The organism is Pseudomonas sp. F-14 TE3623 (genome assembly GCF_053629015.1).
In genome coordinates this window covers 5,434,189-5,664,874 of sequence record NZ_JBRJHM010000001.1, presented here as the reverse complement: position 1 = coordinate 5,664,874, position 230,686 = coordinate 5,434,189, and the positions used below count along the sequence as shown (strand labels likewise).

At 57.6% G+C, this 230,686-nt stretch carries 177 protein-coding genes, 2 tRNA genes, 3 rRNA genes and 4 pseudogenes (2 of these 186 running past the window's edge); 82 read left to right on the top strand and 104 right to left on the bottom strand.

Going from position 1 to position 230,686, the window contains the following annotated elements; genetic code table 11:
- From kdpB to AB7M29_RS26290, 4 genes are all read left to right on the top strand, one after another.
- A protein-coding gene (gene kdpB / locus AB7M29_RS26305; RefSeq protein ID WP_454248343.1) for a potassium-transporting ATPase subunit KdpB crosses the window boundary here: on the top strand, positions 1-261 show its 3' end. 1,797 nt of this gene lie to the left of the window's left edge; the window shows 261 of its 2,058 coding nt (coding positions 1,798-2,058); its start codon lies off the left edge, out of view; it ends in the stop codon at positions 259-261.
- 230 nt (positions 262-491) lie between these two features.
- A complete protein-coding gene (kdpC, locus tag AB7M29_RS26300) occupies positions 492-1,037 on the top strand; it encodes a potassium-transporting ATPase subunit KdpC (RefSeq protein ID WP_454248342.1) in 546 nt (181 codons plus the stop codon).
- Between the two features lie 156 nt (positions 1,038-1,193).
- Positions 1,194-3,845 carry a DUF4118 domain-containing protein gene (locus AB7M29_RS26295; protein ID WP_454248341.1) on the top strand — a complete coding sequence of 884 codons (2,652 nt, stop codon included), beginning with the start codon at positions 1,194-1,196 and terminating at the stop codon, positions 3,843-3,845.
- A gap of 48 nt (positions 3,846-3,893) precedes the next feature.
- Positions 3,894-4,592 (top strand): response regulator, encoded by a 699-nt coding sequence (locus AB7M29_RS26290; protein ID WP_454248340.1) that lies wholly within the window; start codon positions 3,894-3,896, stop codon positions 4,590-4,592.
- A 130-nt stretch (positions 4,593-4,722) separates the two neighbouring features.
- On the opposite strand, the gene AB7M29_RS26285 is transcribed toward AB7M29_RS26290, so the two are convergent.
- Positions 4,723-5,772: a patatin-like phospholipase family protein gene (locus AB7M29_RS26285; protein ID WP_454248339.1), complete on the bottom strand. Its 1,050-nt coding sequence runs from the start codon at positions 5,770-5,772 to the stop codon at positions 4,723-4,725.
- Positions 5,773-6,004: 232 nt separating this feature from the next.
- Between AB7M29_RS26285 and AB7M29_RS26280 the strand changes: the two genes are divergently transcribed.
- The 3 genes from AB7M29_RS26280 to AB7M29_RS26270 all read left to right on the top strand — a co-directional run bounded on the left by AB7M29_RS26280 (position 6,005) and on the right by AB7M29_RS26270 (position 8,122).
- Positions 6,005-6,283 (top strand): hypothetical protein, encoded by a 279-nt coding sequence (locus AB7M29_RS26280; RefSeq protein WP_052964059.1) that lies wholly within the window; start codon positions 6,005-6,007, stop codon positions 6,281-6,283.
- A 44-nt stretch (positions 6,284-6,327) separates the two neighbouring features.
- On the top strand, positions 6,328-7,095 hold the full coding sequence (locus AB7M29_RS26275) for a CHAD domain-containing protein (RefSeq protein WP_217854088.1): 768 nt from the start codon (positions 6,328-6,330) through the stop codon (positions 7,093-7,095).
- Positions 7,096-7,324: 229 nt separating this feature from the next.
- Positions 7,325-8,122, top strand: a complete 798-nt coding sequence (locus AB7M29_RS26270) for an acyl-CoA thioesterase (protein ID WP_052964055.1) — start codon at positions 7,325-7,327, stop codon at positions 8,120-8,122.
- On the opposite strand, the gene AB7M29_RS26265 is transcribed toward AB7M29_RS26270, so the two are convergent.
- The 3 genes from AB7M29_RS26265 to AB7M29_RS26255 form a co-directional block, all read right to left on the bottom strand.
- Positions 8,123-8,491 (bottom strand): Mpo1-like protein, encoded by a 369-nt coding sequence (locus AB7M29_RS26265; RefSeq protein ID WP_217858828.1) that lies wholly within the window; start codon positions 8,489-8,491, stop codon positions 8,123-8,125.
- Between the two features lie 229 nt (positions 8,492-8,720).
- A complete protein-coding gene (locus tag AB7M29_RS26260) occupies positions 8,721-10,202 on the bottom strand; it encodes a methyl-accepting chemotaxis protein (RefSeq protein ID WP_454248338.1) in 1,482 nt (493 codons plus the stop codon).
- A 204-nt stretch (positions 10,203-10,406) separates the two neighbouring features.
- Positions 10,407-11,216: a TatD family hydrolase gene (locus tag AB7M29_RS26255; RefSeq protein ID WP_454248337.1), complete on the bottom strand. Its 810-nt coding sequence runs from the start codon at positions 11,214-11,216 to the stop codon at positions 10,407-10,409.
- Between the two features lie 237 nt (positions 11,217-11,453).
- Between AB7M29_RS26255 and AB7M29_RS26250 the strand changes: the two genes are divergently transcribed.
- The 3 genes from AB7M29_RS26250 (at position 11,454) to AB7M29_RS26240 (ending at position 13,970) form a co-directional block, all read left to right on the top strand.
- Positions 11,454-12,875 (top strand): MltF family protein, encoded by a 1,422-nt coding sequence (locus AB7M29_RS26250; protein WP_217858832.1) that lies wholly within the window; start codon positions 11,454-11,456, stop codon positions 12,873-12,875.
- 103 nt (positions 12,876-12,978) lie between these two features.
- On the top strand, positions 12,979-13,413 hold the full coding sequence (locus tag AB7M29_RS26245) for a DoxX family protein (RefSeq protein ID WP_217858825.1): 435 nt from the start codon (positions 12,979-12,981) through the stop codon (positions 13,411-13,413).
- Between the two features lie 248 nt (positions 13,414-13,661).
- Positions 13,662-13,970: a hypothetical protein gene (locus AB7M29_RS26240; RefSeq protein WP_052964043.1), complete on the top strand. Its 309-nt coding sequence runs from the start codon at positions 13,662-13,664 to the stop codon at positions 13,968-13,970.
- 33 nt (positions 13,971-14,003) lie between these two features.
- On the opposite strand, the gene greB is transcribed toward AB7M29_RS26240, so the two are convergent.
- From greB to AB7M29_RS26225, 3 genes are read right to left on the bottom strand one after another with little or no spacing between them, the layout of a single operon-like run.
- Positions 14,004-14,501: a transcription elongation factor GreB gene (gene greB, locus AB7M29_RS26235; protein WP_038982199.1), complete on the bottom strand. Its 498-nt coding sequence runs from the start codon at positions 14,499-14,501 to the stop codon at positions 14,004-14,006.
- 45 nt (positions 14,502-14,546) lie between these two features.
- Positions 14,547-17,051 (bottom strand): ABC transporter permease, encoded by a 2,505-nt coding sequence (locus tag AB7M29_RS26230; RefSeq protein ID WP_454248336.1) that lies wholly within the window; start codon positions 17,049-17,051, stop codon positions 14,547-14,549.
- On the bottom strand, positions 17,051-17,734 hold the full coding sequence (locus AB7M29_RS26225) for an ABC transporter ATP-binding protein (RefSeq protein WP_007899869.1): 684 nt from the start codon (positions 17,732-17,734) through the stop codon (positions 17,051-17,053). The genes AB7M29_RS26230 and AB7M29_RS26225 overlap by 1 nt, the downstream gene beginning before the upstream one ends.
- Positions 17,735-17,744: 10 nt before the next feature.
- Here AB7M29_RS26225 and AB7M29_RS26220 point away from each other — a divergent pair, with 10 nt between their 5' ends.
- The 3 genes from AB7M29_RS26220 to AB7M29_RS26210 all read left to right on the top strand — a co-directional run bounded on the left by AB7M29_RS26220 (position 17,745) and on the right by AB7M29_RS26210 (position 19,820).
- Positions 17,745-18,350 (top strand): arylesterase, encoded by a 606-nt coding sequence (locus AB7M29_RS26220; protein WP_217858823.1) that lies wholly within the window; start codon positions 17,745-17,747, stop codon positions 18,348-18,350.
- A 56-nt stretch (positions 18,351-18,406) separates the two neighbouring features.
- Positions 18,407-18,700, top strand: a complete 294-nt coding sequence (locus tag AB7M29_RS26215) for a hypothetical protein (protein ID WP_007899882.1) — start codon at positions 18,407-18,409, stop codon at positions 18,698-18,700.
- A gap of 148 nt (positions 18,701-18,848) precedes the next feature.
- On the top strand, positions 18,849-19,820 hold the full coding sequence (locus tag AB7M29_RS26210) for a L,D-transpeptidase family protein (RefSeq protein WP_052964037.1): 972 nt from the start codon (positions 18,849-18,851) through the stop codon (positions 19,818-19,820).
- A 123-nt stretch (positions 19,821-19,943) separates the two neighbouring features.
- On the opposite strand, the gene oprI is transcribed toward AB7M29_RS26210, so the two are convergent.
- Positions 19,944-20,195: an outer membrane lipoprotei OprI gene (gene oprI / locus AB7M29_RS26205; RefSeq protein WP_003172710.1), complete on the bottom strand. Its 252-nt coding sequence runs from the start codon at positions 20,193-20,195 to the stop codon at positions 19,944-19,946.
- A 631-nt stretch (positions 20,196-20,826) separates the two neighbouring features.
- Between oprI and AB7M29_RS26200 the strand changes: the two genes are divergently transcribed.
- Positions 20,827-21,108 carry a GNAT family N-acetyltransferase gene (locus tag AB7M29_RS26200; RefSeq protein ID WP_007899932.1) on the top strand — a complete coding sequence of 94 codons (282 nt, stop codon included), beginning with the start codon at positions 20,827-20,829 and terminating at the stop codon, positions 21,106-21,108.
- 69 nt (positions 21,109-21,177) lie between these two features.
- Here the strand turns inward: AB7M29_RS26200 and AB7M29_RS26195 are convergent, their stop codons facing one another.
- The gene (locus AB7M29_RS26195) at positions 21,178-22,254 is read right to left on the bottom strand and encodes a 3-deoxy-7-phosphoheptulonate synthase (protein ID WP_038982203.1); all 1,077 of its coding nucleotides are present in this window, start codon (positions 22,252-22,254) and stop codon (positions 21,178-21,180) included.
- A 132-nt stretch (positions 22,255-22,386) separates the two neighbouring features.
- Positions 22,387-22,815: a PilZ domain-containing protein gene (locus AB7M29_RS26190; RefSeq protein WP_454248335.1), complete on the bottom strand. Its 429-nt coding sequence runs from the start codon at positions 22,813-22,815 to the stop codon at positions 22,387-22,389.
- Here AB7M29_RS26190 and AB7M29_RS26185 point away from each other — a divergent pair.
- The 5 genes from AB7M29_RS26185 (at position 22,814) to cysB (ending at position 26,772) form a co-directional block, all read left to right on the top strand.
- Positions 22,814-23,200, top strand: a complete 387-nt coding sequence (locus AB7M29_RS26185) for a thioredoxin family protein (protein ID WP_123501229.1) — start codon at positions 22,814-22,816, stop codon at positions 23,198-23,200. The genes AB7M29_RS26190 and AB7M29_RS26185 overlap by 2 nt on opposite strands.
- Positions 23,197-24,153: a putative 2-dehydropantoate 2-reductase gene (locus AB7M29_RS26180; RefSeq protein WP_454248334.1), complete on the top strand. Its 957-nt coding sequence runs from the start codon at positions 23,197-23,199 to the stop codon at positions 24,151-24,153. The genes AB7M29_RS26185 and AB7M29_RS26180 overlap by 4 nt, the downstream gene beginning before the upstream one ends.
- Before the next feature lie 25 nt (positions 24,154-24,178).
- The gene (locus tag AB7M29_RS26175) at positions 24,179-25,084 is read left to right on the top strand and encodes a 5'-nucleotidase (RefSeq protein ID WP_008075703.1); all 906 of its coding nucleotides are present in this window, start codon (positions 24,179-24,181) and stop codon (positions 25,082-25,084) included.
- Between the two features lie 97 nt (positions 25,085-25,181).
- Entirely contained in the window at positions 25,182-25,685 is a 504-nt protein-coding gene (locus AB7M29_RS26170; protein WP_052964029.1) for a universal stress protein, read from the top strand.
- Positions 25,686-25,797: 112 nt separating this feature from the next.
- Positions 25,798-26,772: an HTH-type transcriptional regulator CysB gene (gene cysB / locus AB7M29_RS26165; protein WP_007899921.1), complete on the top strand. Its 975-nt coding sequence runs from the start codon at positions 25,798-25,800 to the stop codon at positions 26,770-26,772.
- A gap of 9 nt (positions 26,773-26,781) precedes the next feature.
- Here the strand turns inward: cysB and AB7M29_RS26160 are convergent, their stop codons facing one another.
- On the bottom strand, positions 26,782-27,264 hold the full coding sequence (locus AB7M29_RS26160) for a GreA/GreB family elongation factor (protein WP_217858821.1): 483 nt from the start codon (positions 27,262-27,264) through the stop codon (positions 26,782-26,784).
- Between the two features lie 14 nt (positions 27,265-27,278).
- On the bottom strand, positions 27,279-27,677 hold the full coding sequence (locus AB7M29_RS26155) for a hypothetical protein (protein ID WP_007899919.1): 399 nt from the start codon (positions 27,675-27,677) through the stop codon (positions 27,279-27,281).
- A 124-nt stretch (positions 27,678-27,801) separates the two neighbouring features.
- On the opposite strand from AB7M29_RS26155, the gene earP reads away from it, so the two are divergent.
- On the top strand, positions 27,802-28,944 hold the full coding sequence (earP, locus tag AB7M29_RS26150) for an elongation factor P maturation arginine rhamnosyltransferase EarP (protein ID WP_454248333.1): 1,143 nt from the start codon (positions 27,802-27,804) through the stop codon (positions 28,942-28,944).
- A gap of 48 nt (positions 28,945-28,992) precedes the next feature.
- On the top strand, positions 28,993-29,562 hold the full coding sequence (locus AB7M29_RS26145; RefSeq protein WP_007943632.1) for an elongation factor P: 570 nt from the start codon (positions 28,993-28,995) through the stop codon (positions 29,560-29,562).
- Positions 29,563-29,765: 203 nt separating this feature from the next.
- Here the strand turns inward: AB7M29_RS26145 and AB7M29_RS26140 are convergent, their stop codons facing one another.
- The 4 genes from AB7M29_RS26140 to AB7M29_RS26125 form a co-directional block, all read right to left on the bottom strand.
- Entirely contained in the window at positions 29,766-30,782 is a 1,017-nt protein-coding gene (locus tag AB7M29_RS26140; protein WP_217858819.1) for an alpha/beta hydrolase, read from the bottom strand.
- A 32-nt stretch (positions 30,783-30,814) separates the two neighbouring features.
- Positions 30,815-31,234: an organic hydroperoxide resistance protein gene (locus AB7M29_RS26135; RefSeq protein ID WP_454248332.1), complete on the bottom strand. Its 420-nt coding sequence runs from the start codon at positions 31,232-31,234 to the stop codon at positions 30,815-30,817.
- 348 nt (positions 31,235-31,582) lie between these two features.
- The gene (locus tag AB7M29_RS26130; RefSeq protein ID WP_217858831.1) at positions 31,583-32,044 is read right to left on the bottom strand and encodes a MarR family winged helix-turn-helix transcriptional regulator; all 462 of its coding nucleotides are present in this window, start codon (positions 32,042-32,044) and stop codon (positions 31,583-31,585) included.
- A 69-nt stretch (positions 32,045-32,113) separates the two neighbouring features.
- Entirely contained in the window at positions 32,114-33,070 is a 957-nt protein-coding gene (locus AB7M29_RS26125; RefSeq protein WP_123723193.1) for a LysR family transcriptional regulator, read from the bottom strand.
- 109 nt (positions 33,071-33,179) lie between these two features.
- Here AB7M29_RS26125 and AB7M29_RS26120 point away from each other — a divergent pair, with 109 nt between their 5' ends.
- Positions 33,180-33,929, top strand: coding sequence for a sulfite exporter TauE/SafE family protein (locus AB7M29_RS26120; RefSeq protein WP_454248331.1), 750 nt, complete (start codon positions 33,180-33,182; stop codon positions 33,927-33,929).
- On the opposite strand, the gene AB7M29_RS26115 is transcribed toward AB7M29_RS26120, so the two are convergent.
- Positions 33,919-34,773 carry a LysR substrate-binding domain-containing protein gene (locus AB7M29_RS26115; protein ID WP_454248330.1) on the bottom strand — a complete coding sequence of 285 codons (855 nt, stop codon included), beginning with the start codon at positions 34,771-34,773 and terminating at the stop codon, positions 33,919-33,921. The genes AB7M29_RS26120 and AB7M29_RS26115 overlap by 11 nt on opposite strands.
- 96 nt (positions 34,774-34,869) lie before the next feature.
- Here AB7M29_RS26115 and AB7M29_RS26110 point away from each other — a divergent pair, with 96 nt between their 5' ends.
- Positions 34,870-35,085, top strand: coding sequence for a DUF1127 domain-containing protein (locus AB7M29_RS26110; RefSeq protein ID WP_032835366.1), 216 nt, complete (start codon positions 34,870-34,872; stop codon positions 35,083-35,085).
- Positions 35,086-35,149: 64 nt separating this feature from the next.
- On the top strand, positions 35,150-36,379 hold the full coding sequence (locus tag AB7M29_RS26105; protein ID WP_454248329.1) for a winged helix-turn-helix domain-containing protein: 1,230 nt from the start codon (positions 35,150-35,152) through the stop codon (positions 36,377-36,379).
- Between the two features lie 107 nt (positions 36,380-36,486).
- On the opposite strand, the gene AB7M29_RS26100 is transcribed toward AB7M29_RS26105, so the two are convergent.
- A complete protein-coding gene (locus tag AB7M29_RS26100; protein WP_454248328.1) occupies positions 36,487-37,833 on the bottom strand; it encodes a class II 3-deoxy-7-phosphoheptulonate synthase in 1,347 nt (448 codons plus the stop codon).
- Between the two features lie 151 nt (positions 37,834-37,984).
- Between AB7M29_RS26100 and AB7M29_RS26095 the strand changes: the two genes are divergently transcribed.
- On the top strand, positions 37,985-38,740 hold the full coding sequence (locus tag AB7M29_RS26095) for a spermidine synthase (RefSeq protein WP_050681929.1): 756 nt from the start codon (positions 37,985-37,987) through the stop codon (positions 38,738-38,740).
- A gap of 110 nt (positions 38,741-38,850) precedes the next feature.
- On the opposite strand, the gene AB7M29_RS26090 is transcribed toward AB7M29_RS26095, so the two are convergent.
- Positions 38,851-39,642: a crotonase/enoyl-CoA hydratase family protein gene (locus AB7M29_RS26090; RefSeq protein ID WP_454248327.1), complete on the bottom strand. Its 792-nt coding sequence runs from the start codon at positions 39,640-39,642 to the stop codon at positions 38,851-38,853.
- 422 nt (positions 39,643-40,064) lie between these two features.
- Between AB7M29_RS26090 and AB7M29_RS26085 the strand changes: the two genes are divergently transcribed.
- Positions 40,065-41,738, top strand: coding sequence for a DEAD/DEAH box helicase (locus tag AB7M29_RS26085; RefSeq protein ID WP_052964005.1), 1,674 nt, complete (start codon positions 40,065-40,067; stop codon positions 41,736-41,738).
- 215 nt (positions 41,739-41,953) lie between these two features.
- On the opposite strand, the gene AB7M29_RS26080 is transcribed toward AB7M29_RS26085, so the two are convergent.
- Positions 41,954-42,721, bottom strand: a complete 768-nt coding sequence (locus AB7M29_RS26080; RefSeq protein ID WP_454248326.1) for a DODA-type extradiol aromatic ring-opening family dioxygenase — start codon at positions 42,719-42,721, stop codon at positions 41,954-41,956.
- 103 nt (positions 42,722-42,824) lie between these two features.
- Between AB7M29_RS26080 and AB7M29_RS26075 the strand changes: the two genes are divergently transcribed.
- A complete protein-coding gene (locus AB7M29_RS26075; RefSeq protein ID WP_217858813.1) occupies positions 42,825-43,481 on the top strand; it encodes a thiopurine S-methyltransferase in 657 nt (218 codons plus the stop codon).
- A 191-nt stretch (positions 43,482-43,672) separates the two neighbouring features.
- On the opposite strand, the gene htpX is transcribed toward AB7M29_RS26075, so the two are convergent.
- Positions 43,673-44,560, bottom strand: coding sequence for a protease HtpX (htpX, locus tag AB7M29_RS26070; protein WP_008075669.1), 888 nt, complete (start codon positions 44,558-44,560; stop codon positions 43,673-43,675).
- 317 nt (positions 44,561-44,877) lie between these two features.
- Positions 44,878-46,089, bottom strand: a complete 1,212-nt coding sequence (locus tag AB7M29_RS26065) for a pyridoxal phosphate-dependent aminotransferase (protein ID WP_052964158.1) — start codon at positions 46,087-46,089, stop codon at positions 44,878-44,880.
- Positions 46,090-46,314: 225 nt separating this feature from the next.
- On the opposite strand from AB7M29_RS26065, the gene msrB reads away from it, so the two are divergent.
- From msrB to AB7M29_RS26050, 3 genes are all read left to right on the top strand, one after another.
- On the top strand, positions 46,315-46,710 hold the full coding sequence (gene msrB / locus AB7M29_RS26060; RefSeq protein ID WP_217858812.1) for a peptide-methionine (R)-S-oxide reductase MsrB: 396 nt from the start codon (positions 46,315-46,317) through the stop codon (positions 46,708-46,710).
- 166 nt (positions 46,711-46,876) lie between these two features.
- Positions 46,877-47,362, top strand: coding sequence for a glutathione peroxidase (locus AB7M29_RS26055; RefSeq protein WP_454248325.1), 486 nt, complete (start codon positions 46,877-46,879; stop codon positions 47,360-47,362).
- Positions 47,359-47,820: a MarR family winged helix-turn-helix transcriptional regulator gene (locus tag AB7M29_RS26050; protein WP_038982224.1), complete on the top strand. Its 462-nt coding sequence runs from the start codon at positions 47,359-47,361 to the stop codon at positions 47,818-47,820. The genes AB7M29_RS26055 and AB7M29_RS26050 overlap by 4 nt, the downstream gene beginning before the upstream one ends.
- Here AB7M29_RS26050 and AB7M29_RS26045 read toward each other — a convergent pair.
- The gene (locus AB7M29_RS26045) at positions 47,804-50,125 is read right to left on the bottom strand and encodes a response regulator (protein WP_454248324.1); all 2,322 of its coding nucleotides are present in this window, start codon (positions 50,123-50,125) and stop codon (positions 47,804-47,806) included. The genes AB7M29_RS26050 and AB7M29_RS26045 overlap by 17 nt on opposite strands.
- Before the next feature lie 154 nt (positions 50,126-50,279).
- On the opposite strand from AB7M29_RS26045, the gene AB7M29_RS26040 reads away from it, so the two are divergent.
- Together AB7M29_RS26040 and AB7M29_RS26035 are read left to right on the top strand one after the other, a co-directional pair.
- Complete coding sequence (locus AB7M29_RS26040) at positions 50,280-51,170, top strand: ATP-binding protein (protein ID WP_454248323.1); 891 nt, start codon at positions 50,280-50,282, stop codon at positions 51,168-51,170.
- Positions 51,167-51,649 (top strand): GAF domain-containing protein, encoded by a 483-nt coding sequence (locus AB7M29_RS26035; protein WP_007940023.1) that lies wholly within the window; start codon positions 51,167-51,169, stop codon positions 51,647-51,649. Before AB7M29_RS26040 ends, AB7M29_RS26035 begins: the two co-directional genes overlap by 4 nt.
- Here AB7M29_RS26035 and AB7M29_RS26030 read toward each other — a convergent pair whose 3' ends face one another.
- From AB7M29_RS26030 to AB7M29_RS26000, 7 genes and pseudogenes are all read right to left on the bottom strand, one after another.
- Complete coding sequence (locus AB7M29_RS26030) at positions 51,650-54,595, bottom strand: HD domain-containing phosphohydrolase (RefSeq protein ID WP_454248322.1); 2,946 nt, start codon at positions 54,593-54,595, stop codon at positions 51,650-51,652. It abuts the gene before it with no gap.
- A 49-nt stretch (positions 54,596-54,644) separates the two neighbouring features.
- Positions 54,645-58,289, bottom strand: a complete 3,645-nt coding sequence (locus AB7M29_RS26025) for a transporter substrate-binding domain-containing protein (RefSeq protein WP_217858808.1) — start codon at positions 58,287-58,289, stop codon at positions 54,645-54,647.
- Positions 58,290-58,297: 8 nt separating this feature from the next.
- Positions 58,298-58,648: pseudogene (locus AB7M29_RS26020) on the bottom strand (LuxR C-terminal-related transcriptional regulator); the annotation flags it as partial.
- Between the two features lie 231 nt (positions 58,649-58,879).
- Entirely contained in the window at positions 58,880-61,423 is a 2,544-nt protein-coding gene (locus tag AB7M29_RS26015) for a hypothetical protein (RefSeq protein ID WP_454248321.1), read from the bottom strand.
- Positions 61,386-62,369: a TniB family NTP-binding protein gene (locus AB7M29_RS26010; protein WP_454248320.1), complete on the bottom strand. Its 984-nt coding sequence runs from the start codon at positions 62,367-62,369 to the stop codon at positions 61,386-61,388. Before AB7M29_RS26010 ends, AB7M29_RS26015 begins: the two co-directional genes overlap by 38 nt.
- Positions 62,347-64,269, bottom strand: coding sequence for a transposase (locus AB7M29_RS26005; protein ID WP_454248319.1), 1,923 nt, complete (start codon positions 64,267-64,269; stop codon positions 62,347-62,349). Before AB7M29_RS26005 ends, AB7M29_RS26010 begins: the two co-directional genes overlap by 23 nt.
- Positions 64,270-64,923 (bottom strand): TnsA endonuclease N-terminal domain-containing protein, encoded by a 654-nt coding sequence (locus AB7M29_RS26000; RefSeq protein ID WP_454248318.1) that lies wholly within the window; start codon positions 64,921-64,923, stop codon positions 64,270-64,272.
- Between the two features lie 1,211 nt (positions 64,924-66,134).
- On the opposite strand from AB7M29_RS26000, the gene AB7M29_RS25995 reads away from it, so the two are divergent.
- Positions 66,135-66,842: a hypothetical protein gene (locus AB7M29_RS25995; protein WP_454248317.1), complete on the top strand. Its 708-nt coding sequence runs from the start codon at positions 66,135-66,137 to the stop codon at positions 66,840-66,842.
- 19 nt (positions 66,843-66,861) lie between these two features.
- Here AB7M29_RS25995 and AB7M29_RS25990 read toward each other — a convergent pair whose 3' ends face one another.
- On the bottom strand, positions 66,862-67,839 hold the full coding sequence (locus tag AB7M29_RS25990) for a DNA-binding protein (RefSeq protein WP_454248316.1): 978 nt from the start codon (positions 67,837-67,839) through the stop codon (positions 66,862-66,864).
- Positions 67,840-68,011: 172 nt separating this feature from the next.
- On the opposite strand from AB7M29_RS25990, the gene AB7M29_RS25985 reads away from it, so the two are divergent.
- Positions 68,012-68,920 (top strand): site-specific integrase, encoded by a 909-nt coding sequence (locus tag AB7M29_RS25985; RefSeq protein WP_454248315.1) that lies wholly within the window; start codon positions 68,012-68,014, stop codon positions 68,918-68,920.
- 828 nt (positions 68,921-69,748) lie between these two features.
- Here the strand turns inward: AB7M29_RS25985 and AB7M29_RS25980 are convergent.
- Positions 69,749-70,591: a hypothetical protein gene (locus AB7M29_RS25980; RefSeq protein WP_454248314.1), complete on the bottom strand. Its 843-nt coding sequence runs from the start codon at positions 70,589-70,591 to the stop codon at positions 69,749-69,751.
- Between the two features lie 2 nt (positions 70,592-70,593).
- The gene (locus AB7M29_RS25975) at positions 70,594-71,664 is read right to left on the bottom strand and encodes a hypothetical protein (protein WP_454248313.1); all 1,071 of its coding nucleotides are present in this window, start codon (positions 71,662-71,664) and stop codon (positions 70,594-70,596) included.
- Between the two features lie 398 nt (positions 71,665-72,062).
- Between AB7M29_RS25975 and AB7M29_RS25970 the strand changes: the two genes are divergently transcribed.
- Positions 72,063-74,822: a patatin-like phospholipase family protein gene (locus tag AB7M29_RS25970; protein WP_454248312.1), complete on the top strand. Its 2,760-nt coding sequence runs from the start codon at positions 72,063-72,065 to the stop codon at positions 74,820-74,822.
- 747 nt (positions 74,823-75,569) lie between these two features.
- On the opposite strand, the gene AB7M29_RS25965 is transcribed toward AB7M29_RS25970, so the two are convergent.
- From AB7M29_RS25965 to AB7M29_RS25930, 8 genes and pseudogenes are all read right to left on the bottom strand, one after another.
- Positions 75,570-76,346, bottom strand: a complete 777-nt coding sequence (locus tag AB7M29_RS25965; protein WP_454248311.1) for a hypothetical protein — start codon at positions 76,344-76,346, stop codon at positions 75,570-75,572.
- A gap of 1,280 nt (positions 76,347-77,626) precedes the next feature.
- A pseudogene (locus tag AB7M29_RS25960) lies at positions 77,627-78,429 on the bottom strand (DNA polymerase).
- 748 nt (positions 78,430-79,177) lie between these two features.
- A complete protein-coding gene (locus AB7M29_RS25955) occupies positions 79,178-81,019 on the bottom strand; it encodes an RNA-directed DNA polymerase (RefSeq protein WP_454248310.1) in 1,842 nt (613 codons plus the stop codon).
- A 621-nt stretch (positions 81,020-81,640) separates the two neighbouring features.
- Complete coding sequence (locus AB7M29_RS25950; RefSeq protein WP_454248309.1) at positions 81,641-82,054, bottom strand: hypothetical protein; 414 nt, start codon at positions 82,052-82,054, stop codon at positions 81,641-81,643.
- A gap of 88 nt (positions 82,055-82,142) precedes the next feature.
- Complete coding sequence (locus AB7M29_RS25945) at positions 82,143-82,871, bottom strand: hypothetical protein (RefSeq protein WP_454248308.1); 729 nt, start codon at positions 82,869-82,871, stop codon at positions 82,143-82,145.
- 409 nt (positions 82,872-83,280) lie between these two features.
- On the bottom strand, positions 83,281-83,982 hold the full coding sequence (locus AB7M29_RS25940; protein ID WP_210474586.1) for a hypothetical protein: 702 nt from the start codon (positions 83,980-83,982) through the stop codon (positions 83,281-83,283).
- A 1,055-nt stretch (positions 83,983-85,037) separates the two neighbouring features.
- On the bottom strand, positions 85,038-85,631 hold the full coding sequence (locus AB7M29_RS25935; RefSeq protein WP_454248307.1) for a hypothetical protein: 594 nt from the start codon (positions 85,629-85,631) through the stop codon (positions 85,038-85,040).
- 430 nt (positions 85,632-86,061) lie between these two features.
- Positions 86,062-86,958 (bottom strand): LysR family transcriptional regulator, encoded by an 897-nt coding sequence (locus AB7M29_RS25930; RefSeq protein WP_454248306.1) that lies wholly within the window; start codon positions 86,956-86,958, stop codon positions 86,062-86,064.
- Positions 86,959-87,094: 136 nt separating this feature from the next.
- On the opposite strand from AB7M29_RS25930, the gene AB7M29_RS25925 reads away from it, so the two are divergent.
- The 3 genes from AB7M29_RS25925 (at position 87,095) to AB7M29_RS25915 (ending at position 89,119) form a co-directional block, all read left to right on the top strand.
- Positions 87,095-87,841 (top strand): SDR family oxidoreductase, encoded by a 747-nt coding sequence (locus tag AB7M29_RS25925; RefSeq protein WP_454248305.1) that lies wholly within the window; start codon positions 87,095-87,097, stop codon positions 87,839-87,841.
- A gap of 81 nt (positions 87,842-87,922) precedes the next feature.
- Entirely contained in the window at positions 87,923-88,597 is a 675-nt protein-coding gene (locus AB7M29_RS25920; RefSeq protein ID WP_454248304.1) for a glutathione S-transferase family protein, read from the top strand.
- A 252-nt stretch (positions 88,598-88,849) separates the two neighbouring features.
- Entirely contained in the window at positions 88,850-89,119 is a 270-nt protein-coding gene (locus AB7M29_RS25915; protein ID WP_007985568.1) for a hypothetical protein, read from the top strand.
- 360 nt (positions 89,120-89,479) lie between these two features.
- On the opposite strand, the gene AB7M29_RS25910 is transcribed toward AB7M29_RS25915, so the two are convergent.
- Both AB7M29_RS25910 and AB7M29_RS25905 read right to left on the bottom strand, forming a co-directional pair.
- Complete coding sequence (locus AB7M29_RS25910) at positions 89,480-90,136, bottom strand: hypothetical protein (RefSeq protein ID WP_454248303.1); 657 nt, start codon at positions 90,134-90,136, stop codon at positions 89,480-89,482.
- 170 nt (positions 90,137-90,306) lie between these two features.
- Positions 90,307-91,356, bottom strand: a complete 1,050-nt coding sequence (locus AB7M29_RS25905; RefSeq protein ID WP_454248302.1) for a hypothetical protein — start codon at positions 91,354-91,356, stop codon at positions 90,307-90,309.
- A 655-nt stretch (positions 91,357-92,011) separates the two neighbouring features.
- On the opposite strand from AB7M29_RS25905, the gene AB7M29_RS25900 reads away from it, so the two are divergent.
- Positions 92,012-92,632, top strand: coding sequence for a tyrosine-type recombinase/integrase (locus tag AB7M29_RS25900; protein ID WP_454248301.1), 621 nt, complete (start codon positions 92,012-92,014; stop codon positions 92,630-92,632).
- Positions 92,633-92,804: 172 nt separating this feature from the next.
- Here AB7M29_RS25900 and AB7M29_RS25895 read toward each other — a convergent pair whose 3' ends face one another.
- The 7 genes from AB7M29_RS25895 to AB7M29_RS25865 all read right to left on the bottom strand — a co-directional run bounded on the left by AB7M29_RS25895 (position 92,805) and on the right by AB7M29_RS25865 (position 100,743).
- Positions 92,805-93,185: a hypothetical protein gene (locus tag AB7M29_RS25895; RefSeq protein ID WP_454248300.1), complete on the bottom strand. Its 381-nt coding sequence runs from the start codon at positions 93,183-93,185 to the stop codon at positions 92,805-92,807.
- Positions 93,186-93,381: 196 nt separating this feature from the next.
- The gene (locus tag AB7M29_RS25890) at positions 93,382-93,624 is read right to left on the bottom strand and encodes a hypothetical protein (RefSeq protein ID WP_454248299.1); all 243 of its coding nucleotides are present in this window, start codon (positions 93,622-93,624) and stop codon (positions 93,382-93,384) included.
- Positions 93,625-94,099: 475 nt separating this feature from the next.
- Positions 94,100-95,323, bottom strand: a complete 1,224-nt coding sequence (locus AB7M29_RS25885) for a phosphorylase family protein (protein ID WP_454248298.1) — start codon at positions 95,321-95,323, stop codon at positions 94,100-94,102.
- A complete protein-coding gene (locus AB7M29_RS25880; RefSeq protein WP_454248297.1) occupies positions 95,313-95,792 on the bottom strand; it encodes a response regulator in 480 nt (159 codons plus the stop codon). Before AB7M29_RS25880 ends, AB7M29_RS25885 begins: the two co-directional genes overlap by 11 nt.
- Before the next feature lie 15 nt (positions 95,793-95,807).
- A complete protein-coding gene (locus tag AB7M29_RS25875) occupies positions 95,808-99,170 on the bottom strand; it encodes a hypothetical protein (RefSeq protein WP_454248296.1) in 3,363 nt (1,120 codons plus the stop codon).
- A gap of 100 nt (positions 99,171-99,270) precedes the next feature.
- The gene (locus AB7M29_RS25870) at positions 99,271-99,741 is read right to left on the bottom strand and encodes a RipA family octameric membrane protein (protein ID WP_454248295.1); all 471 of its coding nucleotides are present in this window, start codon (positions 99,739-99,741) and stop codon (positions 99,271-99,273) included.
- 66 nt (positions 99,742-99,807) lie between these two features.
- Positions 99,808-100,743 (bottom strand): hypothetical protein, encoded by a 936-nt coding sequence (locus tag AB7M29_RS25865; RefSeq protein WP_454248294.1) that lies wholly within the window; start codon positions 100,741-100,743, stop codon positions 99,808-99,810.
- A 1,114-nt stretch (positions 100,744-101,857) separates the two neighbouring features.
- Between AB7M29_RS25865 and AB7M29_RS25860 the strand changes: the two genes are divergently transcribed.
- Positions 101,858-103,021: an ATP-binding protein gene (locus AB7M29_RS25860; RefSeq protein ID WP_454248293.1), complete on the top strand. Its 1,164-nt coding sequence runs from the start codon at positions 101,858-101,860 to the stop codon at positions 103,019-103,021.
- Between the two features lie 469 nt (positions 103,022-103,490).
- Positions 103,491-103,706, top strand: a complete 216-nt coding sequence (locus AB7M29_RS25855; protein ID WP_454248292.1) for a hypothetical protein — start codon at positions 103,491-103,493, stop codon at positions 103,704-103,706.
- A 67-nt stretch (positions 103,707-103,773) separates the two neighbouring features.
- Here AB7M29_RS25855 and AB7M29_RS25850 read toward each other — a convergent pair whose 3' ends face one another.
- The 7 genes and pseudogenes from AB7M29_RS25850 to AB7M29_RS25820 form a co-directional block, all read right to left on the bottom strand.
- Positions 103,774-104,289 (bottom strand): hypothetical protein, encoded by a 516-nt coding sequence (locus AB7M29_RS25850; RefSeq protein ID WP_454248291.1) that lies wholly within the window; start codon positions 104,287-104,289, stop codon positions 103,774-103,776.
- A 240-nt stretch (positions 104,290-104,529) separates the two neighbouring features.
- Positions 104,530-104,844 (bottom strand): annotated as a pseudogene (locus tag AB7M29_RS25845) (response regulator); the annotation flags it as partial.
- Between the two features lie 255 nt (positions 104,845-105,099).
- The gene (locus tag AB7M29_RS25840; RefSeq protein ID WP_080370428.1) at positions 105,100-105,504 is read right to left on the bottom strand and encodes a response regulator; all 405 of its coding nucleotides are present in this window, start codon (positions 105,502-105,504) and stop codon (positions 105,100-105,102) included.
- Positions 105,505-105,676: 172 nt separating this feature from the next.
- Positions 105,677-107,008 (bottom strand): deoxyguanosinetriphosphate triphosphohydrolase, encoded by a 1,332-nt coding sequence (locus tag AB7M29_RS25835; protein ID WP_052963977.1) that lies wholly within the window; start codon positions 107,006-107,008, stop codon positions 105,677-105,679.
- A gap of 260 nt (positions 107,009-107,268) precedes the next feature.
- The gene (locus tag AB7M29_RS25830; RefSeq protein ID WP_052963975.1) at positions 107,269-107,607 is read right to left on the bottom strand and encodes a hypothetical protein; all 339 of its coding nucleotides are present in this window, start codon (positions 107,605-107,607) and stop codon (positions 107,269-107,271) included.
- A complete protein-coding gene (locus AB7M29_RS25825) occupies positions 107,604-107,993 on the bottom strand; it encodes a phage holin family protein (RefSeq protein WP_007895049.1) in 390 nt (129 codons plus the stop codon). Before AB7M29_RS25825 ends, AB7M29_RS25830 begins: the two co-directional genes overlap by 4 nt.
- Before the next feature lies 1 nt (position 107,994).
- A complete protein-coding gene (locus tag AB7M29_RS25820; RefSeq protein WP_008009371.1) occupies positions 107,995-108,309 on the bottom strand; it encodes a DUF883 family protein in 315 nt (104 codons plus the stop codon).
- A 305-nt stretch (positions 108,310-108,614) separates the two neighbouring features.
- On the opposite strand from AB7M29_RS25820, the gene AB7M29_RS25815 reads away from it, so the two are divergent.
- Complete coding sequence (locus tag AB7M29_RS25815) at positions 108,615-109,823, top strand: ammonium transporter (protein ID WP_454248290.1); 1,209 nt, start codon at positions 108,615-108,617, stop codon at positions 109,821-109,823.
- Between the two features lies 1 nt (position 109,824).
- On the opposite strand, the gene AB7M29_RS25810 is transcribed toward AB7M29_RS25815, so the two are convergent.
- Entirely contained in the window at positions 109,825-111,537 is a 1,713-nt protein-coding gene (locus AB7M29_RS25810; RefSeq protein ID WP_454248289.1) for a cation:proton antiporter, read from the bottom strand.
- A 209-nt stretch (positions 111,538-111,746) separates the two neighbouring features.
- Between AB7M29_RS25810 and AB7M29_RS25805 the strand changes: the two genes are divergently transcribed.
- The 3 genes from AB7M29_RS25805 (at position 111,747) to AB7M29_RS25795 (ending at position 113,430) form a co-directional block, all read left to right on the top strand.
- Entirely contained in the window at positions 111,747-111,983 is a 237-nt protein-coding gene (locus tag AB7M29_RS25805) for a glutaredoxin family protein (RefSeq protein WP_052964156.1), read from the top strand.
- Between the two features lie 163 nt (positions 111,984-112,146).
- Positions 112,147-112,467, top strand: coding sequence for a hypothetical protein (locus AB7M29_RS25800; RefSeq protein WP_008075636.1), 321 nt, complete (start codon positions 112,147-112,149; stop codon positions 112,465-112,467).
- Between the two features lie 72 nt (positions 112,468-112,539).
- Entirely contained in the window at positions 112,540-113,430 is an 891-nt protein-coding gene (locus AB7M29_RS25795; protein WP_217858702.1) for a pseudouridine synthase, read from the top strand.
- 89 nt (positions 113,431-113,519) lie between these two features.
- Here AB7M29_RS25795 and AB7M29_RS25790 read toward each other — a convergent pair whose 3' ends face one another.
- Both AB7M29_RS25790 and mobA read right to left on the bottom strand, forming a co-directional pair.
- The gene (locus tag AB7M29_RS25790; RefSeq protein ID WP_038982251.1) at positions 113,520-113,741 is read right to left on the bottom strand and encodes a YgdI/YgdR family lipoprotein; all 222 of its coding nucleotides are present in this window, start codon (positions 113,739-113,741) and stop codon (positions 113,520-113,522) included.
- 76 nt (positions 113,742-113,817) lie between these two features.
- Positions 113,818-114,420, bottom strand: coding sequence for a molybdenum cofactor guanylyltransferase MobA (mobA, locus tag AB7M29_RS25785; protein ID WP_050681940.1), 603 nt, complete (start codon positions 114,418-114,420; stop codon positions 113,818-113,820).
- Between the two features lie 81 nt (positions 114,421-114,501).
- On the opposite strand from mobA, the gene moaB reads away from it, so the two are divergent.
- Both moaB and AB7M29_RS25775 read left to right on the top strand, forming a co-directional pair.
- The gene (moaB, locus tag AB7M29_RS25780) at positions 114,502-115,041 is read left to right on the top strand and encodes a molybdenum cofactor biosynthesis protein B (protein WP_007895059.1); all 540 of its coding nucleotides are present in this window, start codon (positions 114,502-114,504) and stop codon (positions 115,039-115,041) included.
- Complete coding sequence (locus AB7M29_RS25775; protein WP_454248288.1) at positions 115,025-116,251, top strand: molybdopterin molybdotransferase MoeA; 1,227 nt, start codon at positions 115,025-115,027, stop codon at positions 116,249-116,251. The genes moaB and AB7M29_RS25775 overlap by 17 nt, the downstream gene beginning before the upstream one ends.
- 65 nt (positions 116,252-116,316) lie before the next feature.
- On the opposite strand, the gene AB7M29_RS25770 is transcribed toward AB7M29_RS25775, so the two are convergent.
- Complete coding sequence (locus AB7M29_RS25770; protein WP_007895062.1) at positions 116,317-116,625, bottom strand: hypothetical protein; 309 nt, start codon at positions 116,623-116,625, stop codon at positions 116,317-116,319.
- Positions 116,626-116,949: 324 nt separating this feature from the next.
- Between AB7M29_RS25770 and yegS the strand changes: the two genes are divergently transcribed.
- Positions 116,950-117,867: a lipid kinase YegS gene (yegS, locus tag AB7M29_RS25765; protein WP_217858704.1), complete on the top strand. Its 918-nt coding sequence runs from the start codon at positions 116,950-116,952 to the stop codon at positions 117,865-117,867.
- On the opposite strand, the gene AB7M29_RS25760 is transcribed toward yegS, so the two are convergent.
- The 3 genes from AB7M29_RS25760 to AB7M29_RS25750 form a co-directional block, all read right to left on the bottom strand.
- Positions 117,851-118,510 carry a response regulator gene (locus AB7M29_RS25760; RefSeq protein WP_052963964.1) on the bottom strand — a complete coding sequence of 220 codons (660 nt, stop codon included), beginning with the start codon at positions 118,508-118,510 and terminating at the stop codon, positions 117,851-117,853. The genes yegS and AB7M29_RS25760 overlap by 17 nt on opposite strands.
- Positions 118,507-119,400 carry a sensor histidine kinase gene (locus tag AB7M29_RS25755; protein WP_454248760.1) on the bottom strand — a complete coding sequence of 298 codons (894 nt, stop codon included), beginning with the start codon at positions 119,398-119,400 and terminating at the stop codon, positions 118,507-118,509. Before AB7M29_RS25755 ends, AB7M29_RS25760 begins: the two co-directional genes overlap by 4 nt.
- Before the next feature lie 476 nt (positions 119,401-119,876).
- Complete coding sequence (locus AB7M29_RS25750; protein ID WP_217858705.1) at positions 119,877-120,347, bottom strand: hypothetical protein; 471 nt, start codon at positions 120,345-120,347, stop codon at positions 119,877-119,879.
- 463 nt (positions 120,348-120,810) lie between these two features.
- Here AB7M29_RS25750 and AB7M29_RS25745 point away from each other — a divergent pair, with 463 nt between their 5' ends.
- Together AB7M29_RS25745 and AB7M29_RS25740 are read left to right on the top strand one after the other, a co-directional pair.
- A complete protein-coding gene (locus tag AB7M29_RS25745) occupies positions 120,811-121,746 on the top strand; it encodes a chemotaxis protein CheV (RefSeq protein ID WP_052963960.1) in 936 nt (311 codons plus the stop codon).
- 90 nt (positions 121,747-121,836) lie between these two features.
- Positions 121,837-122,640 (top strand): MOSC domain-containing protein, encoded by an 804-nt coding sequence (locus AB7M29_RS25740; protein ID WP_217858706.1) that lies wholly within the window; start codon positions 121,837-121,839, stop codon positions 122,638-122,640.
- Between the two features lie 74 nt (positions 122,641-122,714).
- On the opposite strand, the gene ppnP is transcribed toward AB7M29_RS25740, so the two are convergent.
- The 8 genes from ppnP to AB7M29_RS25700 all read right to left on the bottom strand — a co-directional run bounded on the left by ppnP (position 122,715) and on the right by AB7M29_RS25700 (position 132,133).
- Positions 122,715-122,999, bottom strand: a complete 285-nt coding sequence (ppnP, locus tag AB7M29_RS25735) for a pyrimidine/purine nucleoside phosphorylase (RefSeq protein WP_007895072.1) — start codon at positions 122,997-122,999, stop codon at positions 122,715-122,717.
- Between the two features lie 74 nt (positions 123,000-123,073).
- Positions 123,074-123,622, bottom strand: coding sequence for an exonuclease domain-containing protein (locus AB7M29_RS25730; RefSeq protein WP_217858707.1), 549 nt, complete (start codon positions 123,620-123,622; stop codon positions 123,074-123,076).
- A gap of 71 nt (positions 123,623-123,693) precedes the next feature.
- Positions 123,694-125,655 (bottom strand): acetyl/propionyl/methylcrotonyl-CoA carboxylase subunit alpha, encoded by a 1,962-nt coding sequence (locus tag AB7M29_RS25725; protein WP_454248287.1) that lies wholly within the window; start codon positions 125,653-125,655, stop codon positions 123,694-123,696.
- A gap of 109 nt (positions 125,656-125,764) precedes the next feature.
- Positions 125,765-126,562, bottom strand: coding sequence for an enoyl-CoA hydratase/isomerase family protein (locus tag AB7M29_RS25720; RefSeq protein ID WP_217858709.1), 798 nt, complete (start codon positions 126,560-126,562; stop codon positions 125,765-125,767).
- Positions 126,559-127,716, bottom strand: coding sequence for a citronellyl-CoA dehydrogenase (gene atuD, locus AB7M29_RS25715; protein ID WP_052963949.1), 1,158 nt, complete (start codon positions 127,714-127,716; stop codon positions 126,559-126,561). The genes AB7M29_RS25720 and atuD overlap by 4 nt, the downstream gene beginning before the upstream one ends.
- Before the next feature lie 68 nt (positions 127,717-127,784).
- Entirely contained in the window at positions 127,785-129,401 is a 1,617-nt protein-coding gene (gene atuC / locus AB7M29_RS25710; protein WP_454248286.1) for a geranyl-CoA carboxylase subunit beta, read from the bottom strand.
- Positions 129,402-129,403: 2 nt separating this feature from the next.
- Positions 129,404-130,318: an SDR family oxidoreductase gene (locus tag AB7M29_RS25705; protein ID WP_454248285.1), complete on the bottom strand. Its 915-nt coding sequence runs from the start codon at positions 130,316-130,318 to the stop codon at positions 129,404-129,406.
- A gap of 12 nt (positions 130,319-130,330) precedes the next feature.
- Complete coding sequence (locus AB7M29_RS25700; protein ID WP_454248284.1) at positions 130,331-132,133, bottom strand: acyclic terpene utilization AtuA family protein; 1,803 nt, start codon at positions 132,131-132,133, stop codon at positions 130,331-130,333.
- Positions 132,134-132,311: 178 nt separating this feature from the next.
- Between AB7M29_RS25700 and AB7M29_RS25695 the strand changes: the two genes are divergently transcribed.
- From AB7M29_RS25695 to AB7M29_RS25685, 3 genes are all read left to right on the top strand, one after another.
- The gene (locus tag AB7M29_RS25695) at positions 132,312-132,938 is read left to right on the top strand and encodes a TetR/AcrR family transcriptional regulator (RefSeq protein WP_217858713.1); all 627 of its coding nucleotides are present in this window, start codon (positions 132,312-132,314) and stop codon (positions 132,936-132,938) included.
- A gap of 92 nt (positions 132,939-133,030) precedes the next feature.
- Positions 133,031-133,825 (top strand): substrate-binding periplasmic protein, encoded by a 795-nt coding sequence (locus AB7M29_RS25690; protein WP_052963943.1) that lies wholly within the window; start codon positions 133,031-133,033, stop codon positions 133,823-133,825.
- A gap of 112 nt (positions 133,826-133,937) precedes the next feature.
- Positions 133,938-134,951 (top strand): GNAT family N-acetyltransferase, encoded by a 1,014-nt coding sequence (locus AB7M29_RS25685; protein WP_454248283.1) that lies wholly within the window; start codon positions 133,938-133,940, stop codon positions 134,949-134,951.
- A gap of 147 nt (positions 134,952-135,098) precedes the next feature.
- Here the strand turns inward: AB7M29_RS25685 and AB7M29_RS25680 are convergent, their stop codons facing one another.
- Entirely contained in the window at positions 135,099-135,647 is a 549-nt protein-coding gene (locus AB7M29_RS25680; protein ID WP_007894994.1) for an RNA polymerase factor sigma-70, read from the bottom strand.
- A gap of 380 nt (positions 135,648-136,027) precedes the next feature.
- Here AB7M29_RS25680 and AB7M29_RS25675 point away from each other — a divergent pair, with 380 nt between their 5' ends.
- Positions 136,028-149,011, top strand: coding sequence for a non-ribosomal peptide synthetase (locus AB7M29_RS25675; protein WP_454248282.1), 12,984 nt, complete (start codon positions 136,028-136,030; stop codon positions 149,009-149,011).
- Between the two features lie 200 nt (positions 149,012-149,211).
- Complete coding sequence (locus AB7M29_RS25670; RefSeq protein WP_454248281.1) at positions 149,212-150,036, top strand: alpha/beta fold hydrolase; 825 nt, start codon at positions 149,212-149,214, stop codon at positions 150,034-150,036.
- A 124-nt stretch (positions 150,037-150,160) separates the two neighbouring features.
- Here AB7M29_RS25670 and dsbG read toward each other — a convergent pair whose 3' ends face one another.
- The 3 genes from dsbG to dsbD are packed head-to-tail and all read right to left on the bottom strand — an operon-like array spanning position 150,161 to position 153,506.
- Positions 150,161-150,928 carry a thiol:disulfide interchange protein DsbG gene (gene dsbG / locus AB7M29_RS25665; RefSeq protein ID WP_454248280.1) on the bottom strand — a complete coding sequence of 256 codons (768 nt, stop codon included), beginning with the start codon at positions 150,926-150,928 and terminating at the stop codon, positions 150,161-150,163.
- Positions 150,904-151,770: a TlpA disulfide reductase family protein gene (locus AB7M29_RS25660; protein ID WP_217858726.1), complete on the bottom strand. Its 867-nt coding sequence runs from the start codon at positions 151,768-151,770 to the stop codon at positions 150,904-150,906. The genes dsbG and AB7M29_RS25660 overlap by 25 nt, the downstream gene beginning before the upstream one ends.
- Complete coding sequence (gene dsbD, locus AB7M29_RS25655) at positions 151,770-153,506, bottom strand: protein-disulfide reductase DsbD (RefSeq protein ID WP_454248279.1); 1,737 nt, start codon at positions 153,504-153,506, stop codon at positions 151,770-151,772. Before dsbD ends, AB7M29_RS25660 begins: the two co-directional genes overlap by 1 nt.
- Before the next feature lie 153 nt (positions 153,507-153,659).
- On the opposite strand from dsbD, the gene AB7M29_RS25650 reads away from it, so the two are divergent.
- The 5 genes from AB7M29_RS25650 to AB7M29_RS25630 all read left to right on the top strand — a co-directional run bounded on the left by AB7M29_RS25650 (position 153,660) and on the right by AB7M29_RS25630 (position 158,228).
- Positions 153,660-154,340 (top strand): response regulator, encoded by a 681-nt coding sequence (locus AB7M29_RS25650; RefSeq protein ID WP_030132275.1) that lies wholly within the window; start codon positions 153,660-153,662, stop codon positions 154,338-154,340.
- On the top strand, positions 154,337-155,665 hold the full coding sequence (locus AB7M29_RS25645; protein ID WP_454248278.1) for an ATP-binding protein: 1,329 nt from the start codon (positions 154,337-154,339) through the stop codon (positions 155,663-155,665). The genes AB7M29_RS25650 and AB7M29_RS25645 overlap by 4 nt, the downstream gene beginning before the upstream one ends.
- A gap of 212 nt (positions 155,666-155,877) precedes the next feature.
- Positions 155,878-156,363 (top strand): GNAT family N-acetyltransferase, encoded by a 486-nt coding sequence (locus tag AB7M29_RS25640; RefSeq protein ID WP_454248277.1) that lies wholly within the window; start codon positions 155,878-155,880, stop codon positions 156,361-156,363.
- 143 nt (positions 156,364-156,506) lie between these two features.
- A complete protein-coding gene (locus AB7M29_RS25635) occupies positions 156,507-157,919 on the top strand; it encodes an aspartate aminotransferase family protein (protein WP_217858736.1) in 1,413 nt (470 codons plus the stop codon).
- A gap of 81 nt (positions 157,920-158,000) precedes the next feature.
- Entirely contained in the window at positions 158,001-158,228 is a 228-nt protein-coding gene (locus AB7M29_RS25630; protein WP_007934245.1) for an MbtH family protein, read from the top strand.
- A gap of 204 nt (positions 158,229-158,432) precedes the next feature.
- Here AB7M29_RS25630 and AB7M29_RS25625 read toward each other — a convergent pair whose 3' ends face one another.
- From AB7M29_RS25625 to soxR, 10 genes are all read right to left on the bottom strand, one after another.
- Positions 158,433-159,350: a metal ABC transporter substrate-binding protein gene (locus tag AB7M29_RS25625; RefSeq protein WP_454248276.1), complete on the bottom strand. Its 918-nt coding sequence runs from the start codon at positions 159,348-159,350 to the stop codon at positions 158,433-158,435.
- Positions 159,351-160,250 (bottom strand): metal ABC transporter permease, encoded by a 900-nt coding sequence (locus AB7M29_RS25620; protein WP_007906536.1) that lies wholly within the window; start codon positions 160,248-160,250, stop codon positions 159,351-159,353. It abuts the gene before it with no gap.
- Complete coding sequence (locus AB7M29_RS25615) at positions 160,250-161,098, bottom strand: metal ABC transporter ATP-binding protein (protein WP_454248275.1); 849 nt, start codon at positions 161,096-161,098, stop codon at positions 160,250-160,252. Before AB7M29_RS25615 ends, AB7M29_RS25620 begins: the two co-directional genes overlap by 1 nt.
- The gene (locus tag AB7M29_RS25610; protein WP_217858739.1) at positions 161,095-162,024 is read right to left on the bottom strand and encodes a metal ABC transporter substrate-binding protein; all 930 of its coding nucleotides are present in this window, start codon (positions 162,022-162,024) and stop codon (positions 161,095-161,097) included. The genes AB7M29_RS25615 and AB7M29_RS25610 overlap by 4 nt, the downstream gene beginning before the upstream one ends.
- Before the next feature lie 35 nt (positions 162,025-162,059).
- Positions 162,060-162,635, bottom strand: a complete 576-nt coding sequence (locus AB7M29_RS25605; protein WP_217858740.1) for a DUF6162 family protein — start codon at positions 162,633-162,635, stop codon at positions 162,060-162,062.
- Positions 162,636-162,643: 8 nt separating this feature from the next.
- Positions 162,644-162,973, bottom strand: a complete 330-nt coding sequence (locus tag AB7M29_RS25600; RefSeq protein WP_217858742.1) for a hypothetical protein — start codon at positions 162,971-162,973, stop codon at positions 162,644-162,646.
- Positions 162,970-163,512 carry a thiamine pyrophosphate-binding protein gene (locus tag AB7M29_RS25595; protein WP_454248274.1) on the bottom strand — a complete coding sequence of 181 codons (543 nt, stop codon included), beginning with the start codon at positions 163,510-163,512 and terminating at the stop codon, positions 162,970-162,972. The genes AB7M29_RS25600 and AB7M29_RS25595 overlap by 4 nt, the downstream gene beginning before the upstream one ends.
- Positions 163,509-164,714: a PepSY-associated TM helix domain-containing protein gene (locus tag AB7M29_RS25590; RefSeq protein WP_454248273.1), complete on the bottom strand. Its 1,206-nt coding sequence runs from the start codon at positions 164,712-164,714 to the stop codon at positions 163,509-163,511. The genes AB7M29_RS25595 and AB7M29_RS25590 overlap by 4 nt, the downstream gene beginning before the upstream one ends.
- Positions 164,715-165,042: 328 nt before the next feature.
- Positions 165,043-165,501 (bottom strand): VOC family protein, encoded by a 459-nt coding sequence (locus AB7M29_RS25585; protein WP_217858746.1) that lies wholly within the window; start codon positions 165,499-165,501, stop codon positions 165,043-165,045.
- A 265-nt stretch (positions 165,502-165,766) separates the two neighbouring features.
- Positions 165,767-166,234 (bottom strand): redox-sensitive transcriptional activator SoxR, encoded by a 468-nt coding sequence (gene soxR / locus AB7M29_RS25580; RefSeq protein WP_454248272.1) that lies wholly within the window; start codon positions 166,232-166,234, stop codon positions 165,767-165,769.
- A 94-nt stretch (positions 166,235-166,328) separates the two neighbouring features.
- Here soxR and AB7M29_RS25575 point away from each other — a divergent pair, with 94 nt between their 5' ends.
- On the top strand, positions 166,329-166,694 hold the full coding sequence (locus AB7M29_RS25575; protein WP_038982293.1) for an antibiotic biosynthesis monooxygenase: 366 nt from the start codon (positions 166,329-166,331) through the stop codon (positions 166,692-166,694).
- On the opposite strand, the gene AB7M29_RS25570 is transcribed toward AB7M29_RS25575, so the two are convergent.
- The 4 genes from AB7M29_RS25570 to msuE form a co-directional block, all read right to left on the bottom strand.
- Complete coding sequence (locus AB7M29_RS25570; protein WP_454248271.1) at positions 166,691-167,794, bottom strand: sigma-54 interaction domain-containing protein; 1,104 nt, start codon at positions 167,792-167,794, stop codon at positions 166,691-166,693. The genes AB7M29_RS25575 and AB7M29_RS25570 overlap by 4 nt on opposite strands.
- A gap of 24 nt (positions 167,795-167,818) precedes the next feature.
- A complete protein-coding gene (locus AB7M29_RS25565) occupies positions 167,819-169,006 on the bottom strand; it encodes an acyl-CoA dehydrogenase family protein (protein WP_454248270.1) in 1,188 nt (395 codons plus the stop codon).
- A 70-nt stretch (positions 169,007-169,076) separates the two neighbouring features.
- Complete coding sequence (gene ssuD, locus AB7M29_RS25560) at positions 169,077-170,222, bottom strand: FMNH2-dependent alkanesulfonate monooxygenase (protein WP_217858751.1); 1,146 nt, start codon at positions 170,220-170,222, stop codon at positions 169,077-169,079.
- A gap of 10 nt (positions 170,223-170,232) precedes the next feature.
- Positions 170,233-170,796 carry an FMN reductase gene (msuE, locus tag AB7M29_RS25555; RefSeq protein WP_217858752.1) on the bottom strand — a complete coding sequence of 188 codons (564 nt, stop codon included), beginning with the start codon at positions 170,794-170,796 and terminating at the stop codon, positions 170,233-170,235.
- Between the two features lie 402 nt (positions 170,797-171,198).
- Between msuE and AB7M29_RS25550 the strand changes: the two genes are divergently transcribed.
- The 4 genes from AB7M29_RS25550 (at position 171,199) to AB7M29_RS25535 (ending at position 175,420) form a co-directional block, all read left to right on the top strand.
- Positions 171,199-171,468: a hypothetical protein gene (locus AB7M29_RS25550; RefSeq protein WP_008075566.1), complete on the top strand. Its 270-nt coding sequence runs from the start codon at positions 171,199-171,201 to the stop codon at positions 171,466-171,468.
- A gap of 101 nt (positions 171,469-171,569) precedes the next feature.
- Positions 171,570-172,184 carry a LysE family translocator gene (locus AB7M29_RS25545; RefSeq protein ID WP_052967890.1) on the top strand — a complete coding sequence of 205 codons (615 nt, stop codon included), beginning with the start codon at positions 171,570-171,572 and terminating at the stop codon, positions 172,182-172,184.
- Positions 172,185-172,389: 205 nt separating this feature from the next.
- A complete protein-coding gene (locus tag AB7M29_RS25540) occupies positions 172,390-173,556 on the top strand; it encodes a cysteine desulfurase family protein (RefSeq protein ID WP_454248269.1) in 1,167 nt (388 codons plus the stop codon).
- A gap of 55 nt (positions 173,557-173,611) precedes the next feature.
- Positions 173,612-175,420: an aminopeptidase P family protein gene (locus AB7M29_RS25535; protein WP_052967892.1), complete on the top strand. Its 1,809-nt coding sequence runs from the start codon at positions 173,612-173,614 to the stop codon at positions 175,418-175,420.
- A 58-nt stretch (positions 175,421-175,478) separates the two neighbouring features.
- On the opposite strand, the gene AB7M29_RS25530 is transcribed toward AB7M29_RS25535, so the two are convergent.
- The 4 genes from AB7M29_RS25530 to rhtA form a co-directional block, all read right to left on the bottom strand.
- Complete coding sequence (locus AB7M29_RS25530; protein WP_217858757.1) at positions 175,479-176,075, bottom strand: 2-hydroxychromene-2-carboxylate isomerase; 597 nt, start codon at positions 176,073-176,075, stop codon at positions 175,479-175,481.
- A gap of 36 nt (positions 176,076-176,111) precedes the next feature.
- Positions 176,112-176,852 (bottom strand): SDR family oxidoreductase, encoded by a 741-nt coding sequence (locus tag AB7M29_RS25525; RefSeq protein ID WP_217858758.1) that lies wholly within the window; start codon positions 176,850-176,852, stop codon positions 176,112-176,114.
- Between the two features lie 98 nt (positions 176,853-176,950).
- Positions 176,951-177,232 carry a hypothetical protein gene (locus tag AB7M29_RS25520; RefSeq protein WP_123719017.1) on the bottom strand — a complete coding sequence of 94 codons (282 nt, stop codon included), beginning with the start codon at positions 177,230-177,232 and terminating at the stop codon, positions 176,951-176,953.
- Positions 177,233-177,400: 168 nt separating this feature from the next.
- The gene (gene rhtA, locus AB7M29_RS25515; protein WP_052967896.1) at positions 177,401-178,288 is read right to left on the bottom strand and encodes a threonine/homoserine exporter RhtA; all 888 of its coding nucleotides are present in this window, start codon (positions 178,286-178,288) and stop codon (positions 177,401-177,403) included.
- A 670-nt stretch (positions 178,289-178,958) separates the two neighbouring features.
- Between rhtA and AB7M29_RS25510 the strand changes: the two genes are divergently transcribed.
- From AB7M29_RS25510 to mrdA, 6 genes are all read left to right on the top strand, one after another.
- Positions 178,959-180,497, top strand: a 16S ribosomal RNA gene (locus AB7M29_RS25510).
- 123 nt (positions 180,498-180,620) lie between these two features.
- Positions 180,621-180,697: transfer RNA gene (locus AB7M29_RS25505), tRNA-Ile, on the top strand.
- A gap of 9 nt (positions 180,698-180,706) precedes the next feature.
- Positions 180,707-180,782 (top strand) — tRNA-Ala (locus AB7M29_RS25500).
- A gap of 229 nt (positions 180,783-181,011) precedes the next feature.
- Positions 181,012-183,903: ribosomal RNA gene (locus AB7M29_RS25495) — 23S ribosomal RNA — on the top strand.
- Between the two features lie 158 nt (positions 183,904-184,061).
- Positions 184,062-184,177 (top strand): 5S ribosomal RNA (gene rrf / locus AB7M29_RS25490).
- Together the 16S, 23S and 5S rRNA genes with 2 tRNA genes alongside form the textbook arrangement of a ribosomal RNA operon.
- A gap of 226 nt (positions 184,178-184,403) precedes the next feature.
- Positions 184,404-186,296 (top strand): penicillin-binding protein 2, encoded by a 1,893-nt coding sequence (gene mrdA, locus AB7M29_RS25485; RefSeq protein WP_217857319.1) that lies wholly within the window; start codon positions 184,404-184,406, stop codon positions 186,294-186,296.
- A gap of 136 nt (positions 186,297-186,432) precedes the next feature.
- On the opposite strand, the gene AB7M29_RS25480 is transcribed toward mrdA, so the two are convergent.
- The 4 genes and pseudogenes from AB7M29_RS25480 to AB7M29_RS25465 all read right to left on the bottom strand — a co-directional run.
- Positions 186,433-186,687, bottom strand: a complete 255-nt coding sequence (locus AB7M29_RS25480; RefSeq protein WP_052963080.1) for a DUF1652 domain-containing protein — start codon at positions 186,685-186,687, stop codon at positions 186,433-186,435.
- Between the two features lie 151 nt (positions 186,688-186,838).
- On the bottom strand, positions 186,839-187,240 hold the full coding sequence (locus tag AB7M29_RS25475) for a lysozyme inhibitor LprI family protein (protein ID WP_454248268.1): 402 nt from the start codon (positions 187,238-187,240) through the stop codon (positions 186,839-186,841).
- Positions 187,241-187,334: 94 nt separating this feature from the next.
- A complete protein-coding gene (locus AB7M29_RS25470; RefSeq protein ID WP_225923205.1) occupies positions 187,335-187,733 on the bottom strand; it encodes a GFA family protein in 399 nt (132 codons plus the stop codon).
- A gap of 24 nt (positions 187,734-187,757) precedes the next feature.
- Positions 187,758-188,675, bottom strand: a pseudogene (locus tag AB7M29_RS25465) (ADP-ribosylglycohydrolase family protein); the annotation flags it as partial.
- Positions 188,676-188,874: 199 nt separating this feature from the next.
- On the opposite strand from AB7M29_RS25465, the gene AB7M29_RS25460 reads away from it, so the two are divergent.
- On the top strand, positions 188,875-189,360 hold the full coding sequence (locus AB7M29_RS25460) for an SRPBCC family protein (RefSeq protein ID WP_007907615.1): 486 nt from the start codon (positions 188,875-188,877) through the stop codon (positions 189,358-189,360).
- Between the two features lie 538 nt (positions 189,361-189,898).
- On the opposite strand, the gene AB7M29_RS25455 is transcribed toward AB7M29_RS25460, so the two are convergent.
- Positions 189,899-190,828, bottom strand: a complete 930-nt coding sequence (locus tag AB7M29_RS25455) for an AraC family transcriptional regulator N-terminal domain-containing protein (RefSeq protein WP_454248267.1) — start codon at positions 190,826-190,828, stop codon at positions 189,899-189,901.
- A gap of 204 nt (positions 190,829-191,032) precedes the next feature.
- Between AB7M29_RS25455 and AB7M29_RS25450 the strand changes: the two genes are divergently transcribed.
- The 3 genes from AB7M29_RS25450 to AB7M29_RS25440 are packed head-to-tail and all read left to right on the top strand — an operon-like array spanning position 191,033 to position 192,949.
- Positions 191,033-191,770, top strand: coding sequence for an SDR family oxidoreductase (locus AB7M29_RS25450; protein WP_217857315.1), 738 nt, complete (start codon positions 191,033-191,035; stop codon positions 191,768-191,770).
- A gap of 31 nt (positions 191,771-191,801) precedes the next feature.
- Complete coding sequence (locus tag AB7M29_RS25445; protein WP_123720437.1) at positions 191,802-192,059, top strand: Atu4866 domain-containing protein; 258 nt, start codon at positions 191,802-191,804, stop codon at positions 192,057-192,059.
- Positions 192,060-192,112: 53 nt separating this feature from the next.
- The gene (locus AB7M29_RS25440; protein ID WP_217857314.1) at positions 192,113-192,949 is read left to right on the top strand and encodes an SDR family oxidoreductase; all 837 of its coding nucleotides are present in this window, start codon (positions 192,113-192,115) and stop codon (positions 192,947-192,949) included.
- Positions 192,950-192,990: 41 nt separating this feature from the next.
- Here AB7M29_RS25440 and inhA read toward each other — a convergent pair whose 3' ends face one another.
- Positions 192,991-193,677, bottom strand: a complete 687-nt coding sequence (gene inhA / locus AB7M29_RS25435) for an isonitrile hydratase (RefSeq protein ID WP_454248266.1) — start codon at positions 193,675-193,677, stop codon at positions 192,991-192,993.
- Between the two features lie 91 nt (positions 193,678-193,768).
- On the opposite strand from inhA, the gene AB7M29_RS25430 reads away from it, so the two are divergent.
- Positions 193,769-194,761: a GlxA family transcriptional regulator gene (locus AB7M29_RS25430; RefSeq protein ID WP_454248265.1), complete on the top strand. Its 993-nt coding sequence runs from the start codon at positions 193,769-193,771 to the stop codon at positions 194,759-194,761.
- Here AB7M29_RS25430 and AB7M29_RS25425 read toward each other — a convergent pair.
- Positions 194,730-195,632, bottom strand: a complete 903-nt coding sequence (locus AB7M29_RS25425) for an alpha/beta fold hydrolase (protein WP_217857311.1) — start codon at positions 195,630-195,632, stop codon at positions 194,730-194,732. The genes AB7M29_RS25430 and AB7M29_RS25425 overlap by 32 nt on opposite strands.
- Positions 195,633-195,690: 58 nt before the next feature.
- The gene (locus AB7M29_RS25420; RefSeq protein ID WP_454248264.1) at positions 195,691-196,080 is read right to left on the bottom strand and encodes a hypothetical protein; all 390 of its coding nucleotides are present in this window, start codon (positions 196,078-196,080) and stop codon (positions 195,691-195,693) included.
- 685 nt (positions 196,081-196,765) lie between these two features.
- Between AB7M29_RS25420 and AB7M29_RS25415 the strand changes: the two genes are divergently transcribed.
- The gene (locus AB7M29_RS25415; RefSeq protein ID WP_454248263.1) at positions 196,766-197,140 is read left to right on the top strand and encodes a DUF6124 family protein; all 375 of its coding nucleotides are present in this window, start codon (positions 196,766-196,768) and stop codon (positions 197,138-197,140) included.
- Between the two features lie 195 nt (positions 197,141-197,335).
- Here the strand turns inward: AB7M29_RS25415 and AB7M29_RS25410 are convergent, their stop codons facing one another.
- The gene (locus AB7M29_RS25410; RefSeq protein WP_454248262.1) at positions 197,336-199,159 is read right to left on the bottom strand and encodes a glycoside hydrolase family 15 protein; all 1,824 of its coding nucleotides are present in this window, start codon (positions 199,157-199,159) and stop codon (positions 197,336-197,338) included.
- Positions 199,160-199,274: 115 nt separating this feature from the next.
- Here AB7M29_RS25410 and AB7M29_RS25405 point away from each other — a divergent pair, with 115 nt between their 5' ends.
- Entirely contained in the window at positions 199,275-199,418 is a 144-nt protein-coding gene (locus AB7M29_RS25405; protein WP_217857333.1) for a hypothetical protein, read from the top strand.
- 181 nt (positions 199,419-199,599) lie between these two features.
- On the opposite strand, the gene AB7M29_RS25400 is transcribed toward AB7M29_RS25405, so the two are convergent.
- Positions 199,600-200,733 (bottom strand): cupin-like domain-containing protein, encoded by a 1,134-nt coding sequence (locus AB7M29_RS25400; RefSeq protein ID WP_217857307.1) that lies wholly within the window; start codon positions 200,731-200,733, stop codon positions 199,600-199,602.
- A gap of 144 nt (positions 200,734-200,877) precedes the next feature.
- Here AB7M29_RS25400 and AB7M29_RS25395 point away from each other — a divergent pair, with 144 nt between their 5' ends.
- The 4 genes from AB7M29_RS25395 to AB7M29_RS25380 all read left to right on the top strand — a co-directional run.
- Positions 200,878-201,615, top strand: coding sequence for a thioesterase II family protein (locus AB7M29_RS25395; RefSeq protein ID WP_454248759.1), 738 nt, complete (start codon positions 200,878-200,880; stop codon positions 201,613-201,615).
- Between the two features lie 243 nt (positions 201,616-201,858).
- Positions 201,859-214,239, top strand: coding sequence for a non-ribosomal peptide synthase/polyketide synthase (locus tag AB7M29_RS25390; protein WP_454248261.1), 12,381 nt, complete (start codon positions 201,859-201,861; stop codon positions 214,237-214,239).
- The gene (locus AB7M29_RS25385) at positions 214,239-227,780 is read left to right on the top strand and encodes a non-ribosomal peptide synthase/polyketide synthase (RefSeq protein WP_454248260.1); all 13,542 of its coding nucleotides are present in this window, start codon (positions 214,239-214,241) and stop codon (positions 227,778-227,780) included. The genes AB7M29_RS25390 and AB7M29_RS25385 overlap by 1 nt, the downstream gene beginning before the upstream one ends.
- Positions 227,777-230,686, top strand: partial view of a non-ribosomal peptide synthetase gene (locus tag AB7M29_RS25380; protein WP_454248259.1) — the 5' portion only. It continues 321 nt past the right edge of the window; the window shows 2,910 of its 3,231 coding nt (coding positions 1-2,910); the start codon lies at positions 227,777-227,779; its stop codon lies off the right edge, out of view. Before AB7M29_RS25385 ends, AB7M29_RS25380 begins: the two co-directional genes overlap by 4 nt.

Here is a 230,686-nt window from a genome sequence, read left to right as displayed (position 1 = left end):
TCGATCTACCCGCAACTGGGTGTGCTCAACGTCATGCACCTGAGCAGTCCGCAGAGCGCGATTCTGTCGGCGATTGTGTTCAACGCCTTGATCATTGTGGTGCTGATTCCGCTGGCGCTGCGCGGTGTGCGGGTGCAGGCGGTGAGCGCGGCGGCGTTATTGCGGCGCAATCTGCTGATCTATGGACTGGGTGGATTACTGGTGCCGTTCGTGGGTATCAAGGCGATCGACATGTTGTTGACGGCGTTGCATCTGGTTTGACGGTTGATCTGAGTGTGCGGGCTTTTTGTGGTGAGGGGGCTTGCCCCCGTTGGGTTGCGCAGCAGCCCCAAAACCTAAAACCTCATTTCTTCAGACATACCGCATGCATCGGGCTGGCGACTGCTTCGCAGCCGAACGGGGGCAACCCCCCTCGCCACAAAAGCCCCTTTGCCACAGGGCTGAGCAGTAGCTTCCAGACCTGAGTTTTTTATCGAATCGAGGATTTTGAAATGTCCACACTAATACGTCCGGCCCTGAGCCTGCTGATGCTGATGACCCTGATCACCGGCGTCGCTTACCCCTTGGTGGTCACCGGTGTCGCCCAGGTCGCCTTCCCGGACCAGGCCAATGGCAGCCTGGTGCGTGACGCCGACGGCAAGGTCCGCGGTTCGTCGTTGATTGCCCAGGATTTCGTCGGCGACGCCTGGTTCCACCCACGGCCATCGGCCGGTGCCTTTGCCACCGTGTCGAGCAGCGCCAGTAACTTCTCGCCCAGCAATCCGGCGCTGGCCACTCGGGTTATCGATGAGGCCAATAAATTGCAGGTGCCAGGGCAAGGTCCGGTGCCGTTGGCCATGCTGACCACCTCCGGCAGCGGGCTCGATCCGCACTTGCCACCGGCGGCGATTGCCTATCAACTGGCGCGTGTCGCGGCGGCGCGTAATCTGCCGGTGTCTACGCTTGAGCAATTAATGGACGCGCACATCGAGCAGCCGCTGGTGGGGCCGCCGGTGGTGAATGTGTTGGCGCTGAATAGGGCGCTGGAAAAACTGTAGATCGGTGGTGGCGCCATTCGCGAGCAAGCCCGCTCCCACATTAGATCTGTGAACGCTGAAGATCCCTTGTGGGAGCGGCGGTGCGGCGATCCGACTTGCTCGCGAAGGCGGCTGAACAATCACCACATCAACATCTGAAAAAAGAGATCCCCAAGCATGAGCAACTCCGGCCGCGCCGACGCGCTGTTAGCAGACCTGCCCCGCGATGGCCGTGGCCGGCTCAAGGTGTTCCTTGGCGCAGCCCCGGGGGTCGGCAAGACCTACGCCATGCTGCAAGCTGCCCACACTCAACTGCGCCAGGGCGTGAAAGTCATGGCCGGGGTGGTCGAAACCCATGGTCGCGCCGAAACCGAAGCGCTGTTGGCTGGCTTGCCGCAGCAGCCGTTGGTGCGCTCGGAATACCGCGGCGTGATGCTCGAAGAAATGGACCTCGACGGTCTGATCAAAGCCAAACCGAAGCTGGTGCTGGTGGACGAACTGGCCCACAGCAATGCCCCCGGCAGTCGTCACACCAAACGCTGGCAAGACATCCAGGAATTGCTGGCCGCCGGCATCGACGTGTTCACCACGGTCAACGTCCAGCATCTGGAAAGTCTCAACGATCAGGTACGTGGCATCACTGGCGTACAGGTGCGCGAAACCCTGCCGGACTGGGTGTTGCAAGAAGCCTACGAACTGCTGCTGATTGACCTGCCGCCGCGTGAGTTGCTGGAGCGTCTGCGCGACGGCAAGGTCTACGTGCCGGAGCAGGCGCGGGCGGCCATCGATGCGTTCTTCACTCAGACCAACCTCACCGCCCTGCGTGAACTGGCGATGCAAACCGCAGCCGCTCAGGTCGATAACGATCTGGCCCAGGGTTATCGCCAGTTGGGGCAGGCCGCACCGGCCGTGCGCGGTCGTTTGCTGGTGGGCGTCGACGGCGATGCTCAGGCCGAGCGCTTGGTGCGCCACGCCAGTCGTGTCGCCCAGCGCCGGCATCTGCCGTGGAGCCTGGTGCATGTGGACAATGGCCGTGTGCGCGACGAGCAATCGCGCCTGCGCCTGCAAAGTGCTCAACAACTGGCTGAGCGCCTCGGTGGCGAAGTGGTGTTGCTGCGCGCCGGTGAGGTGGCGAAAACGTTGATCCAGCACGCCGCTGAACGACGCGCCAGCCTGGTGTTGGTGGGCCAGTCACGCCAGCGTTTGCGTCGACGGTTGTTCGGCGGCGGTCTGGCGTCACGTTTGCTGCGTAATGCTCGTGGGCTGGAAATCAACGTGCTCGACAGCGATCAGGAACAGCATCAGCCGCGCCAACGCTCGGCGCAATCGCTGGTCTGGTTCGACTACGCCTTGGCGCTGGTGGCGACAGTGCTCGCCAGTGCCCTGGCCTGGGCGGTGGAGAGCCTCTTGCCGCTGCCCAACATTTCGCTGGTGTTCCTCGCGGCGGTGTTGCTGGTGGCGGTGCGCAGCAGCCTTGGCCCGGCATTGTCCTGCGCGGCGCTGTCGTTTCTGACCTATGACTTTCTGTTCATTCCGCCGAATTTCTCTTTCAGCATCCAGCGTGAAGAGGATGTGCTGACCTTGCTGTTTTTCCTGCTGATGGCGGCCCTCACCGGCAACCTGGCGGCTCGGCAACGGCGGCAATTGCAGGCCTTGCGCGACACCCAGGAAGAAACCAGCGAATTGCTCGACCTGTCGCGCAAACTCACCGCCGCCACCGACCGTCAGGCCGTGGTCAGCGCTGCGGCGCAGCACCTCAACGGCTGGACCGACCTGAAACTGTGTCTGCTCAATCGCGATGGCCAGAGCGGTTGGAAAGTTGAAACCGGCGGGCCGCTGGAGTTCTCCGAAGCCGAGCGCGCCGCCGCCGATTGGGCCTGGCAGCATGACCAACCGGCTGGCGCAGGCACCGGCACTTTGCCGTTCGGGCGCTGGTGGTGGTGGCCGTTGTCGGTGGACGATGGGCCGCTGGCCCTGCTCGGCGTGTGTGCCAAAGAAGGTCAGACCCTGAGCGGCCAGCGTCGGCGTTTGCTGACCGCACTGAGTCAACCGCTGGCCCAGGCGTTGGCCCGTGCACAACTGGCCGATGACCTTGAGGCGGCGCGCTTGCATGGTGAAACCGAGCAACTGCGCAGCGCACTGCTGGCCTCGGTGTCCCACGATTTGCGCACGCCACTGACTTCCATGCGCGGTAGCATCGACAGCCTGCTGGCGCTTGGCGAGGCGATTCCGCTGGAGGACCGTCGCGAACTGCTTGAAGGCACCCGCGATGAAGCCGAACGGCTGGATCGCTACATTCAAAACCTGCTGGACATGACTCGCCTCGGTCATGGCGCCTTGAAGCTGGCGCGGGATTGGGTGTCGCCGGCAGACATCGTCGGCAGTTCGCTCAATCGTCTGCGTGCGGTGCTGGCGTCATTGCAAGTCATTACCGAAGTGCCGGCCGAGCTGCCGCTGCTCTATGTGCATGCTGCGTTGATCGAGCAAGCGCTGGTCAACGTATTGGAAAACGCTGCGCGTTTCTCACCGCCTCGCGGGCGACTGGAATTGCGTGCCGGGACCACTGACAGCGAGCTGTTTTTTTCGGTGAGCGATGAGGGGCCGGGGATTCCGGAAGAGGAACGGGCGAAAGTTTTCGACATGTTCTACACCGCCGCTCGCGGCGATCGCGGCGGGCAGGGCACCGGTCTGGGACTGGCGATCTGTCAGGGCATGGTCGGTGCCCATGGCGGGCGGATCAGCGTCGCCGACGGCATTGAAGGCCGCGGCACCTGCATCACGCTGCACCTGCCGTTGCAGACTCAGCCGGGATTGGACAGTGAAGCCTGATCTCGTCTGCGCTACTCTCTTGCCACTTCTTTGTGTTGATGTGAATTCATGAGCCAGACCTCGACCATTTTGGTCATCGACGACGAACCGCAGATCCGCAAATTCCTGCGCATCAGCCTCGCCTCTCAAGGCTACAAAGTGCTGGAGGCCGGCACCGGCACGGACGGCTTGGCCCAAGCCGCGCTGAACAAGCCCGACCTGCTGGTGCTTGATCTCGGCCTCCCGGACATGGACGGCCAGCAGGTGCTGCGCGAGTTTCGCGAGTGGTCGACGGTGCCGGTACTGGTGCTGTCGGTGCGCGCCAGCGAAGGGCAGAAAGTAAAAGCCCTGGATGGCGGCGCCAACGACTACGTGACCAAGCCGTTCGGCATCCAGGAATTTCTGGCCCGAGTGCGCGCGTTGCTGCGTCAGGCGCCGACCGGTGAGGCCCAGGAAGCGGCGCTCAGTTTCGGTCCGCTCACCGTGGACCTGGCTTATCGCCGAGTGCTATTGGACGGTATCGAAGTGGCGCTGACGCGCAAGGAATATGCGGTACTCGCGCAACTGGCGCGGCATCCGGGGCGGGTCATCACCCAGCAGCAATTGCTCAAGGATATTTGGGGGCCGACCCACACCGAAGACAGCCACTATCTGCGGATAGTGGTGGGGCACCTGCGGCAGAAACTGGCGGATGATCCGACTCAGCCACGGTTCATCGTCACCGAAGCGGGGGTGGGGTATCGGCTTTTGAGTGAGGACAGCCTTTAGTCCTGTATTGATTGATCTGACGCTTTCGCGAGCAAGCCCGCTCCCACATTGGTTCGGTGATGAGCACAAACTATGTGAACACTGAAGATCCACTGTGGGAGCGGGCTTGCTCGCGAAGGCGCCGGATCAGTCACCGCCCATCTTCATTTCGTTCATTCTCATACCGATCCAGCGTATCCCGAGCAATCTCACGCCCCAGCGCGATCAATTCCGGCGCCTTGTAGAACTCGAAAAACCGGCACACCCGCTTAGGCACATTGATCAGGATATCCGGCGGATACCCGGCAATCTTGTATTGCGCCAATGACGTCTGCATCACCTCGAAACTCTGGTTGATCAGGTCCAGCAGGGACGCCGGCCCGACGTTGTCGATGATGAACGACCCGGTGGCGGATTTCGGTGCGCCGTTGCTTTCCGGGGCGGCCGCCGGTTGCTGGCCTTCGGGCGCGGCGGATTCGATCCACGGATTAATCTCGGCCGCTTCCGCCATCAACGCTTCCTTCTCCAGCAGCAGCAATTGTTCGGCCTGTTTGCGGCGGAAGGGCAATTTCGAGCCCAGCGAGTTGATCAGGCTGTCGAAGCGGGTCTTGAACGCGGCCGGGCGCTGGATCACCGGCAGTTGATAGTGACGCTGGTTGGTGGAGTTGAGGTTGACCGCGATGATCAGGTCGCAATGGCTCGACACCACCGGCACGATCGGCAACGGGTTGAGGATACCGCCGTCCACCAGCATTCGATTGCCCTGCATCACCGGCGTGAACAGGCTGGGGATCGCCGCCGAGGCACGCATGGCCTGGTGCAGGCAGCCTTCCTGGAACCAGATTTCCTGCTGGTTGGTCAGGTCCGTGGCCACGGCCGTGTAGGGAATGCGCAAGTCTTCGATGTTGATTTCGCCGACGATCTTGCGGATCTGCCCGAAGACCTTTTCCCCGCGAATCGCGCCCAGGCGGAAGCTGACGTCCACCAGACGCAAGACGTCGAGGTAATCCAGGCTCTCGATCCAGTCGCGATAATCCTTGAGTTTACCGGCGGCATAGATCCCGCCGACCACCGCGCCCATGGAGCAACCGGCGATACAGGCGATGTCGTAGCCGCGCCGTTCGATCTCTTCAATGACGCCGATATGGGCGTAGCCCCGGGCGCCACCCGAGCCCAACACCAGTGCGACACGCTTTTTCATGAATCGACCTCTCTGACAAGGTTCAACAATGCACCTATCGAGGGGCAAGCTTCAATCGCTATGGTCGTTTGGCGAGGCCAGTGCGTCGTTTTTTGACACTCTGGGAAGGCGAATGGGTATTCTCGCGGGCGCTGTGATTTCCACGGCGGGTTTCCACTGCGGCCCAAGGCACTTTTCACGTGCCAGACCGTCTTACGTGCATGCATGTTTACCTATCTTTGAGGTGTGAGTGATGAAAGTCTGGATCTGTGTGCCGTTGATTGCCCTGGCACTCGCCGGTTGTGCCGGTAAAACCGCTTACCGTGACAGCTGCGGTAGCCAGCTCGATGCCGCCTGGCATGAACTGGACCTGGCCAAGGTCGAGGGCTTTGCCGGGACCGTCAGCTACTCCAAGGCGCTGTCGTTGCTGACCGGTGCCAAGACCCAGCAACAATTCGAAGCCTATGAGGGTTGTACCAAGAAGGCCGAGAAGGCGCGCTTCTACATTCGTGAGTCTCGCGCCGGCCGCTGAAGCATGCTATAGCCAATGGGGGAATTTGATTCAGGGAGCAAGCGATGTCTGCCTTGGTTGATCGGTTGGTGGCTCGTGTTCTGAGCCTGGACGTTCGCCTGCTCGCCTGTCAGGCACGCTTGAGTGCCCGCACCGACTCTGAAGCGCTGCACGATCTACGCACCACCGTGCGGCGTTTGCGCAGCCTGCTGAGGCCCTTGCGCGGTTTACCCGGGGTCGAGCAACTGGAAGCGGCGGCATCCCGGGTCGGTGACCTGACCACGCCGTTGCGCGATCGCGAAGTGCTGGCGGCGTACTTGCTCGAGCACGATCAACCCGAGGCCGCGCATCGGCGCATGGTGCGGATGGACGAGGCTTATCCCCTCGTCGCGGCGAGCCCGGAAGTGGCGCAGATGCTGATGATCCTCGACGCTTTTCCGCGTTTCCTGCGGGCTTCCCAGCGTCAGGGCTTGCTCAAGGGCTTGCGCAAGCGCATCGAAAAACGCTTGGGCAAACAATGGAAGAAACTCGATCAGGCCCTGCATGACCCCGCCCATGACCGCCATCGCCTGCGCCTGCTGATCAAGCGCGTGCGCTATGGCATCGAAGCCTACCCCGAACTGGATCGCTTGCCGGAAGCGGCCCTGCCCAGCCTGAAATCGGCGCAGGCTGCTTTGGGTGATTGGCACGACAGCTGGCAGTGGCTGGACCGTGCCAAAGAAGAGCCCGATTTGCAGCCCTGTGTCGCAGTCTGGAAAACCACCTTGGCCAAGGCCGAAGCGCGCGCCGACCGCGTCCTCGACAAATTCAGCGCCGCCTGCTTCAAATCCTGAAACCACCAAAGATCAAATGTGGGAGCGGGCTTGCTCGCGAAGAGGGCATGACATTCAACGAAAATGTTGAATGTCAGACCGCTTTCGCGAGCAAGCCCGCTCCCACATTAGTTTGTGTGTTCATGTAGGCACGGCTCATCTGTCAGTGATTTTGGCCGGAATAAGCGCTGTGTCGGCTTTGCGGGCTGGTTAAGATCGTTCCATCCATTTTCCTGCCTCTGAGGTTTCCATGCACTTTTCCGATCTGCTCGACGCTGTTCGCAGCCAGCCGCAAGAGCTGTCCATTCCGGCCGAATGGGGCCAGGGGCGGGCGAGTTTTGGTGGTCTGATAGCCGCCTTGCAATACGAAGCCATGCGCGCAAAAGTCCCGGCGGATCGTCCAGTGCGTTCGCTGGCAATCACCTTTGTCGGCCCGGTCGAGCCCGATGTGCCGGTCAGCTTTGAAGTCGATGTGCTGCGCGAAGGCAAAGCCGTCAGCCAGGTACTGGGCCGGGCAATGCAGAAGGGGCAAGTGGTGACGTTGGTCCAGGGCAGTTTCGGCGCCTCGCGACCTTCCGAAGTGGCGGTCACGGCCAACGCTGCGCCCGAGATGAAACACTGGGACGACTGCCAGGAAATGCCCTATATCAAAGGGGTGACCCCGGAATTCATGCGTCATTTGGCAATGCGCTGGAGCATTGGTGGCCTGCCGTTCACCGGCAATACCTCCCGCGATATGGGGGGGTGGGTGCGCTTGCGTGGAGAAGGGAAAGACGAGGTGGTCAACGAGGCGCATATTCTGGCGCTGGTCGACGCTTGGCCGCCGTCCTTGTTGTCGCATCTGAAAAAACCGGCGGCAGGTAGCACGCTGACCTGGACCATCGAATTCGTCCAGCCGTTGCTGGCGTTGAGCACGCTGGACTGGTGCAAGTACCTGGTTGAAATCGAGTATGCCGCTGACGGCTACGGGCACGCCGCCGCAAAACTATGGAGCGAAGACGGCCAGTTGATCGCCATGAGCCGGCAGACAGTCACGATTTTCGCCTGATCAGTGACGACGACGGTGGCGTTCACGCCAAGCGCGCCACCAGCCGCCACTGAAGAAAAACCGTGGGAAGGTCAGGAACTGCTCGACCATCAGGCGTGATACCGCATCTTTGCGATCACTGAACGGCTCGGAGGCTTGCGCCTCCAGGCGGTGACCGTGACGCTGCAGACCCAGGGCGGCGATCAGGCCGATAATGCCGATCGCGATGCTCGCCAGATCCAGGCTGAACACCCCCGAGACCATCAGTAAAAACGCCACGATGAACAGCGGCACGGCAATCAGGTGCAACACCAGATTGGTCGGGTGCTGGTGATTATGCGGGTACGCTCGCCATTGCCAGGCGGGAAGGTTGGGATGACGTTTGCCCATGATGCATATCCTTTGATTCGTTGAGGCGCTTGAATAAAGAATAGGCTTGGCGCGGGCCGTCGGCGAATCAAGGCTGGCTATCGAAGTGATAGGGGTCATGGGCAATATTGATGTTGGCCGGGCTGACGCTTTCGCGAGCAAGCCCGCTCCCACATTTGATCGGTGTGAACACGGATTTTGTGTGCACCAAAAATCTACTGTGGGAGCGGGCTTGCTCGCGAAGAGGCCCTCAAAGCTTGAGTTGCCCGATGGCCTTGCTCAATTCCCCCGCCAACATCGCCAGCTCATTGCTGGTAATCGCCGAGTTCACGGTCTGCTGCACGGTATTTTCGGTCACGTCGCGAATGCTCACCACCGCCCGATTCATTTCTTCCGCCACATGGCTCTGCTGCTCGGCTGCGACCGCGATTTGCGTATTGCTTTCACGCATCTGCGCCACCGCTCCGGTGATTTCGGCCAGGGCCACGCTGGCTTCCTGAGCTTGTTGCATGCAGTCGTCCGCCTTGAACGAACTCTCCTGCATGAAGTCCACGGCGTCCCGAGTGCCGGCCTGCAGCGCTGAAACCATGGTGGTGATCTCGTCGGTGGACGCCTGGACGCGTTTGGCCAGATTACGCACCTCATCGGCGACCACCGCAAACCCGCGGCCCATTTCACCGGCCCGGGCCGCTTCGATGGCGGCGTTAAGGGCCAGCAGGTTGGTCTGTTCGGCGATGCTGTGGATCACGCTGACCACGCCGTTGATCTTCTGGCTGTCCTCGGCCAGACGCTGAATCATCTCGGCCGTTTGCTGCACGCCGGTGGACAACCCGCCAATCGACTTCTGCACCCGAGTCACCACTTCCTGGCCACTGCCGGCCAGGGTGTCGGCTGTTTGCGAGAGGTCGCGGGTGGCGCCGGCGTGTTGGGCGATGTGATGGACCGTGGCAGTCATTTCGTTGATCGCTGTGGCGGCCTGATCGGTTTCGCTTTGCTGACCGAGCATGCCGTGACGCACCTCGTTCATGCTCGACGCCAGCCGCGCGGCACCGACATCCAGTTGCCGGGCGGTGTTGGCGACAGTGTTGACCACCCGCTGGTAACCGGCCTGCATGGCGTTGAAGGCGTTGGCCATCTGCCCGACTTCATCCTTACAAGCCAGTGGCACACGGGCCGACAGGTCGCCGGTTTTCTCAACATGGAGCATCACGTCTTTCAAGGTGTTGAGTTGGCTGAGCAGGAAGCGGATCAACAGTTGCGACGCGCCGAGCATCGCCAGCATCAGAATGAACACCGCTACCGCATAGTGGGTGAAGCGTTCGCCGAACACTTGGCTCAGGCTCGGGCCATAGGCAATCACCGCGGCTTGTTGGCCGTCAGGGCGAGTGAACACCTCGGTGCCCATCAACGGGTTTTCACCGAACAGCGGCATAGCGTTGATCTCGACCCAACCGTTGGTATCGGTCAGCTCCAGCAGCGGTTGCCCATTCAGTAACGGCGCCTGCCCACGATTGAAGGTCAGCAGGTGATCGACCTTGGGCAGCGGCTGCCCGGCAGGCCAGGCATTGATCAATCGCGCCTGGGCCTGAGCCGAAGCCTGGGCGGCGTGGCTGCGGGCCTGTTGTTCGAGCTGCACGGCGTACAGCACCAGCAACAGGGTGGTGACGAAGGCGACGGCGTTGACCGCCCAGAATTTGTATTTCAGCGAGATGTTGCTAAGCCAGGCACCCATGGAGGTCTTCTCTGATAGCGGAAACAGTTTTGGCAAGGTGCCAGCATTGTGCCGCTACTCAAGGCTTCGACTCTTGATATGGGTCAACATCCCGCAGTCCCAATGTGGGAGCGGGCTTGCTCGCGAAGACGGCGGCACATCCAACATTAATGTGACTGACAGACCGCTTTCGCGAGCAAGCCCGCTCCCACAGGGGATTTTTGGTTATTGGGGGATTGAGGGCAGACCGAAAAATGCTCGCGCACAGGCTGTGCTGTGAGCAGCCAAATCTTCCACCGTCTCCCCACGATGCAACGCCACCTCACGCAACACTTCTGTCAGATACGCCGGCTCGTTGCGACCGTTCTTCGGCTTGGGACGCAGACTGCGCGGCAACAAATACGGCGCATCGCTCTCCAGCATCAGGCGTCCGCGTTTAATCTCTTTGACCAACGGATGCAGGTGCGTGCCCCGGCGTTCATCGCAGATCCAGCCAGTGATGCCGATGTGCAAATCCAGATCGAGGTAGCTGAACAGCGCCTTTTTTTCACCGGTGAAGCAGTGCACCACGGCAGCCGGCAACTGGTCGCGGTAATCACGCAGGATCTCCAGCAATCGTTGGCTGGAATCGCGCTCATGCAGGAACACCGGCAATTGCAGCTCGACCGCCATCGCCAGATGTTCCTCTAAGACTTTTTCCTGTTGCGGGCGGGGCGAGAAATCACGATTGAAATCGAGGCCGCATTCGCCCACGGCCATCACGTTCGGCTCCTTGAGCAAACTGCGCAGGCGCTGAGCGCTGTCGGCGTTCCAGTCGCTGGCCGAGTGCGGGTGAATACCGGCCGTAGCGAACAGCCGCTGAGCGCTTTCGTCCAATTGCTGGCACAGCTCCAGAGCCTGTTCGCTGCCCTCGACGCTGGTTCCGGTGAGCACCAGTTGGCAGACCCCGGCAGCGTAGGCACGGTCGAGTACAGCCTGGTGTTTGTCGGCGAAACTGGGGTTGGTCAGGTTGACGCCGATATCGATGAGTTGCATGGTGCTACCTCGGACCAAAGGCCGGAAAGCATATCAGAGCTGTAGATTTATAAGAAAAACCAAGAACTACAACCAGTTAAAGCTGTCTGTTGAGGCCGCGCGCGAGGTCAGGGTTGGTAGATTTGCCATCACTGTGCCACTCTCACGCACTTTATCAGCGCTTCAAGCGCTCTGTTCCTGTCGCTCGACGTCATGAAATCAACCATGAGGTCGACCAGTATTCTTTCCGGAGAGTGGATGATTCGTCCCTCGGTTTTGTTACTGCTGTGTTGCTCGTTGCTGCTGCCCATGCCGGCGGTTGCACGCTTGGCCGGGCCGTTGCAAGCCGTGCCGGCGGCCAAGGTCCGCGACCTGGCGGAGATTCGCAGCAGTCGTGTGTTGCGGGTGTTGGTCAACCAGAGCCGCAACAGCTCCGGCGAAGTCCAGGGCCAAGCCATCGGCGTTGAATACCACCGCCTGCGCGCTTTCGAACAATACCTCAACGGCCATGCCCGTGACGGCCAGGAAATCACCCTCAAGATCATTCCCAAAGCCAAGGATCAACTGCTCGGCGCGTTGCAGCGCGGGGAGGGTGATCTGGTCGCGCCGGGGGAATTACTCGATCCGCAACCGGGCCTCGCCGTCAGCACCAGTCAACCGATCACCAGCAATGTGCCGTTGCTGCTGGTGGGGATCAAAGGCGAACGACGTTATACCCGGCTCGAACAACTCTCGGGCAAAACCCTCGCGCTGCCCACCGGCAGTGCCGCCGGAGATGCGGTCAGTCAGATCAATCAGAAACTTGCGCTGCACAAACTGCCTCCAGTGAAAATCGAGTGGGTCGATCCAAGCCTGGCGGTCGAGGACGTGCTGGAAATGGTCCAGGGTGGGATTTTTCATCTGACGATTGTCGAGCAACCGATTGCCGAACGCTGGGGCAAGATCCTGCCCAAATTGCGCTTCGATCGACAGGTCCTTATCAGCGAGCCAGGCGAGGAATACTGGTTCGTGCGTCGTGATGCCTCGATGCTGCGCGCGAGCATCGATCGCTTTCTGCCTACCTACAAGAAACCGTCGGACCAGGATGCGGCGTTCCTGCGGATCTATCGGCGCCTGTATCAAGTGCACTATCCGTTGGCCAAGGCTGATCGGCAGCGCCTGGAAAAACTTCGACCGGTGCTGCAAAAACACGCTGAAGCCCAAGGCATGGACTGGTTGAACCTGGCAGCGCTGGCCTTCAAGGAGTCGGCGCTGCAACCCAACGCCAGAAGCGGTAGCGGCCCCACTGGCCTGATGCAAATCACCCCGTCCGCCGCCCAACGGGTTGGCGTCAGTAATATTCAAAACCTCGACGCCAATGTGCAGGCCGGCGCCAAGTACCTGGCGATGATCCGCCGCAAGTTTTTTGCCAGCCCCAAACTCAACGAGCGCGAGCGCATGGCGTTCGTGCTGGCGGCCTACAACATGGGACCGGAGCGGGTTCAAGGCATGCGCGCCGAGGCCCGGCGGCGCGGCTTGAATCCCAATCAGTGGTTTTTCCAGGTCGAGCGCATCGCCATGGAGCAGGTGGGAATGGGAGCTGTCAGCTATGTTAATAGCGTGAACAAGTATTACTTGGCGTTCGATCGGGAGCGGGAGTCGTTGGAGCCTCAGGGGCAAAAAGTGGCCTCACGGAAATGATCGACTAAGCTGATTGTTATGGTGCGTTTTTTGCGCTTTTAACATGAGTTTTACTGATTAATATAGCGGCCAACCAACACACACTCACAATGGATGACACAGCATGAGCACACTGATCAACAAGGTACTGTCCACCCGCGCGGGCTACGGTCTGACGATTCTGCGTATTTTCGTCGGCATTATCTTCGCGGCCCATGGCTCGCAGAAACTCTTCGGCGCATTCGGCGGCTACGGCATTGCCGGCACCGCGCAGTACATGGAAAGCATCGGACTGGCACCCGGTCACCTGATGGCGATCCTGGCGGGTGGTACCGAGTTCTTCGGCGGTCTGGCGCTGATCATCGGCCTGCTGGCACGCCCGGCAGCGCTGGGGCTGACCTTCCTCGCGCTGGTGGCTATTTTCACGGTGCACATCAGCAACGGTCTGTTCATGGCTAACAACGGTTATGAGTTCGCCCTGGCTTTGCTTGGTGGCAGCCTCGCGGTGCTGATCGAAGGTGCAGGCAAGCTGTCGGTCGACCGCGCCATCACCGACTGACCGCTCTCGCTCAACAAAAAGGCCTGCATTGTGCAGGCCTTTTTTGTTGCGCGTGATTCTTGACACTGTCCGGTCAGCTTCTCTAGGATGCTGCCCATGCGCCGATTTAAACAGCTACTTGCGGGGCGCCAGGTGACTCATTCAGTTGCCGATAGAAGCTTGAAACAGGCTTCGAAATACCGCTAAAGCGCTGGTTCGGTGTTGCCTCTCACCTGCCATGCAGACTTTTGAGGCAGAGACACGACACAATGAATGCATTAAGCCCCGTTATACGTCCCGCGCCGATCACGGCACATCTCACCCAGCGCAATCCAAAAATCCTGCTTGGCGGTAAACATCAGCCGACGCTTTTGCGTTACCTCGATGGCTGGCCACGTCGTACCGGTGGGCCTGCTGCCTTCCTGATTCAGTTTGTCGACGACGGCGAGTCACTGGCTCGGTTTGCCAACGACAGTTTCGATCTGGCGGTGATTCTGGCACCCAACGCCGAGGATGCGCCGGAAGTGATCAGGCAGCTGACTCGCGTGGCTCGCCAAGGGCTGATTACCCGTCGCTGAGATTCAGAGCGCTGCGGCTCAGAGCGCCGCGGCTCAAAAATACTCGATCGCCACGATATACACGCATTGTTCACCGGTCGGTGTCTGGACCCGTACTTCGGCGTCCAGCGCCTTGCCGATCAAAGCGCGCGCCAACGGTGAGTCGATACTGATCAGGCCTAGTTTCAGATCCAGCTCATCCGGCCCGACGATGCGATAGCGCGACTCCTTGCCGTCTTCATCTTCAATCGTGACCCACGCGCCAAAGTAAACCTTGTTGGGATCGCTGGGTTTCTCACTGACAACCTTGAGCGCTTCCAGGCGTTTGGTGAGAAAGCGCACGCGACTGTCGATCTCGCGCAGCATCTTTTTGCCGTAGGTGTACTCGGCGTTTTCCGAGCGATCGCCCTGTGCCGCCGCCTCGCTGACCGATTGCGTCACTTGCGGTCGGCGCACATGCCAGAGTTCATGAAACTCGGCCCGCATCCGCGCTTCACCTTCGGGGGTGATCAGCGCGGTGCCAGCGGTGCGGGGAGGGCGATAACGGCTCATGGCGACTTCTTGTGGTTGAATGCGTGATCAGAGCGCTTGAGTTTATCAACCCTCGCGCAGAACTGTCAGGGGGCTGGCGTTCAAGGCGCGGCGCGTGCCGAACACACCGGCGCCGCCGATCAGTACTGCACCGATCAGTGGCAATACCAACAGCCATGGATGCGGGTGCCAAGGCAGGTCGAAGGCATAACGGTAGAGCACCAGACTCACCAGTTCCGAACCCAGTGCCGCCAACAACCCGCTGACCGCGCCGAGCAGGCCGAACTCGATCCGCCGGGCCCTGACCAGCAACTGTCGCTCGGCACCCAGCGCTCGCAGCAATGCACCTTGGCGAATGCGTTCATCCAGCGTTGCCTGCAATCCGGAGAACAACACCGCCATCCCCGCCGCCAATACAAACAACAGTACGTATTCCACCGCCAGGGTGACCTGGCCGAGGATGCTGCGCAGCTGCGCGAGCAAGGCTTCGACTTGCAGAATGGTCACTGCCGGAAAGCTGCGGGACAGGTCGACGATCTGCTGATCGTGACCGGCAACCAGATAGAAACTGGTCAGGTAGGTGGCCGGCAAGTCCTTCAAGGTGCCGGGCTGGAAGATCATGAAAAAATTCGGCTGGAAGTTGTCCCAGTTGACTTCCCGCAGGCTGGTGACTTTTGCCTCCCGATTGACCCCGCCAACAGTGAACACCATGTGATCGCCGAGCTTGAGCTTGAGGCTTTCGGCGACTTTACCTTCCACCGATACTCCGGGTATTTCATCCGCTGGTTGCTGATCCCACCAGTTGCCGGCGGTGAGCTTGTTGCCCACCGGCAGGTCGGCCGCCCAGGTCAGGCTCAGGTCGCGTTGAATGGCTCGATCACCGGCCGAATCCTTGCTGACGATGTCCTGCACCGGTTCGCCATTAACGCTGATCAGCCGTCCCGGCACCACCGGGTACAGCGGCGCCGATTGTGCCGACAACTCCATCAGTCGATCGGTAAACGCTTGCTTGTCCGCCGGTAGAATGTTCAGGGCGAAATAATTCGGGGCATTTTTCGGCAACTGGTTTTGCCAGGTGTCGAGCAGTTCGCCACGCAGCAAAGCGATCAATGCCATGGACAGCAGAATCAAACCGAAGGCCAGGGCTTGACCCGCCGCCGCCAGTGGATGGCGCAGCAGTTGGCCCAACCCGAGGCGCCATGGCAATGAAGCGCGCGCCAGCATCTGGCGCAGGCTCTTCAATAGCAGCAACAGCAAACCGCCAAGCACCAGTGCCGCAATCACACCGCCGCCGAGCAGGGCGAAGGTCAGCAACAGGTCCAGGCTCAAGCGCCACATGATCAGGCCGAGGGCGCCCAATGCCGCGCCATAGACCATCCAGGTGCCGGATGGAATCGGCAGCATGTCGCGACGCAACACGCGCAGCGGTGGCACTCGACCCAAAGCTGCCAATGGCGGCAGGGCGAAACCGGCCAGCGCGACCAGCCCGGTGCCGATCCCGGCGAAGGCCGGGAACAGACCCCCGGGTGGAACATCGGTCGGCAGTAAATCACGCAGCAGCGCAAACAGCCCGAGCTGTGCCAGCCAGCCGAGCAGGGCGCCGCTGATGCTGGCGAGCAGTCCGAGTACGGTCAGTTGCAGACTGAACAGCACCATGGTTTCGCGACGGGACAGACCCAGGCAGCGCAGCAATGCACTGGCATCGAATCGGCGAGTGGCGAAGCGTGTCGCCGACAACGCCACCGCCACACCGGACAACAGAACCGCCACCAGACTGGCCATGTTCAAATAACGTTCAGCCTTGCCCAAGGCGCCGCCAATCTGTCGATTGCCGTCCCGGGCATCCTGTATGCGTTGGTTGGCCGCCAGCCCGGGTTTGATCAGTTGACGATAGGTTTCCAGCGCCTCGGCTTTGCCGCGCCAGAGTTCGCGGTAACTGACCCGGCTGCCGGGTTGCACCACACCGGTCGCTTCAAGGTCGCCAAGGTTGATCAGCACCCGCGGTGTCAAGCTGTAGAAATTGCCGGCGCGATCCGGTTCGTAGGTCAGCACCCGCGCCAGCGTCAGGGTTTTCATGCCGACATCGATGCTGTCGCCGATCTTCAAGTCCAGTGCGGTCAGCAGTCGCGCTTCGACCCAGGCTTCGCCGGGTTTCGGACCGCCACCGGGTTCTTCCGGCGCGAAGGGCGCTGGGGCGCTTTTCAGTTCACCGCGCAACGGGTAGACGTCATCGGCGGCTTTGATACTGGACAGCTGAATGCCGTTGTCGGTAGCGATGACGCTGGAAAACTCCACCACCTGAGCGTGCTCAAGGCCCAGCTCCGTGCCGCTTCTGACCTGCTCGGGCCGCGCCGGCGAGCTCCCTTCGAGCACCAGATCGGCACCGAGAAATTCGGTGGCGCGCAGCATCATGGCGCCGTTCAGGCGGGCACCGAAGTAACCGATGGCGGTACTCGCTGCTACGGCCACCAGCAAGGCGAAGAACAACACGCGCAACTCACCGGCGCGGGCATCGCGCAACAGTTGGCGGATGGCGAGACTGAACAGGCGCAACAGCGGCAAGCGTGCCATCAAGGCTCCAGAGGGGCGACCAGCAGGCCGGCTTCAAGGCGGATCAGGCGCCGGCAGCGATGTGCCAGGCGTTCATCGTGGGTCACCAGCACCAGGGTCGTGCCGCTTTCCTGGTTGAGTTCGAACAGCAGATCGCTGATGCGCTCGCCGGTATGGCTGTCGAGGTTGCCTGTGGGTTCGTCGGCGAACAGCACGTCGGGCTCGGCGGCGAACGCCCGGGCAATCGCCACGCGCTGCTGCTCGCCACCGGAAAGCTGACGCGGCGAATGGGTCAGGCGCTGGCCCAGACCGACTCGTTGCAGCAGTTCGGTAGCCCGCTCGCGGGCGTCTTTGCGGCCATCAAGCTCAAGCGGCAACATGACGTTTTCCAAAGCGTTGAGGCTGTCGAGCAGCTGAAATGATTGAAAAACAAACCCCACGTGCTCGGCGCGGATGCGCGCGCGCTGATCTTCATCGAGATTGCTCAGGCCTTGCCCGGCGAGGGTGACTTCGCCGCTGCTCGGTAGGTCGAGGCCGGCGAGCAGGCCCAGGAGGGTGGATTTGCCAGAACCGGAAGCGCCGACGATGGCCAGGCTATCGCCCTTGTTCAGTTCCAGGCTGAGTTCGTGCAGGATAGTCAGTTCACCTTCCGCGCTCGGAACCACTTTGCTGAGGTTCTTCGCGGTGAGAATGCTTGCGCCCATGGAGAATCCGATGCGAGTGTGGTTTTTGAGTGCTGGCCTGGCCTTGATGTGCATGGCCCAGAACGCAGCGGCGGGTACAGTCCTGATCGTTGGCGATAGTATCAGCGCCGGTTTCGGCCTGGATACCCGCTTGGGGTGGGTGTCATTGCTCGAGCAACGGCTCAAGCGCGAAGGTTTCGACGATAAAGTGGTCAATGCATCCATCAGCGGCGACACCAGTGCCGGAGGCCGGGCGCGCCTGCCGGCGCTGCTTGCAGAGCATAAGCCTGCACTGGTTATCCTCGAGTTGGGGGGCAACGATGGGTTGCGCGGAATGCTGCCAACACAATTGCAACAAAATCTTGCGTCGATGATCGACAGCTCCCGCGCCAGTGGTGCCAAGGTATTGCTACTGGGTATGCAACTGCCACCCAACTACGGTGTGCGTTACACCCAGGCCTTTGCCGAGGCTTACACCAAGGTAGCCAGCGAGAAAAAAATCCCGCTGGTGCCGTTTTTTCTCGACGGTGTGGGCGGTCATCCGGACCTGATGCAAGGCGACGGACTGCACCCGGCTGCGGCCGCTCAGGACAAGTTGCTGGAAAATGTCTGGCCGACACTGAAACCGCTGCTTTGACGCTTTTCTAGCGGCGGTGTTTCGGCTAAGGTGGCGCCCCCGATTTGGAGCCCCCGATGCCGCGTCCTGCCTGGTCCCTTTTTGCCTACCAACTGATCGAGCCTGACGAACAGCTGGATCTGTTCGCCTGCCAGGAAGTGCGGGTGCATCTGGTGACCCGTCAACTGGAGTTGGGCGGCTCGGCGGACCGAACCTTGTGCGGCAGCCTGTTGCCGGCGCAACCGCGCTGGTCGAGCGTTGACCGCACCGTGTTCCAGGACCAGCGCCTGTGCTCGCTGTGCCGGGCCATTCTGGAATCGCAAAAACGCGGCACCTCGCCGATCTGGCCTGAGTTGCGGTTCGAGCTTTAGATCCCTGTGGTGAGGGGCTCCCTCCCCACAGGCAAGCCCCTCACCGCCGATCCCCCCAACCACAGGTCTTTACGTCTCCCCGAAATAACGGGCGGCGGTGTACAATCCCGTTTTTATACCCTTGTCGATCATGCGAAGGATTTTCCGGATGTTGCCGCGCTTTCCCGCCGTCACCCGCTGCCTGTCTCTTGCCGCCCTCTGTGTCGCGGGTCCGGTAGCAGCATTGGAGCTACCCCTGCCACCCCCTGGTGAAGACATCATCGGTCAGGTGCAAGTGATCAAGGCCAAGTACGAAGATACCTTCGCCGACCTTGGCACCACCTACGATCTGGGCTATTCGGAAATGGTCGCGGCCAACCCAGGCGTTGATCCATGGTTGCCGGGCGCCGGTACCGAAGTGGTGCTGCCGACGCGCTTCATCCTGCCGCCGGGGCCCCGTGAAGGCATCGTCATCAACCTGGCTGAATACCGTCTTTACTATTTCCCGAAAGGCCGGAACGTGGTGTACACCTTCCCGCTGGGTATCGGCCGTGAAGGCTGGGGCTCGCCGATTGCCCATACCAGCATCGTCGCCAAGACGCCGAACCCGACCTGGACGCCTCCAGCGTCGATCAAGGCCGAGCACGCCGCCGATGGCGATCCACTGCCGAATGTGGTGCCGGCCGGCCCGGACAACCCGCTGGGGCCGTTCAAGTTCACGCTGGGCACTCCGGGCTACCTGATCCACGGTTCGAACAAGAAGTTCGGTATCGGCATGCGCACCAGCCACGGTTGCTTCCGCATGTTCAACAACAACGTGCTGGAAATGGCCAGCATGGTGCCGGTCGGGACGTCGGTACGGATCATCAACGACCCGTACAAGTTCGGCCTCAGTGGCGGCAAGGTTTATCTGGAAGCGCACACGCCGCTGGACGATATGGGCAACCCTTCGGTGGTCGACAAGCACACCGCAGTGATCAATGCGATGCTCAAGCGTGAGGACATCACCAACAACTTGCGCATGAACTGGGATGTAGTGCGTGATGTGGTTGCCGCTGAAGATGGTCTGCCGGTGGAAATCGCCGTGCCGAATGCATCGGCGTCGATGGTAACGAGTGCACCGATCGACCTGCAGCAATAACCCGTTAAAGCAACCCGCCGATGCAGGCCGCATCGGCGGGTTTTTTATGGCCTGCAGAAACAGCGGGCAATAAAAAAGCCGACCCAAAAAATGGGTCGGCTTGATAACAATCCCGAAGGACTATTACTTGCGGCTAGCTTTTTCCAGCATGCGCAGAGCACGCTCGTTAGCTTCGTCAGCAGTCTGTTGTGCTTTTTGAGCAGCAGCCAGAGCTTCATCAGCTTTACGGTAAGCTTCGTCTGCACGAGCCTGGGAGCGAGCTGCTGCGTCTTCAGTAGCAGTCAGACGTGCTTCGGTTTCTTTCGATACGCTGCTGCAACCGGTAGCCAGAACTGCGGCCAGAGCCAGAGCAGAGAATTTCAGAACGTTGTTCATCGTGTTCCCCTTCAAGGACTTTCTATTAAGTAGCTGTCTCCTCAGAGTGAGGAAATAGCCGGCGTACATACTACCCATTACTTGTAGTAAGTAAACTGACGTAGAGCAAGAAGCAAAAAAAATTGTAGGCGTTGATTCTTTTTCGAGCAACTTTTAACTGCATTGTATAAAAAATATCCAGCTGCGAGGCCCGAGCTGAGCGAGCCGCCGAGGAAAAGTTCCCGGTGTCGGCAGCTGTTTTTCAGTCTCGACTAAAGTCTGTCTAGATGGAATCGTCCACACTTTTGTTCGGATTTTGTGCAGCGGCTCTCATATCTTTATCCATGTTGAGGTGACTTAAACAGAGGGCGCTCGTCTTATGTCTCAATATCCGGCAATGTTCAGGCCTGAACTCGGGAGTATCCCGTTCGAGCCGCCCCTGCATTACCCCAGGCAACACCCGCCTGCCAGCATGACGAGCGTCCCTTGAGCATTTCTGCCAATGGTGCCTACTATTTGATACGTGCTCGGTTTCGCGAGATTGGTGTTGCTCTCTCGGTGTCCATTCAGGCACGGGGTGGCGTAGATGTTCCTTCGCCGGAAAAACATCGGTAAGGTAGGGGTCAGAATTAAAGACCCGCGAGGAGTAGTGATGAGCGAGGCGTTGTCCATCCACCATGACCAGGCTGGTCATCAGTTCGAGACCACTGTGGACGGTTATCGTGCCTACCTGACCTATATGGATCTGGGAAAACAGACCCTGGATATTTATCGTACCTTCGTGCCCAACGCGCTGCGTGGTCGCGGCATCGCGGCGGCGTTGACCGAGCAGGCACTGCAATACGCCGAGGAAATGGGCTACACAGTCATTCCATCGTGTTCCTATGTGGAGCGCTACATGGAGCGTCACGCGCGGCATGCAGCCAAGCTGTGAATAAAGCGAGCGCATAAAAAAACGCCAGGTTTAAGCCTGGCGTTTTTTATGCGTGAAACGAAACGGCGATCAGCTGCGATTGCGTTTAGGCAGCACGTCCTTGAGCTTGGCGTGCATGCTGCGCAAGGTGTTTTCGGTGGCGGTCCAGTCGATGCAGGCATCGGTGATCGACACGCCGTATTGCAGGTCGGCGAGGTCTTTCGGGATCGCCTGGCAGCCCCAGTTCAGATGACTTTCGACCATCAGGCCGATGATCGACTGGTTGCCTTCGAGGATCTGGTTGGCGACGTTCTCCATCACCAGCGGTTGCAGGGCCGGGTCCTTGTTGGAGTTGGCGTGGCTGCAATCGACCATGATGTTCGGCTTGATCTTCGCTTTGTTCAGCGCTTGCTCGCAGAGCGCGACGCTGACCGAATCGTAGTTCGGTTTGCCGTTACCGCCGCGCAACACCACGTGACCGTAGGCGTTGCCCTTGGTGGTGACGATCGACACGCCACCTTCCTGGTTGATACCCAGGAAACGGTGCGGGCTGGAAACCGATTGCAAGGCGTTGATGGCCACCGTCAGGCCGCCATCGGTGCCATTCTTGAAGCCGACAGCCGAGGACAGGCCGGAAGCCATTTCACGGTGAGTCTGGGATTCGGTGGTGCGTGCGCCGATCGCCGACCAGCTGATCAGATCCTGCAAGTATTGCGGGGAGATCGGGTCGAGGGCTTCGGTCGCAGTCGGCAGGCCCATCTCGGCCAAGTCCAGCAGCAACTGACGACCGATGTGCAAACCATCCTGAATCTTGAACGAGTCGTCCAGGTACGGATCGTTGATCAAGCCTTTCCAGCCGACGGTGGTGCGTGGCTTCTCGAAATACACGCGCATGACCAGATACAGGGTATCGGACACTTCGGCCGCGAGCACTTTCAGGCGCTCGGCGTATTCGTGGGCAGCCTTGATGTCATGGATCGAGCACGGCCCGATCACGACGAACAGGCGGTGGTCGGTGCCATCAAGAATGTTGCGAATGACTTCGCGGCCTTTGGTGACGGTGCGCAGGGCAGCGTCGCTCAGAGGGATATCACGCTTGAGCTGATCGGGAGTGATCAGGGTCTCGTTGGAGGCGACGTTAAGGTCGTTGATCGGTAAATCAGCCATCGTTTACTCGTCAGGTCACGGGTGCCGGCCGCCAGCGAACCCGCGCGGCGGAGCACAGCAAATTAAGCGCGTCGGGGAGCTGAACCTTAGCGCGTTACACCGTGGCTCGACAATGGGCAGACACCGGTTTTGCTACGCAAATGCCTTGCGAACCGTGTCGTGGGAGAACTCGTTGGCGTGCAGCTGGACCCATTCGAGGGCCAGGGTCTGGTTGCTCAGCTGTTCGCTGTGGGGTTCGTGCTGACGGCAGTAACGTTCGATCTGGCAAACCTGCTCGCCCATTCGCGCACTGAACAGGGTCTGTTCATCGACGAAGGCGATGCCCACCAGATAGCTGCGTTTTCGTCGCAGACACCAGGCAACATAGCCCAGGTAACAGATCGTGGTGCTCAGGGTGGGCATGCGCACTTGAAGTGCGGTGCCCCTTCGCCATCCGCGGTGGTAATTGCAAGCCATGCCGCCGAGGCTGATAGTGTGCAGCTCTTGCCGCGAAATGCACTCATGTTTGAGCAACGTCAATTCGACGGGTACATCGTCAGGATGAGGAAGATAACGTCCCATGAACACGGACTCCCTGTGTCGGCCATCTGACATCGTTTCTCCCAGTATAGTGGTCGAATCGGAACTGACTGATTTCGACGCCGACCAGCGGCTGTTGGCGATGAACGGTATTTCCCTGGTGATCTTTACCAGCGTCGGCTGCGCCAGTTGCCGTTTTGCCCGTGAGCAATTGCCCACGTTCGATCTGGCGGTCGATCGACTGTGCTGGATCGATGCCGGGAACAATGGTGGCGTGGTCGAGCGTTATCGGGTCTTTCATTTACCGGCGCTGTTTGTTGTGCGCGACGGTGAGTTTTTTGGGGCCCTACAATCACGTCTGACCCGAACGGCGCTCAACGAGGCCGTGGGTCAGGCGCTGAGTCGACAAGCAGAGGAGTTGCCATGACAGATACAGTGGCCAAGCCGACAATCGGCATTATCGGAACCGGCGCGATCGGTGGTTTCTACGGGCTGATGCTGGCGCGTGCTGGCTTCGATGTGCACTTTTTGTTGCGCAGTGAGTTTTCAGCGGTGGCTGAGCGCGGCTTGCATCTTGATCATGCGTCGTTGGGCCCGCTGGTTCTGAACCCGGTCCAGGCTTATTCGTCGGCTGCCGACATGCCGCCGTGTGACTGGCTACTGGTGGGCGCCAAGACCACCAGCAACGCGGATTTGGCACCGGCCATTATTCAAGCCGCGGCGCCTGATGCCAAAGTGCTGTTGTTGCAAAATGGCCTGGACGTCGAAGACAGTCTGCGCGAGTTGCTCCCCGATTCGCTGCACCTGCTCGGCGGGCTCTGTCTGATCTGCGTCCATCGCGCCGGCCCAGGGGTCGTTACCCATCAGGCGCTCGGGGCGGTGAATGTCGGCTACCACAGCGGCCCCGCTGCCGAGGAACAGGCGCGCATGAACATCGTCGAGGAGGGCGCCGGGCTGTTTCGCGCCGCCGGCATCGACGCCCAAGCCATGCCGAACCTGCATCAGGCGCGCTGGCAGAAATTGGTCTGGAATATTCCCTATAACGGCCTGTCGGTTCTGCTCGGAGCCAGCACCACGCCGTTAATGGCGGATGCCGACAGCCGCGCGCTGATTCAGGCCTTGATGGCCGAAGTGGTTCAGGGAGCCAAGGCCTGTGGTCACGACATGCCGCCGGGTTACGCCGATTATCTGTTCATGATGACCGAGAAAATGCCCGACTATTGGCCGAGCATGTACCACGACTTCCTGCACAAGCGACCGCTGGAACTGGACGCGATCTACACTCGGCCACTGGCAGCGGCGAAGGCGGCGGGATGTGAATTGCCGCGAATCGAAGCCTTGTATCACAGCTTGAGTTTTATCGATCGACGTAATCACTGAGTCGGTCAAAAGGAGAGGGAAGGGCATGGCAAATGGCATAGACGACAAACTGGTGCTGGCGATTTCTTCGCGAGCGCTGTTCGACTTGAGTGAGAGCCACAAGGTTTATCTGTCGAGCGGTGTCGAGGCCTATCGGCAATACCAGATTGAACACGAAGACGAAATTCTCGAGCCCGGCGATGCGTTTCCGTTGGTCGAAAAACTCCTGAACCTGAACGCCAGTCTCGGCCGTGCCCGGGTCGAGGTAATCCTGGTGTCGCGCAACAGCGCCGACACCGGCCTGCGGGTTTTCAACTCGATTCATCACTATGGTCTGGCGATCTCGCGGGCGGCATTTGTTGGCGGACGCAGTCCTTATCCGTACCTCAAGGCCTTTGGCTGTGACCTGTTTCTTTCGACCCATTCCGACGATGTGCGCAGTGCGCTGGATGCGGGTTTCGCCGCAGCGACTATTCTGTCGGGCGGTGCCAGTCGCGCTGCCAGTGATGAGTTGCGCATTGCTTTCGACGGTGATGCGGTGCTGTTTTCCGATGAGTCGGAGCGGGTCTATCAGTCGGGAGGCCTGGCGGCGTTTCAGGCCAGCGAGCGTGAGGCCGCCCGCGAGCCTTTGCGCGGCGGACCGTTCAAAGGCTTCCTCGCAGCGCTCAACCTTTTGCAGCGCGAGTTCCCCGATGATGCCTGTCCGATCCGCACCGCGCTGGTGACCGCGCGTTCGGCGCCGGCCCATGAACGGGTGATCCGCACCTTGCGCGAATGGGATATCCGCCTGGACGAGTCGTTGTTCCTCGGCGGTTTGACCAAATCGGCTTTTCTCGAAGCCTTTGCCGCCGACGTATTTTTCGACGACCAGGCTGGCCATTGCGAGCTGGCCCGCGAAGTGGTCGCCACCGGTCACGTGCCGCATGGCATCAGTAACGAGCCGTCGATTTAAAGCGCCGCGGTTCAATGCGTTGCGTCAGACGCCGCACTCGCCACGGCACTGCTAAGCTGAATCAATCTCCGCCATGTTGGCATTAAAGGAGGTCCCAATGATTCATTCGATGCTGTATGCCACCGACCTCGGTCTGTATGCACCTTTTGTGATGCAGCATGCGTTGGCACTGGCTCGAACATTCAATGCCGACTTGTATGTGGTGCATGCGGTTGAGCCGATGGGGTTGTTCGCCGAATCGGTGCTTCAGAGTTACCTCGATGAGCAGGCCTTGAACGAGTTTCACAGTCAGGGTCTGAATACGGTGATCGCCAATATCGAGCAGCGGGTGCTCGACAGTTTTCGCGAAGAGCTGGGGGATGAGGGGGAGCAAGACCTGGAACGGATTCGGGCAGTGCGGGTGCTGCAGGGCGATCCGGCGCAGGTGATTCTCGACCAGGCGCAGAAACTCTCCGTCGATTTGCTGATCGTAGGGAGTCACAGTCATGGTGCTGGCGCGGACACGCCATTGGGCCGAACCGCTGCGCGCGTGTTGCAACTGTCCAGGGTGCCGGTCTATCTGGTGCCGCTGATGGAACGTCGCCGCAAAGGGGATCGCTAGGACACGAATAATGGCATTTTGATAAAAAAGTTCTAGATTTATTAATCAAACCATTAATATAGTTATATACCGTCGCTGATGCCCGTGGCGTCTACTGCTTTGAGGGATTCATATGAAGCTTCAACAATTGCGCTACATCTGGGAAGTGGCGCACCACGACCTCAACGTTTCAGCTACAGCCCAAAGCCTCTACACCTCGCAACCGGGCATCAGCAAACAGATCCGTCTGCTGGAAGACGAATTGGGGGTCGAGGTTTTCGCCCGCAGCGGCAAGCACTTGACCCGGGTTACCCCGGCCGGCGAGCGCATCATCACCACCGCTGGTGAGATCCTGCGAAAAGTTGAAAGCATCAAGCAGATCGCCCAGGAATTCTCCAACGAGAAAAAAGGCACCCTGTCGATCGCCACCACGCACACCCAGGCGCGTTATGCGTTGCCACCGGTGATCAGCAATTTCATCAAGCAATACCCGGACGTTGCCCTGCACATGCATCAGGGTTCGCCGATGCAGATCGCTGAGATGGCCGCTGACGGCACCGTCGATTTCGCCATCGCCACCGAAGCGCTGGAGTTGTTCGGCGACCTGGTGATGATGCCGTGCTACCGCTGGAACCGCTGCGTGGTCGTGCCTCAGGGCCACCCGCTGACCAAGCTGTCGAAGCTGACTCTCGAAGCCTTGGCCGAATACCCGATCGTGACTTACGTGTTCGGTTTCACCGGTCGTTCGAAACTCGACGAAGCCTTCAGCCATCGCGGCCTGACACCGAAAGTGGTGTTCACCGCGGCCGACGCCGACGTGATCAAGACTTACGTTCGTCTGGGCCTGGGCGTGGGCATCGTGGCGAAAATGGCGGTCGACACCAAGCTCGATAGCGACCTGGTGGTGCTCGATGCCAGCGAGTTGTTCGAATCCAGCATTACCAAAATCGGTTTCCGTCGCGGCACGTTCCTGCGTGGTTTCATGTGCGACTTCATCGAGAAATTCGCTCCGCACCTGACCCGCGAAGTCATGGCCAAGGCCATTCAGTGCCACAACAAACAGGAACTGGAAGAGCTGTTCGACGGCGTCGAACTGCCGGTGCATTAATCGTTTTTTCTAGATCACCTCGGTGACAGAAAACTGTTGCCGAGCGCCCGCCACCAGAATCTCCACTTCATCCCCTTCGAACTTGCCCAGCAGGCTTTTGCCCAGTGGCGAGCGAGGGGTGATGACGGTAATCAGTTGCCCCACCATATCAACCTTCAGCCCGGCCGCGTCGGGGGCCAGGAACAGCCATTGTTCGCGACCCTTTTCGTCTTCCAGACCGAGCAGGGCACCGACTTCGATACCGCGCTGATCATCATAAGGCCGCAGTGTCAGGTTCTGGCAAAGGGTCAATGACTGCCTGATTTCTTCCACTCGTTTGGCCTGTCCGGCCGCCAGGTAAGACGCCTCCAGCCCCAACGTGTCGTACTTGTTTTCGGCTATGTTTTCTTCGTGGGTCGCGGTTTCATAAGCGGTTTGCGCGGCACGCTCGGCGATGTCGAGATCGATCCGCAGCTTGTCGATAATCAGTTGATGGACGGTCGGCTTGTGCATAGGGAGCTTCATGATCAATCGCAGAATTGCAGGACATTGGCGCGGCTTTTTTCGCTCGGCGCAGTTTGATTTTGCTGCAGCCAGAACTGGCATTTTGGATTGGACAGATTGTGTTTGCTGCTTCTGGCCTGTTCCACCATTTGCTGCTGTTCATTCCTGCGCAGATGGTCCTCGTACTGCTCGAACATCGGGTTCTGTGGGGCGGGTTGCTCAATCACCGGTGGCTTGGCCAATTGTTCCACCGCCTGAGCCAAGGGCGCCAATTGCTCGTTGAACAACAAGCGCCAGGCGAGCCAGCAAGTCAGTGCGATCGCGATGAATCCCAACCACAAACCGAGGGCAATACTGCCGGTCAGTTGCAGCGCATTAAACTGGATCGGCAAGGGACGGCGCGGGTTGGGACGGTAGGGCATTACTGCCTCCTGGCGGGTGGTCGCGGGCAAGTGGCGATTGTCGCATGAAGATTAATCGCCGTCGGCTCTTCTGCGCGGGGTAATTTATGCGGACAATCGGCGCCTTTGCCAACGGGAGCCTGGAATGCCTGAAATGAAAACCCGCTGGGATATTTTTTGCACTGTGGTCGACAACTTCGGCGACATCGGTGTGACCTGGCGCCTGGCCCGACAACTGGTGGCCGAACATGCCGTGACGGTGCGCTTGTGGGTCGACGATCTGCGGGCCTTCGAGCGTTTGTGTCCGCAAATCGATATCAACGCTGCGCAGCAGTGGCAGCAGGGCGTCGAGGTGCGACAGTGGTCGGCCGACTGGCAGCCCACCGAAGCCGCTGATGTCGTCATCGCCGCGTTCGCCTGCCAGTTGCCGAGTGCTTATATGGAGGCCATGGCCGAACGGGAAAAGCCGCCGCTGTGGATGAACCTCGATTACCTGAGTGCCGAAGACTGGGTCGTCGGCTGCCACGGCTTGCCGTCGGTAAAGTACAAGAACGTGCAGAAGTTCTTTTTCTTTCCGGGCTTTCGCAAGGGCACCGGTGGCTTGCTGCGTGAAAGCGGATTGCTGGAACAGCGTCGGCAGTTTCAGCAAAGCCCGCAAGCTCAGCGAGAATTCCTGCAAGGCTTGGGAATTGATCGCGCGCCGAATGCATTACTGATCTCGTTGTTTGCTTACGAAAATACCGGGCTGGCGAGTTGGCTCGACACGATGGCGGCCGACTCGACGCCCACTCATCTGCTGGTACCCGAAGGCCGGATTCTCGGCGACGTCGAACGCTGGCTCGGGGTGGACGGGCTGAAGGCCGGGGCGGTGCATGTGCGCGACGCCTTGACCGTGCAAGTGCTGCCGTTCGTCCGACAGGATCAATATGACCTGCTGCTGTGGAGCTGCGATTTCAACGCCGTGCGCGGCGAAGATTCCTTTGTCCGCGCTCAATGGGCAGGTCGTCCGTTGCTCTGGCACATCTATCGGCAAGACGAAGATATCCATCTGGACAAGCTCGATGCTTTCCTGGTCCTGTACACCCAAGGCCTGTCCGAGCCTGCCCGCGAGGCGATCAGTGGTCTATGGCGGGCATGGAATGCAGGTGAGACAATGACGGATCACTGGAAATCGACCCGCAAACACTGGCCTGAACTGGAAAAACATGCCGAGACATGGTGTCTGGAACAAGCCTTGCAGGCAGATCTTGCCGCAGCGCTGGTACAGTTTTATGTAAATTGGATATGATACGCGGCCTAGATTTTTGTAAATCCCATCCAAATTCGGATATTCGCAATGAAAACTGGTAAAGAACTGAAACCCGGTACCGTGATCCGTCTCGAAAACGATCCTTGGCTGGTTCAGAAAGCTGAATTCACCAAGTCGGGTCGTAACAGCGCGATCATGAAGACCAAGCTGAAAAACCTGCTGACCGGTTACAAGACCGAGATCGTTTACAGCGCCGACGACAAGCTGGACGACGTAATCCTCGACCGCAAAGAAGCGACCCTGTCCTTCATCAGCGGCGACACCTACACGTTCATGGACACCACCGACTACACCATGTACGAGCTGAACGCTGAAGACATCGAAGCCGTTCTGCCTTTCGTTGAAGAAGGCATGACCGATGTTTGCGAAGCGATCTTCTTCGAAGAGCGTCTGGTTTCCGTAGAACTGCCGACCACTATCGTGCGTCAGGTTGACTACACCGAAGGTTCCGCTCGCGGTGACACTTCCGGCAAGGTGATGAAGCCTGCCAAACTGAAGAACGGTACCGAGCTGTCGGTTGCTGACTTCATCGAAATCGGCGACATGATCGAGATCGATACCCGCGAAGGCGGTTCCTACAAAGGCCGTGCTAAATAAGCACAGCTTCAGGAATGAAAAAGCCCGACCATTGAGTCGGGCTTTTTTGTGAGTGTCAGAAAGATTCAAGCCAGTTGCATAAAACCCTGTGGGAGCGGGCTTGCTCGCGAATGCGGCTTTACATTCAACACAGATGTTGACTGATCTACCGCTTTCGCGAGCAAGTCGAATCGTCGCACCGCCGCTCCCACATTTGTCCTGCGTTATTTCTTCAGATGTTGCTTGAGTTCTTCGGACGCTTGCAGCATCGCCGAATGCACCGCGGGTACCTGGCTCACTACGTTGAGCAAACCATAGTCGTGGATCATGCCGTTGTAGCGAACCGCCGTGACCGGTACCCCCGCCTCGTCGAGTTTGCGGGCGTAGGCTTCACCTTCATCGCGCAGGACATCGGCGCTGGCCGTTTGCACCAGCGCGGGTGGCAGACCCTTGAGTTGCGCGGTGGTCGCTCGCAGTGGTGAGGCGTAGATCTCGTTCCGTTGTTTGGCGTCGGTGGTGTAGTTGTCCCAGAACCACTTCATCATGTTTTTGGTGAGGAAGTGCCCTTCGGCGAACTGGTTGTAGGACGCCGTCTCGAAGCTGGCGTCAGTCACCGGCCACAACAACACCTGGAATTTGATCGCCGGCGTGCCTTTGTCTTTGGCCATCAGCGCAACCACGGCTGCCATGTTGCCACCGACGCTGTTGCCGGCCACGGCCAGACGTTTGCCGTCGACGTTGATCTCTTTACCGTGCTCGGCCACCCACTTCGTCGCGGCGTAGGCCTGGTTGATCGCCACCGGGTAATGCGCTTCTGGCGACGGGGTGTAATTGACGAATACCGCCGCCGCGCCTGAACCCGTTACCAAGTCGCGAACCAGCCGTTCGTGGGTCGGGAAGTCCCCCAGCACCCAACCACCGCCGTGAAAGAACATGAACACCGGCAGCTCGTCTTTGACTCCGGCCGGCCGAACGATGGTCAGGCTGATCGGTTGGCCGTCGACCTGGATGGTCTTCTCGCTGACATCGGCTTTGGGCAGCGTCAGTTTCACCCCGGCCTGCGCACCCACCAACACCGCACGGGCTTCGGCAGGGGTGAGCTGTTCCAGCGGTTTGCCAGTGCCGGCATTCAGTACATCGAGGAACGCCTGGGTGTTGTGTTCAACCCCATTGCCTGCGAATGCACTGTTGATGGACAGGGCGAGAAGAGTACCGGTCAAGACTTTGCTGAAGGTGTTCATGTTCATTTCCTGTTCGACCTTGGAGTCAGCGGTTAGACGGTAACGTGCAGGCGCACATCGACATTGCCACGGGTGGCGTTGGAGTACGGGCAGACTTGGTGGGCGGCTTCGACCAGGCTTTGTGCATCGGCTTGCTCAAGACCCGGCAGGCTGATGTACAGGTCGATGTCCAGACCGAAACCGCCAGGGATTTGGCCGATGCCGACATGCGCGGTGATCGACGCGTCGTCCGGGATTTTGCGTTTGGTCTGGCTGGCGACGAATTTCAGCGCGCCGATGAAGCAGGCGGAGTAGCCGGCTGCGAACAGTTGTTCAGGGTTGGTTGCGGCGCCGCCAGCACCACCGAGTTCTTTCGGCGTGGCGAGTTTGACGTCGAGGATGTTGTCGCTGGAAATCGCACGACCGTCACGGCCGCCGGTGGAGGTTGCGATTGCGGTGTAGAGAGTTTGCATGGTGTGAGCCTCATTCGAGCTTGGGTGTTTTGCGCTAAATGTTTGCGCGCTAAGTAAGTGCGACATGAATGTAGCTCGCTAATATTTAGTGCGCAAGATAAATTTTGAAGAAAATTTGACCCGAAGTGAACGTGCTCGACTAAAAGTATTGAGTTAGAGCTGTCGAGGCGGGATTTTTGCGGGGAATTTTTTTCGAGGAAGGGAGGCGAACGAGAGGGAAAGGACCACAAAATAAATGTGGGAGCGGGCTTGCTCGCGAAAGCGGACTGTCAGCCAGCACTAATACTGAATGATAAACCGCTTTCGCGAGCAAGCCCGCTCCCACAGGGGATCTGGGGTGTTTTGAGGTCAGAGGCTGTCTTGCAGATGACTACGCAGTGCTTGAAGATCCGCTTGCAGCTTCTTCAGCTGTTCCATCGTTTGTCCGCTGGCGCCGAGGACGCACTGGGGAACGCCCCGTGCCTTGTCTCGCAGCGCTCGGCCTTGCTCGGTCAGTTCAACAATCACCACCCGTTCGTCTTCACGGCTGCGGGTACGGCTCAGCAGGCCTTCGGCTTCCAGACGCTTGAGCAGCGGGGTGAGGGAACCGGGATCGGTCAGCAGTCGGGTGCTGATTTCGCCGACCGTCAGCCCATCTTTTTCCCACAACACCATCATCGCCAGGTACTGCGGATAGGTCAGGCCCAGCGCTTGCAGCAGCGGCTTGTAGACCTTGGTCATCAGCAGCGAGGTGGAATGCAGGGCGAAGCAGACCTGATTGTCCAGCAGCAGGTCGTCGCAGTTATCCGGGGTGTTGCGCTCGGTGTTCATTTCAAAGCCTTGATCAGTGATCGTCATGAATCTAGCGGGCGAATCTTTAATGCGCCAGATAATTCTGGACTAGTGGCGGTCCAGGTTGGTTTGCAGCGCCAGATCCCACGGCGGGATGGGGCTGAAACGAGTCTTCAGGTATTCCAGCAACAAGCGACTTCGCGAACTGGGTTGCTGTTCCAGGCGCAACGCATAAATACCGGTGCTTTCCGGTTTTGGCAGACCATTTTCGCAAAACAGCGGCAGCAGTTCGCCGCGTAATAAATATTCGCTGGCCAGCCAGGTCGGCAAATGCGCGATGCCCAATCCGGCCAGTGCGCCGCAGACCAGCGCCTCGGCATTGTTGGCGCTCATGCGGATTCGCGCTGGCCGGTGCAAGTGCATCTGCCCATCTCGCTCAAAGCGCCAGGCGAAGGGCGGAGCCAAGCCTTCCCAGTCGAGGCCATCATGGTCGACCAGCTGCGCAGGGTCGGTCGGCACCCCACGGCGTTGCAGGTAATCGGGGCTGGCGCAGGCGATGCGCACCATGCTCGCCAGCGGCGTGGCCACCAGCCGGGTGTCGGCCATTTGCCCGGCTCGCAGCACCAGATCGACCTTGCCCAGGTTCGAGCCTTGCATGTCGACGAAGCTGTCGATCAGGTGCAATTGCACATCGAGGCCGGGGTAAAGCGTCAGGAAATCGGCAATCACCGGCGCCAGGTGTCGGCGTCCGAAGGCTGCCGGCGCATCCACTCGAATCAAGCCTTCCGGCGCACTGCTAAGAGACACCGCTTCCGCCCGGGCCAGGCGCAGTTCAGCGACGATCCGCCGCGCACGCTCGGCAAAAGCCAGACCGGCCGGGGTCGCGCGCACGGCATGGGTGCTGCGAATGAACAACTGGCTGCCGACGGCGCTTTCGAGGCTATCGATGCGTCGCGCCACGGCCGAAGGCGTCAATGGATGGCGACGGGACGCGGCGGAAAAGCTGCCGCTTTCCAGCACATCGAGAAACAGACCAAGTTGTTCGGTCAATTGATTGGGGTTCATGGTTTGTCGGCGCTTATGCGAAATTGGCACAGCCATTGTGCGTTGCTGTGCGTTTCCCCGCCAGAGCCGACTGAGTAGGATGGACAGCCTCACAAAAGGAAAATCGCCTGTGATTGAGTTCATGTTGTATCTGGTTTTTGGAGCAGCCCTGGGAACCCTCGGCGGCCTGTTCGGCATTGGGGGCGGATTGGTCGCGATCCCGCTGCTGGGCGTGTGGTTCGGTCTTGATCAGCAGATCGCCCAAGGCACGGCGCTGGTGATGGTGGTGCCGAACGTGATGCTGGCGCTGTGGCGCTATCACCAGCGCAATCGCATCGAATTGCGGCATGCGCTGCCACTGGCCTCGATGGGGTTCTGCTTTGCCTGGATGGGTTCGATCTGGGCGGTGGGTATCGATGCGCAAACCATGCGCTTGGGCTTCGTCGCTTTTCTGATCGCGCTGTCGGCCTACAACCTGATGCGAATGTTCACCACCAACGCACCGGCCTCTTCGCAGATGCGCTATTCCTGGCCGTGGCTGGGCGTGCTCGGCGCAGCTTCCGGGGCGATGGGCGGACTGTTTGGAGTGGGCGGGGCGGTGGTGGCAACGCCGGTGTTGACCAGCCTGTTTGGTACCACTCAAGTGGTTGCCCAGGGATTGGCGCTGGCGCTGGCGTTGCCGAGTACGGGCGTCACCCTGGCGACTTATGCGGTGCACCATCAGGTGCATTGGGCGATCGGTGTGCCGTTGGCGATCGGTGGATTGATGAGCATCAGTTGGGGCGTGAGAATTGCCCACGCATTGCCGGAGCGGCTCCTGCGCGGGCTGTTCTGTGGTTTTCTGGTGGTCTGTGCGGTGATGCTCGCGTTTAAAGTTTGAAGCCTTCGACGATGTGCTCGGCCAGGCATTCGGTGATCGGCGAAGGGTTGTTCAGGTTGCGGATCAGCATGATGCTGGCTTCCGGCAACAGCGGCAGGTCTTCGTTGGCGCCGAGGATGCGCATGTCCGGTGTGATCAGGCTTTCCAGCTGCGCGGTGATCGCCAGGCCCGCGCTGACCACGGCCATCAACGCCGACAGGCTGGAGCTGTTGTAGGCAATCCGGTAGTCGCGGCCCATGGCGTCCAGGGCATTGCACGCCCAGAGGCGGCAGAAACAATCGCTGTTGAACATCGCGAGAGGCAGCGGCGTCTGCTCATGGGCATTGAAGCATTGGGCTTCGGCCCAGACAAAACGCTCCTTGCGCAGCAGCTGGCCAATCTCGTTACCCGGCTCGCGGGTGACGATGGACAGGTCCAGGTCCTGGCGCTGCAACAGTTGCCGGGTCGATTCGCAGTGAACCTCGATCTGGATCAGCGGGTAGAACTGCGCGAAGCGCGACAGGATGCCCGGCAGAAAGCGCATGACGTAATCATCGGGCGTGCCGATGCGCACCGTGCCGATCATATGCGGCTCGCGCAGGGTATTGAAGACTTCGCTGTGGAGTTTGAGGATGCGCCGCGCATAGCCCAGCAATACCTGGCCTTCGGCGGTCAGCTTGACCTGGCGCCCGTCGCGTTCGAACAACTGGCGCTGCAACACGTCTTCTTCCAGGCGTTTCATCTGCATGCTCACCGCCGACTGGGTGCGGTTGACCATTTCACCGGCACGGGTAAAACCGCCCAGATCGGCAATCGCGACGAAGGTGCGCAGTACATCGGTGTCGATACTGGGGTAGGCGGACATTCATCAATCTCCGAGATGTATGCCATCAGAAACATTCGTTGGATTGATCTTATCGCTGGCGCGAGACTTGAGCCATCCCTAAAGGAGGGCAATACGATGAAAGGTCACAACGAGCATGTAACGGAACAAAAATTCTCAATCCACGCGGTATCCGATCTGCTGCACAAGTTTAGTCGCTGGTACGAACTTCACCGTGAACGTGAAATGCTGGCGAGCTTGAGCGACGAAGCACTGAAGGATATCGGCGTGAGCCGTGCGGATGTGGAGCATGAGACGGTAAGACCGTTCTGGGATGATCCGATGCATAAATGATGATGCCATCGCTACACAAACCACTTGCGGGTGAGGTAGGTTGCGAGCAGACAAGGAGATGCTCATGCCCGCCACACTGTCTTTTTCCCTCAAACAGGCTCGGCGTCTGGCGCTGGCTGCCCAAGGGTTCAACGGGCGCCAGCCGCCAGCAGCGATCAAACCGGTTCAGCTCAATCGGCTGATCGAACGCCTGGGCATTCTGCAGATCGATTCAGTCAATGCGTTGGTGCGTTCGCACTACCTTCCCTTGTTTTCCCGTCTTGGCAATTACTCATCCGACTTGCTCGATCAGGCTGCCTGGAGTCAGGGCCGGCGACGCACGTTGTTCGAGTACTGGGGCCACGAAGCGTCGTTATTGCCCTTGTCGATGTACCCCTTGATACGCTGGCGCATGCAGCGTGCGACCCGCGGCGAAGACATCTATCAACAACTGGCGCGTTTCGGTCGTGAGCAGCAAGACACGATTCGCCGCGTTTTGGCGTCGGTTCAGGAACTCGGTGCGCTGGGTGCGGGCAGCTTGTCGACCCGGCAGGAGCGGGCAGGGCCGTGGTGGGACTGGAGCGCGGAAAAGCATGCGCTGGAATGGTTGTTCGCTGCCGGTGAAGTGACCGTGGCCGGTCGGCGCGGGTTCGAACGGCTTTATGATTTGCCGGAGCGGGTAATTCCTTCGGTGATACTTCAACAGCCTTTGCTTAGCGAGGCCGAGGCTCAGCGCGGCCTATTACTGCACGCCGCCAATGCGTTGGGCGTGGCGACGGAAAAGGACCTGCGGGATTACTTTCGCTTGAGCCCGGCAGACAGCCGGCCGCGGCTGGCGGAACTGGTCGAGGCGGGTGATCTGCTGGTGTGTGAGGTTGAAGGCTGGCGGCAACCGGCCTATTGCCTGGCAGAGCCGAAAGTACCGCGCAAGGTCGAGGCCAGTGCGCTGCTTTCACCCTTCGATTCGCTGATCTGGGAGCGTAGCCGTACTGAGCGATTGTTCGATTTCCGTTATCGGTTGGAGATTTATACGCCGCAGCACAAGCGCGTCTATGGGTATTACGTATTGCCGTTTTTGCACCATGAGCGGATTGCCGCGCGGGTCGATTTGCGTGCCGAGCGAGCGTTGGGTCGGTTGGCGGTGCATGCCGTGCATGAGGAAGAGCCGGGGCTGGATGAGGTGGGGATGTCGGAATTGGCGGTTAATTTACGGCAGATGGCGGACTGGTTGGGGCTGGCGCAGATTCAATTGAATTGCCCGCGGGCGAGTGCGGCGCGGTTGCGGGTGGCATTGGCACAGATTGAGGGTGATTGAGCTGACGTCTTCGCGAGCAAGCCCGCTCCCACATTTGGACTGCGGTCAACTGTGGGAACGGGCTTGCTCGCGAAAGCGGTGTATCAGGCAATCAAAGAATTACTGACTCACCGCCGAACCTGCTTCAAGGTTTCGGCAATCAAAAACGCCAATTCCAGCGACTGATCGGCATTCATCCGTGGGTCGCAATGGGTGTGGTAACGGTCCGACAAGCCATCCTCGGTAATCGGCCGCGCGCCGCCGATGCATTCGGTGACATTTTGCCCGGTCATTTCGATGTGGATGCCGCCGGCATAACTGCCTTCTGCCTCGTGAACCTGGAAGAACTGCTTCACTTCGCCAAGAATCTGTGCGAAGTCGCGGGTCTTGTAGCCGCTGCTGGCCTTGATGGTGTTGCCGTGCATCGGGTCGGAGCTCCAAAGTACCTGCTTGCCCTCGCGTTGTACCGCGCGGATCAGCTGCGGCAGGTGATCGCCGACCTTGTTCGCGCCCATCCGCGCAATCAGGTTCAGGCGACCCGGGTCGTTGTCCGGGTTGAGCACATCGATCAGGCGAATCAGGTCTTCAGGGTTCATGCTCGGGCCGACCTTCACGCCGATCGGGTTATGCACCCCGCGCAGGAATTCGACATGAGCACCGTCGAGCTGACGGGTTCGGTCGCCGATCCACAGCATGTGGGCCGAGCAGTCGTAATAATCGTTGGTCAGGCTGTCGCGACGCACGAAGGCTTCTTCGAAGTTCAGCAGCAACGCTTCGTGGGCGGTGAAGAAACTGGTTTCGCGCAGTTGCGGCGAGCTGTCCATGCCGCAAGCGCGCATGAAGGCCAGGGTTTCATCAATGCGGTCGGCCAAGTGGCTGTATTTTTCGGCCAGCGCCGAGTTGGCGATGAAGTCCAGGTTCCACTTGTGCACCTGATGCAGGTCGGCGAAGCCGCCCTGGGCGAAGGCGCGCAACAGGTTCAGGGTTGCCGTGGACTGGTGATACGACTGCAGCAGACGTTCCGGGTCCGGCACGCGGCTTTTTTCGTCGAAACCGATGCCGTTGACGATATCACCACGGTAGGCTGGCAGCGTCACGCCGTTGATGGTTTCATCGTTGGCCGAACGGGGTTTGGCGAACTGGCCGGCCATGCGTCCGACTTTGACCACCGGGCAACCGGCGGCGAAGGTCATGACGATCGCCATTTGCAGCAACACTTTAAAGGTGTCACGAATTTTCGCGGCGGAGAATTCGGCGAAGCTTTCGGCGCAGTCGCCGCCCTGCAACAGAAATGCCCGGCCCTGGGTGACTTCGGCAAACTGACGACGCAACTCCCTGGCTTCACCGGCAAACACCAGCGGCGGATAGCTCGCCAGGGTTTGCTCAACGTGCAGCAAATGCGCCGCGTCGGGGTATTGAGGTTGTTGCTGGATCGGCAGGGCGCGCCAGCTGTCAGGGCTCCAGGGTTGGCTCATTGCAGTCTCTAGTGTTTTACGCTTGGACGGTTATGGTATCAGCAATTAGTGCGTGACCTGTTCCCGTCGCTTCGCGGACAATCGCGCCTTTGCCGCGCCACCCACGCGGTCTTATTGCGTTGCCGGGTCACGGTGACGATCAGGAGACGAAATGACTGAGGAGCGCGTCGAGCATCTGCTCGCCGAGGTACAGGATGAGTTCGGCGTGATTCGCGTGCTGGAAGTGGCTGATTACCGTTTTCTGGAGTTCGGTGATGCCATCGAACAGAGCTGCGTGTTCACCGCCGACCCGAGCTGGCTCGAGTACGATTACACCCGGGCGATGCTGATTGGCGCGCTGTGCCACGAACAGCCGGAAAGCGCGCTGTTCCTCGGGCTCGGCGCCGGCACTCTGACCCAGGCTTGCCTCAAGTTCCTGCCGCTGGAAGATGTCGAAGCCATCGAGCTGCGCCCGGATGTACCGCGCCTGGCCATCGAATACCTCGGGCTGGATGACGATCCGCGGCTGTACATTCGCGTCGGCGATGCCTTGGAGCTACTCGAAACGGCTGAACCGGCCGATCTGATTTTCGTCGACCTCTATACCGATGTCGGGCCGGGTGTCGGGCATCTGGCCTGGGGTTTTCTGGAAAACTGTCAGAAACGGTTGAATCCGGGTGGCTGGCTGGTGATCAACCAGTGGGCCACCGACGATGGTCGACCGTTGGGGGCGGCGTTGTTGCGCGGTCTCTATCACCGGCATTACTGGGAATTGCCAGTGAAGGAGGGCAACGTGATTCTGATCGTGCCATCTGAGCTGGATCAGGAACTGGATTTGGATGGGCTGATCGCGCGGGCTGAAGGCTTGGCGCCGCAGTTGGGGTACTCGTTGCAGTCGTTGATCAAGGCGATTCGGCCGGCGACATAAGTCGTTGTCTGTTCTGGCCCCTTCGCGAGCAAGCCCGCTCCCACATTGGATCGCGTTCTAATGTGGGAGCGGGCTTGCTCGCGAAGAGGGCCTCACAGCCGATACATCCCTCAAACCCCTTTAAAGATGGCCGGCCGCTTCTCGATCATCGACCGAACACCCTCCTTGGCATCCTCGCTGTTCAGCAATGTCTTCACCAGCGCCGGCAAGGCCTGAGCTGCCGCCATTTCACCCTCATAGCGCGCCTGCCGGGCCGACATCAATGTCGCCTGAACCCCCAGCGGCGCCTGCCGGGCAATCCGCTCCGCCAATTCAATGGCCCGAGGCAACAAGTCCTCGCTGGCCATGACCTCCTGCACCAACCCCAGATGCAAGGCTTCATGAGCGTCGAACTCATCGCCAGTAAGCAACCAGCGCATGGCATTGCCCCAGCCGGCGACCTGATGCAGGCGCAACGTGGCGCCGCCGAACGGGAAGATCCCGCGCTGCACTTCCTTCTGGGCAAAACGGGTATTGCTGGCGCACAGGTTGATGTCGGCAGCCAGCATCAACTCGATGCCAACGGTCAGGCAGTAGCCTTGAGCTGCGACAATCACCGGTTTGTTGGCCCGAGGGCCTGCGAGCACGCCCCACGGGTCGCAGCCACCGGGCGGTGCCTGCCAGCCTTCGGCCAGGGCCGCGCCGGCGCTGACCAGATCGAGCCCGGCAGTGAAATGCTCGCCATGGCCGAACACCACCGCGACCCGCGCTTCACTGTCGGCCTCGAACTCGCCATAGGCCAGGCTGAGTTCGTTGAGCAGGTCGAGGTCGAAGGCATTGCGTTTGGCCACCCGATCCAGGCCGATCATCAGGACATGACCGCGCCGTTCACGGGTTACATGACTGGGGCTGGGCTGATTCATAGGACATTTCCTCGGGTGGGGAAGGGGGTGTCAGACCGCAGGTCTGCGTCACAAGAGTGAACCGTTTTAGCGCCATCGTCAGCAGGGCCGGGCCTTTGCAAAATAGACCGTCGCACAATTATCCGCAAAGCCCGTGACACAACGGTATGCGCCGGTTTTTTCCGATAAAAAAAGCTCCCTTTTCGGGCGAATTCCGGTATAGTGCGCGCCGGCCTTTAACCGGGCCGCGTTTAGGTAGCGCAATTCCCCGAAGCCAGCTTCGGCTGCACGTCCGCACAGCGGACTCTTCCTTGACGAATCTTTTTCATTCATTCGTTTTCGCAAATCCCCGCCGACAAAGCAGCCAGGGCGACTCTTGAGTCTTACACGGCATGCGCAGCTTTGGAGCATGGGTCTTTGCGGATGCACTTAGAGGCAGACCCATGACCCAGGAAACCGGCGGCTTCGCCGCTTTTAATCTTAATCCGAATATTCTTGCAGCTGTCATTGCGACCGGCTACGAAGAACCTTCGGCTATTCAGCAGCAATCGATCCCGATCATCATGGCCGGTCACGACATGATTGGTCAGGCGCAAACCGGTACGGGTAAAACCGCCGCGTTCGCCCTGCCGATCCTGCACCGCATCGATCCTGCCAAGCGCGAGCCGCAAGCCCTGATCCTGGCGCCAACCCGTGAGTTGGCGCTGCAAGTAGCAACCGCTTTCGAAACCTACGCCAAGCAAATGCCGGGCGTTACCGTTGTGGCCGTTTACGGCGGCGCGCCTATGGGCCCACAACTGAAAGCAATCCGTAATGGCGCACAGATCGTTGTCGCCACACCGGGCCGTCTGTGCGACCACCTGCGTCGTGACGAAAAAGTTCTGGCTACCGTGAACCACCTGGTTCTCGACGAAGCCGATGAAATGCTCAAACTGGGTTTCATGGACGACCTCGAAGTTATCTTCAAGGCCCTGCCTGCTACCCGTCAGACCGTATTGTTCTCGGCCACCCTGCCGCAGTCGATCCGTGCCATTGCCGAACGCCATCTGCGCGATCCGCAACACGTGAAGATCCAGACCAAGACTCAGACCGTTACCGCGATCGAACAGGCTCACCTGTTGGTTCACGCTGACCAGAAGACCTCGGCTGTATTGAGCCTGCTGGAAGTGGAAGATTTCGACGCCCTGATCATGTTCGTGCGCACCAAGCAAGCGACCCTGGACCTGGCCAGTGCCCTGGAAGCCAAAGGCTACAAAGCCGCTGCGCTGAACGGTGACATCGCTCAGAACCAGCGTGAGCGCGTGATCGAATCCCTCAAGGATGGCCGTCTGGACATCGTTGTGGCGACCGACGTTGCCGCTCGTGGTCTGGACGTTCCGCGCATCACTCACGTGTTCAACGTTGACATGCCGTATGATCCTGAGTCCTACGTTCACCGTATCGGCCGTACTGGCCGTGCCGGTCGCGAAGGTCGTGCACTGCTGCTGGTGACTCCTCGCGAGCGCCGCATGCTGCAAGTGATCGAGCGTGTAACCGGTCAGAAGGTTGCCGAAGTTCGTCTGCCGGATGCCCAGGCCGTTCTCGATGCCCGCATCAAGAAACTGACCAACAGCCTGTCGCCGCTGGTCGCTGATGCCGAATCGACTCACGGTGATCTGCTGGATCGCCTGACCGCCGACATCGGTTGCACCCCGCGTGCACTGGCCGCTGCTCTGCTGCGCAAGGCAACCAACGCTCAGGCGCTGACCCTGGCCGCAATCGAGAAAGAACGTCCACTGGTGCCGAACAGCGCACCGCGTGGTGATCGTCCAGAGCGTTCCGGTGATCGTCCGGACCGTGGTGATCGTGAGCGTCGTGCTCCGGTTCCATTGGCTGAAGGTCGTGCTCGTTGCCGTACCGCGCTGGGTGCGCGTGATGGTATCGCTGCCAAGAACCTGCTGGGCGCCATCCTGAATGAAGGCGGTTTGGCGCGTGAAGCCATCGGCCGCATTCAGGTGCGTGACAGCTTCAGCCTCGTCGAGCTGCCGGAAGATGGTCTGGAGAAGCTGCTGACCAAACTGAAGGACACTCGCGTTGCCGGTAAGCAGTTGAAGCTGCGTCGCTATCGCGAAGATTGATCCGCTCTCGGGCTGATTGATCGCACATAAAAAATCCCCGACTGGTTCGGGGATTTTTTTTGCCTGCTGTTTCTGCCCGGCTTTTGAGCGGAGTCGCCTCCTTCGCGAGCAAGCCCGCTCCCACACTTGATCTTCAGTGAATTCAGAATTCATGTACGACGCAGATCCAGTGTGGGAGCGGGCTTGCTCGCGAAGGGGGCAATTCGGTCTACCTGTCAGCCAAAGCGATAAATGTCCATCCCCAGCGCCCCCATGGTGAACCCTTGGTGCGCAATGCTGAACTCACCCCCGGCCGCGCGGGCAAAGTACAGCGGCAGCAGATGCTCGTCACTCGGATGGTTACGCGCAGCATTTGGAGCTTGCTGGCGATAGTCGTGCAATGCGGCTTCGTCGTTCGCTTCGAGTTTCTCGATCACCCAGTCGCGGAACACCTTGGCCCAGGGTTCGACGCTTTCCGGGCCGGCGTGCCAGTCCAGTTCGCGCAGGTTGTGGGTGATGCTGCCGGATCCAATCAACAGCACACCATGCTCGCGCAGGCTGGCCAAGGCATGGCCGACGCGGGTTTGCAGGGCAGGGCCGCCACGGGTGGGCAGCGAAACCTGCACCACCGGGATATCAGCTTGCGGATACATCAACGACAAGGGCACCCAAACACCGTGGTCGAACGGTCGCTGGCTGTCAATGCGCGCCGGCAGGCCATCGGCCTTCAGCAGCTCGACCACCTCCGCCGCCAGTTGCGGATTGCCTGGGGCCGGGTATTGCACCTCGAACAAGGCCTGCGGAAAGCCGCCGAAGTCGTGCCAGGTTTCAGGCTGAGGGTTGCCGCTGACCAGCAGTTCGCTGCTTTCCCAGTGCGCGGAAACCATCACGATGGCCTTGGGTTTCGGTAATGCTGCGGCCAGGCGCGCGAGAGCCGGCCCGCTGGCGCCAGGTTCCAGGGCTAGCATCGGGGAGCCATGAGAGATATACAGGCTGGGGAACATGAATGAGCTCCTGAGAGTAAGATGGCACCATCTTCAGTCAGATCATTGATCTAAATCTAATATAAGTTTTAGGGTCTTTTGATCGAATTTTTCGGGGTTAATTATGCAGCCGGAGTTTTGGCACAAACGATGGGCGTCGAATCAGATCGGCTTTCATCTGCCGGAAGTGAATCCTTATCTGCAACGGTTCTGGCCAGCGTTGGGCCTGGAAGAGGGCGCTCGCGTGCTGGTGCCGCTGTGTGGGAAAAGTCTGGATCTGTTGTGGCTGGCGCACCAAGGTCATGAGGTCTTGGGGATTGAGCTGTCGGAAAAGGCCGTGGAGGACTTCTTCGGTGAGCATCAATTTGACCCGGACGTCAGTGAGCAGGGGCCGTTCAAGGTCTATCGGGCAGGGTCGATCGAGTTGTGGTGCGGTGATTTCTTTGAGCTGACGGCAGGCGATGTCGCTGACTGCAGCGGGCTGTACGACCGCGCGGCGTTGATTGCCCTGCCGCCGGCGATGCGTGAGCAATACGCGGCTCATCTGATTCGGATTCTGCCGAAGGATGCTTTAGGGCTTTTGATTACGCTGGATTACGACCAGGCGCAAATGGACGGGCCGCCGTTTGCTGTGCTTGATGACGAAGTGCAACGGTTGTTCGGCGATGTGTGGGCGCTGAAGATTCTGGAAGACCAGGACGTTCTGGGTGAGAGCTGGAAGTTTCTTGAGGCCGGTGTCACGCGGCTTGAAGAGCGGGTTTATCGGGTTTCCAGCCATTAAGGTGTGTTGAGTTTGCAGGCCTCTTCGCGAGCAAGCCCGCTCCCACAGTTGCCCGCGTGATCTGAATGGACGCGGTCCACTGTAGGTGCGAGGCTTGCCCGCGAAGAGGCCCCGAAGAGCACCGCACTAATCAAACAGACGAAAAAAAGGCCCGCATTCACTGCGGGCCTTTTCTTTTAGTGCAGAGCTTGTCAGCCCCGACGACGCAATGCGTCAATACGCTCTTCCAGCGGCGGGTGGCTCATGAACATGCGGGCGAACCCTTGTTTGAGACCGCCGTTGATGCCGAAGGCATTCAGGGTGTCCGGCATGTGCACCGGCAGCCCTTGTTCTGCACGCAGACGCTGCAGGGCACCGATCATTGCGCTGGTACCCGCCAGGCGTGCACCGGCATCATCGGCACGGAATTCGCGTTTGCGCGAGAACCACATGACGATGGCGCTGGCCAGAATACCCAGAACCAGTTCGGCGAAGATGGTCGCTACGTAGTAGGCGATACCTTGGCCTTCTTCGTTCTTGAAGATCACCTTGTCGACAAAGTTACCGATGATCCGGGCGAAGAACATCACGAAGGTGTTCACCACGCCCTGGATCAGCGCCAGGGTGACCATGTCGCCATTGGCCACGTGGCCGATTTCGTGGGCCAGAACGGCTTTCACTTCATCCGGCGAGAAACGCTCGAGCAAGCCCTGGCTGACCGCGACCAGTGCGTCGTTCTTGTTCCAGCCGGTGGCGAAGGCGTTGGCTTCATAGGCCGGGAAAATCCCGACTTCGGGCATCTTGATCCCGGCTTCGCGGGACAATTGCTCGACAGTTTGCAGCAGCCATTGCTCGTGCCGGGTGCGCGGCTGGCTGATGATCTGGGTGCTGGTGCTCATTTTCGCCATCCACTTGGAGATGAACAGCGAGAACAGGGAACCGGCGAAACCAAAGACCGCACAGAAAATCAGCAGCTGATTGAGGTTGAGATCAACCCCGTTGGCCGCCATGAACCCGTTGAAGCCGAAAAGGCTCAGGGTGATGCTGGCAATCAGCACGACCGCCAGGTTAGTGGCCAAAAACAGCAAAATGCGCATCATGGTTGTAGAAATCTCCTCGTGCTAAAGATGTAGCGTACTGCGGGGTATATAAGGTGCTGCACCGGGCTATTCAACCGAGTGACTATTTCAAACTGTGTCCTACAGCAACAGTCTAGCGGCTTGAAGGGCATTTCCGACGTCGGCATGGGAAACGGTTGTCAGCCAATTAGCCTCGCAGGCCCCCGCCGTTGTTAGGCGCGGGCATGAAACGTGTCATCGGTCAGCGCTTGAAACAACGATGCAGGGTAGGGTGCAAAGATATGTTGCTGAATTAATCACCGTGCGACTTTAACCCGCGTCGCACGGTGACAGGCCACTTACTGGCGATAGGATTTGAGGAAGTTACCGATCCGGCCAATCGCCTGGTCCAGGTCGTCGAGCCGTGGCAGGGTGACCACACGGAAGTGGTCCGGCCATGGCCAGTTGAAGGCCGTGCCCTGTACCACCAGCAGCTTCTCCGAGAGCAGCAGGTCGAGCACGAATTTCTCGTCGTTGTGGATCGGGCAGACTTTCGGATCGATCCGCGGGAATGCATACAGCGCGCCCATCGGCTTGACGCAGCTCACGCCCGGAATGTCGTTGAGCAGTTCCCAGGTACGATTGCGCTGTTCCAGCAGACGCCCTTGCGGCAGCACCAGATCGTTGATGCTCTGATAGCCGCCCAGCGCGGTCTGGATAGCGTGCTGGCTCGGCACGTTGGCACACAGGCGCATGTTGGCCAGTATGTCGATGCCTTCGATGTAGCTCTGTGCGTGGTGTTTCGGACCGGAAATGGCGATCCAGCCGGAACGGAAGCCAGCCACGCGATAGGACTTGGACAGGCCGTTGAAGGTCAGGCACAGCAAGTCTGGCGCCAGCGAGGCGGTGCAGATGTGCACGGCATCGTCGTACAGGATTTTGTCGTAGATCTCGTCGGAGAACACCACCAGATTGTGCTGGCGGGCCAGTTCCAGCATGCCCAGCAGCACTTCCTTCGAATACACCGCGCCGGTCGGGTTATTCGGGTTGATGATCACCAGCGCCTTGGTGTTCGGGGTGATCTTGGCCTTGATGTCGGCCAGGTCCGGCCACCAGTTGGCCTGCTCGTCGCACAGGTAATGCACCGGGTTGCCACCCGCCAGGCTTACTGCGGCAGTCCACAGCGGGTAGTCGGGAGCCGGCACCAGCACTTCGTCGCCGTTGTTGAGCAGGGCCTGCATCGACATCACGATCAGCTCGGAAACGCCGTTGCCCAGGTAGATGTCTTCGATGCCGACGCCTTCTACCTGCTTTTGCTGGTAGTACTGCATCACGGCCTTGCGGGCGCTGAACAGGCCCTTGGAGTCGCTGTAGCCTTGGGCGGTCGGCAGGTTGCGGATCACGTCCTGAAGGATTTCATCCGGCGCTTCGAAACCAAAGGGTGCCGGGTTGCCGATGTTCAGCTTGAGGATGCGATGGCCTTCCTCTTCCAGGCGTTTGGCGTGCTTGAGCACTGGGCCGCGAATGTCGTAGCAGACGTTGGCGAGCTTGTTCGATTTGCTGACCTGCATGGCGATGTGTTCCCGAAAATGAACGATCCAGGCGGCGTATGAACGACCGTACTGGGAATCCTGCGTATTCACACAGGCCTGACGCCTTGAGTGGCGGCACTCATAATCCGTTTGAATGCGCGTGGTCTGGCTGCCAGACTGGCGTTTGACGAGGCGCAATCATACGTGCCGCCCGATCCGTGGAAAAGGTACAGATCGGGCTTTTTCAGCTGCTGAGGTGTGATCATGGAAAAGTTGGAAAAAACCCTGGAAGAATGGCGGGCCATGCTCGATCCGGAGCAGTATAACGTTTGCCGCCTCAAGGGCACCGAGCGGCCATTCTCCGGTAAGTACAACGACAGCAAGGTCGACGGTGTTTACCACTGCATTTGCTGCAACGCGCCGCTGTTCGACTCAAAGACCAAATTCGATTCCGGCTGCGGCTGGCCGAGCTTCTACGCGCCGATCGGCGACAGCGCGATGGTCGAGATCCGTGATGTCAGCCACGGCATGATCCGCACCGAAGTGGTCTGCGCCACATGCGATGCTCACCTGGGGCATGTGTTCCCGGACGGTCCGCCGCCCACTGGTCTGCGTTATTGCATTAATTCGGTGTGCCTGGACCTCGTTCCCCGCCAATAAACTGCATCGTTGCGCAGGGTCGCGGATGTACCTTGCTTGCGTAGGAGCAGCCTTCGGCAGCTCCTACGATGAGGGGCGCGTGCGGGTACCTATTGATTTATTAAATTGCACACAATTCAATTGCTCGCTATGTTTAGCCTTTGTCCTTCCACTCGGAGTTCGTGCCATGAGCGACAACCTGCTGAGCATTCCTTGCACCACCATCAAGGGCGAGCAAAAGACCCTGGCCGATTTCGCCGGCAAAGCGGTGCTGGTGGTCAACACCGCCAGCAAATGCGGGTTCACCCCGCAGTACAAAGGCCTCGAAGAGTTGTGGCAGACCTACAAGGATCAAGGCCTGGTGGTGCTCGGCTTTCCCTGCAATCAGTTCGGCAAGCAAGAGCCGGGAAACGAAGGGGCGATTTCCGAGTTCTGCGAGTTGAATTACGGAGTGAGTTTCCCGCTATTCAAGAAGATCGAAGTGAATGGTTCCGACGCCCATCCATTGTTCGTTCAGCTGAAAAAGCGCGCACCGGGCTTGCTGGGTTCCCAAGGCATCAAGTGGAACTTCACCAAGTTCCTGATCGGCAAGGACGGCCAGATGGTCAAGCGCTTTGCTCCGGCGACCAAACCGCAGGACCTGAGCCGCGAGATCGAAGCCCTGCTCAAATGAACACGTTGTCAGTTGATTCGCTAAAGCTCGACAGTCAGCTCTGTTTCAAGCTGTACGCCGCTTCTCGGGCGGTGATCCGTGCCTACAAGCCGATGCTCGATCAGTTGGGCCTGACTTACCCGCAATACCTGGCGATGCTGGTGCTGTGGGAATGGCAGGAGGCGGCGCCGGAGCAGCCGACGGTCAAGGCCTTGGGTGAGCGCCTGGCGCTGGATTCCGGGACCTTGACGCCGCTGCTCAAACGGCTTGAGCAACTGCAGCTGGTGCAGCGTCAGCGTTCGGCGCGCGATGAGCGTGAGGTGCACTTGAGCCTGTCGCCCGCCGGCAAGGCTTTGCGCGATCAGGTCGGGCCGCTCAAGGCCCGGCTGTTGTGCGATAGCGGCGTCGATCTTGATCGCCTGAATGATCTGCGCGATGGTCTTGATCACCTGTTGGGGCAAATCAAAGCACTGTCGTAGTGGGTATCCACAAGTCGAGCAGGGCGGCCAGTTCTTCCCGGCGAAAAGGTTTGGCCAGGTAGTCACTCATGCCCGCCGCACGGCAGCGTTCGCGTTCTTCGGACATGGCGTTGGCGGTCAGGGCGACGATGGGCAGCTGTGGCCAACGCCCGCTGCGACGGATCTGCCGGCTGGCTTCATAGCCGTCCATCACTGGCATGTTGCAGTCCATCAGTACCAGATCGAATTCACTCTGCTCAAGCTGATCCAGCGCTTCGCCGCCGTGGGCCGCGATGCTCACCTCGCAACCGAGTTTTCCGAGCATTCCCTTGGCCACCAACTGATTGACCGGGTTGTCTTCCACCAACAGGATGCGTCCGCGTCGCTGGGGTGAGATGGCTTCGATCCGGGCACCGTTGATCGTGGTGAGTTCCGGCTGCAAGATCCGCCGCAATGCCTGATAAAGCGCATTGCGCGCCAAAGGCCGCGCCTGCTGCTGCAAAGGCGCCAAGGCGTTGGCTTGCTCTCCGGGCAGAAAACTGCCGTAAGCGGTCACCAGCAGAATCGGCGCGGTGAAGGTTGGGCGCAGGCCAAACAGGCATTCGGGGCAGTCGGTGATCAGTACATCCGGCTCTAGGCCGATTAACCGGTCATCGATGGAACGCTGCTGATAGTCGAGCCCCCAGCCGGGCAGCAGATTGCTCAACAGTTCCGCCAGACCGCTGCTGGCGGCGGTGATCGCGACGATGTTGCCCCGCAAGGCTGCCGGAGAAATGGCCCGGGTATGGCAGGGCAGGGGCAGATCGGCGCAGAACTGGCTGCCGAAGCCCGCTTCCGAGCTAATCGTCAGACGGCCTTGCATGGCTTCGCAGAGGCTATAAGTCAGCGCCAGGCCCAACCCGGTCCCGCCGAATTGCCGGGTAATGCCGGCACCGGCCTGGGTGAACGGCTGGAAGATTTTGACCTGCGCATCCTGGGCGATGCCGATGCCAGTGTCGCAGACTTCGATTCGCACACCGTCTTCGAACATAGAAAGACGCACATCGACCCGCCCGAAACGGGTGAATTTGAGGGCGTTGGACAACAAGTTGCTGACGATCTGCCGGACCCGGGTCGGATCACCGAGCACCAGTGCGGGAAATTGCGGATCGATCAGGCATGCCAACTCGACACTCGGCGCGGCGTTCTGGGACAGCAGATTGGCGGTGTCTTCGATCAGCGAGCCAAGGTCGAATGGAATGTGTTCGAGTTCGAGCTGGCCGGCATCGAACTTCGACAGGTCGAGAATATCGTTGAGCAGTTCCACCAGTACTTTGCCCGAGTCATGGGCGATGGACAGCTGTTGCTGCTGCTCGGCATTGAGCGGGCCGTCCAGCGAGAGCGCGATCATCCCCAGCAGACCGTTGAGGGGCGTACGGATTTCATGACTCATGTTGGCCAGAAACACCGAGCGCGCTTCGGCCATGTCCAGGGCAGTGCTGCGGGCGACTTCCAGCTCCTCGTTGGATTGGCTGAGGCGGGTATTGATCGCCTTGAGTTCCGCGGTGCGGGCCGAGACGATGTTTTCCAGTTGCGAGAGGTAGTCGGTCAGACGGTTTTCGGCGTTGCGCCGTTGCTGGATTTCGGTGGCGATATTTTCGAACTGCTGATTGGCGACCTTGACCAAGACCCCGATTTCATCGTTTTCATGCCCCGTCGGACACTCCAGCAACGTCGGTTCCGCGCTGCGCGGATCACGGCCACTGAGTTCGCGGATAACCCGCACCAGCGGTTTGGTCAGCATCACGTAAAACAGCGCCAGCAGAATGCCCGTGAGAATCAGGCTGCGCGCGAAGCCGTTGAGCAGGGTCACTTCGGCCCGGCGCAGGAAACGACTGCCGAAGGTGTAGGTATCGACTTCCAGGCGCAAGGTCCCGAGGGACTCGTCCGGCAATTGGTCGAGGTAAAGGCGGTCTTCAAACTGCCGGTTGGCACCGAACAGGAAGTCGCTGATCATCCGGTCATTGTTTTCCAGACCCGGACGCTTGACGCTGGCCAGCACGGTATTGTTGTTGTCGGTCAGTTGCGCGCCGATGATCGCCGGGGAGCGCAGCAGACCCAGGGCCAGTTCCTGAGCGAGTTCGGCATCGATGTTGTAGGCGATGCGGGAGGCGGGGTTATGGCTGATTTCCAGCAAGGACAGTATTTCGCGGTTGATGGAGGCGTCTTCGCTGGCATAATCGATGCCTATTTGCAGCAGGCTGAGCAGCGTGCCCAGAATGAAACCGGCCAGCACCGTAATCCTGGCTTGTTTGTACGACAGCCGGTGGCTGAACTTGATATCCATGGGATGTTGAACCACTTCCGTTTCCCTTCGCTGCTCAAGCATAGTCGATCATCAATGGATACCGATGTTCTCGCAAAACACCTGTAGGGGGTGTAGATGCTGTGTTTCGTCGTTGTACCGCCATCATTACCGTGAACGTGCCCGAGGAGAAGACGTGGATTCCCGATTGAATGCTTTTCTTGAACGCGCCGATGCCGTTCTGGCCCGTATCGAGCCGCTGCTTCCCGCCCCTCGACAAGCCATCGACTGGACGCACTGCCTGGCCGCACGCTGGCAGCGCGAGGGGCGCAGCGGTTTTCTGTTGCCGCTGCAAGTCAGCCTGGACACGCGTTTGTCCGACTTGATCGGCGTTGACCGGCAACTGGAGCAACTGGGCCGCAACACCCAACAGTTCCTCGACGGCATGCCAGCCAACCACGCTTTGCTCTGGGGCTCGCGTGGCACCGGTAAATCGTCGCTGGTGCGCGCCTTGCTGTCGGAACACGCCAAGAGCGGCCTGCGGCTGATCGAGATCGAACGCGATCACCTGGCGGACTTGCCGCGCGTGGTCGAGCAGATCGCCAAGTTGCCTCAACGTTTTGTGCTGTTCTGCGATGACCTGTCGTTCGAGTCGGGCGAGGGCGATTACCGCGTGCTCAAGAGCGTGCTCGATGGTTCGCTCGAGCAGGCGCCAGACAACGTTCTGCTGTACGCCACCTCCAACCGTCGCCATCTGGTGCCGGAGAAGGAAAGCGATAACGAGAACTGGAAAAGGGTCGATGGCGAACTCCATCCCAGTGAGGCGATGGAAGACAAGATCGCGCTGTCGGACCGTTTTGGCCTGTGGCTGTCGTTCTATCCGTTTACTCAGGAGCATTTCCTCAACGTCGTCGAGCACTGGATCGGTCAATTGGCCGACAAGGCCGGCCTTGAGTGGCAGCGTGATGAAGAGCTGGACATCCTCGCTGTGCGCTGGGCCACGGGCCGGGGCAATCGCAACGGACGTTGCGCGTATCAATTTGCCCGCTATTGGGTCGGGCTGAAGCTGTTGGAGCACAAGGCATGATCGATTTACAAAAGAGCGGCCAGGGCCTGGAGGGCTACGGCATGCTATGGGCACAGCTGGAATCATTGCTGGCAGACGAGCGTGATTTTATCGCCAACGCCGCACAATTTTCGGCGTTTCTGTTCAACCAGCTCGATGACCTGAACTGGGCCGGTTTCTACCTTAATCGCAACGAAGAACTGGTGCTTGGCCCGTTTCAGGGGCAGATCGCCTGTGTACGGATTCCATTCGGTCGCGGTGTGTGCGGGGCGGCGGCGGCCACCTTGCAGACCCAGCGGGTCGAAGATGTACATGCGTTCCCCGGGCACATCGCGTGCGACAGTGCCTCGAACAGCGAGTTGGTGGTGCCGCTGGTCAAGGACGGTCGACTGATCGGTGTGCTGGACCTCGACAGCCCGAAACTCGCGCGTTTTACCGCTGACGATCAGGCTGGTATCGAACAACTGGCGGCGATTTTCCTGCGTCTGACCGACTGCTGATCAGGCCGTCAAACCGGCCTTGATCAGTAGGCTTGACGGGTCGACCGCATCAATCTGTCGTGGGTCGAGAAAACGGTTGGCGTACTGCAAGTAGACTTCGTCGTTGATGAACAGCCCGAATAACTCGGCGTCAATGTGGGCGTCACGGCACATGGTGGCCATGATGCCCAGCGCTTCACTCAAGGTCTTGGCTTTCTTGTAAGGGCGATCGGCGGCGGTCAACGCTTCGAAAATATCGGCAATCGCCATCATCCGTGCCGGCAAGCTCATGTCTTCGCGCTTCAGCCGTTTGGGATAACCGGTGCCGTCCATTTTTTCGTGGTGGCCGCCGGCGATCTCCGCGATGTTATTGAGGTGGCCGGGGAAGGGCAGGTGATTGAGCATCAGAATCGTCTGCACCATGTGGTGATTGATGATGTAACGCTCTTCGCGGGTCAGGGTGCCTCGGGTGATGCTCAGGTTGTAGAGCTCGCCCCGGTTGTACTTATAGCGCGGCACGTCAAGCTTGAACCCCCAGGGATTGTCGTCCGGGATCAGTTCGCTGTCGGCCCGTTCGAGCAGGTGTTCGGGTTTATCCGCCAATAGCGGCTCGTTGACCGGCAGGGTCGGCGTCGGCGTCCGGGCCTGGCGCCGGTTCTCTTCCCATGAAACGCCCAGTCGATCATCCAGGGTTCGGGTCCAGGTGCGTTGAGCGATGGTGGCCAGGCGTTGCAGATCGGCATCTGCCATGGCCTCGCTGCCGAGGTTGCAGCGGGCGATGAACGCGAAATCATCATCCAGTGCCGCCAGGTTCGCATTGCGCAATTGCGCCAGATGCTCCTCGTCACCCCCCAGGGCGATGGCCTGCCAATAGTTGATCCAGGCATCACGCTTGAGCACTTCGAAACGGGTGCGGATTTCGTGGATGCGGTCGTACAGGGTCTCAAGCTTGGTGGCTTTGTCGACCACGTATTCAGGCGTGGTGACCTTGCCGCAATCATGCAGCCAGGCAGCGATGTGCAGGGCTTCCCATTCATCGTCGGTGGGCTGATAGCTGCTGAAGGCCGGGTCCTGACTGGCCGCGGCAGCTTGCGCCAGCATCAGCGTCAATGCCGGTACCCGCTGGCAATGCCCGCCGGTATAGGGACTCTTGGCATCGATCGCGCCAGCCAGCAGTTGAATAAAAGAGTCCAGCAGCTGTTTCTGTTTGGCTTGCAGGCGCTGACTTTCGATACTCACGGCGGCGGCACCGGAAACCGCCTGGAGAAACGCGATGCGGTCCGGGCGAATTTTTTCCAGGTCGTCTTGCGTGCCGCTGTCGGCCAGCAGCAGGACCAGCAGCCCGACGGTTTCGTTATGACGATTGTGCAGCCGGATACCGATCAGATGAACCCGTGGGCACTCCAGTGCGAGTAAAACCTTCTGCAAATCCCCTGCCTCTTCGAAACCCAGGCTGGTGACGACATTGTTGGCGCTCGACAATTTCTGCATCCATTGAGGGCTCTGCGGATCCTGAGGCGTGTGTCCTTGAATGGCGAATGACGGCAATGCCTGTGAGCTGCCATTGATGACCAGCGCATGAGGCTCCACGCGATCGTCATCACTTTCCCGCAGGTAGAGCAGACCGGCCTGGGCCTGGCCGATCTTCACGGTTTCAAACAACACCCGTTGCAGCAGCGGGGCGAAACGGGTCTCGGCGCTCAGGCTGTCGGTGATCTGGAAAAAACTCGCCAGGGTGTCTTTCATGCGCGCCATCGACACGCTCAGTTGGTCGACTTCAAGCACCGGCGAGCGACGGGAGGCGGGAAAATTGAAATCGAAACTACGAATCGCATCGGCTTCCTGCACCAGGGCGTGCAAGGGTTTGACCAGGATTCTCGAGGTCAGCCAACCCATCGGCAGGCACAACAGCAGCGTCGCCAGGGTAATCAACGCGCCTTGCCAGCGCATGCGGTAGGCATCGACGAGCAATTCGTCCTCCGGCACCAGTAGCGCCAATTGCAGTCCCTGCGGGCCACCCTCCTGGATGCTGCTGCGCGCCACGATCCATTGACGACCCGCGACGTTCAACCGTTTGACCTCGGGAGAACTTGTCAGCAGAGCTGCGAGATTGGGGCTCAGGTCAGCGGCTTTGATCAGCCGGGCCGTCTGCTCGTCGACAATCAGTTTGCTGCTGTCGGGGTAGGCGATGGCATTCCCCTCGGCATCGAACAGCACAATTTCGGTACTGGGGGTCACCAAATGTTCGGCCAGGGTTGCCGACAGTTCGGCCAGCGTGAGGTCGGCCCCCATCACTGCATGCTCGCCACTGCTCCGGGCCAGTGTGGTACCGACGTTGTGGGTGGAGAAAAAAAGGTAGGGCTCGGTGGTGATCTGATCGCGGTTACCGCGGGCGGCGGAGAACCAGGCGCGGGCACGGGGATCGTAGGTTTCGTCGGGGTTGTCCTGACGGCTGATGAGGGCCAGGTTCTGATCGAAAAACAATGATTGGGAGCGGATCTGACCGCTGCTTGGGTGCTCGATGCTCCATACCTGATACGCCGCCGTGTCCGGTGCCTTGACCTGTGTTTTCAGGGCGCCGGTGCGCAAAGGACGAACCATGAAGAAGTCGCCATTGCCATAACCCAGATACAGCGAGGCCAGATCGGGGTTGTCCTTGAGTGATTGGCTGAAGGGCTTGAGCAACGCCAGGCGCTGCTCAAGGTCGAGCGCCTGGGTCGCCGGATTGTCCGCCAGCAGGCTAAGCAGATGACGAATCGGCTGATAGGTGCGGTGCAGGTCCAGGCGGACATCCTGCTCGATACGGTTGAAGAGTTTTTCGCTGCTGGAAAGAATAATCTGGGTGGTTTGCCGATAGTTGAAAATACCCAGAACCACCCCGGTCAGTAACAACAGGAAGGTGAACATCACGCTGATATGGATATGCAGAGGAAACCGGCGTTGATCCGGGCGCAGTGGGCTGGGCATTGCAGCTTTCTCCATGATGATTAACACACTGCTCAGCCCCCAAGCATAGTTAATGCTCCTTCATTTTGCTTTTGTCATGGCTTGCCATCTGTTGTTGCAATGATTGCTCCAGTTCGAGCATGGCGCGCTCCATGGACTTGCTGCAATCGGCCACTTCATCGGGGTGGAACCTGTTATTGCAGGCCTGTTCGAGCGCCTCGCAGCTGTCGATCAGTCGGGAGGCCTGGACGATTCGGGCCGCGCCCTTGATTTTGTGGGCGATGTCGAGGAGTGACTGTCGGTCCTTTGACTCGGATAAGGCCAGCATCGCTTTGCGGTCCAGGCGGTTGCTGTTTAGCAGTTCGGTCAACAATCGCTGGTTTAGTGTCGGGTTGCCACCGGTCAACAGGTGCAGCCCCTCCAGACTGAAGGCCGGTTCGCGGACCGTCGGTGTGATGCCTTCGACCCATTGGCTCAAGGCCGTCAGGCTGAGGGGTTTGAACAGGCAATCGTCCATCCCGGCCAGTTTGCAACGTTGTCTTTCCTCCGGCTGTGCGTTGGCGGTGAAACCCAAAACGGTACAGGGAGGGCGTTGCAGGTGCTGTTCATGTTGGCGAATGGCACGGACCAGCTCATATCCATTCATGATCGGCATGTTGCAATCGGCAATCACCAGATCGAATGGCTGATTCTTCCATGCCTCGAACCCCGCCTCGCCGTCTGCTGCGACGTTGAACCGATGCCCGAGAAACTCCAGCTGCTGGCACATGAGCAAGCGATTGGCCGGATGATCATCGACCACCAGCACGTCCAGGGGGGCAGTGCTCAAGTGAATTTTCGGCCCGACAGGTTCCGGCATCCGTTCCGTCGGCAGGGTTGCCAGGTTCAGCGAAACCCAGACCTGTGTGCCGACTCCCGGCTGACTGTTCAACTGCAGGCTGCCGCCCATCATTTCGCACAGATTGCGACTGATCACCAGACCCAGCCCCGCACCGCCTCTGGCTGACTGGCCGGAGTTATCGGCCTGGACGAAAGGTTCGAACAACCGCTGTTGATCCTCCTCGCTGATCCCTGCGCCACTGTCTTCAACGCGCAACTGCAACTGGACCCGGTCGGGCTCGTCGGTCGGCTGCAACTCGACGCTGATCCTGACTTGGCCCTGTTGCGTAAACTTGATGGCATTGCTGACCAGGTTGGACAGCACCTGCTTGAAGCGCATCGGGTCCAACAGGACATCGGTCGCCGGTTTGGCAGGGCTGAACTCCAGTTGCAGTCCGAGATTTTTCTGCCGGGCCAACCCGTCGAAAATCCGCACCACCGAAGCTACGGTTTCAGCCAGATTGACGCGCTCCGGGCTCAGGCTCAAACGCCCGGATTCGATGCGCGCAATATCGAGAATGTCCCCGATCAGCTCCAGCAGGTCTTTCGCCGAGTGGTACGCGACGTCGATGGCGGGTCGATCCGGATGACTGTGATCGATACGTTTGAGCGTCAGTTCGAGCATGCCGATGATTGCATTCATGGGCGTGCGGATCTCATGGCTCATGGTCGCCAGAAAGGTGCTTTTAGCTCGGTTGGCAGCATCGGCTTGCTCTTTCGCGGCCCGCAGTTCATCGAACAGTTGCCGCCGTTCGCTGATGTCGATCCAGCCGCCAATGATGCCTTGCACGTCACCGCTTGAGTCGCGATAGGGAAGAATCCAGTGATAGATCGTCAGCGTGCGGCCATCGATGTGCAACGGACGGTCGAGAATCAGCGGCGTCCCCTCGGCCATGACGCGTTGGTAGTCCGCCTGATATTCCCGTGCTTCGAAGGCGTTGCCGAGGCTGCCCTGTATGACGCCTTTACCGATGATGTCTTCGCGTTTCGCGCAGAAGGTTTCCAGGTAACTGTCATTGCAGCTTTGCAGCAATCCCTGGCGATCACGCACATAGATGGGATGAGGCGTGCCATTGACCAGCGATCGCATGAATTCCAGTTGATCGCTCAAGGCGCGCTCGGCCGCTTGCCGCTGTTTTATCTGGCGCCTCATATAGGCGTTCCAGGCAATGGATATCAGCAGCAACACGCCAGCGCCTATAACGATCTGATAGAACACTCGGTGATAGTTGCGCCAGGTATTTTGCGAGGCTGCTGAATAGCCACGCCAGCGGTTGTTGATGATGCCCAGCTCTTCCGGTGCGATGCTCAGCAGTGCCTTGTCGAGGATGGCGTTCAGTTCCTTGGCGTCGCGCCCGGTTGCCAGGGAAAATGCTGCCTGTCGGGTACCGATGGTTGTGCTGATCTGGAGTGTCTGTTCGAAGATCCGCGATGAGATGAAGTAGTTGGCAATTACCAGTGAGTTCACCGCACCTTCTGCCTGGCCCTCGGCGAGCAACTCCACGGCGCTGAACGTGTCCGGGGTTTCAACCAGATTGATCCGCGGAAACTCGCTGCGCAGGTATTCCACCAGCGGATTGCCTTGGGCGATGGCCAGGCGTTTGTCCTGTAATTGCGTGAGGTTTGTCGGGCTGTCGGCCGCTTTGCGCGTCAGCAGCACAAAGGAGTTTTCCAGATAGGGGCGGCTGAAGTTCAACGTCGTTTCACGTTGGACGCTGGGGAGTAGGGCTGCGATCAGGTCGGCCTGATGGTTAGCGATCTGCTCGATCATCTCATCATCGCTTCGGCTGCGTCGGATTTCGAAACGCAAACCGGTGCGCAACCTGATCAGCTCGAGCAGATCAGCCGTAACACCTCGAAAGTTGCCGTCGCTGTCGAAAAACGTCAGCGGCGCAAACGCTTCATTGACCACGACGCGCACGACCGGATGTTGTGCCAGCCAGCGTTCTTCGCGGTGGCTGAGTTGCAGTTTGTGATCGGTGAGAAGAATGTCGCTGCCGGCACTCCAGCGTTTGGCGATGTTTTCCCGCTCGCTGGTGGGGATGGTCTTGAGTACCGCGTTGATGATCGCGAGCAGATTCGGGTTGTCCTTCTGCACGGCAAAGCTGAAACCATGGGCTTCGTGTTTACCGAAGTTGGCCATGCGGATGTTGTTCAGATACCCCTTGTTGATCATGTAGTGGGTTGAAATGGTGTCGCCAAGAAAAACGTCGGCCTGGTCGAAGGCAACCGCATTGATTGCATTCTGGTAGGACGGGTAAGAGGTGATGATTGCGTTCGGATACAGCGCCCTGACTTCGTCCAGAGGCAGATAGTGATACACCATGCTGAGCCGCATGCCGGCAAGGCCATCGGTCAGCGATCTGGTTTCTCCTTCTCGTGTGACCAGTACGGGTTGATCCACCGCATAAGGCGTGGATAGGGCAATGTCGGCATTGTCTGCCTCGAACCCATTGGCGGTGCCGAGCATGTCGACCTGGCCTTTTTCCAGCGCTTCGATCGCGGCCCCTCGGGAGGCAAAGCGCTGAACCTTGACCGGCAACCCTATGGCCTTGCCAAGGATGCCTGCGTAATCGGCGGTGAAACCTTCATAGTCATGGCCGCTGAGGGTCAGGTCGAAAGGAGGATAATCCGGGGCCGATGTCCCCAGGATCAACTCACGTTTGTCTTTAACCCATTGCCGTTGTGAGGTATCCAGTTGGACTTCCATGTGCCCGGCCGCCGAGCGACTGAGCAGGGTGTAGTGCTCACTGGTCGTCTGTGCCGCGAGTACTGAGGTGCTCAGGCATAAACCCGCGGCCATGAGCATTAGATAATCCTTGAAACGACTGGGCATCCTGTTTCTCACACTAACGCGTTACGTTTTGCCATATCGATGAGTTCAACCAGGGATTTGGCCTTGAGTTTTTGCATGAGTCGTTTTTTATAAGTACTGACCGTCTTGTTGCTGAGAAACATACCCTTGGCAATTTCTTTATTGGTACGGCCCTGAGCGAAAAGCTGTAATACCATCAGCTCTCGATCATTAACGGATTTAAATAATTCCAGGTCGGCCCAGCGCTCGTCGTCACGACGAACAGGGTTCAAGGCTTGACTGGGGAAGTAGTTGTAACCTGATAAGACCGCTTTGATCGCACTCATCAGTTCACTGAGGTCTTCCCAGTCATTTTCAAGAAAACTTGCACTAGAACATCTTTTTTAGGCATATTTTTCATGAATGCTTAAGCAAGATTTCAAAAAAATTAGCATTGATGAATTTTAGTCAGGCGCGGCTTGATTGGCAAAACCTCTTGGGCAGGGGAATTACCTTTGGAGGTTGAAAGCTGGAGTTCTATTAGAAATAAGTATTGGAAAAGGCAGCTAATATTGCTGAAGACTTTATTGAGGATATAGATGGTAAACGATGGGGGGTTAACTATGAGCTTTTTAATCGCTGAAGCTAGAGGGCAGCAAGTTCAAATATTTTTTTAGTTTTGATCTGCTTATTAATCTAGTTTGGGTTTGGTTGGTTGGAATAGGGTTTTCATTCTCAAGTATGCCAGAGCAAAGCAGGCTTTTAATCTTTTCATATCCGCCAGGCGTGATCTTAGCCGCCATTGTACAGGTGCAATAATTATCTAGAATAGATTCACATTTCTTTTTGTCGTTGTCAGATATGTATATTATTTTGTTGATTTTTTTCGTGTTGATAAAGCCATGCCTTATAAATAAAATTGAGAAATCATTAGGTGATATGTCGTAGGTATTCAAAAGGTCTTTTATCGGGGTGTATCCTTTTGTTAAGGAGCTAGTTGAGGGATATATATGATTTTTGTGATTTCTAGAATTATCTAGGTAGGCCGTTTTCTTAAGGAATTTATCATGTGATTCACGCAGAACTACCCGCTCGTACAGGAGGAGAGATTGATCATGTATATTAAAGCTTATGGGCAAGATGCCTATGTCTGATAGCGCATCGATCATTTGATAGGCCTTGCTGGGAGGCAGACCTGCTAGCTGCAAGAGCTCTCTGGGTAAAACATAACGTTCTTCAAACTGATTAAGCCAGCTCGGCCTGAAGTAGGCTCCCACCCGTCCTTTGATATATTTTATTAATCCTGCATCCATTATTTTTAATAGGGTGTCAGCAGAGACATTAAGCCGTTTCGCAGTGAGAGTTTTGCTACAATAGTTGAAATGCTCACCAGGGTCTTCCGATTCTGCTAATTTAGCCACCCGCAAGATGTCAGCGGTTTTATAAATGTTATCGCGCGAGCCGTTCACCATGGGGCCAATGACAGCGTGTATCCCCAAACCAAAAAGCACGTCAGTTGTTTTTGTTGGGTGGATTTTTAAAATTTTTGCTGCTTGTATCGTAGTTGTAAAGCGACTTTTGAAAATCTGGATTTCAGATTTCGGAATTAATGTGAGACTTTTTTTACCTCGGCAAACACCCTTTATCTTATTTTCTTGAATTGCGGCAACCACATTTTCTATTGCGGTTTGAAGTGCTTTTGCTGTTTCGCGCAGGGTGGAATAGCTAATTATTGGCGCTTTTGAAAAGTCGGCACGTGGTAAAGTTAATGCCTGCGGCAGTCTTTTATTTTTTATTGAGGTGGCAGCGATTACACGGTCGGCATCGGAATTTTTGACAAGTCGGTGCGTGTCTTTAAGATCTCTTCTGGGGATTATCTTAATGTTGAGCGAGTCAAGTATCACGCAGAGTCTGCGGGAGGATACACCGATTTTTTTTGAGAGGTTTTTAAATAGCTCGTAAGTATTAGAGAATTGCTTTATGTCGGCAGGGAAAAAGAAGGGCGCATGGTTGGAACCGAAGCATGGCTTGAGTAAGTCGTATTTCATAAAAACCTTCAGTGCGCCAAGCGAAATGCTTAACTCCAGGCAAGCCTTTTCCCGGTTCAACATTTCTTTTTTTGCAACAGGTAGGCGCCCGTTATCCGCTAGGAGGAATTCATTCGCTTTGCTTGCGAGAATGACTGCCTCGTCTGCTGTAAAATAAGAATCTATCGATTTTTGCACAAGCGGCGTTAATTTTTTTATTTTGACCATTTGCCCAGCGCTTACATTTAGGGCTGCGCGGAGTTGACGTATCGTAAGAAGGAACGGTTTATGGCTATAAGATAAGTTAAAACAGGGTTGAAGTTTTGTTTCCAAGAAAATTCTTGAAGCTTCTCGTGTCGCGGCGGTGCTGACCAAGCTAAAACGCGCTGCAATCCAGCATTTTTCCACATCGGGGTGCATGCTATGTAATTTAAACAGGTGCTCCAGTATTGCCCTGGAGTCATCGGTCATGACTGAGAACGCCCCATTGAATATCATTCGCCGCGTTGCATCAGGCATTGTTGGTTTTTCGGGTCTATAGCCCAGTTGCCGAGTCAAAGCAAGCAATTGATCGAAGTCCAGCTGGCTGCGGGTACGCATCAGTTCTAACAGCATGCGTTCTAGTCGACACTTCTCGAGAGTACAGGGCTGACACTTCAATGCTGCCCCACAATACGCGCATTTCCCATCGAGTGCATGCCACCACTCGACTGGCTTGTGGCACTCAGGGCAATGAGTAAGGTACTTTTTAAGATGATATGGACAATATTCTGCGAATTTTAGATCTCGAATTTGGTGTTCCCAACCTTGATCGAAACATCCATCACAGTACGCACCAGAGCGCAAGCGCAAATAAGTTATCGGAATTTCGATGTCCCCGATGACAAAACGCCGTTGTTGCTGGGGTCTTTCTATTTTCGCATAAAAGCCGTTCAGGACTTTTGGCCCATGAATACCTGCCTCAGCAACGAATAACTTTGCAAAATCTGAATCTTGCGTAAGCGACATATATCGAAAAGTTTGCGGGCCAATGCATAGGCCGTTTAGTTTACCTGTAGTCGAAAATCCGTGGCATTGCGCGGCACGTTTTATCAGACTATGCGGGCTTTCTTCAGTGAGTGGGGTGGGAACGAAGATCAGTTTGTTCATCTTCATATTTCTCAATCAATGACAAACACGTACTCAGGGGGATGGTAAAAGGGTTGGTGCCCTTGGCAAGATTGAGGGGCAGCAGCAGGCTACGGCAGGCATCGATGAAATCGGCGCGTCTGAGAGTGGGAGTATCAGTCCAGCGATCAAGGCAAATGCTTACTGCCTCGTGGATAATTTGTCTTACATACTCTAGATTGCCCCTGCTTGCCACATAGAGAGGAATCTTTATTGATGCATCTTGCAAGTGTTCTTCGCCAGGGAAGTTGGCCAGCCGGTATAATTCTTGATCCAGACCCTGCAACGTCATATGAAAGTCTGAAGTAGCAAGATCCTCGTATTTAAAATGATCTAGGTTGGCCACATAGCAAAATCGGCGCGCAAATGGCGCATTGTTGTTAAACAATTTACTGCATTGTTCGGTGCCCGATAAAATAATAGGGAGATGAGTCAAACTTAACAGGGCGACGAGCCAATCTAACGTACCATCGCGTGTTTTTTCAGCATCAGGCCTCAAAAGTCGTTGAATTTCATCAAATATCAATACTCGGACTTGGCATGTTTTTATACGGGCCACCAGTAAATTGTTTAGCTCGTGAACATTGCTGTGTGGCGAATATTGTCCAAGCTGCTTGAGCAGGGTCAGACAGAAACCTTTGATTGTTACCGGTGCAGGAACTAAGCAATACAGCGCTGGAATTATCTTATGTATTCCATCTTCGTCCGATTCTTCGCGAGTCGGCCCAAAAGAATCTCGGAAAAGTTCACACAATCTTGACTTTCCTGAACCGGAACGACCAATGAGGAATGCACAACTGGCGGAATTTCGTAAACTCGTGGTTTCGACGGATTTCTGGAGCTGCGAGTAGGCAAAGCAAAAACCAGGAAAGAAAATGGTCTGTTGGCTGAATTGTGTGAGTATTTCACTTCTGAGGGTTGTATTCATTTTTCGCCACCACCACTTGATAACTAGCAGGGGTATCGGGATGTAAAAGAAATTGCTCGATGTCCTCAGGATTCACTAAAGGATCGCAAGCCGGTTGGGCAAAGTCCTGTTCAGGCTGCGCTTTGAAATCTCCATGCTCGTCAGCAATTTCCCGGATTTTTCTACGACGTTTGGTGTTGGCACTGGCGATTTCATGAAGGATGCGCACGCGTGCTTCTCGGGCAGTTCGGTAGTTAATAGATTTTTTTTGGCTTCCCAGTCGAGCTTTTATGCGCTCATGCAAATGCATGGTGAGGCCGATTTGGTAATCGGGATCGACTGCGTCGACTCGGTATACGTGTCCAGGTTGTTCTGGATCACAAACCCACGCATGCCCAAGTTCGCTTATATCGTACAACAGCCGCAGCGGGGTCTTTTTACCGGGTCGCCGGCCGGCGATGAAACTCACGGCCGGTCCAGTCCAAGCGAGTCCTTTATATCTTAGTCGGCCGTTATTAGGGGTCACATAGGCAACGCTCAAGAAATGTCTGTTCAGGTCGTCTTCGCTGTATTTTTTCAAAACGAATTCGTGACGATCGGCTTCGTCCTGCACCCACAGCTCTTTGGGGGCCATTCCGATTCCGCTATGAAAGTTGGCGTGATAGAACGTCTCAAGCCAGTTTTCGAAGCGTTCCTTGAGGCATTCTATCGTGTAAATAGCATTGCCCTCCGAGTCATATCGATTTGGCTTAGAGAATGTTGTACCACGCATGCAATGGACGATGGAGGTAGTCCATGACTTAAAAAAGCTTTCGACGTGTGGTTTTTGATCCGGATTTCCCGGCTCGCAAAAAGTGATATGAGCACCCAGTGCGCTGAGTGTATTTTTTAGATGGTTGGCGACATAGTCGAGGCCATTGTCAAAACGATAGTTTCTACCAAGACCACCATATGGGTTGTCGCTACAGAGCGAGTGTTTCAATGCTCGGATAGTTTTTTCCAAGCATGGTGGATTGTAGGAGATGTCCCAGCCAACAATCATGCGAGTTCGAACTTCTAATAATACCGTGAGAAATGCCCGACCAACGGGATGACCCTCTGTATCGCATGTTTCTAAATCCAGTGTGTGGGTATCACCCTCCACCAGTTCAAAGCGACGGTAGGGTTGACGGCATTTTCGGCTCCATTTTTGCTTCTTGAGCGCGGCATGAAACCCCAATTGATGAAGATCGATTTCATAGCGGTCTAGTTCAATAAGGATACGGTACAAGGTGCTGAACGAAGGAACGGGCAGTTCATGAATCGGGCTCCGGTTCTTATTGGACGTTCGGATGGCGCAATCAATGGCCTCGATCACTTCGGTCTTGTTGCACGGTGTTCGACTGAAATAGAGTTGATCGACATTCAGCTTGATGAGCTCTTGTATCTCCTCAGGCTGGCGGTGCAGACGGTGCAGGGTAGAACGACGAGTTTTCGGGGCCAAGGAAAGGAGATTCTCGCCGCCGGCCAGATAGGCCTTATTCCAAAGGTATATCGCGCCATAGCTCGGCGCATGAGGCTCACCCCGTTGTGCTGCGATTTCTTTTGCTAACTGTTCCACGCGCTTACGGGGTAGGCGCCCGCCACAGTCGTTCCGAATCGGTAGTAAAAAGCATTCTTTTCTCTCAGCTTTCGCTTTGTGAGCGGAGGACAACGCGGCGGTGATAAGTGTTGCGTCAGGGGTGAAAGGGGCTTCCTGTATTTTGCGTAATTCACCACTCTGATGGGCCCGTACCAGGCGTTCAAAGGTCTGAAACACCGGGCTGCTGCTCGCCCGAAGCGATCGCAGTTGAATGCGGTTCCCGTCGATATCCATCACTTGATAGTCAGCCCCGTGGTAGCGGTAATGCTCGCCGACGACCATCTGCAGAGTTTCGTTCATTTAATCGGCCCATACCTTACTGCGCAGGTCCAACGGAGCTTGGAGATTGCAGCGAAGAAACTGATGAAAAAGTGCGAAGGTGACGTCCTCCTGACGCGCGCCCAGTTGAATCAGTTGTCCAATCATGGCGTGCTGATCCGGTTGCTTTCGCAATAAGCGAATGATGGACGGAACATTGGAGGCGATCCCGTTGAAACCGAAGTGGTACAGAGTGCGAAGGTTATCCAGCAGTACGGGGTGACGGAACTGATGCTCTTCGACGTATTCGAAATTCAATCCATTAATACCCAGCAACTCCTCTACACGCGCACGGCGCTGTTGCCACCTCAGGTCACGGCCACCACTGTTACTCTTTATTTCATAGAGGACCTGCCGGCCATCATCGAGGGTGGCCATGAAGTCGGGGGTGTAGCGTAGAGCCGGGTCGCGGAAGTAGACGGTATAGGGCTGCGCCTGATAGCTAATGATGGACGGCAGGTATTCCAGGTACACGCAATAGTCGGCTTCCAGCAACGACTCGCAGCCCATGGGGGCATCATTTTTTTGTGAGGCGAAGAAGGTCACAAGCTTGCCGTGCCTTCCGCATACCACCGGCCTAGCTGGGCCGAGGGTATATCCTGGTTGAGAATTGCTGATTTTGAGCGAAAGACCCATGGCATGCTTCCTCCAGTAAGTCATTGTTCACCCTGTATTGCTGAATTAGCTCCAGTGAGGTCGATGGGATTTTTCGCGGCGGTTGTGGGCGACCGAATGCCACCGGCTCCTCTCATAAGCCTCAACACTTGTTGGTTGATCCGTGGGCGGTAACTTTTGACCGGTTCGTGGGTACCGCTTGATGCCGTCCCGTGTCCGGCCCATCCCGCCATTGGGTAGTGATGGCTGCTTATTCGCCAAGGCGACCTTACAAATTTCCCATTCGCACACCCTAGACCTGGCGCAAATGCGTAGTCCGATTACAAGGCGTGTGTGTATCTGACACCATTAGGACTTGCAGACATCCACTCATAGGTTCGTCGACACCAATGTCGGGCACCCATGTCGACAGCGGTTCGACGCTGACCTTCATCCCGAGTACGCCCAGTAGGTAGCTGAACAAGCGATGTTTGGGAACGCGAGAAAAATGCCCCACGCACACGAAACTGTCTCGGCGAAACAAATTCAGGTTGGGGGGCGTACTGGCCTGTGGAGGCGGATAGGCGCAGTGATGGAGGTTGGCCAGCGACAGCGTTGTTCGCAAAGGAAACGCGTGGTGCCGAAGCGCTTCGTCGCGCTCAGGTTGAATGATTGATGGGAGCGGAAAGATCGACAGCAGGGGCAGCAGGCGAGGCGAGCTAAAAGCCCATTCTGCACTGGAGCGACGTGCAGTCGCTTCTCTTCGCCAACGATACTGATCAAGTATGGTGCTCATGATGGTGGCGCTCTCAGCACGTGACAGAAGTTTGCTGATTTTTTGCGTTGTTAACATTATTCAACGCCACTCTTGACCGCAGATCTACGTCCTAAAATTTGTCTAACTATCCCCTTGAGGCGGCTGGTTTTGACGCCGTTTTATCAACGCATGTTGTGATGTTCGCAGGGGCGCGCGCTCTCTTTTGCCAGCAGTGTGCTTCACTGCAGGTGTTTGAAGCGGAAAGGGGGGCGGTGCCATGCCTGGTTCATCACTGGTCGGCCAACTGAGGGGCCGCGTAGTAGCCCACAGCCTGTGCAACTGCTTTGGATGTCGGCACGACGGACCCGCATTGGAGCGATGTGGCTGTGCATGGACACACCAGCAGCATTCACGGATAAACCCGAAACGTAACAACAAGTGGCCGCGGTTACTGGCAGGCAGTGTGCTTCATCAGACCTGTTTAGACGAGCTGCTGATGGACTTTCCGGCCCTGCAATCCGTCCTAACTGATCCGTTGTGGGACGTCCTGAGCCGGCTCTGGGATATGCGACGCCCCACCGATCATTTGGCACAGACACTGTACTTGGAGAACGGCTACCGGCTTCCGGCGCTTGGCCCCGTCCTGATGCGTCGCCTATGCGTCTGCCCCGACTGGCGCAACTTGGGGTTTGTCCTTGCCCTATTGGGCTCGACCTCCGGACAATTCAAATCCCACCGTAATTGGTTGCGCACACATTTCCTCAATTACCTGCTCCTGGTGTGCATGACTGAACCGGGTTGTTTCGTCCGTCAGCCGCTGTACGAGTTGCTTAATGAATTGTATGAACGGCAGTTTTTTGAACGCATCGATGATTGGCCGTCCGACTTCGCCGCTTTCGACCAGGCTTGCCAAGAGTTCAACCGCTATGGTGACTGGCTGCGCTATCGCGGCTGGATATCCGGTTGGGACCTCTACGCCTGTACCCTATTTCAACATTGCCTGCCGGACGAAGCATGGCACCGGGAGAACGTCTCGGCGCTAGTCGGTCCGCCGGCGCCCTTTGAACGGTCAACGCGGCAGGCGAAGTGGGTGGAGGTTGCGCTTGAGGGCCACCGCCGTGATCGTTTTGCGATGGGAGAATGGCCCGACGTTTCCGCTTCGTCAGTGACCGAACCTGCGCCCATCGCAGCGGGCTCCAGCTAGGGGCGGCCTGGGAGCAAAGCTAGCTGTCATCTGTGGTCAAGGGTGATGCCGATTGGTTGAGCAAGTCCTGCAAGCGCTCGATCTGTTGCCGCTGGAACCGCAGCTCACGACGGCTCTGCCGTTCCGTGAGCACCTGACGCTTGACCCGTTCGCGCAGGCCGGCGTGCTCGGTGGTCAACGCCTGGACCCGCGCCTGCGCGCTGTGCTCGCGGACTTCCGCATCCTGGTTTTGTTGCAACAACTGCTGCAGTGCACGTTCACGTTGGCGATCTTGCTGGCCCTGGTGGCGCAGTTCACCTACCAGCCGTTCGTTGTCCTGGAATAGGTGGGCGAGTTCATCCTGCTTTTCCGAAAGACTGATACGTAGTGCACGCAACTCGTGTTGCAACTGCTGGACCTGAGCGTCGTGTCGCTGGGTTTCCTGCTCTCGCTGCGACAGATGCTGTTGGCGAAAGTGCTTCAGCGCTTCACGTGCTTGGCGGTGCTTGTCCTCCAGCGACTGGAGGTGCGCCGCCCGTTCGACCAACAGCTGGTTCAGGTCGTGTTCCAGCTGGCCCAAACGTTGGCATTCGCCGTCCGCTTGGCGCAGTTGCTCCTGGAGTGTTCGCTCGTGCTCACGCAGGGCTTGCAGCTCACGATCGAGGCCAGCGTAAGCGTTTTGCAGGCGATCGAATTGTGCTTGGTGCTGCAGTCGCTGTTGCTCATACGCCGAACGATCCCGCTGCAGGCGCTGGCGATCCTCGGCGACCGCCTGTTCGGCAAGCACGGTGAGGCGAGCGCTTAAACCGGCGACAAAGCTGTGCAGTTCCTCGTCGGGGGTAGGCGGCTGCGCCTGCTCTCGGGCGCCGAGCTCCTTCAGGTAGCGCTGAATGGTGCTCTTCGAACCGGTGTTGCCCAGCTCCACGCGCACCGCGTCGATGCTCGGGTGCTGGCCGCGGGCGAGCAGCGCTTCGCGGGCGATTTGCACCACGGCCTTGTTGATGCCTCCGCGTGCCATGGCCTGACTCCGACGATTTTGTACTGGTTTACGGAGTATGCAATTACAGCTGTAACCCTGCCTTTGGGACGGCAGGAATTCGGACGGACTGGCGTTCGAGAATGCTGAATTCTTGAACGTGATAAGCCTTTCTCGGTGCAGAGCTCCGGAAAGGCGGTATGCAGGAGGTGGGATGAGCGATTCAGCCGAGCGATACCTGAAAGCAGCACGACGCGACAGCACCCAGCGCCGCTATGCGCAAGCCGTTGAACACTTTGAAGCGGAATGGGGCGGGGTGCTGCCGGCCTCCAGTGAAAACGTCGTGCGTTACCTGGCCGCCTATGGTGCAAAGCTGTCCAGCAACACCCTGCGCACGCACCTCGCGGCCTTGGCCCAATGGCACCAACAACATGGCTTCGATGACCCAACCAAAGCGTCGCGCGTACGCGATGTCCTGCGCGGCATTCAGGCGCTGCATCCGCAACCCATCAAGCAGGCCGAAGCGCTGCAGTTACAGCGGCTGGAAGCATGCATCGAGGGGTTGGAGCAGCAGTTGGCCTCAGATCAATGGGCGGTGCGGCTGCGTGCCGCGCGGGACCAAGCATTGATCCTGATTGGTTTCTGGCGTGCGCTGCGGGGTGACGAATTGTGTCGACTGCGGGTCGAACATATTCAATTGCGTGAAGGACTAGAGTTGGAGATCTTCCTGGCGAGCAGCAAGACCGACCGTGACCATCGCGGCCGCACACTGTTGGTCCCGGCGCTGAAGCGACTGTGCCCAGTGGATGCTTACCAGCACTGGCTGTTGGTCAGTGGCATCAACCACGGGCCGGTGTTTCGCGCCATTGACCGCTGGGGGCACTTAGCGGAAGAACGCGTCAATCCGAACAGTCTCTCGCGCATTTTGCGTCTGGCGTTCTTGCGCAGCGATGTGGCTGGCGAGGGTTACACCGCGCATTCGCTGCGCCGCGGTTTTGCCACTTGGGCCAGTCGCAACCAATGGAGCAGCAAGGCGTTGATGGAATATGTCGGTTGGCGCGATGTGCAGTCGGCGATGCGTTACATTGAGGCCGATGCTCCCTTCGGCGATTGGGCACGTTGAGCGCTCAGACGGCCAAAGGGGATGACCTGGCGGGAAGGGCATGAGTGCATTGCCACCACTGACTCCTGGATGATATCGGCGGTATTGCTTCGCCAATTGTCGAGCGGCAAGCCGCCATAGTCGGTGAGCTGAGAATGGTAGGCCTACCGTGTTGGTGGTGGACCCGGAGCGGTCGCTCACGAAATGTTTAAACCCCCGTGTAAACCGTTTTTTTGATCGGTAAACCATCGAGGTTAACGCTTCAAAAAAATTGGTTTACAGCAGCCGTGTCTCTTCAGCCGACACCCTTACTAGTTACCCTTAGACACGCGACATAAAATGCCGATTCTCTCGTTAGGCCGCTTTCAACCATATGCATCACCTCTCCCACTAGGGTGCAGATCAGGTACCACTTTCCATCTTCACCCTTGAGTGCACGCAGTCAATGCACAAGGCCAGCGCCCGCTTTTGGTTGGTTCAAAATGCTGTCATAGGAATCGAAACCAGCGGTACCGAAGCCAAATGCCTCGGAAAAAAACACGCAAAGATAGAGCCATTGCTGCTGCGCAGGGGAAGAAAGGCAAGTTGAAATTAAGGATAGCCTCGCGGCAGGGTGACTTTCGCAGATTACATTGACGAATCTCAACATGATGAAAAGACTCCGTGTTGATAGCGAACTCTCTTACGCCCGATAAATCTATTTCAGTATTCACCCGACAGTCCCCAATTAGTCACTTTCGGTCAGTCGCGAGAGGCCAAGCCAGCCATTGGCATTGGCATTGGATCTGCCAAGGCCTACAAGAGTGCAATTTTACTAAATCCAATGAATACCCTGATGCACCAAAAATCTTACAATCCAAGTTCTCGTAAATAGGCATCTAAGGCAACATCCCTGCGAAAAATCTCCATTTGAGAAGTTTTTTTTCTTGAGGGCAGTTTCTTCTTTAAAGTGCTTTCTTTGACGCCACATAGCGGGCCGGAATAAGCTGGTTTTAAACGATCAAGAGTCCCTCTTACATTTGAGCTAAAACTTGCCCCCATAATCTGATTTTCCTGAAATGGCCCATGCACAGAGATATTGCCACCGACGGCCACTATCTGATACCAGTCCAAGTTGTTATCACGATAGGTTAAATATCCTCCATAACCAACCGTTAATGGGGCTTGAATACTTCCAGAGTACGTGTATGACGCAGTTTTACCTTGAAGCCCATAAAAAGATGGCAAACAAAAGTCTGAAACCAAGCATTCATCTATCTCGTATGTAAAAGCAATATCCTGACATGGATCGCAGACTTCAATCAAATAAAAAACAGAGTCCGCCGAGTTGACAGGGCTAGTCCCCTTTACCAATCTATTTCCCTTGGGGTCAATTAACATCTCTATGACTTCATGGCTGACTGCAACAGACCAGAACGCATTTTTTCGATATTCAACTATCGCAAATGGCGGTTCATTAGGATTCTCAGGCCTGAAGTGAAGGCCTGCCTGTCCCTTAGCATCAGCTACCACAAAAACAAAAGCACAATTTTTAGGTGCATCATCTTTAGACGGATAAGCGGTTAAACTTGCGCTTAAGCTCCATAGAGGTGATACATCGCGCACCAACTGGGTCTGAACTGCACCAGCTACACGTGACAACTCAGAGTAGGGAATATTAATTCCTCTCGGAACAAGCGCTACGGGTTGCATAATCAGTCCTCATCCTTAGATTTATCATAGTCCTTGTAAGCACCATCTAAACCAGACACTGCATCTGCCAATGCCACTAGACCATCAACAACATCTGCTAAAGAAGCCTTACCCTGATCAAGCTCCTCGATTTTTTTAATGCTTTGGTCGAGCGCAGAGAGGACCTTTCCACTATCAACAGAAGCTAAGGATCTATAGGCGATTACAGCTTCTGCAAAATCATCAGCCCCCGCTCTAGTCTCAGAACTCTTAAGGCAATCCATCTGGCCGGACACCCTGCACCCATTCAAGTCTAACCAAATACCGTTAATCTCTTGAGCAACGTACCATCTCCGGATATTAACGACCTCGCCCAACGAAGTATGATCAACAACATTGCCTTGTGGGTACTCAACACGCAGACCAAACCCCTTATCATTCTCAACGGAAAGTTGCTTATAAGCTTCGCGCAACTGGGATTTTAGCTCGTTAATCGTAGAGCGAACTGCCTTTTCGCGCTGCGCCTCTTCGACATATTTAAGTGTAAGCTTTACCAGTTTATCTAGACTCAAAAATGTAGCCACAGCAGCCACACTCCCACCTTTTATGGCCGGGGCATAAAGATTTTTTACCTTAACATCCTGATTAAACTGAACAACACATCTCTGGTCGCGCTTTAACTGCTTTGCTCTCATTTTCTGCAACTGTATCTCAACAGGCTCGGGCTTTGAATTTATACTATCAGCATTTTTCCGAAAATTTCTCATGTAGCTTGCATAACTAGTATCATCTGGCTTCTCTGCAACTTTTTTCACAGTATCCAATGCATCCCCAAATACACTCAGATTGCTTCCTGCCGTCAAGGCACCAGAATCTGTGTTGCAAACCAAATCAGCCAAAGGAGCTTGTTTTTGGGATGCGTACGCTCCCAGCGCAATCGCTTTAATTCTGTCGTTTTCAGCTGATGCCGCAATATCTGAGGCCCCATTAGCCATTTTGACTGGCTCATCCAGGGCCCTAGAAAAATTGCTGGCTGATCCACAAGCGACAATGGATGCACTTAAAGCTAAAATGAAAAGGTGCCGGATATACATGACAACCCTCCTTGGCCTTAGCTACAAGGATCTATTCCTTGTCATGGCTAAATACCATTGGTACGACGATAGCCAAGCATTCTTGTTAGTCAAATCAAGAAGCAAATTTTCTATAAAGAACTGACTTTAAAGAATTTAACACCGACTCCGACTCAACTATATGAAGGGGAGGCTGTTCGGCGTTGTTGGTGTTTACATCCGGTGCAAATACGCCACCCAAGGTTGCAAAGGAACGCACGCCGTCTAGGCTATTTCCAACAACACGGCAGCCTGCGCGGGCAGTAAAGGATGTGCCGCCGAGTGGTCAGCGAAACTATTCGATCCGACTACCTGCGTAGGCAAAGATGTCTCGCCTGCTGAACACTGACCCACTACCTGCGAGACGTAGGTGAAGGCACATGCAGAACAAACAGCGGCGAGCAGACAGGCTGAAAAAGCACCAGCAATACGTCGAACGCAAACGTATCAAGGACCGGCGCAAAGCGCTGGATCTCGAACAGCGATTCGAGCACCCGCGCCCTTGGGCTATAGCATTGTCGGGGGGGGGCATTCGCAGCGCGACCTTCTCCTTGGGTGTATTGCAAGCCTTGGCCCGAGCACCCGCCATCCCGTTCAACAACGGCAGCAGGCCTAAAGAGCTAGGCCACCACTTGCTGCCCCATTTCGATTACCTGTCCACCGTCAGTGGCGGCGGTTACATCGGCTCGTTTTTTACCAGCCTGTTCGTACCCGACCGCCTCACTGGCAACCTTAGCCCCCTGACACCAGCAAAAAAAAACTTGTGCTCAACCATTAACCAATGGTTTGCCGGTGAGTACTGCACCAACGACGAGATACCGCTAGAAGCTCGCCAGAAACCGGAAGCTGCCGCAGACGCGGCTTATGCAGCGTTCAGGTTCGAACCTCCTGGGCATATCCACACCACTCGGGACTACAGCGAAAACCCAGGTGAAGGCTCCATGGCTTGGCTCCGGGAGAATGGTCGCTACCTGCTGCCCTCCGGTGCCGGCGACTTCTTCTATGCTTTGGCATTGACGCTGCGCAATCTGCTGTCGGTGCATTTTGTGATGGGCATGCCCTTGCTCTTGGTGCTGTCGCTACTGGCCATACTGCGCCTATACGTGAACACCATGTTCTGCATGCCAGCCCAACTTAAGTCCTATCTAGGGCTCACCACAATCCTATGCGACTCGCTGTGGTGGATGCCCGTCTTCTGGGCGATTTCCGCAGCAGGGCCGTTGGTGCTGGTCTTCTGGATGGTATACGCGGTCAATAGCCAGGAAGACGAAGTCAAGGCAATCAGCGCCTGCAGTATCATCATGACCGTTGTCGGTGTGTGCTTTGCTTTCGCCACCGGGTGGCTGCCTTTACAACTGCCTTGGCACATACCGCCTACTTTGTCCTTTGTATTCGGCCTGGGTGCATTTGAGATCGGCACTATGTTGCTGATGTTCCTGGCCATCGTTGCCCACTTGTGCCGCAACACCGTGCGAAAAACCTACACAGGTGCCTACAATAGCGTGCGCAACTACCGGATCTTGGTCACACGACTGCTGTCCCAGCAACTGATCGTTGTCATTGCGATGGTATTCATCGCCACCGTGACTAGTGTGACCGAATGGGCCTACCCCCTGCTCAAAGACCCGTCCTGGCCGAGCTTCGCCACCGCGATTCCTCCCACCCTCATTGCGCTTGTCCGCCTGCTGTCGCGGTTACTGGACGACAAGTCGAAACCGGCTTGGATAGGCAAGCTGCCGACCGATTTCCTGGCCGGAGTCGTCGGTTTCGCGATACTACTGTCCACTGCCGTACTTTGGGGGGTGCTGGTGGTGTGGATACGGGGCGATATTTCGCCGACACGCATCATCGACAACTCCGCGTATTACGGTCTGGCAATATTGGCTGCTGCGGCGCTGGCACTCACCGCCGCATCTGGCCAGTTCATCGGCTTTCTCAACCTCTCGTCGCTGCAAGCTTTCTACTCCAGCCGACTGGCTCGCGCCTACCTTGGCGCCTCGAACGGACAGCGTTTCAAGGTCAACAGCAGCCTCCGCTCACGGAGGGCCCGCTTGAGCGTTGCCGACACCATGGAAGGCGATGACCTTAACCTTGACCAGTATTATGCCAGTATTGGTGCGCCCATCCACCTGATCAATGTGACCTTGAACATAACCGTGGACCCCGCAGAACAACTCGTCCAGCGCGACCGTAAAGGCAAACCTCTGTGTATTGCACCCGGCAAGCGCCTGCGCTCCGGCCTGAGCGATATCAGCTTTATCCTTGATGGTAATGTGCGCAAACGTTACAAATACTATTCGCGCATAAGCGAGATCAACCAGCCGCTCACTGTCTCTTACTGGATCGCAACTTCGGGCGCGGCGTTGACAACGGGCCTCGGTCGCGCCACCTCACTGGGCACTTCGCTGGCCTTGGGCCTGGCCAATGTGCGCCTGGGCACTTGGTGGCCCTGCAACTTCGATCCTCAAGGCCCCTGGCAGCCCAAATTTCGAAAACTCGTTCCGACCCAGACCTACCTACTCTACGAGTTCACCGCCCATTTCCATGGGTTGCGCCGCGAATTCCAATACTTGTCCGATGGTGGCCATTTCGAAAATACGGCAGCCTACGAATTGATTCGCGTGGAGCGCGACATCGAGCTCATTGTGATATGCGACAGCGGCTGCGACCCCTCCTACCAATTCGACGACTTGGCCAACCTTACCCGTCTCGCCCGGATTGACCAGTCTCTTGAAATCGAGGTGGATACCGACATTTTGAACCATAAAATCCTCGGCCCGATCTTTGGCAATGTCTGCGACTTCAAGCTAACCGACACCGCCGACCAACGCTGCGCTCTTTTATGCAACGTCTTCAAAAAAGACGGCCAGCGCGACCTGCAAAGTCGCATCCTAGTCTTGAAGCCACGGGTCATTGCTGGTGTACCTGCGGACGTGCGCAACTACGCCAAACAAAACCCGGAATTTCCAAACGAAAGCACTGCCAACCAATTCTTCAACGAAACCCAGTTCGAGAGTTATCGGCAACTGGGCTTGAACATCGGCCAATTGCTGTTCGGCGACGCAGAGGCAAGGGAATCAAAAGTCGCACAAGCCCTGTGGGCTTATCTGTGGTCAGACGACCGAGACATCAGCGGGTGAGAAAACGGTCAAGGCGATGTATCGGGTAGACCGTGTTGGATAGTTCGCGGATGGTGTTACATCGGAACCATGAAGCACAAGCGACGCAGTCTGTTGCAGTTCATGAGTATCAGCGCCAAGCCCTCGGCGGGCCTTCACTTTGGGGGTGTTGAGCGAAGCTCTGCAGCCTAAAAGCTGCAATCGACTAAGGCTATTTAAAAAGTTGAAATCTCGGTGCACACCGAGCACGGAACGACGAATTCGATGCTGGGAAGCGCTCGCTGATTGATCCTCAAGCCCGCTGGACCGCAGCTCCAGGTGGCCCAGCGTTCTACGCTTACTCCACGAATTATCTGATCGATACCGAGCACGGCGTCATCGTGGATGTGAATTCAATTGCCCACCCATTTGCATTCGACCTGACCAGTTTTTCCATCGGATTTGACCGGCACTCCTTGTGGCCATGACAGACAGAGAACGACCCAGGCTGTGTGAAAACGCATGCTTCGTTTTGAAGTCTAAGCTGCTACGTAAAATCTGCCAGCGTTTGGTTAATCAGCAGACCGGAAAATTGCGTAGGAACGCGATTTTCGTTCCGTCCTGAATGTCAAACCTGCTCTAAAACGTTTTCACACAGCCTAGACCCAAAGCTGACGGTGGCGACAGGCAGAAGTCGGCCAATAGCGGACCTCCATTAGAAGCGTCCACTGCATCTGGAGATGCCGGGCTATGGCTGGTGATGCTCACCACCAGCCAGTCCTACAAGCCTCAGTCATCCTTTTGAGCCAGATCAATGATTGGCGTCTCTGGCCCGTCACGCAGCCCTACCACACCGAGGTAGAGACAGATAGGGACGGTCTTACGGTAGGCCGGGCCTTGCACGTCAAAAGCAAGCCACGCCGCAGATAACGCCCACATCCACGGGCCGAGAGCATTAAGCCACGGATTGCGTTTAACCATCTCTTGCACGAGAACCTTAGCCGCTTCGCGACCGATAATCTGAGCAATGATGCTGATGATGATGACTTCAATGATACCCAAAGCAACCTTGGGGCCGAGAATCTGGAAAATTATGGGCAGGATAGCGACCTTCCCATTACTTTTCAGATGTTCCATGACCTTCTCGCGGTTAATGTCCTCAATACCCATTTCTTTAAACGCTTTGGCCAGTTCTTCAGGCGACTTACTCAGAAGTTCCTTTTCGACGACCGCTGTGACAAGCTTCTCCAACCGTGACTCCACTGAGCCACCCAGCTTAATCTTAACTTTAGATTTGACGCATACCTCAGCAATCAACTCGCTTGCTGAAACGCCGCCATCGCCATCGAAAAGCGACCGTGCAAGATAGGCGAAGTCCGATGAGCCAAAATAGCGAATTTGTTTATCCATCAGCTCGACCAATGCCTCTTTCGCGGCGGCACTGCTCTCAGCTTGGGTGAGCAACTCCTTGCGCCGCGAATCATTAGTCAGAGAAACATAGTTGTCCAGAACGCGAGAAACATAGTTAAAGTCTTCTATTTTGCACTTGCGCAGTATTGCTTTCATCGCCCGTTCATCCAGTGAGCCAAAGGGCCAATCAGTCTAGAGTATCGGCTGACAGCAAAAAACCTTTAGTCCAAATGGTATACCAACTGCAGAGCTGCAAGTCGTGCCGGGGCAGTGCCCGATCAAGGTCAACTTACCGGACTTCCGCTCGCGGTTCCTGGGGCTGTACCACGGCCGCTACCAGCACCCCTATCGCTGGAGTTCACCACTCCGTACATGGCTTAAAGCTGCGTCTACAAAACGGAGTCGCCAAGAACCTCCGGCAGTGACCGACTATCCACCCAGAGCGGTCGGCCGCGACGAACAACTATCGACCCAGAGTGTGTAAAAACGCAGACACCGTTTTGAAGTCTGCGTTGCTCCGTAAAATCTGCTGGTGCTTGTGTAATCAGTAGACTAGAAATTTACGTAGCGGAGCGCGATTTTTGTTCCAGCCCCGACTGTCAAACGTGTTCTAAAACGTTTTTACACAGCCTCGGCCAGTAACTGCCATTGAGGACTGGAAGTATTTTACGTTTTCGTACATATCTCCGAACTTAACTAGTAAACATGGCTTCAATTTCGCGCGGCCCTGGGCTGGAGTTGTACGGGGGCTTAAGTGCGATAATGAGAAGGCACTCAAGCGTAATTCTATCGGTTTCGTTGCTGACCGGTATGAAGCGAACAGCTTCCCAAATCTCCCACCATGGTTTGCTCTTATGTGGCGAAGTCTGGTCGTGTTGTCTCAGCTTGATACGTCGACCGGCTTGCCCAACGTAGAGAGCTTTCCCGTCCTCACCGAAATAGGCGTACACAGCACCTTTTCCATTGTCCCCTAGCTTACCTCTCTCGAAATAAGTTTTACGGCTCTTGGGCTCAGTGTTCGACAAAAATAGATTCTTGGCTTCGCTTGAGGCGTCTTCAATTGCTTGCCGGAGATTTCCGAAGATTGGCATAGGTGCACCTACCTAAGTGAGAATTGCAAATGTAAATGAGTATGTTCGGAGCGCTGGGTGTGGTTCGAACGACCGGCTGCGAACCCTTTATCCGAATACGTATACACGCGGCCTCCAGCGATCATCACAGGTATTTTGGCAAGGTGGCACAGCGTCATCAGCCCAGGTAATGTCCGATCTGGGTCGTTTGCAGCCCTTAGTGATAGGCAGCAATCGGCCATAAGCGGACCACCAGAAGTGTCTACGAAACTCGGGGAGATTGACATCGCTAGTAACCAGAAACGGTCGATTGTTGGCACCAAAAAAGAACTCGAGGCCAGCATAGGCTTAGTTATTTTTCATTCGTTAGGCAATTTGGACTGCTTCTGGAGGAGGACCAAACGGCGCCAACGATGCTTTTCCTGTCACCTTGTGTTCAAAGTGGTTGGACATAGCCTCTGCAAAAATTTTGACTACGACTTGCGGGTCAAAACCTGCCTGGTGCTGGAAAAGCACGGCATCATGCATTGGCACTTTTAGCTCGACTCGTGGATCGCCGCTCATCGCAATTAAAGCCTTTTTAAAAATAAGTGATGCGGTACCTTGGACTTGCTGGCTGATTGAAGATCTCTTCTCCTTTTCACTTAGAGCTCCCGTTCGCTCTCGCTTAATGTGGTTGCCAAGAGCAGTTCCAATTTTGCCCTCTGTTTCAAACTGGGTATAAACTCTGGATTTCCAATCCTCAAATTCGGAAAATTGTTTAAAAAAACTTTTGCATGTTGTCTGTCTGCGCCGTACCCGTACGCCGCATCAATTAAGTCACGATGCCTCATTCCATACGCGTAAGATAGGAATAGTCGTTTCGCCTCTTTTCGCTTTGTTACATCCCGGAAAATAGAGTCAGCCGCTATTTCATAGAGATCACCTTCTGCATAAAGTCTCGTAAGTAATGGGTCGCCGGATAGCGCGGCCATTATTCCGGCCTCGTACTGATCGTAATCGACGTAGGAGAAGAGTTTTCCTTCATCTGGAATCAGTATGTCTCGGTGCTGCTTAGCAAGATTTTGCAATGATGGGTCTTTGAAGTATATGCGCGAGGTAATCGAACCGAATGAATCTACTATTGGGAAGATTTTTTTCTGGCTGAGCGGTATTGCCGCCAATACCATCCTAGATTTTTGAATTTTTCTTAGATTGAGTAAGTCGTCAGCATATTCGTCCTGCATTGGGACGAAATTGAGTACGTAATCTACATTTACGCCAGAAAAATCAAAGCCGCGAGGCTCTAAGTATTCCACGATATCTTCATCCGATGGGACCTCTAGAGGAACATTGTATTTGGACGAAAAGTTCTTTAGGGCCATGTAAAAATCAAATTCTATTTTATCCTTGTGGCCCCTGAGCACTTCCGTGCTTATATTTATTCCAGCCGCAGCAGAACCTATCAGGTAGCGCGAGACAGGCTGTTCTACTTGGATTAGTCTGTCCCATTCCTGCTCGTATTTTGCTTCAGTTTCAACTTGGTTAGAATACGATACGAGAGCATCGGCAAACACGGAAAGAGTTTCTTCGCAGATTTCTTCTTTCCTGTTAAATATCGCGAGATATTTTTGTATGGTCTCTTTGGCTAAAAGGCTTTGAAGCGAATTGGTGATGTCTATCCTTTCTTTTTTCTCTCTCTCGGATCTCTTTCCGGAGATGGAAATTCTTAACTCTTCGACGTCTGTAATTAGTTTTGGCAGCCTCCCAGTTAGTCTGAAAAGTATTGGGGCTATAAGCCAGTAGTCATGGCAAACCAGCTCTTCTGTTTGAGAGGAAACATCTTCAGCAGATGCCTCTTTCAGAGCTTTTTCAGACCAAAGAAAAAATCTGTCTTTTCCTTGATCCGTGTAATCCCTGATGAAAATGAGAGCCTTTTTAGTCATATGGGCTTATCTCTTCGTATAGTTCCATTGGGCTTCTTGATTCGCGTTCTGTAAGAGGGCGTCCGTCTTTGAAATGAGATCTTGCTCGCGTGGCAGTACCTTTTATCTTTGTTTTTAACTCTGATATTAAAGGCCGTAAGTCTTCCCTGCCAAATTCGCTAGTAGCAAGCAAAAAATTTCTTTGGTGGTAAAAAGGCCATGTACTTTTGAATTGCGGGATGACTGGAATTAATGCAGCACTTTCATCAACGCAACGGAGGTATATGAAGATCGCGGATGCCTCTGCTTGAAGAACGTCCGTCTGTATTTTGGCGGATGCGTATTGAAGAATTTTTTCACTTTTGTAGCGGTTCTTTGCGAGCAATAACCAAAGATGAAAATTTTGCCAGGAGTGAATGGATCTCTCATCATCCATCAAGTATTGAGTGATTTTTCCGTGATCATCTTCTGTTAAGTTTAGGGCTGAAAGAAGGCGGCAGTATTGGTCTGTAGAGGCAGCGTGATCTTCTAAAGTTTCTATTACTAGCAGTTTAAGATCGTCTGAAATCTCTGTATGGATATCAAAGATCTTCGCTTCGCTTAGTTGAATTAGACGGTTAACCGCAAATCGAAACTGTCGTGACTGAGTTTGTTTGTTGTCTATGCAGTCTTTCAGCAACTGATATATGTACTTTGCCGATCGAGCTATAACTCTCCTGCTTCTGGAGCGCCACATGCTGTCGATTGTAAGTGTTCTATCGTCGGTAGTCGGAAAATTTTCGGCGATTTCGGAGTCTGGAGTATCCTTTGTAAGGATCGCGGTTTTTCCTGAATTAATATTCATTCCGAGCTTCCGAAGCTGATTTATTAAATCTGTAAGCACTTTTTTGGCTGTTCGCGGTGAAGAGCAAATTATCCTGATGTCATCCACATACCGATAGTAGTCGTATCCCAAAGCCACCATGTTCTGGTCAACTGAGTTGAGTACTACGTTGGCAATGAAGGAAGAGGCATCTCTATTTTGAGGGAGGCCATGCCTCTCGTTGTATCCCCATCTTGCCAGAAGCGTACATAGCGTATGTATTGCATTTCGAATTAAAGTCTTTTCAGGTCCTGATGCGTTCACTTGTTCAAGCATCGTTTCGAACGATGCACTTATGGCCGTTAGGGAAATGTTCTCGAAATAGTTAATCAGGTCGGTGACTAGCAGCGATTGGTCGTTAGAAAGTGCTGTTTTCGTTACGCCTTCGAAGGTTTTCCATAAGTCGATTCGGCTTTTGAATATGTATTTCTCGGACGCTCGCTTTTTGTTATACCGATGGCCTAGCACCCGATGAGATAATAGTGGATCATAAAATGGTATCAAATAAGAGCAAATAGCTTGATATATGAAGCGATCATAGAAGTCCGTTTCTAATGAATAACGAATTCCTAGACCTTTTTTTGGGATGTCGTACGCCTGTCTTTCACAGCCTAAGTAACGCCCATTTTCTTCAAGCAAGAGAGACTTTAACGTGTCGTGCAGTTGTAACTTATTAGAAAATAAGTCTTGGTGCTGTAGTACGTCAACAAACCAGTCATCGCGCATATCTTGGTTTAAGTGTTGCAATACTGCGTCGATGTCAATTGGGAATGCTAATAGCTCAAGGGGATCTTTACTATCTAAGACTATAAGCTTTTTGGAGGTTAATTCTTTGAATAGGATGTTTAGTTTTTTTCGAAATATATTATCTTTAAGCAGTGTTTTGTTGTTTTGTATCTCGGACAACAATAAGTCTAACGTAAGATGAAGTTGATCGCTTTCACAGGTGGCGATGATTTCGCCGCTGTTTTCTGAAGCAACTTCTGTTTCCATACTTCAATCCTTGATAGTTGTGGTAGCGCAGCCAAATCACCCATCTATATTGCTATTTTTCATGCCGCGAATTAGACCTTTCGTTGACGCTTGCAACGATGCGTAAAAATGCTGTGAGATAGCGTTTATCCGAATCTCCCGGCGAAGTCTACTTGGTAGCATGTCCGCTGGCGTATTGCCACAGGAATAGAAAGAAACATTGAGGTTAAAATTTTCTGTCAAATCGTGGGTCCTCCGTCGTAGTGACACCCGGCTGTCGTCGGGAGTGTGGCACGCGATGGCGTCTGTCACCGTATGATCTGAATCGCTGCTGATTTTGTAGATACCTTGAAGGTCAGCTTTTGGCCGATTCTGTTGAAAAAGTCGGTTTCGGTTTCCACGGCAGAAAAGTACGCGCCTGAGATTGAAATCTGTATTTTTGGCAGAAGGTTCAGGACTCGGATTTCACGTAGCAGCGTGCAAAAGAGGTGTTTCACCCATCAATGTTCGAGCGTTTTTGGAAAACCGACTTTTTCAACAGAATCGGCCGATTGCTGCCCCCTGGGAAGGGCAGCAATCGACTGTGGGATCATCCACATCATGCATCCATCGAGTTCAGGTGCGAACGATTTAGTCGTATTCTCAGGAAAATTCAATTCCAGATGAGGTCAATCGCGCAAATGGATCTCCAGCCCCAAACGCCCAATCTTCAGGCATTGTCGTTTTCCAGCCACGCTGTTTATCTAGCAGATTTTTTTCTTCTTCTGAAATAAGAACAATCGCAAGATGCTTCTCAATCATCCTTGCTACATCTTCGATCATCTTGCCTTCTTGATACATTTTTATGCTTTGGTCTCGAATAAGGACGCAGGGCACAACATGCTCTCTATAACTCCCTCCGCTTGATGATACTCCGCATATTAGCCACTCATCAGGAATTACGTGCTCAAAAATCCGAGTGCTGCCAACCCTACCTTCTTCCCAATGATCACGAAATATTTCCGCAAGTCTTTTTATGGCTCTCTGCTTCTTTTCTAGTTGCGTATGTTTAGTCATGTTGGTTGCCTGTCTTGCTCCTGGCGTACGGCTTATTCGTTTATTTATGCCTACAATCCCGTGGCGATTCATTCTGCCGGCGTATGTTCTACGTGAGTGAAAATTCGTCAAGCGCCGACATTGAGTCCCTGCGCTCCGCCAGGAGCGCGATCTTGTCCGATTCCGAAAGATGTGGACCGGGGGTGGGCAAGGCAGAAGCTGTGGCCTCGCACCAGCGATAAAAGGGAACGCTACTAACAAATCCTGGGGTTTGCGTCTTCCGTACCAAGGCCATCTCGATATGTGCAGCGATAACTGGATTGACTTTAGAATACGCAAACCGCGAAGAGGGATGGTTCACCACAGCCACCGGTACACCACCAGCAAGCGACCTAATCCGATTACCGTTACGTGCGCTGAAACAAACAATCAAATCCGGTGCGAACACTGCCAAGACTTCGGCAAATGCTCTCTCACCCCGTTCCCAAGCGCCCGACGGTGGCGGAACGCGACTGTCGCGCAGGAACTCCTGCAGGAAGTTGTAATAAGCAACGCTACTCCAAAAGTCCCTTCTTTGTGCGTTGGAGAAGACCTGCCTGACGTTCTGAACTGCAGCCATTATTTTGGTGAAATGCATATGCCGGCGAAGTTTAGCGGTTGCCCGAGGGTGCCTCTCGCCTAAAGCAAGAGCCTTCACGATCTCGGGAGTGACTGTTGGGCGCTCGTGCTGCTTATCGCCATAGTGAGACTCGCACACCAAGAGAGTGCGTAAACCGCAAAATCCTCTCTCATAGTGGGAACCGACCCAAGGTGCAAAACGAACTGTACTTTTATTCATTGTCATCCTTGGTTGTTGTTTAATCACACTTGCCCTGATGGTATCTAAGATACCTGAGCGATTTATTTTCTTTGAATTGGCGTCATGTTGGGTGTGATCGCGTCTTATGCTTGTCCTTCCCCGGCTTGACTGTCTGCTTCTGGCCGATTCTGTTGAAAAAGTCGATTTTCCAAAAACGCTCGAACATTGATGGGTGAAAACACCTCTTTTGCACGCTGCTACGTGAAATCCGAGTCCTGAACCTTCTGCCAAAAACACAGATTTCAATCTCAGGCGCGTACTTTTCTGCCGTGGAAACCGAAGCCGACTTTTTCAACAGAATCGGCCGATTGCTGCCGGTCGCGACATGCAATGAGCGGCCCGCAATGGATGGCGAAGCCAGCCGTTGTGGGGTTGCTTGATGGAAAGGTTAGGCATATTGCGCGTAGTCAAAGTTCTGAAATGGGTCTTCCGACGCGCTGATTTGCTGCCAGTTGAACTCATACCTTTGATCCTGCGGCCAGTCTGATGGAAAACTAACCCGAAGCAGACCTCCAATGGCGGGCTCCATTCCATCATCTCCATCGTATGTGTAGCACGCACCATCTAGCCCGAGAGTCTTGCCACCAGGAGAATAGTCTTCATCGTGAAATTGTGCAGAGAGTAGAGCGCTCAAGCCACAGAATGCATCGATCAGTGCGTCGAAGGTTGCGAGTTTGAAGTTCTCGTGCCGATTGTGTTTGGACTTGTTGTAAGCCTGGTACCAAGGCAGCGGTGCACCTTGGCTCCAGCCATGAAATGGCTTTCTAACTCCCTTAGACCCTTGCCATGTGGGAACTCGAATTTCGTACGAGGACAAGCGGTGTGAGATATCTATGAGGCGGTACTGTTGCATGGTCAGGTTGCCCTGAGCAGCTGCGTACTCGTTGTCTAGGAAGATCGCTGTCAGGTTCGCCTCAACCTCCACACAAGCTCTCATCAGCAGTTGCTGAATTCGGTGAGAGTACGTTTCTATGTTTTTGTCACTCGGCTCAACGTAGGAGAAGAGATTAAGAACATCTTCTTGGAGAAGCAGGAAGGCGCGGACGTAGTGGCGCGGATCAGTGGCATAGCGCTTGTGTAACAGATACATCCATCGCCCACCTTCAGAATAACTTCCATCGGTGAACTGCCGACATGTGCGGCGGTACGGTTTCGTGATTGCCATTCGATATGCCTGACTACTATTAGGCGACATGCCATGTCGCGATGGCTTGTCGTATAACGCTCCTTGTCGTCCTCCTTTTCTAGCTTAGAGGTGGTCGCGGCAAACGCGACGTCGCCCAGAGAGACATACGACAAGGGTGACTGCAAGTCCTGCTGCCTTCTAGATTCGTGAGCAGCATCGGTGACGCTACCCATTTGCCATCACTGTGTCCACCTTCCGCTTCTGGCCGTTTTCTGCCTCTCGCCACGGGCAGAAAACGGCCAAAAGCGGTCACTCCACGCGTCTCGGAAATTAGGGGCGATTCAGAGGGCGGCCGGTTAGAACGTCAAATATTTGCACCAATTTAAATACTGCTCTTCCTTCCGCTGTCTATGAAGTCTGGCGAATCGTTTTGATCATATCTATCTTGTAAGTGTGACTCCTTGAAAGCCCCCTTGATTGCTTGGCGCAGAAAAACCTCCAGGTCTTTCTGCGTCAACAACACAACTAGCCCTGATTTGTTTCTATTTTGTTATATTAGAGATGTGACGATAACAACTGTTTTTTACTTCCGCACCACGGAAGGCAATAATTCCGAATCGTCCAAACGTGTCATTAAGGTAATAGTTTTTACTATACCCAAGAAGAGTATTTGGAGAAAACTTGAGACCACCCTGAAGGGGGAGCAAGAGCACGATTGCTGGGCTCTGATTTCTCTGGGATTGAATATCTATTGTCAACCTATGGCGGAATGGGGCCCACTAAATGATCTCATTCTCGGTCAAAGCTATGACGATGGCGTCCTTTCCTGGAGGCTAGGTAATGTCGAACAAAACAGAAAAATATTGAATTGCGCAATAAAGCCGAGCAACTCGCCAACGCAATAAAACTTTCTCAAGCTTGATCAGGTATCTAAACAACGCGCCAGCAGTCACGTTTGTGCATTCCCTTCGCGTCAAACCTTAGACGGCAGTAGATGAAATGCCAATGCTTGACCTGTCTCAGCCTTTGGCAACGGGGCAAGGATTGAACTGCTCGGAGTATTTAAACTCAGTAAAAAAAGGAATTCTTGTTCCTGGAATCATCCCGCCCACAATTTTTTCTTTATCGCTCAGCCTGGAAGATTTCCCCCCGCTTCCGATCAGCAGGGGCTGACCATCAGCCAATAAATAATCAATCATTTGTCTATGCATCGGTCCATCCCAGTTCTGTTGAGCATCTACTGGTAGCAATACAAAGGTAGAGTCCATAGTGAACATATTTAGTGCTTCTGCCGCCTCTCGCGATGTGGCTGTATGGCCACAGAGCACATCAGCGGTTTTCAGAACATGTGCTGGAACATATTTGTCGTTTTTATAGAGACTAAGAATCAGCTCCTGTCGGGTAAGCACTGCCAGACCATGCTCTGCATCGCAGAACGCTTCACTGCCGTACTTCAGCCTGCAAAAACCGGACTCAGATATTGCGACAATGTCATTGGCTGAAACGCCCAAATCCTGCTCTATCTGAGTTCTAGCCTCTGGGGTTTGGTACGGAATGCTGCAGGCAGCAAGCGTGAGGGTGGCAACTAGATAAATCAGCGGTAAAAGACGCATAGATACCCCAGAAAATTTAGCGTGATGGTAACACTAGTGGGCACAACGCCGTCATCCGGTGTGGGCTTTGCTCGCTCTGCTGGGAATCGAGTGCCATATTCGCTGGAGCAAAGAACCTCTAATCTCGGGGCCACACATCGGGGCATTTGAATAACTATTTCAGGTTTGTGTTCACTGGCAGCTTTGGGTCGCACGCTGCCCTTCGCGACAGGCACCGATCGGCCAGAAGTAGCCGCTCGGATGTGTCTACAAAACTAGGGGCGATTCAGATTAGTGCCGGCGGTGAATCAGGGCACTTGAGATACAAACGTTACGTCCCGATGACTATTCAGACCCGCCGATTGCAACTGTGGTAAGCGTGCATCCGGTCTCACTACAAGGGCCTTCGTGGTTCTGGTTATCCGTTCGCACGCTGGTCATGGGTTTGAGGCTACCTTAGGCGTTCATGGAATGCAGAGCTTTTTGCAAACACATCCGCCATGAAGTCCATGAAAACGATGGCTCTCTTGGGCAGCAGCCGATTCGCTAGGTAAATGACCTGGATCGGCACCTGTGGTGCTACGTAGTCGCTAAGCAGCAGCTGAAGATTGCCACTTCTTAGCCCTTCCTCATAAAGCCATTGAGGGCCTTGCGCGATTCCTAATCCTGCATTGACGTACTCACGTATCGCCTCGGGTGAATTGACCCGCAGGCGACCGGAGACCGGGACATCAATGTCTTTAAACCGCCAGTTAGTACCGGTAGATAGCAGAGTGTAAATAAGGCAGTCGTGTTCCTTCAGGTCATCAGGCGAAGAGGGAGAGCCACGTTTCTCCAAGTACTCGCGGCTGGCCACACACACACGCTCGAACCACCCTAGTGGCCGGGCACGCATTGCGCTGTCCTCCAGGTGGCCAATGCGAATCGCGAGCTCCGCTCCCTCGTCGACCAGATTGACGTAGCGATCATTGATCTGGAGATCGAGCGACACTTCTGGATAGAGCTCCAGAAAGCTAGCCACATGGGGCACGATAAAGGTGTGCGCCAATGCAGTCGGGCATGCGACGCGCAGTAACCCAGACGCTGCCACGTTCCCTCTCAGAGAGGACTCGGACTCTTCTACTGAGTCCAAAATACGCCGCGCATCTGCGTAGTACCGCTCACCTTCCGGTGTGAGCGTCAGCTTTCTTGTCGATCGGTGAAGCAGCCTGGTTTGCAGATGATCTTCGAGTGCGGCGACGTAACGGCTGACGTTCGGTTGTCCGAGTCCAAGATCACGTCCCGCAGCTGAAAAACTGCCGGTCTCGACGGCGCGTACGAAACATCTCATCAGTAACAACCGATCCATCACACGTCCTCTTTCATGCGAATTTTGCATGAGATGTATTCTCTCTGGCTATCTTATCAGCGCTCTAGCATGAATACATAGTTGCTCTCAGAAGGTCAGTCGTCCGACTGGTCGTCACAAATGAGAGGAAATTTACATGTCCCGTTTACAAGGCAAGCGTACGCTCATCACTGGCGGCACAAGTGGCATTGGTCTGGAGACCGCAAAGCAATTCCTCGCAGAAGGCGCTCGGGTGATCGTCACTGGTGTTAATCCTGAATCAATTGCAAACGCCCAAGCTGTTTTAGGCAGCGAGGTTCTGGTGTTACGAGCCGACTCCGCCAGTGTCACAGCCCAGAAGGAGCTGGCCCACGCTGTTCAGTCTCATTACGGGCAGCTCGACGTTGCCTTCCTCAATGCTGGCGTATCCGTCTGGAAGCCAATCGAAGACTGGAACGAGGAGATGTTTGACCGCTCCTTTGACATCAATGTCAAAGGCCCTTACTTCCTCCTGCAAGCACTGCTGCCGGTCTTCTCCAACCCTGCATCGGTGGTTCTTAACACCTCGGTCAGTGCGCACCTGGGCGCCGCGCGTTCATCCATTTATGCCGCAACAAAGGCTGCCTTTCTGAACATGTCGAAAACGCTCTCTAGCGAGCTTCTACCGCGTGGTGTTCGAGTAAATGCGGTCAGCCCTGGTCCGATCGACACGCCGCTGTACGACAAGGCGGGTATCCCCGATGCCTACCGCGAGCAGGTCAACAAAGATATTGCTGCGACTATCCCATTTGGCCGTTTTGGCACGCCTGAAGAAGTAGCTAAGGCGGTGCTGTACCTCGCGTCGGACGAGTCTCGTTGGACGGTGGGAACGGAAATTATTGTTGATGGTGGTCGCTCGCTTTAACGAGATAGGCACGCCTTCGAGTCTGTACATCCCGCTTCCTGCCCGGAAGCGGGAGTTGTCGAAATAACAGTGGGTATTCAAATGTCGCAATCACAGCTCACGCTCGTTAGCCACGAGCTTTGTCCGTTTGTTCAGCGAGTGGCAATTTTACTCCTCGAAAAGCAGGTTCCATTTCAGCGCATTGATGTGGATCTGAAGGTCAGGCCCGACTGGTTTCTGGCCATGTCTCCAACGGGCAAAGTCCCACTTCTAAAGGTGCAAAAAGGCGACGAGGGTGCGAACGTGCTCTTCGAGAGCGTGGCAATCTGTGAATTCATCGAAGAGGTGTATCCGGAACCCGCTTTGCACCCGGAAGATGCAATCACCCGTGCTCAACACCGTGCCTGGATCGAATTCGCCACTGCCATGCTCGCGGATGCGTGGGGATATTTGAATGCAGCGGATCAGCAGACAGCGCTTAGTAAATCAGCAGCGTTGAGAGGCAAACTAGAGCGATTCGAACTTGAAAAATCGGACGGCGATTACTTCGCTGGTGCGAAGCTCAGCATGGTGGATATAGCCGTTGCTCCAGTTTTCCGCTACTTCGACATACTAGGATTCGAACCAAGTCATCCATTGTTCGATGGACTTGTTCGCATTGCAGAGTGGCGCCATGCGCTAGCAAACCGAGCGAGTGTTCAAGCTGCAGTTGCCGAAGATTATGCGTCCCGGTTCCGCACGCATCTTCAGCAAGCCAAGGCCAGCTTGGTTAGCTGAATCGGTGCTGATCTACATCGCGCAGCGGCCACATCTGGCCTTCTAATACAAAACGCCCGATGCGATGCATCGGGCGTTTTGAGACTGAAACAGGTGTAAACCTATTTCAGGACTAGACAGGCTCCATATGGCCGAAAGCCGCCGATCGCGAACGGCAGAAATCGGCCAAAAGCGGGCATTCGATTTCGCTATTCATCAATCTCCCGAGCGTGCGAAATTACCAGCCCTTCAATTTCTCTCAAAGGCAGGCTCATGACCTCCACCCTGGCAGTCTCGGATATTTTAGGTCCATGGAGTGGGGATGCCCCCACAGGACTAATTCAGCGTTGCAGGGAGGCATGGGACACACCTCTAGAGAGTTTGAATGATCTTATGGTCGCTACTTTTTTGAATCAGAACATCGCGACCAAACACCTGCTCATCGAGGCGAAGCGCCGCATGAAAGACCAGGAACGAGATGAAACCGAGTACTTCGACGGCCAGCTTCTCGAAGCTATCGAGCGCTTGCAATCCGGGGAGTAATTCATCCCGACGGTTTGTTGCGTTCGACACGGACTATCTATATTGGGTCGCTTTCTGTCTCACGCGACTGGCAGAGAACGGCCAAAGCAGCCGTTCAGCGGCGACCGAGATCGAGCCAAAGCCCACTTCGTGGCAATGAGTACTTAATGTCAATTAGCGCTCTAAACAGGTCTTGTTGGCTTTGGCCAAGCAGTCTTGGCATTTTTCAAAAATAATGAAGGTCGCAACCTGATGATTTACGGCCTTTCATATTTCATGGCTCGGAATCGGCAGATCGGCCTTAACAGACATTTTCTCACTTCGGCTCAAAGTATGAAATTATCTACCAGGCCGGGACAGTCCAATTGGTGTGGCGCCCGCTTATCCTTCCGACTTCAGTGAGAAGCCTCCAGCAATTTCTGGTTTTCCATTAGTAAATCGCCAAGCGTTCGGAACAAATGTTTCGTCATTGGCAACGTCTTGGATTTTGCGGAAGGATGTTACGCCGTCCGCAATAACAGAAACCACGTCCATAGGCAGCTTTGTAAACTCGTGCTCATTGCTGTGCGCGTGCAACAACGTCAATCCGAGGTTCTGAGGTGCCAAAGTATTGAGAACATCATGCTTGTCCTCCAATTGATTGATAGCAGTAAAATAATCTAAGCGTTCAGGTGTCCATTTCACATGCCCTTGGGCCGCATGCCCTTTGCAATGAATGCAATCTCCATGCCCATTGTGGTGTCTGCAGGTCCTTGGCCCGGTGCCTGGATGATTACAGGCGGACCAAGCGTTTATTCCTCCGCCCATCCACGCTATCGTTTTCGCACTTGGATCGCGCCATCCAGTCGATGTAACTGCAACTTTAAGATCTGTCTCTGTCTGCGTATAGCCAGGCGGCATCATTTTGATTGTGCCGTTTTCCACATAGGCCGGGTAGAAAATCCCCAAATCCCCCCCCTCTAGCTTAGAAGAAAGGTGGTCAAACTCACCAGAATTTACCTTTTCTATAATTGAACTTACACCATTTTCCACGTCCATCGTTCATCCTCCTCGTAGAAATTTCCAGGATCAGTTTTAAATGAAGTTCACATGGCTACTTTTGGCCCGATTTCCAGCCTGTCGCGACCCGCTGAAAACGACCCATAGTTGCCTTTGGTCAAAGGCAGAAAACGGCCAATAACTGCCATTAAGAATTCGCTATAAAACAGTTATTTTTTTAAGCACGCGCCTGCATAAGTCGTAATTCCATGCCCACCGCCAGCAAGGCTCGTCATCACCTGGAGTACCGGGACTGAACCGTCCGGATTGCACATTGAGGCCGCGTAAGGCGTTACAGCATTGACGTCGCCAGCAAATGGAACATTACTGAATGTCGGCCCATCTGCTACGTGAAATGCAAAGGGTCTAACGCTTACATTGTCTAACCTAGTTTGGAGGTTTCTGATTTTATCGCCAAGCTCGGCAGACAGCTGATTTTTTTCGGTCATCAAAGCGTTAAATCTCGCACGGTTGGCGCTGGCCACATCGTAACCATAAAGCTCTTCATCTGGCATAACAACTGTATACGAGCCTTCGCTAGTACCAATAGCGACACTAGCTAAAGGGTAAATCTTTTTCCCAGACTCTATAATCTCTTTCCGTTGACATGAAATATTAAAGCCAGTGTTCGGTACTTTTAGTTTTTTACCACCATCAAATGGTTCATTGTTGCCATTACTTGAAAAGCTCGCACTAAAGCATGTCATATTATTGAATGTCGCTGCATCTATGTATATTAAATTGGCATCGGTACGATCACCTGTGATGATAACCGAAGTAGGTTCTTGAATAGCATGAGTAATTCTGACACCCTTGTTTTGTAATGCCACGCACTCATTAAAATTTACCAATGAGGGGACTATTACCGTTGATGAGTACGATGATGAATTTTCCCATTGTGTATTTAGGGATGTGCCAATTTTACAAAATTCAGATAATTTTTGTTGTGCGCTTGAATTTTCGGCGCCAAACTTCATAGGGATTGCCTTCACTACGGCTTCAAAGTTGACGCCAGTGGCTGAGCTTGAAATCTCCCCATTACTTTCACAGTGCTTATTGAAAAAATATAAAAGCTCTGATGCCTGGCGTTCGTTAGTTTTGATGTTTCTTGTTGCGCTAGCATATACATCCGCGCAATCCGAAGCCACGGCTTGGCAACTATAAACATATAGCGCGCTAACAATCATTATAATTGAGGGTCCAAACTCTATCTTAACCATTTCTCACTCACCGTGCCGGATAACATTGATTTTATTCTAGCTCTGAATTTTTATCGCATTAAATTTAATGGGCGCTTTTAAGATTAATTGGCGATATTATTTTTTTCGTTATGATTTTGTTTATTGCAATGGGTCCCTCTCCGGGCACGCTGTAACATCCCTCTTACAAAATATTCAATAACAGTAATGATTCTGAAACAAGTACCTAAAGGCACTCTTGAATTTATTTCAATGTCATTGGTTCCAGCTCGCTTCGTAGAAGTCGAAGACGGTTATCAAGTGGCATCCCTACGGGGATCAGCACTTTCCCGCTAGGCACTCTCCCACCCACGATTGTCGCTCCATCTCTTTCAGTTGGTTCTCTTCTCGGGGACATTACTCGTTTTGGGCAATAAATGAGGAGCACCTGTCTTGTATGTGATTGAACAGTTGCGTAGACGTGAGTAGCTGGAGTCAAGCGAATGGGCTATATCAAAGCGCTGCTACTTGATACAGAGGAGCAAAGATGATGTAAGACTGCAATTGGCCATTTTCCGCTGGTCACAGCGGTTTGGTCGGCTATTGCCAGTGCCGACCGGCAGCTATGGGGCGGTTAGCGACCACCACGCACCGTGACTGATCCACCCTTGTCCTCCCTCAACGTGGAGGACAAACCATGAAGATCATTGCTACATATAGTCATCAGCCTTGGAACAAGGGAAAGCTAGTCGGACAGGAAGCCCCGCTCCGAGTCAGAGATATCTGGGCCATTCGGGTAAGACTCCAGCTCGCGGAGAAAACACGGGATCTGGCTCTCTTCAACTTGGCCATCGACAGCAAGCTGCGTGCCTGTGACTTAACCAAGCTGCGAGTCCGAGACATAGCCCATGGGGAACATGTGTCGTCACGGGCCATCGTGATGCAGCAGAAAACCCAGCACCCGGTGCAATTTGAAATCACAGAGCAAACCCGAACAGTTCTGGAGGCTTGGATGCATCAGGCCCGCCTCCGCAGCGAGGACTTCTTGTTTCCGACCCGGTTGCACGGCTCAGACCATCTATCCACCAGGCAATACGCTCGAATAGTCAAAGCGTGGGTGACAACCATTGGCCTTGACCCAACCATGTACGGTACTCACACGCTCCGGCGAACCAAGGCATCGCTGATCTATCGCAGGACGAAGAACCTGAGAGCTGTGCAACTCCTGCTTGGTCATACGAAGCTTGAAAGCACTGTCAGATACCTGGGTATCGAGGTCGATGATGCCCTGGAAATGGCTGAACAGACGGAGGTGTAATACCTCTGCGATGGTCGCAACTAAACTGTCGCCAATAGCTGCCCGTGAGGTGAACCGGACTGACTAACCGAATTGTAAGCGCTCCATAAACCCCACCTGCACATGAAGCGCCGATTCAAGGATGCTGAGCTCCCATTTCTCGCTCGGATCGACCGATCCGCCGGACGGTCTGTTAGTCGTTACGTCTCTGTTCAAGCTGCTTATCAAGCTCGCTTGGCGGCAAGTTCGGCGTCGAGTGAAGCGTCAGCCAGACGGCCCGCAGAATGTTGATCGCTGCCATGTTCAGGTGTTGTTCGGCGGCGTGCAGGGCCAGTTCGGCTGCCAGGCGCTTGTCGGCAGCACTGAGGTGCGCCGTTTTGTGAGTCATGTCCGCATCGACGTTGGCCAACAGCCCCTGGAGTTCCTGCACCGCCTGATCCGATGCCTGACGCATGTCCACCAGCAGGCGGCTGGCTTCGGCAGGCGTCATGGCCAAGGCGCGGACGCTGCGAAAAGTCAGGCGGGCGGGCAAGGTGGCCAAACTGAAACCCGTCGAAATTAACTTGCCAATCATGCGAACAACTCCTGTAAACGAGTGCTTCAGCAGCGTATCAGAGTAAATCGCAAAAAAATGTCTGCTCATCGCTTGCCAGAATCAACTCTCCGCCTCTTTTTGGCATCAAGCGTCTGATCGTCGTCAGAACCCTCGAACGATGCGCCCATAGGCACTTTGGAGTCGGATTCAGGCAGCCTTGGCAAAGGTGTTGCACCTAGCCGATGTCCAATTTCTTCAATCGAGCCAGGCCTTGTTTGATATGACCGGCGTTTTCACCCATGGTCCCCAGTGCACCACGGACATTTCCGCCCACTTCCTGTGCCCCTTGCTCCTCAATCAGCAGGGTCAACTCCATAATGGCCGCCTCTAAGGCCTGCTGATTTTCGAACAGCCTTTCCAGTACATCCGACAGTGAATAATCGCTGGCATGGTGTCGATTCCTTTCGAGAAAGCTCAAGCATAGCAGCGACAGTGCCCCCAATTGGAACCTGCAATAGGTTGATTGGGGTGTGGTCAATTGATGAAGCTGTCACCGGCTACTTTCGACCCAAAGCGGACGCCGCGTAATGGGGCTTTCTGCTACGCGAAGGTCACAACGCAAAGGACGCCACCACGCTTCCAAGACCCGCAACACCCAATTTCGAGCATCTAATTGATAGCCTCTAGATCGCCCTGTCCGACTGGACTCGGCAGATGGGCATGTTCGGTGATGATCCGTACGGCGGGTCATTGGCGAGCGGCTACGCTGGGGCAGGGGGACAATTTTTTGAGGGATTTAATCCCCACCTTGTGAATAGGATAGTTGCTAATCGAAGCACTAGTGTAAAAAATCATTTTCAGGGAAGAATACATAGTCGAAGGCGAGCAAAAAATTAGCGTAGTTAAAAATACGAGAAGGGATTTTCCCTTCTCGATATATAAGATTTTTGGAGTTAGATAATATCACCAACATGTTTCAGCAGGAACTGATGAACGGCCGCTGCTGAGATGTTCGCTGCATATTCTTGATACCGATCATTTTTGCGTTTATCACCCTGGTCGCAGACAGATTTCATCGAGATAACTTTTACGTTAGGGTCGCACGACTCCACTGCGGCGTAGACTCCGTAAGTTTCCATGTCTAGACCAGATACATTTTTATGTTGGTTTGCTTTTATTCGCTCAGTTACTCTGATATCTGCTAAAACTGAAGAGCCCGTGGCCATTGGTGCAATTACTAGTTTTGGAACTTTGCATTTTACCTCAATCGCATCGGCGGCAAGAGACTTCCAAAAGTCTGAATCGCGCTGTAGCATCAGCAAACGATTACGTGATTTGTCATCAATTCCTATTTGGTGAGGCGCAATTTCAAAGTGTTCATTACCTGCCTTGTCTGTATATTTTCCACTTTGCCAATCCCATGATATATCTGCAGCAACAACATCTCCGATTTCTGTTTTTTTGGGGATGCCGGCGCAGATCCCTGACATTAGCACTAGCTTAGGCCTTAATCGCAGCATCGCTTTAGCAGTTAAGACGGAAGCAGCAACAGGGCCCATGCGAGAGCAAAAGGCAGCGCCGACAGTGTAATTTTTTCCATTTGAGGTGAAATTTCCGTATCGAATTAAGTGTGACCCATCTAAGGGTTCTAATGCACCCCACTGGAGGTCCAGTTTTTCGATGGCGGTAAACTCGGGAGAAATTAACGCGGTTATAATAAATACGTCACATTTATAATCTTCAGCATGGTTTACCTTGTCGCTTAAAATCCATCTGGCAGTCTTTTCAAGTCCTTTTAAGCACTCGTCGTTGTTTTCAGTATAGGGTAGGATTCCCCAGGGCCTACCTTTAAAATACTCATGCGCCGCGACACTTAGTTCTTTTGAAGCACTAATGGGTAATGCATATAGAGGACGATGAATTCCGTTGATACCATCATCAATTCTGTCGAACATGTCCATGCAGTTTTGTTCATGTTTTTCACCCCCAAGCTCCGACGGAACTACGACATCTGCAATTAACAGGTCGTATTGCTTGGCCTCCATCTTAGTAATGGCTTCAGCGGTGCAAATCGCTGTGTCCACCTTGCCGAAAAGGTTCTTATCACTATTTAGAAGAGCTAGCAGTCTGACTTTTTTAGCTGGGTCGTCTTCCATTAATAAGATATCAAGAGGCATTTTTGTCCTTTAGTACTTTTCTAAATTGAGTTTCAATGCCGCGCTCCCAATCGGAGAATGCGGAGTCGAAGTACACCGTTGCTAGAAAAACATCTGGGAATTCAGTCTCCAATTTTTTGGAAAGCTCTGTTAGCCCAAGTGTCTGTGATCCTTCAGTAATCACGGGGTAGGAGGTTACTACTAGTACAGGGACAGTGATGCCATACCTCTCCAGTGTCTCAAAAACCTCGATACCTCCAAATGGCCTCGGTGACCCTCCGCGCTCTCGAACCTCTATGTCATATGTAGGAAGCGACATATCTGCAATAATCATGTCGGGAGTTTCCTCTAGCAGTGCATCAATCGCTGATCGGACCGATAAAGCTGTCCTTAACCTAACGGACGGGAGTTCGCGCTCAAGGACCCCCTGAATACTATTTAGCTTTGATTCACTATCCTCTACTATGAGCACGCTGAAAGGTTGATCCATGGATAACTCCTTCTGTTAAGCAAGCGCAGTATCAAATAGGTCAATTTGCTCTGGTGACGTATTTGCTGGGTTCTTTGGTGGGATGTAAACAAGATCAAATTCTAATTTGAAAGTATTATCATCCACAAACCCGAAGTTGATAGCTGCCTTGTCGGACTGCATTACAATCGTCGCTAGTTTGCATAATCCAGATCCCCGGTCTTGTCTGGCTCGTTCGCGATGAGCTCGTCGCTTTATGTCCATTCGTGTAGAATTGAGCTTCGTCTCTTTTTCGAAAGTTCTATAGTTGGAAGCGATTTCATTGGTGATTGTAAAATTGGCGAGGGAGTCTTCAGGGTTGAACTTTATGTCTACATGGATTTTGTTGTCGGTCTTCTTTCCCGAGTGTTCATATATATTTACTAATGCGATATAAAGAGCATCTTCAACTATTGAGAAGCCATGGGTCTCAAGAAACATCCAATCTGGCACGTTGGAAGTTACAATAGGGCTAAATTTTGCATGTTGGCCAGTTACGACCGCTACAGCGACGTCTAAAGTATACTGCATGCTGAATGTCTGGCCTTCTACTGACACCTGAGGGACACGAATCCAGCTTGAAATAATAGAAGCTCGTCTTTGTAGCTCCTCTGACTGAAGTTGGATGTCAGAGAGAATTCCTGCATCGGTCACTCCCTGGGCTCTCAGTTCATCCGTCAGTTTTGAAAAAATTGATTGAAGTGATTTCTTAGTTTCAGCTTCTATAGTTGGTTTAATTGCCTCGGAACGTAAAGATAATTCATACCAAAATTGAGCTAAGCATTCTTTAGAGAATTGGTCGATTGTTTTGCAAGACTGGGCGACAACCCTAAATAACATTAAAGACGATGGAGTGAGGACTAGATCAAATATTCCTCGCGGTTTTGATTTGGATTTTACATGGAAGTATTCATCCCGTAATAACGCAATTAAACCGTCGATAGACTCGGCAAATCTTGAGAATGCGGCAGCGATAATTTTTCTCTGTTTCGGATCAAGGCGTTGGCAAAAGCTTTTAATTTTTTGGGGAAGATCATAATTAGAGCGCGCACTGGGGCGTTGACCTATTAACTCTGCACGCTCTAGCACACCTCTGATTTCGCTGGCAATAGTACCGTGCCGTATACGGCGACCTATCAAAATGTCCAAACCAAACGCAGGATCAAAGAGGAATTTCTCTCGCATTGCTCCTATCAATTCAGCCAACAAATCATCTGCATCATTTTTTGGGATTTGAAAGTTTTTGGCTGTCGGGGCCCTGAAGCTCTTGATGATGTCTGCAAGCGATTCAGATTCACCAACACCGCTTTCTACTAATTTAAGGTAACGTTGAAAGTCTGCGATTAACTCCTGGTTTATAGTGTTTAAAACCGCCTGCTCGTCGACATATACTTTACTGTCGTCCAACACATCTAAACCATCATCAACTTTCAGCCTATCCTGTATTTCTTCCGCATCTCGCAGATAAGAAGGTGCATTTTCAGTATGCAATTTTGAAATTTCTAAAAGAAGCTGATAACGAGTCTGGCGTTCTTTTCTTGAGTCGCTCATGCCTGGAAAAAGTTCTATAGTAACTGAGTCACAAACATTGGCTACTAAAAACTCGATCTCGTTTGCTGGTATGCCTATGGCGTGTAGCTTCATAGGGAGTTCAACTACAGTTGTGCATTCATACCGTTTCATTAACTCCTCTACAGCGTAGCGTTTATAGGTCCTCACCTTTCTTTCATCGATTATTCGAAGGTAATGATCTAATACGATCGAAAGGTAAAAAGGCGGCGCCATATTTGATATGGACGGCCATTTGGCCCCTTGAATCAGTTCTAAAATTGGTAGGGAATTAATAAGTTTGTCGTTTTCTATTCCCGTTTTTGCACATAATGTAATGCATTTCTCTGTTTCGCCTTGCGTAAATAGTAAATTCGATGTAAGTACGTTATTACAATCTATAGTAAGAGGCTGGTACTCAGGCATTATCGCTTCGTCGTTTGTGGCGTTTTTAATTATGCCGCTTAGGACGTCCGTGATGTAACGAATTTGCGGGTGTGCGTAGTCTGAGTTTTTTATACTTTTGGCAAACTCATAATTGATTGCGTCGACTACAGATATCGTCGCCTCTGTTTCATAGTCTGCTTCATGATTGAAGTTTGTTAGAAGTTTGGGGAGGGTTGGGATGGTTGAAACATTCCCCAGCTCAATGCACTCTGGTAACCATCCTAAATTTAATATAAATTTGGCCAGTTCTTCCGCATAAAGTCCATCACTCCTAGTCGAGATTTGTGAGGCAATACCTCTCTCGATCATGGCGTCGATTCCATTCGCGTCGGGTTTATTATCTGGCTCAAATGCGAGCTCAATGGCTGCGCGCGCATAGTAAGTAATTCGATTTTTGTCGGGTTGTCCGACGAATAAGTTTGTTGTGGTATCAAATTCAGGGTTGTTTATGCCAATTATTCCAATGATGCCTTTAATTTTATTGGCTGATTCTGCAGCAGCTTTTAGTGTTGAAGTGTTAAAAAAATCTCTGTGCTCTAAGACATGTCGTATAGTTCTTGCTAACGTAAAAAACAAATCAGTTGGTGTTGTTAGTTGCTCGCAAGTTAAAACGTCTGCTATGTCTGTATCTTGTGAACCTAAAAAGCCGAACAGTCTAAATTTTACGTAGGATGATAGCTCTTTTGAGAGTTCCGCGTCGTCAATTCTTCTGCCGGTATTAGCTCGATAACGGACGGAGTTTTGGGCCGGTTCATTTCGGACGCCGAAGTGGTAAAGGAGAAAAGTGGTTATTCCAAATGAGGATATTGAAAGTGCCTTGATTTCAGCTTTTGTTGCCTCCATCCCCTTACTGGCCTGTGTTAGTGCTAGTGACGTTTCAATCGACCAATAAGAATGCCCTTGTTCGGCTTCTATCTCTTTCAATTGGTCGCTGGCTAGCTCCCAATTCATATTTCTAATCGAGTCGGCTAAAGATTTGCATTTGATTGCAAAGGTATGAAGTTGTTCTTGATAGATTATTAGTTTCTCAGTGCAACTTGAAAATTCTGACGCGAGGTTTCTAGATTTAATTTCAGAAGGAAACAACCCCAGCGCAGTCAGTTGAGTTCCCAAGCAAAGACGAGTTGGAAATTGAGCGCCTATTTGTTGTGCAAGCCAAGCTTCGAAATCTGCGAAATCACTCGGATTAAGCTCTCTCTTTGCTTTGGAGATGGCTTTGTTTATTTGTCGTTGAGAGCTTTGCGCTTGTTTCCACTCCTCTCGTTTACGATCGGGTGTGCTGCTGGCTTTGAGTAGGGCCAAAGCGCCTCTGACTAAGTTTTGCGCCTCGTTAAGCCTTAATTTTCCGCTTCTTAATGCCTTCATTGGTCGTCCCTTTTGAGCGTTGCCCACAGCCATAAACGGAGGATGATTCAGCGGTCGATTTTTAGTCAAGTACTTTTATGGCATTTTGCCTTCCTTGGAGTTACCAAGCAATCAGCCCCAGAAACTTAGCCCCCGACAATAGTGTCCCACCCAGACCGAAGAGTGACATAATAATAAAAATCAATCTGAATGACTTTCCATAGCTCCATCTACGAAGCCATACGTTTTTATTGTTTCTCTCACCGCTGGTAAGCTCTAATTCAAGATTGAAGATTTGGAATTTTTTATCTGAGGCTTCCTTTTCGATTTCAATCAAGACAAACTCTGCGCGCTTTATTAGAAAAGCGGTTCGTTGATCGAGCTTCCAAAACACGAAAGAAACGAGAGTCAGTAGTAATCCAAGAACAACACCAAGGGAAGAAAACCGCTGGCTACCTTGTAAAGTCGCAGCTAATCCCGACGCCACGACTCCAGAGATAAGTAAAAAATAGTTGAATACGGTTATGCGTTGAGTTGCGTGAAGCTGGAAGTACCGCCAGGCATGCTCGAATTTATTTTCTTGATTATTCATTTGGCTTCTTGAGATAGGTTATTGGTTGTTATTGGGTTCAGTTGAGATTTTGGTCTCTCGTGCCGACTACCGAATCCAGTCGTCGATAGTGCGTCGCTTAGTTTTTTTTGCCGTTAAAAGTATAGGCTTCCCCCAATCGAATAGTGACGTAGATACTCTATATTTTTCTCCTTTTAGGACAGTGCGCAACATGCCTTTAATGTTTTCGAACAGAGGAGGTTCAAGGTCACCATACAGCGGGTATCCTTCGGGATACTTTTTTCTTTCAAACCAAAATATGATGCGTGAAATTATGAACATGGCAGACGTCATCACTCCCATAGCAAATGGGATCATCAGATAGGTTGGTATGCTATTAGGATCATGCCACATCGTTCCCAGCCCATAATCATGTAGGATGTAACCACCAGCGACTAATAACCCAGGAATAGTATTTAATAACATCAAAAGAATTGCCAGCACTGTAAGTCGTTCAAAAAATGCGGCTTTTACTTCTGCAGCGGTATGGTCGATTGAATATTCCTGACCGATGATACGTCCTGTGATCTGCACTTTGGTCATGGGGTTGCCCGTGTAGTAAATCGGAACTATCAGGTATTCATTAGGGTTTATACAATCAAAGTCTAGGCGCAGTGTAGTTGGGCTAATGACTGTCGCTGAACAATCAGTTTGATCTTCGATGGGAATAATCTGGGCATTTACGAAGGTTGAGTCTGGGTCAACTGTTACCTGTAGTGGGGCGGAGGGGAGAATATCGGCTTGAGTTACAGGTTGGGTGCCTTTGTTCCAAATTAACATTCCAATGACGTAGATCCCTCTATGACGATTCCCGTCAATATCGCATAGAAAGAAGGGAAGCTCTTCTGGTACTTCCGCTACAATACCTCTGAGCAATATACTACCTTCCAGGCGCTTATGTGGCCTCGCTGATTGTCGACCGTAAAAACTAGTGATCAGCCGGAGTAAAGCTGTCACTGGCGATATTAGTTCTCCTAACGTCATAAATGCGTTTCCATTCCATTTTTCGAGGGAATCGAGTGAAGCCACACTATCGACATGAGCGGTAAGCGAGGGACTCGCCTAACCATTCACTCGAAGGATATGTTATGCGCCGCTCGTTGGCAGGTATTCAACAGTGCGTCCTCTCCCGGAGGTGGGGGTGCATGGACTTTGTTGAGTAGAGCACCAATTCGCAGCTAATCGCCGCTTGAAGACGATATATGGCTGCATCACTGCCATCAAGCATGGGGCAAGGATAGAGCGTCTCGGCAAAAAGTGGAATCGGGTGGAGCTGAATCCAATCAAGGAAGTCTTCTAGCCTTTCCATCAGTTTTTTTCGTCAGGTTAAAGAGCGAAAGGCAGATCATCCGTAAGAATTTCGAGCTTGGGCGAATTGAAATCACCCTGTGTTCTCCTGCCCAAAAATTAAGCAGAAGCAGTTGAACACCTGGGGCAGTTTTCAGTCGGCAGAACAGCCTTTACTGGGTCAGTTTTCGGTCAGCGGCAACAACGTCAAAAACTGGTTGAGATGCCGACGGTCTCAGCGAGCAGTTAGATCGAGCGCTGCATGCAGAAAACCCAGTCCGGCGTCACTTAATTCCACTATCAGCTGACTTCCTTGCTCTCGACGAAGGAAGCTAAGAGCACGTTCAGATCTGCCAGCTATCCCCAAAATGCATGAATGCCATCACTTTGGCATTGCGCAGTGCCGAGCGGAGTAATATTTCTCCGCCCCGATTGAGGTGTGGTCGTACAAGCAGGGCTATCGGTGGCCCCATCCGTAGTCGGCAAACAGCGACTCTGATTTTGGAAGGCTAACTGAGTTGTAAGGAAAGGAGTAGTTCAGCAGTGAAGCGTGACGATAGAGAAGAATTAGTAAATGATCCCGGCATCTCGGGGCGCTTTGTTCACGCTGAAGGGGATGTACTCTATCGGTGGAACGATCCCAGTAAAAGGAAGCTGAGATATTGGCAATTAGGGCCGATAGCTAGCCGTCGCGAAAGGCAGTTAATGATCCATAGGTGCATCAGAGCACTTATGCTACAGATTGGCTTTAGGCCACACGTACCAAAGCGCAGAAGCTATATCTGAGCCTAGCTAGGGAGATTACATCTTGATGGACGAACTGCTGCGCACATTGCGGTACAAAAGCGAAGGAACTGACATTGATTTCAAATCTGCGCAGTACCGATTTATCGGCGGCAGCGAGAACGATAAGGCCGAGATGCTCAAGGACATCCTCGCGATTGCCAATTCATGGCGCGACGGCCCTGGTTTTATTCTCCTCGGCTTCAAAGATCAGCGACCTCATCCGGCCGAAGTTGTAGGCATATCGGGCGGCATCGACGATGCAGCGGTGCAACAATTCGTCCACGGAAAGGTAAAACCGAAACTGACGTTTCGCTACGAAGAGCACCTATATGAAGGTAAGACTGTCGGCGTGATCACTATTCCGAAGCAAAAGCGTGCTTTCTACCTTTCTCATGCCTATGGAAAACTGAAGAGCAATGTCGTTTATGTGCGCCGGGGCAGTAGTACGGATGAAGCAGAGCCTCCAGAAATCACCGCGATGACGCTAGCTGATAGTGGCCGTGGAGAGATGAATGTGGATCTATCCATGCTTACACCTCATAACGAAGATCTACCTAACAACTATACGCATCAATTTCTCCAGTTTACTGAAAAATTCCCCGACTATAAACGGCGAGCCTTGGGGCCTGCTGAGTTTGAGACCCGCTCTTTTATGACTCGTGACAACGACGACTTCTGGAGAGAGTACGCTGAGTACGTTCAAGTGAACGACGCACTCATCCAGGTTCAATTCATATTACTCAATCGTTCAGAAGTACAACTCTCGAATGCCAAGCTTGAAGTTATCGTGGAGCCGCTGGATGGGCAGTCCGTCCATCTACTCGCGGGATGCGACCTCCCGGAGAAGCCAGAAACCACATGGGATTTCAGCAAAGGCTTGCGCACATTGCCTGAGGTGATGGCGAATCAGCGGCTAATTATCGATGAAAGCGCCATAGTCCCGGTCTGTCACGTACGCTTTGGATCCCTATTGCCAGGAGAAAAAATGAGGTCATCCGACGCACTTGCAATTGTTCCGTTAGCTTCAGGAAAACTGCGATTGCGCTGCCGTATCTTAGCAAGCGAGTTAGCTACGCCGATCGAGATGGACCGTATGATTCAGGTAACGGGATCAATTGTGCAACTTGATTTTCAAGGCTTTAAGAGCTTAATGCGTGAGCGGTGGGGGCAAACTGATTCAATAAATTAATATGTCAAAAGCAATGAATCGCTCCTTTACAGCAACAAGAATGGATTCTGGGCCCAGGCTGTATAAATACACAGGCGCCATTATGAAGTCTTCGTTTCTACGTTAAATCTGCTACGTTTTGTTAATATGACCCTCGAACCCCTTCATGCGCCCACGAGGACCGTTATAGACCGTCAAGCACACTTTGCCCTTGGCGTATTGCGGTCTATGGCGGCCCTGAATCTGCCCTAATTTTGCCCTAAAACATTCCCACTTAGCGGAACTGACCGTGATCGAACTGAGGGCTTTCGGTGGCAACCGACAATCCCAATGATGAATTGAGTCTAGCACTCCTCCAACGCCCAGCCGGACTGGCTAATCCCGCTAATACTTCTTCGCTTTGTAGCAATTTCTAAGCAAGCTGCAATTATGCCCGACACGGCCATTGCCGGTACTATGCTTGTATTTTTTCTCGGAAGGAGTCGACGTCATGCCAAGCAACTATTCGCTGCCGGACGTACTGGAAAGAATCTTCGAAAATCAGCAGGCTCTGGAGGCAGCCATTATGGAGTTGACCCTCCTGGTTGAGGAGCAAGGGGCACAGGAAGTGGGCGGAAATGTCCGTGGAGCACTGTGGACAATGGCTGAAAACGCCGGCCATATCAAACAAGGCCTGGCTCGATTGAAGAAATTGGATATCGATTAATCGATTACACACCCAAGGCCTACCGACAGCATGTCGAGGTGAATTCGGTGAACCAGCCCGATTCACCTTAAGGGCACCTTTCGGCTGATTTTTCAGTAAACTGGAGAAATTGATGCGTATAGTTGTTAGGTAGATCTTCGTTATGAAGTGTAAGCATGGATAGATCCACATTCATCTCTCCACGGCCACTATCAGCTAGCGTCATCGCGGTGATTTCTGGAGGCTCTGCTTCATCCGTACTACTGCCCCAATATCGCCAGCGCAGTGGAAGGCGACCAGTCAGTACGTGTGGGCCCGTGCGGGCGGGAAATGCGAGATTTGTTCGTCGGAGCGACGGCCTGAAGCGCATGAACGTTGGTCGTTCGATGCGAGCACCAAGATGCAGAAGCTCACCCGCCTCTATCATGGATAAATCGAGAATCCAGTTCAGTTCTGCAGGTCTTTGCGCTTTCCGCTCACGCAAGTGTGCAGAAAACTCTTCCTCGGTCCATCCGGTGACTTTGCGAATGTGTGCTCCGACCTCTTGGGTACGTCCAATGTTCCCGGAGAATCCCCAGTGCACAGCAGCAATGGCCGCGGCCAAACGTGCGTCCTGATGCTGCACCGGATGGTGGGTGTCCGGTCGTGGACGCACATTGATCGTCTTTTTGGGGATTACTGATCGTCACGTTGGGCTGAAACGTGTGGTACTTCGTCGACGAGCCATTTCAGAGTGCAAGCCGGTATGCGGAATTCCGCGAGAAGAACAATGGGTTGGCTCGTTATTTGGCGTTTTACAATTCAATGTATCTGAAATAAATTATTTTTTGCTGAAAATGACCGCTTCCTGTTTGCATACATAGCCCGATGCGCCGGACTGCATGCAGCGAATACCGAAAAGTGTCGGGCACTGTGCAGTTAATACCAGTGTTTTGAGGGGGGTGCTCATGGCGTTGAAACGGGAAAGAACTTCCAGCCCATCCAGTTTGGGAATGCTGATGTCGAGGATGATCAGGTCAGGCATGCATTCGCGAACCATCTGCATTGCATCGACCCCATTGTCAGTTTCGCCGACGACTTTGTAACCTTCATGTTCCAGCAGCATTCGAACGGCGAGGCGGATGACAGGGTGATCGTCGACAATAAAAACGGAGTTCATAATCAAATCCCATACGTGCACAAATAAAGCGCGCACCTTAGCTCAGATAGTTGAGGGGCCGCATGAACTGAGGGGGCTGTAGCGGCAATATAGGAAAAGTCCTACAACTGAAGAAGAATGGGACTACGCATCAACTAGGTTTTGCATGAGGAAAGGCAAGGTTTGGTAGGGTTAGTCAAACCGTTGAAAGCATTGAGTTAGAGGTTTGAATCTATATGTTGGTCATTGTTTTAATGTGTTTGGGTTTTTGCGTTTTTATACTGAGGCCAAGGTCAACAAGTTTCTAAAGTCTGATTGTTTCAATGGTTTGATCAAGTAACCCAGCAAGGGCAGTCCATGTTCGTAAGCCATTACTTTAAGTTTGTCCAGTTCGACGGATGTCAGACTGCTCAGAAGGATGGCCTGTCTGATCATCCCCCGGTGACTGGCGTATTCGATCAAATCAAGGCCTGGAAGGTCGGGCAGGCATTGGTCGCACAGAAGAATGTCGAATGGTTGCTCCGCCTTGAGCATGTGTTGCAAGGCGCCTTCGGCACTGTCAGTGGCGGTCAGTTGGGTGAAGCCATAACTCTCGAGCAAGTATTGAGTCGCCCGTAGCTGAAAGGGATGATCTTCCACCAGCAAGATGCGCCAGTCATGTTCGAACATAGGAGTTTTCATGCGTCATCTGTCGAGCAGGGGGAGTGTGATTGTTTCGCGATATGGCCGAACAATCGATCAGTCCGCTCTGCGCAAGGTGTAGGGCGATTCTGGCGACGTTGAAATACAGATGAATGTCGAGAAACTCGATCAGCCGTTCAGAGCTCTCTGATACGGCTGATCGATACATTTTTTATCGGTGGCTTGAACGACCGGTCATTTCCAGCGCCATTTCACCGGCATAGCTGTCGGTCATGCCGGCGATGAAATCAATCATTCGCAAGAAGGAGGTGTGTAAAGGGCCATTAGGATCGGGCGCATTGTTGCCTAACAGGTCGAGTATGCGGCGGTGCTTGAAGGATGGTGTACGACCGTTGTGTTGCTCCAGTGCTGCTCCGCAAAAGGCGTTGAGCAGGATTTCCAGGGTGGTATAGGCGCCTATTTCGTGGAGTGTCTTGCGCTTGTCCTGGAAGATTTTTTTGCGCGCCATGTCCTTGGCATTCAAGACGCAACGTTTGGCGGGGCCATGCATGTGCTCCACCAGGTCGCCAGGCAGCGTGCCCGCCAGCAGCGCGTCCTGTTGCTCGACGAACGCTCGAGCTGCTGCGTTGGTCAGGTGTTCGATGGCTTTGCCCCGCAGGATCGCCAGTTTGCGCCGACGCGAATCCTGCGAACCGAGCTGGCGATAGGTTTCCGGGAGGTCGTCGCCCACCAGGTCCAGCAGCAGGGACTCGACTTCGGCGTACTCCAACAACTCCATTTCCAGGCCATCTTCCAGATCGATCAGCGCGTAGCAAATGTCGTCGGCGGCCTCCATCAGGTACACCAGTGGATGGCGCGCCCAGCGCTGTTCGTCCAGCTGGGGCAGGCCGAGTTTATGAGCGATCTGTTCCAGCAGCGGCAGTTCGCTCTGATAGCAACCGAACTTGTGCTTCTTGTAGCCCAGAGAGTCGGCGTGCCGAGCAGTCCACGGGTATTTCAGGTAGGTGCCCAGCGTGGCATAGGTCAGCCGGGTTCCCCCTTCGAACTGGTGGTATTCAAGCTGGGTAAGCACCCGGAAACCTTGGGCGTTGCCTTCGAAATTGAGGAAGTCATTGCGTTCGGCTTCGCTCATCGCATCCAGCCAGCCACGACCTGCGGCCTGCTGGAACCAGTGGCGGATCGCGTCTTCACCGGAATGACCGAAGGGCGGATTACCGATGTCATGGGCCAGGCAAGCCGATTGCACCACCATCCCCAGGTCGCTCGGTTCGCACCAGTCGGGCAGGGCGCTGCGGATGGTTTCACCAACGCGCATGCCCAGCGAACGACCGACGCAGCTGACTTCCAACGAATGGGTCAGGCGCGTGTGGATGTGATCGTTGCTGGAGACCGGATGGACTTGGGTCTTGCGCCCGAGACGGCGAAACGCGCCCGAAAAAATGATGCGGTCGTGGTCTTTATGGAAAGGGCTGCGGCCGAGTTCTTCCGGGCTGTGCACAGGCTTTCCGAGGCGTTCGCGGGTAAGCAGGGTTTGCCAATCCAAGGCTGGTTTCTCCGTCAGGTGACTGATCCCCTAGCTTCCCGGTTCGAGCCGGTACCTGCAAGGAGAACTAGAGCCCCGCGGCATCAATATCGATGAGCAGCAGTCGCTCGCCGTTGTCGAAAAATTGCCCGGTGGTAAGGCAGTACTGATTGCTGGTGGCATCGCGGTAGGTGTCCCAAACCTGGGCGCACGCAGGATCAACCTCACGATAAAGAGGTTAATCCCGGTGGTATTGTAGAAATGCAGCCAAACAGGACTGACTAGTGTTTGCGCGAGTTCTGCATGATCAGCTTGATCAGTGGCCCCAGCGTGACGCCCAGGCGAGCCAGCCGAGTCAGGCTGCCGATACCGCCACCCTTGGCACCCTTGCCGGTCAGAAAGCCCAACCCGATCACGGCCGCGATGCCCCAGAGCGGGGCGTGTTTGATGCCGAGACCGTCTTGCAGGTTTTGCGTCATGCCACGCACCCGTTGCAGGGGGTGCAACAGGTGTTGGGATTCGTGGCGAATTTCCTGGCGATGCATTTCCATGCGCAGGCGGATCAGCGCCTTGCGCATTTCCGTGCGCGAGCTGTTGCGGGGAAGTTCAGACATGCTCATGGCAACAGACGCTCCCGATCATTGGCCAACTCTTCCAGGGTGCCATGGAAGGGCGAGGATTCATCGAAAATCGCGGCTCTCAAGCGCATCGCACAGAACAATGCTGCGAGGGTGTAGAACACACAGAGCCCGATGATTGCTGCCAGGCGATAGGTGTCCCAAAACAGGATCAACACCAGCGTCGACAAGCCCACCAGCAATAACAAGGCAAAGACCAGCGTCAGGCCTGCAAACAGCAACAGGCTTACGGTGCGTGCTTTTTGTTCCTGCAATTCAATGCCGAACAGTTCGACATGACTGTGCAGCAGTCCAAGAAACGCGGCACCGAGGCGCCGCGGTGATGAGCCGGTGCCCGTCGCGGACGGGCCGGATTCGCCGATCGCCATGTTAGCGCCGAGTGGCCAGCAGGCCGATCAGGAAGCCCACGCCAGCCGCGATGCCGACCGATTGCCATGGATTGGCCTGAACGTAATCTTCCGTGGCGGTGACAGCAGCTTTGCCGCGCTCGCGCACAGAGTCTTCGGTCAATCTCAGGGTTTCGCGCGCGCGCAGCAGACTGTCATGGATCTGCTGGCGCAACTCATCGGCTTGATCGCCAGCCAGGGATTTGGTGTGTTCCAGCAACCTTTCAGTGTCGGTGACCAGCGTTTGAAAATCTTCCATCAAAACTTCTTGAGCAGTCTTTGCTGTGGTGCGTGCCATTGGTGATCTCCGTGAGTGGCTTCTGAAGCGTTCGAGTATGAGCCTTGCGTGAAGGTTCAGTACAAATGACTGGTACAACTTTTGCTTTGTCGTGGTGCGTCAACTCGCGCCATTGCGCTGTTGCTGGGCATGATTTCAGGAAAACCTTAACTCAAACCATCAAAACTCGCGCGAAGACTGCGGTCCTTGCGCGCCAAAGTGGTTCATCCAGTTAGCGCAGTAGTCTGGATTAGCTGCAACTTGGTGCGCCAGCCCTCTGCGCGAACTGCTTTGGTGCTTTTTTCAGCCTTCAGGTCTGCCAATCCATGGAAAATCTGCAAAGTGCTGTGGACAGTCTGGTCCATAGCTCCAACACATTGTTCATCCTTATCGGTGCGGTCATGGTCCTGGCCATGCACGCCGGTTTCGCCTTTCTCGAGGTGGGTACGGTTCGACAAAAAAACCAGGTCAATGCCTTGTCGAAAATCCTCAGCGACTTCGCCATTTCGACCCTGGCCTATTTCTTTATAGGCTATTGGATTTCCTACGGGGTCACTTTCATGCAGCCGGCGGCGGTGATCACTGCCGATCATGGCTATGGGCTGGTGAAATTTTTCTTTCTGCTGACCTTTGCTGCGGCGATACCGGCAATCATTTCCGGAGGCATCGCCGAGCGCGCCCGGTTCGTCCCGCAGTTGTGTGCGACCGCACTGATCGTGGCGTTCATCTATCCCTTCTTCGAAGGCATGATCTGGAATGGCAACTTTGGCCTGCAAGCCTGGTTGCTGGAGCGTTTTGGTGCCAGTTTCCATGACTTCGCGGGCTCCGTGGTGGTTCACGCCATGGGCGGCTGGCTGGCACTCGCGGCGGTGTTGTTGCTCGGCCCAAGGCAAGGTCGTTATCGCGATGGGCGACTCGTGGCATTCGCACCGTCGAGCATTCCCTTTCTGGCGCTGGGTTCGTGGATTTTGATCGTTGGCTGGTTCGGCTTCAACGTGATGAGCGCTCAGACCCTGCAAGGGGTCAGCGGGCTGGTGGCGGTGAACTCGCTGATGGCCATGGTCGGCGGCACCGTGGCGGCGTTGATCGTCGGGCGCAATGACCCGGGCTTCCTGCATAACGGCCCATTGGCCGGGTTGGTGGCGATCTGCGCAGGCTCGGATCTGATGCACCCGGTGGGTGCGTTGGTGACCGGTGCCATCGCCGGGGCGCTGTTTGTCTGGTGCTTTACCGCGGCTCAAGGCAAATGGCATATCGATGATGTGCTGGGCGTCTGGCCTCTGCATGGACTGTGTGGTGTCTGGGGCGGGATCGCTTGCGGCATCTTTGGTCAAACCGCCTTGGGTGGTTTGGGGGGCGTGAGCCTGGTCAGCCAGTTGATCGGCACTTCTCTGGGGGTGATTGTTGCGCTGGTCGGCGGTTTTACGGTGTATGGCGTGATCAATGCGTTGTCTGGTCTGCGCCTGAGCCAGGAAGAGGAGTATTACGGCGCGGACTTGTCGGTGCACAAGATCGGTGCCGTGAGTCAGGATTGAATCACCGTTCCTCATCGTCAGCGCCAGGGTAAAAACCGTGCAGCAGGCGATAGCGGTCCCGCCGTACCTGGTCGACCCGGTCTCGCACCTGCTGGCCGGGTATGCCCAGCATGATCAGCGCATGGGAGGCGAGCATCAGGCTCGACTCCAGCAACTCGGGTACGACTTCGCTGGCGCCGGCCGCCTTCAACTCGGCCAACTGACTGTCGTCCCGTGTGCGCACCAGGATCGACACGCTCGGGTTGAACCGGCGTGCCTCCTTGAGTATCAACAGTGCGATGTCCGTCTTGTCCACGGCGACCACCAGCAGTCTGGCGCGTTCCAGCCCTATCGCGACCAACAGCTCGCCGCGACGTGAGTCGCCGTAATGAACACAGCTTTCATTGACGGCTGCTTCCTGAACCCGCACCGGGTCGGTATCCAGCGCAATGTAAGGTTGATCTATATTACGCAGGACGCGCCCGATGGACTGACCTACGCGACCGTAGCCACAGATCACTACGTGATTGTGCAAGCCTGCGTTGAGCGCGCTGATTTCTTCGAGTTCGGCTTCTTCGTTGGGCTTGTGGTGCAGGCGTGTGGCGATGTGGGGAGCGGCGCGCAGCAGTAAAGGCGTCACCAGCATCGAGCAGAACGTGGCGGCCAGCAGCAGGCCGCCAAAGTCGGCGGGCATCAGTTTGTTCTGCTGCATTTGCGTCATCAGGGCAAAGCAGAATTCACCCCCTTGAGCCAATGCCAGGCCGCTGCGCCAGGCGGTTTCGACATCGCTGCCGCGCCATTTGACCAGCAGCGCGACCACGGTGCCTTTGATCAGCAGCAATCCCAGCGTCAGGCCAAGAATCAGCAGGCCGTGGCTGGCAAACAACCGCAAGTCGATCAGCATGCCGATACTGACGAAGAACACCCCGAGCAGAATGTCGCGGAACGGACGGATGTCCGCCTCGATCTGATGTCGGTAGTGGCTTTCGCCTAGCAGCATGCCGGCGAGAAAGGCGCCCAGGGCTGGGGAGAGGCCGAGCAGGTGAGTCAGCCAGGCCGTCAGCAAAACGATTACCAGCGCCAACAGCACGAACAGCTCTGCGGACCGGGACGCGGCGACTTCATGGAACAGCCTTGGCAGAAACCAGCGACTGACCAGCAGCAGACCGACGAACAGCACTATGGTCTTGCCCAGCGTCAATGGCAGCGCCCAATACCAGGCCTGGTCGCTGCTGCCGGCGAACACCGGCACCAGAGTCAGTAGCAACACCGCGACCACGTCCTGGAACAACAGCACGGCGATGGCATTCTGGCCGTGACGGCTGAAAAGCTCACCGAGGCTGCTCAACTCCTTGCTGACAATGGCGGTGGACGACAGCGCCAAACCGGCACCGAGTAACAGTGCAGGTATGGTCGGCATGCCGAACAGCATCAGCAACCCCCCCAGCACTATCCCGGAAAGCAGCACTTGCAGGCTGCCCAGGCCAAAAACCACCTGGCGCAGTGCGAGCATTTTCGACAGGGAAAACTCAAGCCCGAGGGAGAACAGCAAGAACACCACGCCCAACTCGGCAAGGTCGGGCAACTCTTCGCTTTCATTCACCCAGTTGAACGCGGTCGGCCCGATCATCAGCCCCACGCACAGGTAGCCCAGCACCGGTGGCAAGCGCAGACGCTGGAACAGCGCAATCACCACCAGAGAGGAGGTGAAGATGATCAACAGATTGGCGAACACAAAAAACTCCGGTGAGGGTTCTGACTACTCAAGCGTAGAGGCAAAAAAGACGCGAGCATCGCGCAAATGGCCGTTGAGGCGAATGATGTGCGTCAGGAGTTTGCCGAAATCTCCTGAAATCAGCCATTGCTCAGACAGATCGGGCATCGGCTCGACGGCTTTTGATAGCGGGCCTAGAATGAGCGCTTACTTCGATGGGTCTTGTCGTCATGCCTCCTGAATGTCAGCTGTTCGGCACCCTTGGTTGCCATCTCTGTGAAGTCGCCGAAGCCATGCTAATGGAATTTGTCGAGCGTGGTTTATTGGTGGAGCTGGTGGATATCGCTGAGGACGAAACGTGGTTCGAAGCTTACAGTCTGCGTATTCCAGTGTTGCGACGGGTCGATACCGGCGCTGAGCTGGATTGGCCGTTCAGTGCCGATGAAGTGGTGGCGTTCCTGCGGTAGGGGGGCGGCGACGGTGTTCCCGTGTGTCGAACTTTATGATTGATACCTTGGCTTAACCGATGTTATTCGGATACTGTATGCGCATACAGTTATTCCGATTGCCTGCCATGCTTTTCCCTGTTTCGGGTTTGGCAGCCGATCCCGGACGTCAGAGGGATGAACCTTGGTCAATGTCGAACAATTGAAGAACAGCGTGAACCGGATGTCGGCGGACGTGGTGCGCGAGGCCGTCCTCGAATTGCGTTTGGATGGACTGGTCACGGAGGGAAAAACGCCTTTCAACAAATTGCATTTCAATACCTGTTTCGCCGAAATCGAAGCCTTGTTCCAGCGTGCGGGCTATCACCGACAGCTGGATGTCGTGGGCTATCAGGGGTTGTTGTATGCGCTTTATGATCCGGGTCGCTGGGAAGCGGTCGATGTGCTGCGCTGGCTCAAGGAGTTCACCGAAGCGGCCGCTCGAGCACAGTCGATACCTGCTTGAGGATTCTCTTCTAGGTTCGTTCCGGCCACTGTTGGATAATGCCGCCCTGTATTGAGGGTCAGAGCTTTTCGTATGTCCACTTCATCTTTTTCTGCTGCACATAACCAGGCCAGCACGCTCTACCTGCCGCCGGGGCCGTGGCAGACCGTCCTCGATTGCCTCTGCGAACACTTCAGTGCCATCGGTCGTGAACAATGGCTGGACAGAATTGCTCGCGGTCGTGTCCTCGATGGGCAAGGCCTGCCGATCGCCCTGGACCTGCCTTACAAAGAGGGTCTGCGGATTCATTATTTCCGTGAAGTGCCGGACGAAAAACCGATTCCGGTGGTGGAGTCGATCCTCTATGCCGACGAGCATCTGGTGGTAGCAGATAAACCACACTTCCTGCCCGTGACTCCGGCGGGTGAATACGTGGAGCAGACATTGCTGCGGCGGCTGATCCGTCGCCTGGATAACCCGCATCTAGTGCCTTTGCATCGCATTGATCGGCATACGGCTGGGTTGGTGTTGTTTTCAGCCAATCCTCAGAGTCGGTCGGCGTATCAGTCATTGTTTCCTACACGCCAGATCGAAAAGCGCTATGAAGCAATCGCCCGGGCATTGCCGGAGCACTCCTTCCCGCTGGTTCATAAAAGTCGACTTATCGATGGCGAGCCGTTTTTTCGCATGCAAGAAGGTCCGGGCGTCAGCAATACCGAGACGGCTGTCGAGGTCAGGGAAAAAAACGGTGAACTCTGGCGTTATGCGCTGTACCCGGTGACGGGCAAGAAACATCAGTTGCGAGTTCACATGACCGCCCTGGGGGCCAGCATCTGCAATGATCCGTTCTATCCGCAGGTGCTCAAGGACGTAGAAGATGACTATGCCAACCCCTTGAAGCTGTTGGCCCAAGGGCTGCGATTTGTCGATCCGGTCACGGGGCAGGAAAGAGAATTCGAAAGCACCATCACCTTGCAGTGGTGATCACAAGGTTAACGACGCTGCTTTTCTTCACCCACGAAAAAGCCCGCTTTTAAAGCGGGCTTTTCTTTATCTGGTTGTCGCCGTAAAGATTACAGATCTTTAACGGTACGGACCTGATCTTTGTTGACGCGGGTTTGCTTGCCATCCAGTTGTTCGAATTCGTAAAAGCCCGATTCTTCATCGTACTTAGGCGCGTCGACGGCCTGGATTTCTCGACCGTCATTCAAGGTGATCACTGTAGGCGATGCGCAACCGGCGAGGGTGGCAAGGCCCAGTGCGAGCATGAAAGTGGCGAGGGTCCGTTGAGTCATGGGTGTGTCTCCGAATGGGAATTCTTTTGGTTGCTGAGCTTGAGACGTATACAACGCGCGCAAGTTCCTTCGCGTGTCAGTCTGACACAGTGTGGTGTGTGCTTAACAGTTCCGGCGTATTCAGATTTGCCAGGCGGGGGTCGTTATCCGGGCATTGCAGGGCTGTAGCGCCCAGCTTGCGCATAAGGCGACCCGGGCTGCGCTCTCCTTCGTTCCAGGCAGTCTCGAAAGCCGCTGAAAGGGCGACGGGAATCATGCATAGCAAGGGTTCCCAGTGTTCTCCATGGCGCAGCATCAGCGGTTTGTCCGGATGCTGTCCGGCGGTTTCACGCATGCTCTGGAGCAGCGCGGCATCGATGCGTGGCACATCGCAGGGCAGTACCAGTAGGTGAGTGTGGCGAGCGGCCTTAAGGCCTGCGCGAATACCCGCCAACGGCCCCGGAAAGTCGCCCTCGTCGTCATGGACCAACTGATCCGCATAGGGCGCATATTTTTCCAGGTTTCTGTTGCAGGAGATGATCAGGTCATCACTCAGCGGGCGCGTCTTACGGTGCAGATGCGCGATCAGTGGCTCGCCGTGCCAATCCAGCAAACCCTTGTCCTGACCGCCCATGCGTTGGCCGCGCCCGCCCGCCAGGAGCAGAATGGAGCAAGGCGCCAGAGGTGTATTCGAGGTCATCGCTCTTCTCCATGGGGGCGGCGAAAAAATGAGGCGCTGTGATATAACACCGGGCTGTTTCTCCTACAACTGGACGAGCCTATGAAAGCCAAGGCTGATGTACCTTTCGCACCACTCAACATCGCGGTGCTGACTGTCAGCGATACCCGTACCCTGGAAACCGATACCTCAGGCCAGGTCTTCGTCGACCGTTTGAGCGCTGCCGGTCATAACCTGGCAGCCCGTGTACTGCTTAAAGATGACCTCTACAAAATTCGCGCGCAAGTCGCCAACTGGATTGCCGATGAGGTTGTGCAAGTGGTGCTGATCACCGGCGGTACCGGGTTCACTGGTCGCGACAGCACACCCGAAGCCGTGAGTTGCCTGCTGGATAAGCAGGTCGATGGTTTTGGTGAGTTATTCCGGCAGATATCGGTAGCGGATATCGGCACCTCGACGGTTCAGTCCCGGGCCTTGGCCGGTCTGGCCAATGGCACGCTGGTATGCTGCTTGCCGGGCTCGACCAATGCGGTGCGCACCGGTTGGGACGGCATTCTTGCCGAGCAACTGGATTCGCGTCACCGTCCGTGCAATTTCGTGGCCCACCTGAAACAGGCGGCACCCTGTGAATCGCGCGGGTAAGCCAGGCAAGGCTGGCAGTCTGATGGCTGTCGAGGTGGCACTGGCGCGTTTACTGGAAATGGCTGACGCCTCGAAGATTCATGAGCACGAACGCTTGCCGTTGGCGCAGGTTCAGGGGCGTGTGTTGGCCACTGACCTGGTCTCGACACTTGATTTGCCGCCTTGGCCCAACAGTGCCATGGACGGTTATGCCTTGCACCTGGCCGACTGGACGGGAGAGCCGTTGGTGGTCAGTCAGAAGATTTTTGCGGGCCAGGCCCCGGAGCCCTTGAAGCCGGGTACCTGTGCGCGAATCTTCACCGGCGCGCCTGTGCCTGCAGGTGCCGACTGTGTCGAGATGCAGGAGAATGCCGAGGTTCAGGCGGATGAGCGGGTACGTTTCACCGAGATCATGACCCCAGGAAAGAACATCCGTCCACAAGGTCAGGAAGCCACCGTTGGTGAGCTGATCTTGCCCGTTGGAACGCGTCTGGGGCCTATCGAGCAGGGGCTGGCGGCATCGCTGGGATGCGCTGAGCTGGACGTAGTTCGCAAAATTCGTGTTGCGGTCTTGTCTACCGGTGATGAGTTGATTGAGCCTGGTCAGGCCCTTGGGCCGGGACAGATCTACAACAGCAATCGAGTATTGCTCTGCAGTTGGTTGCAGCGCTTGGGTTGTGAGGTGATCGATGCCGGCATTCTTCCCGATGATTTAACGACCACTCGTGCCCGCCTTGGTGAGCTAAAGGATGTCGACCTGATTCTCTCGACCGGTGGCGTATCGGTGGGAGAGGCCGACTTTCTGGGCATTGCCTTGCGGGAAGAGGGCGAATTGACTCTGTGGAAGCTTGCCATCAAACCAGGCAAACCACTGACGTTCGGGCATTTTCGTGGCGTGCCTGTGATTGGTTTACCCGGCAATCCGGCATCGACCCTGGTGACTTTTGCTTTGTTGGCAAGGCCCTACCTCTTGCGTCGCCAAGGCGTAAAAGAGGTTGAACCCCTGAAGTTTCAGGTGCCGGCAGGGTTTGTCTGGCCAAAGGCTGGTAACCGACGTGAGTACTTGCGCGGACGTCTGGAGAATGGCCGGGCAATCATCTACAGGAATCAGAGCTCTGGCGTACTGCGCAGTGCTGCCTGGGCTGACGGTCTGGTTGAAGTGCTGGAGGACCGTACGCTGATCGAGGGTGATTGTGTGAGCTTCATCCCGCTGAGTGAAGTCTTGAGCTGATACAGGCGCTGGTTTTGTCACGCAAGCCCGATTGATCGCATTGGGCTTGCGTGGATGACCATTCCTTAATGTGCCAGAAGTGTCACGACCTGGTCGAAGCGGCTGTTGGCGATCCAGGTCAGAAGTCCCAGGATCACGGCTGTTCCGCCAGCTGAATAGGCAAGTCTGTGTTTGATGGATTTGACGTCACCCCGGACTTCATCCATGTCTCTTCGGATGTATTTGAGGTGTGTCTCCAGTTCAATGACGCGAGGTTCCATATCAACTTCTCCGGCGGGCTTTGCGCTGTTTTTGAGTTCAGCCTGATGATTGGCGCGATTTTCTGCGAACGGCGCGACCGGAGTTACCGGTAGTCTGAGGTCATGGCTTTGCATGGAGTAACTGGCTCCTTGCGTTAAAACCATTGAAGTGGCCGATGCCGTTATTGCCTGCGCTTTTTGAGGCCATTAAGGGGGTTCCATTCATTGTTTTTCACGTCCCTGTGTAAATAACGGGTGATGACTGATAACTGAGACACAACGGTGTACCAATTGCCCTGTTGGGTCAATTGAGCCGATTCCTCACGTTTTGTAAGAAAAAATACCGCTCTGTAGGACTCACGTTTCCTTCCCTTGGAAATAATTCAAATTTTTGCGACTTTTATAAGGCGCTGCGAGGTCAACATATCCCATGGAACTGCGGATATGGGAGTGGCAAAAATGAGCGAGCGCAAGGCACTGTTGATTCTGCATGGCAAGCAGGCACTCAATGAGGAGGTCCGTGCAGCCATCGAAGGCAAGCGCCAGCAGGGCTGGGAACTGGCTGTTCGACTGACCTGGGAGGCCGGTGATGCGCAGCGGTTGGTGGAAGAAGCGCTGGCGGCGGGCTATACGCAGCTGATTGCCGGCGGCGGCGACGGTACCTTGCGTGATATCGCCGAAGCCATGGCGGCGCATTCTACGCAAGCCAGTCTGGTACTTTTGCCCTTGGGCACCGCCAACGATTTTGCTCGCGCTGCCGGTGTGCCTCTGGAGCCCGCTCAGGCGTTGGACCTTCTGGAGGCTACCCCGCGAGCCATTGATCTGGGAGAAGTCGGCGGTCAGGTTTTCCTGAACATGGCCACAGGCGGTTTTGGCAGTCAGGTCACGGCCAATACCTCCGAGGATCTGAAAAAAATCCTTGGGGGCGCCGCTTATCTCTTCACGGGTCTATCGCGCTTCAGTGAGTTGCATGCAGCCTATGGCGAGTTGCAGGGGCCGGATTTTCACTGGAGCGGCGAATTGTTGGCATTGGGCATTGGCAATGGTCGACAGGCTGGCGGCGGTCATGTGTTGTGCCCGCAGGCGCTGGCTGACGATGGTCTGCTGGATATCAGCATTTTGCCCGCGCCACAGGAAGTGGTCGGTACCTTGAAAAATTTGCTGACCGATGGCTTCGGCATCGACAACATGTTTGTGCGAGCTCGGTTGCCATGGGTCGAGATCAAAGTCTCGGAGGGTCTTTATATCAACCTTGATGGTGAACCTCTGGAGGGCGATAGTCTGCGTTTCTCGGCGCGCCCGGCGGCATTGCGAGTGCATTTGCCCGAGGGCTCGCCGCTGCTGAGCGTCTCGAATCCAGCTAATCGTCCAGACTGATAATTTGCTCGCGCACGGCGAACAGCACCAGGCCGGCCACATCGTAGATCTGCAAGCGTTTCATAATCTGCGAGCGGTGGGTTTCGACAGTCTTGATGCTCAGACCCAGGCCATTGGCAATTTCCCGCGTGGATTTGCCGCGAACAATCAGTCGCAGGATTTCCAGCTGGCGTGCCGTCAGGTTGTGCGAGTCTTGGGGTTGCGTCTGATTTTTCTGGGTTCGGGTCAGCGCCTGGTTGATGACCGTATGGGCAATGGCCGGGCTCAGGTAGCGTTCGTTATTGCGCAAGGCATCCAGGGCATGTTCGAGTTCGGTGGGCGTGGTGTCCTTGAGCAGGTAGCCATGAGCCCCTGATTCCAGTGCCTGCATGATGAGTGCCGGGTCGGTGTGCATCGACAGGATGAGCACTTTGCACTGCGGGCGTACTTGCTTGAGTCGTTGCAAGGCTTCAAGGCCACTGGTTTCCTTCATGGAAATATCCAGCAGAATGATGTCCGGGGATAGCTGCTCGACCATCTCGACCAACTGCGAGCCGTCATTGGCCTCCCCGATTACCGCATAGCCGGGAATATCCAGCACCAGAGCGCGCACGCCAGCCCTGATCAGCGAGTGGTCGTCCACCAGAAGTAAGTTACAAGTCAATGCATAACCTTATTCGTACTGGCCCGTTCTAGCGCACGGGGCGCCCAGGGGAAGAGTGCTTCTATTTGAGTGCCTTTGCCCGGTTCGCTGGTCACGGTCAGTGTGCCGCCTAGCTGATCGATCCGCTCCGACATCCCGGCCATTCCGCGTTGCCCCTCGCGAGCGGGATCTGTCGCAGGCGCGAAACCCTGGCCGTCGTCGCTGATCAACAGCGTCAGGCCCTGGGGCAGGCGTTGCAGGCGGACCAACAGATTACTGGCCTCGGCGTGACGCAGTATATTGGTAATTGCTTCTTGAGTGATTCGAAAAGCTGCCACCGCTATTTCCTCCGGTATGCCCGTCAAGCGTTGATGGCATTCCAGGCTCCAGTGCATAGAGGTATTGGCCAGGGTCCTGAGTAAATGCGCACGCAGACTGGCTTCCAGCCCGAGACTGGCCAGTTGCCGCGGATTGAGGATGGCCGAGACGTCACGAACCTTGGTCAGGGTTTCGTCCAGCGTTTCGCTGAGCACCGAGCACTGCCCCTGCAGTTCTTCGGGCAATCGGCGTTTGAGCCATTCACTTTGCAGTTTTGCGGCGGTCAGCAATTGGCCGATGTCATCATGCAGCTCCCGACTGAGCCGGTGGCGTTCGTTTTCCTGCACTTGCAGCAGACGGTCAGCCAGTTCTTGAGGTTGAAACTTTATCGATTTGCGCGAGAGGCAATGTCTCACCCAGACGCAGGTCAGCGCTGCACTATTGAGCACCAGCAGACTCAACGGCAGAGGCATGGACAAGCTATAGACCAGCAGGCTGCCAAGCGTCGAGCAGATACACAGAAAAAGCGTGAGCCGGCGCGCGTTTTTTCGGGAGGGTGGCCACAGGGTAATTGACTTGAGGCTGGCGTACATAGCGGATGGAGCCAATGGGTGTTCGCTGCGGGCAGACCGGCCGTAAGGGCTGACGGGTCTCTGTGTGGAAATCGTTGTGTGAAGTCGGCTTCAATGGCTGCAGTGCAGTGCTGGAAATGCAGCCTTCATGGTGCTTGGCTGTAGTCACTGTGCCATTAATTGGCGTCAACTAATGGTCGGCATACTAACACTTAACATACCGTTGGTCGCGTTCGGTATATAGCTCTATATAGTCAAATATGGTTTCTGGACGATGGCTCCACATTGGAAAAACTTTCGATTTTTATCGTCGGAAGATATCGATTGCCAGGCATTTTGTTTTTATTGCCAGGCGCTATCTGAAGTCGAGGCAGGATAACTACTTATTTCGAGCTGTCGTCGCGGGTATGAAATATTCAATTGCGACATGAGCGCATCAAGTTATAGGGCGACGTCATGGCAATAGAAAAGCGCAACACGGCCAGAGGCCGGTAATTTCAGGCTTGCCGTTCCGCGAAAGAAACGAGCCTGAACGGTCTGGAGTGGCTGGGCGGTTGAAACTGACTATGTCCAACTTGAAACGCAAACGCTTCAATCAGCGAGGTCTGTTCACTGTTATCGAGACCGAGTTGACCGGTAGTCTGATCGATGAGTTCGAGTTGCCAGGCCATTAATGTGAAGCAGTCCTTGAGTGCGTCCAGGGCTTCATCGTGCAGGTCCATGTGGTTCTGCGCGTGGCTCAGCAATCCGTGAATATGCAGCGAGAACTCCGAGACCGCCGCCAGTGCCAAGGCATCGGCCTTGCTGGACAGTTTGAGAAGGGTGCTGAGCATGCAATCGATGGCGTCCTTGTCATTGCTGATCAGTTGCAAATGACTCAGGCATTCCTCGGATTTGGCCAAGAGTGTTTCAGCCTCGACCAGAAACTCTGGAAATCGTTGCGCCCACTCTTTGGTGTCGATCGGCATGCTTATCTCCACAACGTCATATCAGATGAGGGAATGTCGTGTGTGCCGACGGGAACCATAGGCGTCCCGGCGCTGCCAAGCCTTCGTGAGATCGCGCTCCGGCAGGTTTGAGTGCCGGCTGGGGAACTCGAGAAGATGGATGGCCACTGACCTGCGATCGCACACAAAAGCCTGACTCCGTTCATGCAATGAGAATGGCGTCACATTAATGGCTATTGGATATTGCGAATATCAGGTTGGGCCTGATTGTTACTAGGGGAATCCCTTATATAGGGGAACCTAACGTGCAAGCCGTGGTCGCGCCGCAGGAAATGAAGCAGATGAAAATCACGGAGCCAGTAAAGCATGATGTTAATGTGACATCAATGTCTGGACGTGGCATTTTGTCTGGGGGTCAAGGTCCGGCAAAAACAGCCGATAACTCCCTTTAATGAATTCATCAGAACAAGCCCAGGAGTCATTAATGGCCGGCATTCTCGACACGGTAGACCAACGCACGCAACTGGTGGGTGAGAATCGCCTGGAAATTCTCATGTTTCGGCTGGCCGGACGGCAATTGTTTGCGATCAACGTCTTCAAGGTCCAGGAGGTGCTACAGCTGCCGAAGCTGACTCTGATGCCGCAACGCCATCCTTTTGTGTGCGGCGTGGTCAACCTGCGTGGCCAGACGCTGCCGGTGATCGACCTGTCCCAGGCTATCGGCATGCGCCCGCTGGTGCCAAGCCCCACCAGTACCATCATCGTCACCGAGTACAACCGCTCGGTGCAGGCGTTCCTGGTCGGTGGCGTGGACCGCATCGTCAACATGAACTGGGAAGCCATTTTGCCGCCGCCGGCCAGTGCTGGTCGCCAGCATTACCTGACCGCCATCAGCAAGGTTGATGATCAGTTGGTGGAAATCATCGACGTCGAAAAAGTCCTGGCCGAAATCGTTCCGTACAACGCCAAGGTATCGCGCGACAAACTCGACGATCCGGTGCTGGAGCTCGCCCGTGGCCGTGAAGTGTTGTTGGTGGATGACTCGAACGTGGCCCTTTCGCAATTGCGCGACACCTTGGGTCAGTTGGGCGTGAAGATGCACATCGCCAGCGATGGCTTGAAGGCACTGAACATGCTAAAGGCCTGGGCTGATACGGGCGAAGTCATGACTGACAAGTTGCTGATGATCTTCACCGATGCGGAAATGCCGGAGATGGATGGCTATCGCCTTACCACCGAAATCCGTAACGACCCCCGCTTGCGCGGTCTTTATGTGGTGTTGCACACCTCGCTGTCGGGCAGCTTCAACGACTCGATGGTGAAGAAGGTCGGCTGCGACAACTTTCTCTCCAAGTTCCAGCCCGACAAACTCGTCGACGTGGTGCGCCAGCGCCTGATGCTCGACGCAGTACCTGCCTGACATTACGAGCAGAGGCTGGTTTGACATCAGCCTTTGATTCGGCAAACAAGCTCGTATAGGGTGGCGTTTTCACCTACTAGGGAGCTGGCCATGCGTCTGAGCGCGCTTTATCGTTTTCCGTTGAAATCCGGCAAGGGCGAGACCCTCAATCAGGTCAGCCTGGATAAGCTGGGGCTGGACGGCGATCGACGCTGGATGCTGGTGGACGAGGCCAGTGGGCGTTTTCTGACCCAACGCGCGGTCGCGAAAATGAGTCAGTTGTCGGCGTTGTGGAATGCCGACGGCGGTTTGACCCTCAGCGCCCCGGACCATTCACCGATCGATATTGCGTTGCCTGACGGCGATGCCGATCTGCGTGGGGTGACCATCTGGCGTGACACCTTGCGCGTTCCCGATGCCGGCGATGCGGCGGGTGCCTGGGTCAGTGAGTTCATCGGCAAACCGACGCGCCTGGTACAAGTGCCAGTTGATCGCGCGCGGACCACCCAGGCCGGCTATGGCAAGGACGATGATCAGGTAGCTTTTGCCGACGGCTTTCCGTTGTTGCTGATTGGTCAGGCGTCGCTGGAAGACTTGTCGAGCAAGGTCGGGCGGCCGCTGGAGATGTTGCGCTTTCGGCCCAATCTGGTCATCGAGGGCAGTGAAGCGTATGCCGAAGATAGCTGGAAGCGTATCCGTATTGGCGATGTCGAGTTCCGCGTAGTCAAGTCCTGCTCACGCTGCATTCTGACCACTATCGACCCGCAGACCGGCGAACGCAGCGAAGATCGTGAACCCCTGGCCACCTTGCAGAAATACCGCACCGAGGCCGACGGTGCGATGTTCGGTCAGAATCTGGTCAACGACGGTAATGGCCGCCTGGAAGTCGGCATGCCGGTGACGATCCTCGAATAAAAGCCCTTCAAAATGAAAAAATGCCCGTGTCCAAGGACACGGGCATTTTTTTGTCGCTGTGAAAACCCACGGTTTTAGCCGCGGTATTCGCACAGGTAAGCGGTGTCGACGGCCACTTTCAGTTGGAACTTGCTGTTGGCGGGCACGTTGAACTGGCTGCCGGCGGCGAAGGTTTCCCAGGTGTCGCTGTCAGGCAGTTTGACGGTCAGGGCGCCGGACACCACGTGCATGATTTCACGCTGGCTGGTGCCGAATTCGTATTCGCCCGGTGCCATGACGCCGATGGTCGCTGGACCTTCAGCGGTGCCAAAGGCGATCGACTTGACGGTGCCGTCGAAGTACTCGTTGACTTTAAACATGGGCGGTTCCTCGAAAAGGGCTAAAAAGGGCCGGCCAGTATGCACAAGGTGTCGATAGGCGTCACCTCCTGCACTCAAGGATTAGCGGGGAAAATCAGCGGTAGCAAACGCGCGGTATTGCGCGCGTCTTCCAGGGCTCGATGCTGCTGACCGTTGAACTGCAGGCCCGCCAGTTGCAGGGCTCCATTGAGGCTCAGCGGGCGCTCAAGCCGACAAGCCTTGGCGAAGCGTTGCTTGAGGTTCATGTGTGGCACCCGGCTCAGGATGCTGTTGAGTTGCAGGCGCTGCCATTCCTGAAGCAGTTGTTTGCGGTCGTAATCGCCCCAGCTGGCCCAGCCGTCCAGGCGCGCGTGATGTTGGCCGAGCCAGCGTTCGAACAACGGCCAGACGTCGGTGAGCGGCTGTGCGGCATCGATATTGGCCTGGGTGATGTGGGTCAGATCCCGGCAAAACGGCGTCAGCAAGGGCCGGCGCAACGGGCGCACGAAGCACTGGAAGTGATCCAGTTCCTGGCCTTTGCGGTCCACGAGGGTGGCGCCGATTTCGATGATTTCCATTTCTGTTACTGGCCAGCCACCCTCATCGGTGGTGGCTTCCAGATCAATGACCAACCAGTGAGGCATCGCAGGGTTCCTGGTATCCGCGTCCTGATAGGGCTTGAGCGTAGCCAAACGCGGCGGATCCGCCTAGCGGCTTATTCGACCTCCAACAAAATCTGACGATTTTTGACCTGATCGCCTACCTTGATCTGCAACCGTTTGAGCACGCCGTCGATACCCGATTTGAGCGGATGCTCCATTTTCATTGCTTCAAGCACCACCAGTAGCTGACCTTTGCTGACCGGGCTGCCCTCACTGACCAATACATCGACGATTGCCCCGTCCATCGGCGCCTTGAGCGTGCCGGAACTGACACTGGCCTGGCCGCTGACCAGCGCCTGGGTCCGATCGACCAGCTGCAGGCTGCCGGGGCGCGTGAACAACCACAGTTGCCCGGCTTCGAGGCGGTAGGCATGGCGTTGGCGGATGCTATCGATTTCCAGGGTGGCCCAGCGTCCATCGCATCCGATGACCTTCAGTTCGAGAGCGCGAGCGCCGACCTGAGCACGGTAGCGTTTGCCAGGTTCAGCGTTCAATTCCACCGGCCAATCCTGATCCTCCAGGCCGATTCGGTAGTGCAACGGCACGCTGGCGTTGTTGCGCCAACCAGCCAGCGGGGCGCGGTGAGCCTGCGCCGACGCTTGATAAAACAGCGCTGCAGCGATGGCCAGTTCTTCGGCGCTCGGCACATGGGGATGCAGGCAGGAATGATCGGCGAAGTACGTGGGGATGAACCCGGTGCTGAACTCGCCGCTGATGAACTGCGGATGTTCCAGCAGACGGGCGAGCAAGCGCTGATTGCTTTGCACACCCAGCAGCACGCTGTCCTGCACCGCCCGCAACAACTTGCGCCGGGCTTCTTCGCGGGTGGCGCCGTGGGCGATGAGCTTGCCCAGCATCGGGTCATAGAACGGGCAGACAGACTGGCCTTCGATCAGGCCATGGTCGATCCGCACGCCGCCCTGTAACGCAGTCTCCCAAGCTGCGATTCGCCCGGTTTGCGGCACAAATCCCTGGGCTGGATCTTCGGCGTACAGGCGCACCTCCATGGCATGGCCATTGAGCTGCACCTGCTCCTGTCGCAACGGCAGTGGCAGTCCTTCGGCGACATGTAACTGCCAGGCCACCAGATCAAGGCCTGTGATCAGCTCTGTCACCGGATGTTCCACCTGCAGCCGGGTGTTCATCTCCAGAAAGTAAAACTGCCCGCGAGCATCCAGCAGGAACTCCACAGTGCCAGCGCCGACGTACTTCACCGCGCGCCCAGCCTTGAGCGCAGCTTCGCCCATGGCCTGGCGCAACTCGGCGGTCATTACCGGGCAGGGCGCTTCCTCGATGATTTTCTGGTGGCGGCGCTGGATCGAACAGTCGCGCTCGCCAAGGTGGATCAGGTTGCCGTGCTGATCGCCAAACACCTGAACCTCGACGTGACGCGGGTCGATCAAGGCTTGTTCGAGGATCAGTTCGTCGTTGCCAAACCCATGCTGCGCTTCGGAGCGTGCGGTACGGAGTTGCTCCAGCAACTCGGCGGCGCTATGCACCAGACGCATGCCACGACCGCCACCGCCAGCACTGGCCTTGATCATCAGCGGGTAGCCGATGCGTTCGGCTTCGCGGCTCAGGGCCGCGTCGTCCTGTTCGCTGCCCTGACAGCCTTTGATGCAAGGCACGCCAGCTTTGATCATGGCGAGTTTCGACAGACGTTTGCTGCCCATCAGCTCGATGGCCTCGGGGCTCGGGCCGATGAAGATGACGCCGGCCTGTTGGCAGGCGCGGGCGAACTCTGCGTTTTCGGAGAGGAAGCCGTAACCGGGATGGATCGCATCAGCACCGGTGCGCCGGGCGGCGTCGATGATTGCCGGGATGTTCAGGTAAGACTGCTGCACCGGGGCCGGGCCGATGTTCACAGCTTCGTCGGCGATCTGCACATGCAATGCATCGGCGTCGGCATCGCTGAACACGGCGACGGTGCGGTAGCCCAACGCTTGCGCGGTGCGCTGGATGCGGCAGGCGATTTCACCGCGGTTGGCGATCAGGATTTTGCTGAAGGCGGGCATGGGGGCTTTCCTTGAGTTTTGCGGTGTCATTCAGGGCCTCTTCGCGAGCAAGCCCGCTCCCACACTTGAAATGCATTCCCCTGTGGGAGCGGGCTTGCTCGCGAAGCTTTTAAATAGCCCAACCCGGTTTTCGCTTTTGCACAAAGGCCATCGTCCCCTCGACCCCTTCATCCCCGGTCACCGCTTCACTGAACCACTCGGCCGCCTGATCCAGCAGGCCATCCGAGAGTTGCACCGCACTCGCCAACAAGAGTTTTTTGGTCGCCGCATTCGCCCCCGGCGCGCAACACAACACATGGGCCAGCACCTCATCGAGGCGCTCGGCCAAGGCTTGCGGATCATGCTCGACAAAATGCACCAGCCCCATCCGTCGCGCCTGGGTGCCATCGAACCGTGCGGCGGTCAGGGCCAGTCGGCGGGCCTGGGTCAGGCCAATGCGCTGCACCACGAACGGCGCGATCTGCGCCGGCAACAGACCGAGGCTGGTTTCCGGCAGGCCGAATTGCGCCTGATGATCGGCCATGGCGATATCACTGACGCAGGCCAGACCGAAACCACCGCCAAGCACCGCGCCTTGCAGCACCGTGATGACCACTTGCGGCGCGTGCTGAGCTTCTTCCAGCAAGGCGCCGAACGCACGGTTCAACTCGCGGTAGGCGGTCGCGCCTTGAGCGCGGGCCTTGGCCATGTCCTTGATGTCGGCACCGGCACAAAAATGCCCGCCAGCACCGCTGATCACCAACGCGCGAACCTGCCGGTCATCCCGCACCGCCGCCAGTACCGCGCGCAGCTCGGCGACCATTTGCAGGCTCATGGCGTTGCGACTGTCGGGGCGATTGAGGGTGATGTGCAGGACGCCGTTATGCCGTTCGAGCAACAGGGTCTGGCAAACGGGAAGGGTGTTCATTTCTTTTTCCCCGGCAGGATGCCCATGAGTTTGCAGATGATCCCCAGCATGATTTCGTCGGCACCGCCGCCGATCGACACCAGCCGCACGTCGCGGTACGCCCGGGCCACCGGGTTGTCCCACATGAAGCCCATGCCGCCCCAATATTGCAGGCAACTGTCGCTGACTTCCCGACCGAGTCGCCCGGCCTTGAGTTTGGCCATGGACGCCAGGCGGGTGACGTCCTGGCCTTTGATGTATTGCTCGGTGGCCTGATAGACCAGCGCCCGCAGGCATTCGATTTCGGTTTGCAGTTCGGCCAGACGGAAATGAATGACCTGATTGTCGATCAGCGCATTGCCGAAGGTTTTGCGCTCCTTGCAGTACTCGATGGTGCTGTCGACGCAGTACTCCAGGCCTTTGATCATGTTCGCCGCGCCGAACAATCGTTCTTCCTGGAACTGCAGCATCTGCATCATGAACCCCGCACCTTCGTGGCCGATGCGGTTGCGTTGCGGCACGCGCACATTGTCGAAGAATATCTGGGCGGTTTCCGAGCTGCGCATGCCGAGCTTGTCTAGGTGCGAGCTGAGACTGATGCCGGGGCTGTTCATCGGCACCATGATCAGCGACTTGTTGATGTGCGGCTTGTCGTCCGAGGTGTTGGCCAGCAGGCAGATGAAGTCGGCGCTCGGCGAATTGGTGATCCACATCTTGCTGCCGTTGATTACATAGTCGTCGCCGTCCTTGCGGGCAGTAGTTTTCAAACCTGCTACGTCGGAGCCGGCGCCGACTTCGGAGACGCCAATGCAGCCGACCTGCTCGCCGGTGATCGCCGGCCGCAGGAACTCTTCACGCAGTTCATCAGAGCCGAAACGCGCCAGGGCCGGGGTGCACATGTCGGTCTGCACGCCGATGGACATCGGAATGCCGCCGCAATGAATGGTGCCGAACTCTTCGGCGGCCACAATCGAATAGCTGTAATCGAGCCCCATGCCGCCGAATTTTTCCGGTTTGCTAATTCCCAGCAGACCGAGGTCGCCAGCCTTGCGGAAGATTTCATGGATCGGAAAGCGCCCGGCCTTTTCCCATTCATCGACGTGAGGATTGATCTCATGATCGACGAATTGGCGGACAGTGCGGCGCAGTGCTTCGTGTTCCTGGGTGAAGATCATTTTTTATTGTTCTCCTGTGATCGTTCCCACGCTCTGCGTGGGAATGCAGCCTTAGACGCTCCGCGTCATCAAAACCGGGCTACGCCGAAACTGTTGGATTGCAGCGAACGAACCTCGGCCTCATGGCAGATGTCCAGCAAATACCCCAGCAACGTGCGGGTGTCCCGCGGATCGATCAGCCCGTCGTCCCACAGATTGGCGCTGCCATACAGCGCGGTGGACTGGCTGTCGAGTTTCTGCGCGGTGACCTGTTCCAGCATGTCGAGCATTTTCGGGTCGGGCACCAACCCGTCCTTGAGCTGTTTGGCTTCGGTGACGATCCGCAACACTTTGCCGGCCTGAGCGCCGCCCATCACCGCGGTGCGGCTGTTGGGCCAGGCGAAGATGAAGCGCGGGTCGAGGCCACGGCCGCACATCGCGTAGTTGCCAGCGCCGTAGGAGCCGCCGACGACGATCGTCAATTTAGGTACCCGAGCATTGGCCACCGCTTGAATCATCTTCGCGCCGTGCTTGATCACACCTTGTTGTTCCGACTCGGTGCCGACCATGAAACCGGTGGTGTTGTGGAAAAACAGCAGGGGCGTCTGGCTCTGGTCGCAGAGCTGAATGAACTGTGCAGCCTTGCTCGCACCTTTGGGCGTAATCGGACCGTTGTTGCCGATGAAGCCGCAGGCTCGCCCCTGAATCTGCAAATGCCCGCAGATTGTTTGCTGGTCGAACTCGCCCTTGAATTCAAGGAAGTTCGAAGCGTCGGCAATCCTGGCGATGATTTCACGCACGTCGTAAGGCTTTTTCGGGTCATCCGGGATGAGTCCCAGCAGTTCGTCGATGGGGTACAGCGGTTCTTCCCATCGCCGTTCGGGTAACCATTGCAACTGATCGTTCCACGGCAACAGGCTCATGATTTCGCGCACCTGGCGCACGCCATCGGCATCGTTCTCGGCCAGGTATTCGGCGGTGCCGGCGGTTTGCGCGTGCATCTCGGCGCCGCCCAGTTCTTCGTCGGTGGCGATTTCACCGGTGGCGGCCTTGAGCAGTGGCGGCCCGGCGAGAAACAGCTTGGCCTTGCCGCGCACCACCACCACGTAATCCGACAACCCCGGCTGATAAGCACCGCCCGCCGTGGCCGAGCCATGGACCACGGTGATTTGCGGCAAGCCCATGGCCGACATCCGCGCCTGATTGGCAAAGCTGCGCGCGCCTTCGACGAAAATCTCCGCCGCGTAATTGAGGTTGGCGCCCCCGCTTTCCGCGAGGGTGATCACCGGCAGTTTGTTTTCCATGGCGATCTGTTGCAGGCGCAGGGATTTTTTCAAACCGCTGGGGGAAATGGTTCCGCCCTTGATCGCGCTGTTGTTCGCCACCACCAATACCCGCACGCCGGACACGTAACCGATCCCGGCGATCAAACCGCCGCCGGCCGAACTGCCGTCCTTGTCGTCGTGCAGCTTATAGCCGGCCAGGCTCGCCAGTTCGAGAAACGGCGCGCCGGGGTCGAGCAGCAGGTTAAGCCGCTCCCGGGGCAACAGTTGCCCACGTTTGTCGAACCTGGGCTTGGCTTCGGCAGCTTTGCTCAGCAGGTTCTGTTCGAGCTGACGGACCTGCTCGATGCCGGCCAGCATGGCCGCCCGGTTGCGGGCGAACGGTTCGCTGAACGGATCTACCTGGGACTGGATGACCGGCATGGTTATTCCTTGTCCTTGAGCTCGTCTGGCTTGGGGACGTCTGGTTTGGACGAGTCGGGTCTGAGTACTTCGGGTAAATAGGCGCGATGAAAGCCGTTGTACGAGTGACTGTTCTGCGCCTTGTGCATCGGCCAGGCCCGCCCGCCGAGGCTGGCGGCGCCGTCGATGCGCAACGTGCTGCCGCTGACAAACGCCGCTGCCGGGCTGAGCAGAAAAACAATTGCCGCGCTGATTTCCGATTCGGTGCCGATGCGCTTGAGCGGTACGTGTTCGCACAGGGTCGGGATCACGGCCCGGAACGCACCTTCGTAGGTGTCCATGCCGCTGGAGGCGACCCAGCCTGGCGCGACGGCGTTGACCCGCACGCCGGCATAGCCCCATTCAAACGCGGCGGTCTTGGTGAAGTTGTCCATGCCCGAGCGCGCCGCGCCCGAGTGACCCATGCCGGGCATGCCGCCCCACATGTCGGCGAGCATGTTGACGATGGCGCCGCCGTGCTTGCTCATGGACTGATTGAACACCTCACGGGCCATCAGAAAACCACCCACCAGGTTGGTGCGCAGTATGGTTTCGAACCCTTTCTGATTGATCGACGCCAGGGGCGAGGGGTACTGCCCGCCGGCATTGTTGACCAGCCCATGAATCGGCCCGTGTTTGCGGATCAATTCGCTGACCAATTGCGTGACGGCGTCTTCATCGCGGATATCGCAGACCTGCCAACTGGCTTTACCGCCGTCTTCGGTGATTTCAGCGGCGACCTTTTTCAGTTTCTCGACATTTCGCCCCACCAGCAGCACCTGCGCACCGAGGGCTGCGAGCTCGTGGGCAGTGCAACGGCCGATGCCGCTGCCGCCCCCGGTGACAATGATGTTTTGGCCAGCGAACAGGTCGGGTTTGTAAATCGAGTCATAAGCCATGACGACGGTCCTCTAGTTGACCTGATCGGCGATGCGCTGCGGCACCGGAATCTGGATCTCCAGCAGTTGTTGGGCGAACGCCTTGCCTTGCGGATCGATCCGCAGGCTGGCCACGCCACCGCCGCCGAGCGCGTTCTCCAGAAGAAAATTAAAGCTCTGAGTGCCGGGTAAATACCAGCGTTCGACACGCCCGTGGATCGGATCGAGGACATGGCTCATCCAGTCGACGATCACCTCAGGTGTCAGCGCTTCGGCGATCCACGGCAGGTAATCGGGATGGCGCGCCATGACGCCGATGTTGCTGTGATTGCCCTTGTCGCCGGAGCGCGCCACGGCGAGCTTGATCAGGGCCACGCTGGCGTCGGCGCGCTCTGTGGGTTGGGGCGGATCGAACGGTAGCGGCAAGTCATCCGGGTCGAGTACATCGAAGGCGGGCAGGGCGCACGGGTGGCGCTCACCGGCGAGGTCGATTTCCAGGGTGCAGGCGGTCTTATCGATCAGGAATGAAAACAGCCGGATCAGCGGGTACACCGTCGGCCGCCCGCCGACGATCCCGGTCAACCCCGGCGCCATGCCGGTGGCGGCCTGGGCGATTTCCCGGGAAAACAGAATCAAGGCCTGTTTGCTTGGGTGGCGCACGGCGAGTTTGATCACCACTTCGCGGCTGTCCTGGCGCTGGCCGTGGGGGCCATAAGTGGCTTCGCTGCCCAGCAGTTCGATGTTCACTTCGCTGTAGGGCGCCCAGCCGCGCTGGCTGAAGATTTCCGAGGTTTTGTTGATGATCGCCTGGCTGACCCGTCGGGCCTTGGCCACGGCATCGATCCCGGCGATCAGGCAGCTGGCGGTACAGCGAAAACCGTCCGGATACGTGGCGCTGACCTTGTACTGATCGGTCGGCGGCAAACCTTTTGCGCCATGCACCTGCACCGCGTTTTTGCCTTGCTGCACGAGTTTGACCTGACTGAAATCGCACACCACGTCGGGCAGCAAATAGGCCTGTGGGTCGCCGATTTCATAAAGCATCTGCTCGCCAACGGTCAGGGGCGTAACCAGACCGCCGGAGCCGTCGGGTTTGTTGACGATAAACTGGCCGTCGGCACCGACTTCGACGATTGGAAAACCGATGTGTTCGTAGTCGGGAACGTCGTGCCAATCGGTGAAATTGCCGCCGGTGCATTGGGCGCCACATTCAATGAGGTGCCCGGCCAGTGCAGCCTGGGCGAGTTTGTCGTAGTCGTGCCACGACCAGCCGAACTCATGCACCAGCGCGGCGCTGGCCACGGCGCTGTCGACCACGCGCCCGGTAATCACAATGTCGGCGCCCAGGCGCAGGGCTTCGACGATGCCCGGCGCGCCGAGGTAGGCGTTGGTCGACACGCACATCGGCGGCAGCGGCGTGCCATTGAACATCTCATGGAGGCCAAGACTGCTCAGGCGTTTGAACTGCGGTTGCAAATCGTCGCCCGACAGCACGGCGATCTTCAGCGCCACTCCGGCCTTGTCGCAGGCCGCTTGCAGGGCAGCGGCGCAAGCGTGTGGATTGACGCCGCCGGCATTGCTGATGACGCGGATCTTCTGTTCTGCGAGCTGGTTGAGGAGGGGACTGAGGACTTCGATGAAGTCGCTGGCGTAGCCGGCCCCCGGATCTTTCATCCGCGCCCCGGCCATGATCGACATCGTGATCTCGGCCAGATAATCGAACACCAGATAGTTCAGCCGCCCGCCTTCCACCAGTTGCTCGGCGGCGGTCGAGGTGTCGCCCCAGAATGCGCTGGCGCAACCGATACGGATTGTTTTGGGCGCAGCCAATTCCATAACCACCTCCGACAGAAGTGCTTCGAGACTACCAAGCAAGCGCTTGGTTTGTAAACGACTGAAATATCTTCTGCCCAAGCGCTTGCTTGGTCGCCCCTGCCAGCTTAAATTGCCCGCGCAACCCCGCTGTTTTAGCGGCCAGCGGCGCAATTGATTGATCGACTGTAGGAGAGAACGGGTGGACGAGCAAAAAGCCCTGAGGGTGATGCGCGAATTGGTCGACAGCGGCCAATTGACCGACCCGGACAGCGCCCGCGGCAAACTGCTGCAAGTGGCTGCTCACCTGTTTCGTAATAAAGGTTATGAACGTACCACCGTGCGCGATCTGGCCGGTGCGGTCGGTATTCAGTCAGGCAGTATTTTTCATCACTTCAAAAGCAAGGATGAGATCCTGCGGGCAGTGATGGAAGAGACCATTCGCTACAACACTGCGTTAATGCGCGCAGCCCTGGCCGAGGCCGGCAACGTGCGTGAGCGAGTGTTGGCGCTGATTCGTTGCGAATTGCAGTCGATCATGGGCGGCAGCGGCGAGGCCATGGCGGTGCTGGTGTATGAATGGCGTTCGCTGTCAGCAGAAGGCCAGGCGCAAGTTTTGGCGCTGCGTGATATTTATGAAGACATCTGGCTGCAGGTGCTGGGGGAAGCCAAGGGCGCCGGTTTTATCCGTGGCGATGTGTTTATCACCCGCCGTTTCCTGACGGGCGCGTTATCCTGGACTACCACCTGGTTTCGTGCCGATGGCAGCATGAGTCTCGATCAATTGGCCGATGAAGCGCTTATTCTGGTGCTCGAAGAACGGCAGTAAGCCGTCTATCTCGGTATGAAACTGGCTAAGTCGGCGAAACCGCCTAGCTTGAATGCATTGATGGGTATTTTTCTCGGGGAGTGGGCTGTTTGATGTCTTCGCCAATTCGGACAGCGTCTCGGCTTTTGCTGGCGGCGCTTGCGGTGTGCTGTGTGTTGCCGTCTCAGGCTGCACAGTTGGTGCGGGTCGGTGCCGCGCATTTTCCACCCTATACCGTGCGCCCGGAGTCAGGTGCCGACACCGGTCTGTTGCCGCAACTGGTGGAAGCGCTGAATCAGTTGCAAACCGACTATCGGTTTGAGCTGGTGCCCACCTCGATTCCACGACGTTTCAACGATTTCAAGGAAGGCCGGGTCGATATGGCGATTTTCGAGAACCCGGACTGGGGGTGGAAGGACATCCCGCACACCCTCGTCGACATGGGCCTGGAAGATGCAGAAATCTTTGTCGCGCAGAAGAAACCCGATCGCGATGAGAATTACTTCAAGGACCTGACGGGCAAGCGCCTGGCACTGTACAGCGGCTATCACTACGAGTTTGCCAATTTCAATGCCGATCCCAAGTATCTGGCCGACGCCTACAAAGCCACGCTGACCTATTCCCACGACAGCAACCTGCTGATGGTGCTGCGTGGACGAGCGGACATTGCCTTGGTGACACGTTCCTACCTGAGCGATTACCTGCTGCGTAACGAGAAAGTCGGCGAGCAATTGCTGGTGTCGCAACGGATCGATCAGGTCTATCACCATTACGCGCTGATTCGCCCGCAGGCACCGATTACTGGCGAAGCATTCGGCAAGTTGCTACAAGGCCTGCGAGACAACGGCCAGATGTTGAAGATTTTCAATCCCTACAAAATTGCCTTGGTACCGGTGCGCAAACCCTGATTCGTGCCCTTGATTAGTGCCATGAGACGCGTATTTGGCGACGGCGCTTAAATTTCCCGCTCCGGCTCACGTCACATCGTTGAACTGTCGACGATTACCGTGAGCCGCACCCATGTCCAATCTGAATGACCTGACCACCCTGGCCTTGCCGTCAGGCAACTGTCTTGTAGCCGATGAAACCGCCAGCCGCCTGAGCCTCAGTCTGCAAGGGCAGCCGTTGATCGAACTGCGGCTGACTCGTGAGCCGGCGTTGCATCTGCGTCTGGAGGAGCGTTTTGGCCATCCTGACGGTCAGGCATTCTGGGCGGCTTGCTATTGGCTATTTGCCCGTGACGCGGCTTGTCAGCGTCTGACCTGGCACCTCGATGATGTGCCCACCGAAGCTTTGCTCAGCGGGTTGCTGATCCCCTCCGACGTTACCGGCCAGTATCGCTGCGAACGCACGCTGTTCTGGCAATTGCCCCAGCCTTGGCTGGGTGAGTCGCGCACCGGCAGCTATCCGCAGCAAATGGTCATCAGCGACGGTAAGCGCCATCCAATGCGCCCGATAAAGCCCAGAGGTGAGGTGTATCGACGTTTCGATGCGCGGCTCGGTGCGTGGGTCTCCCTGCGCACAGTAGAAATCGAGCATGACCTGGCGCGTTTCAACCGCTGGCAGAACAGCCCGCGGGTGGCGAGTTTCTGGCAGGAGGAGGGCAGTCTCGAGAAGCATCGCGAATACCTGAGCAAGCTCGAAGCCGACCCGCACACCTTGACGCTGATCGGTTGCTTCGATGATCAACCTTTCGCCTATTTCGAAGCCTATTGGGCCAAGGAAGATCGCATTGCGCCGTTCTATGATGCAGCCGATTACGACCGAGGCATTCACATGCTGGTGGGCGAAGAACATCACCGCGGCCCGCATAAGGTGGCGAGCTGGCTATCGGCGCTGGTGCATTACCTGTTTCTCGATGATCCACGCACTCAACGGGTGGTTGCCGAGCCTCGCGCCGACAACGCGAAGATGATTGGGCATATGCACAATCAGTGTTTCCACTGCGAAAAAGAGTTCGACTTCCCGCACAAGCGCGCGGCGCTGATGATGCTGGGACGTGAGCGGTTTTTTGATCGGTGTTCGTTGGTGTGAGGTGTATGGCTCAAGGTCTGTTGCGGTCTTGAGTCTGCCTTCGCGAGCAAGCCCGCTCCCACAGTAGATTTTTGGTGTACACCAAATCGGTGTTCACACCGATCAAATGTGGGAGCGGGCTTGCTCGCGAATGGAGCGGCGCAAATTTCAGCGACGAGCAAAGGTATCCGCACGATTGCCCGACACCTTGCGGCAATGCACCAGCGCATCACGAATCATGAAGTTCACCAGGGTTGGCGAGACGCCGAGTTCCTTGGCGATATCTTTTTGCGGCACACCGTGCAGGCGGTACATCTCGAAGGCGTAACGGGTGCGGCTGGGCAGCTCCGTCAGCGCATCGGCGATGTTTTCCAGGGTCGAGAAATTCATGTGCGAGGTTTCCGGCGAAGCGCCCTGAATCACCACGTTCAGACCTTCCTCTTCCGGGCCCGAATACTTCTGCTCTAGCGCCTGCTTGCGGTAATGATCAATCGCCAGATTGCGCACGATCTGGAACAGATAGCTGAGCTGCGCCTTGATTGATGACGTGATCTGCGGCGCCGATTGCAGCCGGAAGAACGCATCCTGCACCACGTCTTCGGCGCGTGATCGGCAACCGGTGATGCGGGCTGCAATCTTGACCAGAATCAGTCGGTTGTCGACGAAGGCCTGAAGTAGCGGTGAATCGCACCTGCTTGTCGATACTTGTTCCGTCATTGGAAATCACCTTGCTGCAAATAGGGTCGTGGGACGTCAGGGGGATCGGCGTCGTCCTACACATCGAGCGACAAATTAGGTTGAATGATAATGATTGTCAATTGAGAAAGAGAATTAATGCGCCACAAAAGAGCAGAGTGAGAACGGCGACACGCTGACTCACCTACCGACCTCAAGCCTGCTGGCGCTCAAGCCTGGCGACTAATTATTTCAAGACCTCATCCGTTCTCATTGGTGAATGGCTGCGGGCGCAAGCCCCGGCCAAACCAGCATTCCCAAGCCTTGCGCGGTCGGCGAAGACCGCGTCCTGCATGTCCATGAACGGGCGTGACGTACGAAAACCGATTCCACTTGCAAGCCGAATTCAGGCAGGAAACCTCATGACCGACGCGTTCGAACTCCCCAGCACACTGGTCCAATCCCTTCAGCGCCGCGCGGCCCTGACGCCGGACCGGGTGGCCTTGCGTTTTCTCGCCGAAACCCAGGATCAGGCTGTGGTGCTCAGTTATCGTGAGCTGGATCAACGGGCGCGAACCATTGCCGGTGCGTTGCAGGCCGAGACGTCGTTCGGCGATCGCGCGGTGTTGCTGTTTCCCAGCGGCCCGGATTACGTCGCGGCGTTTTTTGGCTGTCTGTACGCAGGTGTAATTGCAGTGCCGGCCTATCCGCCTGAATCGACCCGTCGTCATCACCAGGAACGTTTGCTGTCGATCATTGGCGATGCCGAGCCGCGCTTGCTGCTGACCAGCGCCGACCTGCGTGATGCGTTACTGCAAATCAACGAGGCGCCGCCGCTGCTATGTGTCGACACCCTCGACAGCGCCCTGGCCGAACGCTGGGTCGCGCCGGACTTGCACGGCGAGCACATCGCCTTCCTGCAATACACCTCCGGCTCCACGGCGTTGCCTAAAGGTGTGCAAGTCAGCCACGGCAACCTGGTGGCCAACGAACTGCTGATTCGCCACGGATTCGGCATCGATCTGAACCCCGATGACGTGATCGTCAGCTGGCTGCCGCTGTACCACGACATGGGCCTGATCGGTGGCCTGTTGCAGCCGATTTTCAGCGGTGTGCCGTGCGTGTTGATGTCGCCGGCGTACTTCCTCGGTCGGCCATTGCGCTGGCTGGAAGCGATCAGCGAATACGGCGGCACCATCAGCGGCGGGCCGGACTTCGCCTACCGACTGTGCAGCGAACGGGTCAGCGAATCCGCTCTGGAACGCCTCGACCTGAGCGGCTGGCGCGTGGCGTACTCCGGTTCCGAACCGATTCGCCTCGACACCCTGGAGCGCTTCGCCGAGAAGTTCGCGGCCTGTGGCTTTACCTCGGACAGCTTCATGGCCTCTTACGGCTTGGCGGAAGCCACGCTGTTCGTTGCCGGCAGCCCGCGCGGTCAGGGCATCCCGGCATTGCGTGTGGATGATCAGGCCTTGGCGCAGAACCGTGCCGAGCCGGGCGATGGCAGTCCGATCATGAGTTGCGGCATCAGCCAGCCGGATCACGCAGTGCTGATTGTCGATGCCGTATCGCTCGAAGAACTCGCCGACAACGCCGTCGGTGAAGTCTGGGCTACCGGGCCGAGCATCGCCCATGGCTACTGGCGCAACCCCGAGGCCACGGCCAAGACTTTCGTCCAGCGCGCTGGCCGCACCTGGTTGCGCACCGGAGACCTGGGTTTTTTGCGGGACGGTGAACTGTTCATCACCGGTCGCCTGAAAGACATGCTGATCGTGCGCGGTCACAACCTTTATCCGCAGGACATCGAACAGACCATCGAGCGTGAAGTGGAGGTGGTGCGCAAAGGTCGCGTGGCCGCATTCGCAGTCAACATCGAGGGTCAGGAGGGCATCGGCATCGCTGCGGAAATCAGCCGCAGTGTGCAGAAAATCCTGCCGCCCGAGGCGCTGATCAAAGCCATCCGCCAAGCGGTGGCCGAGGCGTATCAGGAAGCGCCGAGCGTGGTGGTATTGCTCAATCCGGGGGCGCTGCCGAAGACGTCCAGCGGCAAGTTGCAACGCTCGGTGTGCCGCAATCGCCTGGCCGATGGCAGCCTCGACAGCTATGCGCTATTCCCGTCAGCAGACATCGCAAACACGTCTGAAACCAACGCCGGCTCAGAGCTGCAAACCCTGATCGGCCAGATCTGGTGTGAGCAATTGCAGGTCAAGCAGGTCAATGCCGATGACCATTTCTTCCTGCTCGGCGGAAACTCCATCGCCGCCACTCAAGTAGTCGCACGCCTGCGCGAAGAGTTGGGGCTGGAGCTGAATCTGCGCCTGTTGTTCGAAGCGCCGACCCTCGGCGCATTCGCCACTGCCATCGCTCAGCAACAACAGGATGGCGGCGTGGCCCAAGGCGCGATCATGCCCTTGTCGCGCAGTGACGCCATGCCGCAATCCCTGGCGCAAAACCGTTTGTGGATTACCTGGCAACTCGACCCGCAGAGCAGCGCCTACAACATCCCCGGTGCCTTGCGCCTGCGCGGCGAACTGGACGAAGACGCCTTGCGCGCCAGTTTCCAGCAACTGATCGAGCGTCACGAATCCCTGCGCACACGGTTTTTCGAGCGTGATGGTGTGGCTCTGCAACAGGTCATTACTGCCGGCGAATTCAACCTGCAAGTGATCGACATCAGCGACCTGCCAGCCGCCGAACGTGAAGCCCGCGCGCAGCAGATCCGCGAGGACGAAGCCCGTACACAGTTCGATCTGGAAAAAGGCCCGCTGCTGTGGGTGACGCTCGTGCGCCTCGGCGATGAGGACCATCAACTGCTGGTGACGATGCACCACATCATCGCCGACGGCTGGTCGATGAACGTGTTGATCGACGAATTCTCGCGGCTGTACGCGGCCGCCTCTCATGGCCAGAGCGCCAGCCTTCCAGCGTTGCTGACTCAATACGCCGACTACGGCAGTTGGCAGCGCCAGTGGTTGGCGCAAGGGGAGGGCGAGCGTCAACTCGCTTACTGGAAAGCGCAGTTGGGCGTTGATCATCCGCCCCTGAACCTGGCCACCGATCATCCGCGTTCGGCCCAACACATTCACAGCGCCGCCCGCCACACGCTGCGTTTGGACGCGAGCCTGAGCGATGCCATTCGCCAGACTGCCCAGGCCCATGAATCGACGCCGTTCATGCTGTTGCTCGCGGCATTCCAGAGTCTGCTGCATCGCTACAGCGGCCAACGCGACATCCGCGTCGGCGTGCCAAATGCCAACCGCCCGCGCCTGGAAACCCAAGGGCTGATCGGCTTCTTCATCAACACCCAGGTTCTGCGTGCCGAGGTGGATTCGCGACTGCCGTTCGTTGCGTTGCTGGCGCAAACCCGTCAAGCCGCATTGGGCGCGCAAGCGCATCAGGATCTGCCGTTCGAACAACTGCTCGAAGCCTTCCCGCAGGCCCGCGAGCAGGGTTTGTTCCAGGTGATGTTCAACCATCAGCAACGGGATCTCAGTGCGCTGCGTCGCTTGCCGGGACTGCTCGCCGAAGAACTGCCGTGGCACAGCCGCGAAGCCAAGTTCGACCTGCAACTGCACAGCGAAGAAGATCGCAACGGGCGTCTGAGCCTGTCGTTCGACTACGCCAGCGAGCTATTCGACACCACGACTATCGAGCGTCTTGCCGAGCATTTCAGCAACCTGCTGCGAGCTGTCTGCGAACAACCGACGACCGCCATCGGCGACCTGCAACTGCTGACCTCGAGCGAGCACGATCAGCAATCCGCCTGGAGCGCCGCGCCGTGCACTCCGGCCAGCCAATGGCTACCTGAGTTGCTCAACGAACAAGCGCGCCAGACCCCGGAGCGCACCGCGCTGCTGTGGGACGGCGGCAGCCTGGATTTTGCCGAACTGCACGCCCAGGCCAACCGCCTGGCGCATTACCTGCGCGACAAAGGTGTCGGCCCGGACGTGTGCGTGGCCATTGCCGCCGAGCGTTCGCCGCAGTTGCTGATCGGTTTGCTGGCGATCATCAAGGCAGGCGGCGCTTATGTGCCGTTGGACCCGGACTACCCGGCTGAGCGGCTGGCCTACATGCTCAGTGACAGTGGCGTCGAGCTTCTGCTGACCCAAACCGAATTGCTCGATCGCTTGCCGGCCACCGACGGCGTCAGCGTGATTGCCATGGACGTCCTGCATCTGGAGAACTGGCCAAGCCATACGCCGGGTCTGCACCTGCACGGCGACAACCTGGCCTACGTGATTTATACCTCCGGCTCCACCGGTCAACCGAAGGGCGTTGGCAATACTCACGCGGCCCTCGCTGAACGCCTGCAATGGATGCAAGCCACTTACCGTCTGGACCAGACTGATGTGCTAATGCAAAAAGCGCCGATCAGTTTCGACGTGTCGGTATGGGAATGCTTCTGGCCGCTGATCACCGGGTGCCGCCTGCTGCTCGCCGGCCCCGGCGAACACCGCGATCCGCATCGCATCGCACAACTGGTTCAACAATTCGGCGTGACAACACTGCACTTCGTACCGCCGTTGCTGGCGTTGTTCATCGACGAACCGCTCAGCGCCGAATGCACCAGCCTGCGTCGACTGTTCTCCGGTGGTGAAGCGTTACCCGCCGAACTGCGCAACCGCGTACTGGAACACTTACCTGCAGTGCAACTGCACAACCGCTACGGCCCGACCGAAACAGCGATCAACGTCACCCACTGGCACTGCACAACGGCTGATGGCGAGCGCTCACCGATTGGCCGGCCATTGGGCAACGTACTGTGCCGCGTGCTCGATAGCGATCTCAATCCGGTACCGGCCGGTGTGCCGGGTGAACTGTGCATCAGCGGTATCGGTTTGGCCCGAGGTTACCTCGGTCGTCCAGGTTTGACCGCGGAACGCTTTGTGGTCGATTCGCTGGGCGAGCAGGGCGCACGTCTGTACCGCACCGGCGACCGTGCCCGCTGGACCGCCGACGGCGTGATCGAATACCTCGGCCGTCTCGATCAGCAAGTCAAACTGCGTGGTTTTCGAGTCGAGCCGGAAGAAATCGAAGCGCGTCTGTTGGCGCAGCCCGGAGTCGCCCAAGCGGTGGTACTGGTGCGTGAAACGGCGGCCGGCGGGCAATTGATCGGTTACTACATCGCCACTGAAAACAGCGAAACCGAAGTGGCTCAAACCACGCGCCTGAAAACCGCGCTGGCCGCTGAGCTGCCGGAATACATGGTCCCGGCGCAGCTCATGCGTCTGGATGAAATGCCTCTGAGCCCGAGTGGCAAACTCGACCGTCGCGCCTTGCCGGAGCCCCAGTGGCAAGTCCGTGAGCACGTCGAACCAGTCACTGCCCTTGAGCAACAAATCGCCGGCATCTGGCGTGAAGTGCTGGGCCAAACACAGATCGGCCTGCGTGATGACTTCTTCGCCCTCGGCGGCCATTCGCTGTTGGCCACGCAAATTATCTCCCGCACCCGCCAGGCTTGCGACGTCGAGTTGCCGTTGCGGGCGCTGTTCGAGGCCAGTGAACTCGGTGCTTTTGCCGAACAGGTTTGCTTGATCCAGGCCAGCGGTAAAACCAACAAACAGCCACCGATCGAGAAGGTCGACCGCAGCCAGCCGGTGCCGCTGTCCTATTCCCAGCAACGCATGTGGTTCCTCTGGCAGATGGAACCGGACAGCCCGGCCTACAACGTTGGCGGCATGGCGCGGTTGCGCGGCGTGCTGGATGTCGGGCGTTTCGAAGCGGCATTGCAAGCGCTGATCATGCGTCACGAAACCCTGCGTACGACGTTCCCGAGCGTCGACGGCGTGGCCCGGCAACAGGTTCATCCAGACACCCGCCTGCGCATGGACTGGAAGGATTTCACCACGCTGGATACCGATGGCCGCGAATGGCAGGTCCAGCAACTGGCCGATGACGAAGCCCATAAACCTTTCGATCTGGAAACCGGGCCGCTGCTGCGTGCTTGCCTGGTCAAGACCGCCGAGCAGGAGCATTACTTCGTCCTGACCCTGCATCACATTGTCACCGAAGGCTGGGCGATGGACATCTTCGCCCGGGAACTGAGCGCGCTCTACGAAGCGTTCGTCGATGATCGCGAATCGCCGTTGCAACCGCTGCCGGTGCAGTATCTGGATTACAGCGTGTGGCAGCGTCAGTGGCTGGAGTCCGGCGAACGTCAGCGCCAGCTCGATTACTGGACCGCGCAACTGGGCCGCGAACATCCGCTGCTGGAACTGCCGGCCGATCGTCCGCGTCCACCGGTGCAAAGTCATCAGGGTGAACTGTTTCGCTTCGACCTCAGTGATGAACTCGCGGCGCGGGTTCGGGCCTTCAACACCCAAAACGGTCTGACTCTGTTCATGACCATGACGGCCGCGCTGGCGGTGCTGCTTTACCGCTACAGCGGCCAGACCGATTTGCGCATTGGTGCACCGGTGGCCAACCGCATTCGCCCGGAAAGCGAAGGGCTGATCGGCGCGTTCCTCAACACTCAAGTGCTGCGTTGCCAGCTCGACGGGCAGATGTCCGTCGGCGAGTTGTTCGAGCAGGTTCGCCACACCGTGATCGAAGGCCAGTCCCATCAGGACCTGCCGTTCGATCATCTAGTAGAAGCCTTGCAGCCAACCCGCAGCGCGGCTTACAACCCGCTGTTCCAGGTGATGTGCAATGTGCAGCGCTGGGAATTCCAGCAGAGTCGCACCCTGGCCGGGATGACTGTCGAGTACCTGGCCAACGATGCGCGAGCGACCAAGTTCGACCTCAACCTGGAAGTTACCGACCTCGACCATCGCCTCGGTTGCTGCCTGACTTACAGCACCGATTTGTTTGATGAACCGCGCATTGCGCGCATGGCCGGGCACTGGCGCAATCTGCTGGAAGCGTTGCTCGCCGATCCGCAGCAGCGCCTCAGCGAGCTGCCGTTGCTGGAAGCCACTGAACAGCAAAACCTGCTCGACAGCCTCGGCATTGAGTCGGGCGAGCATCGCCTCGATCAATGCATCCATCACCTGTTCAGCGAACAGGCGCTGGTGCGCAAGGACGCGCCGGCCCTGACGTTCGCCGGGCAAACATTGAGCTACGCCGAGCTCGACAGCCGCGCCAATCGTCTGGCCTGGATGCTGCGCGAGCGCGGTGTCGGGCCGCAGGTTCGGGTCGGTCTTATGCTTGCGCGTTCGCTGGAGATGGTCGTCGGCTTGCTGGCGATCCTCAAGGCTGGTGGCGCCTATGTGCCGCTGGACCCGGAATACCCGTTGGACCGCTTGCACTACATGATCGAAGACAGCGGCCTCGGTTTGCTGCTCAGCGATGCGGCGATGTTCGCGGCCCTCGGTGAATTGCCGGCCAGCGTCGGCCGCTGGTGCCTGGAAGAAGACGCCGCCGCACTGGCCAACTACCCGGCCAGCGAACTGCCGTTTATCAGCCTGCCGCAGCATCAGGCGTATCTGATTTACACCTCAGGCTCCACCGGCAAACCGAAAGGCGTGGTGGTGTCCCACGGTGAAATCGCCATGCATTGCCGTGCAGTGATTGAGCGCTTCGGCATGCGCCCGGACGACTGTGAATTGCACTTCTATTCGATCAACTTCGATGCCGCGACCGAGCGTCTGCTGGTGCCGCTGCTGAGCGGTGCGCAGGTTGTCCTGCGTGCGCAAGGCCAGTGGGATGCGCAAGAGATTTGCGGGCTGATTCGTCGGCACAGCATCAACATTCTGGGTTTCACCCCAAGCTACGGCAGCCAGTTGGCGCAATGGCTGGCGACTCAGGGCGAAACCCTGCCAGTGCGCATGTGCATCACCGGCGGCGAGGCGCTGACCGGCGAACACTTGCAACGGATTCGCGCGGCGTTCAAACCGAGCTTGTTTTTCAACGCCTACGGCCCGACTGAAACTGTGGTCATGCCGCTTGCCAGCCTGGCACCCGAGCAACTGGAAGAAGGGCTGGGCAGCGTGCCGATTGGCAGCGTTATTGGCGCTAGGGTGGCGTACATCCTCGACGCCGATCTGGCGTTGGTGCCACAAGGCGCAACAGGCGAGTTGTATGTCGGCGGTGCCGGTCTGGCGCAGGGGTATCACCAGCGTCCGGGCATGACCGCCGAACGGTTTGTCGCCGATCCTTTTGCAGTGAACGGCGGACGTTTGTACCGCACCGGCGATCTTGTCCGTCAGCGCGCTGATGGTCTGGTCGAGTACCTCGGTCGCATCGACCATCAAGTGAAGATCCGTGGTTTCCGCATCGAACTGGGCGAGATCGAAACCCGCTTGCTGGAACACGAATCCGTGCGTGAAGCGGTGGTGCTGGCCCTCGACGCACCGAGCGGCAAGCAGTTGGTCGGCTACCTGGTCACCCACGTCGCCGAACAGGATGAAGCGCAACAAACTGCATTGCGCGAAGCGTTGAAGGCGCACCTCAAATCGCAGTTGCCGGATTACATGGTGCCGATGCACTTGATCCTGCTGGCCAGCATGCCGCTGACCGCCAACGGCAAGCTCGACCGTCGCGCACTGCCGGCACCGGACCCGGAGTTGAATCGACAGCAGTACGTGGCGCCGAGCAACGAACTCGAGTTGACCCTGGCCGGGATCTGGTGCGAAGTGCTGAACGTCCAGCAGGTCGGCCTCAACGACAACTTCTTCGAACTGGGCGGCGATTCGATTCTGTCGATCCAGGTGGTCAGTCGTGCGCGGCAGCAGGGCATCCATTTCAGCCCGCGTGACCTGTTCCAGCACCAGACAGTGCAAACCCTCGCCGCCGTCGCGACCCGCACCGAGCAGGTCACGGCCGAGCAAGGTTTGCTGACGGGCGAATCGCGTTTGACGCCGATTCAACATTGGTTCTTCGACACTGAAATCCCGCAGCGTCAACACTGGAATCAGGCGTTGCTGCTGGAACCGACCGTGGCGCTCGACCCGCATCGTCTGGAGCAAGCGCTGCTGGCGGTAATTGAACAACACGACGCCTTGCGTTTGCGTTTCACCGACGTCGCCGGCCACTGGCAGGCCGAACACCAGGCGGCTTCCGACGCTGCCGTGCTGTGGCAGGTGCAAGTGCCGACCATGGACAAATGCGTGGCGCTGTTCGCCGATGCCCAACGCAGCCTCGACCTTGAACAAGGGCCGCTGATGCGGGCGCTGCTTGTCGATGATCCTGAGGGGCAACAACGGCTGTTCATTGCCATTCACCACCTAGTGGTGGACGGGGTGTCGTGGCGGGTGCTGCTGGACGATCTGCAAACGGTTTATCGTCAACTCGAGTCCCGGCAGTCGGCAAAACTGCCGGCGAAAACCAGCGGCTTCAAGGACTGGGCCGCACGGTTGCAGGCTTACGCCGGCAGCGAATCCCTGCGTGAAGAATTGAGCTGGTGGCAGACGCAACTGGCCGGCCCAAGCGCTGAGTTGCCCTGTGATCGTCCGCAGGGTGGTCAGCAAAATCGTCACGCGCAAACCGTCAGCGTGCGCCTCGACAGCGAGCGTACCCGCCAACTGCTGCAACAGGCGCCGACGGCCTATCGCACTCAGGTCAATGATCTGCTGCTGACCGCATTGGCCCGTGTGGTGTGCCGCTGGAGTGGTCACGAATCAGCGTTGATTCAACTCGAAGGCCACGGTCGTGAAACCCTGTTCGACGAGATCGACCTGACCCGCACCGTGGGCTGGTTCACCAGCGCCTATCCGCTGCGCCTCACACCCATGAGTGAACAGGGTGCCTCGATCAAGGCGATCAAGGAGCAATTGCGCGCGGTGCCGCACAAAGGCTTGGGTTATGGCGTGCTGCGTTACCTGGCCGATGGCGTGTGCCGTCAGACCATGGCTGCATTGCCGGTGGCGCCGATCACCTTCAACTACCTGGGGCAGTTCGACCAGAGTTTCGGCAGTGATGCGCTGTTCCGTCCGCTCGATGAACCGGTGGGCGCGGCCCATGATCCACACGCTCCGCTGCCTAACGAGCTGAGCGTCGACAGCCAGGTGTATGGCGGTGAGTTGGTGCTGCGCTGGACCTTCAGCGCCGAACGCCACGATCTGCAAACCATCACCAAACTGGCAGAGGCGTATCTGGGCGAATTGCAAAGCCTGATCCAGCATTGCCTGAGCGACCACGCGGGCGGGCTGACGCCGTCGGACTTCCCGTTGGCCCGACTGACTCAACCGCAACTCGACGCATTGCCAGTGCCAGCGGCGATGATCGAAGACGTTTACCCGCTGACCCCGATGCAGGAAGGCATGCTGCTGCACACCTTGCTCGAACCGGGCACCGGCCTCTACTACATGCAGGACCGTTACCGCATCAACAGCGAGCTCGACCCGCAACGTTTCGCTCAGGCCTGGCAAGCGGTGATCGCCCGACATGAAGCCTTGCGCGCCTCGTTCTGCTGGAATGTCGGCGAAGACATGCTGCAAGTGATCCACAAACCGGGCAGCACGCCGATCGAATATCTGGACTGGAGCGCGGTGGCCGAAACCGAGCAAGAGCCGAAGTTGCAGGCGCTGCTGAAAAGCGAGCGTGAGGCCGGGTTCGATCTGCTCAATCAGGCACCGTTCCACCTGCGCTTGATCCGCGTGGCCGCGGCGCGTTACTGGTTCATGATGAGCAACCACCACATCCTCATCGATGCCTGGTGCCGTTCGCTGCTGATGAACGACTTCTTCGAGATCTACACCGCCCTCGGCGAAGGCCGCGAAGCGCAACTGGCGGTGCCGCCGCGTTATCGCGATTACATTGGTTGGCTGCAACGCCAGAGCCTGGCCGAAGCGCGGCAGTGGTGGCAGCAGAACCTGCGAGGTTTCGAGCGCACCACGCCGATTCCGAGTGACCGGCCGTTCCTGCGTGAACATGCCGGCGACAGCGGCGGCATGATCGTCGGCGACCGCTATACCCGACTCGATGCCCGCGATGGTGCGCAATTGCGCGAACTGGCCCAGGCCCATCAGCTGACCATCAACACCTTCGCCCAAGCGGCGTGGGCGCTGGTGCTGCGTCGCTTGAGCGGTGATCGCGACGTGCTGTTCGGCGTCACGGTGGCCGGGCGGCCGGTGGAGATGCCAGAGATGCAACGCACCGTCGGGCTGTTCATCAACAGCATCGCCCTGCGGGTGAAAATGCCCGAAGACGATCAGCGTTGCAGCGTTCGTCAGTGGCTCACTGGCTTGCTCGACAGCAACATGCAACTGCGCGAGTACGAATACTTGCCGCTGGTGAGCATCCAGGAAAACAGCGAACTGCCTAAAGGCCAGCCGCTGTTCGACAGCTTGTTCGTGTTCGAAAACGCGCCGGTGGAAGTCTCGGTGCTGGACCGTGCGCAGAGCCTCAACGCGACTTCGGATTCGGGCCGCACCCACACCAACTTCCCGTTGACGGCGGTGTGTTATCCGGGCGATGACCTGGGCTTGCACCTGTCCTACGACCAGCATTATTTCGACGAATCCACGGTCGAGCGCATGCTCGGCGAATTCAAGCGCCTGCTGCTGGCGCTGGTCGAAGGCTTCCATGGCGACATGGCGGATCTGCCGCTGCTGGGCAACGAAGAGCAGGACTTCCTGATCCATGGCTGCAACCAGAGCGAACACGACTACCCGCTGGAGCGGAGCTATGTCTCATTGTTCGAAGCGCAGGTTGCCGAGCATCCGCAGCGAGTTGCCGCCAGTTGTCTTGATCAGCAGCACAGCTACGTTGAGCTGAACCAGCGCAGCAATCGTCTCGGCCATGCGCTGATGGCGGCCGGCGTCGGCCTGGATCAACCGGTGGCGTTGTTGGCTGAGCGCAATCTCGATTTGCTGGGCATGATCATCGGTAGCTTCAAGGCCGGCGCCGGTTACTTGCCGCTGGACCCGGGCCTGCCGAGTCAGCGCCTGAGCCGGATCATCGACCTGAGCCGCACGCCGTTGCTGGTTTGCACTCAGGCGTGTCGTGAACAAGCCGTCGCGCTGCTGGAAGAGTTCGGTTGTGCCAACCGACCTCGATTGCTGGTCTGGGAAGAGGTGCAGGCGAGCGAAGTTTCGGTTGCCAATCCGGGCATTTATAGCGGCCCGGACAACCTCGCCTATGTGATCTACACATCGGGCTCCACCGGCTTGCCGAAGGGAGTGATGGTGGAGCAACGCGGCATGCTCAATAACCAGTTGAGCAAGGTGCCGTACCTGAAATTGAGCGAGGCTGATGTGATCGCTCAGACCGCTTCGCAAAGCTTCGATATTTCGGTCTGGCAATTCCTCGCGGCACCGCTGTTCGGCGCTCGGGTGGACATTGTGCCGAACAGCATCGCCCACGATCCACAAGGCTTGCTGGCCCATGTTCAGAGCCACGGCGTCACCGTGCTGGAAAGCGTGCCATCGTTGATTCAGGGCATGCTCGCCCAGGACCGCATGAGCCTCGATGGCCTGCGCTGGATGCTGCCGACCGGTGAAGCAATGCCACCGGAACTGGCGCATCAATGGTTGCTGCGTTACCCGGAAATTGGCTTGGTGAACGCCTATGGCCCGGCGGAATGCTCGGACGATGTGGCGTTCTTCCGTGTCGACCTGGCTTCGACGCGCGGCAGTTATCTGCCGATTGGTACGCCGACGGACAACAACCGTTTGTACCTGCTCGATGGCGCGCTGGAATTGGTGCCGTTGGGGGCGGTGGGGGAGTTGTGCGTGGCTGGTACCGGTGTGGGGCGCGGCTATGTGAGCGATCCGTTGCGCACTGCGCAGGTGTTTGTGCCGAACCCGTTCGGCGCACCGGGTGATCGTCTGTATCGCACCGGCGACCTGGCCCGACGTCGCAGTGACGGCGTGCTGGAATACGTCGGACGCATCGACCATCAGGTGAAGATTCGCGGTTACCGCATCGAACTGGGTGAAATCGAGTCCCGTCTGCACGAGCAACCGGAAGTTCGCGACGCGGCGGTGGGGGTGCAGGAAGGTGTCAACGGCAAGCATTTGGTCGGCTATCTGGTCGCAGCGGAGTCGGCGCTGAATCCGAATGAACGACTGGAGCGCATCAAGCAACGTCTGCGCGCCGAATTGCCGGAATACATGGTGCCGCTGCACTGGCTGTGGCTCGACAAGCTGCCGCTCAACGCCAACGGAAAACTCGATCGCAAGGCCTTGCCGGCGCTGGAAATCGGCCAGTTGCAGAGCCAGGACTATCAGGCGCCGCGCAATGAGCTGGAGCAGACCTTGGCGGATATTTGGGCCGAGGTGTTGAAGGTCGAGAAGGTTGGCGTGCGTGACAACTTCTTCGAACTCGGCGGCCATTCGCTGCTGGCCACACAGATCGCCTCGCGGGTGCAAAAAGCCCTGCAACGCAACGTGCCGCTGCGGGCGATGTTCGAGTGCAGCACGGTGGCGGAGCTGGCCGAGTACATCGACGGGTTGGCGGCGAGCGACATTACCGAGGAGAAGGTGGATCGGTTGAATGACCTGATGGCGGAGTTGGAGGGGCTGTAATTCTTTAGCGTTTGTGAAGGCCCCTTCGCGAGCAAGCCCGCTCCCACATTTGTCCTGCGAACACAGGCCCAGTGTGGGAGCGGGCTTGCTCGCGAAAGGGCCAGTGCAGACACCACAAAGCTCGGGTTGACTGCCGATCCCATGCGGCTCAGTCTTCCTGTGCTTTTTTAATGGATCCGATTTCACCAGGGAGACAGTCGATGCCCTTCGTAACGGTTGATGGACAAGCGCTTCACTACACAGATCAAGGTACAGGCCCTGCGGTTCTGCTGGCCGGCAGTTACCTGTGGGACCAGGCTATGTGGGCGCCACAGATTGCGGCGCTGTCGCAGCATTATCGGGTCATCGCCCTGGACCTGTGGGGCCATGGCGAATCCGGACGGATGCCCGAATGCACAAAGTCGCTGGATGACGTGGCGCGCCAGGCACTGGCCTTGCTCGATCACCTGGCCATCGATCGCGTCACGCTGGTCGGTCTTTCGGTGGGTGGTATGTGGGGCGTTCGACTGGCGCTGTCGGCGCCGCAGCGGCTCAACGGTCTGGTGCTGATGGACACCTACGTCGGCGCCGAACCGGAACCGACTCGCCAATACTATTTCTCGCTGTTCAAGCAGATTGAAGACAGCGGTGTGATCTCGCCGCAGCTGCTCGATATTGTGGTGCCGATATTCTTCCGTCCAGGCATCGATCCGCAGTCGGCGCTGTATCAGGATTTCCGCGTCAAATTGGCAGCGCTGCCGGCCGACTGCCTGCGTCAAAGCATCGTGCCGATGGGGCGGATTACCTTTGGGCGTGATGATTTGCTGCCGCGTCTGGGTGAACTGAACCCTGAAACCACGCTGTTGATGTGTGGCGATCAGGACAAACCACGGCCGCCGTCGGAAACCAAAGAAATGGCCGAGTTGATCGGTTGCCCGTATGTGCTGGTGCCGGAGGCGGGGCATATCTCCAATCTGGAGAATCCGGCATTCGTCACCGAGGTGCTGCTGAGTTTTTTGCGCGAGAGAACCTGCAAGTCCGTGTAATCGTTCTTCGCGAGCAAGCCCGCTCCCACAGTTGACCGAGTTCTTTGATTGAAATGCGGTCGAATGTGGGAGCGGGCTTGCTCGCGAAGGTGCCGGTGAAATCACCTCAACCCTGAAGACAGGATCACTTAGGCCCGAGAATCTTCACCAATTTCTCCGGCGACGGCGCCCCTTGCTGCTGTTGCAGCTGACCCTTGTCGTCCATATAGAAAATCGCCGGGGTGGCAGCCAGCTCCAGCTCTTCCATCAACTGCATGTTCGCCGCCAGTTTCGCCTGAATCGCCGGCGGCACATCTTTCAGGGCTTTGAGCGAACTTTCCTTGCCGGATTTCTCGTGATCTGCCAATGCTTTTTGCGGGTCCTTGGCGGCCAGCAGCGCGGCAGATTTGCCCGGGCTGTCTTCGCGAATGATGCCGACCATGATGTGCCGCAACTGCACCTTGCCGGCCTTGACCCACGGTCGCGCCTGTTCCCAGAACATGTTGCAGTACGGGCAATTCGGGTCGCTGAACAGATAGACGATTCGCGGTGCGTCCTTGTTGCCGTCACCGATCCAGTTGCTCGCTTCCATCTTGCCCCAGACTTCCTTGGCCATTGGCGCGTAGACCAGTTTTTGCAACGGCGCGCTGCTCAGGTCATTGCCTTCGGCGTCGTACAAATTGCCCAACAGTACATGTTTGCCGTCCGGGGTCAGGTACAGCGCCATGCCACGGTTCTGGTACTGCGCCGCATAACCGCGCAGGCCATCGGGCGCGTCGAAGGTGCCGACAATTTTCGCGCCCTTGGCTTCGATCTTCTTGATCGCTTCAGGCAATTCTTCGGCCTGTACCGACGGCAAGTGCAGCAAGGCGGCACCCAGGGTTAACGTCAGCAGGTGGCGGAGGCGGAGCATGGCAATTTCCTTGAAGGCGTGGCCGAGGTGGCCGGGTTCGGGGTGTCGAAGTTTTCCAGGGCACGGGCCAGGCTGGCTTCAGAGAGTTCGCCCAGATGGCTGCCCAGCAGGTGCCCGTCGGGGCTATAGAACAGCGTAGTCGGCAATGCCATGGAACCCACGGCCTGACCCAATCGACCGCTGCCATCGAACAGCACATTAGTCAGGCTCAGGCCTTGGGTTTCGAGGAAGGTGCTGACGCTCTGCATGCTTTCGGCTTGGTTGACGAATAGAAAGGTCAGGTCCGGACGCTGTTGCTGGGCGTTTTCCAGCACTGGCATTTCCCGGCGGCACGGCGGGCACCAGGTGGCCCAAAGATTGATGACCAGCGGCCCGCCCTGATAGTCGCTGAGCTGCACGGTTTGGCCGGCGGCATTGCGCAGGGTGATCTGCGGCAGGCGCGTGCCTTGTTCGTAAATACTCAGGGAGAACGTCGCCAGCAACCAGAACGCCAGACCGCTGGCCACGCCAAAGCCCAACGGGCGACGCAGGGCCGGGCGACGCCAGCCTCGATACAGGGCGGCAAGCAACAGCACGACCACCCCGGGCCAGGCGAGAAAACCACCGTCGCGCAGGTCGATGATCTGCCACGGATCGTTGCGATACTGCGCCCAGTAGGCGATCACGAAACCGACCCGGGCCGCCAGCATGCCCAGCAGGAACAGGCTGAACAGCACCGACTCCGGGTTCTCGCCACCGCGCTTGGCCACCCGCCAGCCGACAAAGGTCGCCAGCGCCAGGGCACTGATCAGCAGCAGGTGATTAAGCGCGATGGCAAAGGTGCCGAGGGTAAAAGTCAGCATTAACGAGCGTCTCGGGTGGTGGTCCAGCGTTGCAGGAAGGTGCCGGCATTGACCTCACCGGTGATGCGCTGGCTGCGACGCTCTTCACCATTAGGGCCGATCCACAACAGGCTTGGCGGCCCCGGCACTTTATAACGGCCGAGCAGTTCGCGGCTGGCGGCATTGTCAGCGGTGACGTCCAGCCGTAGCAAGCGCACATCGCTGAGCGCTTCCAGGACCTGCGGTTTGCCGAAGACCTGTTTTTCCATGACTTTGCACGACACACACCAGTCGGCGTAGTAGTCCAGCAGCACCCATTGACCCTGAGCCTTGGCCGCATCGAGTTCGCGTTGCAGCACAGCGGGCTCCTTGACCGTGGTGAATGCCTCATGCGCGCTCGGCGCGGCAGCGCCGGTACGGTCGGCGCTGTACACCTGCAACGGCTGATACGGATTGTCACTGCCACCCGCCGCACCGACCACCAACAGGCTGCCCCACAACCCCAACAGCAGCGAACTGGCGCCGAACAGGTGGGCAACTCGGCCAAATCCTTGCGACTGCTTCCAGGCGCTGTAGGCGGCGATCAGCAACAAGGCGCCCCACAAACCGAGCCACAGCGATTCATCCAGCACCGGCCGCAGCATTAGCAACGCAGTTGCGAGGAACAGGAAACCGAACACGCCTTTGAGCAGGTTCATCCACGCACCCGGTTTGGGCAGGAAGCGATTGCCGACAGTCACCAGCAGCAACAGCGGCACACCGATGCCAATGCCCATAGCGAACAGAATCAGCCCGCCGTGTAGCGCATTGCCGCTCTGCGCGATGTAGAGCAGGGCACCCGCCAATGGGGCGGTCATGCAAGGACCGACCAACAGGCCGGACAAAGCCCCGAGTACACCGGCACCGATCAGGCTGCCACCGCGCTGATTACGCGAAACATGTTCCAGCCGATCTCGCACGGCCACCGGCAACTGCAGCTCAAAGAAACCGAACATCGGCAAGGCCAGCAGTACGAACACTGCTGCAAAGCTGCCCAACAGCCATGGATTCTGCAGCAGCGCTTGAAGGTTTGCGCCCAGCAGAGCGGCCAGAACGCCCATCGCCGCATACACCAACGCCATGGTGGTCACGTAACTGCCGGCCAGGGCAAAACCGCGTTTGGGCGTGGCACCGCTGCCAACGATCAAACCCGCCAGAATCGGCAGCATCGGCAACGAACATGGCGTGAACGCCAACAGCAGCCCCAGGCCAAAGAACACCAGCAGGCTCCAACCCAGCGCTCGTTGCTGCAGGCCGCTGGCCAAGGCCTGGTCGGGCGCCTCTTCATTAAACGCGGTAAGGACGTTGCTTGCGCCAAGGTCGACCACTTGAGTCTGCGGCGGATAACACAAACCGGCATCGGCGCAGCCCTGGAAGCCTACTTTGATCTGACCAGTGGCTCCGGCCGGAATCTTCAACTCCAGGCCCTGGCGATAGACCTGCTGTTCGCCGAAGAACTCGTCGCTGTGGGACTCGCCCTCGGGCAGAACCGGCACTTGCTCCGGGGCCAGACCGTCGAATTTCAGGCGTTTCTGATACAGGTAATAATTGTCGGCAATCTGCCAATAGAGCTGGGTTTCCCCGGATTCAAGGCGTTCGGAGGTGAAGATGAACGCTTTTTCTACCGGGAGAAACTCGGGTTTGGTCTCGAACGGATTCGTTCCAGCCTGGGCGATACCCGAGATCAACAGAACAAAGAATAAAAACAATCGACGCATGGGTAAGCCTTATCCCTGTGCAAGTGAGGTGCACAGTGGCGGGCGGCGATTAACCGATGATTAACCACACTCGCCTTGTGACAATGGCACTTGCGGCATAATGTCCGCTTAATCGGCTACCGGCCTAATCACCTTTTTTCTACGGGGCTCACCATGCACGTACTGGTTTGTGAAGACGATGAGCTGATCGCCAGCGGCATTGTTGCCGGGTTGACCGCTCAAGGCCTGACCGTCGAGCACGTCGCCACCGCATCAAAGGCCCGGGCGATGCTCAAAGTCGCGGAGTTCGACGTCATGGTGCTCGATCTCGGCCTGCCCGATGAAGATGGCCTGAAGCTGTTGCAGCAGTTGCGTCACCATGGCCTGGAAATCCCGGTGCTGATCCTCACCGCGCGGGATTCGGTCACCGACCGGGTCGACGGCCTGCAAGCCGGTGCCGACGACTACTTGCTCAAACCGTTCGACCTGCGCGAACTTGCCGCGCGCTTGCACACCTTGTTGCGACGAGTGGCGGGGCGCAGCGTCAACCTGATTGAACACGGTCGTTTGACCTACGACCCGAGCAGCCGCGAAACCCTGCTCGGCGGCCAATCGGTGGATCTGTCACGCCGTGAGCAATCGCTGTTGCAAGCCTTGCTGCACAATCGCGGTCGGGTATTGTCCACCGAGCAACTGAAGGACAGCGTCTACGGTTTCAACGACGAACTGGAAAGCAACGCCCTTAACGTCCATATCCATCACCTGCGGCGCAAACTCGGCAATGGCATTGTCGAGACGGTGCGTGGCTTGGGCTATCGCCTGGGGCCGGCCGATGGCGGAGAGCAATCGAAGTGATGAGCCTGCGTTTGCGGCTGAGCCTGACCCTTGGCGCCGCGTTTGCGCTGATCTGGGCCCTGGCCGCCGCCTGGATGCTCAGTGATCTGCGCAACCAGATGATGTTTTCCCTCGACCAGCGACTGGTGGCGTCGGCTCGGATGGTGGCCGGGCTGCTGGAGCAACTGCCGGCGTTGCCGAGCAAGGGCGAGGGGACCCATTTCAGCGCTGAACAGCTGAGCATTCCTGGCGGCATGGCCTGCCAGGTCAGCTCGTTGCGCGGCGAAATCCTGGCCCGCAGCCACAGCAGTCCCGAACAAACCCTGGAAGCCGAAAAAATGGGCTTCCACGATCAAATGATCGACGGCGCACCCTGGCGCAGCTTCACCCTGGCGCGCGGTGATGTGCGCATTACCACCGCCGACCGGCAGATCGAGCGCGAAGCACTGAACATGTCCATTCTGCTGGCGGCCTCGGTGCCGGTCGGCGTGGCGCTTCTTGGCTGCCTGTGTCTGCTGTGGCTTGGCATCGGTCAGGGGCTGGCACCGCTCAATCGTATGCGCGATGCGTTGATGCGGCGCAGCGCCGATTCCCTGGAACCGTTGCAGATCCAGCCGCTGCCCAGCGAACTGCAACCGCTGCTGGAAACCCAGAATCAGCTGTTTCAGCGCATCGGCAAGACCATCGAGCGCGAACGGCGCCTGACCGGTGATGCCGCGCATGAATTGCGCAGCCCGCTGACTGCCATCAAAACTCACCTGCAAGTGGCGCGCATGACCGAAGGCAATGCCCGGGATCAATCCCTGGCGCGGGCAGAAGAGGGGGCTGACCGGCTGCATCGCACGCTTGAACAATTGCTGCTGCTGGCGCGCGTCGAGGGCAGTCTGTCGTTCGACGATGGCGTGCAATGCAGCGCCGAACAGGTGGCGAAGCTGGCGATTCAGGATGCGGCCAGCGGTGATCGTCAGCGGATCAAATTTCAGTTGCCGGCCACATTCTCCGAGGCGCCGCTGCAAATGCCCGCGGTGCTGTCGATCGCCGCATTGCGCAACTTGCTCGACAACGCCCTGCGCCATACCCCTGACGATGGGGCAGTGGAGCTGAGCCTGGAAACCACTGGCAATCGTGTGAGATTTTTGGTCCGCGACCACGGCCCGGGGATTGCCGAAGATGACCTGCAACACCTGACCCAACGCTTCTGGCGCAACGGCCAGAGCACCGGTTGCGGCCTCGGTCTGGCGATTGTCCAGGCCATCGTCCAGCGCTGCGGCTGCACCCTGCATTTCGACAGCCGGCCGGATGGTTTGCGGGTTGAATTGACGATGCCGTTGCAGCCCATCCAATAAACGACACAAATCCAGTGTGGGAGCGGGCTTGCTCGCGAAAGCGGTGGCACATCCAGAAATGATGTGACTGATAGTCCGCCTTCGCGAGCAAGCCCGCTCCCACATTTATTCTGTGTTGCACACCAAATGTAACGTCTCTCCATTAGCCACCCGGCCCCCACAGCGCTATCGTCCCCGGCAGCTTTGACTCAATGGATTGAGGTAACAGCGCCATGGATGCATCGATACACATCTGCAAGGCAACGCCTGCCGACGCCGGGATCATCAGCCGGATCGTCGAGCGCTCGATTCGCGTCGGCTGCGCGCTCGACCACCGCAACGATCCGCGAACCGTCGCCACCTGGACTCACAACAAAACCATCGAACACGTGCAACCCTGGCTGGCCGACCCGCGGTTGTACCTGAACATCGCCCTATTGCAGGACAAACCGATCGGCGTCGCCATGGCGGCGATCAGTGGCAAGGTCGCGTTTTGTTACGTGCAGCCGGAATGGTTTCGGCGAGGCGCCGGACAAGCGCTGGTGCACGATCTCGAAACCTGGTTGATCGCTCAGGGTTTGCCTCAGGCGCGGCTCTACAGCACCCGTACCGGCGAGGCGTTTTACCACCGTCTGGGTTACCGGGCTTGCGCTGAAACCTTCACCGTGGCGGGACTCCACGCCATTCCCATGCACAAGGCGCTGTCGCCACCTTCATAGAAAGCTGATAGGGGGTCTAAATCCTTGCGGTCCTGATGCGTTTCCAGAACAGGAAAACCTGCAAGTGCGCCCCGTGACCGGAACGCGCACCTGCCCGGTGTGCAGTTTTGGTCACTATCAACAGCGTATTGAGGGATCGAGAGATGTCAGTCGCTACCAGCCTTATCGAAGATCAGCCGGCCCGGATCGTCTCGACGCCTGCCGAGACGCTTTATCAGTTCAACGAATCGCCGCTGCTGGCCCGTCAGAGCCAGCAGGAATCGAATGCTCGCAGCTACCCGCGGCGTATTCCCCTGGCACTCAAACGTGCCAAGGGCATTTATGTCGAGGACGTCGAAGGCCGCAGTTTCATCGATTGCCTGGCGGGTGCGGGGACCTTGGCCCTGGGGCACAACCATCCAGTGGTGATCGAAGCGATCCAGCAAGTGCTGACCGATGAACTGCCGCTGCACACACTCGACCTGACCACGCCGGTGAAGGATCAGTTTGTTCAGGACCTGTTCGGTCTGTTGCCGCCGGCATTGGCCGCTGAAGCGAAGATTCAGTTCTGTGGCCCCACCGGGACCGATGCGGTGGAAGCCGCGCTGAAACTGGTGCGCACCGCCACCGGGCGCAGCACCGTGTTGTCGTTCCAGGGCGGTTACCACGGCATGAGCCAGGGCGCGCTGAGCTTGATGGGCAGTCTGGGGCCGAAAAAACCGTTGGGTGCGTTGCTCAGCAGTGGCGTGCAGTTCATGCCGTATCCCTACGATTACCGTTGCCCGTTCGGGCTTGGCGGCGCGCAGGGGGTGCAGGTCAACCTGAATTACCTGGAAAACCTGCTGAATGATCCCGAGGCCGGCGTGCAATTGCCCGCTGCGGTGATCGTCGAAGCGGTGCAGGGCGAGGGCGGGGTGATTCCGGCCGATCTCGACTGGCTGCGCGGCTTGCGACGCATCACCGAGAAGGCCGGCGTGGCGCTGATCGTCGATGAAATCCAGAGCGGTTTTGCCCGCACCGGCAAGATGTTCGCCTTCGAGCACGCCGGGATCATTCCGGACGTGGTAGTTCTGTCCAAAGCCATTGGCGGCAGCCTGCCCTTGGCGGTGGTGGTCTATCGCGACTGGCTCGACACCTGGCTGCCGGGCGCCCATGCCGGGACCTTCCGTGGTAATCAGATGGCGATGGCCGCAGGCTCTGCGGTAATGCGCTACCTGACAGAGCACAAGGTGTGCGAGCACGCCGCCGCCATGGGCGAACGCTTGAGTGAACACCTGCACATCCTGCAACGGGATTTCCCGCAACTGGGCGATATTCGCGGACGCGGCTTGATGCTGGGCGTTGAACTGGTCGACCCGACCGGCGCGCCGGATGCTCAAGGCCATCCGCCGATATTCGGTCATCTGGCGCCGCTGGTGCAGCGCGAATGCCTCAAGCGTGGGTTGATCCTTGAGCTGGGCGGGCGTCACGGCGGTGTCGTGCGTTTCCTGCCGCCGCTGGTGATCACTGCCGCAGAAATCGATCGGGTGGCCGACATTTTCGGCAGGGCCATGGCCGCAGCCATCGCCAGTCTCTAAATTTTTTGGTGCCTTGAACGTTCCTTCTACATAACGGCTGCGCACGCCGCGCAGCCCACCCTACAGCGATGGAGAGACAGCATGACGTCAGTATTCGACCGCGAGGACATCCTCTTTCAGGTCGTGGTCAACCACGAAGAGCAATACTCGATCTGGCCCGACTACAAAGCCGTGCCACAAGGCTGGCGCACCGTGGGCAAGAGTGGCCTGAAAAAGGAATGCCTGGCCTACATCGAAGAGGTCTGGACAGACATGCGTCCACTCAGCCTGCGCCAGAAAATGGAAGAACAGGCGGCCGTGGCTCACTGAGTCACCGCCCAAAAAGAAGCCCGCTGAACCGGTGACGGTCAGCGGGCTTTTTCAGGTCTGGAATTTGTGTTGCTTGTCAGGCCGCCTTCGCGAGCAAGCCCGCTCCCACATTTGAATTTGTGTCGATCACAATATCTGCGCCCGCATCGGTTAAATGTGGGAGCGGGCTTGCTCGCGAAGAACGATTACACGGTCTAACTGACGTTACACCCCGCTCAACCCCTTGATCACGCTATCCACATTCCCTTCCAATTCAGCCACCGGATCTTCCGCATCGACACTCAACACCACCAACCGGCTGCCGGCCTCGGCAATCACCGCTTTCACCGGCTCCGACGGCTGGCGATGATGCAACACCACCGCCACATCATTGACCTTGAGCGTCGCACCCAGTTGCTTGAGCGCCTGCGGTGTCCACTCGGCATCCGGTCGTGCATCAAGGCCAATCAGCTCCAGGTTGAGGCCGCCGATCAGGTAGCCGAAATGATCGCTCAGGCTCATCACACTCAGATTGTCAGCATCGGCCAAGCGTGACTCACTGTCAGCGCTGAGCTTGAGCAGACGCTGTTTGAGCGCTGCCAGGTTGGCATCGATTTTCGGCTTGGCCGCTGGCGCCAGGCGCACCAGGTCTGCCGCCATCACATCCGCCATGCGCCCCATATTGTTGCTGGCCAGCCAAGGCTGACTGTTCAAACCGTCGACCTTGTTGCCAGGCTGCACGGCGATGCCGGGCAAGGCGCCGTCCACCGGGCGGGCGGCGTCGATTTCAATGATGCGGATATTGCTGCGCCGTGAGATCGGGTACAGCGGGTCATCCGCCCACAGTGACCGCAGACCAATCACCGCATCGGCGTCGGTCGACAGTTTGGCCAGCGCCGGGGCACCACGCCCTGTGAAGTAAGCTGTTTGCCGGCTGCCGGGGAGGTTCGCTGGCGCCGCACGTTCAAGGTTGACGTCGGTGCCTTGGAGCAGGACTTCGCCCAGGCCGTAGGTGATGGGCAGGGAGGCGAGTACGCGCAACGGTTTGGCGCTGTCAGCCGCCAGCAGCGGTGTGGTGACCAGCCCACACAGGGGCAATGTGAAGGTCAATGCCAAGGTCAATTGACGCAGAGAAAAAGACATTTATCCGAGGTTCCCTTTCAGACTTGGGACGATGCCGCGAGCGATGGCGGCCAGGGCGAAGGCGATACCGGCCACCAAAATGATCGCGGCACCGGACGGGATAGGCAGGTCAAAGACAATCGGCGCGAGAATTCCGCATAGCGTGCTCACCGTGGCGATCAGCACCGAACACCAGAAGAACCCCTTCAGCGACTGGCTGAGCAAACGTGCGGCCGCCGCTGGAATCACCAACAGTGCGCCGACCAGAATCGCCCCGATGACTTTCACCGCCGCCACCGTGATCAGGGTCACCAGAATTACGAACAGGTAATCCAGAGTCTTCACCGCCACACCACGCACCGCCGCCAGTTGTGGATTGAAACTGGCGAGCATGATGCGGTTGTACAGCGGCAGGGCCAGCGCCATCACCAGCGAACCAACGATGGCCAACACCAGTAGGTCATTGCCGTTGACCGTGAGCACTGAACCGAACAGCACGTTTTCCAGAATGTGCACGTTGATTTTGCCGGCCAGGATCAGCAGCAGGCTCGCACCCAGCGCCAACGATACGGAGAGAAACACACCGATCAACGTATCCGGCGCCAGCCCCGTGCGGTTACGCAGGTAGTTGAGCAAAATGCCAAACAGCAGGCAGTAACCGAACAGGCTGCCATATGGCCCGGTGTAGGGTTCACCGAGCAGAATGCCGATGGCCACACCGGTCAGCGCCGCGTGGCCCACTGCTTCGGAGAAAAACGCGAAGCGCTTGACCACCACCAGCGTACCCAAACCGCCCAACACCGGGCCGATCAACAGCCCGGCGAGCAGGGCATTGACCACAAATCCATAGGCCAGCGCTTCCGGCAGGTAACCCGATGAGGCCCAACCCTGGACCATCAAACGAAAGGCTTCGTAACTCATCAGGCAGCGCTCCGGGGATGGGTCGAGAACAAGGTCAGCAGTCGTTCCGGGGTCAGTGCCTGTTTCGGCGTGGCATCGAACAGTACCCGGCGATTGAGCCCGGTGACCCGGTCCGCCAGTCGCCCGACCGCTTCCAGATCATGCTCGATCCACAGCACGGTGATGCCGCTCTGGCGCCAGTCGCCCAGCAACCGTTCAAACACCTGAATGCCGGCCTCATCGAGGGCCGACATCGGTTCGTCGAGCACCAGCAACTGTGGCGCCGGAATTAGCCCTTGGGCCAACAAAACGCGCTGGCGCTCACCGCCGGAGAGGGCGCCCATGCGCCGCTTGCGCTTGTCCTGCATGCCGACCCGTTCCAGTGCTTCGCCGATGGTTGCCACGTAATGTTTGCTCAACCCGAGGAACGCCGGGCGCCGCTGGCACATGGCGGCCATAAAGTCGTCGACGGTCATCGGTAAACCGCGATCGAATTCCAGCGCCTGAGGCACGTAGCCGATGGTCCCCGGTTCGCCAGGCCATTGCAGGCTCAAGCGCCCCTGATGCGGCATTTGCCCGAGTAGGGTTTTGATCAGCGAACTCTTGCCGCCACCGTTAGGGCCGACCAGTGCGTGCACGCTGCCGGGCCGGACTTGAAAGGTCACCTTGTCGAGGATCGTCGTGCGACCCAGCGTGAGACTGACCTCGGCGAAATCCAGCGTAGGCCCCGAAACCTGTGGGAGCGGGCCTGCTCGCGAATGCGGTGTGTCATTTAACGATGATGTTGACTGACTGGACGCCTTCGCGAGCAGGCTCGCTCCCACAGGGGATTCGGGGGTGGTCGGGCTGATGGTTTCTTTAGCCGTCATGCGCCGGACTCCTGAATTGCCCGAACCACGGTATTGAGGTTGCCGGTCATTTCTTTTTCGTACTTGTCGGCGGTGTATTCGCCATAGGATATGTGCGACAGCGGGTACAGCTTCACCCCGGATTCACGCTGGATGGTCTCGACGTAAGTAGACGGGAAATCCATCTCCGAGAAGATCACTTTCACGTCCAGTTCCCGCAGTTGATCGATGGTCTTTTTCAGCTGGCTGGGGCTCGGTTCGATACCGTGGGCCGGCTCGACCACGGCGGTCACTTCCAGGCCAAACTCGCGCAGCAAATAGTCGTAGGCGGCATGCACCGTGGCTACGCGCAACTCGGCGTTTGGCGCCTGGGTCAGTTTTGCCAGCGCGTCGGCTCGCATCTGCCGCAAGCGCTTGCCGTAGGCGCGGGCGTTCTGGGTGTAGGTTTTGGCGTTGGTCGGGTCAAGCTTGCCCAGTTCCCGGGCGATGTTATTGACCTGGGCAATGGAGGCGCTGATCGACAAAAACGTGTGCGGATTGACCACCTTGCCGGCACCCCGGGCAGCAACACCGGTGGCGGCCAGCAGGGGCACGTTTTCGTTGGCTTCGATCACCTTGATGTTCGGGGTTTCGCTGGCGGCGATCATGCGGTCGGCGAAGTCGTCATGGCCCACGCCGTTAAGCACGACCACGTCCAGCCCGCTGATGCGCTTGATGTCTTCGGCCCGCGGCTCGTAGGCATGCGGATTGAAACCGGCCGGGATCAGCGGCACCACTTCGGCTTTGTCACCGACGATGTTGGCCACGTAACTGTAATAAGGGTGCAGGGTGATGCCGATGCGCAGGCGCTTGGCTTCGTCGGCACTGGCCAAAGGTGTCAGCAAACAGGCAAACAGGCCGACTAGCAAGAGGCGAAAAAAGCAATGACATTGAGATGAACTAGGCATGGGAAAGCGGTCTTCTCTCGGGTGAAGGCGAGGGTTCAATGCCGATGCTGGCGGGTGACGCCGGCATCGAATTGCGCGACGATCTGCTGCCAGCCGGCGCCGTTGAGCGCAGCGTCGGTGAGATCGTGCGGAGCGGGGAGGGCACTGCCGCGGTTGAGCCAGATGTCTGGCGCGGAGTCGTCTTCAGCGGTCAAACGCATCAAAAACGAGCCGGCGACGGTTGGGGTCTGGCTCTGGCCGAAGTACGCCTTGGCGTCCAGTAACTGCCAGGCATGGCCGCCGCGGCTGACAGAGCTGGCGTCCTGGGCAAACGGCGCAAAGCCTTCATCGGCGAGGGTGGCGGGTGTGGGCAGTGCTTGCTGTTCCTGACGCAACAGATGAATTTCATCCAGCGTGACCCGCAGGTCGGCGTAAATACCTTGCTCGGATGCGCTCAGATCACGGCGGGCATCCAGTTGATGGCTGCCAACGCTGCTCACTTCCTGAGCCTCGCCACGCCAGGCTACCACCGAGCCGGCAACCGCCAGGATCATCAGGCACAACAGCAACACATAGAGGGTTTCATGGCCGGCACCGGCCGGGCGAACAACTTGGGTGGTGGGCGACGTCATGCTCACGTTCAGGGCGCCTCGATGTCGGCTTGGTCGATCTCGACGACATGGCCGGGACCGGCGTCGAACAGCACGTAGAACTCGGCGCCAGGCTTCTTGAACGTCAGGGTCGAATCGGCGCCGAGCTTGCCCGGCACCAGAATGGTTTCGTCGTAGCCGATCACGTCAAGGGTCACTCCCGGTGCGCCGCTGCCGTCGGAAAAACCGCCGGTGCATTGAATTTGTTCGGCGTCGATGGCTTTGCATTCGCACATCGGGTTATGGGCCAGGGCGCTGGTGCTGAAGGCGGCGCAGAGCACCAGTAAAACGGCGTGCAGAGGGCGAAAAGCGTTGATCATGGTTTGCCTCCTTGTTTGTTCAGCCATGCGAGGGTGGCCGGGGATGCCTGGCTCAGGGGGATGGACGCTTGGTGCATGGCACCGTCCCAGCCTTCCATGGTGATCCACAGTTCGGCGTCGGTTTTGGTCTTTTCAGGCACCGGCACCCCGGCGCCCATGCGGTACGGTGTGCCGAAGAAAATCACCCCGGCGGCGCGCAAGCTGCGTGGTTTGCCAATGCGCAGGTAAGTTGCCTTGACCTGATCGCGACAGCTGTCGCAGAGCGCCGCGTTGAAGTACTTGATGGGGCCGGCCGGGCCGTCGGATACGGGGCCTTCGTTGCGAAATTCGGCCAGGCGCAAGCTCCAGGGGCCGACCTGAACTTCACCGATCTCCCGCTGACCCAGACCGGTGTCACCGCGAAACAGCGCCGCGTCGGCGAAGTACTTGGGCATGAATCCCAGTGGCACCATCAACAGCAGCACGTTGATGTGGAAGCGCCATATGTGCCAGAAATGGCTTAGCGGCGAGCGCGGTTTTTCTGCTGTGACGTGGTTCATCGGCTGACCTCCGTGGCTTCGCGGTTCATGGCCGGCTGACTGGCCACCACCGTCCGTGGACGCTTATTGCTGCGCTTGAGGGCATTGGCCGTGGCCAGGGCGGTGCGTTTGGTCCAGATCAACAGGCCGCTGAGAACCATCATGCTCAGGATCAGGCCGAAGAAGAACCAGATCAGTTTGATCCAGATACCGCCGAAATCGCCGGTGTGCAGCGGTCGCATGGATTCGGTCACCAGCTCCAGACCCGAACGGTCTGACAGCAGGCGCGTGGCGGCGATGTCACCGGTATAAGGGTTGACCTCGGCGCTCTGGAATATCAATGGGTACCAACTGCGTCCGCTCACAGAAAGGTGGCTATAGGCATTGGCGGGCAGGCTGACAGAGCTGTCTTCCAGACCGGGAATGCGCTCCTTGGCCTCGTGGATCGCACGCTCCAGACTAATCATCGGTGCCGGTGCGCCATCGATGGTGAGCGGTACGCTCTCGCGCGCAACGACGGGTGCGACCGGTGCAGTGGAAATCGAAATCTGGTTATCGTACAGAGCCGCTTTGATCAGGAACCAGACACTGGTGATCGATATCACCGCGATGAACCAGATCGACCAGATACCGCTGAGTCGGTGAAAGTCGCCCCAGAAAATCCGCGCGCCATGACGAAAGCGCAGGGTCGGTCGCAAGAAGCCTTTCCAGAACCGTTTGTAGACCACCAGCCCGGTCACCAGCGAAGCCAGCATCGGCAGCCCGAGGAAAGACACCAGATACCAGCCCCAGCTGTAGCCGTTGGTGAATGGGACCAGCCACCAGCCATGCAGTGCACGGGTAAAGGCCTTGAAATTGAACTGCGGGGCAGTGCCCTGGATGACGCCACTGTAAGGATTGACGTAGACCGTCACCGAGCGTCCGTCCGGATAGCTGACTTCCACGTCCAGGGCGAAGTGCGACTCGTCAGGGCGGCTGATGCGCTCGACCAGCGTCTGTGGTTCGGCTTTTTTGATGGCGGCGATGATCTCGTCATAGCTGAGGAGCGGCGCATCGTCCGAAGGCGGACTGGCACGCATTTGCGGGTTGGCGAGCCAGACGATCTCCTGACTGACCACCGCCAGCGTGCCGGTCACACAGACGATCAATACAAAGAACCAGATGGGCAGCGCCAGCCAGCTATGGACCAGAAACCAGAGTTTTGAGCGGGATTTCTTCGACATGATTAAAGGTCTTGTTTCGATGAGAGGACCGCTGCTGTGAGCTTGCCAGCGTGCGGTCCGTGAAAAGTCCGGTCGTGGCTTTTGCCTACGCGACCGACTGCATCTAAATAAGACGTATGAGCATCCGAAATCCCGAAAGGGGATATGAAAGTAAATGTTTCGTGTTTCTGCCTTGGGTGGGAGCGGGCTGATAGTCAACATTGATGGTGGATGTGATGACCTCTTCGCGAGCAAGCCCGCTCCCACATTTGACCGCATTCTTCAGATAGAACTCGGTCGAATGTGTGCGGGCTTGCTCGCGAAGGGGCTCGAACATTCACTGAAAAACTCAACCCTGCTTAAACATCTCCTTCGCCCGCTGTTCAATCTGTTCCTGAGTCAGATCCTCTTTGTGCGTGGCCAGAAACCACAAATGCCCGTAGGGATCCTTCAAAGTCCCCGAACGGTCGCCATAAAACTGATCCTTGACCTCGGACACCTGCGTGGCACCGGCATCGATGGCCTGTTTAAAGGACTTGTCCACATCGTTCACATACAGATGCAGCCCCACGGACGACGACTTGTCCGGGTTGCTCAATGGGCCCTGGTCACATGGCGTGCCAAGCATGATCGGGCAGTCACCGATACGCAGTTCTGCGTGACCGATGCCGCCGTCGGGCATTGACAGGCGCATGACTTCGGTGGCGCCAAAGGCTTTCTTGTAGAAGTCGATGGCTTCGGCAGCTTTCTGAATGCCCAGATAAGGGGTGATGCTGTGATAACCCTCTGGAATAGGTTTTACGCTCATGACGGTTCTCCTTTTATTATGGGGTTAAGGTGTTCCTTCGCCGATTTCCGGTCGAATAACTATAGGTCAGCCCCTTTCCCGCAACCGAGTGCCCGACGAGCAGCAGTGCCACTGTTCAGCTATCAATCGTGCTTTTAAATCCTCATCGACTGACAGGACGCCTTCGCGAGCAAGCCCGCTCCCACAGGAAATCTCCACTGATTACAAAATTTGCATTCGACGCCGATCAAATGTGGGAGCGGGCTTGCTCGCGAAGGCCGCGCCGCTATTTCCGATCAACCCCCGACTCAAGCAGCTGCGCCCCCGGCCCTTGCTCACCCAACACATCACCAAAGTTACGCAGCGGACACGCCTCCATGGACAAACATCCACACCCGATGCACCCATTGAGCTTGTCCCGCAGCAGGGTCAGTTGATTGATCCGCTCATCCAGATCCCGACTCCACTGCGCCGACAACACTTTCCAGTCCGCCGCCGTCGGTGCACGGTTATCCGGCAGGGACTTCAGGGCCTCGCCAATCTCCGCCAGCGGAATCCCCAAACGCTGGGCCACTTTGATCAGCGCCACCCGGCGCAACACTTCCCGCGGATAACGCCGCTGGTTGCCCTGATTGCGATTGCTTTTGATCAGGCCTTTGGACTCATAAAAGTGCAGCGCCGTGATCGCCACACCACTGCGGGCGGCCACTTGGCCGACGGTCAGCTCTTTATGCAGGTTTTGCGAGGTGATCATCTAAAAAATGCCCCTTGACCTCTAGTTAGCTCGAGGTTTTACCCTGCAGGCCTTCGGATCGCAAGATCCGGCTTACAGTGAGTGGGGATTATTCATGCACGCGCCAGAGAAGAATCGCAGCTTCACCCAACTGATCGAATTCGAGATCGAGCCCCGTCAGCAAGCCGCGCTGGTGTCGGCACTGTCGGCACACACCGAGCGTCTGGCCCAGGGCTACCCAGGTTTTTTGAGTGCCAACATCCAGGCCAGCGACGATGGCCGACGGGTGCTCAATTACCTGCAATGGCAATCCCGTGAAGCCGGAGAAGCTGCCTTTCAGAGCTTCGAAAGCGGTGAGCAGGATTTCTGGCAGCTGATTCGCGCCCATCGGGCGAAAACCGTGACCTTCGGCTCATTTCAGGTGCTGCATAGCCTGGCGCTTAGTCACGACAACGCATTGCACTGCACGCTGATCGGTTAGATCGACAACTGCATCAAGCGTTCTCCCTGCAGGTTCTCTGCAGGTCGGCGTTTATTCACCGCCAGTTCGCCGATCTTGATCAGCCGGGTGCGGGTTACGTTGCGGCTCAGCCCCAGCAGGGCAGCGGTGTGCACCTGGTTGTAGTGGCTGAAGCGATAGGCTGCCCGCAACAACGAATCTTCGACTTTCTCGTGCAGCGCGCCGGCCTGTTCCTCGAAGAGCTTTTGAAAGGCTCGATCGAGCAAGGCTTCCGGTGAGTCGTCGACGTTGACGTGGTGGTCGTCCTGACGCTCGATGCGCATGTTCGACAGCCGCAAGTCATCGCGCTCGATCACACCATTTCGGCAGATCAACAGCGTGTGGTGAATGACGTTTTCCAGTTCACGGATGTTGCCCGGCCAACTGTAACTGCGCAGTTTGTGTTCTGCCTCCTTGCTGATGGTGACGCTGCCGTAACCCAAACGGTGGCTGTAGGCTTCGACGAAATGCCGGGTCAGCGGCAGGATGTCGCCGGGGCGTTCACGCAACGGACTCAGTTCCAGGCTGACCACGTCGAGGCGGTAATACAGGTCCTCGCGAAAGTGCCCGGCATTGATGGCTTTTTCCAGTTGCACGTTGGTCGCTGCCAGCACGCGCACATCGATGGGAATGCTCTTGCGCGAACCCAGGCGCACCACTTCGCGCTCCTGCAACACCCGCAGCAATTTCACCTGAATCGCCATTGGCAAATCGCCGATTTCGTCAAGGAACAAGGTGCCGCCATCGGCCTCTTCGAACCAGCCAGCCTTGGCGCTCAGCGCGCCGGTGAAGGCGCCTTTTTCATGGCCGAACAGCTCAGCCTCCACCAGCGATTCGGAGAATGCGCCGCAATTCACCGCCACAAACGGCCGGTTGCGCCGGGCGCTGAGGTTGTGGATATGCCGCGCCACCAGCTCCTTGCCGGTGCCGGTTTCACCGATGATCAGCACGCTGGCCTCACTCGGCGCGACTTGCTGCAAGTGGGCGAGCAGGGCCTGGGATTTCGGGTCTTCGAACACCTGTGCCGTGGCGCGAATCGAGGTGGCCAACGCGGGCGAGGGCGGTAAGGTCAGCAGTTGCATGGGGCAGGCTCCATGAGTGGAAGGCTATGAATAGAAGGTCGGGATTGGCAGGGACTGGTTCAGCGCCCAGTCACCCAGTTCATGGAGTTTGTAATCCACCGGATCGTGCAGGGTTTGCGTGCGCAAGTTGCGCCAGTGGCGATCCAGACGCAGTGAGGCGTGAGTCGAACGGGCACCGGTTACTTCGAATAAACGGCTGCACAGCTCCAGACCATTGCGCGTCGCTGCGACCTTGGCGGTGGCGATGGCGGTGGCCAGATGTCCGCGTTCCTCGGCGCTCAGAGTCGGCCCTTTGGCCCAGGCGTTGTCGAGCAGCTCGGCGGCGCGTTGCACCAGCAATCGAACACCTTCCAGTGCCACCCAGAATTCGCCGTAATGGCCAAGCACGTAAGGATCCTGCCGCACATCCAGCGCACTGGATTTATGCCATGGACGGGTTTCGGTGAGGGTGTATTGCCGCGCCTCTTCGAAAGCCCCTTCGGCAATGCCGAGGAACATGTGGGAGAACGTCAGCTGGGCGATCAAGGGGCGCAGGCAGGTGAACGGTGTGCTCAACGGGCCGGGGTCGAGTAGCAGCTCCGACTCTTCGACCCGCACCCGTTCAAACGTGGCGCTGCCGCTGTCGGTCTGGCGCTGACCCATGCTGTTCCAGTCGTTGTGCAGCGTGATGCCGCTGCGCCCGCTGGGAATCGCAGCGATCAACAGCTTGCCGCCGGCACTTTCATCGACGGCCGAGGCGATCAGCATTTGCGAGTCGCTGGCACCGGAGCAGAAACTTTTTTTGCCGGAAAACTCGCGCCAACTACCGAGGTTTTTCACCATGGTGCGGGTGTCCAACGGGTTGAGGGCGTTGCCCCAGAACCAGTTCTTGCGAGCGGTTTGTTCAAACCACGGTTGCCATTGTTCGGGCTGGGAGAACAGGCGCACGGTGGCGAGCATCAGGTGATGAAAGCCGAAGACGTGAGCGATCGAACTGTCGACCTTGGCGAACTCGCGCACGATGTTCAGGGTTTCACTCCAGCTGGCGCCGAGGCCGCCGTACTGGACGGGAATACTTAAAGCGAGCAGGCCGCTGTGGCGCAAAGCATCACGTTCGGTTTTCGGCGTACCACCGCGTTCATCGCGCTCGACAGCGGTCAGGGCAAACTCGGCGGCCAGCTGGCGGGCGGTCTGCAAGGGGGCCAACAGGGCGCTTAGCGGCTTGGCAGTCACGCGGGGTTCCTTCTTTCTGGCGACTGATCGTTCCCACGCAGAGCATGGGAACGATCAGTAGGGTAGGTTTTCAGGCCCTGGCTTTGGCCGGCAGCACATCATTGGCAATCATTTCGCCAAACGGCCCGGTGAGGTTGGTGACGCCACGTCCGGCCAGGCTGGCATACGGCTCGGGCAGCAGCGGGAACACCAATTCGGCAAAGCGATAAGCCTCTTCGAGATGCGGGTAGCCGGAGAAGATGAAACTCTCGATCCCCAAGTCCGCGTACTCCTTGATCCGAGCGGCGACTTGCTGTGGATCACCCACCAGCGCAGTCCCTGCTCCGCCGCGCACCAGACCGACGCCGGCCCAGAGATTGGGGGAGATTTCCAGGTTGTCGCGGCGTCCATCATGCAGCGCGGCCATGCGTCGTTGGCCTTCGGAGTCAAATCGCGAGAACGACTTTTGCGCGGCAGCAATGGTCTCGTCGCTGATGTGCTCGATGAGTTTGTCCGCCGCTTTCCAGGCTTCTTCGGCCGTCTCGCGCACGATCACATGCAGGCGAATCCCAAACCTCACCGTACGACCGTTTCGCGCCGCGCGCTCTCGAACATCGGCGAGTTTTTCAGCCACGGCGGCAGGCGGTTCGCCCCACGTCAGGTAAACGTCGACCTGCTCGGCAGCCAGGTCATGAGCGGCCTCGGACGAGCCACCGAAATACAGTGGCGGATAAGGTTTCTGCACCGGTGGATACAGCGCTTTGGCGTTCTGCACTCGCAGGTGTTTGCCTTCAAAATCCACCGATTCGCCTTGCAGCACGCGGCGCCAGATCTTCAGGAATTCGTCGGTGACTTCGTAGCGTTCGCTGTGATCGAGAAAACTGCCGTCGCCACGGTTTTCATCCGGGTCGCCGCCGGTTACCACATTGATCAGCAAGCGGCCGCCAGACAGTCGATCCAACGTCGCGGCCATCCGTGCCGAGACTGTCGGCGAAATAATCCCCGGACGAATCGCGACCAGATACCGCAGGCGTTCGGTCAGCGGCACCAGGGCCGAGGCAATCACCCACGAATCCTCGCAGGAACGCCCGGTAGGAATCAGCACGCCGTGGTAACCGAGACTGTCGGCAGCCTGGGCCACTTGTTTCAAATAGTTGAGGGTCACCGGGCGGGCGCCCTGAGTGGTGCCCAGGTAATGGCCGTCGCCGTGGGTCGGCAGAAACCAGAAAACATCCATGAAGAGATCCTTAAGCGATTTTCAGCAGATTTTTGGGGTGCACGCCGAACAACGGCGCCGCGCGTTCTGCAGCAAGACGAATGCGGGCCTTCAAGGGCTCACTGGTTATTTGATAATTGGAGAAGTCGACTTCGGTGGCATAGACGCCAATCGGCAAGGTCAAGGCCTGGAAGAAACTGAACAGCGGCCGCAACTGATGATCGAGCACCAGCGCGTGACGTTCGCTGCCACCGGTGGCCGCCAGCAGCACCGGCGTGTCGATCAGCGCGTTGAGGTCGATCAGGTCGAACAGGTGCTTGAGCAGGCCCGGGTAGGAGCCGCGATAAACCGGCGCGGCGACGATCAGCAAATCGGCGCTTTCGATCGCTTGCAGCTCGGCTTCGATGTCGGCGCTCAGTTCCTGACGCGACAGCGCGGCGCCTAGTGGTCGAGCGATATCGCCCAGTTCGATCAGCTTGCTTTCGATTGGCAACTGCTCGGCCAGTTCGGCCAACAGCGCCTGGGTCAACACCAAAGTGCGAGACGGACGCCAGGTACCGCCGGAGAGGGCAACGACTTTCAATGGACGCGACATGATCAGTTCCTTTTTTAAACAGTTGCTCAGCGAGCAGTGATGAGTCACCGGAGTTGAGCAAGAGCTGTACCAATCCTTGGGAACCCCGTTTTCCGTGGCTTTCAGCGCGGTTGTTGGCAGGCGCTGTTCGATTTGACCGGGTGTTTGTTGATTGACTGTTGCCAGGCAAACAGTTGCGTGGGCAACAGTGCGTGAGGCGATGGAGTTGTTTATAAAGGCTCTCTGTTATTCCGCAAAAGACCATAAATTAATATTTATAGATCATTGGGAAATATGAGGTCGGCAATCGGAACCGCGTTTACCAAAGTCGATAGCGACTATCGAGAGCGTTGATTTCTACCCTTCGAGCGGCACGAGTAGCCTGTGTTCATTGCCCCAAACACAGATCACCGGACGCCCGAAATGAAATCTCTACTTGCCACTTTCTTGTTGCTCGCCATCTCCGTTCTCGCCGGATGTGCCAGCCATGTTTCACCGGAATTGCGGCCCTACACCGCTGAAGAAACCCGGGAACTGGCGCTGGAGGCCCTGAATCGTCGTGGCTTGTCCTTCGACGAGTACCATGCGAAGAAAGCCGAATTGCTCGGCCAGCCGGCAAAATCGTTCAGTTTCGACAAACAAGGTGAGATGAACGCCGAACGCGCAGTACAGCTGCACGGCCGCCAAAGCTGAGCGACAACTGTACTGCTCGAACTTTCACGCAACTGTCCATGGGTTTCCCTCAAGGCGTGCGATAGGGTCAACACCTGACTGACCCTGATGGACTGCCACCCATGACACTCTCGCTCGACCTGCTGCTGGGCTTTGCCCTGTTTGCCCTTGTCACCTCGATCACCCCCGGTCCGAACAACACCATGTTGCTGGCCTCGGGCGTGAATTTCGGCTTTCACCGCACCATTCCCCACATGCTGGGCATCACCTGTGGCTTCTTCGTCCTGGTGGTCGCTGTCGGTTTCGGCCTGGGCACGGTGTTTCAAACCTATCCAATGCTTTACACCGTGTTGCGCTATGTCGGCGCGGCGTATTTGCTGTACCTGGCGTGGAAGATTGCTCATTCCGGGCCGGTAGCCGAGGGTGAACAGGGCGAGGGCAGGCCGATCAGTTATTTGGGTGCGGCAGCGTTTCAATGGGTCAACCCCAAGGCCTGGATCATGGCCATCGGAGCCATCAGCACCTACACGCCGATGCAGGGCTATTTCACCAATGTGATTGTGATTGCCGCGGTCTTCGCCTTGATCAACCTGCCAAGCGTCGGGGTGTGGGCCGGTTGCGGCACGCTGTTGCGCAATGTGCTACGCGATCGCCGCTGGTTGCGGCTGTTCAACTGGGGTATGGCCTTGTTGTTGGTGGCTTCGATGTATCCGTTATTGCTCGAAAGTTTTAGCTGACGCATTGCTTCATCCGGTGGCCCGATGCCTGTTAAGCTCGACTTCAGGAGCGTTCCTACGCACTTTTAAATGAAGTTGTTCTTCTTTAATGGCCTCCGATCAGGTATTGCTGTCGTTCTGAAAATTCGGCGTCGCTCATGAGGCGGCGCTTTGAAACTTCCAGTGACGAGCTTCCTGATCCCGGAACACGCTCTGCGAGTCTTTTATGAATAAACGTCCGTTGTATTTCGACTACGCCGCCACCACGCCGGTGGATGAGCGGGTCATCAAGGTCATGGTCGAGTGTCTGGGTTTCACAGGTAACTTCGGCAATCCAGCGTCCAGTTCCCACGCCTTCGGCCAACAGGCCCGGCAATCGGTCGAGCAAGCACGGCGCCAGGTCGCCGAATTGGTGGGCGCCCAGGCGGAGCAGATCGTCTGGACCTCCGGCGCCACTGAATCCAACAACCTTGCCCTCAAGGGCGTGGCCCAGGCCCGCGGTGTGTCCGGCGGGCACATCATCACCAGCCAGATCGAACACAAAGCGATTCTCGACACTGCAAAACAATTGCAGGACGCGGGCGTAGCCGTGACGTATCTGGTGCCCGATGCCGAAGGTCTGATTACCCCACAAGCGGTCAGCGAAGCGATGCGTGAGGACACCTTTTTGGTGTCGTTGATGCTGGTCAATAACGAACTGGGCACCATCAACGACATCCCGGCCATCGGCCAGGTGGTGCGTGATCGCGATGCGTTATTTCACGTTGATGCGGCTCAGGGCACGGGCAAAGTGCTGATCGATCTGGCCCGGTGGCCGGTGGATTTGATGTCGTTCTCGGCGCACAAGGTCTACGGTCCCAAAGGCATCGGCGCGCTGTATGTCGGTCCTCGTGCGCAGCAGCGTCTGCAGGCGCAGATCCACGGCGGCGGTCACGAGGGCGGGTTGCGTTCCGGCACGCTGGCGACGCACCAGATTGCCGCGATGGGGGCAGCCTTCGCGTTGGCGGCCACCTCGTTCGATGAAGAAAAAGCCACCATCGCGCGTCTGCGTGAACGCTTGCTCGAGCCGCTGCTGAGCATTCCCGGCGTGCGCCTCAATGGCAGCCCGACCCAGCGCATTCCCCATACCCTGAGCCTGACTTTCAACGAAGGCGAGTTCAGTTCCGCGGCGTTGAGCGCCTCGATCGCGTTTTCCGCGACCTCGGCCTGTAATTCCGCCAGCAATGCGCCGTCCCATGTGCTGCTGGCCCTGGGGCATGACGCACGCTCGGCCAGTCGCACCATTCGCTTGAGCCTGGGGCGTTTCACCACCGAACAGGATATCGATCAAGCGGTACACCTGATTAAAGCAACTTGCGCCAGTGCTCCGGCATTCTGGGCGACAGGTCCTTAAGCGCCGACTCCGATCGGCACCGAATAATAATGATGAGTGGTTAGCAGGAGACACGATGAGTACACAGCCTTTGACCAATGGATTGGTACCCCAGCGCCTGGCGCAAACCCGCGAGCTGATGAGCCGGGAGGGCATTCATGCTCTACTGGTGCCGTCGGCCGACCCGCACCTGTCGGAATACCTGCCGGGCTATTGGCAGGGACGGCAGTGGCTGTCAGGTTTTCATGGCTCGGTGGGCACGCTGATCGTCACGCCGGATTTTGCCGGTGTCTGGGCCGACAGCCGCTATTGGGAACAAGCGAGCAAGGAGCTCAAGGGCAGCGGCATCGAACTGGTCAAGCTGCAACCGGGTCAACCTGGCCCGCTCGATTGGCTGGCCGAGCAAACCCCTGAAGGCGGTGTCGTTGCAGTCGATGGCGCGGTGATGGCCGTGGCCTCCGCGCGTACTTTGAGCAGCAAACTCGAAGAACGCGGCGCACGTCTGCGCACCGACATCGATCTGCTGAGTGAAGTCTGGAGTGACCGTCCGAGTCTGCCGAACGAGCCGATCTACCAACACTTGCCGCCTCAGGCGACGGTCAGCCGTGGCGAAAAACTCGCCAAACTGCGTGAGGTGCTGAAAGAGCGCGGTGCCGACTGGCACTTCATCGCCACCCTCGATGACATCGCCTGGCTGTTCAACCTGCGTGGCGGCGATGTGTCATTCAATCCGGTGTTTGTGTCTTTCGCCCTGATCAGTCAGCAGCAGGCCACCTTGTTCGTCGCCCTGAGTAAAGTGAGCGCCGAGCTGCGCGCCATTCTCGAACAGGACGGCGTGACCCTGCGCGATTACAGCGAAGTAACCGCCGCCTTGCGCGCCGTGCCGAGCGGTGCGAGCCTGCAAATCGATCCGGCGCGGGTCACGGCCGGCCTGCTGGATAACCTGGACAGCGGCGTGAAACTGCTCGAAGGCCTGAACCCGACCACTCTGGCCAAGTCGCAGAAAAGCCTGGCCGATGCCGAGCACATTCGTCGGGCCATGGAGCAGGATGGCGCGGCACTCTGCGAATTCTTCGCCTGGCTGGAAGTGGCCTTGGGGCGTGAGCGCATCACCGAACTGACCATCGACGAACACCTGACCGCGGCGCGTACCCGGCGTCCGGATTATGTGTCGCTGAGCTTCAACACCATTGCCGCGTTTAACGCCAACGGTGCGATGCCGCATTACCACGCCACCGAAGAAGAACACGCGGTGATCGAGGGTGACGGCCTGTTGCTGATCGACTCCGGCGGTCAATACCTGGGCGGTACCACCGACATCACCCGAATGGTGCCGGTGGGTACGCCGACCGACGAGCAGAAGCGCGATTGCACCCGAGTGCTCAAAGGCGTGATTGCACTCTCCCGTGCACAGTTCCCACGAGGCATTCTGTCACCATTGCTGGACGCTATTGCCCGCGCACCGATCTGGGCGGAAAGCGTCGACTACGGCCATGGCACCGGTCACGGCGTCGGCTATTTCCTCAATGTTCACGAAGGCCCGCAAGTCATCGCCTATCAGGCCGCGGCGGCTCCGCAAACCGCGATGCAGCCGGGCATGATCACGTCTATCGAACCGGGCACTTACCGTCCGGGGCGCTGGGGTGTGCGGATCGAGAACCTGGTATTGAATCGTGAAGCAGGCAAGAGCGAATTCGGTGAGTTCCTGAAATTCGAAACCCTGACCCTGTGCCCGATCGACACTCGTTGCCTGGAACCGTCGCTGCTGACCGAAGATGAGAAGCAGTGGTTCAACGGCTATCACGCCGAGGTGCGTGAACGCTTGAGCCCGTTGCTCGACGGTGCGGCCCTCGAATGGTTGAACACCCGAACCGCGGCTATTTGAGCGGTTTGAGTCCAGGCGCTGTTTCCAGCGCCTGGCTCAGGTCATAGGCAGGCGCTGGTTATTGCGCACGCAGGGCTTCAAGGACGAAGTCCAGCCGATCCTGGCCGAAGAACAGCTGATCACCGACAAACATGCTCGGTGCACCGAATACACCGCGTTGCACCGCTTCTTCGGTGTTTTCCTTGAGGGCGGCTTTGACAGCCTCATCGGCGGTCAGCGCCAGCACGTCATTCGGATCAAAACCGTTTTGCGTCAGCACGGCGGCAACGGTCGCTGGATCATCGAGGCTGCATCCTTCAACCCAAAGGGCGTGAAACAGGCCATCGATAAACGCCTGAAAGCGTTCGGGGTGACGCAGTTGCATACCTGTGACAGCGCGCATCAGCATCAGGGTATTGATCGGGAAGTTCGGGTTGAACTTCAGCGGTACGCCATAGCGTTTGGCATAGCGGTCCAGGTCCTGAAACATATAGCGACCCTTGGCCGGTACGGTGATGGGGGAAGCATTGCCGGTAGCTTTAAAGACGCCACCCAGCAGCATCGGTCTGTAGATCAGCTGACTATCGGTCTGTTTGCAGATATTCGGCAACTGGGTATAGGCCAGATAGGTTGCGGGGCTGCCGAGGTCGAAAAAGAACTCCACGGTTTTGCTCATGGTCGATGTGCTCTTCTTATTGTTGTAGGGGAGGGCTTACCAGCGTTCGTTCCAGGGGCGCAGATCCAGCTCGAAGGTCCAGGCGTCCCGTGGCTGGCTGTGCAGGTACCAATAGTTGTCGGCGATGTGCTCGGGATTGAGGATGCCGTCCTGATCCTTGGTCGCGTATTTTTCCGGAAAATTGTCGCGGATAAAATCGGTGTCGATGGCGCCATCCACAACGACGTGGGCGACATGGATGTTCATCGGTCCCAGTTCGCGGGCCATGCTTTGCGCCAAGGCGCGAATCCCGTGCTTGGCCCCGGCGAAGGCGGCGAAACCCGCGGCACCGCGCAGACCAGCAGTGGCGCCAGTGAACAGGATCGTGCCCCGTTGGCGGGTGACCATGCGCTTGGCCACTTCACGGGCGTTGAGAAACCCTGAGAAGCAGGCCATTTCCCAAATCTTGAAATATTTGCGGGCGGTTTCTTCGAGGATGCTGCACGGCACATTGGCGCCGATATTGAAGATGAACGCTTCGATGGGACCGATCTCGGTTTCGATCTGCTCGATGAGCGCTATCACATCCTCTTCATTACGCGCATCGCAGGCAAAACCGTGAGCCTCGCCGCCACTGGCTGTGATGGACTCTACCAGTGGCTGGAGCTTGTCTGCGCTGCGACGTGTGACGCAGGCGACATAGCCTTCACGGGCAAAACGTTTGGCGATGGCGCCGCCGGTGGCATCGCCTGCGCCGACGACCAATACGATTTTCTTGTTATTGATAGCGGTGGTCATGGATATCGCCCTTTGCTGAACGGTCATTGACTGATGAACGTTAGCAGCATCGGAGCGAAGCGCCTATCGGACTACGCAAGCCCGATAGAAGGGGAGGGTTACTTGCAGATGACGATCATGCTGCGGCTGGTATAGCCGGCAGGGTTGAGGCCGAACGGATAGTCACCGGGCTCTTCCACAGCATCCCCTGACTTGGCGATGACCTTGTATCCCTTGGGCGCACACGAATTGGCGGCGCTGGTGTAGCACTTGTCCCACGAGGACGAAAGCCCCGAACAGTTGATATGCAGTCCTCTCTTGCCGTGTTTCATCTGGGGTTTCGAGGTCGCAGCGCAGCCCGCAATTGCAAGTACGGCGATCAGTATCAAAATTCGTTTCATTGCTGTCCTTAATAGCGGCCCCGGATCTGTGCCTGGGTCTGCCTGCATTCGCTTTTGCTTGAAGCGTTCTGATATCCCTATCTGAAAAAATCCATGTCTGACACTGAGTTACGTAGCCTAAACATGGCCTAATTGAGCGGTAAATACCATACCTTCGTCAATCTTGTTTCAATCCGCTGCGATCACAGGCTTGGCGGTACTCCCCATGGTCATGGTCGCGCCGACGGAAGCCAGAATGATGCACAGGATAGCCATCCACTGTGACAGGGAAAGGTATTCCTGGAGGAACAACAGGCCGGACAGCGCGCCGATCGCAGGTTCTATGCTCATCAACGTACCAAAGGTCCGGGTTGGGATCCGTGTGAGAGCGACCATCTCCAGGGTATAGGGCAGGGCGGTGGACAGAATGGCGACCCCGATGGCCACGGGAATCAACGACGGTGTCAGTAACGCGGCGCCAGCGTGGACAATGCCGATGGGCGCTACGAACAGGGCGGCAATCATCACGCCCAATGCTGCGGTCTGCACCCCATTATCAGCACCGGCCTTCTGACCGAACAGAATGTATAGCGCCCAGCAGACACCAGCACCCAGGGCATAACCTGCGCCGACCAGATCGATGCCCGCGCTCGTGGCGCCTATTGGAATCAATAGCAGTAAACCCAAGGCTGCCAGAGCGATCCACAGAAAATCGATCGCTCGACGTGAGGCATAAATAGCGACAGCCAATGGGCCAGTGAACTCCAGGGCTACAGCGATACCCAGAGGGACAGTGCGCAAGGACATATAGAAGAGGAAGTTCATGCCGCCCAACGCCATCCCGTAGACGATAACGGTGCGCAGGGATTTCGCGGTGAGCTTCGCTCGCCATGGGCGCAACAGCAGCAGCATGATCACACTGGCAAAGATCAGTCGCAGGGTGGTCGTTCCTTGAGCACCAACAACCGGGAACATGCTTTTGGCCAGGGAAGCTCCGGACTGGATCGATGCCATGGCTATCAAGAGCAGGCCAACCGAGAACAGAGTCGAGGCAAGGCTGCGGGGGTGGTCATTCATTGCGTGGCATCGTCCAAAGTAGCAAGCGAGAGTATTTTTTTATGTGTTGGGCAATATACTGCGCATTCGTTGCGGGCGCGTCTATATATAAGCAGGGATTTTGAGCATCCTGATAGAAAAACCAAATCAGGGGTTGACGGCAGATTCTGGAAGTCTATAATTCGCCCCACTTCCGGCGCAGTCGAAACGGAAAACTCCTTGGTAAACAAAGAGTTACGCGGTTTTCGACAGCGGTTACGCTTCAGTTCATCGAAGCCAGAAGGAGTTGGTAAGGCAGTGTGTTTTCGCCTTATTGACGGTTCGATCATCTCGGTCGAAAGCGGAGAAAAAGAGGTGTTGACAGCAGCGAGTAACGCTGTAGAATTCGCCTCCCGCTAACGAGAGATCGGAAGCGCAAGTGGTTGAAGTTACAAAGGAAACTTTGAAAACTTCTGAAAATAACCGCTTGACAGCAACAGAGGCTGCTGTAGAATGCGCGCCTCGGTTGAGACGAAAGATCTTAACCAACCGCTCTTTAACAACTGAATCAAGCAATTCGTGTGGGTGCTTGTGGAGTCAGACTGATAGTCAACAAGATTATCAGCATCACAAGTTACTCCGCGAGAAATCAAAGATGTAACCAACGATTGCTGAGCCAAGTTTAGGGTTTCTTAAAAACCCAAAGATGTTTGAACTGAAGAGTTTGATCATGGCTCAGATTGAACGCTGGCGGCAGGCCTAACACATGCAAGTCGAGCGGCAGCACGGGTACTTGTACCTGGTGGCGAGCGGCGGACGGGTGAGTAATGCCTAGGAATCTGCCTGATAGTGGGGGATAACGCTCGGAAACGGACGCTAATACCGCATACGTCCTACGGGAGAAAGCAGGGGACCTTCGGGCCTTGCGCTATCAGATGAGCCTAGGTCGGATTAGCTAGTTGGTGAGGTAATGGCTCACCAAGGCGACGATCCGTAACTGGTCTGAGAGGATGATCAGTCACACTGGAACTGAGACACGGTCCAGACTCCTACGGGAGGCAGCAGTGGGGAATATTGGACAATGGGCGAAAGCCTGATCCAGCCATGCCGCGTGTGTGAAGAAGGTCTTCGGATTGTAAAGCACTTTAAGTTGGGAGGAAGGGCAGTTACCTAATACGTATCTGTTTTGACGTTACCGACAGAATAAGCACCGGCTAACTCTGTGCCAGCAGCCGCGGTAATACAGAGGGTGCAAGCGTTAATCGGAATTACTGGGCGTAAAGCGCGCGTAGGTGGTTCGTTAAGTTGGATGTGAAATCCCCGGGCTCAACCTGGGAACTGCATTCAAAACTGACGAGCTAGAGTATGGTAGAGGGTGGTGGAATTTCCTGTGTAGCGGTGAAATGCGTAGATATAGGAAGGAACACCAGTGGCGAAGGCGACCACCTGGACTGATACTGACACTGAGGTGCGAAAGCGTGGGGAGCAAACAGGATTAGATACCCTGGTAGTCCACGCCGTAAACGATGTCAACTAGCCGTTGGGAGCCTTGAGCTCTTAGTGGCGCAGCTAACGCATTAAGTTGACCGCCTGGGGAGTACGGCCGCAAGGTTAAAACTCAAATGAATTGACGGGGGCCCGCACAAGCGGTGGAGCATGTGGTTTAATTCGAAGCAACGCGAAGAACCTTACCAGGCCTTGACATCCAATGAACTTTCCAGAGATGGATTGGTGCCTTCGGGAACATTGAGACAGGTGCTGCATGGCTGTCGTCAGCTCGTGTCGTGAGATGTTGGGTTAAGTCCCGTAACGAGCGCAACCCTTGTCCTTAGTTACCAGCACGTAATGGTGGGCACTCTAAGGAGACTGCCGGTGACAAACCGGAGGAAGGTGGGGATGACGTCAAGTCATCATGGCCCTTACGGCCTGGGCTACACACGTGCTACAATGGTCGGTACAGAGGGTTGCCAAGCCGCGAGGTGGAGCTAATCCCAGAAAACCGATCGTAGTCCGGATCGCAGTCTGCAACTCGACTGCGTGAAGTCGGAATCGCTAGTAATCGCGAATCAGAATGTCGCGGTGAATACGTTCCCGGGCCTTGTACACACCGCCCGTCACACCATGGGAGTGGGTTGCACCAGAAGTAGCTAGTCTAACCTTCGGGAGGACGGTTACCACGGTGTGATTCATGACTGGGGTGAAGTCGTAACAAGGTAGCCGTAGGGGAACCTGCGGCTGGATCACCTCCTTAATCGACGACATCAGCTGCTCCATAAGTTCCCACACGAATTGCTTGATTCATTGAAGAAGACGATAGAAGCAGCTTTAAGCTCCAAGCTGATAGCTCAACGCTAACAGTTACGCGCTCGAAATTGGGTCTGTAGCTCAGTTGGTTAGAGCGCACCCCTGATAAGGGTGAGGTCGGCAGTTCGAATCTGCCCAGACCCACCAATTTTGTATGGGGCCATAGCTCAGCTGGGAGAGCGCCTGCCTTGCACGCAGGAGGTCAACGGTTCGATCCCGTTTGGCTCCACCATTAACTGCTTCGAAACGTTTGAGAGTTTAGAAATGAATATTCCGCTGTGAATATTGATTTCTAGTCTTTTGATTAGATCGTTCTTTAAAAATTTGGGTATGTGATAGAAAGATAGACTGATGGCCACTTTCACTGGTGGTGATCAGGCTAAGGTAAAATTTGTGAGTTTAATCGCGAATTTTCGGCGAATGTCGTCTTCACAGTATAACCAGATTGCTTGGGGTTATATGGTCAAGTGAAGAAGCGCATACGGTGGATGCCTTGGCAGTCAGAGGCGATGAAAGACGTGGTAGCCTGCGAAAAGCTTCGGGGAGTCGGCAAACAGACTTTGATCCGGAGATGTCTGAATGGGGGAACCCACCTAACATAAGTTAGGTATCTTAAGCTGAATACATAGGCTTAAGAAGCGAACCAGGGGAACTGAAACATCTAAGTACCCTGAGGAAAAGAAATCAACCGAGATTCCCTTAGTAGTGGCGAGCGAACGGGGACTAGCCCTTAAGTGGCTTTGAGATTAGCGGAACGCTCTGGAAAGTGCGGCCATAGTGGGTGATAGCCCTGTACGCGAAAATCTCTTGGTCATGAAATCGAGTAGGACGGAGCACGAGAAACTTTGTCTGAATATGGGGGGACCATCCTCCAAGGCTAAATACTACTGACTGACCGATAGTGAACTAGTACCGTGAGGGAAAGGCGAAAAGAACCCCGGAGAGGGGAGTGAAATAGATCCTGAAACCGTATGCGTACAAGCAGTGGGAGCCCACTTTGTTGGGTGACTGCGTACCTTTTGTATAATGGGTCAGCGACTTATTTTCAGTGGCGAGCTTAACCGAATAGGGGAGGCGTAGCGAAAGCGAGTCTTAATAGGGCGTCTAGTCGCTGGGAATAGACCCGAAACCGGGCGATCTATCCATGGGCAGGTTGAAGGTTGGGTAACACTAACTGGAGGACCGAACCGACTACCGTTGAAAAGTTAGCGGATGACCTGTGGATCGGAGTGAAAGGCTAATCAAGCTCGGAGATAGCTGGTTCTCCTCGAAAGCTATTTAGGTAGCGCCTCATGTATCACTGTAGGGGGTAGAGCACTGTTTCGGCTAGGGGGTCATCCCGACTTACCAAACCGATGCAAACTCCGAATACCTACAAGTGCCGAGCATGGGAGACACACGGCGGGTGCTAACGTCCGTCGTGAAAAGGGAAACAACCCAGACCGTCAGCTAAGGTCCCAAAGTTATGGTTAAGTGGGAAACGATGTGGGAAGGCTTAGACAGCTAGGAGGTTGGCTTAGAAGCAGCCACCCTTTAAAGAAAGCGTAATAGCTCACTAGTCGAGTCGGCCTGCGCGGAAGATGTAACGGGGCTCAAACCATACACCGAAGCTACGGGTATCACTTAGGTGATGCGGTAGAGGAGCGTTCTGTAAGCCTGTGAAGGTGAGTTGAGAAGCTTGCTGGAGGTATCAGAAGTGCGAATGCTGACATGAGTAACGACAATGGGTGTGAAAAACACCCACGCCGAAAGACCAAGGTTTCCTGCGCAACGTTAATCGACGCAGGGTTAGTCGGTCCCTAAGGCGAGGCTGAAAAGCGTAGTCGATGGAAAACAGGTTAATATTCCTGTACTTCTGGTTATTGCGATGGAGGGACGGAGAAGGCTAGGCCAGCTTGGCGTTGGTTGTCCAAGTTTAAGGTGGTAGGCTGGAATCTTAGGTAAATCCGGGATTCTAAGGCCGAGAGCTGATGACGAGTGTTCTTTTAGAACACGAAGTGGTTGATGCCATGCTTCCAAGAAAAGCTTCTAAGCTTCAGGTAACCAGGAACCGTACCCCAAACCGACACAGGTGGTTGGGTAGAGAATACCAAGGCGCTTGAGAGAACTCGGGTGAAGGAACTAGGCAAAATGGCACCGTAACTTCGGGAGAAGGTGCGCCGGTGAGGGTGAAGCATTTACTGCGTAAGCCCACGCCGGTCGAAGATACCAGGCCGCTGCGACTGTTTATTAAAAACACAGCACTCTGCAAACACGAAAGTGGACGTATAGGGTGTGACGCCTGCCCGGTGCCGGAAGGTTAATTGATGGGGTTAGCTAACGCGAAGCTCTTGATCGAAGCCCCGGTAAACGGCGGCCGTAACTATAACGGTCCTAAGGTAGCGAAATTCCTTGTCGGGTAAGTTCCGACCTGCACGAATGGCGTAACGATGGCGGCGCTGTCTCCACCCGAGACTCAGTGAAATTGAAATCGCTGTGAAGATGCAGTGTATCCGCGGCTAGACGGAAAGACCCCGTGAACCTTTACTATAGCTTTGCACTGGACTTTGAATTTGCTTGTGTAGGATAGGTGGGAGGCTTTGAAGCGTGGACGCCAGTTCGCGTGGAGCCAACCTTGAAATACCACCCTGGCAACTTTGAGGTTCTAACTCAGGTCCGTTATCCGGATCGAGGACAGTGTATGGTGGGTAGTTTGACTGGGGCGGTCTCCTCCTAAAGAGTAACGGAGGAGTACGAAGGTGCGCTCAGACCGGTCGGAAATCGGTCGTAGAGTATAAAGGCAAAAGCGCGCTTGACTGCGAGACAGACACGTCGAGCAGGTACGAAAGTAGGTCTTAGTGATCCGGTGGTTCTGTATGGAAGGGCCATCGCTCAACGGATAAAAGGTACTCCGGGGATAACAGGCTGATACCGCCCAAGAGTTCATATCGACGGCGGTGTTTGGCACCTCGATGTCGGCTCATCACATCCTGGGGCTGAAGCCGGTCCCAAGGGTATGGCTGTTCGCCATTTAAAGTGGTACGCGAGCTGGGTTTAGAACGTCGTGAGACAGTTCGGTCCCTATCTGCCGTGGACGTTTGAGATTTGAGAGGGGCTGCTCCTAGTACGAGAGGACCGGAGTGGACGAACCTCTGGTGTTCCGGTTGTCACGCCAGTGGCATTGCCGGGTAGCTATGTTCGGAATAGATAACCGCTGAAAGCATCTAAGCGGGAAACTAGCCTCAAGATGAGATCTCACTGGGACCTTGAGTCCCCTGAAGGGCCGTCGAAGACTACGACGTTGATAGGTTGGGTGTGTAAGCGCTGTGAGGCGTTGAGCTAACCAATACTAATTGCCCGTGAGGCTTGACCATATAACACCCAAGCAATTTGCTGACCTGAAAAGGCACCAGATTGCGGTGTGTGAAGACGAAACGAACCGAAAGTTCGAGATACTCACAAAACACCAAACTATCGCATACCCATTCGCTGGAGCGTGAGCCGCAAGGCAAACGAGCTGGCTACCGAATTTCTTGACGACCATAGAGCATTGGAACCACCTGATCCCATCCCGAACTCAGCAGTGAAACGATGCATCGCCGATGGTAGTGTGGGGTTTCCCCATGTGAGAGTAGGTCATCGTCAAGATTAAATTCCGAAACCCCTATCTGCATATGCAGGTAGGGGTTTTGTTTTGTCCGCAGGAAAGTGTCGTGGAGGCTATCCCAGGTAATAGCTGCATTGTTCATGAAGTTTCGGTGGAACGGACGCTAAAGTAACCACGCCGTTTTTGGTATGGTGCAGCTCGTTTTTTAACGGACTGATTTCAAGCCTACGAATCGGCCTCCTCTACAGTCAAAGAGCCGCTGCAGAAATGCCTGAACCAATACCAATCAAGGACCACGAAAAAGAGACGCGCCTGGTCAATAAAAGACTGATGGCCTGCGCCTTGTTCGTCGTTGCTATTACCTGCGCGCTGGTGGTGCGGCTGTATGTTCTGCAGGTGGTCGAGTATGACTACCACTCGACGATCTCCGAAAACAACCGCGTACACGTATTGCCGATCGCCCCTACCCGCGGGTTGATCTACGACCGCAACGGCGTGCTACTGGCGGACAACCGGCCCAGTTTCAACCTGACCATCACCCGCGAACGCGCCTCCGACGTCAAAGAAGAGCTGGATGAGGTGGTCAACCTCCTGCACCTGCCGGCTGAAGACCGCACGCTGTTCGACAAGGCGATGAAGCAGGCTCGACACCCCTTCGTGCCCGTCACCTTGTTCTACGAACTCAGCGAAGAACAAATCGCGGTGTTGGCAGTCAACGAATTCCGTTTGCCAGGGATCGACGTAGAACCACAGTTCGTTCGCCACTACCCGATGGGTGCACACTTCGCACACTCGATCGGCTATGTCGGCCGCATCAACGAGAAAGAATCCAAAGCCCTGGATACGGTGGAGTACCGTGCCACCCAATCCATCGGCAAGACCGGCATCGAGAAATTCTACGAGCCCGAGTTGCACGGTCATGTGGGGTATGAAGAAGTCGAGACCAACGCCCAGGGTCGCGTGCTGCGAGTGCTCAAACACACCGATCCGGTCCCCGGCAAAAACATCGTATTGAGCCTCGACGTCAAACTTCAGGAAGCTGCCGAGGAGGCGTTGGGCGATCGCCGTGGCTCGGTGGTTGCTCTCGATCCCTCGACTGGTGAAGTGCTGGCCATGGTCAGTAAGCCAAGCTTCGACCCGAACATGTTCGTGACGGGCATCAGCTTCAAGGAGTACGCGGCGCTGCACGATTCCATCGACCGGCCGCTGTTCAATCGTGTGCTGCGTGGGCTCTACGCGCCGGGTTCGACCATCAAGCCGGAAGTGGCGATCGCCGGCCTCGACGCCGGGGTGGTCACCCCGCAGACCCGCGTCTTCGATCCGGGTTATTACCAGCTACCGGATTTCGATCATAAATACCGTAACTGGAACCACAGTGGCGATGGCTGGGTGGACATGGACGCGGCGATCATGCGCTCCAACGACACCTACTTTTACGATCTGGCGCACAAGCTGGGCATCGACCGTCTGCACGACTACATGGCGATGTTCGGCCTCGGCGAGAAGGTCTCACTGGACATGTTCGAAGAGTCTGCGGGGTTAATGCCATCCCAGGCCTGGAAACGCGCCACGCGCCGTCAGCCGTGGTTCCCTGGCGAGACAGTGATCCTCGGCATCGGCCAGGGTTACATGCAGGTCACGCCGCTGCAGTTGGCCCAAGCGACTGCACTGATCGCCAACAAAGGTGTATGGAACCGACCACACCTGGCCAAAACGGTGGATGGCGTAGCGCCGGTGGACGAGCATCCGATGCCGAACATCCTCCTCAAGGATCCGCGTGACTGGGAGCAGGTCAACCACGGCATGCAGATGGTGATGCACGATGCTCGCGGGATTGCCCGAGCGGCAGCGGTGGGGGCTCAGTACCGCATCGCCGGCAAGAGTGGGACCGCGCAAGTGGTGGCGATCAAACAGGGTGAGCGCTACAACCGGGCGAAAACCCTGGAGCGTAACCGCGACAACGCCTTGTTCGTCGGTTTTGCCCCGGCCGAACATCCGAAGATTGTCATCTCGGTGATGATCGAAAACGGCGAGGCCGGCGGTCGAGTTGCCGGTCCTGTGGTGCGGCAGATCATGGATGCCTGGCTACTCGATCAGGACGGTCACCTGAAACCGCAATACGCCGTGCCGAGCAAAGCACCGGGCGACCCTCACGTCTAATGATCAAGGCTTCACAGCACAGGCTCACGATGCTGGGACCGATTGGCGCAATTGGTTTGAAGATATTTCCCGAAAAAAACCGTCGTAACCCGACGGGCGTGCGCCGCACCACCGTCGTGGTGCGGCGCGCACCGGTTCAGCTGAAAAACTTCGGATGAATGCCTTTGTGAGCTGCGATTTCTTGCCGCATATCAGCCACCAGCGATGCGATCGCGTGGGGGCTGTCCAGTGTCCATACCGGAACATGGGTGGCCACCAGATCCACTTTGCCAGTCATGCAATCGCAGACCCGAATTGTCATGGACTGATCCGCTTCCAGGCTGCAGGTGCATACGGCGGGCAGAAAACTGTGCTCAATGATGTTTTGAATTTCCAGGGTTGAAAGGAACATCGCTACCTCCCTCACGCCAGATGTGTGGCCGGGCAAATGCTCCGTCATTCACCCTTAGCCCGAAAATTCTAATCCTGAATAGAGGGTGTCTCAAGACCGTAACAGGTTGCTCGTCGTCTCATCGGCTGTCGCAATTCGCGACAAAACCACATCAAGCCCCAGGCACCGGACAGCTCAAATCCCCTTCCTGACACTTCAAGTAAGTCTTGAACGCCTCGACCCGCGCCTTGGTCAGTTCAGTGCTGCAGTTGCTATGGATCAGCGGATACACACTGCCTCCCGCCACCCCGGACGCCGAGAACTTGCACTCGGCGTCGCGAAACGCAATCCATGAGCGCTGCGCACCGATCAACAGCTTTTTCGCGTCGGGGCTGTCCTTCAATCGCGCGGTGATCTGCTGATAAAGCGCATTCAGCTCCTTGTCGGCCGCCTTGTTCTGCTGCGCCGCGCACTGATTCATCGTCGTCTGGTCAGTGGCATTGTCGCAGTCAATGGCATGCGCAAAGGGGGTAAACAGCAGCAGCGTCAACGCAAGGAGAAAACGTGGGGGCATGGGAGGTTCGCTGTGATGATGGAAAGTTTGAATGCAGTGTAGCGCGGCGCCGCCAGCCAACAAATCAGAGTCTGGCGCGGTGTAATCCGGAAAACTATGTCTGCCACTCCGGACATTTCTCATTCGATTCATATTCAAGCCAGGACACGTCATGGGACGTCCAGATATGAGCCTGAGGTGTCATTTTCGGATCATCGTCGAGCGTCGCCACGCGAACGATTACATGAGGTTGGGCCAAGCGCTCTGCCATCAGATGCGATCCGCAGATCGAACAGAAATGCCGAAGCTTGCCCGGCGACGACTCATAGGTGCTTAGCCGGTCCTGTCCTTTTATCCAGTGAAAATGCTCACGCATGACCCCGGCCGTCGAGACGAATGCTGCTGCGTGTGCCTTGCGACAGGTGTGGCAGTGGCAGTGACTGATGGGCATGTCGAGGCTATCAAGTTCGTATTCGATGGCTTTGCACAAGCAGCTGCCATGCAAGTTATTCATGGGGATTTTTCCTGGTTGCGTGGCTGATATGTCGGCAGCAGTGGCTGCCCGAAGCAGGGCGTCAGCCGTGGCTTCGATGTCTTCGCGCATGTGCAACTTTGCCAGCCAGCCGTCAGGGATGGCCTGCACACCGTAGTGGGCTCCGGCCAACTGGCCGACGATGGCGGCAGTGGTATCGGCGTCGTCGCCCAGGTTTGCGGCTTCGAGGATGGCGGCTTCAAAACTGTCAGTGTGATGAAAGCACCACAAGGCCGCTTCCAGTGATGCAACGCAGTAACCGGTACCGCGAATATCGTCTTTGGATTTTCCGAGGTAATCGCCTCGGGCGATGCTCGCGACCTTCGGTTCCACGAACGTCGTCTCTGGCAGGCTCTGCAAATCCGGCTTGGGCGCGCCTTGCAATGCCTTGCGGATCAGATCGGCAAGTAACTGACAGCATTCAAGTGCCTCCGGCGCCGCATGGGTAGTGCGCGAACTGTCTGCGGAAAACCTCCTGATCCGGTCAAGGTCGGGAAAGTAGTACAACACTATTGGCGCTAACCGCATCAGCGAACCGTTACCGGCCGTATAGGGATCGGTGGATCCCGCGAATGGCTGACCGGTTTGCTGATAACGAGCCAGCGCCTCACGGACGGTCATGCCGATGTCGAAGCATTCGCCGGTCGAACTCAGGTAACCCTATTGCCACCAGTTGAGATAACGGCCCATTTGGTCGGCCGCATCAAACCCTTTTTTGTTCAGCAGACTTTCGGCCAGGCAAAGTGCCATGGAGGTGTCATCAGTCCATTGCCCCGGCTTCAGATTGAAAGGACCACCCCCAATCATGTCGGTCAGAGGCTTAAACGAGCCGCGCGTTTGGAATTCGGCACGGGTGCCAACGGCATCCCCACAAGCAAGCCCCAGCAGGGTTGCGCGATAACGTTCCGTGAGTGAAGGCTGCATGAATCTTCCTTGTAAGGGTTCCACGTCGTTTCAAACGTTAGCAGTTTCAGACCGTTGACTCCCCCCTTCAAACCAGAACTTATGGCCAAAACTGAGGCCGAATATTTCAGGTACGGGTGATTGCCGCACCCGTTTGATACAACTTTAAGGTTGGTCTTATGGTCTTTACAGGCCTACTGTTCAATACAGGAGGTGACTTATGAACCCAGCATCAGATCGCATCGAAAGGAAGATCCTGCTCAAGGTGCCGCGCTCGCAGGTCTGGCGCGTGCTGGCCAATGCCGAAGCCTTTGGGCAATGGTTCGGCGTGGCACTCGAGGGCAAGCGTTTTGTCGCCGGCGAGTGGACCCAGGGGCAGATTACTTATCCTGGTTATGAGCACTTGTTGTGGAATGTACTGGTGGAGCGGGTCGAGCCGGAGCGCGTGTTTTCGTTTCGCTGGCACCCGTATGCAGTCGAACCCGATACCGATTACTCCCAGGAGCCCACCACGCTGGTGAAGTTCGAACTCCAGGATATGGACGAAGGCACGTTGTTGACGGTCGTCGAGTCCGGTTTCGATCACATCCCTCAGTCGCGCAGGCTCAAGGCGTTCCGCATGGACAGCCGGGGTTGGGATGAGCAGATGAGCAATATCGAAAAATTTCTGGTAGACACCAAGGACCATGAGCGTCAGGGAGGTTAATGGCTGCAGGCCACGACACTCGTGGCTTCAGCCCATGATGACTGATTCGTCTAAGGGTTTTCGGAAGGGCGGCTATAGCGAATGTCTTACACGCGGTAGTAGCTATGTCGTCTATTGCAGATTGGATCCCAAGCGTAATCTAGCCTCATCAACTGAAGCACAGGAAGTGCTCCAGGGTCACGGATGATCGACCATAGCAAGGATCGCTGCCGACAGGGAGTCGATATGGTCTTGGGAAAAACCCGCTTCGGCGGGTTTTTTTTCGTCCGCAGAAAACTGCAGTTGCTACAAGAAGGGCAGGTTTCAGGTGCTGAATGGTCAATGGCTTACATGTAGTCGATGGTATGTCGTCTTTTGAAGCTTCACCGATACGTCTAATCTGGATCCATCAACTGAAGCACAGGACGTGCTCAGGATCACGGATGATCGACCATACGCCAGGATGGCTGCCGACAGGATGTCGCATGGTCTTGAGAAACCCGCTTAGGCGGGTTTTTTTATGCCCTTGAATTGCCTGATTCTGGCGAACACAAAACTGCTAAATCGCCTGAGCGCGCAGCCGGGCGATGTCCTTGCTCGGCGAGGCGCCAAACAGACGGCTGTATTCACGACTGAATTGCGAAGGGCTTTCGTAGCCCATTTTGTAGCCGATTGACGAAACATCACTGTTCTCCAACAACAGCAGCCGTCGCGCTTCCTGCAAGCGCAATTGCTTCTGGTATTGCAACGGGCTCATGGCTGTCACCGATTTGAAGCGGTGATGCAGCGCCGAGGTACTGAGATTGATCATCTGCGCCAGGTTCTCGATGCTCAGGGGTTCGGCGTAATGGTTGTTCAGCCATTCGATAGCACGGCTGATGCGGTGGGTCTGGGTGTCGGGTATGGCGATTTCATGCAAGCGCTGGCCCTGCTCGCCGCGCAATAACCGATAGAAGATTTCCTGCTGCGCCAGTGGTGCCAGGGGCGCGATGTCGTCCGGGGTTTCCAGCAACCTCAGTAGCCGCAATACGGCATCAAGCAAGGGCGCGTCGATTCGATCCAGAAACAGACCACGTCCAGTCGTTCTCACCCCGGGTACCCCGATTGGGCTGACGTCGGCGATCAAACGGCAGATCTGCGCCGGGTCAATGTCCAGACGCAAACACAGATAAGGCCGATCCGGGCTGGCCTCGATCACTTTGCCGGCCAAGGGCAGGGTGACCGACACCACCAGGTAATTGAGCGGGTCGTAAATATAGCTTTCAGCGGCCAGGCGTACTTCTTTGCGTCCTTCGACAATCACGCACAGTCCCGGTTTGTGCACTGTGTGCAGGTCTTCGGTGGGATGGTCGCTGCGGATCAGGTGCAAGTCTTTGATCGGCGTGGCATGAACGCCGTATTCCGGGGCGAAGCGCTTCATCAGGCTCACCAGCTCGGCGCGCCGAACGTCGACGCCGTCTTGGGCATCCGCGGAAATAGAAGTCGTCATGCTGAACAATCTCCCTGGCCGAAGGTTGAGTCGGGCTAGTAAAACCGATTGCGCGCGTGTCGGCCAGCATCGGTTTCGCTGCTACAGGATCGTGCAAGAACCCAGGAGAAACCGGCTAACGAAACCCATCGAAGCGTCCCTAATCTGGACCTGTCGCAACGTCCCCATCCGGGATGTTCCAGTCACCAGAACAAGGGAAAAGTCATGTCCAACATTCAAGGCAAAGTGGTTGTCATTACCGGCGCCAGCAGCGGAATCGGCGAAGCCAGTGCACGTCTTCTGGCCAGTCAGGGCGCCCATGTGGTTCTCGGCGCCCGACGCGTCGATCGCCTGGAAACACTGGTCGCAGAACTCAATGAATTTGGCCGGAGCGCAGCGTTCAGGGCGGTGGACGTCACACGCCGCGATGATGTGCAGGCCTTCATCGATTTCGCCGTCGAGCGCTTTGGCCGGGTCGATGTAATCGTCAACAACGCCGGAGTCATGCCCCTGTCGAAACTCGAGGCGCTGAAGGTCGAGGAGTGGGACCGGATGATCGACGTCAACATCCGTGGCGTCCTTCACGGCATCGCTGCCGGGTTGCCATTGATGCAGCGTCAGCGCTGCGGCCAGTTCATCAACATCGCCTCCATCGGTGCCTACACCGTCAGCCCGACCGCCGCCGTGTATTGCGCCACCAAATTCGCCGTGCGTGCGATTTCCGAAGGCTTGCGTCAGGAAGTCGGTGGCGATGTGCGAGTCACGGTGATTTCCCCCGGCGTGACCGAATCCGAACTGGCCGAGAGCATTTCCGATGCCGGCGGCCGCGCCGAAATGCGTGAATTCCGCAAGATTGCCATTCCTGCCGAGGCTATCGCCCGAGCCATTGCCTATGCCATCGATCAGCCGGCCGATGTGGATGTCAGCGAATTGATCGTACGGCCGACGGCCAGTCCGTTTTGAACCGGCACTTATTGAAGTCGGGAGAACTGAAATGACCAAACCATCAGGCAATCAAGACCAATACGTTGGCCTTTGGGTCACCGCCGACGGCGTGATCCGCCACCAACTGCTGCCCGGCGGGCGCTACGACGAGGCGCGCGGCCATCGGGAAAGCGCCTATCTGGGCCGCTATTGGCTGGAGGGCGACCACATCGAATATGTCGACGACACCGGTTTCACGGCTGACGGCGACTTTCGCGACGGAGTGCTCTACCACGCCGGGATGGTGCTGTACCGCCGGCCGGAGTGACGCGTCATCGTTTTTGTCGAGCAAGTCATGCACTGAAACAGAGGAACCTACCCATGAAAAACTCTCCTAAAACCTGGTTTATCACCGGCGCCTCGAAGGGCCTCGGCCTGGCCCTCGCGCAACAGGTGTTAGCCTTGGGTGATCGCGTCGCCGCCACCTCCCGTAACCTCGGGGAGCTGCAGGCCGCCAGCGAGCGCTTTCTGCCGCTGCAAGTCGATTTGATGAATGAATCCAGCGTGGCCAGTGCTATCGCAAGCACCGTTGAAGTCTTCGGCAGTCTTGATGTCGTCGTCAACTGCGCCGGTTACGGCCAGCAGGGCACCTTCGAAGCGCTGTCGGACAGCGAATTGCGGCGCAATTTCGATGTGAATCTGTTTGCGCCGCTTAATGTATTGCGTCACGCCTTGCCGCAGTTGCGGGCGCAGCGCAGCGGGCACGTGATCAATATCTCGTCGATTGTCGGCTTCGATGGCGGTTATGCCGGTTGGGGCAGTTACGTGGCGAGCAAGTTCGCCCTCGGTGGTATGACCGAAGCGCTGGCGGCAGAGGTTCAGGAGTTGGGAATCAAGGCCACCGTGGTTTATCCGGGACCGGTGCGTACGGGGTTTCTGTCCAGCGCTTCACTGGCTGTTGCCGAGCGCAGGATTGATGATTACACCGCCGCGCAAGCCTCACTGGACCTGCACCAGAACACTCTTGATGGTCAGCAGGCCGGCGACCCGGACAAGATTGCCTTGGCAATCATCCAGGCGGCCAATGTCAGTGAGCCGCCGCTGCACTTGTTCATGGGCCAGATTGCGGTTGACCTGGCGCAACAGAAAATCGCACAGGTGCAGCAGGACTTGAACCAGTGGAAAGCCATTTCGCTGGCAACAGATTTTCCGGCCTGAGTGACTGGCTGCGGGGGCAATAGCTCCCGCAGCCGTTTCTTTCACTGGCGGGCGAGTTTCGCCGCTGCACGTTCGGTGATTTCCGAGCGCAATTTCAACGACGCGGCAGCGCGTTTGCGGGCTTCATCCAGCACGCTGACCGGCGCTGTCTCGGGACTTCCCGAAGCAAACGGCGGCGCCGGCGCGTATTCCAACTGCAACTGCACCAGTTGCGCCGTGTCCTTATCGAACAGTTCAGCCGCCAGGGTCAGGGCAAAATCGATCCCCGCGGTGATCCCGCCACCGGTCAGCAGATTGCCGTCGCGCACCACCCGATCGTTCACCGGGATCGCTCCCAACACCTCGAGCAATTGGTGATACGCCCAGTGAGTGGTGGCACGTTTGCCCTTGAGCAACCCCGCCGCGCCAAGCACCAGCGCCCCAGTGCAAACCGAAGTGACATACTTTGCGTTAGCGGCCTGAGCCTTGATGAAGACCAGGGTTTCGTCATCCTCCATCAACGGCCCGACGCCGCTGCCGCCGGGAATGCAGATCACATCCAGTGGCGGGCAATCGTCGAAGGTTGTGGTCGGTTTCAACACCAGTCCGGTACTCGCGGTGATCGGGACCAGGTCCTTCCAGATCAGATGCACTTTCACGTCCGGCAGCGAGGCCAGCACGTCATAAGGGCCGGTCAGGTCCAGTTGTTGAAGCTGTGGAAACAACAGAAAACCGATCTGCAACGTCATGGCGTTTTTTCTCCTGGTTGGGGTGGACGACTTCACTGTAGGCTCGTAGGATCTGGCGCATACGCCAATAACCCCACGAATTACGCCAAACATGCCGAACAACCCGAAAACCATTCATGTGCTGGCCTTTGCCAATGTGCAACTGCTTGACGTCACCGGGCCGTTGCAGGTGTTCGCCTCGGCCAACGACATTGCTCGCCAGCAAGGTTTGCCACCGCCCTATGCACCGTCGGTGATTGCCTGCGGTGGCGGGGCGGTTATGTCGTCGGCGGGGTTGGCGCTGTTTGCGGAGTCGTTGCCGGATCAGGGCAGTGACACCTTGATCATTGCGGGTGGCTGGGGCGTTTACGCGGCGGCGAAAGACGAGCCGCTGGTGGCCTGGGTACGTGAGCACGCGACAGGGTGTCGGCGGGTGGCGTCGGTGTGTACCGGGGCGTTTTTGCTGGCGGCCAGCGGTTGGCTTGATGGCAGGCGGGTGGTCACACACTGGACCCGTTGCGAGCAATTGGCGCATCAGCATCCCAAACTCCAGGTCGAACCCAACCCGATCTTCATCAACGACGGCCCGGTCTGGACCTCGGCCGGGGTCACCGCGGGCATCGACCTGGCCTTGGCGATGGTCGAAGAAGACCTCGGCCGAACCATGGCCCTGGACGTCGCCCGGCAATTGGTGGTGTTTCTCAAGCGTCCGGGTGGTCAGTCGCAGTTCAGCGTTACCTTGTCTTTGCAAAAGGAAGGCAACCGATTCGACGACCTCCATGCCTGGATCAGCGAAAACCTCACCAAGGACCTCGGCATCCCGACCTTAGCCTTGCAGGCCGGCATGAGCGAGCGCAGCTTCGTCCGTCACTACCGCGCCGACACCGGCCAGACTCCGGCGCGGGCCATCGAACTGATTCGGGTCGAGACCGCGCGACGGCTGCTCAGCGACACCGGTGTACCGATCAAACGGGTCGCGGTGCAATGCGGGTTTGGCAGCGAAGAAACTTTGCGCCGCAGTTTTCTGCGAGCCATGGGCGTGACACCGCAAGCCTATCGCGAGCGGTTTTCCGTCAGTTCTCCAGCAGATCCAGTATTGCCTTGAGGGTCGCCTCGGGCGCTTCTTCGGCAATGTTATGCCCGACGCCCGCCAATACTCGGCGTTCATAAGGGCCGGTAAAGCGCTCGGCGTCTTCATCGATTTCAGAGGCGGGGCCTACACCATCATCGGCGCCGCACAGGGAAATCGTCGGCACGCTGATCACCGGTTGTTGGGTCAGCGCTTCTTCCATCCACTCCAGCGCCGGATCGCCGGGCGCATACATGAACCGGTGCCGGTACGAGTGAATCACCACCTCGACGAAGTCCGGATTATCGAAGAGTGGCGCGCTCAAGGGATAACGTTCGGCATTTTTGACCCAGGTCGGCGACCACAACTTCCAGAGCAGTTCGCACAGTGCCCGGCGGTTTTGGGTCAAGCCTTCAACACCGCGCGGGGTGTGGAAATAGTACTGATACCAGAGACGGTGTTCAGTCTCCGGATCCAGAGGCTGGGTGGAGTTGGGGATGTTCTGAAGGTTGTAGCCATCCCCGGTCACCAGACAGCGCACCCGCTCCGGCTTCAGCGCCGCAACAATGCACGCCGCCCGACCGCCCCAGTCGTAGCCGCACAAAGCAGCTTGTTTGATGGCGAGGGCGTCCATCAGGTCCAGCAAATCCTGGGCGAGGGCGGCTTGCTGGCCGGAGCGCAGTGTGTCGGGGGAGTTGAAACGAGTCGGGCCGTAGCCGCGCAGGTACGGGACGATAATGCGGTAGCCCTTTGCGGCGAGGACCGGGGCGATTTCGTCGTAGGCGCGGGGGGAGTAGGGGAAGCCGTGGAGCAGAATGACCGGGTCGCCGGCGCTGGGACCGTGCTCTTCGTAGGCGATATTGAGGCTGGGTGTCAGTGCGTATTGGATCTGCGCGTCATGGTTCATTTGACATTCCAGAGGGCTGTTTTGAGAGGCTGATTCAAATCGACTCGGGGCCTTTTCCTCAGGCTTCCACGTCCGCCACCTGATTGAAATACTTCGACCGATCCGGCGTAAACGTCACCATCATTTTGGTCCTGGAACAGGTCAACGCCCGTTCTGCGCTCAGATCAATATCCAGATCTTCCCCGCGCAACCCCTGCCATTGGGCGAGGTATTTGAGGGATCCGTATTTTTCGAGTTTCTTCAGGCTGCGGCTGACGCCACCTTTCCAGCCTAGCACCGGAAGTTCACCAGTGAGGCATTCTCGGGCGAGGTCGGGGAAGCGGACGGCGCGTTGGCGGCCGATTTCCCAGCATTTGATCAGACCTTTGTCGTGGCCCTCCCACAGTTCATCCCGGTTCAGGCCTGATCGGAGTGGGGTGTCGATGCTGCGATGGATGCGCTGGGTCATTCTGGTTCCTTGAATTCGGGTTTTGTTGGACAGCTCCGCTGTGCCCGTTGACGTGGATGGTAGGGACGGATGTAAGCGCTGGCAACAAAGTATTTCTGGATGTAGGAATGAGTGACTGCGTGTTGATTGGGCGAGTTTGTTTAATAAATGTAGGTGTTTGGCCTACACGATCCTGTGGCGAGAGGACTGGCCCCCGTTCGGTTGCGCAGCAGCCGTAAGCCCAGCAAATGCGGTGTTTCTGGAGGAATGTGGTTGTAGATTTCAGGGCCGCTGCGCACCCCGACGGGAGCACGCTCCCTCGCCACAGGAGGTCAGCAGTGTCAGATGGAGCGTGTTTAAGTTCATTGCGGGTAAGCCTCGGTCCTACAAAAAGTGTCGTAAAAGTGGATATTTCCGACGAGTCTTGGCGGTTGTAAGTGAGGAAAGGGAACCGATAGTCTTTCCGGGTCGCTGCCAATTCAGCGACCGGGTTTGGTCACCCGTGCAATGTCAGGCGTGCAAGCGCCAACGTGAGCATGTCGGCGCTTTTTCGTGCGCTTGTCGGTATGCTTCGCGGTGGGCTGTGCGCGGGGCACTTTCGAGTGCGCCGGGTGCCTGACTTCCCGGTTGACCAACCTGCGCACCGCCCACCACCCATCGTTTGGTCACGACGGTGGTGAGCTTCATGAATGTCAGGAGTTACACCATGATAAAAGACAGTCCCAATCCCCCAGAAACCGACGACGTTTCCCCCTACGAATCCCTCGATTCCAAAAAGCTCCACGACGCTGCCGAACGGGCGCTCGACCACTACCTCAAACCCGCCCCCAAAAAAACCGAAAGCCGCAAGCCAAGCAAAATGTTCATGGTTGCCCCGGACATGGACAACGAAAGCCTGCTCGCTCATGTCTGCGAATCACTGGCCTCAGCCAGCGTAATGACCAGCGACATTGCCGCGTATGTCGACGCCCCGCAGCGGCATACGCTCCTGGCGATTCAGCAGGTCATCATGCTGGCCGAGCTGGCGGTGAATCGGGTGCTCGATAACGTCGACGTGCCAAAGCCCACGCCACACAGCTGATCCCCTGTGGGAGCGGGCTTGCTCGCGAAAGCGGTGTGTCAGGCGACATCAATGTTGAATGTGAAATCGCCTTCGCGAGCAAGCCCGCTCCCACAGTTTTGTACGGTGTACATATCCCACAATTGGAACGGTGTGCATCTGTAGCAGCGAGCGGTATGGCGATCCGACTTGCCTCCGAAGAAGGCGACTCGGTCTTCAAGGCTGCCAAAAGTTTTTCTCCCCGCTCAACTTCCTGTTCAGGAAGCTCGCCGCGCTGATCAGCGCCAGGTGCGTCAGCGCTTGTGGTGTGTTGCCCAAGTGCCGGGCATGGCTGTCGAACTCTTCGGCGTACAGCCCCAGCGGGTTGGCATACTTCAGCAATTGCTCGAACTCCAGGTGCGCCTTTTCCACCTGGCCGGCCCGGGCCAGGCATTCGACGTACCAGAACGAGCATGCGGCAAAAGCGCCTTCGGTGCCGGGCAGGCCGTCGATCTGGCTGTCGTCGTTGCGGTAGCGGTAGACCATGCCCGCGCGCACCAGGTTTTTTTCGATGGCTTCGAGGGTCGAAATCCAGCGCGGATCCTTGGCGCTGACGAAGCGCACCAGCGGCATCAATAGCATCGAGCCGTCGAGGCCGGTGCCGCCGATGTGCTGGACGAAATGCCCGCGTTCTTCGTTCCAGAAATTGCTCCAGATGTCGGTGTAGATCGCTTGGCGGGTCTGGTCCCAGCGGGCGAAGGGGGCGGGCAGCGAGCGTTTGGAGGCCAGCCGGATGGCGCGGTCCACGGCCACCCAGCACATCAGTCGCGAGTGCAGGAAATGATACTGCTCGCCGCGCATTTCCCAGATGCCGACGTCTTTTTGCTGCCAGGTTTCGCAGACCTGATCGACCACTTCCACGGTGTGTTTCCAGCCTTCATGGGAAATCGCTTCACCGTGCTTGTTGACCAGGTACACCGCGTCCAACAGCTCGCCGAAGATGTCGAGCTGGATTTGATCGTAGGCCTGATTACCGATGCGTACCGGTGTTGCGCCGCCATGACCGGACAAGTGTGAAAGTTCAACTTCCGGCAGTTCCTGACGGCCATCGATGGCGTAGAGGATGTTGAGTTTCATCGGCTTGCCGCGGCAATCGCTGACCCTGCCGCGCAGCCAGCGCATGTAGGCGTTGGCCTCCTCGACGAAGCCCAGGCGCATGAAGGCATAGACGGTGAACGAGGCATCGCGGATCCAGGTGTAGCGGTAGTCCCAGTTGCGTTCGCCGCCGGGCGTTTCCGGCAGGCCGAAGGTGGCGGCGGCGAGGATGGCGCCGTGTTTGCGTGAGGTCAGCAGCTTCAGGGCCAGTGCCGAGCGATTGACCATTTCCCGCCAGCGACCGCGATAATTGGACTGGCCGATCCAGTCGCGCCAGAACTTCAGGGTGCGCTCCAGGCACAGCGCGGCGGCGCCTTCCTTGAAGCGCGCATCGTCAACGCCACCGAGCAGGAACTCGGCGCTCTGGTTCTGTTCGAGGATGAATTCGGCGACGGCCGCATGGCCCTCGATACGCAAGGATTGATCCGAACACAACTGTATGGCGGGCTGACCGGCGGCCTCGAAACATACACTCCGATCACGTGCGCGGGCCTTGGTCGGAGCCCGGGCATAGTCATGACGCACGGCGCAGCGCATGCGGATCGTCGCTTGTCCGCTGACCACCCGCACCCGGCGCATCAACATCGGCAAATCATCTTCGCTGTCGCCGATGGGCAGCAGGTCGGTGACTTCGACCACCGCGTGATCGCTGAGCCATCGGGTTTGCAGGACGTTGGTGTCGGGCAGGTAAATCTGCTCGCGACGGGCGTCGGGCAGGTCCGGGGCCAGTTGGAAAATACCGGCTTCGGGGCTGTCCAGCAGCGAGCAGAAGATCGACGGACTGTCGAATTCCGGCCAGCAGAAAAAGTCCACGCTGCCCTTGTCGTTCACCAACGCTGCGCTGCGCATATCGCCAATGATGCCGTGGGCGTCGATGGCGCTTTGTCGTTCGGAATGATCAACCATTGCCGCAGTGCTCCGGGGAACCGAGGGTCTAACTAGCTGACCGGTTTGAGCCGCAGAGAGTTCATTTGCCGGCAAACCGTCGTTCACACTCAACCAACAATTCGAGGCTTTCCCCGTGGCAGATGTTTGTGGCAAGTTGCAGGCCTTTGTTGAGGCCGGACCCCATCGCGGTCGGCCTGAGTTGCAAACCGCTTATGCGCTGGAATCGGTGCTGGACGAAGTCTGCTTTATTGTCGGGCCGCCGCTGTCGGTGGGGTAGCCCGGTGCAATGCAATGCAAAATGTGGGAGCGAGCCTGCTCGCGATAGCGGTCAGGCAGGCGGTATTGATGTTGAAGGTGATGGCCTCATCGCGAGCAGGCTCACTCCCACAGTGGGGTTATGTGTTGGGCTAAATAACCGGGACAATGCAAATTCAGGTGCAAGCAAGCCTGCTCCCGGGTTACCAGCCTCTTCCCGAATTCACCCAGAAATTCACCGACAACGACGTCGACACCGATTCCACCTGATGGAACCAGCCTTCGGGTAGAAACAGCAGGTCGCCGGCCTCCAGGGTCACCCGCAGAAACGTCACGTCCCGCGCTCCGGGGAAGCGCTGATAATCCGGCGCATCCGGGTTGAAATCACAACCGTCGAGCCCGCCTTGGGGGGCCGTCGACCAAGTGCCGAGGGCTTCGCGGTGATGAGGCGCGGCGAGGGTGAAGGTTTTCTGGCCCCAGACCTGAGCGAACAGGTTGTCGGTATCATCGCGATGCAGCGGTGTCAGCGTGCCTTTGGGGCCGATCCAGATGCGTGGCGGGATGAACAGCGCTTGATCGAAATAGGGCGGGTACTTGATCTGCTCCATCAATTGCGCGGGCAGGATATTGTTGCCCATGTACGCCGGTGGTTCGCCATCGGCGCTTTTGACCGCCGGGGTATCCAGCGAGGCGATGAACGCGGCCATGGAGGTGGAGCGGAAATCCCGTTCCGTGGAGAAGGTTTTCTTCACGTAATCGCCGTGTCGGGTGATGCCTTGCAGTTCGGCGAAGTGCACCAGCGATTCTTCGCGGCTGAGCTTGAACAGGGGCCAGTCTTGCAAGGCATCGCTGATCACCAGAGGAATGCCATGAGGCAAATAGCGAGTCTCGAATTCCAATACCGACAGCTCGCTGCGTGGCCGGCGCTCCACCGAATATTGGGTTGGCAGGCTCGCGGAAACCTTTTCGCTGAAACGCGGCGGGGTCGGGTAGCGCTTGTTCATGTCGACCTTTTCCACCACACCGCCCCCATGGCGAGCGTGATCGATGATCTGCGGCAGCATCGTCGCCAGGCCCATGTTGCCACCAATTTTCAAGCGGCCGCTGGCGAACAGCTCCTCGACGTTGGCCATGCCGCCCATGATCCCGAGAAAGTCCTTTTCCGCAACTTCGATGGTCACGTCGGGGCTGGCATGTCGGCCGGCTTCGGTGCGGCTGCTGGCCTTGACCTCGGACCAGTACGCCTGGTGCGGGCCGAACACGAATTGAAAAACCCCTTCGATGCCGACGGCACCGGCATTGGCGAACAGTTTGCCCAGGATGGTCTGCAGGTCCACGGCTTTTGCCCCTTGTTGGTTTTGGTCTGAGCTGGTTTTGGTCTTAACAGGGGACGATAACCTGCAGCGCAAATTTAACCGGCGCTGACTAATTTGCGTCGCTTGCGGACCGTCCCTCCTTACAGACGACTTTTTGAGGTGAACGTGGTGACCAAGCTGACCTTGCTGTGCCTGCCGTACTCTGGCGCCAGTGCCATGGTCTACAGCCGCTGGCGGCGCAAGTTGCCGCAATGGCTGCAGTTGCAGCCGGTAGAGCTGCCGGGGCGGGGCGCACGGTTCGGCGAACCGCTGCACACCGACATGCGCGCACTGGCGATGCAATTGGCCAGTGAGCTGCGTTTGACGCTCAAGGCGCCCTACGCCTTGTTTGGTCATAGCCTGGGCGCCTTGCTGGCATGCGAGATGGCCCACGCCTTTCGTGCGCTGGGCTGCCCGGAACCGGTGGCCCTGTTTGCCTCGGGAACGGCGGCACCCACGATGCGGGCCGACTACGACCGCGGCTTTGCCGAGCCGAAAACCGATGGGCAGTTGATCGAGCAGCTACGAACGCTCAATGGCACCAGCGAAGAGGTGCTGGCCAATGAAGAGCTGATGAGCCTGACGCTGCCGATTCTGCGCGCGGATTTTCTACTGTGCGGGCGTTTTCAGCCGGTGCAGCGGCCATTGCTCAAGTGCCCGGTGCACGTGCTGGGAGGCAAGTCCGACAAGGCCACCACCGAACAGTTGATCGGTTGGAGCAAGGAAACCCATGGCAGCTTTTCGGTGGACATGCTGGCCGGCGGGCACTTCTTCATTCATGAGCACGAAGCCAAGGTGCTACGGGTGATCAAGGATCAGTTGGAGGTTCATCATCGGCGGGGGGCCATGGTTGCCATGGCCTGACCTGCTTTCCTTGTGGGAGCGGGCTTGCTCGCGAAGGTGGTTTGTCAGTCGACATCAATGCTGAATGACAGTCCGCTTTCGCGAGCAAGCCCGCTCCCACAGTAGATTTGTATTTGCCTGTCTTTCCTCGCTTCACCCTCCTTCCTGATACTTATTCTCAAACGCTAATTTTTCCGGTCTGCATTCGTTTTATAGGGACGACGTGCCTTTGTGCTTCCTGCCTACTGATCCGGATGCTAAGAAATGAATGCTGAAGACTCCTTGAAACTTGCTCGCCGGTTTATCGGGTTGCCCCTGGAAAAGCGCCAGATGTTCCTTGCGGCCTTGCACAAGGAGGGCGTGGACTTCGCCCGTTTTCCGATTCCGCAAGGGGTCGAGGCCGAGGACCGGCAGGCGCTGTCCTACGCTCAGCAACGCATGTGGTTTCTCTGGCAACTGGACCCGCACAGTGGCGCCTATAACTTGCCGGGTGCGGTGCGCCTGACCGGGCGGTTGAATCTGCCGGCCCTGGAGCAAGCGTTCGCCAGCCTGGTGGCGCGCCATGAAACCCTGCGCACGGTGTTCCAGCGCCAGGCCGACGAGACTCTGCAACAAGCGCCGACCAGTGCGCCGCTGGTGATCGAACAGGTCGATTTCAGCGCATTGCCGCCCCTTGAGCGCGAGCAGGCTGTGGCCGAGGCTGCCCAGCAGCAATCGCTGCTGCCGTTCGACCTTGCCGTCGGGCCGCTGCTGCGGGTCAAGCTGCTCAAGCTCGCTGAGCAGGAGCACGTGCTGCTACTGACCTTGCACCACATCGTTTCTGATGGCTGGTCGATGAATGTGTTGATCGATGAGTTCATCCGCTGCTACGACGCCCACGATGCAGGCGCGCAACCGCAGCTCGCACCGCTGCCGATTCAGTACAGCGACTATGCCTTGTGGCAACGCCGCTGGCTGGAAGCCGGGGAACAGGCGCGGCAACTGGAATACTGGCAAGCCCAATTGGGCGACGAGCACCCGGTGCTGGAGTTGCCCACCGATCACCCGCGCCCGGCGATGCCCAGCTATCGCGGCACGCGTTATGAGTTCGGGATCGATGGCCAACTGGCCGAGCAACTGCGAGCCACCGCGCAGAAACACAACATCACCTTGTTCATGCTGTTGCTCGGTGCTTTCAACGCGCTGCTGCACCGTTACACCGGGCAGACCGATATCCGCGTCGGCGTGCCAATCGCCAACCGCAACCGCGGTGAAATCGAAGGCTTGATCGGTTTCTTCGTCAACACCCAAGTGCTGCGCACCCGGCTCGACGGCCAGACTCGCGTGGCCGATTTGCTCAGTGACATCAAGGAAACCGCCCTCGGCGCCCAGGCCCATCAGGACTTGCCGTTCGAGCGGCTGGTGGAAGCGTTGAAGCTGGAGCGCAGCCTCAGCCACACGCCGCTGTTCCAGGTGATGTACAACCATCAGCCGCAGGTGGCGGACATTTCCACGGTGACCACCGCGTCGGGCCTGGAACTGGGCGTGATCGAATGGGAAGGGCGCACCACCCAGTTCGACCTGACCCTGGACACCTATGAAAAGGCCGGCACACTGCACGCCGCGCTGACCTACGCCAATGACCTGTTCGACGCCGCGACCATTGCCCGCATGGCACGGCACTGGACCCATCTGCTGCACGGTATGGTCAGCGACAGCCAGCAGCGCATCAGCGATTTGCCGTTGCTTGAAGCCGCGGAGTATCAGCGCATCGTTCACGACTGGAACCGCGCTGACCAACTATTCGCAGATGACCTGTGCATCCATAAGCTGATCGCCAGGCAAGTCGCGGCCATGCCGGACGCGCTGGCGGTGACCTTCGCGGCAAAACAACTGACCTACGCCGAACTCGACGCTCAAGCCAACCGTCTGGCCCACAAGCTGATCGAGTCGGGCGTGGGCCCTGAAGTTCGGGTCGGCGTGGCGATGCAGCGTTCCGACAGTCTGCTGGTGGCGTTACTGGCGGTGCTCAAGGCCGGTGGCGCCTATGTGCCGCTGGATCCAGATTACCCGGCCGAACGAGTGGCCTACATGCTCGAAGACAGTCGCGCCTTGGTGCTGTTGACCGAGCAGGCGTTGGCCGCGACGTTGCCCGTGACTGCGCAAACCCAAGTGCTGCTGATGGACGCCGCAGAGCCGTGGCTGGCCGCTTACCCGAGCAGCGCGCCGGTGACTCGCGTCACGCCGGATAATCTGGCTTACGTGATCTACACCTCCGGCTCCACCGGCAAGCCCAAAGGCGTGGCCATCGCCCATCGCAACGTGCTGGCGCTGATCGACTGGTCGCAGTCGGTCTATAGCCGCGACGATATTCAGGGGGTACTGGCCTCGACGTCGGTGTGCTTCGACCTGTCGGTGTGGGAGCTGTTTGTCACCTTGGCCAATGGCGGCTCGGTGATCATCGCCCGCAATGCCCTGGAACTGCCGCAACTGCCGGCCCGGGATCAGGTGCGTCTGATCAACACCGTGCCCTCGGCGATCAATGCATTGCAGCGCGACGGACAGATTCCGCCGAGTGTGCGCATCATCAACCTCGCTGGTGAGCCGCTGAAGCAGAGCCTGGTGGATGCGTTGTATCAGCAGCCGACCCTCGAGCACGTCTACGACCTCTACGGTCCATCGGAAGACACCACCTATTCCACCTGGACTCGGCGCGAAGCCGGCGGCACTGCCAACATTGGTCGGCCACTCAAACACACCGCCAGTTATTTGCTGGACGCCGATCTGCAACCGGTGCCCCAAGGTGTATCGGCCGAGCTGTACCTGGCCGGCGCCGGCATCACCCGAGGTTACCTGGCGCGGCCGGGCATGACCGCCGAGAAGTACGTGCCGAACCCGTTCGCCAGCAACGGCGAGCGCCTGTATCGCACGGGCGATTTGACCCGTTATCAGGTCGACGGTGCATTGCAATACGTCGGTCGCATCGACCATCAGGTCAAGGTTCGGGGATTTCGTATCGAGCTCGGTGAGATCGAAGCGCGGCTGTTGCAGCAGGACGCGGTACGCGAACTGGCAGTGCTGGCTCAGGACGGCGCCAGCGGTCAGCAATTGGTCGCCTACATCGTGCCGACCGATGCAGGCGTGTTGACGGGCAATGCCGATGCTCAAGCGAGCCTGCGTGAAACCCTGAAAGCGGCGCTACGCCAACATTTGCCGGATTATATGGTGCCGGCTTATCTGCTGTTCCTCGAACAATTGCCGTTGACGCCCAACGGAAAACTCGACCGCAAAGCCTTGCCTGCGGTCGACGGCACTCAGCAGCAACGCGAACACGTGGCGCCACGCTCGGCGCTGGAAAAGTCCCTGGCAGCGATCTGGCAGGACGTTCTGGCCATCGACAACGTCGGCCTGGAAGACAACTTCTTCGAACTGGGCGGCGACTCCATTGTGTCGATGCAGGTGGTCAGCCGCGCGCGTCAGGCGGGCATCGTGTTGAGTCCCAAGGACCTGTTCCAGCACCAGACCATTCGCAGCCTGGCGCAAGTGGTCCGCAGCGGTGAACAGAACCTGATCGATCAAGGTCCGGCCGTTGGCGCGGTGGCCCTGACGCCGGTGCAGCACTGGTTCTTCGAACAAGCCATTGCGCAGCGTCAACACTGGAACCAGTCGCTGCTGCTGGTCCCACGCGAAACGCTGGATGCCGGGGCGCTGGATCAAGCGTTGGCGCAGTTGCTCAAGCATCACGATGGTTTGCGTCTGCGATATGAAATGACTGATGCCGGTTGGCAGCAAGCCTATGGCGCGGTGTCCAGCGAGTCGGTGTTGTGGCAACGCTCGGCGCAATCGGCCGAAGAACTGAATGCCTTGTGCGACGAAGCCCAGCGCAGTCTTGATCTGAGTCACGGCCCATTGCTGCGAGCGCTGTTGGTGGACATGGCCGACGGCACGCAACGGCTGCTGTTGGCTATTCATCACCTGGTGGTGGACGGTGTTTCGTGGCGGGTGTTGCTGGAGGATCTTCAGCAGTTCTACAGTCAGGTACGCGACGGCTCGACGCTGACCGCCGCGGCGAAAACCAGTTCCTGCCAACGCTGGGTGGCGCGTCTGCAAAGCCACCTGCCGACATTCCAGAACAGTATCGATTATTGGCAGGCCGAACTGCGCGATGCAGCGCAAAACGACTTGCCGTGCGACCGCCCTGACGGCGCACTGCAAAACCGTTTCGAGCAGAAAGTCGAACTGACCTTCGACGCCGAGCAAACCCGCAAACTGTTGCAGCAGGCGCCAGCCGCCTACCGCACTCAGGTCAATGATCTGCTGCTGACCGCGCTGGCGCGGGCCGTGTGCCGCTGGACCGGGCAGGGCCGCACGCTGATCCAGCTCGAGGGGCATGGCCGCGAAGACCTGTTCGACGACATCGATTTGACCCGCACCGTCGGCTGGTTCACCAGCCTGTTCCCGGTCAACCTGAGCCCGGCCGGTGATCTCGGCGCATCGATCAAAACGGTCAAGGAGCAACTGCGCGCGGTACCGGACAAAGGTCTGGGATACGGTGTGCTGCGTTACCTGGCGGACCCGCAAACGAGCACCGCACTGGCAGCCCTGCCGCAGCCGCGCATCACCTTCAACTACCTGGGGCAGTTCGACCGCCAGTTTGACGAGGCGGCGTTGTTTGTGCCGTCCAGCGAAGGCAGTGGCGCGGCCCAGGATCCGTCGGCGCCGTTGGCCAACTGGCTAACAGTCGAAGGTCAGGTGTACGGCGGTGAGCTTTCGATGAGCTGGGGCTTCAGCCGTGAGATGTTCGACACGGCGACCATCCAGCAGCTGGTTGATCAATACGCTGTCGAACTCAATGCGTTGATCGAACATTGCTGCACCCTCGAAACCCCACAGGCTACGCCGTCGGACTTCCCGCTGGCGCGCATCACCCAGGCACAACTCGATGCACTACCGGTGGCCGCCGGGCAACTCGACGACCTCTACCCGCTATCGCCGATGCAGCAGGGGCTGTTGTTCCACACCCTTTACGAGCAGGCGGCGGGCGAGTACATCAATCAGCTGCGGGTGGATGTGCAAGGCATCGACCCCGAGCGTTTCCTCGGGGCCTGGCAGGCCACTGTCGATGCTCAAGACATCCTGCGCACAGGTTTTGTCTGGCAGGGTGAACTGGAGCAACCGGTCCAGATCGTCCACAAACAGGTTCAGTTGCCGTTCACCGTGCTGGACTGGCGTGAGCGTGGCGATCAGGTTCAGGCCTTGCGTGAACGGGCCGATGCCGAACGCCAACAAGGGTTCGACCTGAGCCAGGCGCCGTTGCTGCGACTGGTACTGGTGCAAACCGCCGTCGATAGTTGGCACCTGATTTATACCCATCACCACATCCTGATGGACGGCTGGAGCAATTCGCAGTTGCTCGGCGAAGTCTTGCAGCGTTACAGCGGTCGCGCGCCGGTGTCCTCCGTCGGGCGCTATCGCGATTACATCGGTTGGTTGCAACGTCAGGACGCGCAATCGAGCCAGGATTTCTGGAGCGAGCCGTTGGCTTCTTTGCAAGAGCCAACCCGACTGGCCCTGGTGGTGTCTGGCAACGAAACCCTTAGCGGGCACGGCGATCACTTCCAGACCCTGGAAGTCAGTCGCACCCAAGATTTTGAAGCCTTTGCCCGACAACAGAAAGTCACCCTCAACACCCTGGTGCAGGCCGCGTGGCTGTTGTTGCTGCAACGCTACACCGGTCACGAAACCGTGGCCTTCGGTGCCACGGTGGCTGGGCGCCCGGCAGACTTGCCCGGCATCGAGCAAGCTGTCGGCTTGTTCATCAATACCTTGCCGGTGATCGGCGCGCCGCGTCCGGATCAGAGCGTTGGTAACTGGTTGCAAGCCGTACAGGCGCAAAACCTCAACTTGCGCGAGTTTGAGCACACACCGCTGGCGGACATTCAACGCTGGGCCGGGCAGGGTGGCGAAGCGCTGTTCGACAACATTCTGGTGTTCGAGAACTACCCGATTGCCCAGGCGCTGCAACAGGGTGCAGAACAAGGCGTGGTGTTCGGCGAAGTCGCCAACCTTGAGCAAACCCATTATCCGTTGAGCGTCGCCGTGACGCTGGGCCAGACACTGGCGCTGCATTACAGCTTCGACCGGGCGCATTTCTCCACGTCGGCGATCGAGCGCATCAGTGCGCAGCTGCTGCAACTGCTGGAACAGTTTGCCGAGTCGGCCGAACGCAACCTCGGCGAAATCGCCTTGGCCAGCGCCGCCGAACTTGCGCAGCAAACGGCCAGTAACCGGCCGCAAGCGTATCCGGTGAATGTCGCCGTTCACCAACGCATCGCCGAACTCGCCGCCCAGCGCCCGGAGTGCACGGCGGTGATCTTCGCCGGTCAGCGTTTCAGTTATGGCGATATCGACCGGCGCGCCAATCAGTTGGCCCACGCCCTGATTGCGCGGGGTGTCGGCCCGGAAAGCCGGGTTGGCGTGGCCTTGCCGCGTAGCGAAGGGGTGATCGTCGCGTTGCTGGCGGTACTCAAGGCCGGCGGTGCCTACGTGCCGCTGGACACCAGCTACCCCCGTGAACGCCTGGCCTATCTGATTGAGGATTCGGGGCTGGCGTTGCTGCTGACCGATTCTGCTGTTTCTGCGCAGTTGCCGGTGGAAGATTCGGTCCCGGTGCTGGAGCTCGACCGCCTCGATCTGCGCAGCCAATCTCTCACTGCGCCCAAGGTGCAGCTCGATCCGCAGAACCTCGCTTACGTCATCTACACCTCCGGCTCCACCGGTAATCCCAAAGGCGTGAGCGTTGCCCATGGCCCGCTGGCGATGCACTGCCAGGCCATCGGCGAGCGTTATGAAATGCGTGACAGCGACTGCGAATTCCACTTCATGTCCTTCGCATTTGACGGCGCCCACGAGCGTTGGCTGACCAGCCTGACCCACGGCGCCTCGCTGCTGATTCGCGACGACAGCCTCTGGACCCCGGAGCAGACTTACAACGCCATGCGCGAACACGGCGTGACGGTGGTGGCGTTCCCGCCGGTCTACCTGCAACAACTGGCCGAGCATGCCGAACGTGAAGGCAACCCGCCGAAGGTGCGGATCTACTGCTTCGGCGGCGATGCCGTGCCCAACGCCAGTTTCGAGCGGGTCAAGCGCGCGCTCGATCCGGACTACATCATCAACGGCTACGGCCCGACCGAAACCGTGGTCACGCCGCTGATCTGGAAGGCCGGGCGCGACGTGCAGTGTGGTGCGGCCTATGCGCCGATCGGCAGTCGTATCGGTGACCGCAGCGCTTACGTGCTGGACGCTGACCTGAACCTGCTGCCCCAAGGTATGGCCGGTGAATTGTACTTGGGCGGCACGGGCCTTGCCCGGGGTTACCTGAACCGTCCGGGGCTGACGGCGGAACGGTTTGTCGCCGATCCGTTCAGCGTTGTCGGTGGCCTGCTGTACCGCACCGGTGACCTGGTGCGTCAGCGTGCCGACGGCACTTTCGATTATCTGGATCGCATCGACAATCAGGTGAAAATTCGCGGTTTCCGTATCGAGCTGGGAGAAATCGAAGCGCGCCTGCAAACCCTCGAAGGTGTGCGCGAAGCCGTGGTGGTTGCCCAGGAAGGCACCGCCGGCAGCGGCAAGCGCCTGGTGGCTTATGTGGTGGCCGACGCGCTCAATGCCGATCGCGCCGATTTCGCCGAAAGCCTGCGCGAACAACTTAAAGCCGTGCTGCCGGCGCACATGGTGCCGGCTTATTTGCTGCTGCTTGAGCGCCTGCCTCTGACCCCCAACGGCAAACTCGACCGCAAGAACCTGCCCAAACCGGACGTCAGTCAATTGCAGCAAGCCTATGTCGCGCCGCAAAGCGCTCTGGAGCAGCAACTGGCGACGATCTGGCAGGACGTGCTGAAGCTCGATCAGGTCGGTTTGAGCGACAACTTCTTTGAGTTGGGCGGCGATTCGATCATCTCGATTCAAGTGGTCAGCCGCGCCCGACAGGCCGGTATCCGCTTCACGCCAAAAGACCTGTTCCAGCACCAGACCATTCAGGCACTGGCCACGGTGGCGCGGCTTGGCGAACAGGCTCAGGTCATCGATCAAGGGCCGGTGACTGGCGAACTGGCGTTGTTGCCAGTGCAACAGGTGTTCTTCGGACAGGCCATCCCCGAGCGCCAGCACTGGAACCAGACGGTGATGCTCAAGCCGACGCAAACCTTGAATGCCAACGTGCTGGAGCTGGCTTTGGGCGCACTGGTTGCGCACCACGATGGCTTGCGCTTGAGCTTCGCCGAACAGGCCGAGGGTTGGCAGGCGCAGTACCGTGCGCTGGACAGCCAGACCGATGCGATGGTCTGGGCGGTCGATGTCGCCGACGCCACGGCACTGGAAGCGGTAGCCAACGAAGCGCAACGCAGCCTGAACCTGCAAGACGGGCCACTGATGCGTGCGGTGCTGGCGAACCTCGATGACGGCAGTCAGCGACTGTTGCTGGCGATCCACCATTTGGTGGTGGACGGCGTGTCGTGGCGCATTCTGTTCGACGATCTGCAAACCGCCTACCGTCAACTGTTGACCGGCGAAACCCTGCAATTGCCAGCCAAAACCAGTGCCGCCAAGGTCTGGGCCGAGCACCTGCAAACCTACGCTCACAGCGCTGAACTGCGCACCGAACTGGCCTGGTGGCAACAGCAGTTGCAAGGCGTCGAAGTGGCTTTGCCGGCGGATAATCCCCAGGGCGGGCAACAGAACCGACACGCACTGACGGTGCGTACGCAACTGAACAAGGAACTGACCCGCCAATTGCTGCAAGACGCCCCGCCGGCCTATCGCACCCAAGTCAACGATTTGCTGCTGACCGCACTGGCCCGCGTCATGGTGCGCTGGACCGGCGCCGACAGCACATTGATCCAGCTTGAAGGTCATGGCCGTGAAGAGCTGTTCGACGGCATTGACCTGACCCGCACGGTCGGCTGGTTCACCAGCCTGTACCCGGCGAAACTGACGCCGGTCGCAGACCTTGGCGGCTCGCTGAAACAGATCAAGGAACAGCTGCGCGCGATCCCGAACAAGGGCATCGGTTTTGGTGCGCTGGCCCATCTGGGTGACGAGGCTGCACGTAAAACCCTCAGCCAATTGCCGGTGCCGTGTCTGACCTTCAACTACCTTGGCCAGTTCGACGGCAGCTTCACCGAAGCTGACGGCGCGTTGTTCGTGCCGTCCAGCGAAGCGGCTGGCGATGAGCTGGATGCCAACGCGCCATTGGCTAACCAACTGGCCCTCAATGGTCAGGTGTATGGCGGCGAACTGAACCTGGGCTGGACCTTCAGCCGTGAAATGTTCAATGAGGCGACCATCCAGGGTCTGGCCGACGATTACGCACTGGAACTGCAAGCACTGATCGCCCATTGCTGCCAGACCGGAAATCACGGCATCACCCCGTCGGACTTCCCGCTGGCGCGCTTGAGCCAGGCACAACTGGACGGCTTGCCGCTGGCGCCGCAGTCGATCGAAGACCTGTACCCGCTGTCGCCGATGCAACAGGGCATGTTGTTCCATGCCGTGTACGAAGAAACCACGGGCGATTACATCAACCAGTTACGCCTGGACGTCGAAGGGCTCGACCCCGAGCGTTTCCATCAGGCCTGGCAAGCGGTCGTGGATGCCCACGACATTCTGCGTACACGGTTTGTCTGGCAGGGCGAACTGGAAAACCCGGTGCAAGTGGTTAGCAAACACGCGCAAATGCCTTACAGCCTGCATGATTTGCGCGTGCATCCGCAGCGCGATCAGAACTTGCAGACGCTCGCCGACACTGAGCGCCAACACCTGAACTTGAGCGAGTCGACCTTGTTGCGTTTGGTGATCGCGCGCATCGACGACAACCGTCATCACCTGATCTACACCAACCATCACATCCTGATGGATGGCTGGAGCAACTCGCAGTTGCTCGGTGAAGTGCTGCAGCGTTACAGCGGTCAGTTCAACGCCACTCACAGCGGGCGTTATCGCGATTACATCGCTTGGCTGCAACGTCAGGACACGGCAGCCAGCGAAGCGTTCTGGACCCCGGCGCTGCACGCGCTGGACGAGCCGACGCGTTTGGCCCAGACCGTCGCGAAGCCTCAAACGTCTATCGACACCCAAGGTTATGGCGATCATTTCCAGGTACTGGATGCCGATCAAACCCGGCGTCTGGGCGAGTTTGCCCGGGCCTCGAAAGTCACTGTCAACACGCTGGTGCAGGCAGCCTGGTTGCTGTTGCTGCAACGCTACACGGGTAAAAACACCGTGGCCTTCGGCTCGACGGTTGCCGGTCGTCCGGCCGACCTACCGGGTGTCGAGCAACAGATCGGTCTGTTCATCAATACCTTGCCGGTGATCGCAAGCCCTCGGGCCGAGCAATCGCTCAACAGCTGGTTGCAAGCGGTGCAGGCGCAAAACCTGGCATTGCGCGAGTTCGAACACACCGCGCTGTTCGATATTCAACGCTGGGCCGGGCAGGGCGGTGAAGCGCTGTTCGACAACATCTTGGTGTTCGAGAACTACCCGATTTCCCAAGCCCTGGAGCAGGGCGCGCCGCAAGGACTGCGCTTTGGTCCGGTGGCAAGTCTGGAGCAGACCAACTATCCGTTGACCCTGCTGGTGAGCCTCGACACTCAATTGTCGGTGCACATGAGCTATCAGCGCGCCAGTTTTGCATCGGCGACGGTTGCGCAATTGGCGGCTCATTTGCAGCACCTGTTGAGCCAGATGATCGACGCCGGTGAACGCTGCCTCGGCGAGTTGGTGCTGTTGGATGAGACCGAACAGCAACAGGTCTTGCTGGACTGGAACCGCGCTGACGAAGGTTTTGCCCAAGACCTGTGCATTCATCAGTTGATCGACCGCCAAGTCGCCGCCCAACCGGACGCGCTGGCGGTCACCTTCGCCAGCCAACAGCTGACTTACGCCGAACTCGATGGCCGCGCCAACCGTCTCGCCCACAAGCTGATCGAGTTGGGCGTGGGCCCGGAAGTGCGGGTCGGCGTGGCGATGCAGCGCTCGGACAGCCTGCTGGTCGCGCTCCTCGCGGTGCTCAAGGCCGGCGGTGCCTACGTGCCGTTGGACCCGGATTACCCGGCCGATCGCGTGGCCTACATGCTTGAAGACAGCCATGCGCGGGTGTTGCTGACCGAGCAGGCTGTTGCTGCAACGTTGAACGTCACTGCCGAAACCCAAGTGCTGCTGATGGACCTGATCGAGCCGCAGCTGGCGGATTATCCGCGCAGCGCCCCGGTCACTCGCGTCACGCCGGATAACCTGGCTTATGTGATCTACACCTCCGGCTCCACCGGCAAACCCAAAGGCGTAGCCATCGCCCATCGCAATGTGCTGGCGCTGATTGACTGGTCGCAATCGGTATACAGCCGAGCCGACATTCAAGGTGTGCTGGCCTCGACCTCGGTGTGCTTCGACCTGTCGGTCTGGGAGTTGTTTGTCACCTTGGCCAACGGCGGTTCGTTGATCATCGCCCGCAACGCCATGGAGTTGCCGCAACTGCCAGCCCGGGATCAGGTGCGCCTGATCAACAGCGTGCCATCGGCGATCAATGCGTTGCAGAGCGCCGGGCAGATTCCGCCGGGTGTGCGCATCATCAACCTCGCTGGTGAGCCGCTGAAGCAGTCGCTGGTCGACGCGCTTTATGGGCAACCGACCGTGGAGCATGTCTACGATCTTTACGGCCCGTCGGAAGACACCACCTATTCCACCTGGACCCGCCGCGAGGCGGGTGGCACGGCGAACATTGGCCGGCCGCTCAAACACACCGCCAGTTACTTGCTGGATGCCGATTTGCAACCGGTGCCTTTGGGCGTGTCCTCCGAGCTGTACCTGGCCGGTGCCGGCATCACCCGGGGTTACCTGGGCCGGCCGGGCATGACGGCCGAGAAGTACGTGCCGAACCCGTTCGCCAGCAATGGCGAGCGCCTGTACCGCACCGGCGATTTGACCCGCTATCAGGCCGATGGCGTGCTCGAGTACCGAGGGCGGATCGACCATCAAGTGAAGATCCGCGGTTTCCGCATCGAACTGGGTGAAATCGAAGCGCGTCTGCTGGAGCAGCCAGCGGTCCGCGAAGTGGCGGTGCTGGCGCAGGAAGCCCTGGGCAATCAGCAACTGGTGGCCTACGTGGTCGCGCCGCAACTGGACCTCACTGCCGCCGACGATCAGCAGTCTTTGCGTGATGAACTCAAGGCACGGCTCAGGGAATCCCTGCCGGAGTTCATGGTTCCGGCGCACTTGTTGTTCCTCGCCAGCCTGCCACTGACGCCTAACGGCAAACTCGACCGCAAGGCGTTGCCGACGGTGGAGACCAGTCATTTGCAGGTGCGTTATATCGCCCCGCAGAGCGAGCGCGAGCAGCAGGTCGCGGCGATCTGGCAGCACGTACTGCAAATCGAGCGGGTCGGCTTGCTGGATAACTTTTTCGAACTGGGCGGCCACTCGTTGTTGGCCGTCAATGTGGTTTCACGCCTGCAACTGGAACTGGGCCTGAAACTGACCCCACAACTGATTTTTCAACACCCCGTACTCACGGATTTCGTCAGCAGTCTGGCAACCGCAGGTGAGCAGGTCGATACGTTAAAACTGAGCAAGCTGGACGCCCTGCTTGACGAAATGGAGGAAGCTTGATGGATACCAATGTCGCTTTGAAGATCGCCCGGCGCTTCATTACTTTGCCGCTCGACAAGCGCAGGGTCTATCTGCAGAAGATGCTCGAGGAGGGTGTTTCGCCAGCGAACTTGCCGATTCCCGAAACGCAGTCGCAGTTCGATCCGGTGCCGCTGTCCTTTGCTCAGGAACGCCAGTGGTTTCTCTGGCAGATGGACCCTGGCAGCGCCGCCTACAACATCCCCAGCGCCATGCAGTTGCAGGGCGAGCTCGACGTATCGGCGCTCGAACGCGGCTTCAATACCCTGATTGCCCGTCATCAAAGCCTGCGCACCACATTCCAGCAGCAGGATGAGCGGGCGGTGCAGGTGATTCATCCGCAGATGAACCTGACCGTCGCCATACACGAACTGGATGAAACCCCCGGTGCCCTGTCGCCAGAGGCGCAGATTCAGGCATTCGTGGCTGAACAGGCCGGGCAGCCTTTCGATCTGGTCAACGGGCCGTTGTTGCGTGTCAGCCTGTTGCGCCTTGGCGCACAGGAGCACGTGCTGACCCTGACCCAGCACCACATCGCCTCGGATGGCACATCGATGCGGGTCATGGTCGACGAGTTGCTGCAACTGTATGGCGCCTACCGTCAGGGCCACGAACTCGTTTTGCCGGAGTTGTCGATCCAGTACGCCGACTATGGCATCTGGCAGCGGCACTGGATGGAAGCCGGGGAGCGCGAGCGGCAACTGGACTACTGGCAGGCGCACTTGGGTAGCGAGCATCCGGTGCTGGAATTGCCCACCGATTACCCGCGTCCGGCGGTCCAGAGCCTGCGGGGCGCCCGTCATGAACTCGCGTTGCCGACGGCACTGGGCGAGCGCTTGAGAGCCTTGGCCAAAAGCGAAAACGTCACGCTGTTCATGCTGTTGCTGGCGTCCTTCCAGACCTTGTTGCATCGCTACAGTGGCCAGGCCGACATTCGCGTCGGTGTGCCGACCGCTAACCGCAACCGGGTCGAGACTGAGCGGCTGATCGGCTTCTTCGTCAACACCCAGGTGCTCAAGACCGAATTCGATGCACAGGCCACGTTCAGCGCGTTACTGGCCCAGGTCAAGAACACCGCGATGGCCGCCCAGGCGCATCAGGACCTGCCTTTCGAACAGCTGGTCGAGGCCTTGCAGCCGGAACGCAGCCTGAGTTACAGCCCGCTTTTCCAGGTCATGTACAACCACCAGAGCACCGGCGCCACCCAAAGCCGGCAGGGCGCAGGCGAGTCAGCGTTGACGATCCGCCACTTGCATCAGCCATCGCGCACCGCGCAATTCGACCTGACCCTGGAAACATTCGACGGCCCCGAGGGCCTCGGCGCACAGCTGACCTATGCCACCGACTTGTTTGACGGCGCGACCATAGAGCGTCTGGCACGGCATTGGCAAAACCTGCTGGGCAGCATCGTTGCCGATCCGCAGCAGCGGGTGGGCGAACTGGACCTGCTCGACGAAGCCGAACAACAGCAGGTGCTGGTGGACTGGAATCGCAGCGCCGCCGAGTACCCGACCGACCGCTGCATCCATCAACTGATCGAAGCCCAGGCCCTGCGCACGCCGCAGGCCACCGCGCTGGTGTTCGCCGGGCAATCGTTGAGTTATGCACAACTCAATCGCCAGGCTAACCAGTTGGCGCATCGGCTGATCGAACTGGGTGTCGGCCCGGATCAATTGGTCGGTATCGCCATCGACCGCAGCCTGGAAATGCTCGTTGGTCTGTTGGCGATTCTAAAGGCGGGCGGTGCCTACGTGCCGCTGGACCCGCAGTACCCCGAAGACCGTCTGGCGCACATGATTGAAGACAGCGGTCTGCAATTGCTGCTGACCCAGGCGCATTTGATCGGGCAACTGCCGATTCCGGCTGACGTGCAGACCCTGTTGCTCGACCCGCAAGGCGAGCACGCTCGCAGTTACAGCGAAGCCGATCCGCAGGTAGTGATCAGCGGTGAACACCTGGCGTATGCGATTTACACCTCCGGTTCCACCGGCAAGCCCAAAGGGGTGATGGTGCGCCATCAGGCGCTGGTGAACTTTGTGGTGAGCATGGTCAAGGAGCCGGGAATTGATGCCCAAGACCGCATGCTGTCGCTGACCACGTTCTCGTTCGATATTTTCGGCCTGGAAATCTACGGTCCACTGCTCAGTGGCGCCCGTGTGGTGCTGGTGGACAAGCAGACCGCCCAGGACCCACAAGCGTTGCTGGAAATGATCCGGCAACAGGCGGTCACGGTGGTGCAGGCCACGCCGTCGACCTGGCGCATGTTGCTCGACCACGAACAGGCTCCCATCCTCCAGGGCTGCAAATTCCTCTGCGGCGGCGAAGCGCTGGCCGATGACCTGGCCCAGCGCATGCTTGGCCTGGCAGGGCAGGTCTGGAACCTTTATGGCCCGACCGAAACCACCATCTGGTCGGCGGCCTGGCAGCTGACCCGCGAGCAGCGCCAGCCGTACCTTGGCAAACCGATTGCCAATACCACGCTGTACATTTTGGGCGATGATTTGGCGCCGAACCCGGCGGGCTCCATTGGTGAACTGCTGATCGGTGGCGACGGCCTGGCCCGTGGGTATCACGACCGTGCGGCGATGACTGCCGAGCGCTTCCTGCCTGACCCATTCGGCAATGGTGCGCGGCTCTACCGCACGGGCGACCTGGCGCGCCATCGTCACGACGGCGTGCTCGAGTACATGGGGCGCATCGACCATCAAGTGAAGATCCGCGGTTTCCGCATCGAGTTGGGTGAAATCGAAGCGCGTTTGCTGGAGCAGCCAGCAGTTCGCGAAGTGGCGGTGCTGGCGCAGGAAGCCCTGGGCAGCCAGCAACTGGTGGCCTATGTGGTCGCGCCGCAACTGGACCTCAATGCCGCCGACGATCAACTGCGTATGCGTGATGAACTCAAGGCGCGGCTCAAGGAATGCCTGCCGGAATTCATGGTCCCGGCGCATGTGCTGTTCCTCGCCAGCCTGCCGCTGACCCCCAACGGCAAGCTCAATCGCAAGGCGTTACCGGCGGTGGATGCCAGCCAGTTGCAGACGCGTTACGTCGCCCCGCAGAGCGAACGGCAACAGCAAGTCGCCGCGATCTGGCAGGACGTGCTGAAGCTGGATCGCGTAGGCCTGACCGACAACTTCTTCGAGCTGGGTGGGCACTCCCTGTTGGTGACCCAAGTGGTGTCGCGGGTACGTCGGATGCTGGAGATCCAGGTGCCGTTGCGCAGCCTGTTCGAGCACAGCACCTTGCAGGATTTCGTCCAGGCACTGGGCGCCGAACCCGGCGAGCAGTCACCGGCGATGACCCGGGTCGACCGTGATCAACCGCTGGCGCTGTCCTTTGCCCAGGAGCGTCAATGGTTCCTGTGGAAAATGGACCCCGACAGCGCCGCCTACAACATTCCGACCGCACTGCGGATGCGCGGCGAGTTGGACAAAAGCGCATTGCAGCAAAGCTTCCAGGCGCTGGTGGAGCGCCACGAGAGCCTGCGTACGGCGTTCGTCGAAGAAGATGGCCGCACCTGGCAGGTGATCCGCCCGCAAGGTCGCGTGAGCTTTGTCGAACAGCGGCTGGCCGTCAGCGATGAGGCGAGCATCAAGGCCTTCGTCGAACAGGAGACGCAACGTCCGTTCGATGTGCTCGACGGTTCGTTAGTGCGCTTCGTCCTGCTGCAGGTTGGCGAACAGGATCACGTGCTGGTGCTGACCCTGCACCACATCGTCTCCGACGCCTGGTCGTTGCAGGTGATGATTGATGATCTGATGGGCCTGTACTCGGCGATCAGCCAAGGCCGGCCGGCCGAACTGCCAGCGTTGCCGGTGCAGTATGCCGACTACGCGGTCTGGCAGCGTCAATGGATGGCCGCCGGTGAACGGGATCGGCAATTGACGTACTGGACCGAAAAGCTGGGCAGCGAACAGCCGCTGCTGGAGTTGCCACTGGATCATCCGCGTCCGGCGCAGCAAAGTTTCCGTGGCGCGCGTCTGCCGATCACCCTCGACGAATCCCTGAGCAATGAGCTGAAGGCATTGGCCCGGCGCGAAAACGTCACCCTGTTCATGCTGTTGCTCGGTTCGTTCCAGACCTTGTTGCATCGCTACAGTGGCCAGGCCGACATCCGCGTCGGGGTGCCCATTGCCAACCGCAACCGGCTGGAAACCGAGCGTCTGATCGGCTTCTTCGTCAACACTCAGGTGCTGCGCGCCGAGTTCGACGGCCAGATGACGGGCGCTCAATTGCTGCAACAGGTGAAGCAGACGGCCATGGCGGCGCAGATGCATCAGGACTTGCCGTTCGAGCAGTTGGTCGATGCCTTGCAACCGCAACGTAACCTGAGCCACAGCCCGCTGTTCCAGGCGATGTTCAACCACCGCAGTGAAGCGGCGTCAACGCTGGCCGAATCCTTGCCGGGCATCGATCTGGAAAACCTCAGCTGGGAGCACCGCACCGCGCAGTTCGACCTGACCCTGGACACCAGTGATAACCCACAAGGCCTGCACGCCTCGCTGACCTACGCCACCGATGTGTTCGAGCCATCGACCATCAAGCGCATGGGTCGGCACTGGCTGAATCTGCTGCGGGGCCTGGTCGAGGACATCAACCGGCCGGTCGGGCAATTGGCAGTGCTTGATGACCAGGAGCGGCAACTGACGGTTGTCGACTGGAACGCCACCGCTGTCGACTACCCGTTGAGCCGCAGCGTGCATGACCTGATCGAAGAACAGGTCGGTAAAACCCCGAATGCGTGTGCGCTGGTGTTTGCTGAACAACATTTGAGCTACGCGGAGCTCAATGGCCGAGCCAATCAACTGGCTCACGTGCTGATTGAGCAGGGCGTCGGCCCGGATGTGCTAGTGGGCATCGCGGTCGAGCGGTCGGTGGAAATGGTCGTGGGCTTGTTGGCGATCCTCAAGGCGGGCGGTGCTTATTTGCCGTTGGACCCGGAGTACCCGCAGGAACGCCTGGCCTACATGTTTGAAGACAGCGGCATTCAGCTGTTGCTGACCCAGAGCCACTTGCTTGAGCAATTGCCGATCCCGGCAGGCATTCGCAGCCTGGTGCTGGATCAGGACGGCGATTGGCTGGAAGGGCGCAGCGATTCCAACCCAAGCGTCGACCTTGAAGGTGAAAACCTCGCTTACGTGATCTACACCTCGGGCTCCACCGGCAAACCGAAAGGGGCGGGCAACCGTCATTCAGCGCTGGTCAATCGCCTGTGCTGGATGCAACAGGCCTATCGACTCGACGCCACGGACAGCGTGCTGCAAAAGACCCCGTTCAGCTTCGATGTCTCTGTCTGGGAATTCTTCTGGCCGCTGTTGACCGGCTCGACACTGGTAGTGGCCGCGCCGGGTATTCATCGTGATCCGGCGCAGTTGATTGAACTGATCACCGCACAACGCATCACCACGCTGCACTTCGTGCCGTCGATGTTGCAGGCGTTCCTGCAAGACCCTTCGGTGGGCGAGTGCACCAGCCTGACCCGGATCGTGTGCAGTGGCGAAGCCCTGCAAGTGGATGCGCAGCAGCAAGTGTTTGCCAAGCTGCCCAATGCCGGGCTGTACAACCTCTACGGCCCGACCGAAGCAGCCATCGACGTCACGCACTGGACGTGCATCGAGGAAGGTCGCGACAGCGTGCCGATCGGCCAGCCGATCGCCAACCTGGGCACTTACATTCTCGATCACGAGTTGTCGCCGGTACCGGTGGGTGTGATCGGTGAGTTGTACTTGGGCGGCGAAGGCCTGGCCCGGGGTTATCACCGCCGTGCAGCACTGACCGCCGAGCGGTTTGTCACCAGTGCCTTCGGCGACGGCCAGCGTCTGTACCGCACCGGTGACCTGGCGCGTTATCGTGCCGACGGGGTGATCGAGTACGCCGGGCGCATGGACCATCAGGTGAAAATCCGTGGCCTGCGCATCGAATTGGGCGAGATCGAAGCGCGCCTGGCCGAACACGACGAAGTCCGTGAAACGGTGGTCATCGCCCAGGACGGCACGCTGTTGGTGGCGTATGTGGTGCCGGCCCGCGACGCACTGCTGCATGCCGATGATGACGTTCGCAACGCCGTGCAGCGCAGCCTCAAGGAATACTTGAGCCAGACCTTGCCGGATTACATGGTCCCGCAGCATTGGCTGTGGCTGGAGAAAATGCCGGTCAGCCCCAACGGCAAACTGGAACGCAAGGCGTTGCCAAAGGCTGACACGACCACCAGCAGCAAGGCTTACGCCGCACCGACCACTGCCACCGAACAGGCGTTGGTGGAGATCTGGCAAAGCGTGCTGGGTCGGCCGCAGGTGGGTATCAGCGACAACTTCTTCGAGCTGGGTGGCGATTCGATCATCTCGATTCAAGTGGTCAGCCGGGCGCGTCAGGCAGGGATCCATTTCAGCCCCAAAGATTTGTTCCTGCACCAGAACGTGCAAAGCCTCGCGGCGGTGGCGACTGTCGGCGACAGCGGGTTGAGCATCGACCAGGGCCCGGTCACCGGCGACACGCCATTGCTGCCATTTCAGCAGTTGTTCTTTGAGCGCGAGATGGCCGAGCCGCACCACTGGAACCAGTCGGTGCTGCTCAACTCCGCCAAACCGTTGCATGCCCAACACCTGGAGCGTGCGTTGCAGGCACTGATCACGCATCACGACGCGTTGCGTCTGGCCTTCATCCGTCAGGGCAACCGCTGGACCGCGCAGCATCGTTCGCTGGCTGAGCAACAGGTGCTCTGGCAACAGTCGCCTTTGCTGTGGACCGCCGAGATCGCCGATCCGGCGGCGCTCGAGCAGTTGGGTGAGCAGGCCCAGCGCAGCCTCGAACTTGCGAGCGGCAATCTGCTGCGCGCCGTGCTGGCGAACATGGCCGATGGCAGCCAGCGTCTGTTGCTGGTGATCCACCATCTGGTCGTCGACGGCGTGTCCTGGCGCATTCTGCTCGAAGACCTGCAACAGGCTTACGAGCAGTTGCAGGCCGGCGAAGCGCTCAAATTGCAGGCCAAGACCAGCGCCACCCAGGCCTGGGCGCGGCGCTTGCAACAACATGCCGACAGTGCGGTGATGCAGGCTCAGCTGACGTTCTGGCAAGGGCAATTGCAGGATTCGCGCAATGACTTGCCTTGCGATCGACCACAGGGCGAGTTGCACAATCGTCACGCCTTGCATGTGCAGACCCGTCTGGACAAAGAGCAGACCCGACAGCTGTTGCAGGAGGCGCCGGCGGCCTATCGCACACAGGTTAACGATCTGTTGCTGACGGCGCTGGCGCGGGTGATCGCTGACTGGACGGGCGATGCATCGGCCTTGATCCAGCTCGAGGGCCATGGTCGCGAAGCGTTGTTCGAAGAACTCGACTTGAGCCGCAGCGTAGGCTGGTTCACCAGTCTGTTCCCGGTCAGGCTGACCCCGGCGGCGACTGCGCAGGACTCGATCAAGGCGATCAAAGAGCAACTGCGGGCGATCCCCGATAAAGGCCTGGGCTTTGGCGCGCTGCGCTATCTGGGCAATGACAGCACCCGGCAGGCGCTGCAAGCCTTGCCCGTGCCGCGCATTACCTTCAACTACCTGGGCCAGTTCGATGCCGGGTTTGGCGACGAGGCGGGCGCACTGTTCACCCCGGCCAGCGAATCGGCGGGCGCGCAGCAAAGTCCGCTGGCGTCTCTGGACAATTGGCTGACCCTCAATGGTCGGGTGTATGGCGGCGAATTGAGTATCGGCTGGACATTCAGCGGGCAGATGTTCGATCAGTCGACCATTGCGCGGTTGGCGGATGCTTATGCGCGGGAACTGGGGATCTTGATCGAGCACTGCTGTCAGGCTCGGCACCAGGGGTTGACACCGTCGGACTTCCCGCTGGCCGGGTTGACGCAAATCCAGCTCGATTCGTTGCCCGTGGCGCCACGCCAGGTCGAAGACATTTACCCGTTGTCACCGATGCAGCAAGGCATGTTGTTCCACACCCTCTACGAGCAGCAGGCCGGCGATTACATCAATCAGCTGTGCGTGGACGTCGAAGGTTTGCAGGTCGAGCGTTTCCGCGACGCTTGGCAAGCGGCACTGGATGCGCACGATGTGCTGCGTAGCAGTTTTGTCTGGGACGGCGAATTGCAGCGGCCACAGCAAGTGATCCACAAGCGCTTGCCAGTGCCGTTCACCTTCCATGACTGGCGTGGGCAGAACGACCTGCCCCAGGCGCTCGAGGCACTGGCTCATGCACAACGGCAACAGGGCTTCGACCTGCATGAGCCAGTGCCTCTGCTGCGCCTGGTGGTGGTACAAGTCGCCGCCGAACGCTTTCAGCTGATTTACACCAGCCACCACATTCTGATGGATGGCTGGAGCAACTCACAGCTGCTGGGCGAAGTGCTGCAACGCTACAGCGGCCAGGCACCGGCGATCGCGGCGGGTCGTTATCGGGATTACATCCAGTGGTTGGGGCAACAGGACGCGCAGGTCGCCGAGCACTTCTGGAAGGACCAACTGGCGAACTACGAAGCACCGACCCGTCTGGCCGATGCGCTCGTTTACCGTGGCAACCAGGCTGGCATCGATACGCAGGGTGAGCATTTCCTGATCCTGGACGCCGCTGTCACCGATGACCTCAACACCTTTGCCCGGGGACAGAAAGTCACCGTCAACACGCTGGTTCAGGCCGCCTGGCTGCTGTTGTTGCAGCGCTACACCGGGCAGGACACCGTCAGTTTCGGCGCCACGGTTTCTGGTCGTCCGGCGCAGCTGAGTGGGGTAGAACAGCAGATCGGTCTGTTCATCAACACCTTGCCGGTCATCGCCAGCCCCCGTGCCGAACAACCGTTGGCGCAGTGGTTGCAGCAGGTGCAGGCGCAGAATCTGTTATTGCGTGAGCAGGAACATACGCCGCTGTTCGACATTCAGCGCTGGGCCGGGCAGGGCGGTGAAGCCCTGTTCGACAACATTCTGGTGTTCGAGAACTACCCGATCGCCGAGGCCCTGCAACAGGGCGCGCCGCAAGATCTGCGCTTCGGCGAGGTGGCCAGGCATGAGCAAACCAACTACCCGTTGACGCTGGCGGTGAGCCTGGACAGCCGATTGACGGTGCATTTCAGCTATCAGCACAGCCGTTTTGCCGCGGCCACCGTGGCGACACTGGCCGCCCAGTTGCAGCACCTGTTGATCCATATGAGCGCCAGCGCCGAGCGTTGTCTCGGCGAGTTGGCGTTGCTGGACGAAGCCGAACAGCAATGGGTACTGCGCGACTGGAACCGCACCGAAGCCTGTGGCGTCGAGGATCTGTGCATTCAGCAGATGATCGAACGTCAGGTCGCCCTCCAGCCGCAAGCGTTGGCCGTGACCTTCGGCAATCGGCAACTGACTTACGCTGACATCGATGCGCGGGCCAATCGTCTGGCCCACAAGCTGATCGAATGCGGTGTCGGCCCGGAAGTCCGTGTTGGCGTGGCGATGCAGCGTTCCGACAATTTGCTGGTGGCGCTGCTGGCGGTGCTCAAGGCCGGTGGCGCCTATGTGCCGCTGGACCCGGATTATCCGGCCGATCGCGTGGCCTACATGCTTGAGGACAGCCGTGCCCTGGTGCTGCTGACCGAACAGGCGGTGGCGACGACGCTGGCCACAGGCGCTGATACTCAGGTGCTGCTGCTCGATCAGCTCGAAGCGCCACTGGCGGCTTATCCGCACCACGCGCCGGTGACCGCGGTGACGCCGGACAACCTGGCCTACGTGATCTACACCTCCGGTTCCACCGGCAAGCCCAAAGGCGTGGCGATTACCCATCGCAATGTGCTGGCGCTAATGGACTGGTCGCGATCGGTGTACAGCCGCGACGACATTCAAGGGGTATTGGCCTCGACGTCGGTGTGCTTCGACCTGTCGGTGTGGGAGCTGTTTGTCACCCTGGCCAACGGCGGTTCGCTGATCATCGCCCGCAATGCGCTGGAACTGCCGCACTTGCCGGCGCGGGAGCAGGTGCGCCTGATCAACACCGTGCCGTCGGCCATTGCCGCTTTGCAGGACGCCGGGCAGATTCCGTCAGGCGTGCGCATCATCAACCTCGCCGGTGAGCCACTGAAGCAGAGTCTGGTGGAGACGTTGTACCAACAGGCGAGCATCGAAAATGTCTACGACCTGTATGGCCCGTCGGAAGACACCACCTACTCCACCTGGAGTCGCCGCGAAGCCGGCGGCACGGCGAACATCGGTCGGCCGCTCAAAGGCACCGCCAGCTACCTGCTGGGGGCCGATCTGCAACCGGCGCCGCTGGGCGCATCGGCCGAGTTGTACCTGGCCGGTGCCGGCATCACCCGCGGTTACCTGGGGCGCCCGGCGATGACCGCCGAGAAGTTCGTGCCGAACCCGTTTGCCAGCAACGGCGAACGCTTGTACCGCACCGGTGACCTGGCCCGCTATCAGGCCGACGGCACATTGCAATACGCCGGGCGTATCGACCATCAAGTGAAAGTGCGTGGCTTCCGTATCGAGCTAGGCGAGATCGAAACCCGTCTGCTTCAGGCGCCGAGCGTGCGGCAGGCGCTGGTCGTGGCGCATCCGGGCGCGTTGGGCCAGCAGTTGGTCGCCTACGTAGTGTTCGATGACCCGGCGCTGGCGCTTGGCGAGGCCTCGGCACAGGCCGTACTGCGCGAAGAACTCAAAGCACGACTTAAGGCTCATCTCAAGGAAAGCCTGCCGGATTACATGGTGCCGGCGCATGTGCTGTTCCTCGAAAGCCTGCCACTGACGCCCAATGGCAAGATCGATCGCAAGGCGTTGCCGAGCATTGATGTCAGCGCATCGTCTCGGGACTTTGTCGCACCGGTCGGCGAACTCGAAGAACAGATTGCGACGGTCTGGCAGAACGTGCTGGAACTCGAGCGGGTCGGTCGCGAGGATCACTTCTTCGAGTTGGGCGGGCATTCCCTGCTGGCGACTCAGGCGGTTTCACGGTTGCGCAAACTTTCGGCGCATCCGCTGAGCTTGCGTGACCTGTTCAACCATCCGCGCCTCAAGGATCTGGCGATCTGGATGCGCCAGCAGCAGGACGCGCCAGCGACGGGCACGGGCGCTGGTTCTGTGGCGCTCAAGGCCCATGGCGCCAAGAACAGCGCACCGTTGTCGTTGGTGCAACGCCGTCTGTGGATCGCCGAGCAGTTGTCCGGGGGCACGTCGACCTACGGCATGCCGATGGCCCTGCGCTTGCGCGGCGAGCTGTCGGTCGAGCGACTGTTGAGTAGCTTTGCAGAGGTGGTGCGCCGCCACGAAGTGCTGCGCACCGCCTATACACAGGACGACGAGGGCGACCCGATTGCGCTGATCGCCGAGCATGTCGAGCTGGACTTCCCGGTGATCGACCTGTCCGGTCTGTCGCGCAGTGCTCAGGAAGAACAGGTGGCGCAAGCGGCACTGGATAACGCGCGTACACCGATCGACCTGGAACAGGCACCGCTGTTGCGTGGGCGAATCCTGCACCTGGGGCCGACCGAACATGTGTTGCTGTACGCCATGCACCACATCATTTCCGATGGTTGGTCGATGGGGGTTTTGATTAATGAATTGGTGCAAATTTACGACAGCTACGACCGTGCCGAGGACGGCGATCTGACGCCACTGCCGGCGCTGGAGGTGCAGTATTCCGACTTCGCACTCTGGCAGCAGGCGCTTGAGCAGCAAGGGATTCTGGGACAGCAGGCCGAGTACTGGAAAGACCGGCTCACCGGTTACAGCGGGCAGTTGACGTTGCCACTGGATAACCCGCGCGGCCTGACGCCGTCCTATGAGGGTGACGCGGTGCAGTTCCGGCTTACCACCGGTTTGAGCCGCGCACTGCGCAAGCTATCCATGGACGCAGGCGTCACGTTGTACAGCACGCTGCTGGCATCGTTCCAGGTGCTGCTGCACCAGGTCAGTGGTGGTGCCGATGTGCTGGTCGGCGCCGATGTCGCCGGGCGTGAGCAGCCGGAGCTTGAGCGGCTGATCGGTTTCTTCGTCAACGTGCTGCCGCTGCGTTCGCGGTTCGAGGCCGGCGCCGTGTTCTCTAACTTCCTCGCGCAGACCCAGGAAACCCTGCTCAGCGCCCTGGAGCATCAGGACCTGCCGTTCGACATGATCGTTGACGCCTCGGGCGTGCCGCGACACAAGGGTATGAACCCGTTGGTGCAGGTGTTGTTCGTGATGAACAACCTGCCGGGACGCGTCCAGGCCATGGGCGGTTTGAGCGTGGAAGCGCTGCCGGCGCTCGAGACCCATTCTAAATTCGACATGGCATTGTTCGTTGACGATGAAGAAGGGCAATTGCTGGGTACTTGGCAATTCGCCACAACCTTGTTCGGACATGAGCGCATTCAGTACCTTGTCAAGGCCTGGATAGCCCTGTTGGAACAGATCGTCGCTGATCAGGACATTCAATTGGGAGCTCTCAGTATGCCTGTCGACAACCGCGCGGTGGCTGCTATGCCCGCCACCGCCCCGGGACCCAAGGCCGACAAACTCGGCAAATTCCTCAAGCGTTCCGCGACTCCGGTCGCCAAAGTCCGGCCGTCGCCGCTGCGTGAATCCCTGCTGGTTGCGCCGCAGCGGTTTCCGTTGCTGGTGGAGCCGAACGAGCCGCACCTGGACGTGATCGAGTGGATCAACCACAACCGGCCATTGATCGAACAGAAACTGGCCGAGCACGCCGGCATTCTGTTCCGCGGCTTCGAACTGGACGGTATTCAGGGCTTTGAAGCCTTTGCCGAAGCGATCCAGCCGGGGCTCTATGGCCAGTATGGCGACCTGCCGAAAAAGGAGGGCGGCAAGAACACCTACCGCTCCACGCCGTACCCGGAACGCAAGATGATCCTGTTCCACAACGAGAGTTCGCATCAGGATCGCTGGCCGCGCAAGCAGATGTTCTATTGCGAGCAGGCGGCGCCCGTGGGCGGTGCGACGCCGGTGGTCGATTGCCGGTTGATGTACGAAAAACTGCCGGCGGACCTGCGTGAAAAGTTCGAAAACAAGGGCTTGCTCTACGTACGCACGTTCACCGACAAGCTCGACGTGTCCTGGCAGCACTTCTTCAAGACCGAAGATCGCGCCGAGGTCGAGGCCCGTTGCCGTGCCGGTGGTATCGAATGGCGCTGGCTCGACAACGATGAGTTGCAAACCCGTACTCCGGGGCCGGCGATCATCCGTCACCCGATCACCGGCGAGAAGTCGTTCTTCAATCAGGTGCAGTTGCACCACATCTATTGGCTGGAGCCGGATGTGCGTGAAGACCTGCTGTCGATGTTCGGCCTGGAGCGGATGCCGCGTCATGTCTATTACGGCGATGGCTCGCCGATCGAAGACGAGGTGATGCAGCGCATCGGTGAGTTGTACGAGGAATGTGCGGTGCGTTTCGACTGGCAAAAAGGCGATGCGATCCTGCTGGACAACATGCTTGTGGCTCACGCCCGCGACCCGTTCGAAGGCCCGCGCAAGATCGTCGTCGCCATGGGCGACATGTTCGACCGCAGTGCCCTTGAAAGCGCACAGACCGCCCAAGGCGCCATGAACACCGAGGAAACCGGAGCATGAACGAGGTATCGATGGACGCGCAGGACCTGGGTTTCGCCCTGACTCCCGAGCAGCAAGGATTGCTCGAGCAACTGCCCAAGGCCCCGGCCTGCAGTGATGCGCTGCATTTGCTGGAAGTGGACATTACCGGTGCGCTTGACCCGCAGCGTCTGCAAGCGGCGCTGGATGCGCTGTTGGCGCAGCAACCGATGCTGGTGCCGCGCCTGGCCAAGGCGCCGGGCTTCCATGGTCTGCGCCAGTTCGCCGGGGGGGCCGGGCGCTTCCCGTTGACGGTGCAGACACGCCTGGAAACGGCGGTCGAAATCCACGCTCAACTCGCCGAATGGGCGGCACGATCGTTTGTCGTCGGTGAGTCGGAGAGCGCTCAGGCGATGCTCTATCACCAGGCGGACAATCACTGGACCCTGGTGCTCGGCGTTGCCCGGCACTGCATCGATGAAAGCGGCTTGCGGCTGATTTATCAGCAACTGTTGCGGGCGTATGAGCAGGGGCTGGCCGAGGCTGATGACGAGACCGGGGAATTCACCCAGTACCTGGAATGGCGCAGCGAAGTGGTGCTCGACGAGGATGCGGCCAGTGCCCGGACTTACTGGCAGCAGCACCTCCAAGGCGCGGATGTCGACCTGTCCACCCCATGGCTGGGCTACCGGGCCGCAACCGCCGAGACATCGTCCGCGACAGCGCTGTTGACGACCACGCTCGAGCCCACGCTGCATAACGCGCTGCAGCAGTTGGCAGGCTCGCTGGCGCAACCGCTGAGCGTCGTGATGCAAGCCGCCTGGTGGTTGCTGTTGGGGCGTCTGGGCGGGAACGAACAGATACTGGTCGGGGTGCGGCACGACAGTCGCGACGACTACGAGTATTTCTGCGACGCCGTGGGCGTTTTCGAGAAAACCCTGCCGCTGCATTTGTCGATGGCGGCACGTACTTCGTTCAGCGCCTGGGTCGGTGAACTGGCGGCGCGCCTGGATGAGCACCGCACCTGGCAGGAATACTGGTCACCGGAACTTGCATCCGCAGCGGCCAGACCGGCCTATGGTTTCGCGGTCTGGCGTGCACCGCAGCCCCAGACTTCAAGCACGCTGCAGTGGACACCCGTGCAGCGTCCCGTTGCTCGGGAAACTCAATTTGAACTGATGCTACAACTCGAACCGGGCGAATCGGGCCGCCTGCATCTTCATTACGCCACGCAGCGTTATTCGCTGATGGCTGTCGAAGGGCTGATGACGCAGTTCAGCGTATTGCTGGCGAGCATCGTGGCCAATCCTCAAGCCGAGCCGGGGCAACTGGCATTGCTGGGGGCCGCCGAGCAACAACGCTTGCTGGCAATCAACCCGCCACCTCGGCCGCTGGTGGATGGCCGATACTTGCCACAGCGCATTGCCGATTGGGCGCATGCCACACCGGACACTGTCGCACTGACCGACGCGCAGCAACACCTGAGCTACGGGCAATTGCAGGCCAATGTCGACGTGTTGGCCAAGGCTTTGAAAGCCCAGGGCCTGGCCCGAGGTTCGATCGTCGCGTTGGCGTTGCCGCGCTCGGCCGATCTGGTGGTGGCGATGCTGGCGGCCTGGCGTGTCGGTGCGGCGTATCTGCCGCTGGACCCGCAATGGCCGATGGCGCGTCAGGCGTTGATGCTGGAGCAGGCCGGGGCCGCTTTGCTGCTGGTGGATGCCGCGCAGATTGATCAGTGGCACGGTCATTCGTTGAGCGTCTGCACGCTGAATCAATTGCACCAATTGGCGGACCTGTCGGCACCGGCCATCGAGCCCGATACACAGGGCAGCGATGCGGCCTATGTGCTGTTCACTTCAGGCTCCACCGGTGTGCCCAAAGGCGTGGTAATCGAGCATCGACAATTGCTCAATTACACGGTCCATGCCAGTCAGGCCCTGGGGCTGGATCAGTGCAAACACGTTGGCTTCACCTCCACCGTGGCGGCGGACCTGGGTAACACCGCATTGTTTGGCGCCTTGTTCAACGGTGCGACGTTGCATGTGGCCAGTGACGAGCAGATGCAGGACGGCCGGTTGTTCGCCGACTACCTGAAACAGCAGGCTATCGATTGCCTGAAGATCGTTCCGTCGCACCTTGCCGCGCTGCTCGACAGCGACAGTCCGCTACTGCCGTCTACGCTGATTCTCGGTGGCGAACCGATCGCCCCAACGCTGCTTGAGCGTATCGCTCAGTTGCGCAGCGATTGCCGGGTGTTCAACCACTACGGCCCGACGGAGGCGACGGTGGGTGTGCTGATCCATCCGCTGGTGCTGGACGGTGGAATTCAAGAGACTGCCGCCCTCGGCCAGGTGCTGGGTAACAATCAGGTGTATGTCCTTGACGACCATCTGCGACTGGCCCCGGTCGGGATGTTGGGCGAATTGTACCTGGGGGGCGCGCAATTATGCCGTGGTTACATCAATGCCGAGGCCGATGGGCAAGCGTTCATTCAGAGCCCGTTCAATCCTCAGGAACGTCTGTATCGCACCGGAGATCTGGCGCGCTATCGTCCAGATTTTGCGATTCAGTTGCACGGTCGGCGCGACCAGCAAATCAAGGTGCGTGGGTTCCGTATCGAACTGGCGGAGATCGAGGCCCAATTGCTGAGCCTGCCTCAGGTCGCTGAAGCACTGGTGTTGCCAGGCGCTACAGCTGAACAGGGGATGCAGGCATTCGTCGTGCCTCAGCAGCCACCTTCGCCGGCCTTGCTTGAGGTCGTTCGCAGCGAACTGGCCCAGCGCCTGCCCGCCGTGATGCTGCCGCAGCACGTGCAGTTCATCGAACGTTTTCCACGGCTGGCCAATGGCAAGATCGACCGCAAGACGTTGCAGCAACTCAGCGCAAGCCTGGCTGACGAAGAATGTCTGGCGCCACGGGATGCGCTCGAGCAATTGCTCGCGGCACGC

Bases quoted from the DNA above. Each gene is read 5' to 3' on its own strand.
- AB7M29_RS25670 (WP_454248281.1), top strand. From the start codon at position 149,212: ATGCCCTTCGTAACGGTTGATGGACAAGCGCTTCACTACACAGATCAA.
- AB7M29_RS25425 (WP_217857311.1), bottom strand. From the start codon at position 195,632: ATGAACCATGACGCGCAGATCCAATACGCACTGACACCCAGCCTCAAT.
- AB7M29_RS25570 (WP_454248271.1), bottom strand. From the start codon at position 167,794: ATGCAACTGCTGACCTTACCGCCCTCGCCCGCGTTGGCCACCTCGATT.
- AB7M29_RS26265 (WP_217858828.1), bottom strand. From the start codon at position 8,491: ATGGGCAAACGTCATCCCAACCTTCCCGCCTGGCAATGGCGAGCGTAC.
- AB7M29_RS25750 (WP_217858705.1), bottom strand. From the start codon at position 120,347: ATGCCGATCGACACCAAAGAGTGGGCGCAACGATTTCCAGAGTTTCTG.
- AB7M29_RS26275 (WP_217854088.1), top strand. From the start codon at position 6,328: ATGTCTGCCTTGGTTGATCGGTTGGTGGCTCGTGTTCTGAGCCTGGAC.
- AB7M29_RS26085 (WP_052964005.1), top strand. From the start codon at position 40,065: ATGACCCAGGAAACCGGCGGCTTCGCCGCTTTTAATCTTAATCCGAAT.
- AB7M29_RS26045 (WP_454248324.1), bottom strand. From the start codon at position 50,125: ATGGATATCAAGTTCAGCCACCGGCTGTCGTACAAACAAGCCAGGATT.
- AB7M29_RS25450 (WP_217857315.1), top strand. From the start codon at position 191,033: ATGTCCAACATTCAAGGCAAAGTGGTTGTCATTACCGGCGCCAGCAGC.
- AB7M29_RS25830 (WP_052963975.1), bottom strand. From the start codon at position 107,607: ATGAGCATGTCTGAACTTCCCCGCAACAGCTCGCGCACGGAAATGCGC.
- AB7M29_RS25595 (WP_454248274.1), bottom strand. From the start codon at position 163,512: ATGAACCACGTCACAGCAGAAAAACCGCGCTCGCCGCTAAGCCATTTC.
- AB7M29_RS25745 (WP_052963960.1), top strand. From the start codon at position 120,811: ATGGCCGGCATTCTCGACACGGTAGACCAACGCACGCAACTGGTGGGT.
- AB7M29_RS25925 (WP_454248305.1), top strand. From the start codon at position 87,095: ATGTCCCGTTTACAAGGCAAGCGTACGCTCATCACTGGCGGCACAAGT.
- AB7M29_RS25630 (WP_007934245.1), top strand. From the start codon at position 158,001: ATGACGTCAGTATTCGACCGCGAGGACATCCTCTTTCAGGTCGTGGTC.
- moaB (WP_007895059.1), top strand. From the start codon at position 114,502: ATGAAAGCCAAGGCTGATGTACCTTTCGCACCACTCAACATCGCGGTG.
- AB7M29_RS25545 (WP_052967890.1), top strand. From the start codon at position 171,570: ATGACACTCTCGCTCGACCTGCTGCTGGGCTTTGCCCTGTTTGCCCTT.
- AB7M29_RS25940 (WP_210474586.1), bottom strand. From the start codon at position 83,982: ATGTATCTGTTACACAAGCGCTATGCCACTGATCCGCGCCACTACGTC.
- AB7M29_RS25910 (WP_454248303.1), bottom strand. From the start codon at position 90,136: ATGGACGTGGAAAATGGTGTAAGTTCAATTATAGAAAAGGTAAATTCT.
- AB7M29_RS26240 (WP_052964043.1), top strand. From the start codon at position 13,662: ATGAATGCATTAAGCCCCGTTATACGTCCCGCGCCGATCACGGCACAT.
- AB7M29_RS26090 (WP_454248327.1), bottom strand. From the start codon at position 39,642: ATGAATCAGCCCAGCCCCAGTCATGTAACCCGTGAACGGCGCGGTCAT.
- earP (WP_454248333.1), top strand. From the start codon at position 27,802: ATGCCTGAAATGAAAACCCGCTGGGATATTTTTTGCACTGTGGTCGAC.
- dsbD (WP_454248279.1), bottom strand. From the start codon at position 153,506: ATGCGTCGATTGTTTTTATTCTTTGTTCTGTTGATCTCGGGTATCGCC.
- AB7M29_RS25540 (WP_454248269.1), top strand. From the start codon at position 172,390: ATGAATAAACGTCCGTTGTATTTCGACTACGCCGCCACCACGCCGGTG.
- AB7M29_RS26280 (WP_052964059.1), top strand. From the start codon at position 6,005: ATGAAAGTCTGGATCTGTGTGCCGTTGATTGCCCTGGCACTCGCCGGT.
- AB7M29_RS26130 (WP_217858831.1), bottom strand. From the start codon at position 32,044: ATGAACACCGAGCGCAACACCCCGGATAACTGCGACGACCTGCTGCTG.
- AB7M29_RS25410 (WP_454248262.1), bottom strand. From the start codon at position 199,159: ATGGTTGATCATTCCGAACGACAAAGCGCCATCGACGCCCACGGCATC.
- AB7M29_RS25755 (WP_454248760.1), bottom strand. From the start codon at position 119,400: ATGTACGCCAGCCTCAAGTCAATTACCCTGTGGCCACCCTCCCGAAAA.
- AB7M29_RS25880 (WP_454248297.1), bottom strand. From the start codon at position 95,792: ATGGATCAACCTTTCAGCGTGCTCATAGTAGAGGATAGTGAATCAAAG.
- AB7M29_RS25975 (WP_454248313.1), bottom strand. From the start codon at position 71,664: ATGTATATCCGGCACCTTTTCATTTTAGCTTTAAGTGCATCCATTGTC.
- AB7M29_RS25905 (WP_454248302.1), bottom strand. From the start codon at position 91,356: ATGGTTAAGATAGAGTTTGGACCCTCAATTATAATGATTGTTAGCGCG.
- AB7M29_RS25385 (WP_454248260.1), top strand. From the start codon at position 214,239: ATGGATACCAATGTCGCTTTGAAGATCGCCCGGCGCTTCATTACTTTG.
- AB7M29_RS26245 (WP_217858825.1), top strand. From the start codon at position 12,979: ATGAGCACACTGATCAACAAGGTACTGTCCACCCGCGCGGGCTACGGT.
- AB7M29_RS25640 (WP_454248277.1), top strand. From the start codon at position 155,878: ATGGATGCATCGATACACATCTGCAAGGCAACGCCTGCCGACGCCGGG.
- AB7M29_RS25990 (WP_454248316.1), bottom strand. From the start codon at position 67,839: ATGGCACGCGGAGGCATCAACAAGGCCGTGGTGCAAATCGCCCGCGAA.
- inhA (WP_454248266.1), bottom strand. From the start codon at position 193,677: ATGACGTTGCAGATCGGTTTTCTGTTGTTTCCACAGCTTCAACAACTG.
- AB7M29_RS25460 (WP_007907615.1), top strand. From the start codon at position 188,875: ATGAACCCAGCATCAGATCGCATCGAAAGGAAGATCCTGCTCAAGGTG.
- AB7M29_RS25620 (WP_007906536.1), bottom strand. From the start codon at position 160,250: ATGAGTTACGAAGCCTTTCGTTTGATGGTCCAGGGTTGGGCCTCATCG.
- AB7M29_RS25625 (WP_454248276.1), bottom strand. From the start codon at position 159,350: ATGTCTTTTTCTCTGCGTCAATTGACCTTGGCATTGACCTTCACATTG.
- greB (WP_038982199.1), bottom strand. From the start codon at position 14,501: ATGAGCCGTTATCGCCCTCCCCGCACCGCTGGCACCGCGCTGATCACC.
- AB7M29_RS25995 (WP_454248317.1), top strand. From the start codon at position 66,135: ATGGACTTTCCGGCCCTGCAATCCGTCCTAACTGATCCGTTGTGGGAC.
- AB7M29_RS25825 (WP_007895049.1), bottom strand. From the start codon at position 107,993: ATGGCGATCGGCGAATCCGGCCCGTCCGCGACGGGCACCGGCTCATCA.
- AB7M29_RS26155 (WP_007899919.1), bottom strand. From the start codon at position 27,677: ATGCCCTACCGTCCCAACCCGCGCCGTCCCTTGCCGATCCAGTTTAAT.
- AB7M29_RS26290 (WP_454248340.1), top strand. From the start codon at position 3,894: ATGAGCCAGACCTCGACCATTTTGGTCATCGACGACGAACCGCAGATC.
- AB7M29_RS26200 (WP_007899932.1), top strand. From the start codon at position 20,827: ATGAGCGAGGCGTTGTCCATCCACCATGACCAGGCTGGTCATCAGTTC.
- AB7M29_RS25705 (WP_454248285.1), bottom strand. From the start codon at position 130,318: ATGGCTTATGACTCGATTTACAAACCCGACCTGTTCGCTGGCCAAAAC.
- AB7M29_RS26025 (WP_217858808.1), bottom strand. From the start codon at position 58,289: ATGCCCAGTCGTTTCAAGGATTATCTAATGCTCATGGCCGCGGGTTTA.
- AB7M29_RS25855 (WP_454248292.1), top strand. From the start codon at position 103,491: ATGCCAAGCAACTATTCGCTGCCGGACGTACTGGAAAGAATCTTCGAA.
- AB7M29_RS25390 (WP_454248261.1), top strand. From the start codon at position 201,859: ATGAATGCTGAAGACTCCTTGAAACTTGCTCGCCGGTTTATCGGGTTG.
- rhtA (WP_052967896.1), bottom strand. From the start codon at position 178,288: ATGAATGACCACCCCCGCAGCCTTGCCTCGACTCTGTTCTCGGTTGGC.
- AB7M29_RS25520 (WP_123719017.1), bottom strand. From the start codon at position 177,232: ATGAAACGAATTTTGATACTGATCGCCGTACTTGCAATTGCGGGCTGC.
- AB7M29_RS26115 (WP_454248330.1), bottom strand. From the start codon at position 34,773: ATGTCCGCCTACCCCAGTATCGACACCGATGTACTGCGCACCTTCGTC.
- AB7M29_RS25585 (WP_217858746.1), bottom strand. From the start codon at position 165,501: ATGAGCGTAAAACCTATTCCAGAGGGTTATCACAGCATCACCCCTTAT.
- AB7M29_RS25935 (WP_454248307.1), bottom strand. From the start codon at position 85,631: ATGCGTCTTTTACCGCTGATTTATCTAGTTGCCACCCTCACGCTTGCT.
- AB7M29_RS25955 (WP_454248310.1), bottom strand. From the start codon at position 81,019: ATGGAAACAGAAGTTGCTTCAGAAAACAGCGGCGAAATCATCGCCACC.
- AB7M29_RS25900 (WP_454248301.1), top strand. From the start codon at position 92,012: ATGAAGATCATTGCTACATATAGTCATCAGCCTTGGAACAAGGGAAAG.
- atuC (WP_454248286.1), bottom strand. From the start codon at position 129,401: ATGCCGGTCATCCAGTCCCAGGTAGATCCGTTCAGCGAACCGTTCGCC.
- AB7M29_RS25690 (WP_052963943.1), top strand. From the start codon at position 133,031: ATGTCTTCGCCAATTCGGACAGCGTCTCGGCTTTTGCTGGCGGCGCTT.
- cysB (WP_007899921.1), top strand. From the start codon at position 25,798: ATGAAGCTTCAACAATTGCGCTACATCTGGGAAGTGGCGCACCACGAC.
- AB7M29_RS25430 (WP_454248265.1), top strand. From the start codon at position 193,769: ATGCCGAACAACCCGAAAACCATTCATGTGCTGGCCTTTGCCAATGTG.
- AB7M29_RS25615 (WP_454248275.1), bottom strand. From the start codon at position 161,098: ATGACGGCTAAAGAAACCATCAGCCCGACCACCCCCGAATCCCCTGTG.
- AB7M29_RS26175 (WP_008075703.1), top strand. From the start codon at position 24,179: ATGGCAAATGGCATAGACGACAAACTGGTGCTGGCGATTTCTTCGCGA.
- AB7M29_RS26135 (WP_454248332.1), bottom strand. From the start codon at position 31,234: ATGCAAACTCTCTACACCGCAATCGCAACCTCCACCGGCGGCCGTGAC.
- AB7M29_RS25965 (WP_454248311.1), bottom strand. From the start codon at position 76,346: ATGAAAGCAATACTGCGCAAGTGCAAAATAGAAGACTTTAACTATGTT.
- AB7M29_RS26015 (WP_454248321.1), bottom strand. From the start codon at position 61,423: ATGAACAAACTGATCTTCGTTCCCACCCCACTCACTGAAGAAAGCCCG.
- AB7M29_RS25815 (WP_454248290.1), top strand. From the start codon at position 108,615: ATGGAAAATCTGCAAAGTGCTGTGGACAGTCTGGTCCATAGCTCCAAC.
- AB7M29_RS25420 (WP_454248264.1), bottom strand. From the start codon at position 196,080: ATGACCCAGCGCATCCATCGCAGCATCGACACCCCACTCCGATCAGGC.
- AB7M29_RS25795 (WP_217858702.1), top strand. From the start codon at position 112,540: ATGTCCACTTCATCTTTTTCTGCTGCACATAACCAGGCCAGCACGCTC.
- AB7M29_RS25605 (WP_217858740.1), bottom strand. From the start codon at position 162,635: ATGACGTCGCCCACCACCCAAGTTGTTCGCCCGGCCGGTGCCGGCCAT.
- AB7M29_RS25550 (WP_008075566.1), top strand. From the start codon at position 171,199: ATGAAATCTCTACTTGCCACTTTCTTGTTGCTCGCCATCTCCGTTCTC.
- AB7M29_RS25535 (WP_052967892.1), top strand. From the start codon at position 173,612: ATGAGTACACAGCCTTTGACCAATGGATTGGTACCCCAGCGCCTGGCG.
- AB7M29_RS25820 (WP_008009371.1), bottom strand. From the start codon at position 108,309: ATGGCACGCACCACAGCAAAGACTGCTCAAGAAGTTTTGATGGAAGAT.
- AB7M29_RS25530 (WP_217858757.1), bottom strand. From the start codon at position 176,075: ATGAGCAAAACCGTGGAGTTCTTTTTCGACCTCGGCAGCCCCGCAACC.
- AB7M29_RS25700 (WP_454248284.1), bottom strand. From the start codon at position 132,133: ATGGAATTGGCTGCGCCCAAAACAATCCGTATCGGTTGCGCCAGCGCA.
- atuD (WP_052963949.1), bottom strand. From the start codon at position 127,716: ATGATCTTCACCCAGGAACACGAAGCACTGCGCCGCACTGTCCGCCAA.
- ppnP (WP_007895072.1), bottom strand. From the start codon at position 122,999: ATGTTTAAAGTCAACGAGTACTTCGACGGCACCGTCAAGTCGATCGCC.
- AB7M29_RS25675 (WP_454248282.1), top strand. From the start codon at position 136,028: ATGACCGACGCGTTCGAACTCCCCAGCACACTGGTCCAATCCCTTCAG.
- AB7M29_RS26105 (WP_454248329.1), top strand. From the start codon at position 35,150: ATGCCCGCCACACTGTCTTTTTCCCTCAAACAGGCTCGGCGTCTGGCG.
- AB7M29_RS26215 (WP_007899882.1), top strand. From the start codon at position 18,407: ATGCCGCGTCCTGCCTGGTCCCTTTTTGCCTACCAACTGATCGAGCCT.
- AB7M29_RS26210 (WP_052964037.1), top strand. From the start codon at position 18,849: ATGTTGCCGCGCTTTCCCGCCGTCACCCGCTGCCTGTCTCTTGCCGCC.
- AB7M29_RS25915 (WP_007985568.1), top strand. From the start codon at position 88,850: ATGACCTCCACCCTGGCAGTCTCGGATATTTTAGGTCCATGGAGTGGG.
- AB7M29_RS26195 (WP_038982203.1), bottom strand. From the start codon at position 22,254: ATGGCTGATTTACCGATCAACGACCTTAACGTCGCCTCCAACGAGACC.
- AB7M29_RS26110 (WP_032835366.1), top strand. From the start codon at position 34,870: ATGAAAGGTCACAACGAGCATGTAACGGAACAAAAATTCTCAATCCAC.
- AB7M29_RS25980 (WP_454248314.1), bottom strand. From the start codon at position 70,591: ATGCAACCCGTAGCGCTTGTTCCGAGAGGAATTAATATTCCCTACTCT.
- AB7M29_RS25575 (WP_038982293.1), top strand. From the start codon at position 166,329: ATGCACGCGCCAGAGAAGAATCGCAGCTTCACCCAACTGATCGAATTC.
- AB7M29_RS25590 (WP_454248273.1), bottom strand. From the start codon at position 164,714: ATGTCGAAGAAATCCCGCTCAAAACTCTGGTTTCTGGTCCATAGCTGG.
- AB7M29_RS26285 (WP_454248339.1), bottom strand. From the start codon at position 5,772: ATGAAAAAGCGTGTCGCACTGGTGTTGGGCTCGGGTGGCGCCCGGGGC.
- AB7M29_RS25985 (WP_454248315.1), top strand. From the start codon at position 68,012: ATGAGCGATTCAGCCGAGCGATACCTGAAAGCAGCACGACGCGACAGC.
- AB7M29_RS25950 (WP_454248309.1), bottom strand. From the start codon at position 82,054: ATGACTAAACATACGCAACTAGAAAAGAAGCAGAGAGCCATAAAAAGA.
- AB7M29_RS26180 (WP_454248334.1), top strand. From the start codon at position 23,197: ATGACAGATACAGTGGCCAAGCCGACAATCGGCATTATCGGAACCGGC.
- kdpC (WP_454248342.1), top strand. From the start codon at position 492: ATGTCCACACTAATACGTCCGGCCCTGAGCCTGCTGATGCTGATGACC.
- AB7M29_RS25945 (WP_454248308.1), bottom strand. From the start codon at position 82,871: ATGAATAAAAGTACAGTTCGTTTTGCACCTTGGGTCGGTTCCCACTAT.
- AB7M29_RS26160 (WP_217858821.1), bottom strand. From the start codon at position 27,264: ATGCACAAGCCGACCGTCCATCAACTGATTATCGACAAGCTGCGGATC.
- AB7M29_RS25415 (WP_454248263.1), top strand. From the start codon at position 196,766: ATGATAAAAGACAGTCCCAATCCCCCAGAAACCGACGACGTTTCCCCC.
- AB7M29_RS26140 (WP_217858819.1), bottom strand. From the start codon at position 30,782: ATGAACACCTTCAGCAAAGTCTTGACCGGTACTCTTCTCGCCCTGTCC.
- AB7M29_RS25790 (WP_038982251.1), bottom strand. From the start codon at position 113,741: ATGACTCAACGGACCCTCGCCACTTTCATGCTCGCACTGGGCCTTGCC.
- AB7M29_RS25475 (WP_454248268.1), bottom strand. From the start codon at position 187,240: ATGCCCCCACGTTTTCTCCTTGCGTTGACGCTGCTGCTGTTTACCCCC.
- AB7M29_RS25480 (WP_052963080.1), bottom strand. From the start codon at position 186,687: ATGTTCCTTTCAACCCTGGAAATTCAAAACATCATTGAGCACAGTTTT.
- AB7M29_RS25740 (WP_217858706.1), top strand. From the start codon at position 121,837: ATGCGTCTGAGCGCGCTTTATCGTTTTCCGTTGAAATCCGGCAAGGGC.
- AB7M29_RS26170 (WP_052964029.1), top strand. From the start codon at position 25,182: ATGATTCATTCGATGCTGTATGCCACCGACCTCGGTCTGTATGCACCT.
- AB7M29_RS26250 (WP_217858832.1), top strand. From the start codon at position 11,454: ATGATTCGTCCCTCGGTTTTGTTACTGCTGTGTTGCTCGTTGCTGCTG.
- AB7M29_RS25895 (WP_454248300.1), bottom strand. From the start codon at position 93,185: ATGATTGGCAAGTTAATTTCGACGGGTTTCAGTTTGGCCACCTTGCCC.
- mrdA (WP_217857319.1), top strand. From the start codon at position 184,404: ATGCCTGAACCAATACCAATCAAGGACCACGAAAAAGAGACGCGCCTG.
- AB7M29_RS26270 (WP_052964055.1), top strand. From the start codon at position 7,325: ATGCACTTTTCCGATCTGCTCGACGCTGTTCGCAGCCAGCCGCAAGAG.
- AB7M29_RS26030 (WP_454248322.1), bottom strand. From the start codon at position 54,595: ATGCCCAGCCCACTGCGCCCGGATCAACGCCGGTTTCCTCTGCATATC.
- soxR (WP_454248272.1), bottom strand. From the start codon at position 166,234: ATGATCACCTCGCAAAACCTGCATAAAGAGCTGACCGTCGGCCAAGTG.
- AB7M29_RS26230 (WP_454248336.1), bottom strand. From the start codon at position 17,051: ATGGCACGCTTGCCGCTGTTGCGCCTGTTCAGTCTCGCCATCCGCCAA.
- AB7M29_RS25970 (WP_454248312.1), top strand. From the start codon at position 72,063: ATGCAGAACAAACAGCGGCGAGCAGACAGGCTGAAAAAGCACCAGCAA.
- AB7M29_RS26255 (WP_454248337.1), bottom strand. From the start codon at position 11,216: ATGCAACTCATCGATATCGGCGTCAACCTGACCAACCCCAGTTTCGCC.
- AB7M29_RS26080 (WP_454248326.1), bottom strand. From the start codon at position 42,721: ATGTTCCCCAGCCTGTATATCTCTCATGGCTCCCCGATGCTAGCCCTG.
- AB7M29_RS25455 (WP_454248267.1), bottom strand. From the start codon at position 190,828: ATGACGACTTCTATTTCCGCGGATGCCCAAGACGGCGTCGACGTTCGG.
- AB7M29_RS26065 (WP_052964158.1), bottom strand. From the start codon at position 46,089: ATGCAGGTCAGCAAATCGAACAAGCTCGCCAACGTCTGCTACGACATT.
- AB7M29_RS25650 (WP_030132275.1), top strand. From the start codon at position 153,660: ATGCACGTACTGGTTTGTGAAGACGATGAGCTGATCGCCAGCGGCATT.
- mobA (WP_050681940.1), bottom strand. From the start codon at position 114,420: ATGACCTCGAATACACCTCTGGCGCCTTGCTCCATTCTGCTCCTGGCG.
- AB7M29_RS25920 (WP_454248304.1), top strand. From the start codon at position 87,923: ATGTCGCAATCACAGCTCACGCTCGTTAGCCACGAGCTTTGTCCGTTT.
- AB7M29_RS25805 (WP_052964156.1), top strand. From the start codon at position 111,747: ATGCCTCCTGAATGTCAGCTGTTCGGCACCCTTGGTTGCCATCTCTGT.
- AB7M29_RS26000 (WP_454248318.1), bottom strand. From the start codon at position 64,923: ATGGGTCTTTCGCTCAAAATCAGCAATTCTCAACCAGGATATACCCTC.
- AB7M29_RS26185 (WP_123501229.1), top strand. From the start codon at position 22,814: ATGAACACGGACTCCCTGTGTCGGCCATCTGACATCGTTTCTCCCAGT.
- AB7M29_RS26190 (WP_454248335.1), bottom strand. From the start codon at position 22,815: ATGGGACGTTATCTTCCTCATCCTGACGATGTACCCGTCGAATTGACG.
- htpX (WP_008075669.1), bottom strand. From the start codon at position 44,560: ATGATGCGCATTTTGCTGTTTTTGGCCACTAACCTGGCGGTCGTGCTG.
- AB7M29_RS25445 (WP_123720437.1), top strand. From the start codon at position 191,802: ATGACCAAACCATCAGGCAATCAAGACCAATACGTTGGCCTTTGGGTC.
- msrB (WP_217858812.1), top strand. From the start codon at position 46,315: ATGGAAAAGTTGGAAAAAACCCTGGAAGAATGGCGGGCCATGCTCGAT.
- yegS (WP_217858704.1), top strand. From the start codon at position 116,950: ATGAGCGAGCGCAAGGCACTGTTGATTCTGCATGGCAAGCAGGCACTC.
- ssuD (WP_217858751.1), bottom strand. From the start codon at position 170,222: ATGGATGTTTTCTGGTTTCTGCCGACCCACGGCGACGGCCATTACCTG.
- AB7M29_RS26050 (WP_038982224.1), top strand. From the start codon at position 47,359: ATGAACACGTTGTCAGTTGATTCGCTAAAGCTCGACAGTCAGCTCTGT.
- AB7M29_RS26260 (WP_454248338.1), bottom strand. From the start codon at position 10,202: ATGGGTGCCTGGCTTAGCAACATCTCGCTGAAATACAAATTCTGGGCG.
- msuE (WP_217858752.1), bottom strand. From the start codon at position 170,796: ATGTCGCGTCCATTGAAAGTCGTTGCCCTCTCCGGCGGTACCTGGCGT.
- AB7M29_RS25840 (WP_080370428.1), bottom strand. From the start codon at position 105,504: ATGAAAACTCCTATGTTCGAACATGACTGGCGCATCTTGCTGGTGGAA.
- AB7M29_RS25875 (WP_454248296.1), bottom strand. From the start codon at position 99,170: ATGAAGGCATTAAGAAGCGGAAAATTAAGGCTTAACGAGGCGCAAAAC.
- AB7M29_RS26005 (WP_454248319.1), bottom strand. From the start codon at position 64,269: ATGAACGAAACTCTGCAGATGGTCGTCGGCGAGCATTACCGCTACCAC.
- AB7M29_RS25860 (WP_454248293.1), top strand. From the start codon at position 101,858: ATGGACGAACTGCTGCGCACATTGCGGTACAAAAGCGAAGGAACTGAC.
- AB7M29_RS25725 (WP_454248287.1), bottom strand. From the start codon at position 125,655: ATGCCCGCCTTCAGCAAAATCCTGATCGCCAACCGCGGTGAAATCGCC.
- AB7M29_RS26035 (WP_007940023.1), top strand. From the start codon at position 51,167: ATGATCGATTTACAAAAGAGCGGCCAGGGCCTGGAGGGCTACGGCATG.
- AB7M29_RS25680 (WP_007894994.1), bottom strand. From the start codon at position 135,647: ATGACGGAACAAGTATCGACAAGCAGGTGCGATTCACCGCTACTTCAG.
- AB7M29_RS26095 (WP_050681929.1), top strand. From the start codon at position 37,985: ATGACTGAGGAGCGCGTCGAGCATCTGCTCGCCGAGGTACAGGATGAG.
- AB7M29_RS25685 (WP_454248283.1), top strand. From the start codon at position 133,938: ATGTCCAATCTGAATGACCTGACCACCCTGGCCTTGCCGTCAGGCAAC.
- dsbG (WP_454248280.1), bottom strand. From the start codon at position 150,928: ATGCTCCGCCTCCGCCACCTGCTGACGTTAACCCTGGGTGCCGCCTTG.
- oprI (WP_003172710.1), bottom strand. From the start codon at position 20,195: ATGAACAACGTTCTGAAATTCTCTGCTCTGGCTCTGGCCGCAGTTCTG.
- AB7M29_RS26225 (WP_007899869.1), bottom strand. From the start codon at position 17,734: ATGGGCGCAAGCATTCTCACCGCGAAGAACCTCAGCAAAGTGGTTCCG.
- AB7M29_RS25440 (WP_217857314.1), top strand. From the start codon at position 192,113: ATGAAAAACTCTCCTAAAACCTGGTTTATCACCGGCGCCTCGAAGGGC.
- AB7M29_RS25600 (WP_217858742.1), bottom strand. From the start codon at position 162,973: ATGATCAACGCTTTTCGCCCTCTGCACGCCGTTTTACTGGTGCTCTGC.
- AB7M29_RS25770 (WP_007895062.1), bottom strand. From the start codon at position 116,625: ATGCAAAGCCATGACCTCAGACTACCGGTAACTCCGGTCGCGCCGTTC.
- AB7M29_RS25610 (WP_217858739.1), bottom strand. From the start codon at position 162,024: ATGCCTAGTTCATCTCAATGTCATTGCTTTTTTCGCCTCTTGCTAGTC.
- AB7M29_RS25930 (WP_454248306.1), bottom strand. From the start codon at position 86,958: ATGGATCGGTTGTTACTGATGAGATGTTTCGTACGCGCCGTCGAGACC.
- AB7M29_RS26055 (WP_454248325.1), top strand. From the start codon at position 46,877: ATGAGCGACAACCTGCTGAGCATTCCTTGCACCACCATCAAGGGCGAG.
- AB7M29_RS25870 (WP_454248295.1), bottom strand. From the start codon at position 99,741: ATGAATAATCAAGAAAATAAATTCGAGCATGCCTGGCGGTACTTCCAG.
- AB7M29_RS25720 (WP_217858709.1), bottom strand. From the start codon at position 126,562: ATGAACACCCTTCCCGTTTGCCAGACCCTGTTGCTCGAACGGCATAAC.
- AB7M29_RS25635 (WP_217858736.1), top strand. From the start codon at position 156,507: ATGTCAGTCGCTACCAGCCTTATCGAAGATCAGCCGGCCCGGATCGTC.
- AB7M29_RS26220 (WP_217858823.1), top strand. From the start codon at position 17,745: ATGCGAGTGTGGTTTTTGAGTGCTGGCCTGGCCTTGATGTGCATGGCC.
- AB7M29_RS25660 (WP_217858726.1), bottom strand. From the start codon at position 151,770: ATGCTGACTTTTACCCTCGGCACCTTTGCCATCGCGCTTAATCACCTG.
- AB7M29_RS26075 (WP_217858813.1), top strand. From the start codon at position 42,825: ATGCAGCCGGAGTTTTGGCACAAACGATGGGCGTCGAATCAGATCGGC.
- AB7M29_RS26125 (WP_123723193.1), bottom strand. From the start codon at position 33,070: ATGAACCCCAATCAATTGACCGAACAACTTGGTCTGTTTCTCGATGTG.
- AB7M29_RS25885 (WP_454248298.1), bottom strand. From the start codon at position 95,323: ATGCCTCTTGATATCTTATTAATGGAAGACGACCCAGCTAAAAAAGTC.
- AB7M29_RS26295 (WP_454248341.1), top strand. From the start codon at position 1,194: ATGAGCAACTCCGGCCGCGCCGACGCGCTGTTAGCAGACCTGCCCCGC.
- AB7M29_RS25470 (WP_225923205.1), bottom strand. From the start codon at position 187,733: ATGAATAACTTGCATGGCAGCTGCTTGTGCAAAGCCATCGAATACGAA.
- AB7M29_RS25730 (WP_217858707.1), bottom strand. From the start codon at position 123,622: ATGCCTCACTGGTTGGTCATTGATCTGGAAGCCACCACCGATGAGGGT.
- AB7M29_RS26010 (WP_454248320.1), bottom strand. From the start codon at position 62,369: ATGAATACAACCCTCAGAAGTGAAATACTCACACAATTCAGCCAACAG.
- AB7M29_RS25865 (WP_454248294.1), bottom strand. From the start codon at position 100,743: ATGACGTTAGGAGAACTAATATCGCCAGTGACAGCTTTACTCCGGCTG.
- AB7M29_RS26145 (WP_007943632.1), top strand. From the start codon at position 28,993: ATGAAAACTGGTAAAGAACTGAAACCCGGTACCGTGATCCGTCTCGAA.
- AB7M29_RS25525 (WP_217858758.1), bottom strand. From the start codon at position 176,852: ATGACCACCGCTATCAATAACAAGAAAATCGTATTGGTCGTCGGCGCA.
- AB7M29_RS26100 (WP_454248328.1), bottom strand. From the start codon at position 37,833: ATGAGCCAACCCTGGAGCCCTGACAGCTGGCGCGCCCTGCCGATCCAG.